Consider the following 228129-nt stretch of genomic DNA (forward strand, 5'->3'; position numbering starts at 1 on the left):
TACGCGGCGTGGGACGCCGGCCACTATGCGCTGCGCAGCATTGAGGCATTCGCGGCCGGGTTGTCACGTTTTTGTGTCGAGCGGTACGGGCCACAGGTCGCCGCCCGCCTATGAACTGCAGCGCCGACTACAGACCACGGCCCTCACCACGACGCGAGGCGTGACCGCACGCCGACCCGACGGCCGACAGGATCAAGGAGAGCTGGAGGTATGCCTGGCAAGCAGCCTGACCAGACCGGGCAGGCATTGGACGGTGACCCCGGCGCGCCCCACCATGCGGCGATATCCCGCATCAGCTGCCGGCCCGAGAGGCTGGCGCAGCAGCTCGCGGGCCGTGCGCAGGACAGCCGCCGCGGCCTCGGGAACGCTGGCGGGCACGACCAAGTCCTCAACGAGGTGTGCATGGCATTTCTCTCAAGTCGCCGCAGACGGGCACGTCTCGTCCTGGAGCTCGACGACGCTGCCCTCGGCCGGCTGCTGAAGTCCCTCCAGGCGACAACAAGTACGGGCACGATCGCGACGACGGACCTGTGCATGGCCCAGATATCCCGTCTCCTGGACCAGAGCCGGGCCGACTGGGACCGCCACACCCACCAGCTCTCCGTGCTGGCGTACCGCCTGTCCGAATCGCACGGGCCCCGTGCCTGGGCCACTCGTGAGCCGCGCAACGCGAGCGCGCTCGTCCTCTCCGCATGGGCGCAGCTCGAACGCGGACGCTCCCAGGGACGTCCGCAGGACGCGGCCGGCATCGCCGACAGCTGTCTGCGCGCCGCCGAACTGGCGCCGGAGGATCCCACTCCCTGGGTGGTCCTTTTGGGTCTGTCACGGCTGGAGCGCCGCAGTCAGCCGGAGGTGTTCGGCCTGTGGAACGAGGTACTGACCCGCGACCGCTGGAACCGCGAGGCGTACCTGAGCATGCTGCGCTATCTGGGGCCGGAGGAGATGGGATCGCGCGTCCAGGTACTGGACTTCGTCGACGCGCTTCGCGCCAGCACGCCCGCAATCGCGCCCTGCGCGGCCACCGAGCTCACCGCCGAGGTTCTGCAGTACCAGTCAGTCCTCGCCCGTGGCGGAGTCGAGGCGCTGATGGCACGCACCCACTGGTCCCACGCGTCGGCCGCCCAGGCCCTCGACCGTGCGGCACGCACCTGGGCCCGGCCCGGGTTCTTCCACCACGCGGCAGCCGTCGCCGACCTGAACCTGCTGGCCTACGCGCTGATGGCCGCCGAGCGGCGCAGCGAGGCCCGGCCGGTCTTCGAGGCGATCAACGGTACGGTCGCGGCCTGGCCCTGGAGCGCCGGAGGCGACCCGGTGTCGGAGTTCGAGAAGGCGCGGATCAGGAGCGGGACCGGCGTGTGAGTTGCGGGGACTCGCCCCTCGGCACGGCGGTCGGACAACTCTTGACGGCAGAGGAGCGTGGGAGGGGGCCAGGCAGATGCCGGGCCCCCTCCCACGAGTCGCCAGTGGGGGACGTCAACCGCGGATGATGTTCCCGGCCTTGGGGTCCTTCTGACCATGGGCACTGGACACCCGCGCATCACGCAGTCGAGCAGGGGGATGCAGAGGCCCAGGCTCGATTACCGGCCGCTGGCTTCGATCCCGATGAAGGCGAACCGGGTGCCGCTGTGCGGCACTTCCCGCGCGTTGTTGGACGCGACCTTGTCGTCCGCCGTCCACGGCGACGCCGTCCCGGTCTCGAAGCCGCCGTTGCCGAGCAGCTGGCCGGCCATGCACGGCCGGCCGCCCCCGCCGCTTCAGCCGCCTCCGCCGGTGGCGGGCAGCTTGTACGCCTGCGCGGCCGCCGCCGACCAGTCGAACTCGTTGTTGTCGCTGAAGTAGTAGTACGTGGCGCCGTTGGGCAGCATCGCCGCGGTGATGCCGCCGAAGCCGGACATGAACGGCACGTACACCGGGCTGGTGAACACCGAGTTGTCCGCCGAGGTGAACTGCCGGGCCCACAGGCCGCTCTGGTACTTGTAGGTCTTGCCGGTCGTGCCGGCGGTCGTGGTGAGGCCGCGGTTCGCCGGGTTCTGCTGCATCGCGTCGGCGAGCATCGTCGAGTCGAGCTTCTGCACGCCGCCGAACTTCCCGCCGTCGGCGTTCAGGAACCGGCTGACCTTGGCGATGTCGTCCTGCGTGTAGAACAGGCCGTACCCGCCGAACGGCTGCCCGGTGGCGCTGTTGTCGGTGCGCTCGGTGGTCAGCACGTCCGGGCTCAGGTGCAGCGGGACCAGCACCTGGTCGCGGATCCAGCGGTAGATGTCGCTGCCGGCGCCGGCCTTGGACACCAGGTAGTTCTGCATCGCCCGAGCTAGCACGAAGGTGTCGGAGGAGTGATAGACCCACTGCGTGCCGGGCGCGGCGGAGTGCGGGAAGGCCAGCGCGGCGGCCATCTTCGGCCCGTACGCCTCGGCGTCGAAGAACGCCGTCATGCCGCTGCCGGACTCGTCGGACTCGAAGGCGCTGGAGGTGTAGTTGCCGGTGGCCATGTTCGCGGTGTCCTGGAACGTGACGCCGCTCCAGGCGGAGGTATCGGCCTCGCTGACCCAGTCGCGGATCAGCTGCGACGGCACGGACGAGCCGTAGACCTGCGTCAGCCGCATCAGCACGATGCCGGCGAACATCGTCTTGGCCAGCGAGTACGACGGCAGCACCATCTGGTTGCAGTACGGGTACGCGCCCTGCCGGGTCTGACACGCGCCGACGTAGTTCACCCCGCCGTAGGACACGCCGTACGTACTCAGCGCCGAGGCGGTGATGCCGCTGCCGAACGCGCTGGTGTCGATGTCGGCGTTCGGGTAGTCGGTGCTCAGCGCGCTGATCGGCTTGGTCGGGATGCGGTTGGCGACCTCGGCGGCGTACGCGTTCTTCAGGTCGGTGCCACCGGTCACGGTGTGCCGGGAGTAGGTCGCCCCGACCTGGCCCCACATGTCGAACTGGAAGTACTCGCACGTCTCGTGCACGATCTGGTAGCGGACCCGGGAGATCGTGCTGCCGTCGAAGAGGAAGGTCAGCAGGCCGTTGTGCACGCAGTTGGCGTTGCGCTCGACCAGCGCGAAGGGCAGCGAGACGCGGGTGCGGCCGCCGTCGCCGTTCTCGTTCCAGGCGCGGCCGCCCCCGACGATCAGGTTCCAGTACGCGCTCCCGGTGATCTGCAGGCCGCGGACGGCAGGGATGACGTGGCTGCCGTTCTGCACGAGGTCGATGCTCACCAGCGGCAGGTGCTTGAGCGCGGCGGTGGCCGCGTAGTGGTAGGTGTCCTTGATGGTGCTGAAGCCTCTAGCGGTGGCCACGCCGTTGAGCGTCAGGGTGCCCTCGAAGGTGTGCTTCGGGGCGGCGGCCGCCGCGGGCAGCGCGAAGGCGTCGTCGGTGACGGTGCCGGTGGCCGCGCCGCTGGTCAGGTCGGCGGCGGTCAGCACCGACCTGGTCACGGCGCCGCTGCCGGTGAGCGGATCACCGGGTACAGCGGTCGCGGCGTACGCGGGTCTCGCCGCCAGCGGCGAGACCGGCACGAGGGCCAGGGCCAGTACGAGGAGGGCCAGCACGGTACAGCGGCGCCGGGCGTACAAGAGGGACACGGTGAACTCCTCGGGAACGCGAAGGGGTAGTGCCCGCATTCTGGGGACGCGCGGTGCTGCCGTCGAAGACCAATGGGGGTTCGACGGCATGCCTCGAAGGCATCGGCGGGGGTCAGAGGTCACGGGGTGCGCAACCGCCGCTGGTGGGCAGCCAGCAGCCGGGCGAGGAACTCGGCGGCGTGGCGCGGGACATCGAGCGTGGCAACGCACCAACACGAATCTGACCAGAGCGCAGCTGAACGACGCGGACTTGACCGGCGCGCACCTGAACGACGCGAACCTGAACGAAGGGGGCCTGACCGGCGCGGCGCCAGCCTGCGCGGCGCGGACCTGACCGGCGCGCACTTGATGGGAACGCATTTCCTGAAAACCGTGGGTAGGCGTCTTCCGTCCGGAGCAACCTGGAACTTGCAAACTCGGTGGCCTGCTGCGCTGGCATCGGTTGCCTTCGCGCGGTCCGATGAGGTGAGCCCCGGCGTCTACCAGGTACGCAGCGGACCAGCACCGGACCGGTCAGGCGCGGTTCGAGTCTGAGGAAAGTGGGCAATCCGTGGCCAATCCGGCCACAGTCCGCTGAGAGCCGACACCGACGGAAGAGCTTGCCCCCACCGAGAAGTCCCCAGCAATCACCCCGTCTCCCCACATCGGTCAGATGACCGATGTCGCGCCCCGCGACCAGACCAACTGTCCCCCTTCAACGACACCGAAGGGAGTGAAGTCCATGGGCCTGGACGGCAAAATCGCGGTGGTGACGGGCGCGGCTGGCGGCATCGGGGCCGCGGCGGCCGACCGGCTGGCAGATCTCGGTGCCGTCGTGGTGCGGGCCGATGTCCAGTACGCGGACGACGCCGGCGGGACGGGTCGAGTGCGCTTGGACGTCACCGACCCCGCGTCGTGGGATCGGCTGCGTGACATCGTCCGTCAAGAGTTCGGACCGGTCGGCCTACTGGTGAACAACGCGGGCGTCAGCGCCCGGGCGGACCTGCTCGACACGAGTGACGAGGACTTCACCCGGGTGCTCGCGGTGAACGCGTTCGGCCCGTGGCGAGGTATCAAGACCTTCGCCGACGACCTGGCCAGGACCCGAGGCGTCATTGTCAACATCGGCTCGATCTACGGGGGCACCACCCCTCCCACCGGGGACGGCACGGTCCCGTCCTCGGTCGCGTACCAGATGAGCAAGGCCGCCGTGCACCAGCTCACCAAGGTGGCCGCGGTCGAGCTCGCCCCGCGCGGTATCCGCGTGAACGCCCTACTGCCCGGGGTCTTCCGCACCGCGCTCCTGGACCACCTGCCACCAGAGGCCCTGCGGGCCCGCGTCAACGGCGCCCCGCTGGCGCGGCCGGGCGAGACCGATGAACTGGCACACGCCCTCGCGTTCCTCGCCGGACCCGAGTCCTCGTTCGTCACGGGGGTGCTGCTACCCGTGGACGGCGGCTATCTCGCCGCTGCCTGACGACCTGTCACCTGCCATGCCCTCCCCTGTATCCCGTCAAGAGCCCCTCGCGAGAAGAGAGACCATGAAGGCATCAACGACCGAGGCACCGGTCACCGACACCGGCCCCAGAGAGGGCCTCAAGCTGCGGGCGGTCGTCTCCGGAAGCATCGGCAATCTGCTCGAGCAGTACGACAACGTAGCGGACGTTGTGGCACGTGTGTGGCACGGCCGCGATCACCCCGGCAGGATTCGAACCTGCGACACCCGCTTTTAGGCGAACCGCACCCCGAGCCCACCATCAACGGCCCAGTCAGCCCCGGTGACATAGCCTGCCGCGTCCGAAGCGAGGAAGCACACGACTTCTGCGACGTCTTCGGGCCGGCCGAGACGGCCCAGCGGCTGGACCGCGAGCGCCTTTTCCTCGACCTGCGGGTCGGAGTGCTGCGCGAAGTACTCATCGACGAGGGCAGTGCGGATATATCCAGGGCTGACCGCGTTCACGCGGATCCCGTGCCGGGCAACGTCCAGGGCCATCGAACGGGTCAGACCGACCAGTCCGGACTTGGCTGCGGCGTACGGATACATGCCAGTGCAGGTCAACTTGGCGTGCAGGGAAGCAATGTTGACGATCGCCCCGCGCTGACGGTCCATCATCCCGGGCAGGACGTGCTTGGCGCACAGGAACGCCGCCTTCAGGTCTACGTCGAAAACCTGCTCCCACTCGGCTTCGGTCATCGAGACGGGGTCACCATAGACATTGCGTCCGGCGTTGTTCACCAGAACATCAACTGGGCCGAGTGTGTCAGCGACCTCACCGGTGGCGGCCGCCACCGCGGCCGAGTCCGTCACATCGACCTTGACCAACGTCGACCTGTCACGTGCCTGCGCCAGGGTGTCACGCAGCCCGGAGCCGTCGCCCTCGTCGAGGTCGAACACTGCGACGTGCGCACCCTCGCGCAACGCAGCACGGACGACGGCGTGGCCTATCCCCCGCGCACCACCGGTCACCACCACGACCCGTCCTGTAAGACTCCCCATGTCCCGCCCTCTCGCCGTCGGCGCCGTTGATCCAAAAATCTATCGCGTATCGCGTATCCTCCAGAGTTAACAGCTAAGCAGTTTAGGTGCAAGGGGGCAACAACTAGTGGTCGTTCGCCGTGGCACGCTCGCCGATCAGGTATCGCAGGAAATTACTGCCCTGATCGAGAACGCCGGTCTGCAGCCCGGCGACGAGATTCCCCCGGAAGGCGAACTCGCCACCCGCTTCGGCGTCAATCGGCTGGCAGTCCGGGAGGCGATCCGCACGCTCGCCGCCCGCGAAATGGTCCTCTCCAGCCAGGGCAAGCCGACCCGCGTCCATGTGCCCACTGCCCAGGTCTTCGGGCAGGTCCTTCGCTTCCGGCTACGCCAAGACTCGCTGCGGTTCGCCGATGTGCTCGATGCCCGGCGCGCGATCGAAGGCGCCCTCGTGCGACGCGCGGCTGAGCGGGTCCGGGCCGGTGGCGCCAGCCTCGACCAGGCCGAGGAGCTGCTCGACCGAATGCGGGAGACCACTGGCAACAGAGAGCGCTTCGTCGACTTGGACATCGCGTTCCACACCGAACTGGCGGCGCTCGCCAGAAACGGAATGCTGACGCTCGCCCTGGACGCCATGACCGGCATTCTGCGCGAGCACCGCCTCGCCAGTTACGCCGGGCACGCCACGCGCGGCGACAGTCACGACTCGACCATCGCCGCACACCACGGGATTCTCAAGGCGGTCCGCTCAGGCGACCCGGTGGCCGCGGCCGAGGCAATGGAGTCCCATCTCAGCGAAACAGAGAAAGACATCAATGCGGGCAACTGAACGCGAATCCCGCATGCGCCACGCGGACGAACTCGACCACCCGTATTCAGTTCCCGCGTTTGACGACCTGCCCGCTATCCCGCGTTGCGACGGCTCTCACAGGTGCGGTGGCTCCACTCGCCGCCCTGCCCACCGCGCAGCGCCGCCGGCGAAACCAGGCTCCGGGGCCTTCGCACTCCCTCTGGTGCGACCAGCATCCGAAAGATAGATGGAGAACGCGAGGGTCGACGCCGGTGGCGTAGTCGGGGATGTCCGACAGCCGGACGGGCCGGTCTCCGAAGGCGGTACCCGTTGTCGTCCAGCCGTCGTAGCCGTCCGACCAGTCCTCCAGCAGCACGTCCTCACGCAATCCGGGCGGCGTGGCGACGCCGAGCTCGGCTGTGAACTCGACGCCCACCAGGTCCGCCTCGCCGAAGTCGGCCGCCTTCAGCACAACCGGCCGGGTGGTGCGCGCGCCGAGGACGACGGGGTTCTCGGCGTAGAGGGCGAGCTCGGCGTCCAGGGCGGCGGACGGGTGTTGGTGAACTCGTACTCCAGGACCGCCAGCGAGTGCGAGGAGTCGTCCGCCGACAGCGGGACGTACGGGGGAATAGGCGTTCAGCCGGACGGACACGGGTGCGGCCCCGTCCGCAAAGTCGACAGTTCCGACCGGGTAGCGGCTGGTGAAGCGGACGTCGTCGAAGCCCCGGGAGTCCAAGGTGGCGGGCGGTGCCCTTGGCACGTATCACCGTGGCGACGGTGAACGGGGTGTCCAACTCCATCGAGTGGCTGTAGCGGATGTCGTTGATGTTGGCCGGCGGGCGACGGTTGTCGACATCCCAGTGCCAAAGGCGGCGTCGCCGGAGAGGTAGACATGGCTGCAGGCGATGCCGCCGATGGGTAGGCCCCCCTAGCGCCGCTCCCCCGGGGGTGGCGAGCACGGTCGTGGTGCCGCGTTCGCGTAGGGAGACGATCAACTCGGGTTCGAAGTTCTTGTCGGCGGGGACCACGGTGAGGTCGCGGGGGTTCACGCCGGCCGCCTCGGCGGCGCGGGCGAGCCGGCCGAAGGGCGGCGTGGCCGCGGCGGCGCCAAGTCCCGCGGAGGCGAGGAAGCCGCGGCGGCCGAAGGAGCTGGGGGCGAGGCCGGGTACGCGCGCGGTCATCAGGAGATCCTGAGCGTCGAGGGGCACGGCACGGACGTCTCAAACGGGGATGGGGTCATGGCATCGACGGGATCAGCGGCTTCGGTGTCGAGCGCGTCAGCAGTCGGCGGGCTGTCTCCAGCCCCCATGCGTCGAGGGAGTTCACGCGGTCGCTGAGCACGCGCACGCCGGAGTACGCCTCGATGTGGCGGGCCCATTTCGCACGCCGCTCGACCTCGGGTCGGAGGATGACGCAGTCCGGGTCGTTGTGCCAGAACCGGCCGTGCATGAATGCCCGTCCGCGCCCGCTGAGCACGGCTCCGGCCTGCGAGGGCTGGCTGATGTCGCCGTCCTCGGGGGCGTAGGCGGGGGCGATGTCGCAGCTGATGCGCATGCCCTCGAAAAGTCCGACCGAGGGCAGCAGCGGGGCGCCGCAGCCGAGCAGGGTGGCGTCTTCGCCGACCGCGTCGCGGATCAGGTCGACGCCCATTGCGTACGCCTCGAGGGCGGTGACGTCCTCGTGGCGGCGGCCCACCCGGGCGCCGGCGAAGAGGAAGTCCAGTTTGAAGTAGTCGAAGCCGTGTCCCCGCCACGTCTGGAACACCTCGCGGAGATAGGCCGCCGCGCCGGGGTGGGTGACATCGAGCGCGTACAGGTCCTGTTCCCAGATGTGGCCGGTCCACAGCGGCTCGGAGCCGTCCTCGGTGCGCACCAGCCAGTCGGGGTGATCGCGGTAGACATCGGAGCGGGCGCCGACGAACATCGGGGCGATCCACACACCTGCCCGCCGGTCGGAAGCGTGAATCCGGTCGACGAGGCCGCCGAGCGAGCTGAAGCGGTCGGAGAGCTGAAGCCAGTCGCCGATCTCCTTCTGGAAGGCGTCGTCCACGGCGATCATGTCGATGGGCAGCTCGTGCGCGTCAATGGCGTCGATGTTTTCGTACATGTCGCGCTCGGTGAGCTTGCTGAAGTACTGGTACCAGGGACACCAACCAGTCGGATAGCTCTCCGCGACTCGCACGCCCAGCGCGGCTGCGTATCGGTCGGCCCAGCGGGCGAGCGCGGACTCCAGGCCGCCGGGCCCGTCGTCCTGGGTGTGCTCGACCACACCGTCGGCCGTCACCCGGACACCGCGGCCCTCCGCCACGGCCCGGATGGACGGGCATTCGACGCGGGCGTCGGGGGCGGCAAAGAGATGGATCGGGCCGCCGTCGCCGGGGTCGACGGCGAGCAGGCCTTCGCCCTGGAATCCGGTGGGCGGGGCCGGGGTGTCGGCGCGGAACGTCGACATCTCGTACACCCGCAGCGAGGGCCTCGGGGAGGTGGCTGTCGCCGCGTAGACGGTACTGGGGCCGAACGACGACCAGCCGTTCTCGAAGACCCGCGCGCGGGCGGGTTCACACTCCACGAAGGCGACGGGGGCGAAGGTCATGGGGGCTCCTCATAGCTCGGTCGAGGGCGAGGGGACACTTCGGGTTCCGGGAAGTGCCCCCTCGCCGGCAGGGGGTCAGGCGCAGTGGAACTTCGCGTTCGCCCAGTCGCCGTGGTCGTTTCCGTTGCCGTCGCCGCCGTCGAGGGTGTGCAGCTCGACGGCCTTGGCGCCGGTGAGGTCGACGTCGATCGTCCGGGGCGCCGAGGCGGGGCGGAACACCTCGCTGATGAAGACGGACTTGCCGTCCGCCATCACCTCGAACGCCACCGAGCCGCGCGAGAGCTGCGCCCGGTCCAGGCCGATGATCGCCGTCAGCTTGGTGCACTTGCCGCCGAGGTCGTAGCCGATGACCGCCGCAGAGCCGTCGAACGGGGCGGCGCCCAGGCCCTTGTCGTACACCGTGTCGGTACTGCCGAGGGTGAGGGCGTTGCCGTCTCCCGCGAGGTTCTCGCCGAGGGCGTGATCGCGTTCGACAGGGCCCCAGCCATTGGTCATCTTCGTCCAGGCCATGTCGCTGGCGTAGGTGTCCGCAGTGGGGGCGCCGGTGACCAGCGGCTTGGTGGTGAGGGCGAAGATGTGCAGCGCCGGGTCGTTCGGCAGGGTCACCGACTCGACCGTCTTGTCCTCGTCGAGCGGGACGGTGTTGTAGAAGACCCGGTAGTGCCCGCTCGGGTCGGTCGGTCCTGAGGGGGTGTTGCTGCCAAGGCTGTCGGCAACGATCTGGCCGCCGTATCGGCCGGCCTTGTCGCCGTGCCAGCTGGGCAGCCCGAGCTCGGCGTTGCTGGAGGTGCCGTCGGTGTAGGAGACGGTCACGTTGTCGGTGCGGTCCAAGGCGGAGGCGGCGCCGAGGACGGCGAGTCTGCCGCTGCCCGTGAGTGCGATGTTCTGGCCCTGTGCGGCCACGTTGTCCGGCTTGCCCGGGGCCACGTCGGGCCAGGTGAAGGTGGTGCCGTCATGCCGCACCGGCTGGCCGGGACGCAGGTCGGCGGCGGCCAGCGCGGACGCGGAGAAGCTGTTGCCGTCCGAGTCGAAGGCACCGTGCTTGGCGGTGGCCTCGTCGGTGATCGCGACGTTGTTGTAGGCGTCGGGCAGCGAGTCGTAGCCGATGTGCATCTCGGCCGCGGCACTGGTGCCGGTGTGGCGGCCGTTCCAGGTGTATGCGGCGTGGACCGCCAGGACGTTGCCGGTTGACGCGGTGTCCTTGGGCACCGTCACGTCGTAGTGGACAGTGGCAGCGGCGCCCGGTGCCACGGACTTGAGGTCCGCCGGATCGGTGGCCTTGGCACCCCAGCCATCGGGGGCGTTCACAGTGAGCGCCGCGTCGCTGATCGGCGCACCAGTGGTGTTGGTGAACTTCACCGCGACAGAAGACGTGGCGTCCTTGGGGATCCGGGTGGGGCTCACGTCGAGCGTCGCCACCGGCTTGCCGAGTTCGGCGGCCGGGGCTGGGCCCAGATCGTCGACGGCCAGGTTGTCGAGCGTCGCCGCGCCCAGCCCGTCGGAGGTCTGCGTCAGGGCCAGGTACGTGCTGTCGTCACCGGACACGAACGTCTCGTCAATCGAGGCGTGCGGGGCTGAGGGCTGCGGCGGCAGGCTGTCCGTCCAGCCGTCGGGCTTGGGGCCGTCGGCCGGGGCGGAGCCCAGACCGCGGTCGGTGGTCTGCGCCAGCGGGGTGGCAAGGACCGGCTTGGACTGGCCGTCGGCCTTCACCTCGAAGCGGTACAGGCCGCTGGTGTCGTTCTGGTAGTCCAGCCGAACCCGGTAGGCGTGACCGGACTTGAACGCGATGCTGCCGGGCCAGGTGCGGAACTGCAGGCCCTCGCCGTTGACGGTGGTCTCCAGCGAGTGCCTCCCGCTGATGGTGTCGCGGGTGTAGCCCTCGTGCCGCGTCGAGATGATCTCGCTGGGCTCGGAGAACTTGCCGATGAGGAAGGGGCCGAAGCTGCCGCCGGAGGGGTGCTCGAAGTCCTCGGTGTAGTAGTGGCCGTCGGCGTTGTGCGTAGCGTCGTCGTTCAGCTGCACGCGAGCGTCGGTGAACTCCACGGTGTCGGCGTCCGAAGACGCGGCGCCGGCCAGCGCCAGGACCGCCGAGTGCTCGCCCTTGGGGACCTTGAACAGCACGCTGAGCTGCTGGAAGCGCTGTCCGGCGAGGCGATTGTCGGCATCGTTCATCTCCGGGGTCGGCGCGTCGATCGACGTGGTGGCGGACTTTGTTCCGGCGCGCACGGAGATCGTCGCCTTGCGGTCGCCGGTCACTTTGACGTACGCGGACGCCTTGTAGGTGTGGCCGGGCTCCAGGCCGTGCAACTCCTGGGTGACACGGCCGTCCTTGACCCCGGAGATCCGGAGGTTCTGCAGCCCGTTGGAGTCGGTGACGACATTGATGCCGGACACGTCACCGGAGCTGGATTCGCGGTGCCACTTGGTGAAGCCACCGGTATAGAACTGCCCGTCGGCGGCGATGGTGCCGTGGCCGAAGCCGACCGTCTTGGCGGTGTCCTTGGGCGTGGGCGGCACTCCGGTGTTGCTGCCGTCAGCCTGGGAGCCGGACTCGACCGGCACGTCGACGTCGCCGTTCGGGTACACGACGTACGGGGCGTCGGCGGCGAGATCCAGGGTGACCTTGTGGTCGGTCACCGGCAGGACGCCGGCCTTCTCCTTGCCCTGGTCGGTCAGCTTGTAGAGGGTGACGTCGTGGACGCCGTTCCACGCCTTGGGCAGCGTCCAGGTGCGCTTGGCGCCGTCGTCGCTCCAGGCGTAGATCTTCTGCTGGCCCTCGGCGGACCAGGGCAGGAAGAGGTCCTTGCCGTCGCGTACGAGCCGGTCGTCGCGGTAGATGCGCGGCGTGCCGTCCTCAAGGGTCGCCTTCACCTTGTCGGTGAAGTCGATCCGCTTGTCGCTCCAGTGCGTGATCTCGAAATTCTGCAGGTACTTCGCGGGGAGGTTGTTGGTGAAGACCTCCGCGACCTCTTTGTCGAGGGAGTGGTCGGAGTGCCAGCCCAGAAAGCCCGCCTTGTTCTGCACCCCGCCCAGCATCTTGTTGCTGCCGTGGATCCAGGCGTCGGTCTGGTCGTTGTAGACGAACCGCAGGATGTCGGAGTTGACGCCGATGTCGTCGTACTCGGCCGACTGGTGATACCAGGTGACGTACGGCCACATGTACGTCGGGAATTCGGTGTAGATCGGCATCTTGAGCCGCTTGACGACCTCGGCCTGCTTCCAGGCGCTCCAGTCGGTGTTGAAGAAGGCGTCGGAGTAGATGAAGCCGAGGTTCGGGACCTCGTTCTTCAGGTCTGTCATCCGCTTCTCGTAGTCGCCGCTCGCCAGGTCCTTGTCCTGGTCCATCTCGTAGTTGGTGTCGCCGTAGACGTAATTCGGCTTCGGCTCGGTCGGGTTGGTGGTCTTGTCCCAGCGGAAGGCCTTGGCCCGCGGCGCCTCGATGCCGTTCTGGATGTGGACGCCCACGACAGTGTTGAACTTGCGTGCCTCGTCGACGACGGTCTTGATGTCGGCGAGCCCGCCCGCGGCCTCGTTGTAGTTGCCGGCGAAGTCGGGGTGTGCCGAGTCGTGGCCCTGGTCCTGGTGGCCCTTGAGCTCGATCTGCTGGCCGAGGCCGTCGGTGTAGAGGGAGACCTTCTTGATGGCGTCGAGGGTCTTGATGAACGGGTTCTGCGCCTGGCTGGCGAAGTTCAGCGAGATCTGCGAAACCACGTTGTTCTTGGTCTGCCCGCTGCCGTACGGGCGCGGCATGATCTTCCGGTAGGCGATGGCGCCGTCCTGCCAGTCGACCTTTCCGTCGCCGTTGCGCTCCGGGGTCAGGACGACCTGGCTCTCAGGAGTGGCGACGACTTTGCCGTCAGGGCCGCGGTAGGTCCAGGTGTTGGACCACACGCCGGTCCGCTTGGCGTCGCCGGAGCCGGTGGTCTGCAGCTGCAGGTTGCCATAGCTCTGCACGGCGTTGGTCTGGATCGCGCCCGCGAGCTTGTCGGTGCTGAGGATGGCGATGGTCGCCTCGCGGGCCTTGCTGTCGACGGGCAGGTCCGCCACGGACTTGATTTCGTCGAGCTGCGGGCCGGGAGCGTAGTACGTGCGGGCCACCGTGGCGTCCGCGACAGCGGCGCCGGCCTGGTCGGCGCGTACCGACAGCAGGCTGCGGCCGGGCAGGCCGATGGTGGAGACCTTGGTGTCGCCGTTCTCCTTGATACTGGGGATCGTGAGCTTCAGCCGATCGCCGTCCACCGCGATCCGGGCAGTGGCCACGACGCCGATCTCATCGACGGCGAGCCGATAGTCGACGTGGCCGTCCTCGACGGTGGACTTGACGGAGGGGATGTACGTCTTTCCGTTGACGGTGAGCGCGGGGTCCGAGCCCGCCGAGCCGTACAGGACGCCCTTCGTGGCGGCCCAGGTATAGCTCAACACCTCCGGGAAGGCGGTGGACACGTCGACGGCGAGGTTGCCCGATCGCAGCGTGGCCGTCCCTTCGGACGCGAGGGCCGGTGGTGCGGTCAGGCAGGCTCCGCCGACAGCGGCTATCGCCGCCGCGGCCACGAGTCTGGATACGCGCACGGATGGCATGGCATGCCTCAGCAATCTGTGGTTGCGGTGCGGTACGTGAGGGCGGGGCGTCAAGGGCGCAGGCGCTGTGGTCCTGCGCTACTTGAGGCCCCCGGCGGCCAGGCCCGAACGCCAGAACCGCTGGAGACTCAGGAAGGCCACCACCAAGGGCAGTACGGACAGGAAGGCGCCCGTGATGGTGACGTTGTAGGGAGTGCCGTTGTTGAACTGCTCGCGCCAGGTGGCAAGACCGACGGTGACCGGTTGCAGCCGGTCGTCGGCGAGCATCAGTACGGGCAGCAGGTAGTTGTTCCAGATGCCGACGAACTGGAAGAGATAGACGGTCACCAGCGCCGGCGACATCATGCGCAGCACGATGGTGAAGAAGATCCGCGCCTCGCTCGCACCGTCGACCCGGCCCGCCTCGAGCAGTTCGTCGGGCACGGATGCGGTCGCGTACACCCGCGTCAGATACACGCCGAACGGGCTGACGACGCTCGGGATCAGGACCGCCCAGTAGGTGTTGACGAGGTGGATTTTCGAGAACATCAGGTAGAGCGGCAGCGCGAACAGCGCGCCGGGCACGAGGACGGCCGCGAGCACCGTGTTGAACACGGCCTCCCGTCCCCGGAACTGATACTTCGCCAGCGCGAAGCCGGCCGCCGCGCACACCAAGGTGCTGATCGCCGCTCCCACCGCGCTGTAGACGACGCTGTTGAGCATCCAGCGGGCGAAGATGCCGTCGTCCATCGCGAAGACGTCGCGGATGTTGGACCACAGGTCGAAGTGCGAGAACCAGAAGCCGTTGGTGGTGAAGAGGTAGCCCTTGTTCTTGGTCGCGGTGACCACGAGCCACCATACGGGCAGCACGGAGTAGGCGGCGAAAAGCACCATGACGGCCATCACGGCGCCGCGGGAGGCGGCCACCCCGCTCGGGCGGACAGTGGTCTGCGGCGTGCTCATTCCCCGGCCCCCTTGCGCTGGGTGAACTTCAGGAACGTGAAGGACAGGACCAGCGTCAGCAGCGCCAGGACCACGGACTGCGCCGCCGCGTACTGGTAGTTGCCGGCGTCGGAGGCCTTCTGGGCGGCGAGGATCGGCGTGTAGTCGGAGGTGATGGTGTTGGTGATCCCGCGCAGGATGTCCGGCTCGGCGTACAGCTGCACCATGCCGATGATCGAGAACACGGTGGTCAGGATCAGCGCCCCGCGCACGTTCGGGATCTTGATGTGCCAGGCGATCCGCCAGCCGGAACAGCCGTCGAGCGCCGCGGCCTCGAACAGCTCGGCGGGGACGGCCTTCAGCGCGGCGAAGATGATCAGCATGTTGTAGCCGGTCCAGCCCCAGGTGACCATGTTGCCGATGTCGGGCAGCGTCATTGCGGGCGCGGTGAAGTCGATGTCGAGCCCGAGCTGCCCTGCCGCCTTCGCGAGCGGGCTGATGCCCGGCTGGTAGAGGTACGACCACATGATCGCGGCGATCACCCCCGGCAGCGCGTACGGCAGGAAGAACAGAGTTCGGAACACTCCCGGCCAGCGCACCGATGCGGAGTCCAGGAGCAGCGCGAGCAGGAGCGACAGCCCCAGCATCAGCGGCACCTGCACCACGCCGAGGCCGACGACCCGCACCAGAGAGCTGAGGAACTCGCTGTCCTGCACTGCTCGTACGTAGTTGTCGAGAGCGACGAAGCGCGTGGTGGGCGCCGTCAGCCCGAGCCCGTCACGGTGCAGGGCGAACAGGCTCTGTTCGACGGCATAGCAGATGGGCGCGATGAACGTAGCCAGAAACAGCACCCAGAACGGCGCCAGGAACAGCCAGGCGCTGCGAGTGCGGCCCCGTGAGAGGCGACGGCGGCGGGCCGCGGGCCTCTCGCCCTGGGCCACGACGGTGCCCGAGCGCACGGTGGTGATGGTCACGATGTCTTCCCGTCGTACGGGCCTCGGCCGCCGCCGCAGGGAGTCCGGCGGCGGCCCGGACTGTCAGCCTGCGGTCAGCCCTTCGAGACGTTCAGGCCCTGGGCCTTCATCGCCTCGATGGTCTTGTCCTGAGTGGTGGTCAGCGCGTCGGTCACGGACGCGTCGCCGGCGATGGCCTTCTTCATCCCGTCGGTGAAGTCCGCCTCCACCTGCGCCATGGTCGGGCCCCACTGCCAGGTGTTGTCCGTGTCGGCGGCGGCCTCCTTGAACACGTCGAAGATCTTCTGACCGCCGAAGAACTTGGAGGGCGCGTTCACGGCCGGCAGCGCCAGGCCGTCCTTGGAGGCCGGGTAGATGCCGGTGTTCTTGATGAGGTTCTCAACGCTGCCCTTGCTCCGGCTGAACCAGTCGGCGAACTCGACGGCCTCCTCCTGGTTCTTGCAGCCCTTCAGCACGGCCGTCGACGAACCGCCGTTGTTGGCAGCGGCCTTGTCGCCCTTCGCCCACTGCGGCAGCGGCGCCACCGCCCACTTCCCGGCGGAACCCTTGAGATTCTGGGAGAGGAAGGTATTGATCCACACGGCGCCGATGTGCGCGACGACCTTGCCCTTGTCGGCGTCGGCCATCCACTTCGCGTCGAGCGCCGGGGTGGTCTTCAGCACCTTGGCGTCGAGCAGGTCCTGCCAGTAGGCGGCGACCTTGCGGGACTCGGGGCTGTCGATGTTCACCTGCCACTTGCTGCCCTCGGTGCCGAACCACTTGCCGCCGGCCTGCCAGGTCAGACCGGCCACGTCGTAGCCGTCACCGGGCGGGGTGGCCATCTCCACGCTCGGATCGGCCTTGTGGACGGCCTTGGCGACCTTGGCGAACTCCTCCCACGTGGTGGGCACCGGCTGCTTGAACTTCTTCAGCACGTCGGCGCGGTAGAACATCGCCTCCGGGCCGGTGTCCAGCGGAATGCCGTACACCTGGTCCGCCACGCTGACAGACTTCCAGGTCCAGTCGACGTACTGGTCCCTGCTCTTGTTCGCGTACCGGCCCACGTCCTGCAGCGCGCCCGCGGCCGCGAAGCTCGGCAGGGTCTCGTAGCCGACCTGCGCCAGACACGGGGCGTTGCCCGCCTTCACGGCGTTCAGCATCTTGCTGTAGCCGCCCGCCGAGCCACCCGCCGTCTTCTGGAACGTGACGTGGATGTCCGGGTGGGAGGCGTTGAACATCGCCACCGACTTGTCGTAGCCAGGAGCCCAGCCCCAGAACGTCAGGTTCACCCTGCCGGCGGGCTTGTGCGAGGTGTCCTTCGACCCGGAGCCGGACCCGCAGGCGCTGGTGGTGAACAGCGCGCCGACAGCCAGCAGAGCTCCGGCTCCGCGCACCCAAGAACTTCTCACTGTGTTTCCTTCCCGCCGCCGCGAGGCGACGGCTGAGGTGTCGTTCATCTGGATCGTTCTTCGCAGTCGGCAGCCAGCACCACGAACTCCCACTGGCCCATGGGCCGGGTGAGCTCGACGGTGCCGTCTGTGTACGAGGCCGGAAGTCGCTCACCGCGTGCGGTGATCTGCACGGCATCGGTGGGAGCGGGCATTGCGTTCGGGAGCCGGACGGTCAGGCGGGCCACCTCGTCCGGGCCCGCGTTCCATACGACGAGCCGCCAGCGACGGCCGTCGGTGAGCGCCTGCGGCACCAGCCACGGCTGCCCTGACACCCGGGCATGGCGGCCGTCGCCGAGCCAGTCGGCCACGGCGCTGAGCTGGGCCGCGCGCTGCGGGGTCATCCGCACCCGCGCGGTGGCTGGCCAGGGGCAGACGGCGGTGCGGCCGCCGAGCGCGTTGCTGTACAGCACGAGCCCGGCACCGACGTCCGCGCCGCGCGGGTCGACCAGCCGGCTGGCGATCCGCGCGCCGGGCACAGGGTCGGCGACGGCGAGCGGCCGGTGACCGTTCACCTCGGCGTCGACGGAGACAGCGGCGCCCACACGCAGGGTGAACTCGGGGTCGGTGCAGATCTCCCGGGCCGGGATCGGGTCGTGGACGCCGGGCGTGCGCAGGCCGCGAACGCCGATCAGATCGCCGAAGCCGCGCCGGTGCAGAATCTCGGCAGCGGTGCCGTCGAGGATCAGGCCGCCGTGCAGCCAGTCGCGGAGCTGGTCGTCGGTGTAGGCCCAGACGGAGGGACCGGCGAGCGCGCGGACCGTGGTCTCGCCGCCAGGGAGCGCGGTCTCTGCAGCACGTCGGTCCACGCTCTCGGGGCGGACGGTCACCGCGTGCCCGATGGCCCCCAGCCACCCCGCCCACTCCCGGTGGCCGGCCTGAAGCGCCTGCCACCGCCCGGAGTTGCCGTCGTCGTCGACGCGAAGCTCACGCGCGGTTTCCGGCGACCAGGGAACCCCAATGCCGACCGTACGCAGCGAGGTGGGGAAAGTGTCCGCGAGCCAGTCCAAGGTGGGCCGCCAGTCGGCCAGGAAGCGTGCGCGCTCGGGTTCGTCGTCGGGGTGGTTGCCCAGGAAGTCGTAGAGGCTGACGGCAAGTCCGTGGCAGCCGAGGATGTGAGCGAGAGCCATCTGGGCGCCGGTCTGCCGGAACGACTTGTTCCACTGCCCGTACGGCCAGCACTCGATCTCCGGGTAGCTCACCAGGCTGGACGGCTGCAGTCCGCGCTGGGCGTCCAACAGGGCTGCTGACAAGGGGAGTTCGGGTCCTGCGGTGTCGGAGTACGGCCAGAAGTGCGGACGGTGGATGCCCACCTTGTCGAGCCATCGCGACCAGTCCCGCCCCTCAGGGGCGTGCGACTCGGGGCGGCTGGACATCAGGCCGAGCTCCACCCCGTGCGCGTCCGCAATCGAGCGCCACTCGCTCAGCAGGCCGGCCGTGGTGTCGTCGAGCAGGTCCAGCCACTGCCGGCGCCAGGGGTGTGGCTCACCGGGCGCGGTGCAGGCGGCCACGAGCTCTGCGCGAGTGGGTGCCTCACCGGTGCGGGAGGCGAACTCGGCCAGGTGCAGGGGGCAGAAGCAGCCGCCCCAGTCGAGCGGGGCGTGGTTGTGCAGGCGGATGTCGTCCTCGATCCACACGGCGCAGACGTCTTCGGCCGCGTACTGGTGCAGGCACTCGGCGAAGTACGCCTGCCAGGCGGTATCGAGCGGGCAGACGGTGATTTCGGCTTCCGTGCCGTTCTGATCGACCATTGGCTGCCAGGATTCGCGACGCTTGCGGCCCCAGTCGCCGTGGCTGAGCGTGTGCCCGGGGTTGAGGCTGACACCGACTCCCGCGGAACGCAGGGCTGTACGCCAGGGGCGCGTGCGGTCGAGCCATGCTGCGACCTCTGCCACCGGCTCGTGCCCGTCGTTGAACTCCATGCCGAAGAAGAAGACACAGACCTCGTCGGCGCGACTGTCCTTCACCAGGCGCAGCAGTCGCTCTTCGACGTCCGCCACGTCGTCGGCGGGGTCCGCCTGAAGTCGCAACACGTATCGGGTCGACACGAGAATTCCCACCTCTTACCTGCTGGTCCGGGTGCCGTGCGAGCAAGCTGATCTGCCCTCGGCAGGACAGATCTTTCAACTTATCTGCTAAGCGGTCAAGTGCTTGGAGCGGAAAAACACCACGCTCCTCCATCGTCGGCGGAACGCCTGATATGCGACCAAAAGGAGCGTCGTGGTTCGTACGGTCGCTGCAACGCGCAGCAGGAGACGAAAGGCAGCCCGCCTGGGGGCCAGGCTCGCGGGCCGGGGGCGACATCGCATGCACGCACCGATCGGGGCGATTACCCCACTGGTGCCGGATCGGTTCGCCGATGCCCCGAGTGCGGCCTTGGTGGCGAAACCTTCTTCACGCGGTTCGGGCCGAGCTCGCCGAACGGACAGCACCGACAGACGCGCATCGCTACGGGAAGCCGACCACCGCTTGGGCATCTCCGCCGTTTCAGCCGAAGGTGTCAACTGCCTTCGGCGCCGGGCGCGGTGGTAGGGGGCTCACCGCGGATGCAGGTCCCGGTCCGGATGGAGGCATCCACAACCGCAGCCCGGCCAGGGGCTGGGCCTCGCAGCGACGTCCACGGGGGCGGCGGGCGCCGCAGCACCCCGTCCCCGTCCCCGTCCCCGTACGCGTACGGGGACGGGGACGGGGACGGGGAGCGCGCAGGGCCGGCAGTAACTCCGGGGCCGGTCTACGAGTTACGGCGCGGCTTCCAGGTCTTCGCCGGTCGCGTCGAGGTGCGCCTCCATCGCCGCGACCGCGTCCTCGGGTGCGCCCGCCGCGATGGCGTCCAGGATCCGGCGGTGCGCGGCGATCGTCGCCTGCTGACTGTCACCCCTGTGCGACCTGGCCTCGAAGCTTGCCATCCGGTGCTCGGTCAGGACGTCCGTGAGCGACTCCAGGACCAGCTCCAGGATCCCGTTGCCCGCCATCCGCGCGATCTCCTGGTGGAAGGCGATGTCGAGCGTGACAAAACGCTCTCGGTCGTCGGTGGCCGCGGCCATCTCCTCGAGCAGAGGCGAGGCGGCCTCCGGAGAGGCCTCACCGGCGCGCACCCTTTCTGCGGCACGAGAGGCCATCGCACCCTCGATCGCGCCACGCGCATCCAGTACGTCGGCGAACCGCAGCGAGTCCTGGCGCAGCCGGAACCGCAGGATCTGCCCGAACACCCGCGCCGAGGGAACGTTCACCCGTGCCGGCCTGCCCTGGCTGGACACGAGGATCTCCCTCGCCGCCAGCGCCCGGATCGCTTCCCGGACCGCGAGTCGATTGACCCCGAACCGCGCGGCGAGCTCTCCCTCAGGAGGCATCTCGTCGCCAGGCTTGAGCCCGCTCTCCTGGATCAGCGTGGTGATCTCGCTCGCGACCTGGTCGAACAACGTGGTGCGCCGCACTGCCACGTAGGAACTCCTTCAAGAAGGCTGCTAGGCGCCTAAGCGTACTGCCGGGGGGTGCCTGTTGAGTCGGCACGGAGCGCGGTGCCGGTGTTGCCACTGGTCCGTTTCTCCGTGCCGCTCGCCGAACCCGGCGTACCCGTCTCCGAGTACCGGGCTCTCCACGGACTCTGTCGTTCAGGCGTGGTTGAGACGTGTCCAGGGGTTGGGGATCGTGTTGCCTCGGTAGCGGTAGCGGGTGACCGCCACCGCCTGGAGGTCGAACAGTTCGGTCCCGTCTGCCGAGAGCTTGTGCCACCGGCCGGTGTGGTCGATGAAGCGTCGGCGGACGTCCTTCCACTTCCAGCGGTGCAGTGCCATCCACCAACTGATCACCCGGTGCCATGTGAAGCTGGCCAGGGAGCTCAGGGTGGCTTTGCAGACCGCGTGCTTGAAGTAGTTGGGCCAGCCGCGCATGATCTGGTTGAGCCTGATCAGCACGTCCCTGGGGTTCTGCTGCGACGTTCTGTTCGTCAGGGCACGGATCTTGTCCTTCAGCTGCCGGATGGGCCGGTCAGCGATGAAGGTGTAGACGTGCCACTTGTCCGTTCCTCGCTTGCGGCCCCACTGGATGCGGAACCCCAAGAAGTCGAACCCCTCCGACATGTGCACCACCTGCGTCTTCGCCTCCGAGAGACGAAGACCGAGTGGTTGCAGCACGTCGGCAATGTCCTCGCGCAGCGCCTCGGCGTCGGCGCGTCCACCGTCGACCAGAACCACGAGATCGTCCGCGTAGCGGACGATCTTCCAGTTCGGACGTCCGGCGGCGCGGCGTCGCCTGCGCAGGTGGCTGGTGGCCATCTCCTCGCCCGGTTCCCAGGGCCGGGTCAGGTGCTCGTCGACCGCCATCATCCGTGCCGACGCCGAAGGCCGGTACGACGGTGCGGAGCCCGGGTGGCGGGCCGGTGTCGAGTGGACGCTGCTGTGGATCGAGAGCACCGCTGCCCAGCTGACCGAGGGCAGCAGCGCCGATGGCCGTCAGGGTGTGTCGCCGGAGTAGTAGAAGCGGCAGCTGACGCCCGGCCCGGGTGTGCGAGGTTCGCCGGGGCGCGGGTCGTACAGGGCGCGGCCGCCAGGCCACCGTGACAGCTCGGTGGACAGGGCCACGCCGTCGTCGACTTCTTCGGTCCGCCACCCGTGGATGTCCAGCAGCAGGCCGTCCAGGCGCCCGCCAACCAGTTCGGCGTAGGTCCGGTGTGGGACCGGGCCGGGGTTGGGGTCGTCGTGGTCGTGGCCGTAGACGCGTCCGTTCAGCAGCTGCTCATCGCCGTTCATCTGATCAGCGTTGCAGCCGCCACCGACAACGCGGGCTTGCCCAGGGCCTCCTTGGGCTTGCCCGCGTGGTCGGTCGCCGCGACTTGCCCGGGTCAGGTGCGGAAGCGGGAGAGCCAGCCGCCGGCCTTCTGCGCTGCCTGCTCGGCTTCCTGCTCCTGGCGCAGGCGCTCCTTCTCCTGCCGGTCGCGTTCGTCGGCTTCGGCCTGCTGCTCGACTGCGACGGCCCGGCTCTGGCAGTCCTCGCACAGGTGCGGGTGCAAGTCGAGGTTTTGCCAGTTCCGGAAGTCGGTTGCCTCCCACCGGTCGTCGGTGAACTTCCGCCCGCAGTCCACGCACACCGGCCGCTGTGCCTCCCGCTCCGCAGCTTCCCGCTCCGCGCGGCGCTGTTCCTCTTCCCGCGCGGCTTGGCGGCTGCGGGCGAGGGCGGCCTCCCGACGAGGTTGCCGATCGCGTCCAGCAGCGTCTGTCGCTCCTCTCGGCCAAAACGCCAGAACGCGGGCCCGGCCGGTCCGTGCTCGCGCAGCAGCTCCAGCGTGGTCGCCACGATCGGGATGCAGCCGTCGTAGGAGTGGAAGCCGCCCCCGCTATGCCACCGGCCCTGCCAGTAGTGGCGGGTGAGGTCGGCGACCCTCTCCATCTGGCTCTTCGCGGAGCGCTTGCCGACCTGATAGAAGACAAGCAGGACCGGCGGGTGCACCCGCTCGTATCCCTCCCAGGCGGGTGCGGACCAGCGGGTGCGCCACATCGGTTTCTCGATGCCGTCGGTGTCCTTCTCCTTCCGCTGGAAGAACCGGGCGTACTTGTCGAACTTCGCGGCGGTGATCGGGTCGCCGACCAGGTCATAGGTCTTGCCGGCGTGTGCGGTCGGGTGGCTGGCAACGATGGCTGCAGCGGCAGCCACGTCGGATCGCGACCCCATGGGGGCGTTCCGGCCAAATCACCCGCACCTTTCACTCATCGTGTGCCCGGCAACGCCGAGTTAACTCGCCGGACACCTTTGCATAGTTAATCTGGCTCTTGACCTTCAGTTGACCGTACGATGGCGAGCTCTTGGTGAGGGCGCGCGAGGTGGAGACATGTCCCGAGGTGGCAGGATGCGAGCGGCAGTGACCCTTGTGGTCGCCGCGCTGCTGGCGCTGCCGCTGCTCGCGTCCACCCATCAGTTCGCGCCCGCACACACCGCGGCGGTGGCGTCGGCGTCGGTCGAGCCGAAGGCCTGCCACGGCGACGACTCGGGGCCCGAGGGACAGCTCGAGGCGATACGCAGTCGGAACCGGCAGCTAACGACATCGGGATCGACCCCGCTGCCCCACCCCCGTGCCGCGTCACCCGCGCCCGACACCGCCGCACCGGCGACCGCCCCGCGTCACGCCTCGTACCTCCACCCGGACAGATCCATCGACGAGCTGACGGCGGCGAGACTTCAGGTCTTCCGCTGCTGAGTTCGGACAGAAGTTCCCACCTGTCCTGCACGTCCGATCCTGCACGTCCGACGCGCCCCTGCCGCGCGCCAGGAGGAATCACCACATATGCAGCCCCTCATCGACAACGCCCGAACGTTCGGCTCGCGCCCTGAGGAGTTCGCCAGCCACGCCGCCGGTCAGTCACCTCAGGCGTTGTTCATCACCTGCTCCGACTCCCGCGTCGTCCCGGCCCTGATCACGGGCGCCCGCCCCGGCGAGCTGTTCGAGCTCCGCACCGCGGGCAACATCGTCCCCCCGTACACCAGCGGCAGCCCCAGCGGGGAGCGGGCCACCATCGAGTACGCCGTGGAAGTCCTCGGTGTCCAGGACATCGTCGTGTGCGGCCACTCGCACTGCGGCGCGGTCGGCGCCCTGGTCCGCGGCGACGACCTGGCCGCCGTGCCCGCCGTGCGGGACTGGCTCGCGCACGCGGCCGACGAGCCCGGCGAGTGCGATCCGTCCGATGTGACGGTCGCCTCCGCGGTCCAACAACACGTCCTCGCCCAGCTGCTGCGCCTGCGCTCGTACCCGTGCGTCGAGAAGCGGCTTGCCGACGGCCGCCTCACGCTGCGCGGCTGGTACTACGAGGTACACACCGGCGGCGTACGCGAGCACCGTGCCGGCACCGACGCCTTCGAGATTCTGTGAGCGCCGCCATGACCGACTCCACCCCCCACTCCGAAATACCCACCCCCACACCCCGGTTCCCGCACCTCAAGGCGGACTTCACCGCTTCGCTCGTCGTGTTCCTCGTCGCGCTGCCGCTGTGCGTCGGCGTGGCCGTCGCCTCCGGGGTGCCGGCCGAACTCGGCCTGATCACCGGCATCGTCGGCGGCCTCGTCACCGGCTTCATGCGGGGCAGCAGCCTCCAGGTGTCCGGCCCCGCCGCCGGTCTCACCGTGCTCGTCTTCGAGGCGGTGCGCGAGTTCGGCCTGCCGGCGCTCGGCGTGATCGTGCTGGCTACCGGCGTGCTGCAGATCGCGATGGGCGCACTCAAGGTCGGCCGCTACTTCCGGGCCATCTCGGTCTCGGTCGTCGAGGGCATGCTCGCGGGCATCGGCCTGGTCCTGATCGCGGGCCAGATGTACTCGGTCGTCGACGCCAAGGCCCCCGAGTCGGGGCTCGGCAAGATGGCCGGGCTGCCGGCAGCGCTGTTCGAGGCGCTCGGCAGCACGCGTGCGCTGCTCTCGCTCGCCCTGGGCGCCGGCACGATAGCCGTCCTGGTGCTGTGGAAGCACATGCCGCGGCGTGTGCGGGTCGTGCCGGGACCGCTGGCCGCGGTGGGCCTCGCGATGCTCGCGGCGTTCGTGTTCGACGCACCGGTCGCCATGGTCGAGGTCAACGGCCTGCTCGGCTCGATCCAGCCGCCGCCGCTCGACGCGTTCGGCTCGCTCGGCATCGGTGTGCTCGGCACGATCATCGCGTTCACACTGATCGCGTCCGCCGAGTCGCTTTTCAGCGCGGCGGCCGTGGACCGGATGCACGACGGTCCGCGTACCGAGTACGACAAGGAACTGCTCGCGCAGGGCGCGGGCAACGCGGTCTGCGGTGTGCTCGGCGCGCTGCCGATGACCGCGGTGATCGTGCGCAGCTCGGCGAACGTGCAGGCCGGGGCGAAGACGAAGGCCTCGCGGATCATGCACGGCGTCTGGCTACTGCTGTTCGCGGCGCTGCTGCCGGCGCTGCTCGCCTACATCCCGATCCCGGCGCTCGCCGCCGTCCTGGTGCACGCCGGGGCCAAGCTGGTTCCCGCACGGGCGCTGGTGGGGCTGTGGCGCGAGCACCGCGGTGAGGCGCTGATCCTCGTCGTCACCGCGGTGTCGATCGTGGCGATCAGCATGTTCGAGGGCGTGCTCATCGGCCTCGCCCTGGCGATCGTGAAGACCGCGTGGGACGCCTCGCACGTCAAGCTGGAGGTCGCCGACAAGGGGTCGGGCCCGATCCAGGCCCACCTGACGGGCAACGCGACGTTCCTGAAGCTGCCGAAGATCCTCGACAGCCTCGAGGCGCTGCCGCAGACCCACCCGGTCGAGCTCAACCTGACGGGAGTCCACCACCTGGACCATGCGTGCCGCACGGCCCTGGAGAACTGGGCCGAACGGCATAGTACGGCGGAGACCGAACCGGTGAAGGTCACCACCGCGGCCTGACGCCCGCTCTCCACCGGGCCCCGACTCCCGTGCGCGACACGGGAGTCGGGGCCTTTCGCATGCCTACAGGGCGACATGCCGCCCTGTAGGCGACCGCGGGGCTTACCTTCGGGCAGGTGCGGTGGGGTGTCATCGCGGCACGGCGCCGCAACCGCGTTCCGACTGCCGTGCGTCAGGAAGTAGCGTCCTTCGGCGGAGTGGTCCGTCGATGCCGCCCCCGCCCCTTCCCCAACGACGGGCCGGGGACCGGCCGCTCCTCGACCGGGCTGGGCGGATAAAGGATGGCCTTAGCGGCGTCGAGGGCGTCCGCGATGCTCACAGTGACCCACTCGGTGCCGTTGAACTCCTGGATTGCGCGGGGCGCGCCCGGGTCGACGTGTCCACCGCGGTGCGGTCCTTCCGTGAGCGGCACGGCCCGCAGCCGGCCCCGTGCCCGTTCGCGGCGCTCCTCGCGCTTGCGCGCCCACTCCTCGAGCGGTTCCTCGCTATCCACCGCGACAGGATGGCGCAGCCGCGCCCCGGGCCGCCAGCTTGGGCGAACGCTTCGCCACGCGACGCAAACCGGTGCGGGACCGCCACTCTCCGGCGACTTCATTCCCGCATGGAAGGAACCGCAGACGGCCACGGCCGCGAGGCCAACAGCTCAGCTCTCCGAGGGGATGCGTGCGGCGATCTCCCGGGCGAACCACTCGGCTTCCTCACTCGGCTCGTCCAGGCCCTCCGCAGCAATCAGGTGAAGAAGGCGTAGCAGGTCGTGGGCTTCGTCGAGGGTGAGCAATTCCAGACGGCGCGCTGTGATGTCCTGCGCCGGGACCAGGCTGGTGGCATCCGAGTTCATGTCCTGGGTAACGACCGCCAGAGTTCAAGAGCATCTGGAAGAGCTGTCAGAGCACCCGCACGGACCTACTCGTATCCGTGCACCTGCCGGGCTGGGCCCTGTTCGGGCGCCTCAGTTCTCCGAGGGGATGCGCGCGGCAAGCTTGGTGCGCGGGCGTAGCGCCGTCACCTTTACGCACGTTCAGTCGCTTGGGTCGCTGGTCGGCGTTGTCGGAGCTCAGGAGCCGACGGGGACAGCGTCTTGGGTGCCCTGTGACCGCGCCGTCTTCTGTCCGACTTTTCCGGGTGCGATGGTGCGGGGGTCGATGGCTTCGAGTGGTGAGCCGACCGTGTAGGGGCACTCGGGGTCGTCGGGGCAGTGGGGTCGGTCGTGGGGCAGCAGGTAGAAGGTGCGGCGTGCCCACAGGCCGCTGTCCGCGGTGCGCGGGGCTTTGGGGGTGAGGTTGGTGTAGCCGATGAGGCGGCCGTCGCGCTCGTAGCGGGGCTTGCCCTTGCGGGTGCTCACCTTGTCGAGCGCCTGGCGGACGTAGTCGAGATCGGTGGGGTCTTCGAGCCACACGACCTCGGCCTCCAGGGCGAGATCGCCTTCTTGCGGCATCGCGCTCATCAGCGCCTCCTGCCTGTGGGCAGTCGGTGGACGGCCTGTGCTGGTCTTTGATCGGCTGCGGCGTGCGCAGCCGCTCCGCTGCTGCTCTTGCCAGCGGTCATTTTTCGTAGGTTCGGGCTGCCGGATGTCCCAGTGTGCCTGGTGGTGTCACGAGTTCGTGCCTGCCTCGGTGTCGTCGGGGAGCAGGGCCAGGCCGGGGTAGAACTTGGTGGCGTTGTTCTTGATCATTTCGGCGGGTGAGGCCAGACCGAGTTCCTGGCGGATGCGGCTGGCGAAAGCGCGTGGAGTGGAGGCGCGGATGCCTTCGTCGGAGCACCAGCGGCCATAGGTCTCGTAGAGGAGTTTCTGTTCGACGCGCAGGTCGGGGTCGCGGCGGCCGTCGGTGCCTGTGGTGCAGCTTTCGGTGAGGAAGCGGCCGACGTGGTCTTCGGTGGTTTCGTAGGCGGCTGTGGCGATCCGTACGGAGGTGGGGCCGGTGAGCGGGTCTCGGGTTGCCAGGTACTGGCTGGCACCTTCGATGAGCCACTGGAGGATGCCGGGGCCTTCGTCGGCGACGAGTTCGGCGGCCAGGTTGTCGATTTTGCGTCCGTCGGGGACGCGGCGCTCGAAGGGGATGATGCGCATGCCGTGTACTTCACCGACCGAGGTGTCGAGGAGTGAGAGAAGCGGCGCAGCGAGGAGGAGGTCACCCTTGCGTGGCTCGCCAGGCGGGCCGGATGCGGGGCGCCCCATTGCGCGTCACTCAAACACCGTTGGCACGCGCTCAAGGTTCGATGTCACAGGACAGTGGAACGGCCAGGCCGCGGCCGCCTTCTTTGAACCGCTGGGCCACCTGGAGATCATGCTGCGGAACGCCATGGACGCCCGTCTTGTCCACCACCAGCAGCGCCGTGGCCGCGCCTGTTCTGCGGAATGGGCCGGCCGGGTGCCGACGACGACGCCAGCACTCCCGACGCGAAGAATCTGCTGTGCAGCCGACGAAGCCAAGGGCGGCCAACTGCGGCGCTTCGAGACCTTGGCCAGCGCACCCGTGGACGGGGCAGCGCTGGCGCAGTCAGTTCAACGGCTGGTAGGTCGTCCTCTCGGTGTGCGTGCTGAGGAGGCGGCGCTGTGGTTCGAGTCGCTTGCCGATTGCGGCGTCGCGGGGTGCGCATCAGGAAAGATCATGCGCGCACTGCGGCAAGGGCAGCGGTCACGCCTACCGCCAGGCTCAGTACCGTGATGAAGGCGGTGGCAGCCTGCTTAAAGAGGTACCCGTGCGGCTGACGCGGTCTGGCGACGCCTCGGGATCCTCCCTAGGTGTGCTGCCCGGGCACGGCCGCGTGGTGTGTGGCCGAGCCGTGGTCGCCGATGGAGAACGTGGACGAGTCGACCCTGTTGATGTGGACGCCCGGCTTCGGCTCGGGCCGGGTGAGGAAGTCCCGCAGGGCACGTCCGGCCGGTGCCAGATGCGGGACGATGCTGAGCAGGAGGGCCGTGCCGAGGACCACGGCGATGATTCGTCCGAGGTCGCCGAGGAGCGCGGCCAGTGGGGGCGCGGAGAACAGCAGAAAAGTCAGGGCAAAGAGAGTCGGGACATGCTCCTGGTCGGCTTGGCGTCGGGCGGCCGCACGCTCGTGGAACTCGACATCGCCTTCATCGTTGTGGGCGACGACCCGCCAGTTGCCGAGGTCACGCACTGACACGGAGAGCCGGAGCGAGACGGCCTGTCCGCGCTCGAGGTGCCCGATGGCGAACACGGCCTCGCCCGGGCCTTGTTCACGGTCCTGGCACCTGACCACGCCCATCTCGCGCTCGGGTCCCGAGGTGATAGCGGCTTCGACGAGCTGCCCGACGGGGAAGTCGAAGCGCAGATACTGGTCCTTGACCACCCGGTTGCCGGTGTTCTCCACGCGGAAGTCAACCGAGCTCAGGCCCGCGATCGGGTGGCCGTTGAAGTTCAACTGCAGCTGTCGGCGCAGGTTTTCGTCCGTGGACAGCATGGCGTTGTGGATCTCGGCGTCCCAGGAGAGCCGCTTGATCGGCTCACGCCGCAGCTTGAACCGCTCGACGGCGATCGTGCCGAGGACACCGCCGATGATGCCGACGAAGGCGACGACGAGGTTCTGCTGAAACTCGCTCAGCTCGACGGCTGCCGCCACGACCACGATGGACACCGGCTCCATGGACATGTGGAAATCCCCCGTCTCTCCTGTCCCGCGCGCGGACGATGGTCACTTTAGCCAGCGCACCGTTGCCCCGTCTGCCGGTGGCCAACGGTGGCCTGTGGCTGCGCGGTGAGATCCTCGCTCGCTCTCACCCTGAAGAGACTGTGCGTGACCCGGCAGACCATGCTGCCGGCGGTGGCGGTGGCGGTGGTTGCGCGGCTCATGCGCTGGGCGCCGGTGGGGGTGCTGCTGCGAGAGTTGGGGGCATCGCGGTGTTGGTGGATCTGCCGGGTGGCTTCGTTCACCTTCAGTGACAGCGTTTGTCGACCAGTTTGAGCGGCGGTTTGCGACCTCTGGGGGGATAAGTCTTCACGAGTTTTGGCTCTGGCTCAAATTTCGTGATGCGGGCACGCTGAGTGACGGTTCGTGGTCGTACCGGCCTCTGGGAAGTCGCCCGAAAGTGATCAGGGGTGATCTCGGGTAGCTGACAGTTCGAGGCCGTGGAAGAAGTAGTCCTCCGGCTGGAGGAGTTGCTGTTCCCGTCGATCGCGGACGTGGCGGTGGTGGCGGTGGACGTGAACAACGAGACGGTGCGGGTCGAGGCCCGCGGTACCGCGTCCGGTTGGGCGTGTCCGGGCTGCGGGAGCTGGTCGAGTCGAACTCATAGCTCCTACCTGCGGTTTCCGGCAGATGTTCCCAGCGCGGGGCTTCGGGTAGTGCTGTGTCTGCGAGTCCGACGGTTCGCCTGCCGGGTCGCCTCGTGCCCGCGGCAGACGTTCGTTGAGCAGGTACCGGGACTGACCCGGAGGTACGGCCGGTGGACCGAGCGTCTGCGTTCGACGCTGGCGGCGGTCGGACTCGCCCTTGCTGGTCGTGCGGGCGCCAGGATGGCGGGTGTGTTCGGGGTGTCCGTCAGCCGCAGCACGGTGCTGCGGATGGTCGAAGCGCTGCCCGAACCGGATCTGCCGGCCCCGCGAGTGGTCGGCGTCGATGAGTACGCGACGCGCAAGGGCCGCCACTACGGCACCGTGCTGGTCGACGTTGAGACGCGACGGCCGGTTGACCTGCCGGACCGGGAGGCATCGAGCCTTGCCGCCTGGCTTGCCGAAAGGCCAGGGATCGAGATTGTCTGCCGGGACCGAGCCCCGTTCTTTGCCGAAGGCGCCACCGTTGGCGCACCCCAAGCGGTGCAGGTCGCGGACCGCTGGCACCTCTGGCACAACCTCAGCGAAGCCGCCGAACGTTGTGTCGCCGAGCATCGGGGCTGCTTGCGTGGCAGCGCGCCCGACCCGCCCCAACAGGTCAAGGGACCGGAAGAACCGGCTGACCCCACCAGCTCGCCGTGGCCGACGGGCCACCGGTTCGCCGACAGAACCCGGGCCAACCACGCCGCCGTCCATTCGCTGCTCGCCGCTGGTAACAGCCGCCGCTCAATCCAACGTCAGCTCGGCATGACTTACCGCACGGTCAAACTCCTTGCCGACGCCACCACCCCGGAGGACCTCTTCCACGGCCAGTGGCAGGGCCGCCCTTCTGTCCTCGACGAGTACAGGCCCTACCTGGACGACCGCTGGAACCAGGGGTGCACCAACGCCTGGAAGGCATGGGAGGAGATCGTGCCACTCGGCTACAAAGGCAGCTACCAGCGAGTTCGCGCCTACTTCCGCACCAAGCGCCTCTCGGCCGACCCGGTCACCGCACCCCCGCCCGCACCCCGCACCGTCGCCGGCTGGATCCTCCGGCGCCCCGAGTCCCTCTCCGAGGGCGAACAGCTCCGGCTCAAGGCCGTCCTGGCCCACTGCCCCGAACTGGAAGCCCTCACCAGACACGTCCGTTCGTTCGCTCAGATCCTCACTGAGCGACAGGGCCAACGGCTGCCCGAGTGGCTCGATGCCGTCCGCCAAGATGACCTGCCCGGTCTCCACACCCTCGCCGCTGGCATCGACCGCGACCGTGACGCCGTCGTCGCCGGCCTCACCCTGCCCTGGAGCTCCGGAGTCGTGGAAGGGCACGTCAACCGCATCAAGATGCTCAAACGCCAGATGTTCGGCCGAGCCGGCTTCGACCTCCTCCGGAAGCGCGTTCTCTTGGCGTGAAGAGCCCCGGGAGAAATTGCTAGGCGGGCTGGACCGCCCGAGGCGAGAATGACGCGGTGTTGATCGTGAATGCCGTCCTGGAAACCCCAGACACCGTTGACTTCTCTTTCTGGCCAGTGGCTGACCTGCCTCCGTACCAGTTCATGGCTCTGTCAGGCAGTATGTCCCCGCTCGAAGTCGGCAGCGCGCTGGCGATGCTTGCTGACTTCAACTCGCAGACAGGTGACGACGATCGCCCCTTGATGGACGCCAGCGAGGCGATTCGCCGCCTGCTGGAGACAGACAAGGTCATCGCACCAGGAGGCTTGCGCGTCCACGACACCCGAACCAACGTCACCGTCCGGCCAGGATGTTGTTGTGGCCTGGAGGACTGGCGCGAGTGGCTCGACATCGCAGACGGCGAGACCCTGTGGCTCGGACATGACCCTTCACCAAGGCTTGAGCATGCCGACGAGGTCTTGCAGCTGTGGCCGGACATCGGCGACGCTCAAGAAACTCCTTCCGGGCAGCCCATCGAGATCGTGGTGGGTGACCTACCGGGGATCCTGCATACCGTGCAGGAGGGACTGCAAGGCTTTCTCTATCTCACCAAGCAGTGGGCCACTCACCATGTTCCGGCTCTCGCCGAGGACCTGGCAGCCAGACTCGACGAAGATCTGGCCATCAATGCACCACTGCCGGGTACCAGTGGCCAGCACGCACCGTAACCGATCACGAAATCTGTGCCAGAGCCCGAGTTTTGACAGCACTGGGGTACTTGCCAGTGCAGCATCGGGATGCTCCTGGTGAAAGGTCCTGCATGCCGCAGATGTCGAAGGCGCTTCGACGCGGTGTGCGGCGGCCGCTGGTGGCGGGACTTCTTCACCGGCGACCATGATGCGACGGATGCGGTGGTGACGCTGCCCGTCGTATCTTGACTTGAGACTCCGATCCGGTCGATGTGCTCCCCGATTATCGCGAAGCGGGAGCTGTCGATCTGTTTGTAGGTGCCACCCCAGTACCTGACGGTCCCGAGTGGGTTGATGCCGGGGTCGTTCGCCCTGATCGTGGCTTGGTCGCCGCCGGAACCGCCGAAGTGGGAATAGGCCACGTAGCCAATTCTTTGGTTGTTCCAGTCCATGTAGTAGTCGCTACCCGGACAGTGGCCAGCAGTGAGTGTGTAGATCGTTCCCGAGGAGTTCTTGGTGTTGAACCCGGCAGTGCAACGATAGCCGTCGGATGTAATGCCATTGCCGCCGCGGAGGTCGGTGGACTTGAACTTCAGCGTGCTTCTGATCCGGTCGATGTGTATCGCACCCGGATGAGCAGCCACCACTTTTTCGATCCGGGCCCGGCTGTCGCTGGGCGCTCCGTCGAAGATCTTGACGGACACCTGGTTGGTATCCGGCTTGACGCCCCAGGCCGTATTGGGAATGCCCCCCAGCCGGTCGAGTTCGCGGTGGATGGATGCAAGTTCAGCCTTGCTGCGCGTCACCACTTTCGAGATCCCGCCCGCGTCCCGTACGGTCTGCGCCGCCGCCGGGTCGCTGACCGCGATCACGATGCGCCCCTCCTTGTAGTACACGCCGCCTGTCCAGTCGGCCCCGAGTCTGCCCTCCAGTGCTTGCGCTTTGACGGGGTCAGTGAGCGGCTTCGGGGTGTTATCGGCGGATGCCGTGACTGTCGAGGCGACCGTGACCAGGAGTGTGGCAGGGAGGACCTTTGCAAGTTACTTCCATGCACGCTGCATTGTGCGCCTCCAGGGAGTCTTCACGCTAAAGGAATGGGCGTTCGAATTGGGGCGCATGTGACTCTACGCGGAGACGTGACCATTGATGCTTGGTGTGAGACAAGTGGGAGCTGACGCTCCGAATTCTGGCGAGATGAGGCTGAGCCTCCCGAGATGCGTACGAAGTTGGCAGACAGTCAGATGTGACTCATGAAAGGGCCTCGGCGCGACAGCCACCGTGCCGCAGGTGCCCTGAGCCGAGGACGCTGCCAGGCTGGACACACGAACGGCGTCGTTCACGGACAATGCCGGGATGACCCGACCCAGAATCCGTGTCGCCGCATATGCGATCCGGCATCGCGCCGTTCCCGAACTGCTGGTTCGCCGAGGCCGGCATGGGGGTGCGGCCGGGGGCGGTTCAGGTGCCGGAGCCCCCCATCGGCGCCGTGCGTCAGGCTCTCGTCTGGGCGCTTGAGAAGTCGGTGTCCCACCGGCTGGTGGAGCTCGCTCGCAGCGCGGCCGGGACGGGTGAGGAAGGGCAGGACGCGCTGTATGCGACCGCGGGCCGGCTCGTGGCGCCGCGCCGCGGGGCGGCGAACCCCGCCCTGGTGCGCGCAGCGCTCGAAACCGGCGAGGACGTGCCGGTGGAGGCCGAGGGCCCAGACTCCAGGAGCATGGTGCACGTGGTCGCGGCGATCGGTCTGGGAGTGGAAGAAGTGGGGGCGGACGCACTGGCCGAGGCGTTCGCCGCGTTCGGCATGTACGGCCTGACGGTCGAGGACTGGGCGCAGATGCTGGGGGCGGCCGAGCGCGGCGAGAAACCGGCGGTGGACTGGGGGCCGTTGGAGCGGCACGCGCTACGACCAAAGGCCCCACGGATGGCCGAGCGGCTGGTCGAGGACATCTTCACCGCACTCGACAACCAGACAAAGTCGTGGTTCCGGGCACGGATGCAGCCGCGGTGATCGTGCCCAAACTCGCGGCGAACCTCACCGCCCTGCTCGACCAGCGCAAGCAACTCGCCTCCAGCATCGAGGAGTTGCTCGCCTCGCACCCTCTTTCCGAGCTCCTGACGCCGATGCCGGGGATAGGCGTCAGGACCGGAGCCAGGATTCTCATCGACGTCGGTGACGGATCTGCCTTCCCCACCGCCGGGCACCTCGCCGCCTATGCCGGACTCGCCCCGGTGACCAGGCGGTCCGGGTCCTCGATCCGCGGCGAAAGTCCGTCCCGTCGAGGCAACAAGCACCTCAAACGAGCATTCTTCCTGGCCGCGTTCGCCTCGCTCGCCGACCCTGCATCCCGGGCCTACTACGAGCGGAAGAAGACCGAGGGAAAACGGCACAAGCAGGCCCTGATGTGTCTCGCCCGCCGCCGCGTCGACGTGCTCTTCGCCATGCTCCGCGACGGCACGTTCTTCCAACCCCACACCGTCCCCCAAACCGCCTGAACCAGCACAGAACAAACGCCCCGCCCCTTGACGAAAGAGATAGGGGCACCCCCCAGCGCGGGAACCCTCAACTCCCCAGCACCGCCTCCATCCCCCCCGGGCGATCGGCCCGCGAACCCACCCCCCGTGATGTCCCCGCGGTTCGCCGCCGCGTCCTCGACGACCACGGCGACGGCCACCGCGCAGCTCGGGCGGCGGGCCGCCTACAGCGGGCCGACTCGATGGAGGTCTACAACTACCTGGTCGTCGGCAAGTACAGCTGGGTCCCTGACGATGCTCACCCCGGCCCCGCAGCCGCTGAGATGGAGAACCTGCTCATCCACTGGCTCAAGGACTGGATGCTGTGCCTGGACATCGAGTGCGGACTGCGTACTGCATCGGCTGTACGGCACAGTGACCTCCTACGAGCCCGAGCCGGCCGGGTGGGGTTCTCCCCCGCGGGCGGCCACCCGGCCATCTCCGTGCCCGTCCACCAGATCGTCGCGCTCACCGGCGACCGGCAGCGGCGCAGCGACGGACAGGTGCCCGCCCACGAGCCGTACGAAGAGTAGAAGGCCGTCCGCCTCGGCCGCGAGGGCGGAGCGTTGGGGCCGATCCAGGCGATGTTCGTGTCCGTCAGATGTTGAACCGACCGGCTGATGGACGAGCACGGCGCCGACAAGATCTCGTAGTAGATGGTCCGGCCGGGCCCGCTGCTGTGGCCCCATCGACGCTCCGGATGGCACCGGTCGGTTCTTACGCCTCGAAGGGCTACCGGCCGGCTCCGACGAGCTCTGAAACCTCGGACTTCTGTGATGCGGATCACAGGAAGATTCGGGGGATGCGTTGTCGGATCGGGTCCGTGCCGGGACCGAGAGGAGAAGGATTTTCCCCGACAAGGAGGCACCCGTGGCCACCGAGGACCCGACGCCCAGTTACACCATGGTCGAGGATGACGGCTCTGTTCACACCGACTTGGCGGAGCGGATCAGCCAGTTCGGCTGTGACACGGATACCGGCGCGGCGGTCACGGCCTTGTTCCCGGCCCACTGGAGCGGGAACACCGGCGACCTCGTGACCCTCCGGGAGGACGGGAGTGTCGCCTTCGATATGGACGGCACGTTCGACCTGCCGGAGCCGTTCGACCGTGTCGCCCCTCCCATGATGATCACCACCACCACCGGCATGGCGGTGCTCAAGGCCGACCACCCCGCCAACCAGACCATCGAGTCCGGGTTCCGGTCTCTGAACATCCCGGTCCCCGACGTGATCCAGGCGCTGAGCGCCCGCGAGGCCGCCCTCGCCGGCGACGGATCCACGATCCACTCCTTCAGGTCGGAGGTGCTGGGGATGTGGAGCGGATGGAATGAGCCAGTCTCCACCGCCTTGCTCGGCAACTGGGCGGACCCTCTCTACGACCGAGGTCACCTGACCCCTGATGCCCTGAGCAAGCTGAGGTCAGAGGCCAGTGTCATCCACCGGCAACTCACCCCGGTCTGGCGCCACAAGGTCAACCGGTCGCGGCTGCTGCTGCTCGACACCCCGCTCGGCGACGGGCTGACCCTGTACGACCTGGTCCCTGAACAGGCCGCCCCCGGCACCGGAGTCGAGGCTGGCTTTGAGGACCCGCGCCTGGCCGAGATTCTGGAGGCCCTCTCCCCGGCCGAGCGAGCGGTGACTCTCGCCCTCGCCACCCCTGGGGTCACCACCTGGGCCGATGCGGCCATCGCCGCTGCGCAGCCGGAGATTCAGGGCGGGCGGGTCCGCCGGAAGGTGAAGCGGCTCGCTGCGCGCAGCCTCGGCCGCTCTCCAGCGGCCGAGGCGACCACGGTGAGCGGCTGATGAGCGCCCCCGACTCCGTCTCATCGCGCCCGGCCCAGTGTCGGGAGGTGGTGTTGCGGATCGCCCTGCCGAGCATTCCGGCCTGCACCGCGGTACTCGGCACCGGCAGCGTCGGCGCTGCCCTGGTCCACGGCATCATCCCGGCAGCATCCCCGCTCGTGTGGCCGCTCGTGGTCCTCGCCCTCGGCACGATGGCGTATGACATCGGGCTCCGTGCCCTGCGCCGCCGCGACGGCTGACCACGCTGCCGGACGGCAACGAGGTCCCTTCCCGGCCTGGGTGAGTGCGGCCCACCCCGCGCTTACCGCACCCTGGGCCTGGCGCTCGCGACGCTGGGCCTGGACCACGTTGTGCTCGGCCAGCTCCAGCTTGTGCTGAGCCTCCGTGCCCGCCGCCTCGGCGGCGCGGTGCTGGCGCTCACGCTGAAGACCGGACAACTGGCCGACTTCTTCCGCGCGCCCACTGTCCAGGAGCAGTTCGACCACGCGGCGGCAGCGCGGGCCGCCTGGCAGGCGCCAGCCCGCTGGAGACGGCTTCGGCCGGACCGGTCGGCTCACTGCGCACGAATGGCAGGAGCCGCGCGTCCTCATCCGGTGTATCGCCGTCCCGGTACGAGGGGATGCTGTCCTTCTCGGGGCACACGGGAGAGGGCTGATGGGGTACACCGCTGTGCATGCGGGCTGGGGCCGGCTGGATGCGTCGCTGGACGATCTCGGTTGTGGCCGGTCCTGGGCGGACGTCCACCGTGTGAAGGGGCTGGAGCTTGGGTGTCCGGAGTGCCAGGGAAGGGTGTTCGCGCGCGTCTCCCCGCACCGTGCCAGGCACTTCTACCACCAGGTGCGGCCGCTCGATTGCGCGTTGGCGAACGAGTCGCCGGAGCATCACCTGCTGAAGCTGGAGCTGGCCACCGCCGCCCGGGCGGCGGGCTTCAGAGCTGAGCTGGAGGTCGGCAACGAGGCCCGGACCTGGCGTGCCGACGTGCTGGTCTTCGATGGGCAGGACCGGCCGTTCATGGCGCTGGAGGCGCAGTTGTCACCGATGACGCCGCAGGACGCGCGGATGCGGACCGATCGCTACGCGGCCGACGGTGTGGCGGTGTGCTGGGTCTCGATGGAGAAACGGCCGTGGGAACGCGGCGTGCCCTCGTTACGGGTAGCGCCCCCCAGGAACCGCGGGGACGCATGGACGGTGCACCATGGCATGGCGCGCTACACCTGGACCGCGCCGCACACGCTGAAGACGAAGGCGGCGTGGACCCACATCTCCTGCTCCCTCGAGGAGGCGATCCGGTGGATTCTTCAGGGACGGGTGCATGCCCATACCGGCCCGGACACCTCGGTGTGGTGGACCGCCCACTCCTACGTTCAACTAGCCATCGTCCGGGCCCGGCTGGAGGCCGATGCCGAAGGCGTCATACAGGCGGCCGCCGCCGAGCAACGCCGACAGGCCGCACAGCAGCGGGCCGCTTCCGCCGAACAGCGCAGACTGGCCGCCGAGAACCGCCGGCTGGCCGCGGAGGAACAGACACGGGAACAGCGGGCGGAGCAGGAGCGGTTGACGGCCTTCTTCGAGCACGCGGGCATGGACGGCGCACTGTGGCCCGCGTTCATGCACATGGTCCGCTCCACCTCCGGCAAGGCGGTCGAGTGCGGCGCCCAGAGCCCTGCCCACGGCAACGGACTGCTCCTCTACAGCCGGCCGCACAAGCAGAGCGCGTTCCAACTGGCCGGCGTGGTGTGCCCCGACCCCTCAGCGCTCACCCGGTGGCCTGCGGATCTAACCATCCTGGTCCCCGGCCAGGCCTGGCTCTCCCGTATCGAGGCAGCAGCCCACACTTCGCTGAAAGTCGCCGTCTTGAACCCGGTCACCAAGCGCTGCACCTACAAGCGCGTCGGCCCCGGGCCGCGACGCTGACAGGTCGGCCCCGGGCATGCGCGGCATCAGCTCCTGCGCGTGGGCGGCCATCCCCGAGCCCTTGACGGTTCCAGCCGCGCCCTGGTCAGACCTGTTGGGTTCGACAGATCTAACCGACGCTGGCCTGCCTGGCCTCGTCCTGCGGGTCCGCTCGGCGTACGGGTCCGACCAGCACCTCGGCGTCCTGCAGGAGCCGGTCTACGGGGCGCCCTCTGAATCGCTCGGCACGCGGCGGCCCGCACGGGGCAGCGCTCCACTCCGCGGCTGCGGAGCTACGGAACAGGGCCCACTCGTTGAAGTTCTCGTCGCGGGGCATAGCTCGAATGGTGCTCGAACGGACTACTTCGGAAGGCTCGAGACGATGTCGGGTCAGCCGAGGTACGACGAGCCGGGACGCTGTTCGCCCTGCGCCCGGTCCATCGACTCTTCCTTGCTCAGCGGCCGGTACAGGTAGGCGGCGGCGACCGCTGCCGATACGGCGCTGATCCAGATCACGGCGGCGGGAAGGTCTTCGCGCAGAGTCCCGGAACCCTCGCTGAAGACCACGAAGAGCAGCCACACCACGATCTGCACGACGCCGAACACCGCCGCCACGATGATGTCGCTGCGCTTCTTCGTCTTCAGTGCCCGCCAGACGAACGGCAGCTCCAGGATGAACCCGGCGAGCGCGACCGGAACGATTGCCCAGATGATCTGGGCCGTACGAGAGTTCAGCCCCATGAGGGACCTCCTTGACTGAGGTGAAGGGTCACCCGGCGGCGTGCCGGAGTGCCTTGTGAAGGATGCAGCCAATGGCCGCTTCAGGCGTCCGCTTCTTCGGAGTTGAGGTAATCCGAGTAGGTCGTTGCGTCTGGCTCTGATCACGAGACCTGGGCTCTGGCACAGATCTTGGGGAGCGGTCGCGGAGCGTCACCTCGATGTTCGATTGCTACGGATGGGGTCGCGTGAGACCGCATACGTCTTGCCGTCCGGTAGGCCGGGACGAACCGATTTCCCGCGGGGCGGGGCAGCGCACACAATCTCCGTCGTGATCTCTCAACTGCGCGACAGCAGCGACTAACCCGGGTCGCCGCGTTTGACACCTTCGTCGTCGACGTGTCTCGTGACCTCAGCCCTGGCCGAGCTGGCTAGGCGGCGTAGGATTATACGTTTCGATACCGGAACATGTACGCATCAATGTCGGCGGGGCCTGCTAGTAGCTGATGGCGTGGGACGCCCAATGGGGAGAACGCCCGCGACGATGAGCCGGGGAATCTCGGTGGGCGATCGAGCGTGCTGAATGATCCACGTCCGGTCTTCGAAGTCGGAGTATCCGCCGCGGTGATCACTATGGTCGCCCACGGCGAGAATGCCGAAGGGCGGTCCTGTGGCCGTGTAGTTGGCAGCCTGCGCGAGGTAGTCGTGTTCGACTCCTGAGGGCGTAGCGGTAGTGAGCCGACGTTTGACCTCAATGACGTAACGTCTGCCAGGCTCGGGGGTGTACGTGATGTCGGTTCGACCGCTCGCCACGTCGATTTGCTCCCGGCGGACAGTGTCCGGCGTGAGGACTGCGCTTAGCTGTTGGAGCAGGTCGTCTTGTAGCGCCTTCTCGGGCCATGGCTGAGTTTTCCCATCGGCGTTGGGCTTGGGTGGGCCGAGGTAAGCGGAGCGGCCTCCGTAGCGATCTGCTTGCGCGTCGAAGCGGTCGTAAAGGAAGCGCAGGAACTGGTCGAGGAGTTCGGTGAATTGATGGAGGACGGGAGGCTTCCAGTGCGGGCTGCCCTTCAGGCGGGACAGGAGCTGCTCTAGTCTCCAGTCGTAGATCGTGATCTTCATGCCTGAGTGGCTTGTTGCCGGTAGTGGCTGGCCTGGGATCGGGCCTGGTGGCGGCGCCGCCAGTCGGATCAACCAAGCCGGTGGGCGGCATCGTGGACGGGTCGGACAATGAGGGTGATGAACAGGCGCTGGATCTCGTTGCAGGTGAGCGGAATGAGGGCATCGGGTGCGGGGCGGGTGTGCTCGTCTGCGCGTACGACGGCGAGGAAGGCGTGCGCGAGCATGGCGAGGGTGACCCAGCGGGACCAGGATGCATAGCAGCGGACCTGGTGCTCGTCGAGTGCGGCCAGGCCCTTGCCGGACTGGAAGAACTCCTCCACTCGCCATCTTGATCCAGCGACTCTGACCAGCACGGTCAGTGGCGCAGGTGCGGGCGAGTAGCAGCGGTAGTAGGCGAGTTCGCCGGTGCTGCGGTTGCGGCGGATCAGCAGCTGCCGACTCCCGGGGCGAGGGTCGGCGAGGTCGATGACTGCCCAGTCGTAGAAACGGTGGCCCTTGGCCCCGGCCCCTGCGGAGATCTTCTGCCAGGCCCGTTTGGGCACCTTCTTGACCAGGGTGTCCGCACGGAACTTCCCTGCACCGGTGGTGACTTCGTGCGAGCAGGCCACGGCGAGGACGTACCCGGTGCCGCGTTCCTCCAGTGCGGTTCGCAGCTTCGGGTTGCCGCCGTAGACCTCGTCGCCGGCAATCCATGCGGCCTGGTGGCCGGCGTCCAGGAACCGGGCGACCATACGAGTGGCCAGTTCCGGCTTGGTGGCGAAGGTGGTGTCCTCGGCAAGGCCCGCGGCGCGGCAGCGGTCGGGGTCGGAGGTCCAGGAGCGCGGCACGTAGAGTTCCCGGTCCACTGCGGCGTGGCCGCGCTGACCTGCGTAGACCAGGTAGACGGCGACTTGGGAGTTTTCGATCCGGCCGGCAGTACCGGTGTACTGGCGCTGGACGCCGACCGTGCCAGTGCCCTTCTTCACGTCGCCGGTCTCGTCCACGACCAGTACCGCCTGGTCGTCGCGCAGGTGCTCCACCGCGTAGCTGCGTACGTCGTCGCGGACCTGATCGGCATCCCACTTGGCCCTGCCCAGCAGGTGCTGCATGCCGTCCGGGGTCGTGTCGCCGGCCCACTCGGCGATGGTCCAGCAGTTCTTGCGCGGCAGGTCGGACAGCAGTCCCAGCACCAACTTCCTCATCCGGCGCCGGGGTTCGACCCGGGCGAACCGACCCGCGACCCGGCCCATGAGGTTGTCGAACGCCTCCTGCCAGCGGGCGAGGTTCCCGTTGGGCCCGGCGGTCACCAGTTGGCCGCCAGAGACAGGAGGTTCTTTCACAGGCCCAACTGGTCGCGCATCGCATCGGCGTCGCGCAGGGCCCAGTGCTCGACGATTCGGCCGTTGCGGACGCGGACCATGTCCATGCTGAGGACTTCGTAGCGTCGGCCGGAGTCTGTGTGGGTGCCCCTGCTGGTGTACCGGTTGACGGAGGTGTCGCCGGAGACGACGTTCTGCTCAATCGTCACGGAGACGTCGTGGAACGCGCTGCCCGCGCTCATCCGCTCCCACTTCTGTCGCCAGGCTTCGCGTCCCGGGTGATCGCCTTGGGTGCCTCCCCGGTGGTCGACGACTTCGGGGTCGATCAGTTCCAGGGCGTCTTCGAGCCGGCCTTCCAGGATCTGCGCGTAGCTCTCGACGATGCGCCGGTGAATCTCTCCCGGTCCTGGGTGCGCGGTGTCTTTTGTCCCCTGCGGCATGCGGCATCTCCTCTGGTGGGAATACGAGGCAGCAAGTGGGGAGCTCCCCGTTTGCCGCGTTCGGCTACCGTAACCGGGGAAGTCCCCGATTAACAAGGAGGGTCATGCCATCGCAAAGCGCCGGACCTGCGCCGCGTTCGGAACCCCAGCGTCGTCGTCGCGCGGACGCCCAGCGCAACTACGACCTGCTCGTGGCCGCGGCCAGAGACGTCTTCCACGACCACGGCGTCGACGCCCCGCTTGACGACATCGCCCGCCGGGCCGGCGTCGGCAACGCCACCATGTATCGGCACTTCCCGACGCGTCGCGAACTGATCATCGCCGTCTACTCCGAGGAAGTGGCCGAGCTCTGCGCCCGGAGCCAGTCCCTACTGGCCGAGGATCCTCCCGGCGACGCCCTCTTCGCCTGGCTTCAAGATTTCATCGCACACGTGGCAGCCAAGCGGGAACTGGCGCTGTCGATCACTGATGACCGCACCGGTCAGCGATCGGCGCTGTTCGACCGCTGGCACCAGTCGATGCACACAGCCGCGTCCGCACTGCTGACCCGGGCGCAAAGCGCCGGTGCTGTCCGCGCCGACCTCAACGCATCGGAACTACTTGCCCTGGCCAACGGGATCGCCTTGACCACCACCGACGCCACTCAAGCAGAGCGACTGGTCGTCCTGGTCAGACAGGGCACGGACACTCGCTCGACACCGGCCGACAGCATCCGCTGAAAGCGGCAAGCACGACGCCGACTTCCGCCGCGTCCTCGAAACACGCGCTCTGGACCCTACTGCGAGCCACTCGGGCATGAAGATCACGATCTACGACTGGAGTATTAGTACTCCAGCCGTACTTCTCCATTACCACTGGTCAACGGCTTGGGAGTGGGGAGTGTAGTGAGGTGGGGCAGGATGCGGGGGGGCCTTCCCCCGTGAAGGTGGGCACGCGGTTATTGATCACGCGGCGAGCGTGAGTTTAGCGGTGTGGTGTCGGTGTTCGTATTCGTTGGGGCTGAGGTGGCCGTTGGCGGAGTGCCGGCGGCGGGTGTTGTAGCGGGTCAGCCAGGCGAAGACGGTCCTGCGGCAGGTGCCGGAGTCGCCGTAGTCGTGGGCGCCCTGGAGGGTCTCGCGTTTCAGGGAGGCGTGGAAGCTTTCGCAGGCCGCATTGTCGGCACTGGTGCCGACCGCGCCCATCGACCGGGTGACCCCGAGCTGGTCGCAGAGGCCGGCGAAGGCCCGGGAGCCGTATTGGGCCCCGTGGTCGGAGTGGAACACGGCGCCCTCCAGGCTGCCGCGGGTCGCCGCTGCCATCCGCAGTGCGTCGGCGACCAGGCTGGTGCGCATGTGGTCGGCGATGGACCAGCCGACGACCTTGCGGCTGAAGCAGTCCAGCACGGTCGCCAGATAGAGGAACTGCCCGTTTTCCAGGGGGAGATACGTGATGTCGCCCATGTATTTCAGTCCGGGTCCGGTGGCGGTGAAGTCCCGCTGGAACAGGTCCGGGACCGGTGAGGCTGCCGGGTCCGGGACGGTGGTGCGCACGTGTCTGCGCAGGCGGATACCGGTGATGGAGAACGTCCGCATGATCCGGGCGATGCGCTTCTCGTTGACCCGCCGTCCTTTCTCGCGGAGCTCGGCGGTCACTCGCGGGGAGCCGTAGGCGCCGCCGGACTCGCCGTGGACCTCGCGGATCTCCTCGGCCAGGAGCCGGTCCTGGTGCTGCCGGGTGGCCCGGGCCTCGGCGCCGGCGAGCCACTTGTAGTAGCTGGACCGGTTCACGTCCAGGACCTGGCAGAGCCGCTTCACCTCGTAGGTGTCCCGGTGGTCGTCAACGAACTGGAAGCGGCTCCTCACCAGTTCGTCTCTCCGGCGAAATACTTGGCCGCCTTGCGGAGGATGTCCCGCTCGGTGGCCAGCTTGCGCTCACTCGCCTCGAGTTCGGCCACCCGGGCCTCCAGCTGCCGGACCCGCTCGTCCGGATCAGCGGACGGCACCGCCTCCCGAGGCCGGGTGCCCGGCTTCGCAGCCGCGGCGCCGGCGCCACGGCGTTCGCGGTCCCGCAGCACCCACTCACGCAGGGTCGCCCGGTTGACGCCCAGGTCAGCGGCGATGCTCTTGTAGGTCGCCCCGGGTGTGGACTCGTACAGGGCCACGGCATCGGCCTTGAACTCGTCCGAGTAGTCCTTCATCGCCATCGGCGGTCTTCTCGCTTCCTCCGGATCAAGCAGATCCAGTATCAGCGTGTCCACCACTCAGGGGGAGGCCCCGGGCGGTCTTGGCGGACCGTCCCGCGAACGTGTGACCACGCCGCATGTAGTGACAGTGGATCGGGCAGTCACGCAGGTGTGATCAATGATGTGCCTACGAGTGGCTGGGGCCACGAACTCGAGAACTTGTTCCTGCGGGCCGGAGCCTGCTTCGCCAGGATCGAACCCCGACGCCGGATGCGCGATTACGTACGCGGACTGCTGGGTCCGGTGGGTCGTAAGAATGGCTGGCAACTCGCCGAGTACGCCGGGCATGCCACCCCGGACGGGCTTCAACACCTCCTGTCCCGCAGCCGCTGGGACGCCGACCGCCTCCGCGACGACCTGCAATTCTATGCGGCAGAACAACTCGGCACAGCAGACGGCGTGTTGATCATCGATGACACCGGGTTCGTCAAGAAGGGCACCACCTCGGCCGGGGTGCAACGGCAATATTCCGGAACGGCGGGGGCCTGTTCCTGAATAACTGTCAGAGTTGATCTGGGCGGGTTTCGTTGTTTGACGGTAGGCGGGCTTGTAGTTGGGCGAGGGTGCGGGACGGGGTTCCGGGTAGTGGTGTGACCGGGGTGCGGTGCAGGTCCAGGAGGCGGTGGCCGTCTTGGAACTGGTTGGACAGGTTGGTGCGGCTGACGTTCAGGAGCTGAGCCAGAAGTGTGCTGGTGACGGCATTGCGGCGGCGTAACAGGGCGGTCAGCAGGCGGTGGTAGTGGTCGAGGCTGCTGGTCTGCGGGTGGAGGTAGCTGCGTGGGCGGTGGAAGCGCCGCTGGAATGCTGCCTCGGCCAGGGCGTCCCAGTATGGTTCCGAGGCGGCGACCAGCTGCTCGAAGGCGGAGCGTGACATGCCGGTCAGGGCCGGGTTGGTGAGCATCGTGGTCAGGGCGGGATCGATCCGCCGCCGGCCCGGTGCCGGGTCGGGGAGCCGGGGTGCGACCGATGCCAGGGTGTAGTTCCAGTCGCCGTGAAAGGTGTGGTGTGTGATCGGCAGGGAGTGGAACTCGGCGGGTGGGACTGTGATGCCCAGGTCATATCGGCCGGTGTCGAGCTCGGCGCCGATGGTGAGCCCGGTGCGGGTGGTCGTGGCGGCGATGGTCTCGATGACGGTCTGGTAGCTGGTCAGGGGCCTGCCGCGCCAGTTTGCCGTGATGTGGCAGAACATCCGGTGTTCGATCTTGTTCCACTTCGATGTTCCGGGTGGAAAGTGGCTGACGGTGATCTCGAGTCCGCTTTCCAGGGCGAAGGCGGCGAGGTGTTTCTTCCATGTCCAGCGGCGGGGGTCGTTGGAACCGCCGCAGTCGGCGGTGATCAGCAGTCGGCGGGCGTCCGGGTGGTCGTCGCATCCGCGCTGCTGCCACCAGCGGCGGATGGATTCCACCGCGAACTCGCCCGTGTCGTGGTCGGTCCCGACGTTGACCCAGCCGGTGTTGCGGGCGATGTCGTAGATCCCATAGGGGATGACCACGGGCTGGTCGCCGGTGATGAAGGTGTGGCAGTCCACACGGATGGGGTTCTTGCCCGGACGCCAGGTGCGGCCGGGACGGTCGCGGTTGCCCAACCACTCCTTGGCCTTGGTGTCCACGCTAATCACCGGCTGGTTGTCTTCGAGGAAGGCCGCGGCAGTGGAGTTGATGTGCGTGAACTGGGCATCCCGGTCCGGATGACTGGCGCCTTCCGTTGTCTTGGCGGTGCCCTGCAGGCTGTATCCCTGGGCCTGCAGCAGGCGTCCGACGGTCGCCGCGCTGACCGGGTGGCCCTGAGTGGTCAGTGCCAAGGCCAGGGACCGCAGCGAGAGCGTGGTCCAGCGCAGCGGTGAGACCGGATCGCCCCGGGTGTGTGGCTCGATCATGGCTTCGAGAGCGGGCAGCAGACCGGGATCGGTGACCGTCACTGGCTTGCGGCCGGCTCCCGGAGCCTGGATCCGCCCGGCGGGCAAAGGGTGCCTGGACAGCTCGGCGATTCCGCGTGCGATGGTGGCCGCACTGGCGCCAGAAGCGGCCGCCACCAGCGTGATCCCGCCGTGACCAAGCGCAGCGGCCTCGCTGGCCAGGTAGATCCGACGGCGCCGCTCATCGAGATGGGGAAGGAACTGATCGAACTTCACCCGCAGAGCCACAACCGAAGCCCGAGCGGCCGTACGCGCAGTCACAGCTCATTGTCCCGCCAACACCCGCGCACCGAGCACTAATTGAAATACAGGCCCCGGGCCGCACCGAGAACTGTCAGATCGGTGTCTTCGCCGCCTACGCCACCACCCGCGGTCACGCGCTGGTCGACCGCGAGCTCTACCTGCCCAAGTCCTGGACCGAGGACCGTGAGCGCTGCCGATCGGCCGGCATCCCCGACGAGCGTGACTTCACTACCAAGAACGACCTCGCCCGCTCCATGATCCTGCGGGCCATGGGCTCCCCTCTGGTCTTTTCCTGGGTCACCGCGGACTCCGCTTACGGACAGGACTCCCGCTTCCGCCGTTTCCTGGAAGACGCCGGCTTGTCCTATGTCGTGGCGGTGCCCAAGTCCCAGCAGGTCCACGGCCCCCGCATCGACTACCTCGTCGGCCAGGCCCCGCCCGAAGCGTGGCAACGTCTGTCCTGCGGCGACGGCGCCAAGGGACTACGGCTTTACGACTGGGCGGCGGCCCGGCTGCCCGCCGTCTGGGAGTTCGACGGCGAGACGCCCATCCGGCAACGCTGGATGCTCGCCCGCCGCAGCATCACCAGACCCGAAGAGATCGCCTACTACCTGGCCAGTGCCCCCTTGGACGCCACTGTTGCCGACCTGGTCCGCATCGCGGGCTGCCGCTGGAAGACCGAGGAGTGCTTCCAGAGCGCGAAGAACGAGTGCGGCCTGGACCAGTACGAAGTCCGTCGCTACGTCGGTTGGTACCGGCACATCACCCTCGTCATGCTCGCGCACACCTTCCTCGCGGCGATGGCCGTCCAGGAACGCGAAAAGGGGGTGACACGGCCGACACACCCGACCTCGTGGACCTCACACCGGCCGAGATCCGCCGTCTGCTGGCAGTTGAACCCCGCCGCCGTCCTGCGCGACGCGATCACGCAGTGAGGTGGTCGCACTGGAGACGCCGCCACCAAGCAACCGCCCGGCACTGTCACTACATGCGGCGTGGTCACACGTTCGCGGGACGGTCCGCCAAGACCGCCCCGCATCCTGCCCCACCTCACTACACTCCCCACTCCCAAGCCGTTGACCAGTGGTAATGGAGAAGTACGGCTGGAGTACTAGGCACGTCGACCAGATACTGGGTGAGAGTCCGGCCAGAGATCGACCCCGAGGGAACAACACCAACAGGAACTGCCCCCATAGCCTCATCGAACGGTTCAGCGTTCGGGTCCGCATCAAGGGTGAACTGCCTGAAACCCAAACCCTGAGCAGTCTTGACAGTGTGATCGAACAACAGACGGCCGATGCCCTGCCCGATCGCACTGGGATCGACGAACATCATGCCCAGCACACCCCGCGGCGGCTCGCCCTCCAAGGTCGTGAACCCCACGACGTTGCCGTCTCGCTCTGCCACAGCCGCTCGGAGGCCAACGAGCTCCGCACCTCCGAGCGTGAGCTCCTCGCGGCACGATGCAAGGAACTCAGCGTCATACCCCCAGTGCGCCTTGGAACGCAGCGCCAGATCAGTCAAGAAGCCCGCTTCTTCAGGCCGCGCAGGCCGGATCGAGAGTTCCACTCAGCGCCTCCAAGGACTTGTTGCCATCGCCCCTTAATGATCCACACACGCGACACCAGAACACAGATGGCGAACAGCAACGCAGAACCCCGGGGGTAACAGTCGGCAACCGACCCTGATAGCGACCCCGCGCCTGGGGCTCGACCTGACGAGGGACAGGCCCCAGTCGCTTCTGGGCATCGGGGCTATCCGAATGCCTCGGAGTAGAGGTCGGGCGGGAATTCAGATGGGAAGTCGGACGGGAAGTCGGTCCGCTTGGGCAGTTGGTCGAAAGATCACACCACTCGGCTGCCTTCGCCCCACAGTGGTGACCATGCTGAACCGAGTAGCCGTCCTGTCCGACATTCACGGAGTCCTGCCGGCCCTGGAGGCAGTACTCGCCGAACCAGACGTCAGCACCGCCGATCACATCGTGCTGACCGGCGACATCACCGCCGGCCCGCAACCGGCCCAGGTCCTCGACCTGCTGACCAGCCTCGGCGACCGCGTCATCTGGATCAGCGGCAACGCCGACCGCGAACTCCTCGAATACCGCCGGGGGCAACGCGAAACGATCCCCGATCCGATCGCCCCCTGGGCAGCCGAACAGCTCCGCGAGGACCATCTCGACCTTCTCAGCTCGCTTCCACGATCACTCTCCCTGTCCGTGAACGGCCTGGGAAAGGTGCTGTTCTGCCATGCCACCCCTCGTGATGACGAGGAGGTCGTCCTGGTCGACTCCCGCCTCGACCGCTGGGAGGAAGTCTTTGACGGACTCGATGCCGACATTCGCACCGTGGTCTGCGGCCACACCCATATGCCGTTCGTCCGCCTCGCCCACGGCCGACTCGTGATCAACCCCGGCAGCATCGGCATGCCCTACGGACGAACCGGAGCACACTGGGCCCTCCTGGGCCCGGGCGTCGAACTCCGCACCACGCACTTCGACCTCCAAGCCGCAGCCACCCAGCTCGGCCAGGAATCGCCCTACCCTGAAATCACCGAGTGGGCCGACTACTTCCTGCACGCTCGCGCGACCGACGCCGACGCCCTCACAGCCTTCGCCCCACGGGACGGACGCGACCACAGCCCGTGACACCCGCTTCCCATCCACAACAGCGGGCAGCCGAACACCGACTACACGATCAACCACGCCTACCAATCCCAAGGCCGTAGCAGAGAGCGAACCTTTCGCAGCCCTCTGGCGTCCAAGGTCCGGCGTGCCGGAGGTGCCGGCGGCCGGGGGAGGTTAGTACATGGCGGGCAGGCGGACGGCCGATAGAACGGCGAGCGCGGGGGCGGCTGGATTGGCGAGCGTACGGGCGGTGCTCGCGGCTGCCCTGATTAGCTTGTCCGTGGCCTGCGCGGGGACGGGCACCACGCAAGGCGGGACAGACGGTTCCTGCGCGGCCCTGCTCGTGTACCGGGGCCACACCTACCTGGGGCACGGGCTTTATCCCGATGACGAAGGCGACGGCGTCGGCGTCACGGCGGGCAGACGGCTCGGCACGGGCACCACACCCGGGTGCGACGACACTCCGAACGATGAGGACCAGGAAGTGCCTTCGAGGCCGGTACCCGTGTACGCGATCGAAGGCGTGGACCCCGTCCACGCCGTGACCGTGGACCATCCGGCCGGCGGCACTCTCTACATCGAGCGGAACTCGGAGAAGACCCTGCCGGAGCTGAGGAAACTGATCGAGGCGCGGGAGCTGGACCCGTCGCCGAAGGCGGCTACCAGGTGACGCGCGCCCGCAGGGGCAGGCGGTCGCCTCCCATCGATGGCTGTGTGTGCAGGGCGTGACCCGCGCGCCCCGGCCGAGGACCTGATCGATACGGGGCCCGGTGCAGATCGTGGAGCTGGCAGCCGCCACCCAGCAGGCATACGCCACTCTGTGGCGTTTCCTTGCCGGGATCGACCTGGTGACATGGATCGAGTACGAGGCCGCCGTTGACGAGCCGCTGCCTCACCTGCTGACCGAACCGCGGGCGGTCCGCTCGACCGTGGTCGACCGGCTGTGGGTGCGACTGGTCGATGTCAATCGGGCCCTGGCCGGACGCTGCTACTCCACCCCGCTGGATGTGGTCCTGAACGTCGAGGACGACTTCTGCCCCTGGAACACCGGACGCTACCGGTTGCAGGCCGAAGGGGATGCGGTCATCTGCGAGCGCACAAAAGCCCCCGCCGACCTCCAACTCGCCGCAGCCGAACTCGAGGCGGCCTTTCTCGGCGGCACAACGCTCGCCTCCCTCGCAGCAGCGGGCTTGGTCCGGGAACTACGATCTGGCGCGCTGACCCGCACCACACGCGCTTTCCGCGCCGACCGCGAGCCCTTCTATCCCGGCGGCTGGGCGTTCCCCGCCTACTGAACGCACCCACAGGCGGGACAACAACCCGACCGGGCTCCCCCGCCTGCCAACGTCGGCCAACCACTGACTCTGGCCACCACGAAGCGCTCACGACAGCGCTTCAGAGAGGGATCATGCCGTCACGCCGGCCTCGGTTCTTGAAGCGGTCGGGTCAGAAACTGTGTCCCGAGCGGCAGCGGTGGGGTGTCGGGCGCCGACAGGGAGGGCGGCCGCGAACTGAAGGAGCCGTCGGTAGCCCTGCGACGGGAGCGGCTTCAAAGTGCTGTGTGAGGCGCCTCCGGACCGCCGAGGATGTCACATGACGATGACTTCGCAGGCCCGTTCCTTCGGCAAGGCCGCCGCCAGCGAGGCCGCAGTCGACCGCACCGCGTTGTACGGCGCCCGCCCCTACGCACACCTCCGCGTCGAGTTCGAACGCCGCCTCCAGGCCCTGCCGCAGGCCGGGGAGATCCCCGACCCCAAGAAGCCCAAATCGTCCGGCTCAAGACAGAGGTCACCAAGCTCCGGGACCGGCTGGCTCAGTCGGAACGGACAATCGACGAGCTCATGGACTTCCGCACCCAGGCCCTGGCACCACTCGCCGCACAACACGAAGAGATCGTCCGGCTCCGCGACGCCGTCGCCGGGGCAAGCAGGGTGAGCCGTCTGCCCGCACCGCGAACCATCGTCATCGGGACAGGCAGTTGATGTGGCAGGACTCCTGAGCCGTTCGTTCTGACACCCGGTTTGCTCAGCGGTGGTTGCCGAGAATCTGGTCAAGCGTTGTTAACGCGGGTGATGGGTGGCGAGTACCCCCGCGCCGCCTGGCCGAACCCCATCACCACAGCTCACAGCGCCAATTCGTATTTCCGAGCGGCACAAGGCAGAGCGTCGTGGATCCCACCCCTTCTCAATAGTGGATAACCTTCGCTATCGTGGAGGGATGAGTGTTGGCATCACCTTGTCCAGCGGTTTGTCCATGTCCGAGCTTGGGGCCAGGATCCGGGGCGAGCGACGGGCCCGTGGTATCAGTCTGGAGCGGCTCGCCGAGCTCAGCGGCGTGAGCCGGAGCATGGTGTCCGAGGTGGAACGCGGCGCGAAGACACCGAGCGTGCTGGTCCTCGATCGCCTGGCGACCGCACTGGGCACCTCGATCGCTCGACTCCTGGACGAACCGGTGCGCCCCGACGTCGTGTTGCTGGCTGCTGACCGGCAGCACGTGGTGCGGGACCCCGCCGGGTGGGAACGGCGGATCCTTTCCCCGGTCCTGCCGGACATCGAGTTCGAGTTCATGCGCACCACCCTGGAGCCTGGCGTGGACGCGGGAGAATTCTCCCCGCACGCGCCGGGGTCCCACGAGTACGTGGCGGTGGAACACGGGTGTTTGCACCTGACCGTCGACGGCGTGGCCTACCGGCTCGCGGCCGGGGACGCGGCCTATTTCCCTGGCAACCGCCGGCACGCCTTCGCCAATGACACCGCCGATGCGTGTGTGTACTACCTGGCTATGACGCTGGCCCCGGCAGCCGACTCCCACCTCCACCTCACCCCGGGAGGACACGATGCATGACCTGCGGATAGCAGCCCGGTCGGCAGGGGACCTGGCAGTCGATCACCTGGCGGGAGTGGCCGAGAACCCGGTGTGGCGGCCTGTGCCCGAGGCAGACCGCAAGTGGCTCACCCGGCAGCAACTGCCCGACGGCAGCCGCCCGCTGGCGGAGCTTCTGAATGAGGTGCGTGACCGGATCCTGCCGTATCCCATGGGCAACGGGCATCCTCGGTTCTTCGGCTGGGTCAACTCCCCGCCGTCCCCCGCCGGTGTCCTGATGGCCCCCCTGGCTGCGGCCATGAACCCAAGCTGCGCGGGCGGAGACCACACTGGCGTTCTACTGGAGCGCACCGCCGTGCGGTGGCTGGCAGAGCTGGTGGGATTCCCCCACCCACCGGGGGCCGGGCTGCTGACCAGCGGAGCCTCCATGGCCACCATCGTGGCGCTGGCCACCGCCCGCCACCATGCCTTCCGCGACCAGGGCCACGACGTGCGCGAGACCGGCCTGTACGGGCATCGTCCGCTGGCACTCTACGTGTCCACCGAGGCGCACAGCTGTCTGCGCAAGGCGGCAGAACTTCTCGGCCTGGGCACCCGGTATCTGCGCACCGTCCCGGTCGACGCGGCTTTTCGTATGGACACCGGCGAGCTGCGCCGTCTGATCGCGGCCGACCAACGAGCCGGGGTGCGGCCGTTCTTCGTCGCGGCCAGCGCGGGAACGGTCAACACCGGAGCAGTCGACCCCATGGAGGACATCGCCGCGATCGCCCTGGAGTACGGACTGTGGTTCCACATCGACGGTGCCTATGGCGCGCTCGGCGTCCTCGCCGACGACGCCGCACCTGACTATGCCGGACTGGAACGGGCGGACTCGCTGGCTCTGGACCCGCACAAGTGGCTTGGTGTCCCCGTTGATGCCGGCTGCATCCTCTTCCGTGAACCGGCCGGCCCGCGCGACGCCTTCAGCCTGGTTCCCTCATACCTGCGCGACGAGAACGCCGGGGAGCTGGGCTGGTTCTCCGAGTACGGCACCGAACAGACCCGCCCGTTTCGCGCGCTGCGGGTATGGGCCACGATCGCCCACCTCGGACGGGACGGCGTCGTTCACCTGGTGCAGCACACCACCAGGCTCGCGCGCACGCTCGCGGAACTGATCGAAGCCTCCGACGACTTCGAGCTGCTCGCCCCGGTGGTCACCTCCGTCGCCGCATTCCGCCACTGCCCTCCAGCCCTCGACACTGACCGCACGGAAGCACTGAACGAGGCGATCCCGGCCGCCGTGCAGCGCCGTGGGCAGGCCTTCCTCACCGGCACGCGGATCTCGGGTGCCGCGGCCCTGCGGGCCTGTGTCCTCCACCCGGGCACCACGAAGGACGACCTGACCGTCCTGCTCGACGAAATCCGAGCCGCTGCGCGGGAGGTCACCTCATGAGTCCTCAGCACCTGGTCGTCGACCTCGGCGGCGTGCTGTTCCGTTTCGACCACGCCCATCGCCTGCAACGCCTGGCCGATGTCTTCGCGCTCCCCACAGACCGAATCGACATGTTGCTGTGGCGGTCCGGCTTCAGCGCCGACTGCGATTCGGGCAAGTACCCGCACGCGGCGGAGATCCGGGACCGTATCCGGGCTGCCACCGGCTTCACCGGCAGTGACGATGACCTCGACGCCGCATGGTGCAGTGCCTTCCGGCCCGACCACGCCGTCCGGGAAGCACTGGAACGCCACCGCGGCCCCCTGCCCCTGGCGCTGTTCACCAACAACGGCCCGCTGGAGCAGGAGGCGCTGATACGGCTGTACCCCACGATGTTCGACGGCTTCGGCCACCTGCTGTTCAGCCACCGCCTCGGACACCGAAAGCCCGACCCGGCAGCCTTCGACGCCGCCGCGAAACAATTGGGCGCTTGCCCTGACAACATCCTCTTCATCGATGACAGCGCGGCCAACACCGACGCAGCACGCGCCGCAGGCTGGACCTCCCTCCACTTCCAGAGCAGACAGACCCTCGAACAAACCCTGAACTCCCGAATCCAGTAGGCCACGGCATAAAACTGTGCCCTACGCGGTGAGTCGGAGTGGCCTCCTGTAGCGGCACAAGGCTGAGCGAAGCCCAGAAAGGCCAGGTAGTGGCAAGGATTGCGCTCGAAGCGGTGGTTGAGCCGGCGGTACCCAGTCAGGCAGGACATGGTCCGCTCGCTAGCCCACAACCCACCAACGGCGGGGGTGCGCATCACGCTTCAGTCGACCGAAGCGTCTCAGCCGATGCCGCCCTCGGCGTCGCCCCGGGCGATGCGGTGACGATCCAGACGTGTCCGGGAATGCAGACACCGTCGATGGTCTCGAACTCAGCGAGGGCGTCGCGCACTTCGGAACGGATACGGGCGGTGGTCTCCGGGTCGACATCGCGCAGGTTGAAGCGCACCGGGCCCATGGCGAGGATGAAGTCGGTGGCGTCGCCCGCATCGGCGCCAAAGGTCATGGGAGCCCCGGCAGGGGCTACGTCGATGTCGGTGAACCCGGCGGCGGTGAGCATCTGACGGATGCGCGCGGGGTCGAGGAGGGACCCCATGCCCCTGGCGGCGGGGGATGCCTCGCGCAGGAACGGGGCGAGTGCAGCGGTCGCACGGGCGTAGGCGCTGTCCGGGCCCGCAGGCTGTGGGCCGAGGAACGCAAGTCGCCCGGCGGGCACGAGCGAGTGCCTGAGATGAGTGAAGGCCGCGATGTGGTCGGCGAAGAACATGACACCGCCGCGGCTCAGGACGACGTCGAAGCCTCGGCCGGGCAAAGGATGCACTTGGGCGTCGCCCTGTTCGAAGGTGACATTGCCGAGCCCTTCCGCGGCGGCGTCACGGCGGGCGCGGTCCAGCATGGGCGCGGACAGGTCAATTCCGACGACGTCTCCGTCGTACGCCTGCCGCGCGGCGATGCGCGTCGTCTGGCCGGTGCCGCAGCCGACGTCGAGGACCCGGTCACCAGCCGCGATGCCCGCGGCGGCGAACAGGGGCGCGTTGAACGAGCCCATCATCGCGTCGTAGCGCTCGGAGTGTTCGGCCCAGTGGATGCCCTCCCAGTCGTTCCATGCCTGTGCCTGCTGACGGTTGGCGATGACGCGCATGGCCCACCCCTCAATTTACTAGAGTCGAACTCTAGAGTTTAACTCTAGATATAGACTCCAATCGTGACTGAGGTCAAGGGAAAACGGGGCGCCAAGGCTCGGGAGACACGGCGGCGGATCATCGACGCAGCCGCCGAACTCTTCGTCGAGCAGGGCTATGGGGCGACCAAGCTGCAGGAGATCGCCGACCGGGCGGGCGTGGCGGTGCAGACGATCTACTTCGTCTTCCGGAACAAGCCCTCGCTGCTCAAGGAACTGGTGGACGTCGCCATCGCAGGCGACGACGAGCCCGTGCCCACGATGGACCGGCCCTGGTTCACGGAAGTCACGGCTGCACCTACCGCCGAGTCCGCCATCGCCGCACTCGTCGTCGGCACCCTCAGGACGCTCCAACGCGTCGCGGCCATCGACGAGATGGTCCGCGCCGCGGCAGCGACCAACCCGGAGATCCGGGATCTGTGGCCGGACGAGACCGACCCGCGATACACGGTCATCTCGACAGCCGCGAAGGCTCTGACAGTGAAGCCCGGCGCCAGCCCCGCCCTCTCCGCAGGAGATGCGGCGGACATCATCTACGCAATGCTCAGTCCTGAGCTCTTCCTGGTCCTGACCCGTGACCGCGCATGGCCCGCAGACAAGTGGGAGCGATGGACGTACGACGCCCTCTGCTCTCAGCTGTTGATCAGGAGGTAGAAACAAGCTCCCTGACAGCGACCGGGGAGACAAGTTTGACGCTCACCCGCTCGACATCCGCATCGGTGATCTGAGGGGCCCTGCGCTTCTCGGACAGCGGTGTTGAGGGTTCTCCTTATGCCGCTGCCTGCAACACCTCGTACTCGGCGTGGACTTCTGCGGGAGTCTTGTAGCCGAGGCCGGAGTGGAGGCGTTTTCGATTGTAGAACATCTCGATGTAGCGGACGATCGCCCGGTGCGCATGTGCGCGTGTTGGGAACGTAGTTCGGTGCACGAGTTCGTTCTTGAGGGCGCCGAAAAATGATTCAGCCATCGCATTGTCCCAACAGACACCGATCCTATGGGGACCGCTGTCCGAGAACTTCGAGGCGCCTCATCCCCGGGCGCCCGCCGGGAGTGGGACCCACCAGGGAAAGCTGACAACACGTCATGGCGTGTCTGGCGGTTCCGCGGACGCCGCGGATTCGGTGAGATTCTGCGGGTCGGTGGTCACCGGCTCTGCCTCCGTGGTCATCGGACGGACCGCCCCAGTTGCGGCGGGGCGGTCCGTCGTCGTTCGGTGTGCGGGGGTGTGCGGCGAGCGTCACGACGCAGCCGCGGGAGGTCCGGCCGACGACGACGGTGTCGGGGCCGAGCACGCTCCTGCCACACGCACGGCAGGCGTTGATCCCGGAGACCCTGTTGAGGATGCGGCGGCCCTGCCACCTGCGGGTCGGGCAGCGGGTGTTCGGCCTCGCCGACTGGCACCGTGACGGCACCCTGGCGGAGTACGTGGCGATCGAAGCACGCAACCTCGCACCGCTGCCCGGCGACGTCGACTTCACGGTAGGCGCGTCCCTGCCAATCTCAGGTCTGACCGCGTGGCAAGGGCTGTTCCAGCACGGCCGCCTTCAGTCTGGCCAGACCGTCCTCGCCCACGGCGCGGCCGGGGCAGTCGGGACGATGGTGACCCAGCTCGCTCGTGAGGCCGGCGCTTACGTCATCGGCACCGGACGCGCCGCCGACCGTGAGAAGGCACTCGACTTCGGCGCGCATGAGTTCGTCGACCTCGAGAATGACGCGCTGAAAGACGTCGGCGGCGTCGATCTGGTCTTCGATGTCATCGGTGGCGACGTTCAGAAGCGGTCCGCTGCCCTGATCAAGGCGGGAGGAACGCTGGTGTCCATCGTCGGCCCGGTCGAGGCGCGACCCGCTGACGGCCTGGCGGTGGACTTCGTTGTCGAGGCCGATCGTGCCGAACTGGTTGAGATCGTGCAGCGGGTGCGGGACGGACGGCTGCGGACAAACATCGGTGACGTCTCGCCCCTCGACGATGCCGTCGCCGCCCTCAACCCGACCACGCGACGCAGCGGGAAGACAGTCATCCGCGTACGCCCGTAGGGCCTGTCTTCAAATTCCCGTCTGCCCCGCGAGTCCGGCCGGAGCCCCGGCGCCCCGCAGCAGGGTGTCGACGACGCGGGTGGCGAGCGCGTCCGTGTCGCTGCCTTCCGCTCCCTCCTTGGCTGCCTCGTGGATGAGGGCGTAGTAGACGCGCCGGGTCCAGTCGAGGTCGATGTCGGGGCGGAGCACGTCCGCCTCTTGGGCGCGGCGGAAGAGCCGGACGCAGGTGGCCCGGACCTCGGCGTGGATGCGAGCCGCCTCGGGGTGGGCGTCGTCGGCCGCGCGGTTCATGGCGAACGACCAGTCGGTCTTCACGCGCAGGACGTTGGCAGTGACCTGGTAGAGGGCGACGAGTGGCGGGGCTGCGTCCGGGCGGGCGGTGTCGACGGCGGCCGCGAACTGGCGGGCGGCCCAGTCTGTTAGCTCGTCCAGGAGCGCCTCGCGGGTGGCGAACCGGCGGTGGACCGTGGTTCGGGCGACGCCGGCGGCCCGGGCGAGCTGCTCCATGGTTGCCGCCGGGTTGGTGGCCAGGACGCGTTCGGCCGCTTCCAGGATCGTCTGCACGGTCCGTTCGGTGTCGGCCCGGAGGGGCCGTTTCGCCTGCGGTTCCGTCTGCTGCTTGTGCGTCGTCACACCGACATGCTACATCCGCACTCCATCAGAGCTTCTACTTGCATCATCTCTGTTGCACGTCTTAGGTTCATGGCGTCGGAGAGGTAGCAACTCCGCGCCCCGTTCACGGGGAGAGGCGACATCAAGGAGCAGCGAGTGATGCAGCACAGGAAGCTGGGCCGCACCGGCATATCGGTCAGCAAGTTCGCGCTGGGCACCCTGCGCCTGGGCGCGTGGGGGAACACGGATCACGACGATGCGGCCCGGCTGATCCATACGGCCCTGGACGCCGGGATCAACCTCATCGACACCGCCGACCAGTACTCGAGCGGCGAGGCCGAGGAGATCGTGGGCAAGGCAATCCGCGACCGCCGCGACGAGGTCGTGCTCGCCACGAAGGGTCACTTCCCAGTCCGCTTCAAGGACGAGGACCCCAACCGGCAGGGAAACTCCCGCCGTTGGCTCACCAAGGCCGTCGACAACAGCCTGCGCCGCCTGGGCACCGACCGCATCGACCTCTACCAGGTGCACCGGCCGGACCCCAGCACGGACATCGACGAGACGCTCTCGGTCCTGTCCGACCTGGTGCGCGCGGGCAAGATCATGGCCATCGGGACCTCGGACTTCCCCGCCGAACAGCTCGTCGAGGCCCAGTGGACCGCCGACCGCCGGGGCCACATCCCTTTCCACACCGAGCAGCCCCCGTACTCCGTCTTCGTACGCGGCATCGAGGCGGACGTGCTGCCCACCGCACAGAAGTACGAGCTCGGCGTGCTGACCTGGAGCCCGCTCAACAGCGGCTGGCTGACCGGGCGGTTCCGCCGCGGCGAGCCGATCGAGATGAACGGGTTCCGACAGGCGGTCGCCCACAAGTTCAACCTCGACCTGCCGGGCAACCAGCGCAAACTCGACGCCGTCGAGCGCCTGTCGGCCTTGGCGGACGAGGCGGGAATCTCCCTGACGCACCTGGCGCTCGCCTTCGCCTCGACCCACCCGGGCGTCACCTCGGTGATCCTCGGCGCCCGCACGGTCGAGCAACTCACCGACCAGCTCGCCGCCGCCGAGGTCCGGCTCGACGACGAGATCCTCGACCGCATCGACGAGATCGTCGCCCCCGGCGTCACGCTCAACCCCGCAGACATCGACTACAGGCGGCCAGCCCTGACCGACTCCGAGCAGCGCCGCAGGCCCGCCCACCACCGCTGACGGCGGTCCGCCTGCGGGCAGGTCGGCGAGGCTGCCGGCCGGTACAGCGGGTGCGGGGATGGGGGGGGAGGGACCCGCACCCGCTGGCCTATCGGGGCCACGGACTCCTGTCTGCCAGCCTGACCCACTCCCGGTCCACCTGCCCCGGCACGACACGCCCTTCCGCCTTCCAGCGGGTGGCCAGCTGCGCGAAAATCGGCTCACCAGGCGCTGGAGGAACCGTTTCCTCGCGGCCGGTAACCGGGGCTGGCTGCGAGGTCTTCGTGGTCACGTAGTTCTAACGCGCGAATCCGGCCGCAGTCACCCGTGGAATGCCTCCACGTGTCGCTCAGTGGCTCCGGTCCCACGGGATCGGATACGAGACGGTCGGCGTCGGCCTCGGCCGCGGCCTGTCCCAGTGAGGGAACTTCACCGGGTAGACGGCCGTCGACCGGGGCCTGGGCGTCTGCTTTCCCAAGCCGTCTGCGCTGCCGTTCCCTGAGGTGCCGGCGAAACCGACGACCAACAGCGCGATGACGGCCAGGACACTCATCTCCCCCCTTGCGCCGGCCGCCCACCGCGAGTGCGCCCGGACCCTCGTGCCGTCCGCACGGACATACTCCCTCACGCGCACCACGTGGCTACTCCCCCGTCCAGACCCGGTACGCCCCTGCGCACACGGGACCCACCAGCAAAGCACCCATCACTGACAACGCATCAGGAATTGTGGCCAGTTGTGGTTCCCAGGGACCAGATCCGGTCACGGCGTGAGCCCTCGCACCGTCGCGCGTGACCTGACGAATTGATCGAAGACGGCGCGTAGTGCCTGGTCGACGCCGAGGGCCATGGCAGCGGCGGTCACCGGACGGTGCCGTGCAGGGCGCGGCGGTCGTCGGATATCGCGTAGCGGTGGGCGGCGAGGCCGTTGTCGAGGGTTTCGCTGATCTGCTCGCACAGCGGCACCAGGACGTCGGCGGCCGCGGTGTCGGGCTGGTGCGCCGGGGCGGCTTCAGTATTTGCATCCGAGTAGGCAAGGCCGAGGGTCTGGCCACGCGCCGTGGCTCGCCGACGACCTGTGTCGAGCGGCGGGTGCACGATGATCCGCGCTGTTGCCATACCTGCATGGTCACTCGAATGCCCGGGTCGCGCATGCAGCAGCAAGCGCCCTCGCGCGAAGATCAGCGAGAGCCCCGCCCGGAGCGTCCGCGCCTCTTCCAGCCGGGCGGGCTCCATCACTTGAGCAGGCCGCGCTCGGCGTCAGAGGGGGCTCTACGGCTGGTCAGGCGCCTCGCCGGCGCGAGCTTTCGCCTTCACGTCCGCCTCGGCCTCATGCCGGGCGATGCCCTGCTCCTTCGCGTACTGCGTGACCGCGGCCTTCGTATCCCGGGCCAGGTCCCGCCAAGCACGCCACGCCGTCTCATACGTCGCCGTCTGCGTTTCAGCCCAGCCCGCCGCAGTCGGCGGGCCGTACTCGTCACGCAGGCGCAGAACCTCGCGGTGCGCCGCGTTCGCCGATCCTCAATGGCGAGATCCCCATGCCGGTGCAACGAGCGTGGAGTCGGGTTGGTCGCGCGCCGGGCGGCTGCGAACCGGTAACGCACCGTCAACGCCCCAACGCTGCTCCCCCGTTCACATGCACGATCTGCGCCGTCATGTACGCCGCTTCAGGTGACGCCACATAGTGCACCGCGGCGGCGATGTCCGAGGGCCGGCCCGCCTGGCCGGTCAGCGACTGCTTGGTCCGGGCGGCGACGAACTCGGGCGTGGCCCGGTCGCCGAAGAACTCGGTGTCGGCGACGAGGCCTGGAGCGACCGCGTTCACGGTGATGCCCTGCGGGCCGAGCTTCTGCGCCAGGTCGACGGACAGGGCGGCAGCGCCCGCCAGGCGCAACCGCTGACCAGTACGTAGATGATCGCGGCGAACAGCGTCTCATCAGGCGTGTTCTGCTTCCCGCCACCCTGCGGCCGCACCCGATCCGCCGGAAGCAACGGCCTGGCGATCTCCCACAGCTCGTCCGGAACAATCCAACTCCACGTCCCCTGACCCATGTTGAGGAGCACTACCCAGCCTCACCATGTAGGACACCGTCTTAGGAGGGCCGTCTGCGGCGGGGGATGCAGGCGGCTCTGTTCGGCATGGCCAGCGGCGGCGTGATGCTGATCAACTGGTAGACCTCCCGAAGCCCCCGGCAGCCACGTCAGGCCCGGAGGTCCGCGAGCAGTTCGCCATCCGCGTCCTCGCCCGCGAGACACAGGTACTGCTCTTCACCGACACCAAAGCCTGGGAGTGGACCTCCGTCGGCCTGACCATCCCGACCAGGCGCACAGCCGGCCCCGTTCAGCCAGGCCGACACCGCTCCAGAAGCCGGACCGTCCCCGCCGCGCTGACCACTGCCCACCCGCCAACTTTCTCACCAACGAGCTGGAGCAGCACCCAGTCCGACCAGCCCACGCCGACCACGGTCTACGGCAGTCCTGTCACCGCCAGTCGCCAAGGCGCGTGAGAGGAAGGCCGTAGGGACGGATCTCTAGGCCGCTGGTCCTACCCAGCAGGGTGAAAACCGGGTACTCCACATTTTCATCAGATGGTGTGGGTCACCCGCCATTTGGCCGTGTCGCCGATCTTCCCCGCCGATGCTCGAAGGGCGCCCGTCGCCATCCGGGAAGCGTTGTCCGTGACCTTGGCATGCCCGGTCGCACGCACCATCCGATCAACAGAGACGAGTCATCGTGCATTTGACTCCGCATGAGCAGGAGCGCTTGCTGATCCATGTCGCGGCCGACGTGGCCGGCAAGCGCCGCGACCGGGGGCTGCGTTTGAACTACCCCGAGACGATGGCCCTGCTGACCGCTCACGTCTTCGAGGCGGCGCGCGACGGTGAGACGGTCAGCGACATCATGGACTCGGGTCGGCGGGTGCTCACCCGTGACGACGTGATGGACGGCGTCCCAGAGATGATCAAGAACGTCCAGGTGGAGGCTACCTTCCCGGACGGCACCAAGCTGGTCACGATCCATGACCCCATCCTGGAGGCCACGGAGGAACCCGAGGTCTACCCGGGCAAGGTCGAGCACCCCCAGCCGCCCCGCAAGCCAGGCTCCCCGGTCGACTGCGACGACAGTGGCAACTCGCCTACAAACTGCGACGAGGACGACGACGCAGTCTCCCGGTACGACGCGATCTGCTTCAACGTGCACCTCGACGGGGATACGCGGGGCGTCAGCCTGCAGGCGGACGCCACCAGCTTGCCAGGGCCGGGCAAGACGAAGATCAAGGTGAAGAACGAGTCGGACCGTCCCATTCAGGTCGGCTCCCACTACCACTTCGCCGAGGTCAACCCGGGGCTGCAGGTCGTCGGCGTCGAGGTCCCTGCCGGTCAGACGGTTCCCCAGGACCGCTCTCTCTGGAACTGCGATGCGGCGAGGGGCCGGCGACTCAACATCGCCGCGGGCACGTCCGTGCGTTTCGAACCGGGCGACGAGTGCTGTGTGGAACTGGTGCAGATCCAAGGTGATGTCACGGCCGGTGGCAGCAACATCAGCGACCTCACCAAGATCCAGGGACTGCGCGAAGGGATCGTCCGATGAGTAGTCCGCAGGGACAAGGCCGCGGTCAGGCGCCGAAGCCTGACAAGGGCCGGCCGAAGCCGAGCAATGAGCTGACGCGGGCGGATTACAACGCGCTGTACGGGCCGACCACGCGGGACAGGGTCCGGCTCGCCGACACCGACCTCACGCTGGAGATCGAGGCCGACTGGAGCGGCGGCCCTTCGTACAGCGGCAATGAGATGATCTTCGGTGGCGGCAAGGTGATCCGCGAGTCGATGGGAATGTCGCACCTCGCCAGGGACGGGAGGAACAGCAGGGGCGACGCCACGGACCACAGGCCCGTGGACACCGTCATCACCGGCGCGCTGATCCTCGACTGGTGGGGCGTGCTCAAGGCCGACATCGGCATCCTCGACGGCAGGATCGCGGCCATCGGCAAGGCGTACAACCCCGAGACGATGGATCCGATCCCGAGCAACAGGTTCGAGATGCCGAACCGTACGACCATCGGCAACACGATGCCGGTGCCGGTGACCCCGGAAAGTTTCGTGGTCGGCCCGAGCACCGAGGTCATCTCCGGCAACGGACGGATCCTCACCGCGGGCGGCGTGGACACCCACGTTCACTTCATCTGCCCCGAGGAGATCCACGAGGCCCTGGCCTCGGGCGTGACCACCCTCATCGGCGGCGGCACGGGACCGGCCGAAGGCAGTACGGCCACCACCGTCACACCGGGCGCATGGCACATCAGGCGGCTCTTCGAGGCGCTGGATCAGTTCCCCGTCAACATCGGCCTGCTCGGCAAGGGCAGCACGATGAACAAGCACGAGCTCAACGCGCAGGTGGACGCCGGTGTCTGCGGCTTCAAGGTCCACGAGGACTGGGGCGCCACGCCCGCGGTGATCGACCGGGCCTTGGACATCTGCGAAGAGCGCGGCGTCCAGCTCGCTCTGCACGCCGACTCACTGAACGAGTCAGGGTTCCTGGAGAGCACACGGGCAGCCTTCACAGGCGACGCCAGGGACGCAGACGGGAAGTTCACGAAGAAGAAGGCACGCTCCATCCACATCTTCCACGTCGAGGGCGCCGGCGGCGGTCACGCGCCCGACATGATCGAGCTGGTCAAGGACCCGAATGTCCTCCCGGCCTCGACCAACCCGACGCGTCCCCTGACAGTCAACACCGTCAAGGAGCACGTCGACATGATGATCGTCTGCCATCACCTCAACCCGGAGATTCCGGCAGATATGGCCTTCGCCGACTCCCGGATCCGTCCCTCCACCATGGCCGCGGAGGACCTACTCCACGACATGGGCGCCATCTCCATGATGTCCTCCGACGCCCAGGCGATGGGCCGCATCGGCGAAATGATCATGCGTACCTGGCAGACCGCGCACGTCATGAAGTGCCGCTACGGGGCACTGAAGGAGGACCTCGAAGCCGCGAGGGTCCGCACGATCACCAACGACACCGACCACTCCTTCAACGACCAGCAGCGTCAGCCGAACGACAACTTCCGCGCGCGCCGGTACGTTGCCAAGTACACGATCAACCCGGCGATCACCCACGGCATCGCCAAATACGTCGGCTCCGTGGAGACCGGGAAGCTCGCCGACCTGGTGCTGTGGGAGCCGAAGTTCTTCGGCGTCAAACCGCACATGCTCCTCAAGGGCGGCCAGCTCGCCTACGCGCAGGTCGGCGACGCCAACGCGTCGATCACAACGCCACAGCCCTACCTGCCGCGCCCGGTCTGGGGCTCCACTGGCCGCTCCCCGGGGAGGAACTCGGTGAACTTCGTGGCCGACGAGCAGGTGGCGCTCCGGCTGAACGGCGGGACCGACTCGAACAACACGTACGACGGTCTCGGCCTCGGCAAGAAGTTCGAGGCGATCGAGAGCACCCGGAGCGTCGAGAAGAAGCACATGAAGCTGAACGACACGGTGCCTGACAGCCTCGAAGTCGACCACAACAGCTTCGAGGTCACCATCGGCGGCGCGACCACGAGCGACGCCCGCACCGAACTCAACGGCGCCACCGTGCCGCGCTCCTACGTCACCGAAGTCCCTCTGGCCCAGCGGTACTTCCTCTTCTGACGGCCACCTGCCCGGCCGCCGGGCCCCGCCGCTACGGCCGGGCCCGGACGGACTTGATGAGCCCGCCCGGGCCCCATCACCATCCGACCCTGCGAAAGGCAGCCGCTCACCGATGAGCCGCGCAGCCCTGCTCCTCCTGGCCGACGGCCGCTTCCCCGCTGGCGGACACGCCCACTCTGGCGGCGTCGAGGCCGCCGTCGCCCACCAAACCGTCCACGACACCCCCGGCCTGGAGGCGTTCTGCCGCGGGCGTCTGCACACCACCGGCCTGACGATGGCCGGGCTGGCCGCCGCAGCCGCCAGCGGATACGACCCGATGCTGCTCGACGACGCCGCCGACGCACGCACCCCCGCACCCGCACTACGTGCCGTCGCCCGCAGACTCGGCCGGCAGATGATGCGCGCGGCCCGTGCCACCTTTCCGTCCGCCGAACTCGAGCACCTGGCCGCCGCCCGGCCCCGGGGCGCCCACCAGCCCATCGTTCTGGGCCTGGCCGCCCGCGCCGCCGGGCTTGCCCCGCTGGACGCCGCCTATGCCGCCGCGTACGAGAACATCGGCGGCCCGGCCACCGCAGCGGTGCGCCTGCTGAGCCTCGATCCGCTCGACGCATCGGGGCTGCTGGCCCGCCTCGGCCCCGAGACCGACGACGTCGCACGAGCCGCGGCGGACGCCGCGACCCGCGCCATGACCGAGGGCCTCGACGCCCTGCCGTCGGCCTCCTCACCCCTGCTGGACATCACCGGGGAGCAGCACGCCGCCTGGACCGTCCGGCTCTTCGCCTCCTGAACCAGTACCTGAACAGCCCTATTGTCAAACGGAGTTGCCATGCATCTCGAGCACTCGCTGCCTCACCAACACGCCTCCAGCGCTTCGGCGACCCGGCCCGACGGCAGCCGCCGCGCTCTGCGCGTCGGCCTGGGCGGCCCCGTGGGCTCCGGCAAGACCGCGACCGTCGCCGCGCTCTGCCGCACCCTGCGCGACCGCTGGTGCATCGCCGCTGTCACCAACGACATCTACACCCGCGAGGACGCCGAGTACCTGCTGCGCGAAGCCGTCCTGCCGCCCGAGCGGATCACCGCCGTCGAGACCGGCGCCTGCCCGCACACCGCGATCCGCGACGACATCTCCGCCAACCTGGAAGCCGTCGAGCACCTGGAGGCAACCCTCCACCCCCTCGACCTCGTGCTCGTCGAGTCCGGTGGTGACAACCTGACCGCCACCTTCTCCAAAGGGCTCGTCGACGTGCAGATCTTCGTCATCGACGTAGCCAGCGGCGACGACATCCCTCGCAAGGGCGGCCCCGGCATCACCACCGCCGACCTCCTCATCGTCAACAAGACCGACCTCGCCCCGCACGTCGGCGCCGACCTGGACACCATGGCAATCGACGCGAAACGACAGCGCGGCGACCTTCCCGTCATCTTCACCAACCTCACCTGCGACGACGGCATCCGCGAAGTCGCCGACTGGGTCACCGGCCACCTCACCCAGTGGTGCGCCGGAGCAACCGCATGAGCCCCTCCTCCCAACTCGCCGCCACCCGCGCCACGTCCGGCATCGACGTTCCTCCAGCCGGTGCCCAGAAGCCCGCCGGACACCCCGACGGCGTACGTGCCACGGCCCGGATCCGCGCCGCGCACAACGGGCGCGTCACCACCCTCCCGCAGCTGCGCAGCGACGGCCCCTTCCACCTGCGGCGCCTGCGCACCCACGGCAACACCGCCAGAGTGGGGATCATCGGCGCGATGAGCGCGCCGCTCGGTGGCGACCGGCTCACCCTCGACATCACCGCCGAAAACCGGGCCGAGCTGGAGGTCACCACGGCCGCCGCCACGCTCGCCCTACGCGGCCCCACCACCGACGCGGCCACCTACGACGTGCGCCTCACCGCCAAAGAACACGCCCATCTGCGCTGGCTGCCACAGCCCCTGATCAGTGCCGCCGGCAGCAACCTGCGGCAGACGCACACCGTCGAACTCGCCGCCACCTCACGCTTCGTACTGCGAGAAGAGCAACTCCTGGGCCGGGCCGACGAGGAACCAGGCCACCTGGTCAGCCGGATCCTGGTCCACCGCGCCGGGAGCCCGCTCCTCGACCAGCACACGGCCTACGGGGTCCCAGAACCCGGCTGGGACGGCCCGGCCGTCCTAAACGGACACCGCGCCGTCGGCCAGCTCCTGATCGTTGACCCGCACCTCGACATACGACAAGACGTTGTGCTGCTCGGCAAAGGTGCCAAGGAGGGGTGCGCCGTCCTCGCACCACTGGCCAACGGCCCGGCACTGCTCGCCACCGCCGTCGCAGCAAGCACCTCGACACTGCGGAAACTGCTCGACGAGGCACACGCACACGCCCGCGCCCGCTAGGCCGTGTCTGACAAATGGCGCCGTCCGCCCGCAGGGCGGGGCGCGCGGTGTCCCGGTGCGTGCAATCGCAAGGCAGAGGATCACCCTCGTATTGGTCGTTTTCGGGCGGGCCCGGCAGTGCTGCGCGTGGCCGTGCCGGGTGTCGCGCGCCAGGCTGCCGTAGCCGTAGCCGTAGCCGGTGGCGATCTGTCAGTGCGCGTGCTGTCCTCGGCGAAAGACCTGACGCCTGGTCCTATGCCAACTTATGGTGACGGTTCGATCTTGGGACTACGGGAGGGCGACGGATGAACGTCGACGGTTTCAAACTGCTCGCTGAGGCGCACGACTACCTGCTTGCTGCCGCGCGTGGCGTTCCTGCAGGGGCTTGGGGGGATTCGACGCCGTGTTCGGAGTGGACGGTGCGTCAGGTGCTGAACCATGCGCGCCTGGACCAGCAGGCGCTGGTCATGCAGATAACGGGCGTCGCGCCCGCGGGTGACCCGTTCGAGCCCGCGGACGCGACGGCCGACAACTCAGTCGCGGAACTGACGGCGGTGCTGGAGGCGGCTGTCGCAGCGTGGGAGTCGGGGCGCGACGCGGAGAGTGTGCCCACCCCGATGGGGCCGATGCCGGCCAATATGGGCACCGCCGCCGCGGCGCTCGACGCCGGAATCCATGCCTGGGACATCGCCAGAGCTACCGGGCAGGACCTGCCGCTGTCCGAGGAGATGGCCGAGGCACTGGAGGACATCGCGTCGAGGATCGTCGATTTCGTGCGTGACTCGTTCGGGAAGTATGCGCCGCCGCTGGCCGTTCCGGAGGGCGCGAGCCGCGCGGAGAGACTCCTCGCGTTCACCGGGCGCGACCCGCACTGGTCCCGTTGACCTCGCGCTGAGCGCGGCACCCCGGCAAGACGGTGTCTCGCCGGGACGGCGACCAGTTTCTGCACGACAAATGATCACGGCGTGGTGTCGCGGAGCCACAGAATGAGCGAGGCGAGGTGCAGTCCTGCCCGGTAGCGGGCGGCGAGCTTGTCGAAGCGGGTCGCGACGGCGCGGAACTGCTTCAAGCGGCTGAAGCATCGCTCGACCACGTTGCGGCCTTTGTAGAGCTCCTTGTCGAAGGCCGGTGGCCGGCCGCCGAGGGTGCCTCGTCGCTGCCGGTTGGCGGCCTGGTCGGCACGTTCGGGGATGGTGGCCCGGATGCCGCGACGCCGCAGGCCGGCCCGGATGGCCCGGGAGGAGTAGGTCTTGTCGGCCAGGACTCGTTCAGGGCGGCGGCGCGGGCGGCCCGTGGTGGCACGAGGCACCCGGATGGCGTCCAGCACCGTGTCGAACACGGTGGAGTCGTTGACGTTCCCGGCGGTCACCACGACGGACAGGGGGAGGCCACGGCCGTCAACGGCCAGGTGGACCTTGGTCGTCAGCCCGCCCCGGGACCGGCCGAGGGCCTGCTCTGCCGCCGCGCGTTGCGGATCTTCCAGTTTGTCCTCGCCGGGCTCCCCTTTTTCCCGGCACCAGCGGCGTGTTGGTGGGCTCGGTTGATGGTGGAATCCACCGACACCGTCCACTCCGCACGGCCGATGGCGTCGTCGCGGACCTGGGCATGTTCCAGCAGTCTGGCCCAGGTGCCGTCGGTCTCCCAGCGGGTGAACCGTTCATAGACGGTCTGCCACGGGCCATACCGCTCGGGCAGGTCCCGCCAAGGCGCCCCGCACCGCAACCGCCACAACACTCCGTCGATCACCTGCCGGTGATCCCGCCAGGGCGCCCCCGGCCATCCATCACCGGGAGCAGCGGCGCTATCCGCTCCCACGCCACATCCGTCAACTCACCACGACCAGCCACAAGATCAATTATCAGACACGGCCTAGCGCGGCTCGCCCTGAACGACGTGCTGGACCTGATCGTGCGCGTGACTGGACACCGAACCAGACCATGGGCGTTCATCGACCGCAGGATGCGGATGGCTCTCCAACGTCGCCTTCAGCACCCCCCGAACACCTCGTCCAGCGCATCCGACGCGGCCTACGGCACATCCAGTACCGCAGCCACCTCATAGACAGCTGCCTCGCCGGGACCGGCCTGACTATCAGGCCCGCCGGAGCAATCGCACGACATCACGAGTTCAACCTCAGTAGGGGCGTGATTTCCTGTGCGCACCCCGCACAGTGTGCGCAGCGGGGTCGCCGGGCTCTGCGAGGCGTCCAGCGCCTGCTCTGGAGCGAGCAGCGGGGCGCCCTGCGGCGCCTCCTCAGGCTGGTGCGTGCAGCACGCCCAAGTGATCCGGACATCAACGGCGTCGCGAATCGATTCTCCGCTGACGACCGCGGCGCCGGCAGCTTTGCCGGAGGCGGAGAGGACCTCCCAGGTGCCCGTGCCTGTGCCGCGGGTGGGGGTGTCCGTGTCCCCGGCGTCGATCCAGAACCGTTGTCCAACGGCGAGCCCGTACCTCAGATCGCGAGCTGAGGCTGGTGCTGGTTCACGCATAGTGGGTGAGGGCGAGGAGGACGAAGATGTCGGTGAGGACGGGGATCGTGTAGTGCAGGGGGCGGGGTGCAGCCTGGTCGGAGACGGAGGTGTAGCTGCCGTCTTGGTTCTGTCGGCCGAGCAGGTAGTGCAGGCCCGCCTGGACGGTGGGGTGGGTGTGGTGGGTGGGGGCGAGCGCGGTGAGGGTGTAGGCGGTGCTCATCGGGTCGCTGTCTTCCCCGGGGGTCTGGCCCCAGCCGCCGTCGGCGTTCGGGGTGACGAGCAGGCGCTGGTGGATGGAGTCGATGGCCGGGCCCAGGCGTCCGTGATGGCTTGAGGGGTTGTGGCGGTGGGCGAGCGTGAGGGCGTTCAGGGCGCGGAGCATGGCGTTGGCTTCGCTCAGGCTCCAGCTGCGTTCGAAAGTGCCGTCCGGTTTCTGCGCGTTGAGGAGGTAGCGGGTTGCCCGCTCCAGCAGGGTGACGTGGGCGAAGTGGTAGGGCTGCAGGGCGGTGATGGTGTTGGCGGTCATGGTCGGCTCGGAGGGCTGTCCGGGCAGGTAGGTGGGCACCCCTCCGTCGTCGCCCACGTGCGTGATCAGGTTCTGCCGGGCGGCATGCAGGGGTGCCCGGTACCGCTCGGGGCCGAGGGTGTGCAGGAAGGACAGGACGTGGGCGGTCGTGTCCGTGTCGGTCTGTACGACGTCCTGGGCGTAGGCCCAGCCGCCGTTGTCGGCCTGCTGCGATGCGAGGTAGTCGCCCATCGTGTGCAGCACCTGCCGGTCGGCGCCGGCGCGGGCCAGAGCGAGGCCGGCGGTGGCGGTGGCGAAGATTTCCTCGCTGGTGATGAAGGGCATGCCGCCGTCGTCGCGAACGGCTTTGGCCAGCGCGGTGATGCCGTCATTGATGACTTGGTGGCCGGGCGTGGTCCGCTGCAGCGACAGCAGGGCGAACAGGTGCGCGAACACGTTGCCTTCGATGATTCCGCGGTCCTGGCCGCGTTCGGTCAGCCGCAGCAGGCGTGCGGTCAGTTCCGGGGCGACCGGGTCGGGCACGTGCAGGTGGTGGATGGCGATTTGCCGCAGGTGGGTCCAGGTGGCTTCGTTGTGGTGCTCGAACGCGTGGGAGGGGGCGGTGACGTGGAAGGGTTCGGGTCCCACGACGGCGAGGATCGCCTCCAGGGCGAGCTTCTTTCGGGCGGAGGAGTGCTGGGCGGCGCCGGAGAAGGTCTGCTCGATGAGCCGGTGCCGGTCCGTCGGCGTGATGCCGTGGAGGGTGGCGTCGATGACCGCGGCATCGAAAGCGTCCGCGGCTCTGCGGCTGCGCGAGAGGTGGGCGTGCAGCCGGCTCTGCACGCCTGGCAGGGCCTTTTGGCGGCGTAGCAGGGTCAGCATCAGGGCCGACTCGGTGACCCGGCTGCAGCACTCGCCCGTGACGGCTCCCTGTCCGCCGACCTGGGCCAGCAGCCGCTCGGTCAGCCGCCGGGTCGCACCGCCCACCGATGGCGGGGGTTCTGCGCGGTGGGCCGGTGGCATGTCGCGGGCCGGGGCTGGTGGGGATACGGGCAGCGCGGCCTGGTCGCGCAGGTGGGTGAGCAGGCTGGTGCGGTCACACACGGGCCATGAGCGGTGGCGGGCCAGCGACCTGAGAGCGGGGGACGGTTCGAACGCCACGGGCCGGCCGACCCGGCTCAGCGACGAGACGTCGCCCAGGGAGTTGCCCACCGCCAGCGAACCCGCCCAGTCGATGGCCTCGGCGCCCACCAAGTCCTGTGCAGCCCTGTCTTTCCCATCGGCGACCGCTGAGGCGACCCGGCCGGTGAACAGCCCGTCAGTCACCTCAAACTGCGTACCCCGGAACAAGGTCACGCCCAGCTCACAGGCAAGGTGAGCCACCATCTCCTGCGGGCCACCCGAGATCAGCAGGGGCACATAACCGCTCTCCTTCAACGCAGCGGCCAGCGGCCTGGCGAAGGCGAACAGCCGCGCGCGTTGCCGCTGCCACAGCCGGGCCGTCACCGCGGACACCGCCTGGCACGGCACATCGGTCAGCATCGCGGCGAACAACTCAGTCATCCGCGCCGCCGCCTCCAAGTTCTCAGCGTGCGAGGTCATTTGTGCCTGGCGCAGCCGCGTCAGCCGGTCCCGGGGAGCGAGCCCCGCCTCGGCCAGCATCGTCGGCAACGGACCGGCCAGCGTGCCGGCAATCAGCGTCCCGTCCACATCCAGCACCGCGATACGCATCCTCCGAGCCTGGCGGGCACGCCATCACTGCAAAGCTGATTCCCAGCCCTGTCACCCGAACGAAGACACCAGCGCCACCCCGGCCCGGGGCAGCGGCCGTTGGCGGCCATGAGATGCGACAAACTCTGCGTCCGCTACGAAGCCATACTGATCGTCGCGGCCATCAACGAGTGGCTGTGACCGCCACAGCAGACCTACGAAGAGCTTGCTGACAGGATCTTACCGAGGCGCCCTGGTCGGACGAATCGACGATTCGACCGTCGCATGACGGCTCGGCCCACACCGAGGACATGCCCTGCACTGACGCGCGACGCCCGCCACAGTAATCCGTGGCGGGCGTCGTGTAGTTGGACAGGTCAGGCGGGAGTGATGTTCTCCGCCTGGGGGCCCTTCTGGCCCTGAGTGATGTCGAAGTTCACCTTCTGGCCTTCCTGGAGCTCACGGAAGCCGGAGGCGTTGATGTTCGAGTAGTGGGCGAAGACGTCCGGGCCTCCGCCGTCCTGCTCGATGAAGCCGAAGCCCTTTTCCGCGTTGAACCACTTGACGGTTCCGGTGGCCATGTGTCCTCCAAGGGGACTCGAAGTCGCCTCCCGCACTTTGCGGGAGGCGGAGGTGGTCGTCCTGGTCCTCAGAGACGCTGAACAGCAAGCTGCCCGTGAACTCACGTCCACGGGCGGTACTTCGGAGCCACGACTGCTGGCCTGGACGCTACACGGCCCCGTGCGGCCGAAGCTACGGACAACGGGGCGTGCCCTGTCCATAACTTCGACAAGCCGCGAACGGAACGGACCTTGCTGCGGATATCCCTCGGACGGACCGGTGCTCCGACACAGCAAACCGGTGAGACTGCGAACGCCCCCACGCCCGTACGGGGACGACCCGGCGGGTGATCGAAGTCCTCCTGAGGCGAGCAACCCCTGAGCGGGCGCGGTGCCGGTCTCGTTCACCGACCGTCTTTCGGCCTCGGGTACGCCTTCGCGGCCACCCAGATCTCCCACATGCTGCTGTACGACCTGAGCCGGCACAGCGTCTGCCGCGCCACACATGGGTCGGCATTCTTCCTGATGTGTCCGGGGTCAGGGCTTGACGAGGACCTTGAGGCTCTTGCGGTCGGCCATGTCCTGGTAGCCGGCCGGGACGCCGTCGAGGTCGGTGGTGGCGTCGAAGACCTTCCCGGGCTCGATGGTGCCGTCGAGGATGGCGGGCATGAGTTCCTCGATGTAGGCGCGGACGGGCGCAGGGCCGCCGGCGAGGCGGATGTTGTGGCGGAACAGGCTGCCGAAGCCGACCGGAGCTTCCTCGTACTGGGGCACGCCGACGCGGCTGATCACGCCGCCGGGGCGGACGACGCCGAGGGCCTGCTCGTAGGCGGGCATGTGACCGACCGCTTCGAGGACCACGTGTGTGCCGTGGCCGCCGGTCAGCTCGCGGACCGCCTCGATGCCTTCCTCGCCGCGGGCGGCGACGACATCGGTGGCGCCGAACTCGCGGCCCAGATCGGTGCGCGCCTCGTGGCGGCCCATCAGGATGATCTGCTCCGCACCGAGCCGCTTGGCGGACAGGACCGCGAGCAGGCCGACCGCGCCGTCACCGATCACGGTGACGCGGGTGCGCTCGTTCACGCCGCCCGCCACGGCGGCGTGGTAGCCGGTGCCGAAGACGTCCGAGAGCGTCAGCAGGGACGGGATGAGAGCCGAGTCCGGGGCGACGGGGAGCTTGACGAGGGTGCCGTCGGCGAGCGGAACGCGGACCGCTTCGGCCTGGCCGCCCTCGTCCGGCAGACCGTCCCAGAAGTTGGCCTGCGCATGGGCGCAGGAGGTGTGCAGGCCCTCGCGGCAGAACTCGCAGGTGTTGTCGGAGATCGCGAACGGGGCGACGACCAGGTCACCGCGCTTGACGGTGTTCACCTCCGAGCCGGTGTCCTCGACGATGCCGATGAACTCGTGGCCCATCCGGGCGGGAGCGTCCTCCGGCTTCATCGAGCCGTAGGGGTGCAGGTCGCTGCCGCAGACACAGGACGCGGTGATACGGACCAGGGCGTCGGTGGGGTGCTTGATGACGGAGTCGGGGACGTTCTCGACGCGGACGTCGCCGGCGCCGTACATGAGTGTTGCGCGCATGAGGTGCTCTCCAGTGCGGGGGTGGTGTTTCGAGTAGTGCTGGTCAGAGGGGTGAGGGGTGAGTGCGCGGCCTGGCCTGGTTCAAGCCTGTTCGGCACGGACTGCGGCCGCACTCCGGAAGTCCGCCTCAGACGGCTACGGCGGAGCGGCGCCGCCGGGCCAGCGCGAGGGCTGTGGTGGGGATCAGGGTGAGGGCGGCGATGACGGTGCCGACCACGGCGGGGCCGGTGACGCCGAGCGAGGTGCCGAGGGTGAGACCGGCAATCCAGGAGCCGATGGCGGTGCCCAGGTTGAAGGCCGAGACGGTCAGGGCAGAGGCCAGGACCGGTGCCTGACGAGCAAAGCGGACGGCCAGGGCCATCAGCACCGGGTTAGCGCCGAGCCCGAAGAACCCCATCAGGGCGACCAGAATGACGGTGGGCGCGGCGTAGCCGGCCAGCAGCGAGATCGCCAGGAGCAGAAGCGTGGCTCCCGCGGCGGCCACGACGGTCACCGTGTGCGGGCGGCGGTCGCCGAGGCGTCCTCCGACCAGCGAGCCGACCAGGGCGCCGAGGCCGAAGCCGACCAGAACCAGCGGCACGATCCCGGACGCGATCTGCGACCGGCCAGTCAACAGCGGCGAGATGTAGGAGTACGCCGCCAACACGCCGCCGGTCGTGGTGGCGCAGGCCGCCAGCACCAGCCACAGGCGCCCCGAGCGCAGCGCGGTCAGCTCGGACCGGATCGACACCGCCTGCTGGTCGCCACCATCGTGCGGGACGGTGCGCGCGACGAGCGCGATGGCCGCCGCGGCGAGGACCGCCAGGGTCCAGAACGGTCCGCGCCAGCCCGTGACCTGCCCGGCGAGCGCGCCGAGCGGCACGCCGACGACGTTGGCGAGCATGGCGCCGGCGCCGACCAGGCCCAGGGCGCGGGAACTGGCGGCCGGGCCTGCAGCGCGTGCGGCGGCCACATTGGCCACCGCCCAGAAGGCGCCGGTGGCGATCGCGGTCAAAAATCGTGCGGCCAGGACCAGGGTGAAGTTCGAGCTGAGGGCGACGATGACGTGCCCGGCGGCGAAGACGCCCAGGGCCAGCATCAACGTCAGCCGCTTGGGCAACCGCAAGGTGAGCATCGCCATCAGTGGCGCGCCGACGATCATCCCGATGGCGAAGACGGTGATCATCAGGCCGGTCTGGGCGACGCTGACCTGCAGGTCGCCCGCGATCTCCGGCAGCAGGCCGGCGACGACGAACTCGGTCGTGCCCATCAGGAACGTGCCCAGCGCGAGGACGTAGACGACGAGCGGCAGCCGGGCTGCCGACGGTTGCTCAGGGCTCTCGGCAGGCCCCTTGGCGGGGGCCTCCAGGACTGCTCCTCGCGTACTCAAGGTTCATCTCCGTGGGGGGTGTGATCGGGGTACGTGTCCCAGGAAACCGGCCGCCCCACCCTTGAGGAAGGTCGCGTTTATGGGGGGTACAAGCTCAACCTCCCTGTTCGCAACCCGGTGGCTACCGTGGAAGGCATGGACCCGCGCCCCGACGACCGCAACGACCGTGCCGACCACCGCACCGAGATCCGCGACTTCCTCGCCAGCCGCCGCGCGAAGATCACCCCGGAGCAGGTCGGGCTGCCCACCAGCGGCCGGCGCCGGGTCCCCGGGCTGCGGCGTGAAGAGGTCGCCGTGCTGGCCGGGGTGAGCACCGAGTGGTACACCCGGCTGGAGAAGGGCCACATCGCCGGGGTCTCCGAGGATGTTGTGGACGCGGTGGCCCGCGCCCTGCAGCTGGACGACGACGAGCGCACCTACCTGTTCGACCTGGCCCGAGCGGCCCGCCCCGCCCGCCGCGCCCCGTCACGGCGCAAGGACATTCCTGTCCCGCCCGCGGTCCAGTGGCTGCTCGACTCCGTGACGCTGTCCTCGGCCTTCGTACGCAACGGACGCCAGGACATCGTCGCCACCAACCCGCTCGGCCAGGCCCTGCACTCCCCCGTATTCGACAGCCCCACCACCGACCAGCACCGCCGCCCCAATATCGCCCGCTACATCTTCCTCGACCCCGGCGCACAGGACTTCTTCGTCGACTTCGACGGCGCCGCCACCGCCACCGCCGCCCTGCTGCGCGCGGAAGCCGGGCGCGAGCCGCACGACCGGGCCCTGCGCGAACTCATCGGCGAGCTGTCCACTCTCAGCCCCGATTTCCGCACCCTGTGGGCCGCCCACGACGTCCGTATCCGCCACGACGGCATCAAACTCCTGCGGCACCCCGAAGTCGGCGACCTGGAATTGACATACCAGTCCCTGGACCTGCCCATGTCCCACCGTGCGATCCACGACCTGACCCTCTACACCGCCGAACCGGGCAGCACCTCCGAAGACCGCCTCAAACTCCTCGCCAGCCTCGCAGCCACCCACTCCCAAGCGGCACAGCCCACCGACCGACTCAGCTGAACGGTGCTCCGCACGCTCCGCACTCACCGGTCAGCGGGCGGACGGCTGTTGACCGGCGGGCGCGGATCTACAAGCGGCCGGTGGGCTGGTTCGATCCGCTACCAATCAGGTCTCCGAGAGCCTGGTCCCCGCCCTGGAGTCGGCGGTCGCGCTGGCGGGTGCCGAACGCGCCGTAGGGATAGCCGCCCGGTGTGGGGGCGCTGATCTTGTCGAGAGCGGCGGTTGCCTCGTCGTCCAGGGTGAGGTCTACGGCGCCGAGGCTGTCGTGGAGCTGTTCTGGGGTGCGGGCCCCGAAGATGGGGGCGATGACGCCGGGGCGGTCGGCGATCCAGCTCAGGGCGACCTGGGCAGGAGTCGCGCCGGTCTCCTTGGCGATGCGGACGACCTCGTCGATGGTGGCCCAGTTGCGGTCGGATGCCGCGTACTCGGCCGACACCCACTGGTAGAGCTCGTTCGCGGATGCGGCGCGGGTGTGGGCGGCCGGGGTGGCGCCGCGCTGGTACTTCCCGGTGAGGAAGCCGCTGGCCAGCGGCGACCAGGGCAGCAGGCCGATGTTGTTGTGCAGGGCGGCGGGGACGATCTCGTATTCGCTCTCCCGCGACAGCAGGCTGTACTGCTGCTGGAGGGTGAGCGGGACGTGGACGCCCATCGCCTTCGCGGTGGAGACGGTCAACTGGAGCTGCCAGCCGGTGAAGTTCGACAGACCCGCGTAGTGGATCTTTCCGGCACGGACAGCGTCGTCGAGGAACGACAGCGTCTCCTCGATGGGGGTGTGCGCGTCCCACCCGTGCATCTGGTAGAGATCGACGGTCTCCACGCCGAGGCGGCGCAGGGATGCGTCGAGCGCACGGTGCAGGTGGCGGCGGGACAGGCCGAGGTCGTTGACGTCGGGGCCGGTGGTGAAGCGGCCCTTGGTGGTGAGCACGATGCGGTCGGTGACCTCGCGGCGGGCGGCCAGCCAGCGGCCGATGATCTGCTCGGAGAGGCTGCCGGTGTAGACGTCGGAGGTGTCGATCATGGTGCCGCCGGCCTCGATGAAGGCGTCGAGCAGTGCGAACGCCTCTTCCTCGGTGTTCTCGCTGCCGAAGTACATCGTTCCGAGCGCCAGTTTGGACACGGCGAGACCGGAGTTGCCGAGCGTGCGGTACTGCATGGCTTTGTCTGTCTTTCTGTCGCGGGTGACGGTCGCGCCGAGCGACTGGCTGAGGGGGTTCGTCCGTGGCCCGGTGGTCAGAACCAGGAAGGTCCGGCGTTGGTGTACGGCTTCTCCAGTGCGGCCGCTTCCTCGTCCGACAGCTCGAGGGGCAGCGCGTCCACGGCCTCCTGGAGGTGGTGGGGCTTGGTGGCTCCTAGGATGGGCGCCGAGACCAGCGGGTTGCGCAGCACCCAGGCCAGCGCGATCTGCGCCATGGTCACGCCGCGGGCCTCGGCGAGCTGCTGCACGGCGTTGATGACCGGCTTGTCGTGCTCGCTGTCGAAGGACTGCACGACGTGGTCGGTGGTGGACCGGATGCTCTGCTCACCGACGGGGCGCGCGAGACGCCCCTTGCCATTCGGGGAGTACGGCACAAGCCCCACCCCCATGTCGCCGCACAGGGCCATGAGTTCCGGCTCGTCCTGACGGCGCAGGAGGTTGTACTGGTTCTGCATGGACACGAAGCGGGTCCAGCCGCCGAGATCGGCGGCGTGCTGGAGCTTGGCGAACTGCCAGCCGTACATGGACGAGGCGCCGAGGTAGCGGACCTTGCCGGCCTTGACGACGTCGTGCAGTGCCTCCATCGTCTCCTCGACCGGCGTCTCGTCGTCGAAGCGGTGGACCTGGTAGAGGTCGATGTAGTCCGTGCCAAGGCGGGTCAGCGAGGCGTCGACCTGTTCCAGGATCGCCTTGCGGGACAAGCCCTCACCGCCGGGACCGCCGTGCATCTTCCCTCGGACCTTGGTGGCGAGGACGATGTCCTCGCGGCGGGAGTACTCACCGATGGCACGGCCGACGATCTCCTCGGAGGTACCGGCCTGGTAGACGTTGGCGGTGTCCCAGAAGGTGAGGCCCAGCTCGACGGCCTGCCGGAAGAACGGCGCGGCCTTGTCCTCGGTCAGCGCCCACGGGTGGGCGCCGGGGACGGTCGGGTCCCCGTAGCTCATGCAGCCGAGGGCGAGGCAGCTCACTTTCAGGCCGGTGGTGCCGAGGCGGGTGTACTCCATGGTGATGCTCCCTTTACGGTCAAATAAGGTTCCACACTGCGGAGTTGAGCCTGTGACGGACGTCGCCCGGTCGGTTCGGCAAGGGTGATGCGGACGGTGGTGGAGCGGGGGCCGCTGTGCAGCATCGGCTCCAGATAGGGGCTGGAGGCGTACTTGGTGCGGTAGGCGTCATCGACCGCGTCGAGCACCGCATCGTCCGCGGGGGCGAACACGACGTCGTGCTGCGTGCCCGCGCTGCGGATGCCTCCGGCCTTCTGCGCCAGCGCCGCCTGGTACCAGCGGGAGCTACGGCCGTTGTAGGGGCGGACGCAGAGGTCACCGCCCACGACGACGGACCAGATCCAGGTCGGCGTGCCGTAGGTGCGGCCGTCCTCGCGGAACGGCGAGATGTGCAGGTCGTCGGCGGCTGCGAGCGCGCGCAGTGATGCCTGCTCCCAAGTGCTCATCGCGGGTTCTCCGTTCCGCGTTCTCAGTGGGTGGTGAAGCCGCCGTCGACAGGGAGGGCGACACCAAGGACGAAGCTGGCACCCGGGCTGCACAGCCACAGGACTGCCGCGGCGATCTCGTCGGCACGGCCGAGGCGCCCGATGGGCTGCTCCTTGAGGATCTCGGCCATCGCGTCGGCCTGGCTCTCAAGCATGTCGGAGACCATCGGGGTGTCGATCGTGCCGGGGCACACCGCGTTGATCCGAATGCCCCTGGGCGCGTACTCGACCGCGGCACTCTTGGTCAGTCCGATCACGCCATGCTTGGAGGCGTGGTAGGCGGCCCGCTCGGGCAGGCCGACCAGGCCGCCCAGGGAAGAGCAGTTGACGATGGCGCCGGAGCCCTGCTTACGCATCTGACGCAGCTCGTGCTTCTGGGCCGCCCAAACTCCACGCAGATTGACGGCGTTGACGCGGTCGAAGTTGTCGGCCGTCTCGTCGGCCGCGTCGCTGGGCGGCACCTGAATCCCGGCGTTGTTGAACGCCATGTCCAGGCGGCCGTACTCCGCGACCGCGCGGTCGACCATCGCGGCCGCCTGGTCCTCGTCCGTGACGTCGCAGAGGACGCCGATCGCCCGGTGTCCGGCCGCGTTGAGTTCCTCGGCCGCGCGCTGAACGGCCTTCTCGTCACGGTCGGCCAGGACGACGGCGGCGCCCGCCTCGGCGAAGGCCCGCGCTGTGGCCAGGCCCATGCCGGAGGCCGCGCCGGTGACGAGGGCCACCTGGTCGGTGAAGTCGTACGTGGGGATCATGAAATGTGGTTCCAATCGTGTACGCAGATGGGAAAGGCCGGGCGGAGTGTCAGGAGTGAGGGCTGCTCGGGGTGGGGCGTCAGCTGTCGGAGCCGTGCGGGGCGCGAGTGCGGGTGCGTGCACCGCCGTACTCGGCGTCCGTGACGTGCTCCAGCCACGTGACCTCGTCGCCCTCCCACAGCGCGAGGTGCTCCATGAACTGGTCCGGACTCGCGCCGTGCCAGTGCTCCTCGCCGGGCGGGCAACCGATGGTGTCGCCCGGGTGCGCCTCGATGATCACGCCGTCCCGGGTGCCGATCAGGGCGGCGCCGGACACGACGTGCAGGGCCTGCCCCAGGCCGTGGCGGTGCCAGGCGGTACGGGCGCCGGGCGAGAAGCGGACCATGTTGGCCCGCGCCCGTGAGGGCTCCTCACCCCGGTAGATCACATCCGCCCAGGCGTCCCCGGTGAACATCTCGGCGGGCAGCTTGAACGTGGCCGGGGCCTTGAGGATCTCCATGGTGCTACTCCTTGCGATGGCCGACGCATGGCGGCCGTGAGTGGGTCTTGGGCACGAGGCCCTACAGGGGGCCAGGACGCGCTCAGGCCGTGCGGAACAGTTCGCGGGCCACGGTCAGGGCGGACATGGCCTTGGGCCATCCGGCATAGAACGCCATGTGCGTGATCGTCTCGATGAGCTCCGCCTCGGTGACGCCGTTCTGCCTGGCCAGGCCGAGGTGGTAGCCGAGCTGCTCACTGCTGCCGCTGGTGATCAGGCTGGCCACGGTCACCAGGCTCCGGTCCCTGGGGGCAAGCGCCGGGCTCTTCCACGCCTGACCGAAGAGCACGTCCTCGCTGTACCCGGCCAACGCGGGCGCGACGTCACCGAACAGTTCCCGCGGACCCGGCTGGGTGGTCTTCTCCGTCATCGTTCTTGTCCTTCCACGTATGCACGTGCGGCGGGCACCGGCGCACCGATGGTCGGTCGACACCGCGTCGCCTGGGCTTCATTTCCGTAGGGAAACGGAGGCGCCGCCACTCGGACGACGTACGGCCCGTCCGGCCGCGCCGCCCAGCGTCCCGCTGCGCCACTACCGATGAAACTGCAGGTCACGCGAGCGTGGAAGGACTCGTTGATACGTGTACTGCCAGTACACCCCACAGCCAAAGACACCGCCGGACAAGCCGTCGTAGCCTCGAAGGCATGGACAACCGGAGCGAGGTACGCGAGTTCCTGACCAGCCGCCGTGCCAAGATCACGCCGCAGCAGGCGGGACTGCCCGCCAGCGGCAAGCGGCGCGTGAAGGGGCTGCGCCGGGAGGAAGTCGCGATGCTCGCCGGCGTCAGCGCCGAGTACTACGCCCGCCTAGAGCGCGGCAGCCTCTCCGGCGTCTCCGAACCCGTCCTCGACTCCGTCGCCCGCGCCCTCCAGCTCGACGAGGCCGAGCGCGCCCACCTCGACGACCTCGCGCGCGCCGCCAACACCACCCGGCGCCCGACCCGCCGACGGGCCCCGCAACCGATCCGCCCTGCCCTGCAGCACCTGCTCGACGCGATGACCGAGGCACCGGCCTTCATCCGCAACGGCCGCCTCGACATCCTCGCCACCAACCGGCTCGGCCGCGCCCTGTACGCCCCCGTGTTCGCCGACCCCGCCCGGCCCGTGAACCTCGCCCGGTACGAGTTCCTCAACCCCGGCGCGGCCGACTTCCTGCCCCAGCTGGAATTCCAGGCGGCCGGGGCGGTGGCGCTGCTGCGCACCGAGGCGGGTCGCGATCCGTACAACCGGGACCTGACCGACCTCATCGGCGAACTCTCTACCCGCAGCGAGAAGTTCCGCACCCTGTGGGCCGCCCACGACGTGCGCCTGCACCAGACCGGCATCAAGCAATTCCGCCACCCCGCAGTTGGCGAGCTCACCCTCCCCTTCGAGGCCATGCCCATCCCGACCGACCCCGGCCTCACTCTCACCGCTCTCAGCGCCGAACCGGGCACCCCCGCCCACGACAGCCTCAAACTCCTTGCCAGCTGGGCCGCCACCCTCGACCAGGACGATCAGCCCGAAACCATCGTGAGCACCGACAACGACACCCTCGCCTAGCCCGGGAGCGCGCGGCAGTGCCGGCTGCAGCCACTCGCTGACGGCGGCAACCAATGGGGCTCGCTTGCTGCCCCCATGAAGCCCGGCCCGAACTGCGCGGGTGGCGACCTGCCCACCGACCGCAGAATGCGCCCGAGGTGCCGGCAGCGTGCTCAGTGACGTCACAACCTGCGCCGCCTGATGTGTGGCGTCGGGCGCGCGGCCCGGATCTCCGTGGGCGCCCCCTCACGCGTGCGCAGGGTGTTGGGCGGAGCGTGCTGTCGCAGGTGTCAACCAGCCGATTCGCGCGCTTCTTCGGCGGGAGTCGGGGCGGGTGCGTCGGTCCAGCTGGCGAGGATCGAGAGGGCCTCGGCGGATGGGGAGGCGGGCTCGGGCGTGAGGATGATGAGGGACTGGTCGGGGGCGCCGGCGACGTTCAGGGTGACGTAGTCGAGGGTGAGGTCGCCGACGAGCGGGTGGTGGAGGCGTTTGGTGCCGGTGGCGTGGGCGAGGACGTCGTGGTCGGCCCACAGGCTGCGGAAGTCCTTGTCGCGAAGGGACAACTCGCCGATGAGTTCGGTGAGTTGCGGGTCGTCGGGATGGCTTCCGGCGTACAGGTGCAGGGAGGCGACGGTTTCGGCGGCGGCCTTGTCCCAGTGGTCGCCGTACAAGGTGCGGGCGGCCTCGTCGAGGAAGAGGTAGCGGGCGAAGTTGCGCTCCGCGTGCGGGCGGGCCTGGAAGTCGGTGTACAGGGCGGTGGCGAGACGGTTGGTCGCCAGGACGTCCGTACGCCGCCCCTGGACCATTGCCGGGGAGCCGATGACATCCAGGGCCTGGTACAGGGTGGGGTGCACCCGCTGGGGGGCGAGTGGCCGCTTGCGGCGGGGCCGGTCGGCGGTGGGCTGGGCGAGGTCGAAGAGGTGGGAGCGTTCGGTGTCGTCCAGGCGCAGGGCGCGGGCGACGGCTTCCAGGACCGTACGGGAGACGCCCTGGGTGCGGCCGCGCTCCAGGCGCACGTAGTAGTCGACGCTGACCCCGGCGAGCTGGGCGACTTCCTCGCGCCGTAGCCCCGGTACCCGGCGGGGGCCGGGGTGCGGGGTCAGGCCGGCCTCCTCCGGGGTGATCCGGGCCCGGCGGGTACGCAGGAACTCGCGGATCTCGGTGCTGTGGTCCATGACTCCACGGTACGGCGGACACCGAGGGCCGACCGGGCGTAAAGGGGTACCGGCAGACCCCCGGAAGAGGGGTGCCCCGTACGGCGCCCCGCGCAGGTCCTGCGGGTGGTTGCCTGGAGAACAAGCAGAGACCGGCACAAGCGATCAGAGTGCCTATGAGGGCGGAAATGCCCAGTGGACAGGATCCCGCAGCACCTCAAGAGGTCTCGTTCCCACCCGTCAGCCTCGGCTGACGCTCACCACGGCTTACGGAGTATCTGATGAAGCACATTTCCCTGGGCGGGCTCGATGTCTCGCGCATCGGTCTGGGCGCCATGACCATGGCCGGCACCTACACCACCGGCGGCGGCCTGGATGACAGCGAGTCGATCCGCACCATCCACCGGGCTCTGGACCTCGGCGTCACGCACATCGACACCGCCGAGATCTATGGCCCCTTCCACAGCGAGGAGATCGTCGGCAAGGCCGTAAGGGGCCGGCGCGATGATGTCGTCATCGCGACGAAGTTCGGTCTGGTCTCGCACTCCGGCGGCGGCCCCGGAGTCATCGACAGCAGCGCCGGCAATGTCAAGGCGGCTGTCGAAGGCTCGCTCCAGCGGCTCGGAACCGACCACATCGACCTCTATTACCAGCACCGCGTCGACCCGAACACCCCCATCGAGGAGACCGTCGGCGCGCTGGCCGACCTCGTCATCGAGGGCAAGATCCGCCACATCGGACTGTCCGAGGCCGGGCCCGCCACCATCCGCCGTGCCCACGCCGTACACCCGGTAGCAGCCCTGCAGACCGAATACTCCCTGTGGACCCGCGACGTCGAGGCCGAGATTCTCCCGCTGCTCCGCGAGCTCGGCATCGGCTTCGTACCCTACTCGCCCCTCGGACACGGTCTGCTGACCGGTCAGATTCGCACCGTCGACGACTTCGCCGACGACGACTGGCGCAAGACCAACCCGCGCTTCACCGGGGAGAACTTCCAGCGCAACCTGCGCATCGTCGACGAAGTCCAGGCCATCGGCGCCGAGATCGACGCGACCCCGGCCCAGACCGCACTGGCCTGGCTACTGACCCGCGGCGACGACATCGCCCCGATCCCGGGAACCCGGCGGGTCTCCCGCGTTGAGGAGAACACCGCCGCTGACACCATCGAACTCAGCGCCGCCCAGCTCGAGCGCCTCAACAACCTCACCCCCGCCTCGGGAGAACGCCACGACGAGGCGAACATGGCCAGCATCGACCGCTGATCACGGGGTAGGCGGGATCAGATCAGTCTGGCTTTATCATGTGTGGCGGCCGGCCCGCCACTTTCGGTACCGGCACGGGGTCGATGAGGACGCGGCGGGAACTGAGGCCGACGGGTTCACCACCTGGCTTTGTTCACGAGAACCGGTTCTGGCACAACTTCCGTGAAGTCGAACCGATCCTCGGTGTCCGAGGCTGGCGGCCCTGGCGAACCGGCAGGTCAGCGGCTCGTCCAGAGGCTGGCACGAGCCCGGTCGGCATGGTTTTCACGGAAGTTGAGCCAGAACCCGAGAACCGACAGCAGATGTTCACCACTTCGGGAGGCATCTGAGTGAGTGCCGGAATCGAACTGCTTGCGCTTCGCGACAGCACCTCTAGCGGCTGTCCTTGGGAGCGTTGTCCTGAGGGAGCCGGGGATTGAACGCTGCGAGATCCTTCTTGGGCAGGCCGAGTTTGTCCCACCGGAAGACCAACGTCTCGGGGGTGTAGGTGCCTTCGATCTGGAAGAGGAGATAGAGGCCCGCTCCGCGCACGTACTCGTCTTCGTCGTCGGCTGCCGCGGCCACGACGTGGTGGTGTGGGTGGAGTGTGTTGGGTTCCAGTTGGGTGAGTGCGTTGAGGGCCTCGATGCGAACAGGTCCGGGGTGGCCGGGTCCTGCAAGCCGGGCGAGTTCCTCAGCGGCATCGGTGTCGGCCGAGTAGCGGGCGAGTGCTTCGGCGCAGGGGATGGTGACGAAGGCGTCGGTCTCGGTTTCGAGTATCGCGCGCAGGAGGCCTTCGGTGCGGGCTGCCGCCGCCGTGCCGAGTGTGAGCACGCCGATGGCTCCCCAGCGTCGAACCGTCGCGTCCGAGTCGCTCAACGCGGCGACGAAGCACGGCAGTTCAGCGAAGTCCTGGCGGGGCACGGCGTCTGCGACGTCAAGGATCCGGGTCAGCGGGTAGGTGCCGGGTGCTCGGCTGGCGTCGTAGCCCTGCGCGGGTGAGCCTTCCGGCAGGAATCCGTTGTCGTGCACGTCGAGCATGTGGGTGCGCAGCGCCTGCGCCAGCCGTTCTTCGACCTCTGAGTAGGCAGGATCGCCGGCAAGGTTGCGGACCTGGTCGGGGTCGTCGACGGTGTCGTAGAGCTCGACTCCCGGCTTGGTGTGCCAGAACGCCGACTGCACGTCGTTGAGTTGGCCCGCTCGGTGTTCCCTCTCCCACGACCGGTATCCGGCGGCGAGCCAGGCGAAGCATTGGTGCTGTCCATAGGGGCGGTGCGGGTGATAGTTCCTGATGTAGCGGTAGCGCGCGTCCCGGACCGTTCGTGTCATGTCGTAGCGCTCGTCCATCCGGTTGCGCATGGCGAAGGCGAGTTCGCCGGCCGGGTCGAACTCGGCTCGGGCAAGGCTGCGTCCCTGCATGTAGCGGGGTATCTTGCCGCCGGCGAGGTCGACCAGGGTCGCGGGGATGCGGATGGTGCTCACGGCAGCGTCGATCCGTGTGCCGGGCCGGGGGAACAGTTCGGCGTACCGTGCGGGCGCGGAGATGATCAACGGCACGTGCAGGCCTTCGTCGTAGCAGTACCGCTTGGAGCGGGGGTTGACCCCGCCGTGGTCGGAGGTCTGGATGACGATCGTGCGGTCGAGCAGGCCGTCCTCCTCCAGTTGCGCGAGCAGTGTCCCGACGAAGGCGTCCATTTCGGCGACGTTCTTGTAGTACTGGGCGTAGTCCTCGCGGATCGGGCGGATGTCGGGCAGATAGGCGGGCAGGCGGATGTCGTCGGGGTCGACGAGGAAGGGGTCCCGGGCGAACACGGCGCTTTCGTGGGTGGCGTCGTAGTTGAAGACGGCGAGGAACGGTGTGCCGTCCGGGCGGTTGCTCCAGTGCGCCTGCCGGGAGGACTCGTCCCAGATGTCGTCCGGGACGATGGCGGCGTTGTAGTCGGTCTTGGCGTTGTTGGTGCAGTAGTAACCCAGGTCGCGCAGGATCTCGGGGTACGTGCGCATCCATGCTGGCTTCGCGGCGACCGCCCTCATGTGGTTGGCCGGTGCGTTGCTTTCGGGGGCGACCCCGGTGATGAGCGCGAACCGGGACGGTGCGCACACGGGCGCGGCGCTGTAAGCGTGGTCGAAGACCACCCCGCGTTCAGCCAGTGCGTCGAGATGCGGGGTTGTCGCGTGAGGATCTCCGTAGCATCCGAACCGGGGCGGGCAGTCCTCGCTCACAATCCACAAGATGTTGGGGCGCTCGTCGTGCGCGGTCACGGGCCATCATTCCTTCGCTGCTCTTGCGTCTACGGGCGGCCGGCCCGTCGGTGGGCGGGCCGCGGTGTCGTCGGGCTGTCTCGTGGGTTCAGCGCACCGAGCGCACGCGCTGAATGCACAGCGCGCCGGCGATGCCCATGACCGCTCCGGCCAGGAAGAACGCCGGGTAGTTCTCGCCGTGGCCGCCGATCGCCAGGAACAGCGGGGCCACCGCCGGTACGAGGGTCTGCGGCAGCACGTTCGCCAGGTGGAACACGCCCATGTCCTTGCCGGTCTCGTCCCGTGAGGGCAGGACTTCGGTGACCAGCGCCATGTCCACCGACAGGTAGCAGCCCGTGGCGATGCCGCCGATGGCGGTGGCGACGAGGTAGGTCGGCATGCTGTGGGAGTAGGCGGCCAGGACGTGGGCCAGTGCCAGGATGCTCGCCGAGATCATCACGAACGGCTTACGCCGGCGGAGTCGGTCCGATATCGCGCCGAAGAGGACGCTGGTCAGCACCACGGCCACCGTGTTGATGAGGAGGACCTTGAACACGGCTTCACCGACCGTGCTTTGGGTGTAGCCGAACCGGCTCATCAGGAAGTACGTCTGGTAGCCGGCCAGCGTGGCGCTGCCGCAGAAGATGAGGAACCGCGACAGCCAGGCCCAGGCGAAGTCGGGCGCCGTCCGAGGGTTGACCCAGTACGCGAGGACGAGAGTCTTCAGCCGCAGCGGCCGGCGGTCGGCAGGATCCAGCCGTCGGTCACGCAGCACGAACATGAAGATCCCGACACCGGCGAGGCAGACCAGGCCCGGCAGGAGGATCGCCAGGGTCAGGTCGGGCAGGAACAGCTGGGCCAGGAACGCCCCGCCCACGACACCGAGCTGGCTGGTCAGTTGGGTGATCGCCGAGACCCTGCCCATCTGCGCCGAGGGAACGTGGTCCGGGATCACCGGGTTGAGGCCGGCGAGCAGGATGTTGAACGCCAGCTGGACCAGGGCCCAGGCCAGCACCATCATGGGCACGCTGGAGGCGGTGGCCAGCAGGCCGAGGCTGAGGACGCCCAGGAGGGCCCCGGCGGTGATCCATGGCCGCCGCATGCCGAACCGGCTCGTGGTGCGGTCCGACAGGGCGCCGAAGATGTTCTGGGCGAGCAGTGCGACGACGGCCCCCGTCGTGAGGACCAGCGACAGTGCCGATGCCTTGTGGTGCGGCGCGATCTGCTGCACCCGCAGGGCCAACGTCACCGTGGTGGCAGGCAGCAAGGCCAGCCAGGTGCCGAAATAGGCGCCCGTGATCGCCGTGATGAAACCCGGCCCGACATGCGCACCCTCGGGCGCCAAGGCCGTGCCCGCCCCCTGCCGGCGCGTCGCGCCGTCCTCGGCGACGGCTGCGGCTCTGGTGGGTTCGATCGTGCCCATGCGGACACCTCCTGCGTTGTTGTGACGTCGTCCGGGGAGAGCGGAGACCGGCGACGACCTGAGCGACCCGATGGCGGATGCGACGACTCCTGACACGTGTCAGATCCGCTGGTCGGGTATCCTGACACGAGTCAGTAAGCTTGGGAAGCCCGAGAGGGAACTTCCGTGGACCCAAGGAGCCGATCGGCCATGACCCCCGCCCCCCCGACCGGACGCCCCACCAGCGCTGACGTCGCACACCGGGCAGGGGTGTCACGAACGACCGTGTCCTACGTCCTCAACGGCCGGACCGACCAGGGCATCAGCGAGGAGACACGACGTCGTGTCCTGTCGGCAGTACGGGACCTCGGCTACGCGCCGAACGCCAGCGCGCGGATGCTCCGCGCCGGGCGCAGCAACATCGTGTTGATGCCCATGTGGCAACTCCCGGCCAGCCCGGCCACGGACACATTCGTCGAGCACCTGAGCCAGGAGCTGGAAGCCCGCGATCTGTGTCTGTTGATCCACGGAGACCGCACCGCAGCCGGCGACGAAGGCGCGCGCGCCTGGGCCGAACTGCGCCCGGCCGCGGTGCTGGCGAACGCCCAGCGCTGTCCGGCCTCCTCCGTGCGCCTCCTGCGTCGCGCAGGCGTCGACGCGATCCTGCTGATCGGTGACGTACCCGACGGCAGGGCGCCCGCGGTGCCCGAAGACCGTTCCGCGGTGGCACGTTGCGCGGCCGAGTACCTGCTCGGCCGCGGGCACGACCGACTGGCCTGTCTGGTGCCCAGCGGTCCGCTCGCCGAGCTCGGGCAGCCGCGCTTCGCCGCCGTCCAGGCGGTCGCTGCTGCTGCCGGCGTACCGGTAGAGCGTGTGGACTGCGAGTTGTCCACCGACAGCCTCGCCGCGACGGCCGCCGCGTGGCGTGACCCCGCCCGCCGCCCCAGCGGCGTGTACGCATACAACGACGAGTTCGCACTCACCCTCATCCAGGTGCTGCGTGACACCGGCCTGCGGGTACCGGAGGACATCTCCGTCGTCGGCTCGGGCAATTTCCCTCTCGGCAAGGTCCTGCGTCCGCGGCTTACCTCCACACACGTGCCGACCCCCGGCATTGCCCGCGTGGTGGCAGCGTCAATCCGCCGCCTGATCGACGGCCAGGACATCGACCACGACGAGATCATCGCCGCCGTGCGCCCTCATCTGGTCGCCGGAGAGTCGGGCTGAAACTCGCCTCGTGCCGGCCTTTGGCTACCCGGCGCTGTTCGGCCCGGCCATGGTGGTGGTCGGCGGACTGTGCATCGCGCCCGTCCGCCAGATCACCTGACCTGCACTGGCACTCCCGCAATCAAGGCAGACAACCAAGGCAGAGATCAGCCGACAGAAGCACGAGGACCCATTCCCGTCGCGCACTTACCCTCGCCGCGCGGTGCGAATTTGGCCCCTGAGTCCTCGCTCAGACATTCACCAGCCGCAAGGTAGCGGGGTTGCCGTACTCGGTCTACTTCTCGCACGGAACCGGTCAGTGGAAGCCGAGCATGCCCGGCGCGTTGATATCGACCGTCACTACCCCGGGCGGATAGCGGTCCTCGTGCTCGGTGAGCAGGATCGACATGCCGGTGAACTCCGCGCGCGGCAGCGCGCAGTACAGGGCGTGGCAGGTGTCCGGGCCCCCGTATCCGTCGCGGATCATGGCGCCGACGGTGGCGGCGGAGATGGTGTCGAGCGGGTCGACGGCGACGCTGGAGAAGGCCAGGACCCGGCGGTGCAGATGTGCTTCGTCGGCTTCGGCCTGCATCAGACACAGGGCCGGCAGGCGCAGCTGGTCGCCCGGGGAGGGGGTGCGGGCCATGTTGCCGGCCAGCAGGTTCAGGGCCTTATGCCCGGTCGCCAGGGCCGTGACGGCGCTGGTGTCGAGGATGATCACGCAGTGTCCTGAACAGGGTGAGCCGCCTTGGAGGCTGCGATCTTGTGGATGTTGGCGAGGACGTCGGGGGCCTGGTCGAAGTCCTCGTCGCTGAGCTCGAGGCCGATCAGGCGGCGCACGACCTCGCGGTCCGCGGCCAGCCGTTCGGCGCGCTGTGCCGCGGTGGGCTGGTCAGCGGCGAGCGCCTCGACCAGCTGCCCCAGGCTCAGGCCGCGCTCCTTTGCGAGCGTGGCCAGGTGGTCCCGCACCTCGCGCGACACCTGAATCGTCGTCGTAGCCATGCACTCACTATAGACGCTCTATAGATGCTAAGGGCCCGATGTACCGGTGCACGTGCAACCCTGCTCAGCCAGCTTGTCGCCTGGCCGGAGGTCCAGCGATCGAAGGCCCGTGTGGCTGCACAGCCGCTACCTACTCCCGCCGATGAGCGTGGCGTAGGTCCGGTGCGGGAGCGGGCCCGGGTTGGGGTCGTCGTGGTCACGGCCATAGCCCCGGCCGCGCAACAGCTGCTCATCGCCGTCCATCCAGCGTTCCAGGCGTCACCGACAACACGGGCTTGCCCAGACATCCTTGGGCTCCTTGGGCTCCTTGGGCTCCTTGGGCTTGCCCGCGTGGTCGGTCGCCACGGCGTGCCGGGGTCAGGTGCGGAAGCGGGAGAGCCAGCCACCGGCCTTCTGCGCTGCCTGCTCGGCTTCCTGCTCCTGGCAAAGGCGCTCCTGCTCCTGCCGGTCGCGTTCGTCGGCTTCGGCCTGCTGCTCGACTGCGACGGCCCGGCTCTGGCAGTCCTCGCACAGGTGCGGGTGCGACTCGGGGTTTTGCCAGTTCCGGAAGTCCGTTGCCTCCAACCGTCCGGTCGTCGGTGAACTTCCGCCCGCAGTCCGCGCACACCGGCCGCTGTGCCTCCCGCTCCGCAGCTTCCCGCTCCGCGCGGCGCTGTTGCTCTTCCCGGGCGGCTTGGCGGCTGCGGGCGAGGCCCCGCCCGGAGGACTTCCCCGCCGGCCCGCTCAGCGTCCACGTCCCGCTGCGCGACCTGCACGAGCACGCCGAGGGCGAGCGCATCCTGCGTGCGCACTTCGCGGCACTCCTGGACGGTCCGTTCACGCGCATGGCAGCGGAGTTGTCCCTGCTCCAGATCGCCGCGCTCGCGGTGGGGCTCATCCCTCGCGACCTTCTCCGGGCCATCGCCGCGGAACTCGCCGCCGTGGACGCGCAGCCCTGACCGCCTAGTAGTCCTCGGCCCTCAGGATCGCCGGCAGAAACCTGCGCTGCAATGCACCCGGTGGCAGCCGGTCGGGTTCGACGAGGGACTGCATCAATGCGCCTTCGTGGAGGGCGATGAGCAACCGGGCGAGCGAGTCGAGGTCCGGGTTCCCGTGCCGCCCGACGCGTGCGAAGAACCCCGTGAGGAGTTCGGTGAGCCGGTCCCGCAGCCGGCGATCGTGCTCGGCAAGCCGCTCAGCGGTCTGCGGGTGCCGGATCGCGTGGAGAGTGAACTCCGTGGACGCGAGGAACCACAGGCGTTCCTCGTCGCTGTTCCCGTCGCCCGTCAGGCCGTCGAGTGCCTCCTCGACCGTCGAGGCATCCGAGATCGCCGCGTCCAGGCGGGCCACCTCACGGTCGGCGTGTTCGTCGAACAGGGCGAAGAACAGGGCTTCCTTGTCCTCGAAGTTCGAGTAGAACGCCCCTCGCGACAGCCCGGCTCGCGTGCAGATCTCTTCGATCGACGCGCCGTGGAAGCCGCGCTCCGCGAACACCTCGAGCGCCGCTGCCTGCAGTCTCGACACGCTTCGCGCGCGAGTCTGCGCACCCTTCGCCATGGGCATCCTCCCCGATCCATTGACGGTGCCTGCGGCGCGTGCCAGAGTACCGGCCAGCCATAAATGAACAGGTACGTATTTTATGGAGGGCTCCATGGAGACACTCGCAGCCGACACGCAGGCGGCTCTTGGCACCGAAGAACAGATCGCGGCTCTGAATCTGCGTCCGGCCGGGCTGTCGGTCGAAGACGAGCGGCAGCTGCGCAAGCAGGAACTCGCCGCGTCGTTCCGGCTGTTCGGCAAGCTCGGCTTCGGCGAGGGAGTCGCCGGGCACATCACCGCACGCGATCCCGGCGACCCGGACCGCTTCTGGGTCAACCCGTTCGGCATGAGCTTCCGGCACATCCGGGTCTCCGACCTGCTTCTGGTCGACGGCGCGGGCAATGTCGTGGAGGGAAAGCGCCCGGTGAACCGCGCGGCGTTCTGCATCCACTCCGAGGTGCACCGCGCCCGCCCCGACGTCGTCGCCGCCGCCCACGCCCACTCGACGTACGGCAAAGCCTTCTCCAGCCTGGGAGTCCGCCTCGCCCCTCTGACCCAGGACGCCTGCGCCTTCTACGAGGACCACGGCCTCTACGCGGATTACCAAGGTGTCGTCAACGACACCGAGGAGGGCCGGCGCATCGGGCGGGCGCTCGGCCCGCACAAGGCCGTCATCCTCCAGAACCACGGAAACCTCACCGTGGGGCAGACCGTTCCGGAAGCGGCCTGGTGGTTCATCACCATGGAGCGTTCCTGCCAGGCACAACTTCTCGCGATGGCCGCCGGCACCCCCAAGCACATCGACCACGACAGTGCGGTCGTGGTCCGGGAACAGATCGGCACCCCACTTTCGGGGTGGTTCCAGCTGCGTCCCCTGTGGGACGAGATCGTCCGGGAAGAACCCGACCTCTTCGAGTAGCACATCGGCGAGCCCGCCGCCCCCGGCAAGGCCGGTCCCAGGAGGCCAGGATGAGCACACCGCAGACGAACTTGCGCGATCAGGCAGCCAGGAAAGTCATGACCCATCTCATTCCCTTGCTGATGGTCGTGTATTTCACGGCCCGCATCGACAAGGCGAACATCGCCATGGCAAAGGACTCGCTGGGGGCGGACATCGGGTTGTCCGCCGCCGCCTACGGTCTGGGCACCGGCATCTTCTTCATCAGCTACATGCTTCCGGAAATCCCCAGCAACCTCGTTCTGCACAAGGTCGGACCGCGGTGGTGGATCGGACGTATCTCCGTCACCTGGGGCGTCATCACCGCTGCCGCGATGTTCGTCCACAACGAGTGGACGCCGGGCTCTATCCGAGGCTCATGTACCTCGGCGGCGATCCACTTGCGGGTGCGGTCCAGGTCTCCGAGCTGCACACGCTCCAGGAAGCGCAGCAGGTCGAGGCGTGTCGGAGCACCGGAGTCGTTCATGTGTTCGATACTATGACTGCTCGCCGAACTCGGCAGCCAGGGGGCGAACAAAACGGAGCAGCGATGGACGTCAGCAGCACGCTGCGGATCTTGAACGTGGACCCCCGTCAGCTCCCGCCCGCTCCGGACACGACCAGTGGAGCGGAGGCCTTCGCCAGGATCGGCCGCACCTCTCAGCCGTGCGTCGCCTGCGGCCGGCCCGCGACGGCCACCCGAATCGTCGACGTCCCCCAGGCCGGCTCGCGCTGGATCGACACGTGCACGCCCCACATGATCGCCACCACCAAGACGGCCGCGACGCGCGCGCCCGAGTCGCAACCGCTGGCTACCCTTCGGTACGCGGTACGGCAGGCCTGCGTCGAGGCCGCACTCCTCACCGCCCCACTCACCGAAGCGGAGTGCGCCCATGGGTGACCACCGCTACCGCCTCACGCTCACGACGACCGGGGGCCGCACGGTCATGGATGGCCGGTGGTCGAACCTCGCAACGGCGGAGCGCAAGTTCCGATCGTGGATCGGCAGCTACAGCGCCGTGCCGAACGCCCGCATCGCACTGGCTGAGCAGGCCGCGGACACTACATGGACCGAGTTGAAGGGAAGGCGGCCGAAGAGATACTCGGGGACGTGGGTGTCGGTCTTCCAGACGAGCTCAGCGGCAGCGAACTTGACCGGCTGGCCGTGCCACTCGCGGTTGGCGTACTCGTGCAGGCTCCCCGGGTCGGACGTGGCGCGGTCGCCCCACACCGTGCTTGTGGAAGATCTGGCGTGCGATGTGGTCAGAGGAAGAACTGCACGGGGGTCACGATTGCGGCAAGGGTGAACGGCACGGTGAAGCCGAGACGGTGATAGCGGTCGCGGCGCCCGCGCAGCCAGCCCACCGCGTAGACGCCGGCGACCACGTACCCCGCGGTAAGGAACATGGCGATGACGAAGTGCCAGTACTCCGGCCCGAAGATGGGGGTGAAGACGGCCCGCCGGACATCCACGTTGACCGGGTTGCCGTCCTTGTCGAGGGAGAAGCCCTGCGGGGTGTTCATCCACGAGTTCGCGGCGATGATCCCGAAGGCTCCCAGCAGGGCGGCCAGCGGCAGCGGGGCGGCAAGCCAGAAATGAGTCCACGGCTTGAGCCGGCGCCACCCCTAGAGGTAGATCGCGATCAGGATGGCTTCCAGGAAGAACGCCCAGCTCTCGACACCGAACCCGAGTCCCGAAGACGTCTCCCCACCGTCCCATCATGCCGGGCCACAGCAGCCCGAACTCGAAGGACAGGACCGTTCCGGTGACGATGCCGACTGCGAACTGCACGGCCATCACCGCCGACCACCGCCGAGCCAGCAGCAGCGCGGTCTCATCTTTGCGGCGCAGCCCGCGGTAGTGCATCACCAGGGTGATGAACGGCAGTGCCACCCCGAACGGCACCAGCATGATGTGCGACGCCAAAGTGAAAGCCATCAGCTCTCGGGCGGGCAGAAGTTGCGGCGGGGTACTGCCGAGAAGCTGCGTGGCGATCTCCACCGCGAGTCAGCCTCCCGTCGCGAAGCCGGGGAAGAGCGTCATCCCGCCGTCTACGTAGATCGTCGAGCCGACCACATAGTCCAGGAGGTCGGAGGCGAGCACCGTCACCGCCTGCGCAATGTCGTCGGGGTCACCGACCCGGCGATACGGGATCAGTTTGAGGAGATCGGCCTCGGCCTCAGGGGTCTCCCAGGCGCTCTTGTTGATCGAAGTACGGATGGCGCCGGGGGCAACAGCGTTGACTCGGATGCCCTGGGGAGCGAGCTCCTGCGCCAGCGTCTGCATCATCATCAGGATGCCGCCCTTGGAGGCGGCGTAGTTGGCGTGGCCCGACCAGGGAATGATCTGGTGGACGGAGCTCATACAGACGATCTTCCCGGCCGCCCGGGACACCTCAGGCACCACGCCCCGGCGCACGAACTCCTTGGCGGCCTCGCGGGCGCACAGGAACTGGCCGGTCAGGTTGACCTCCAGCACCTTCTTCCACTGGCCCAGCGTCATCTCCAGGCTGGCGGCATCCCGCTGTAGGCCGGCATTGGCGACCAGGATGTCGATCGTGCCGAACTCCTGCACCATCCGCGCGACCATGGCGACGACTTGGCCCTCGTCCGAGACGTCCGCCTCGTGCGCGTACGACCGCACACCGAACGACTTGATCTCCTCCACGACCTCGTCCGCCGCCTCACGGCCGAACACGTAGTTCACGACGACGTCCGCGCCGGCCCGGCCCAGACCGATCGCGGTGGCTTTGCCAATGCCCGAGTTCGCGCCGGTCACCAGGGCCTTCTGCCCGCGCAGCAAAGGTGGCAGGGCGGGCCGCCGCTCATCCGTAGCCGAAGCCATGGTCTCTCCCTCATCGAATGCCGTTCGCTACCGCGGCACCCTTCATGCATCCGTCGGGCCCCCATGCCAGGCTCGCTGTGCGCTCATCCATCGGGCGCAACGCAGTCCCCCGTGCGGGGCAGTACGCCGTGTGTCGGACCGTCAGACGTGCCGCGTCCGGGTACACAGCGGCTGCTGCGCGGCGATGTGTGTAACCGGCCAGGCGCCGCTACGGGAACCTGGGCTGGTAAGCGGCTTCGGAGACCAACCGTGAGGAGCAGCATGGTGGGATCGGCCACGACACCGACCGTCATCGTCGTGACGGGCGTGTCCGGCTCGGGCAAGACGACGCTGGGCCGACTGCTCGCCGACCGCCGCAGTGTGCCGTTCGTGGAGGGCGATGACCTCCACCCACCGTCGAACATCGCGAAGATGTCGGCCTGCGAGCCGCTGGATGACCAAGACCGCGCTCCATGGCTCCGTGCCATCGCCGTCCGGGCCCGGATGGCGACTCAGAACGGTCAGGGCATGGTCATCTCGTGCTCGGCCCTCAAATACCGGTACCGCCGCCTCATCCGCGCGGTCGACGACGGCGTGTGGTTCCTGTACCTGACCCTGGAACCCGACGTCGCCCGGGAGCGGATCACCCAGCGGACCGGGCACTTCATGCCGGCCGCTCTCCTCGAATCCCAGTACGCGGACCTGGAACCGCTGCGGGACGACGAGCCAGGGATGGCCATCGATGCCACCCCCGGCACCGGGGAGATCATCGACGCTGCCGAAGCCGCTCTCACGGACTTCGAAACCCGCGGGCCCCACTGACTGGTGTGGGCCGCCGGGGACGAGGAACGTCAGCCACCTACTTGCCGGAGTCCTCACGTGGCGGGGCATCGGGAGGCACGATCTGGACCGGCCGTCCCCTGATGCCCTGAGAGTCCGCCGCCCGCGCACCGGCACGGCGGAGCGGGTCGGTGAACGACCTGTCGACCGCTTCGTCGACTAGGCTGAGCTCGGCGCGCAGAGCAGGCCCGCACTCCGTGGGCAGGGCTGCGAGAAGTCCCTCGAGCAGGACCCGAAGGCGGCGGCAGACCTTAACGGAGGTCGCGCCGTAATCCCGGATCTCCGTGACGGCGAACTCTACGTGACATGCAGCTTGTTGGCCAGGATCTGCGATCCCGTCGCGAGGGCTACGGTCAGGGCGATACCCAGGAGGATGTCCTCGCCGGTCATAGCGGTCGTCCTCCCCATTGGCACATGGAGCCGGTGGGATTCGACCGCGCCCGCACGCACCGCGCCCCCTATGACCGCCGGACACAGCTCCTATCACCCGATTGGCTCTGCGAGCCGGTCGCACTTCACCGCGGGACGATCGTCACGGTGTTCTCCAAGCGCTCCCCGGCCAGATAGCGCAGCACCTGATCGCGGATCAGGCGCAAACGTTGTTGCTCAACGCCAGCCCCCTGAAGGTGCTGCCTCGGGCCGTCATATCGACCGCGGAGGGCTAGGGTTGCCCTACCCCGGCCGGGGCGAAGAGCGCCGCGCCGACAATGCCCGCATCGTTGAACAGCTGAGCCGGCACGATCTCGGTCCTGAGCTCGATGTGCGGCAGGAACTTGTCGGCCTTCTTGCTGACGCCGCCGCCGATGATGATCAGGTCGGGCCACAGCAGCCGTTGGACAACCTCGAGATACCTCTCCAGACGGTGCGCCCACTTCTTCCAGGACAGGTCGTCGTGCTCGCACACCGACTCCGCGGCCCAGTCCTCGGCATCCCCGTGGTGCAGCGGCGGGTGCCCCAGCTCGCTGTTGGGCACCAGGAACCCGTCGGCCCCTTCCCGGCGCCGAAGCGCATCTCGGCGATCCCGGCCGCGTCGGCGTCGTTCACCACCCTCACATCGCGGCCGGTCACTCGTGCGAAGAGCTGGGCCGCGTCCGTCTCCATCCAGGCCGGGTCGATATTGGACGTCGTCTGGACTCTGCCGCCCCGGATGACGGCCGGGAGCGTCAACCCGACCGGTCCTGGGACACCGATCTGGGAGAGCACCGTCACGACCACGTCCGCGACTGCCCCCGGGGTCGCCGGATGCGGGGTCGGGATCCGAACCCGCTCACCGACGAGGCTGCCGAGCTCGAGGTCGACCGCCGCTCCCTTGATACCGGTGCCGCCGATGTCGACTCCCAGCACGTGGGCCGCCGCATCGTGAATTTCCTGCGCCACTGCCCGCTCCCCTCAGGGGCTGGCCCAAAATGTGTTGTGTGAATCTTGGACGCTAGGCCCTCACGAGCTTCGTCACGTAATTCCCAATTTTCACACATACCCCCAACATTCTCTACGTCACCTTTATCAGGTTATATCGAAGATTAGGGGGTATATCCAATACTTGCGTACCCACAAGGGCATTAGCGTTCCCCTCCGTTCGAGAGGAACGCGACTGCGACTCACGCCAGCCGCGACGGCACCCTCCAGCAACTTTCGGAAATCAAGCCGACCGGGAACCCGTCCCGCAGGTCCCCCGCATTCATGAGCCGTCGCCCCCGGGTCCCCGGGGCCGCGACCAGAGCTTACGGAGGCGTGATGCCAACCCAACCGATCCGCCTGCTTCTTGCCGATGTCGACGGCACATTGGTCACGAGCGACAAGGTCCTCACCGACCGCGCCGTCCATGCGGTCCACAAGCTCCACGACGCCGGCGTCCTCTTCGCGGTGACCAGCGGGAGACCACCCCGCGGCATGGCCATGATCGTCGAGCCCTTGGCGCTGGTCACTGAACTCGCCGCCTTCAACGGTGGTCTCATCGTCAACCCGGACATGACCGTTGTCGAACAGCACGTCATTCCCGTGGAGGTAGTGGCCCCGATTGTCGCGCTGATGGAGTCGTTCGGCCTCAGCGTCTGGATCTACCGGGGCGCCGACTGGTACGTCCGCGACGTGAAGGGGCCCCATGTGGATCGCGAGCGCTGGACGGTGCAGTTCGCGCCCACGCTCGTTCCCGACTTCGACGGGCTTGATCAGGGCGCCGCCAAGGTCGTCGGGGTCTCCGACGACCACCAGGTCGTAGAGGCGGCCGCGGTCGCAGCTCGCGCGCAGTTCGGCGAGCATGTCTCGGCCGCACGCTCGCAGCCCTACTACCTCGATGTGACCCATCCGCAGGCCAACAAGGGCGGTGTCGTCAGGTACTGGTCCGCCAAGCTCCGGATTCCCCCCGAACAGATCTCCACGATCGGCGACATGCCCAATGACGTGCTGATGTTCGCCCACTCGGGACTGTCCATCGCAATGGGCAACGCCAGCCACGAGGTCCAGCGCGCGGCCAGGCGGGTTACGACGAGCAACGAGGAGGAGGGTTTCGCGCACGCGGTCGAGCGGTTCATCCTATGACCCCGTCACTGCATGCCAGGGTCTGGCTGCCCTGAGCCTGAGACCCGGCCTGGTGCAGGAGGAGGACATCCATGAGCGTCGAGCATGAGAAGCGGCTTGCCGCCGAGACCGCGGCCGAGCTCATAGAGGACGGCATGACCGTCGGCCTCGGCACCGGCACCGGCACCGGCACCGGCACCGGCTCCAACGTCACCTACCTCCTGCCTGCGTTGGCCCGCCGCGGGCTGTCACTGCGGGTGTGTCCGCGGCGACGCCGCGGACAGTGGAGGCGGCCCTGATGCTCGATCTGCGGGTAGGGCATGCGTCAGCGCCCGGTTGACGACGGCGAGGCCCCGTGCCGACGTCCTCACGGGGCACGGCGGGCCATGGGATCATACGGGCGGCCCGGCACTTGGCGGCCTGCCGCAACTACTGCTCCCCCGCGGGCCGGGCATCCCGGTCCGCGTGGCTGTTGTGAGCCTTATCTGTGACCGGCCAGGACCGAGGTGGTGTCGGCGGCGTGGGTGTACCCGGCGCGTTCGAAGTTCTTTCGATCCCGGTGTACGCCAGTACGTGCCCGCCGGTGACCCGCCAAAATTGACCACGACCGAGACGCCCGACACCCTGTCCCGGATTCTCGACTACCCCGGTCGACCGCGCGCGACCAGGCAGCAAGCATCACGTCCTCACCGACGGCCAGGGCATCCCACTCGCGGTGTCGCTGACCGGCGGAAACCGCAACGACGTCACTCAACTGCTGCCCCTGCTCGACAAGATCCCACCCGTCGCTGGTGTTGTCGGCCGACCGCGACGGCGACCAGACATGCTCTTCGCCGACCGCGGCTACGACCACGACAAGTACCGGCGGCTCCTCTGGCAGCGCGGTATCCGCCCAGTGATCGCCGAGCGTGGCCACCCGCACGGCACCGGCCTGGGCGTCTTCCGCTGGGTCGTCGAACGCACCATCTCCTGGCTGCACGGCTTCCGCCGCCTACGCATCCGCTGGGAACGCCGCGACGACATCCACGAGGCCTTCCTCGGACTTGCCACCTGCCTCATCACCCACCGCCACGTCCAACGCCTTTGTTAGGACCTCTTAGTGTCTCGCTCACCCGAGTGGCCCTCTCATTTATCACCTGCAGAGTTACAGACAGGGCCAGAAATTCTGGGGCGACGCGGGCATGGACGCCATGTAGTCCGCCTCCACCATCAAGATCATCGGGTCCGAAATCGATGACCCCGACTTCGCGGACAAGCTGTCCCGGCTGATCGGCGACCACGACGTCGAGGCGACGTCCACCTCGACCTCGGAGTCCGGCAAGTCCACATCCGTGTCCATGCGACAGGAACGCATCCTCGCCGCGGACGCCATCGGTGAACCCGACTCGGCGGCGCGGCGGTATTCGGCGTTGATGCGCTGGGCCTCTTCGAGTTGGTCCTCGAGGACGATGATGCGGCAGGCGGCCTCGATGGGGGTGCCCTGATCGACGAGTTCCCGGGCGCGCGCGGCGATGCGCAGCTGGTAGCGAGAGTAGCGGCGGTGGCCGCCCTCGGAGCGCAGCGGGGTGATGAGACGGGCTTCACCGATGGCACGGAGGAAGCCCTGGGTGGTGCCGAGCATTTCGGCGGCCCGGCCCATCGTGTAGGCGGGGTAGTCCTCGTCCTCGAGACGGTCGAACGAGTCGTCTGCTGTCATTTGCACCTCTCCGTGGAACACGCTTGAGGGGCCCTGGTGCCAAATGGCACCAGGGCCCCGAAGGAACATTCACACCATCTGCCGGCCCCGGAACTGCGCCGGCCTTCTGTGTCCGCTGACCCGACCTGGGAGTCGTCGGGGACACGGGGATCGCGGTTGCTTGACCGGAGACCACCTCACTATCGATGTCCTGCGGTACCCGGGCTCAACACTCCACCCGGGCGATCCTGATGGCGCTCGTTCCTCCGTTCTTCCCTCGGTGATCAACCACTCACTAAACAGGGGGACTTGATACTGCTGGTACTGCGCTACTGCGTACTGCTGGTGTTGCGAACTGCTCAGTGACCTGTGACAGCGCCACCTTTTCGGCAGCCAGCCCCGTCGCCCATCCTGCGTCTGCTCTGGCTTAGAACCCCACTGCCGAACCTCCCGGTGCGCGCGCCCGCAGCCGACGCCTTCACCGAGGTACTGCTCACAATTTCACTGCTGGGTACTGCGAACTGCACTGACGGGTACCGTCACTTGACCGCGGTCCCGCCGACGGCGGCCCCTGATCACTGCGAGCCACCCGGTCCGGTCGTCAGCCCCGTCGCCGTCCTGCAACCGCTCTGGCTTCGGAACTCCACCACCGCACCGTCCTACGCACTGCAACTTCTGCACCACTGCCTGGCAGTTCGTCTCTGCCGGGCCCTGCCGACTTCTGGCTACGAGAGAAACCATAACCACACCGCCACTCAATGTCTACTCCGGCCAACATAGATTTCCGCGTGTTCGACGGTGAGGTAATCAGCCTCGAACAGTGACGGGCAGACTCAAGGGCTGCCATCGCCGAGTGTCGACTAGGGACCGCAGACTGGGGCGCAAACAACCGGGCAGCCAGGGTCCGGCATCGCGGATCCAGAAGGCCGCGAGGCCGACCTGGAGTGTCAGCCGGCCCGGTTCTTCGGATCTGGACTGTCCGCCTGGCCGCGGCGCCGAACGCGCCACACGATGAGCCCGCCCACCACGATCACTGCGACGGCGATGGCAACGACGCGGCCGGCAACCGCCTCGACCCGCTGGTAGGCGGAGCCTGCGAAGTAGCCCAGCAGGGTGAAGCCGACTCCCCAGACCAGGCCGCCGAGGGCGTTGAAGAGGAGGAAGCGGCGGTAGTCCATGTGGGAGATATCGGCGAGCGTCGGCATCATAGTGCGAAGAAGGCGATGAAGCGGCCCAGGAAGACCGCTTCAGGGCCGGCCCAGGGACGCTGCTCGCCGACTCCGGTCCGCCCCGTCGCACTCAAACCGCCGGTGGCGACTCCTACACCACGGCGCGGCCTGGTCGTCGTCGAGGTCCTGGCGGGGTCAACCCGGCACGCAGTGGTGACTGTGATGTGGAGCAGGCAGCCGCATTGGACGGCGGTCACGGCCGGGCGAAGAGGGCTTGTAACGAGGACGCCTCGTAGCTTGTGTGGTGGGGTGTCTGGACGGGCTTTGCGTCGTTTGCCGGTCATGACCGACACCGCTGCGCCGCTCTCGGCGCAACTGCGCCATCTGATCGAGAGTGACCCTGCTGCGGCTCGTCAGGCCATCGACGGTCTCCTGCTGGAGTTGCATTCGCTCACGACGACGGCGACGCGGACCGCTCGCAAGACTGGCGTGAACCTTGAGCAAGTCGGCCGGGCGCTACGGCGCGTTGATGAGGCCGTGGTGCTCCTGCATGAGGCCGCCGATCTGCTGCTCGGCGCGCTCGCCGACACCGGACGTACGAGGACGTAGGGCTTCATCGCATGCTGCGGCCACCGTGGCTCTCGTTCGCGGTTCGGCGCTCGGGGCCCCGCGCGCGGCGCAGTCCGTACCTCCCATACGGCACGCGGTGCAGCAGAGCCCCAGGGCCACGCTCCGTGCGGATAACAAGCGGCTGGAAATGGCGGCACAACAACGGCAGTGAGGCTGCGTCTGTGGCCAACCGCCGGGATCCGCAGCGACTCCAGGCAATATCTGCGCCGGCGAGGTCAGAGTTTGACGGACCACGCGGTGAGAGTTTTTGCCGCAATGGGCAGAGTGGAATTATTCAACGCACGACGGCCGTTGCGGCGTGCTACTGTCGATCTCAGTTGCAGTTGTGGTTCCCAAAACTTCAAGTGTCCTCACTCGGCTCCTGCCGGTGGGAGCACTTTTGTATTTCCGGTCATTTTCCGGGCGGGGTAATCATCGCGGCGACACGGTGTCCGCGCAGTGTGGATTCCGATGTACTGCCCCAAAGGAGATATGACATGGCTGCTGGTACCGTGAAGTGGTTCAACGCGGAAAAGGGCTTCGGCTTCATCGAGCAGGACGGTGGCGGCGCTGACGTGTTCGCCCACTACTCGAACATCGCCGCCCAGGGCTTCCGTGAGCTGCTCGAAGGCCAGAAGGTGACCTTCGACATCGCGCAGGGCCAGAAGGGCCCGACGGCCGAGAACATCGTTCCGGCCTGACGCTGACGCACACTTGTAGCTGGGGCCCGCATCCTTAGGGGTGCGGGCCCCAGCTACACGCATTTCTGGCAGTGGTTTCGCCTGCGGGACGGCTCGGAGGAGTCCGCAATCTCGCGCAGCTCCTCCTTCAGGAATGCAGGCGCATCCTGAAGAGCTACACCGCACCTCGGCGCCCGGATTTTACGTCCCCACTGCGTCGCCTATTTCAGCATTTTCGCCCGCGCGGATTACCGACGGCCCGGATTTGCTTTGACATCGGTCCATACTTGTAATTCTCGATGCCGCTCATCGCTGCGGGGATTCCTTGATATGTGCCACATCGAGGAAGGTTCCGCATGAACCGCACACGCACCAACGACCGTTCCACCCGCACCCGTAGCGGCACTACTGACGCCACCAGGGGCGGCAGCCGCTTCGGCTCGCAGGCACCGCGCCGTTCCGGCGGCCCGGCCCGTTCCGGCGGCTACGGCCGCCGGCCGGCCGCAGTGCAAGGCGAGTTCGCGCTCCCCAGGACAATCACCCCCGCGCTGCCCGCTGTTGAAGGCTTCGAGGATCTGGGCATGCCCGCCCAGCTGCTCGCCGAACTCGGCAGGCAGGGCGTGACCGCGCCGTTCCCGATCCAGGGCGCGACGCTGCCGAACTCCCTGGCGGGCCGGGACGTCCTGGGTCGTGGGCGCACCGGTTCCGGCAAGACCCTCGCCTTCGGCCTCGCTCTCCTCGCCCGCACCGCCGGACGGCGAGCCGAGCCCCGCCAGCCGCTGGCACTGATCCTCGTACCCACGCGTGAGCTGGCCCAGCAGGTGACCGACGCGCTCACTCCGTACGCTCGCTCCGTCAAGCTGCGGCTGGCCACGGTGGTGGGCGGGATGTCGATCGGCAAGCAGGCCGGCGCGCTGCGAAGTGGCACTGAGGTGGTCGTCGCGACCCCGGGCCGGCTCAAGGACCTCATCGACCGTGGCGACTGCCGGCTGAACCAGGTGGGCATCACCGTCCTGGACGAGGCCGACCAGATGGCCGACATGGGTTTCATGCCGCAGGTCACCGCGCTGCTCGACCAGGTGCGTCCGGAGGGGCAGCGGATGCTGTTCTCCGCCACCTTGGACCGCAACGTCGACCTGCTGGTGCGCCGCTATCTGACCGACCCCGTCGTGCATTCGGTCGACCCGTCGGCCGGTGCGGTGACGACGATGGAGCACCACGTCCTGCACGTCCACGGCGCCGACAAGCACGCCGCCACGACCGAGATCGCCGCCCGCGACGGCCGCGTGATCATGTTCCTGGACACCAAGCACGCCGTCGACCGGCTCACCCAAGACCTGCTCAACAGCGGGGTACGGGCCGCCGCGCTGCACGGCGGCAAGTCACAGCCACAGCGAACCCGCACCCTTGCGCAGTTCAAGACTGGCCACGTCAGCGTGCTGGTAGCGACCAACGTCGCGGCGCGCGGCATCCACGTCGACAACCTCGACCTCGTCGTCAACGTCGACCCGCCGACCGACCACAAGGACTACCTCCACCGCGGCGGACGAACCGCCCGCGCCGGCGAGTCCGGCAGTGTCGTCACCCTCGTCACACCGCACCAGCGCCGCGGCATGGTCCGCCTCATGTCGGACGCCGGAATCCGGCCGCAAACCACCCAGATCCACTCGGGCGACGAGGCCCTGAGCCGGATCACGGGAGCTCAGACCCCGTCCGGCATCCCGGTCGTCATCACCGCACCGGTGGCCGAACGCCCCAAGCGCAGCGCCTCCTCCCGGGGCCGACGCCGCCCCGCTTCGACAACCCGCCGCGCGCCCGTACGCCAAACCGCTCTCGATGCGGCGGCCTAGAACTTTCGTGATCAGGAAGCTGACCCATCTCTGCAGGAGGCACCTTTTGACGCTGGTTCAGATGCAGCCCCGCCCGGCGAGCACCAACCCCGTGCACAGCAAGACGGTTGAGGCCAGGGACGCGGCCGGACCGCAGGTCTGTGACGACATGAGCGTAGAGGTGGCGCTGGCTGTTATGGCCGCAGCCCACACGGGCCGACTGGCCGTCTGCGACCAGGACGGCCAGCGCACCGGCCTGGTCACCCAGACCGAACTCACCGCCGTCCGCGACAGCTCCGCTTACACGGACCGCGTCCGCCTGCGCGACATCACCGGCGATCACAGGTCGTTCACCTCGCCCGAGGCCACTGGCTCCGAATCCGAGCACGTGCTGCGCTCCCGCCGGCTCGGCGCACTGCCGGTCATCGACGGGCAAGGCAGCGCCCTGGGCGCCCTCGCCCTCTCCCGCTGACCCGCCTCACCCCTGGTCGGACCGTTCTCCCCTTCTCCTTGTGAGGCCACATGCGCTGCGTCATCGCCCGCTTCCCCTTCGAGCTCACCAAGAGCGGCGTGCTGGAATCGATGAAGGGCGTCAAGCCCGAACCGGGCACCGGCGAATCCGTGATCATCGGCCGCCGCCACTACCCCGTCAAACAAGTCGGCCAGGTCATCACCCGCCAGGACCGACGTGACTTCAGCGCCACCGAAGTCCTCCGGGCCATGACTCAGCTCGGCTTCACCTGCCGTAGCCTCCCCACGGCCGCACCCGTACGCATCCTCAGCTCGCTCCAGCGAGCTTCCGCGATGCTCGGCACCCCCGTCTCCGTCTGACCGAGGTAACAGGCACGAGCCAACACGTCAACTGCCCGGTCGTGAAACGACCGGGCTTGCTGCTCGAGTCATCACTGGCTGTGATGGGTTCGGCTGCGTCCAGGACTCACGCGATGAGGGTGAGTTCAGGGGCCGTTGACTGAGCCCCGCAGACCCACACCATCCAGCCGCGTTGGCGGATGTTGTGGGACGCGTTGTGGTCCGCGTGCTCAACGAAGCCGCAGACCCGGCACGCGAAGACGGCCTGGGAGGGCCGGTTGTCGCGTGCGGTGTGATGGCACTGGGAGCATTCCTGGCTGGTGTAGGCCGGATCGACATAGACGACCGGCACCCCGGCCCGCTTCGCCTTGTAGGCGATGAAGGAGCCGAGCTGGGCGAATGGCCAGGAGTGGAGCGTGGTGCGTTGGGGCTTTCTCAGCCGTGCCCGCTCGCGGATGCCCGTGAGTGTCTCCAGGGCGATCCCGCGACCGGTGCGTTCAGCCTCCGCCACGATCCGCTTCGAAATCTTGTGGTTGATGTCCTTGTTCCGCCGGGCTTCCCTGCCCGCGTACTTCTTCGCCCGCCGCTTGGCGGACTTGGTCTGCTTCTTCTGCAGCTTGGACCGCAGCTTGCGGTCCTGTTCCCGTTTGCGGTTGATCCGCCTGCCGCAGTGCCGTGCCCCGTCGGAGGTGGCCGCGATGTTCACGATCCCCAGATCCACCCCGACAAAGCCGACCGGATGAGTGTTCAGATCCCCCTCGGGGATCTCGCAGGTCGCGATCAAGAACCATTTCCCGCCCTGGCACACCAGGTCGGACTCACCCTTGCGGTGCGCGGCAAGGACCTCCAGCTGCCCGGCCTGCCCCGTGAAGGCCACGTTCTTCAGCCGGCCTGCGGTGGTCCAGATCGATACCGTGCGTGCCTGGTGCTGCCAGGACAGCATCCGGTCGTCGTAAGGCTGCGCCGCCTGGGGCCGGAAGACCACCGGCTTGCCCGAGGCGCGGGCGTGCCGCTTGGTCCCGGGCCGTCCGTAGCGGCCGTTACGTAGGTTCGCCTTCAAGGTGGTGTAGGCGTCGCAGGTCTTCTTGATGGCGTGCTGGGCGGCCTGCGCGCCCAGGCCCCACCTGGCCCGGACCTCGGCATAGGTGTGCTTGCGCAACTCCAGCGGACGTCGCGCGTTCTCCTCGAAAGCAACCCCGGCCGCCCAGGTCGCCGCTTGATTGCAGGCGTGCAGGGTCGCCTCAAGTGCCGCCGCCTGTACGGGCGTCGGCAGCAGCTTCACCCGCACCACCAGCTTCACGATCAGCGAACCTATACACCCGGACGAAGACCCACCACACGTTCGCCCCACCTCACCCGAACGAGCGACACCCACCCCGGCCCTGCCCGCGCACACCGCCGTAGCCCGGCCCCGCCGGAACGCCTCCCGGCCGCTCCGCGGCCGTGATGGCCTGCGGCACGTCACGGCGACGCTCCGCGTCACACCCCGTGGATGCGATTCCTCCCGGGCGTAAACGCCCAGGGTTCCTGCCGCAGTGATTGCTCAGTGGTCGGAATAGCTGAAGTCGCCCACGGTCCAGGTGCTGATGTCCTCGATCGCCACGCGGTACATCCCGCCTGTCTCGGGAATCCCCACCGTGCCCTGCAGGATCCGGGCGACATGGAAGTGCAGATGCGTAGGCGGCCCGTCCTTCTTCGCGGGGGTGTCGAAGACGGAGGAGAACTCTCCCAAGCGGTCCGAGTCCGACAGCACCTCCGACACCCTCTGCCTCCAAACTGCTTCGGGAGCCAGCCGACCGGTGATGACAGCACCACCGGTGACCACGGTCAGGGACATCTGGTTGCTCTGCCCGGATTCCACCAGGGCAGCGACGTCAACGAGCAGCTCGTCAGGCTTCGACATGGGGCAGATTATATTCAACGTCATCCAGCTGATTGAGCGGCGGCGCTACAGGGAACGACGGGCGCTCACGGTCTTACCGCCTGAGGCACGGCGAGTGACGAAGCTTCGGCTGCCCCATGGTCGACCGCCTCGCCCGCTCCACCGCGGTGGTGCCGCCGTTCAGGTCGGGGTGCGCTTGCGCATGCCGACTGGGGTCGTGGACGGCCACCTCGATGGTGTCGGGGTGTGCAGTCAGTTCCCATGTGCAGCGGCCCCCCGCCGTGGCGCATGGGCGTTGGTGACGAGCTCGGACACGACCAAGTCCACGGTGTCCGCTGACCGACCTCCCATGACGCTGTCGAGGTAGGTCTCCTAGCATGATCACATGGTTGCCAGTAACGCCCGAGAGACCGGGCAAGGACGGGAAGCCGTGTCCCGCGACGCCGCTGAAGTCGAATGCAGTCACGTCGCCTCAGCGCGTGAAGAACGCCGTGAAGAGCGGCTGCCCTGCGGATCACCAGGTGGCGCAGGGGGGAAGACGCCCTCGGCTGCTGCTCTGGTGGAGCAGGCGGCCGACCTGGCCGAACCGATCAAGCCGAGATTGCGTGGCTGGCTCCATGCCGGAATGGTCCCTGCCGCACTGATCGCAGGCGTCGTACTCATCTGCCTGGCCCCGACTCCGCAGGCGGTCCTGGCCTGCGCCGTGTATTCAGCCACCGCCTGGCTGCTGTTCGCAACGAGCGCCACCTACCACCGCGGCACCTGGGGGCCGCTCGGCGAGGCTCTCCTGCGACGTCTCGACCATGCCAACATCTTCCTGATCATCGCCGGCACCTGCACCCCCCTGGCCGTGCTCCTCCTCCCGCCGGACCAGCGATCCCTTCTGTTGTGGATCGTGTGGGCGGGCGCATTGGCCGGCATCGCGTTCCGGGTCCTATGGGTCGCAGCTCCGCGCTGGCTGTACACCCCGTGTTACCTGGCCTTGGGGTGGGCGCCAGTGAGCTACCTGCCCGACTTCCTGCACACCGGCGGAGTAGCCGTACTCGTCCTCATCGTGGCCGGCGGTCTCCTCTACAGCGCGGGCGCGGTGGTCTACGCCCTCCAGCGGCCCGACCCCTCTCCCCGCTGGTTCGGCTTCCACGAGGTGTTCCACGCGCTGACCGTGGCGGCTTTCACCGCGCACTACACCGCCATCTCCCTGGCCACCTACTGACCTGCTCGGGCTGCGCCTGCGGCGGCGGCCAGGGCCGGCCGAAGCTGGCTACCGGAGCAGCCGGGTGTACACCGACAGCGGGCGACGTACACAGCGAGCTGGCCGCCCCGCCCGAGCGGTTCATCCGGGCGACAGAGGGCGCCAGCGAGAAGACCGCGACCTGGGTGGGACGTCAGCGCCGTGCTCAGCGTTCTGGCCGACACCGCGGGCGACGGTCTCGCCCGCCTGGAGCATGTCGTGCACGGCTTTGAGCGCCCGGCTTCTCTTGGTGAGGCTGCCCCGACGACGGGCTGCCTTCAGCACGTCTCCTGACGTTCGGGGACCAAGAGCATCTGGAAGAGCCGCCCGAGCCCCCGCCTGCGCCGTCCGCGCACCCGGCACCCGCCTGGACCAACCCGAAACCGCCCCCACCCCGCGCAAGCCCGGCGACCTGCCCGGCCTGCGCATCATCCGGCTCCGGGAGGCCGCCGACCGCGCCGCCGCCGCCCACCTCTTCGGCGTCCCCTTTAACGAAGAGACCCAGCAACGCGCCCCCGGCAACGGATGCTTCAGCGGACTCGTCCAGCACAGCGACACCGTCTTCTACGGGGCTAGTCACGAACCGGCTGACCGACTTCGGATGGCCAACTGGGACGAACGCGTTCGACGAAGTCTGCGAAGTTGGTCCGTAGATACCGAGAGTCGGACGGCTTCAGACGGATCTGTTGGCGGCTGTCTGCCCACCAGATCTCGAAATCGGCAACCGTGCCTTCTGCTGGCCAGTCTTCGTCCTCGTTCGGCAGCAGCAGGACGTCGACAAAGCCTCCGACGCTCAGCCCGATGTCCACGAAGATCCCGATCGCACCGGGCCGGGGAACTTTCACCACGGTGCCCTCGAAGACCTGCCCGAAGCACAGGTCCCTCCGAATCCGAGCCCACTCGGCATCTGTCGCCACGAACAGATCATCGCACCTTCGTCCGGGGCGCGAGTGCCTGGGACTCAACGTGAACTGCCGCAGCGTCCCCTCACGATGATCGCTTCAGCGACACGGCACTGCCGCTAGGTCTCGTGAACATCCATGACTCGAATGCTGACCAACCGCTGCTGAAACTCATCGACAAACGCCGCTGCTGAACATGAACGAAGCCACTTGTATGACGGGCACCGTGCACAGACCACTCTGGAGCGCTGGCACCAGGTCCACGACCTCCTTAACCAGGGCGTGGGCCTGCTCGAATGCGCCCGCCGCCTTCAACTGGCTCTGAACACCGTCAAACGCTACGCCCGCGCTGATCGGCCCGAGAGGATGCTCCGCGTCCCCAAGTACCGCGCCAGCCTGGTCGATCCCTACCGCGAGCACCTGCGTAAACGGCGGGCCGAGGACCCCGGCGTCCCCGTCGGGCACCTCTTCGAAGAGATCAAAGCCCTCGGCTTCACGGGCTGCCTCAACCTTCTACACAAGTACATCAACCAAGGCCGCGCGGACGCCGACCGCAGCCACATCTGCGCGCGCAGGCTCGCCCAGATGCTCCTCACCAGGCCCGACCACCTCAAGGCCGAGCAGCACGACCTCCTGGCCAAGCTCACCGCTGCCTGCCCCGAGATGACCGAACTGGCCGCTTGCATCAGGGACTTTGCCCCGCTCCTGCAGCACACCGCGGGAAATGCCGACGCGCTCGAGCTCTGGATCACCCAGGTCCACGCTGCCGGTTTGCCGCATCTGGACGCCTTCACTCGAGGTCTGGAGCGCGACCTCGACGCCGTGATCGCCGCGTTCACACTCCCGTACAGCAACGGACCGACCGAGGACGTCAACACCAAGACCAAGCTGATCGCGCGCCAGATGCACGGCCGGGCGGGCTTCAGCCTCCTCCGTCACCGCATCCTCCTCGGATGACATCACCCTTCGTCACCACCGAAAGTGAGACAGGGCCGTTCGCTGTACAGTCCCCGATGGACGACGCGCGCTTCTTCAACGACGAACCCCACCGCCGACAAACTCGCCGCGCTCGCCGAACTCGGACTCGACTGGGCAGCCTGACGTCGCGCTACTGCGTCCGGGTAGGCGTGATTGTAGAAAGTGAAGTTGCCCGGAACGTTGTGCGTCCCGGTCAGCATGCGCGGGACGCAGTCGCGAAGCTCCTGGGAGAGTTGCAGGTCTCAGCTGCTCAGGCCGCGGTCGTCGGGTTCGCTGATTCGGCGGCGCGGCGGTATTCGGCGTTGATGCGCTGGGCCTCTTCGAGCTGGTCTTCGAGGATGACGATGCGGCAGGCGGCCTCGATCGGGGTGCCGTGGTCGACGAGCTCACGCGCGCGGGCGGCGATGCGCAGCTGGTAGCGGGAGTAGCGGCGGTGGCCGCCCTCGGAGCGGAGCGGGGTGATCAGGCGGGCTTCGCCGATGGCACGCAGGAAGCCCTGGGTGGTGCCGAGCATTTCGGCCGCCCGGCCCATCGTGTAGGCGGGGTAGTCGTCGTCATCGAGACGGCCGAATGAATCGTCTGCTGTCATTGCACCTCTCTGTGGAACGCGGGGAGGGGCCCTGGTGCCGTATGGCACCAGGGCCCCGAAGGAACTGCTACACCATCTGCCGGCCCTGGTACTGCGCCGGCCTTCCGTGTCCGCACGCCCACCCGGGAGAGGACGGGGAATGCGGGGATCGCGGTTGCTTGACCGGAGACCACCTCACTATCGATGTCCTGCGGTACCCGGGCTCAACACTCCACCCGGGCGATCCTGATGGCGCTCAACTCCTCCGTTCTTCCCTCTTGACCAACTACTTACCAAACGGGAACTGCGGAACTGCGTACTGCTGGTACTACGAACTACTCGTGGCCTCGAACAGCGCCACTCTTCGGCAGCCAGCCCCGTCGCCCGTCCTGCATCTGCTCTGGCTTAGAACCCCACTGCCGAACCTCCCGGCACGCGCGCCCGCAGCCGACGCCTTCACCGAGGTACCGCTCACTGACTTCACTGCTGGGAACTGCGAACTGCACTTACGGGTACTGCCACGGCGGCCCCTGAATACTGCGAGCCGCCCGGTCCGGTCGCCAGTCCCGTCGCCGTCCTGCAACAACCCTGGCTTCGGAACTCCGCCACCGCACCGTCCTGCCAACTGCAACTGCATGTACTACTGACCGGCAGTTCGTCTCTGCCAGGCCCTGCTCGATCTCGACTACGAGAGAAACCATAGCCACACCACCACCCAATGTCTACTTCAGTCAACATAGATTTCCGCGTGTTCAACAGTGAGGTAATCGACCTCAAACGTGGACGGAGGTCAGCGCCTGTCACTGCGAAGGTTGGCGGGTGGCTGCCGAGGCCCGTGCAGCGGTCAAAGGAGCGGGCATGGCAATCCCAAGGCCAGGGTGACCACACAATGAGCGTCAACGCCACACCCACCCGTTCATCTGCTGATCGATGAGGCCCTCAGTGCGGGCTGTGGGTGAAATGGTGAGGTGCCGCAACGGCGGAGGGCGTACGGGCCCCAGGTTCGGGGCGTGCCCAGGCGTCCGTTCAGGGCTCTTTAACGGCGGCCCAGCATGGCGGGAAGCTACTGCCGGACGCCGGAAACTATGAGTCGAACCAGGATTTGTGCGCGAGTAGGACCCTCCCGGTGACAGGGAGGCCCGCTCACAGGCAGCGAAAACCGCTTTGAGCAGCCCTACGGCCCCGACCTGGTACAGGTCCTCGACATTTTCGCGAATGTCAGGGACTCGCCCCGCGATGCGGTGCGCGACGGGCAGCCACGCTCGACGATCTCTTCACACAACAGGTCCCGCTCAAGTCCTTCGCCAAGCTCCGCGAGGTGGGCGCAGACGGCGGAGGTGGTGGTGTCGAGACTGTTCGATACCGATGCCGCCGATTCCGGCGGGGCGACAAGAACGGTCCCTCCGGGCCTGGCGATTGCTGGCCCACGACGTCGAGGGAGGTTGTCGAGTAGGTTGCCGTCCTGGTCGACGGCCCGCCACAAATACTTCAGCGGGTTCTTGCGAGGAACTCCCGGGCGTTTACGCCCGGGAGGAATCGCCTCCACGGGGTGTGACGCGGAGCGTCGCCGTGATGTGCCGCAGGCCATCACGGCCGCGGAGCGGCCCGGGGCGTTCCGGCGGAGCCGGGCCACGGCGGTGTGTGCGGTCAGGGCCGGGGCAGGTTTCGCTCGTTCGGGTGAGGTGGGGCGAACGTGTGGTGGGTCTTCGTCCAGGTGTATAGGTTCGCTGCTCGTGAAGCTGGTGGTGCGGGTGAAGCTGCTGCCGACGCCCGTACAGGCGGCGGCACTTGAGGCCACCCTGCACGCCTGCAACGAGGCCGCCACCTGGGCCGCGTCCGTCGCATTCGAGAAAGAGGCGCGACGTCCGCTGGAGCTCCGCAAGCACACCTATGCCGAGATCCGGGTCAGGTGGGGCCTGGGCGCGCAGGCCGCCCAGCACGCGATCAAGAAGACCTGCGATGCCTACACCACCTTGAAGGCGAACCTGCGTAACGGCCGGTACGGGCGGCCCGGTTCCAGGCGGCACGCCCGCGCCTCGGGCAAGCCGGTGGTCTTCCGGCCCCAGGCGGCGCGGCCTTACGACGACCGGATGCTGTCCTGGCAGCACCAGGCACGCACGGTGTCCATCTGGACCACCGCGGGCCGGCTCAAGGGCGTGGCGTACACCGGGCAGGCCGGGCAGCTGGAGGTCCTTGCCGCGCACCGCAAGGGTGAGTCCGACCTGGTGTGCCAGGACGGGAAGTGGTTCCTGATCGCGACGTGCGAGATCGCCGAGGGGGATCTGAACACTCATCCGGCCGGGTTCCTCGGGGTGGATCTGGGGATCGTGAACGTCGCCGCCACCTCCGACGGCGAGCGCCACTGCGGGCGTCGGATCAACCGCAAGCGGGAACGGGATCGCAAGCTGCGGTCCAAGCTGCAGAAGAAGAACACCAAGTCCGCCAAGCGGCGGGCGAAGAAGTACGCGGGCAGGGAAGCCCGGCGGAACAAGGACATCAACCACAAGATTTCGAAGCGGATCGTGGCGGAGGCTGAACGCACCGGTCGCGGGATCGCCCTGGAGACACTCACGGGCATCCGCGAGCGGGCACGGCTGAGAAAGCCCCAACGCACCACGCTCCACTCCTGGCCATTCGCCCAGCTCGGCTCCTTCATCGCCTACAAAGCGAAGCGGGCCGGAATGCCGGTCGTCTACGTCGATCCGGCCTACACCAGCCAGGAATGCTCCCAGTGCCATCACACCGAACGCGACAACCGGCCCTCCCAGGCCGTCTTCGCGTGCCGGGTCTGCGGCTTCGTTGAGCACGCGGACCACAACGCGTCCCACAACATCCGCCAACGCGGCTGGATGGTGTGGGTCTGCGGGGCTCAGTCAACGGCCCCTGAACTCACCCTCATCGCGTGAGTCCTGGACGCAGCCGAACCCATCACAGCCAGTGATGACTCGAGCAGCAAGCCCGGTCGTTTCACGACCGGGCAGTTGACCTCCCCGTTGACTTTGATGAACACCTCGCCCAGGTGCCACTTGTCGCCGGGCCGGGGCCGGCGGCGGCGCAGTCCGTTCGCGTAGGCCTGGCCGAACTTGGCGCACCAGCGGCGGATGGTTGTCTCGTAGGAGACGATGACGCCTCGCTGGAGCATCAGCGCCTCGACCTCGCGGAAGCTGAGCGGGAAGCGGAAGTACAGCTACCCGCAGTGGGAGATCACCTCGACCGGGTACCGGTGCCCCCTGTACGACGGCGACGTGCTCCCCACGGACGACCCCTCCCAGCGTGATCAACCAGAAGATCATCCCACCCGGTCGGTCGACGTGACAGCGCCTCGCTATCCGATGCGTGTCAGAGCTCGCAGCCCCATCCTGAAGTGGCTGGATTTAAGTGGTTCACGGCCGGACCGATGCGGTGCCGAAGTCCGCATGGCCGGCACCGTGGGCAACGGACGCACAGTCCACTCGTAACAGATCGCATAGGAAAGAGCGGACGCATGACCGACATCATCGCGGGGGTAGAAATTCCCGAGACCTCGGCCGTGGCGGAGGCCACGAGCCACCTCCGGGAAACGATCACGCCCCTGCTCTTCCATCACTCCCGGCGTGTCTTTCTCTTCGCCTCCCTGCACGCGCGCGAGTTGGGCCTACAGCCCGACCCCGAGCTGCTTTACATCTCCGCGATGTTCCACGACGCCGGCCTCCTGACCCCGTTCTCCGAGGAGGAACAGCGTTTCGAGCTCGACGGCGCCGACCACGCGCGCAAGTTCCTGCTCGACCGCGGGTTCCCCGAGAGCGCCGCCGAAGTGGTCTGGACGGCGATCGCGCTGCACACGACGCCGGGGATTCCCGGCCGGATGGGCCACGAGATCGCTGCCACCAACTACGGCGTTCTGACCGACGCGGTCGGCTGGGGCCTGGACGGACTCGAGGGCGACCTGGTGGACGAGATCGTCGCCGCTCATCCGCGCGGAAACTTTAAGAAGGAATTCGCGCAAACGTTCGTCGAGGGGCTCAAGGGCCGTCCGGGCACCACGTACGGGACCATCAATGCGGACTATCTAGAACGCTTCGTTCCCGGCTTCCACCGCACGTCCGTGATTGAGCGCATCACCGATGCGCCCTGGTCGCAGTGAGCCGGCAGCAATCACAGGCGTGCCGATGAAACCGCTCGGTCCCTCCGCGGACTCCTCGCGCTCACCCCCTCAGTGGTCACCGACGTCACGACACCCAGGGAGCCGCGGGCGGACTCGACATCGCCGCGTTGTTCCTGACCGGCGGCATGGGCGGCATGTGCTCCGCCCACCACGCGGTGTGGCAGGCCACGCAGCTGGTCGCAGTCCTCCTGACCGTGGGATCGGCCCGGCCTTGCGGTGGCCATGGCCCTGCCGTCCCCGGTCGCAACTCGCCCGCAGCCTCGTCCGACCGCGCCAGCCGCGACCGCACCCTGACCGTGCCGGGACACGAGGTCTCGGGCGTCGTGACGGAACTCGGCTACGGAACCACCGGTCTCACCGTCGGCCAGCGTCTTCGGGCTGACGGACTGGAGCGCGACGTCTCGAAGAGTGACGAGGTCGGGAACCGCCGTGGCTCGCTCGCCGAGTACGTCGCCGTGGAAGCCCGCAATCTCGCTCCGCTCTCCGCCGACGTCGACCACACGGTGGCAGCCGCGCTGCCGATCTGCGGACTGACCGCGGGCAGGGTCTGTTCGACCACGCACACCTCACTACCGGTCAGACCATGATGATTCACGGCGCCGCTGGCGGCGTCGGCTCGATCGCCGTCCAGCTCGCCCGCGAGGCGGGAGCCCGCGTCGTCGGCACGGCCGCTCCGCCGACCGGGACACCGTCCTCGGCCTGGGCGCGCACGCGTGCCTCGACCTGCAGGCCGACCGGCGGGAGGACGCAGGCAAGGTCGACGTGGTGTTCGACGTGATCGGCGGCGACGTGCTCGAACGCTCGGCCGCGCTCGTGCGCGCCGTCGGCACGCTCGCCACGATCGCCCACCGGCCCATCGTGCGCCCCGACGACGGGCGGGCCCTCTTCTTCGTCGTGGAACCCGACCGCGCAGGCCTCACCGACCTCGCCCGGCGACTCCGGGAAGGACGGCTCGAGGTGCGGGTCGGCTCCGTTCGGCCGCTGGCCGAGGCAAGCCGCCGCCGCCTTCACCCCTGAGCGGCGCATCGCCGACCGCACGATCATCCGCGTCGCCGAGGAGTGAGGGTCAGGACACCGGCTCCCGTACCGCGTAGGACCCACTGCGACGAAGCAACCGCCTGGTCGCACCGCGCACACCCCCATGCCACCAGACCCCGAACGTCATGGGGTGTCTGACCAGACGCGCAGCTCGGTTTCGCCGCCGGCTTGCCGGATCCGGTCGGCGTATTCGACGGCTTCGTCCCGGAGAAATTCGGCGGGCACTGACGTTGCGGTCATCGAGCAGTGGCCCCTGCCGTGGAGGGGCCGGCACATGCGCGGCATAGTTGCAGTATGTCCAGTGATGGTTCTACGAGCTCCGCAGCTGGAGAGTGGGCCGTGCAACCGGGTGACGTCCTGGCAGTGCTCAGTGCCGACATGACGGTCTCCGTGTGGACCGGGGCCGCCGAGCGCCTATGGGGCTATTCGGCTGACCAAGCGCTCCATAGTCCCGCCAAGGGCCTGCTGGTTTCGGGCGCCCCGGAAATTCCCCGTATCTTTGCCGGCAGCCCCTGGTCAGGGCGGGTGCGGATCCGCCACTGCGACGGCCATGAGTCAGCTGCGGATCTTCGGATTACTCCTCTGGACACTGACGGCGGCGCGGGTTGGCTCGTATGGGGGCCGAACACATTTGGCCGGCCAGGCCTGGATCCGGCAGCGTCGGATGCGTTCTTTCACCACTCGCCGATCAGTCTGGTCATCTGGGACCGGGAATTGCGCTGTGTCTGGTTCAACGACAGCGTTCGCAATCAGGACATCTACAGCTCCGAGCCGGAGCTGGGCGGCTATGTCACCGATGTGGTCCGCGCTCGTCACCCAGAGATTCTGGAACGCGCTATGGCGCGCGTATTGCACAACGGGGTGCCGCTCCTCGGGTACGAACTGTGGCCGACCGAGGCTCGCGCCCCCGACCGTTACTACTGTGTTGCCTTGATCCGTCTCGATGGACCGGACGGTCGACCACTGGGCGTCTGTTCTGTGGCTGTGCAGGCCAGCACCGGGCAGGAAGTCGGAGGACTTCGCCTGCTCAACGAAGCGAAAAGCCGCATTGGCGCAGATTTGGACCCGTTGGTCACCAGCCAGAGGCTGGCGGAGACAGCGGTACCGAACCTCGCCGACTACGTCACGATCGACCTCGTCGAGGCCGTGCCGCTGGACAAGGAGCCGTTGAGACGCCTCAAGTCCACCGATACGAGAATCCCTGGCTTCTACCGCGCCGGCGCCGCTTCCATCCACGACGACCTTCGCGAGTCTCTCTGGGCGCGCGGAACGCCGGTCTACGTTCCGCCAGCATCCCCTTTCACCACCGTGCTCAAAAATCGTAGGTCCTACTTCGAGCCTGTACTCGACACCTCCCCCGGCGCTTGGCTCGACAACGACCCGGATCGGGCCCGGGTCATTCGCCAGACCGGAATGCATTCCCTCATAATCGTCCCCCTGCAGGCCCGCGGTGCAACACTCGGCATCGCCGTCTTCGTGCGCAGCCAGAACCCGGTTCCGTTCAGCAAGGCAGACCTTGCTCTTGCCGAGGAACTCGCGGCCCGGGCCGCACTGATCATCGACAACGCCCTGCGATACACGCGAGAGCGAACTGCCGCGCTTGCGATACAACGCGCCCTGGTGCCGCACCACTTGTCAGGCGGCAGCACAGTCGAGGTGGCCACCCGCTACCTGCCCGCAGACACGCACGCCGGCGTCGGCGGCGACTGGTTCGACGTCATCCAACTGTCTGATGGCCGAGTGGCCTTGGTCGTGGGAGATGTTGTCGGTCACGGCATCAACGCGGCCGTGACCATGGGACACCTCCGCGCCACGACCCGTGCGCTCAGCAAGTTGGAATTGCCGCCCGCCGAATTGCTACATCTCATGGATGAACTCGCCGTCGACATCGCCCGTGACCGTTTCGACGACGGCACCTCCACACCATCGGCTTTTGCAGCCACCTGCCTCTACTGTGTGTACGACCCGAAATCGCAGCGATGCACCATGTCCAGTGCCGGCCATCCCCCACCCGCGATCATCTTCCCGGACGGATCGGTCGACTTCGCCGAAGTACCTCCAGGTGCACCCATCGGGGTGGGATTGGGCTCCTTCGAATCGACCGAGGTGAAGCTACCGGACAGCAGCGTGATGGGGCTGTACACCGACGGTCTGATCGAGACGGAGCACGACGTCGACCGGGGACTGCAGCGGCTGCGCACCGCTCTCGCCGGCCCCAATTCCAGTCTGGACGACCTATGCACATCGGTCGTCGACACCTTGGCCCCGGACGGACCGATGGACGACGACATCGCCCTCCTTCTGGCCCGCATCCACCCCGCCGCTGACTAGAACGGCTACCACGCCCTGGTGATCGGCGCGCTCACCGGCGAGGTGGTGCGCCGGGCCACGGATCACACGCTCCGAGAGGTGTGCGAGGAGCGGGTGCGCGCGCCGTACGGCATCGGCACGCAAGTTCATCCACGGCGGCGAGCGCATCGCCGAGGTCATGGTGCATACGGGGCGCCAGTGGCACCCGGACCGCATCGACTTCGCCGAGGTCGGCGGCGAGCTCGCCCTCGTGTTCCACCGGGAAAGCCGGGTCTACTCCGTCGACACGGTCCAGATCACAGACAGTCTGATCACCGCGTACCGCAGGGTCCTCAATCCCGACAAACTCGTGCGCGTCTGAGCTGTCACACCCGCAGGGCCTCCCTCGTCTCCCTGATGAGAACGCAAAGGGCGACGAAGAAGTCCGCGCGAGCAGGTGAGATCGATCATGCAGAACGGTATACATCCACCTGCAGCCGCGACGAGCGCTGCGCGCGAGCGGGCTGCGCGCTCGGGTCGCCCCTCCCCAGTAAGGACCTGTATGCAAGCCATCACTGTGCAAGACCGTAACGCCGGTCTTGCCGGGATGTCCCTGACGGACATGCCCTACCCCCATGCGGCCGAGAACGACGTCATCGTGCGGGTGCACGCCGCTGGCTTCACCCGCGGAGAGCTGGACTGGCCCGCCACATGGACCGATCGCGCCGGCCGCGACCGGACGCCGAGCGTGCCCGGGCACGAGCTGTCCGGTGTCGTCGTAGAGCTGGGGTACGGCACCACCGGCCTGAGCGTCGGACAGCGGGTATTCGGCCTGACCGACTGGACCCGCAACGGCACGCTCGCCGAGTACACCGCGGTGGAGGCCCGCAACCTCGCCCCGCTGCCGGCGGACATCGACCACACCGTGGCCGCCTCGCTGCCGATCTCCGGGCTGACCGCCTGGCAGGGCCTGTTCGACCACTGCCGCCTCACCACAGGCCAGACCGTCGTGATCCATGGTGCCGCGGGCGGCGTCGGCTCGATCGCGGTACAGCTCGCCCGCGAGGCCGGCGCCCGCGTCATCGGCACCGGCCGGGCCTCCGACCGGGACAGGGCACTCGCACTCGGCGTCGACACCTTCATCGACCTGCAGACCGAGAAGCTGGAGGACGCCGGCGAGGCCGACGTCGTGTTCGACGTCATCGGCGGCGACATCCTCGACCGCTCGACCGCCCTCATCCGGGCCGGTGGCACGCTCGTCACCATCGCAATGCCGCCCAAGGTCCAGCCCAAGGACGGGCGGGCGGTCTTCTTCGTCGTCGAACCCGACCGCGCCCGGCTCGCCGACCTCGCCACGCGGCTGAGGGACGGCCGGCTCAAGCCGGTCGTCGGTGCGGTGCGGCCGCTCGCCGAGGCACCCGCCGCATTCGCCCCCGGCAAGCGCACCCCAGGCAAGACGATCATCCGCGTCACGGAAGACTGAATCAGGAGACCGATCATGATCGAAATGCGGATCGCCGGCGGCTTGCTGGCCGTCGCTACGCTGGCCACGGCCACGGCCTGCTCGACCTCGAACCAGCCCGCCCACGCCAAGAGGCCAACCGCGGCCGTGGCATCGCCCGCGGCCATGCCATCGACGCGCCCCACCGAAACCCTCAAGCCGCTGCTCCAGCAGGCCCTTCCGAATGTGAAGGGCAAGACGTTCACCTCGGTGATCGTCGACTTCCCGCCCAACGCAAGCGCGCTGCCGCACCGGCACGGCCAGGCGTTCGTCTACGCCTACGTCCTCAAAGGCACCGTGCGCAGCAAGCTCGACGGCAAGCCCGTGACCACCTACCACCAGGGCGAGAACTGGGTCGAGCAGCCGGGCGCCCACCACGTCCTCACCGAGAACACCAGCCGGACCAAGCCCGCCAAGCTCCTGGTCGTCTTCGTCTCCAACACCGGAGACAAGCTCAAGGTCGACGACCCGAAGTCATAGCCCGGGACACGCAGCGGGCGGCAACACACTTCACGAACCCTGCCCCTGCCAGAACACACAGCGCCCGGGGACCCCGAGTAGGGCATCCAGAGTTCCCGTGGAGTGAGGCCGCTGTCAGCGCGTTTGTGGCTGCTGGGTATGCGCGCTGTCTTCGCGGGTGGCAGCCCACGAGGCGAGCAGTCGCAGGCCCTCTTCGTTGAGTGAGCCGGGTTCGGCGGTGTAGATGGTGAGGGTGAGGCCGGGTTCGGCGGCCATTTCGAGTCCTTCGTAGGCGAGCGTGAGGTCACCGACGGCGTGGTGGTGGAAGCGCTTGGTGCCGGTGCCGTGGTGGCGGACGTTGTGGGCGCCCCAGCGGGTGCGGAAGTCGTCGCTGCGGGTGGAGAGCTCGCCGACGAGGTCGTGCAGGCCCTTGTCGTGAGGGTTGCGGCCGGCTTCGGTGCGCAGGATCGACACGGCGACGTCGGCTGCCTGGTCCCAGTCGGGGTAGAAGCGCCGGGAGGCCGGGTCGAGGAAGTTGAACCGGGCCAGGTTGGCCTGGTTGTGGGGCGCGGCGTAAACGTCGTCGTAGAAGGCGCGGGCGATCTGGTTGGTGGCGAGCAGGTCCATGCGGCCGTTGCGCACGAAGGCCGGGCCTGCGGTGACAGCGTCCAGGACCCATTGCAAGCTGCGGTGCGCCTTCCACTGCGGGGTGCGCCGCCGGGGGCGGGTGAGTGCGTCGGAGCCGTCCGCCGCGTGGGCGAGGTTCAGCAGGTGGGCGCGTTCGGCGTCGTCGAGCTTCAGCGCGCGGGCGAGGGCTTCCAGGACGGCCGGGGAGGCGCCGGCGAGGTTGCCGCGCTCCAGTTTGGAGTAGTACTCCACGCTCATGTCGGCCAGCGCGGCGACCTCGCTCCTGCGCAGGCCGGGCACCCGGCGCCGGCTGCTCGAGGGCAGGCCCGCCTGCTCGGGGGTGATCTTCGCCCGCCGCGAGGTCAGGAACTCACGGACCTCTGCTTGGTTGTCCACGCCTTCGACGGTACGTCCCGCCCGCGGCCACAGGGATGTACTGGCAGTACACCCCTTGACCGTGCCTCGCTACGCGCGCCAAGAGCGGGTTACCTGGATGACGTGGTGCCGGTGGCGAGCTGGCGGGTGGCCGCGTGGCGGCGCCGCCTGGTCCACCGCGCCGAGCAGCGAGGACCGTCCGCATACGGCGAAACGCTCGGCTCGGGCCGACGCAGCGGGTCGTGGATTTCGACGCTGGTCGTGGGGCTCAACGGCGGCAAGCCGCTGTCCTCGACCAGCGACTCAAAGCCTTTGCCGCGGCAGAAGGACCTGGCCGACGGTGTGGGCAAGTTACCGCCGGCCACGGATGCGCAGGTCTTCGCCGTGCAGGTGCTGGTGCGGGTGACCGGCACGCATCCAGTTCGGGCGCAGTCCCGCCTGCACCAGGTGATGGCCGTCATGGACGCCTGGTCCGGGGAGAACTGGTGGCGGCCCGTCGGGCCGCGGCGTACGGGGTGGCGTCCGTACAGCAGCGTGTGGTGGAGGCGTCGATCCTTCGATCGCCGCTACGCCACAGGCGAGTTCGCTCCGACGCGCCGACAATGGGCGACCTCGGAGGAGTTGGCGGCGCTCCTGCGGCCGGCGACCGTCCACTGCACTGCGCAGAACGTGGTGCGCACCTGCGGCACACTCGCGCCGGCGCCGCGCACGCTGCCCACCTTGACCGGTCAGCCCGGCGTGGTGCCGCTGGGCCGGGTCACCGAGGCCGACGGGCGCACGCGCCTCGCGTGCCTGCCCCAGGCCGAGGTGCTGTTCGGTGCGTCGTTCGGCAAGTCCGGTTTCGGCAAGAGCGAACTGGCGCTGTTGCAGGCCATCACGCTCTCCTACGGCGGGTTCGGGACCTGGTTCCTCGACCCGCACAGCGCGGCGATCAAGCGGGCGCTGCCGTATCCGAGGTCGCGAACCTCCACGACGGCGCGGCTCTCGTGACCATTGACAGTGCGACCTCCGTCTCCGCCGCGCACGCCACCCTTGCCTCGGTCACGGGCGACCTCCTCCACATCAAGCTGACGATGGAGGCGGGCAGCGCGGGCACGCTCGGCCTCGACGTACTGTGCGGCCCAGGCGACGAGGAACGCACCCGCCTCTTCTACGACACAGCCGCCAAGGAGCTGGGAGTGGACCGGACCCGGTCCGGCAACGTCTCCAGCGCCGTGCCGGACCTCGGCATCCAGAAGGGTCAACTCGCCCTCAATCGACAGCAAACTGAGCCTGGACGTGTTCGTCGACCGCTCGATCATCGAGGCGTACGCGAACACGCACCGCTCGATCACCACCCGGGCGTACCCGTCCCGCACGGACTCCCTCGGCCTGCAGCTCTTCGGCGAGGGCAGCACCGTCACGTCCTTGTCGGTCTGGAAGATGGGAGGCATGGCGGTCTGACCCCGGCGTCGACGTCGCGCCCGCCACGCCTCCTCCGGCGTCAGGTCACCGGGTCGAGGAAGGTCAGCACCGAGGCATCTTCCTCGATCAGCGGGGCGAGCGCGGCGTTGAGCGGGCCGCCGTAGGGGGCCTTGAGGTGTGCTTGGAAGGCCGCCTCGTCCCGGTACGCCTCGAAGATCCAGTAGGCGCGGGGCTGGGACGCCTTGGTGTAGACCTCGAAGGCGAGGTTGCCGTCTTCCTCGCGCACCTCTTTGGCGTACTCCAGGATCAAGCGGGCGACGTCGGCCTCCGTGCCCTCGCGTGCGGTGAATTCGGCGAGCAGAGTCTTGTTCATGGTGGCGTGTCCTGTGTGTGGTCGGGGTCGGGTCAGTCGCGGTAGGAGTTCAGGTGCCAGACGCGGGCCTGGTCCAGAGTCACCGAACCGTTTTCGGCGAAGACCTGGACTCCCTGGCTGTCCGGGTTCGGGAAGATCTGGTCGGTGATGGCTGCCTCGCCGCCGCCGCCGAAGACCTCGACGGACGACCAGTCGACCAGGACCCTCAGCTTCACCTTGCCGTCCTTCGCCTTCAGGGGTGCCCGCTGTACGCCGGGGAAGTCGTCGCTGAAGTCCACAGCGCCGGAGTGGGTGCGGTCGACGTACAGCTCCTGTGTGGTGGTGTCGTATCCGATGACGGTCTCCTCGCCCCCGGCACCGGTACGCACCTTCAGGCCGAAGTGGTCGGCGTCCTTGAGGGAGAACGTCGCCTCGATGTCGAGCGCCTTCCCTGTGGCCGCCGAGCCGCCCAGGGGCTGTGAGGTGTCCTTGACTGTGACACCGGTTGCCGTCACCGCGGTCTTCTGCCGCAGGGCCTTGAGGCTGTCGACCGGCTCGCTGGTCAGCCGAATCCGGCCGTCGACGGTGCGCAGAGCCATCTGCCGGGGAACGCTCTGCGCGCTCCGCCAGGGAGAGGTGGGGATGGCGCCGCCGTACTCCCAGTCATTCATCCAGCCGATCATGTAGCGCTTGTCGCCCGGCACGTTCTCCCAGGACACGGCCGCGTAGTAGTCCTTGCCGTAGTCGGCCCAATTCGCCCGCTGCAAGATGGACTTGGCGGGCTCGGCAGCGGCAGTGAACTGGTCGGCCAGGATGTGGCCCATGCCCGCGGTGTTCATGTCGACGATCTGGATCTGCGCCTGCTTCCCCGCGTAGGGACGGAGGTCGAAGGAGGCCCAGTCGAGTGTCTCGGTGTCGGAACCGGTGGCGGTGCGGACCACCTTGCCGTCGACGATCAGGTTGACGGAGGTCTCCTGGGAGACGGGCTGAGCCTTCGTATCGGACAGCACGATGTTGTCGATGTTGAGGTGGCCCCAGCCGCCGGTGTTGTCGTCGACGATTCTGATCTGCACCTTCTTGCCGTCGAGGTCTTTGACATCCCAGGAAGCCCAGTTGAGTGCCTCGGTGTCCTTGCCGGTCGCGCTGCGCACCACCTGGCCGTCCACAAGAAGTTCTACGGCGGTGGGGTTCTCGGAGCCGGCCGGGTGATTGCCGCCGCCGACAAGGAAGTTGACGTAGTCCTTGTCGAGGGTGAACTCCGGCGAGGTCAGCGTGCCGGTGGTGGAGTCGCCGTCGCGGAAGGTGTTGACCAGGCCGCCGCCCAGGTATCCGGAGACCTCCTGTTGGCCCGGGAGGGTGCCGGTGGCCGGTGCCGGGCCGAAGGCGTCGCCGGTCGTCGTCCAGTCGCCGTAGCTGCCGCCCTCGAAGTCGGCGAGGACCGTGCCCGTGGGCGGGTCTCCCTGTTCCAGGACTGTTCCGTCCCGGTGCGGGTGCCGTCCGCCGCCGACCTTGAAGTTCAAGTAGGCGCTGTCGACGGTGAATTGGGGCGACGTGAGGATGCCAGTGGTGCGGTCACCGCCGTGGAAACTGTTGGTGAGGCCCGCGCCGTCAAAGCCGGTGACCGCGCTCTGTCCGTCCACGGCGCCTGCCGCGGGGCCGTCACCGAACGCGGTGCCACTGGCCGTCCACGTACCGAAGCCGGTGCCTTCGAAGTCCTGCCGGACGGTGCCGGGAGGCGGGGTGTACGAGCCGGTGTCCTCGGCTGTGAACTTCTTGCCGTCGAAGTCGCCCACGAAGTACTGGGCTCCCGAACCCCCGGCGATCCCACCGGGGTTGAGGTTGACGACCAGCACCCACTTGGTTCTCTTCTTGTCCCCGTCGACCGGGAGGGGGAACAGGTCGGGGCACTCCCACACACCTCCCGTCGCACCGGCCGGACCGAACTCGCTGAGCAGGTTCCAGTCCTTGAGGTTCTTGGACGAGTAGAACCGCACCTTGTGCTCGGTGGAGAGCGAAACCGTCATCAGCCAGCTCTTCGTCGGCGCGTACCACTGGACCTTGGGGTCGCGGAACTCCTTGGAGCCGATGTCCAGGACGGGATTACCCCGGTACTTGGTCCAGGTGCGGCCCCGGTCGGTGCTGTAGGCGAGCGCCTGCGCCTGTATGCCGGTGGCCTTGTCGAGGCTGGTGTAGATCGCCACCATGGGCGGGTTCTGCTTCGTGCCGAACCCGGTGGTGTTGTCCCGGTCGACGACCGCGCTGCCGGAGAACACCATCTCCTTGTCGTCGTGCGACAGCGCGAGCGGAAGCTGCTTCCAGTGCACGAGGTCCGTGCTGACGGCGTGCCCCCAAGACATGTCGCCCCAGGAGTTGCCGTTGGGGTTGTACTGGTAGAAGAGGTGGTACTCGCCCTTGTAGTACAGGAGGCCGTTGGGGTCGTTCATCCAGTTCTTCTGCGGGGTGAAGTGGAACTGGGGCCGGTAGGTCTCGGTGTACGGGGGCGTGTCGGACGCTGCGGCGTGAGGCGCCAGCGGGGCGGCGGAGAGGGCGCAGACGGTCACCGTCGCCGCGATCAGCCGCCTGTGGGCATGCCGGACTACACGTACAGGGCTCATGAGGTCTCCTGCGCTGCGGCCGTCCGCGCAACAGGTCAGCTGGGCCTGGCGCGGACTGATCGGAAGGGGCTCCTCGCCCGGGCCGTCGTCCACGGCGCGGGAAGGAGAGAATGTCATCGATGACTTGTGTCATCGATGACATCGTGGCGAGCTGATGATGAGCGCAATCCGGTCACCGCGTCAACGGCTCTGGCGCAACGTCCCGTTGAACGACAAACCGCCCGTCAGGCGCGCTACCGCGTGGCGAGCTGCTCCACCTGACTCCGCCACGGCGGGTTCGGGCCGGGAACCGAGCAGGTCAGAGCCGCGACACGGGTGGCGAACCGACAGGCGTCCGCCACGTCGTCGAGACGGAGCTTCGACAACCGGCCGCCGAGGAGTCCGACGGAGGCGAGGTGGTGCAGCAGCCCGGCAGTGAAGGAGTCCCCCGCGCCGACCGTGTCGGCGACGACCGCCGGCACGGCGGGCACCCGGAATCGTTCGCCGTCGAGCGAGGCCAGGACGCCGCCCGCGCCGCGCGTGATCACCACGAGCCGTGCGCCGGCCGCGTGCCAGATGTCGCACGCCTTCTCGGGCGAGGCGTCGGGCAGCAGGAGCTCCAAGTCGTCCTCGCTCAGGCGCAGCACGTCGGCAAGGTCGCACCAGTGCGCCAATCGGGCGCGGTAGACCTCGGGCCGCACCAGCAATGGCCGGACGTTGGGGTCGATGCTGATCGTCGTGTCGGGGGCGGCGGTCGCCAGGAACTCCTCCACGGCCGCCGCGCCAGGCTGCCGCACCAGAGCCAGGGAGCCGGTGTGCACGCAGGCGGTCCCGGACAGGTCCACCCGCGCCAACTCCCTTGCCGTCCACTGCCAGTCGGCAGTGTTCTGCGCGTGGAAGGAGTACGCGGCCTGCCCCTGGGCGTCCAGTTCCGCTATGGCCAGCGTGCTGGGCTCGCCGGCCTCGACGGCGTACGTCAGATCCACGCCAGACGCGTCCAGGTGATCCCGGAACAGCCGGCCGAACACATCGCCGGACAGACGCGCCAGGAGTCGGGCCGAGGTGCCGAGCCGGGCCAGCGCCACCGCCGTGTTCGCGGGTCCGCCGCCTGGCTGCACGCGCAGCACGAGCTCGTTCGCGGCCTGCGCCGGCTCGGTGAAGGCGTCGGCGACGCACTCTCCCAGGACGGTGATCTGACGTGGAGTCATGGGCTGCTCTTCTCTCGGAACGTACGGGCAAGGAAGGCACATCACGGCGCAGCCGTCGCTCGGCTCCGCGGGCTCGACGATCACGAGCAGGGGGTCGACGACCGATGAGCGTTGCCGATTTGTGACGGGCGGAAGGCATTGACGTTGCCGGGATCGGGAGTCCATCATCCTCGCCAGGCAGTGTCAACGATGACATAAGTCAACGATGACACTTCGGGCAGCCGCACCGTGAACCCGGCCCGTGCCGTTCGCCATCCCACAGGAGTCGCCATGTCTCGCAGCACGCATATGTCTCGCACCACGGGTATGTCCCGATCCGTTCTCGGAGCCGTCGCCGTCACCGCAGTCGCCGCCCTCACGCTGACGGCCTGCGGATCCGGCTCCGGGTCCGCTTCCGCCGGTGACGGTTCAGGCAAGGTCAAGGTCGGCCTGATCACCAAGACCGACACCAACCCGTTCTTCGTGAAGATGAAGGAGGGCGCGGAGAAGTCCGCGAAGGAGCACGGCGCCCAACTCCTCACCGCTGCGGGCAAGTTCGACGGCGACAACGCCGGACAGGTCACGGCCATCGAGAACATGGTCGCCTCCGGCGTGAAGGGCATTCTGCTGACCCCGAGCGACTCCAAGGCCATCGTCCCGGCGATCGAGAAGGCCCGCGCCAAGGGCGTCCTGGTCATCGCCCTGGACACCCCGACCGATCCGCAGAGCGCTGCCGACGCCCTCTTCGCCACCGACAACCTCCACGCCGGCGAGCTGATCGGCGAATACGCCAAGTCCGCCATGAAGGGCAAGACCCCGAAGATAGCCACCCTCGACCTCGCCCCCGGTGTCTCGGTCGGCGTCCAGCGGCACAATGGCTTCCTCAAGGGCTTCGGCATCGGCGCCAAGGACAAGTCGATCGTCTGCTCCCAGGACACGGGTGGCGACCAGGCCAAGGGCCAGACCGCCATGGAGAACTGCCTCCAGAAGGACCCCGGCATCAACCTCGTCTACACCATCAACGAGCCCGCCGCCCTGGGCGCCTACACCGCGCTCAAGGCCAAGGGCCGGGAGAAGGACGTCCTGATCGTCTCCGTCGACGGCGGCTGCACCGGGACCCGGGCGGTCAAGGACGGCAAGATCGCCGCCACCTCTCAGCAGTACCCGCTGAAGATGGCCGCCGAGGGTGTCGACGCCGTCGTCAAGTACGCCAAGGACGGCAAGAAGGCATCCGGTTACACCGACACCGGCGTCACCCTGATCACCGACAAGACGCAGACCGGCGTCCCGTCCAAGGACACCGGGTTCGGCCTGAAGAACTGCTGGGGCTAGGGCCTGACCGGCGATCAGGCCGCATCACGCGCCCGCCGCCCCTCCCCGTCCGCCGGCACGGACGGACACGAACAACTTCTGTCTTCCGACAAGGACTGCGCATGACAGCCACCACCACGCCGTACGCCGAGCTCAAGGCGCCGACCACAGTCCGCAGACTGCTCACGGCACCGACCACCGGCCCTCTGGTCGCCCTCCTCCTGGCCTGCGTCTTCTTCTCCGTATCGACCGACCAGTTCCTCACGGGCGGCAACTTCTCACTGATCGTGCAGCAGGTCATGGTCGTGGGCACCCTCGCCATCGGCCAGACCCTGATCATCCTCACGGCGGGCATCGACCTGTCGTGCGGTGCGGTGATGGCGTTCGGCAGCATCGTGATCGCCAAGATGGCTGCCGAAGGTGCGCTGCCCCCGCTCGTCGCCGTCGCGCTCGGCCTGGCCGTCTGCGCGGGATTCGGGCTGCTCAACGGGCTGTTGGTGCAGAAGATCCCGCTGCCGCCGTTCATCGTCACCCTCGGCATGCTCAATGTGGCCTTCGCCCTGACGCACATCTACTCCGAGGAACAGACGATCACCAACCTGCCCGGGCCGCTGACGGCTCTCGGGCGGACGTTCCCGCTCGGCCACACTGACATCACGTACGGCTCCCTGGTCACCATCGCCCTGTTCCTCCTCCTCGCCTACACGCTGAGCAGCACCGGTTGGGGCCGGCATGTCTACGCGCTCGGCAACAGCCAGGAAGCGGCGCGTCTGAACGGGATCCGCACCTCCCGCCTGACCATCGGCATCTATGCCGTCGCGGGCCTCATGTACGGCATCGCCGCCCTGCTGCTCGTCTCCCGCACCGGAGTCGGCGACCCACAGGCCGGCCAGACGGACAACCTCGACAGCATCACCGCCGTGGTCCTCGGCGGCACCAGCCTCTTCGGCGGCCGGGGATCAGTCTTGGGCACCTTCATCGGCGTCCTGATCGTCGGCGTCTTCCGCAACGGGCTCCAGCTGATGGGCGTCGCCTCCATCTACCAGACGCTGATCACCGGAGTCCTGGTGATCCTCGCCGTGACCGTCGACCAGATCTCCCGGAAGAGGGCCCGATGACCGCCTCCAGCACCCCCACTCCCGTCCTGCAGGCCCGCGGTCTGGTCAAGCGATACGGCCACGTCACCGCCATCGACGGCGCCGACTTCGACCTGCTGCCCGGCGAGGTCCTCGCGGTCATCGGCGACAACGGAGCCGGCAAGACCAGCCTGATCAAGGCCCTCACCGGTGCGGTGGTGCCCGACGAGGGCGAGATACGCCTCAACGGCGAACCGATCCAGTTCTCCGGCCCCCAGAGCGCTCGCGCCCACGGCATCGAGACGGTCTATCAGGACCTCGCCGTGGCCGCCTCCATGGACATCGCCTCGAACATGTTCCTCGGCCGCGAACTGCGCCGCCCCGGCGTCCTCGGCAGCGTCTTGCGCATGCTGGACAAGAAGCGTATGCGCCAGGAGGCCGCCGAGCACATGGCCGACCTCAAGATCGGTCTGCGCTCGCTCACCCAGGCCGTCGAAACCCTCTCGGGCGGGCAGCGCCAGGCCGTCGCGGTCGCGCGTTCCGTCGCCTGGGCGCGCTCCGTCGTCGTCATGGACGAACCCACCGCGGCCCTCGGCGTCAAGGAGTCCGGTCAGGTCCTCGACCTGATCCGCCGGGTCCGCGACAAAGGCATGCCCGTGGTCCTGATCAGCCACAACATGCCGCACGTATTCGAGATAGCCGACCGGATCCACGTCCACCGCCTCGGCCGGCGCGCCGCGGTGATCAAACCGTCCGACTACACCATGGCCGAGGTCGTCGCCATCATGACCGGGGCCCTCACACTCGACGCCGCCGGGGATACTGTCGTAGCGGATTCCAAGGCTGCGAAGGCCGCAGGGGTCCGCGCCAACTGACCGCACAACTAAAAGCACTCACAGGTTCCGGCCGGGCCCTCGGCCGGAACCGACGAGCAAGGGGGCCATCTCCTCCATGGCAGCGAACCGCCGCCCGACCCTGGCTGACGTCGCCCGGGAAGTGGGCGTCAGTGCCAAGACCGTCTCTCGTGTCCTCAACGAGGACGGCCCCGCCTCGGCGCAGACCAGGGAGCAGGTGCTCGCCGCCGTCACCAAACTCGGCTTCCAGCCGAACCTGATGGCCCGCAACATCCGTGTCGGTGGCCCCGACACCACGGTCGGCCTGGTCATCCCCGATCTCGCCAACCCGTTCTTCGGAGCCGTCGCGAGGAGCATCGAGGACACCGTCCGGGACCGCGGTCTGACGCTTCTCATGGGTTCCTCCGCGGACGACCCCGACCGCGAGCGCGCGCTGACGGACAAGTTCCTCGCCCGCCGCGTCAGCATCCTGATGGTCGTGCCGTCCGTCGGCGCCGGCCACGCCCATCTGAAGACCCACCGTGCCACGGGTCTGCCGATCGTCTTCATCGACCGTCCGGGGTCGGGCCTGGCCACGGACAGCGTCGTCAGCTCCAACCGCACGGGCGCCCACGACGGCGTCACCCACCTCGTCACCCACGGCCACCGGCGCATCGGCTTCGTCGGAGACCTCCCCGCCAAGCTCTACACGCGCAGGGAACGTCTGGCGGGCTACCGCTCGGCCCTCCAAGAAGCCGACATCCCGTACGACCGCTCACTCATCGCCAACGCCCACGATCAGCAAGGCGCCGAAGCGGCGGCCGCCCATCTCCTCGACCTGGTCGATCCCCCGACGGCCTTGTTCGCCGGCAACAACATCATGGCGCTGGGCATCGTCGCCGAACTCGCCCGCAGCAAACGCAAGCACGTCGCGGTCGTCGCATTCGACGACGTCTCACTGGCCGACGTACTCGAACCGGCCCTGACCGTCGTCGCCCAGGACCCCGAGGAAATCGGCAGAGCAGCGGCGACGACGGCCCTGTCTCGCCTTGACGGCGACCGCTCCCGTGCCCGCACCGTCACCGTTCCCACCCGCTTGATCGTCCGCGGATCCGGCGAGCAGCCCGTGTCGGCGTAGACCTGAACGTGACTCCTCCTCATGATGAGGGGGCTTCTCGCTATGCCTGGTTGGCGTTGCGACGGACCAGCCCGGCCCGTAGAACGTTGATCGCGCCCACCGTGTCCGCGTGCGCGGAGTGGCCGCACAAGACGCAGTGGAACTTCTCCTGTGTGGGCCGGTTCTCCTTCGCGGTGTGCCCGCATTCTGGGCACTGGCGGGAGGTGTTGCGGGGGTCCACGGCGATCACTTCCCGACCGGCGCTTTCAGCCTTGCTGGTGAGGATCGTGAGGAACACCTCCCAACCGGCTTCTTGGATCGAGCGGTTGAGTCCGCTCTTCGCGGCGGCCCCGTTGGGCAGGAAACTACCCGGCGTCTCGGGATCCGGCTTGGGTGCGACCGTTTTGCTCATGTTGCGGATCTTGAGGTCTTCGTGCGCGATGAAGTCGTGGTGGCGGACCAGGTCAAGGGCGGTCTTGTGTGCGTGGTCGAGACGCTGTCGGCGGACCTTGCGGTGCAGGGTGGCGACACGTTCAACGGCCCGCTGGTGATTCTTGGTGCGCTTGTCGCGGCGGACGCGGCCGAACCGGGCGAGGTCCTGTTGTGCCGTTTCGAGGTTCGCGGCGGCCTTCCGGCCGTGACGCGGGTTGGGTACGAACTCGCCGCCCGAGCCGGTAAGGAAGTTGGCTATGCCCATGTCGATGCCGACCGTGCTGCCCGTTGTGGGCAGCGGTTCGGGCTGTGCCTGTTCAGCGGTGAGAACGACGAGCACCGACGCCAACACCACAGAGCTGAAGTGCCACGCCGTTTCTCGCGACATCCCCTCAGCGCAGCGGCACCCCTGCCTGCCCCACGTGCACGAGCCGCAGCGCAGCAAGCCCGGCGAGAGATCTGGCAAGGCAGACACCACACCCCCCACTGAACATTGGGGTGCAGCCCGCCGAACAGGGCCGCGGCACCGCTTGAGCCAGGCGTTGGGCGCGGTGGAGGATGCCGGCCTGCGTGTTCTGTGCCCTGCCCGCGAACGCCACGTTGCCGCGTACGCGATCAAGAACTCTACTGGGCGGCAGTACACGGAGCGCAAGCAGGAACCGACGCCCAGCCTGCCCACCATGCAGCCGGCCAACGCCAAAAATCGGCACAGTGGAGCTCGACGGCGAGGACGTCGGCCCGGGAGACGAGCAAGCCAACCACCGTGATATCCGTCGGGGTTGGTTGCCCGACGCCTCCACTGAACGTTCCACCGGATGCCGGCTCTGCGGCAACTCGGACATGGTGCCCACTACATGGCGCACGAGGCGGGCGAAACCCCTGCCGAGGCTCGCGCTCATACAAGGGCGGGACACGCTCATGGCAGCTCCTGATGAGAACAGGAGGGGGCCACGGCCCGGGGGGACGTCCACCCCGGGTCATGGTCGTGTGTAAGACGGTCACGGCCACAGCGGCCGGGGTTCGTCGGTCAAGGCCGACGCCATCTGCCAGGCGTCGAACCGCTCCAGGGCCACATCGCCGTCGGCACCGATACCGACGCCTACGGCCTCGTCCGGGCGGGTGGGGTAGATGCGGGCGGTGAGGGGCCGGCCGTTGGCGAAGATCTCCAGTGCGGAGTGGTCGACGAGGACGCGCAGTTCGACCCGGCCCTCGGGGTCCAACGACAGGTCGCCGTACCGGGGTTCGGTGTCGACCGTCGGGTCGAGGCTGCTGGTCTCGCGGTGCAGACGGAGGGTGCCACCCGTTCCGTCGTGCGACCGGCTCACCTCCACGACCGTGCGTTCCGCGCCGTCCGGTGTCTCGCGGAGCACGAGCCGGGCGGTCGCTCCGGGGGCGAGACGCAGCGTCGTCTCGATGTCGAGCTGGTCCCCGCGCACGGCGGGCAGCGGGGTGTACGGGTCGGCCAGCCGGCCCGGAGCCACCTCTACGCGCGCCCGCCGCAGCTCGGTCAGCTCCGGTACCGGGGTCTGGTGCAGGCCGCCGTCCGTGGCGAGCGTGACGACCCTTGGCAGGGACATCACACCGCACCAGCCAGCCTGCGCGTTCGCCTCGTCCGTCCGGCCTTCCTGGAGCCAGCCGAACATGATGCGGCGGCCGTGCTCGTCGCGGGTGGACTGGGGGGCGTAGAAGTAGCGGCCGCCGTAGTCGAGGCGCTGGAGGGCGGTCGGGGTGAAGGTGTCACCCTGGTAGCGGCCGGTCCAGCACAGGGGGTGGTGGGTGGTGCCCTCGTCCCAGGCGGAGAAGACCAGAACGTCGGTGCTGCCGGCCTCCTTGTCCTCGCCGAGCCGGAAGAGGTCGACGCACTCCCACATCGTGCCGGTCCAGTCGAGCTCGTCCCGGTTCTGCGAGGCGTCACCCGTCAGCAGCGGGCCGACGTACCGCCAGCTGCGCAGGTCGTCGGATTCGTACAGGAAGGCCGTTCCGCCGACGCCCCGGATGCCCGAGCCCACCAGCTGGCGCCACACCTGGCCCTCCCGCCAGACGCAGTGGTCGCGGAAGGCCGTGATGTCGATGCCCTCCGGCGGGGCGGCGATGACCGGGTTGGCCGGGTCCTTGGTCCAGTACCTCAGATCCGCCGATCCCTTAGCCACGCACGGGAGTTCACGCTCGCCGTGCCTGCCCGAGTAGACGAGCGTGGGCACTCCCCCGTCGTCCACCAGGACACCGGACCAACAGCCGTCGCGGTCCGGGCCGTCCGAGCCTGGCACCAGGGCGACTGGCTCATCGGCCCAGTGCACGAGGTCGATACTGGTGGCGTGGCCCCAGTGGATGCGGTGGTGGGCGGCGGCGAACGGGTTGTACTGGTAGAAGAGGTGGTAGACGCCGTTCCAGTGGCTCAGCCCGTTGGGGTCGTTGAGCCAGCCGCCGGGCGAGGTGAAGTGGAAGCGGGGGCGGTGGGGGTCGCGCAGGGCGCGATGGGCCAGCCCCTCGGCGGTGTGGCTGCCGGAGGGGAGGGTGAGGTCATGGGTCATGCGGCGGTGGTCTCCGCTTTCTCGGTGTCGTCGGTGGCCTCGCGGTCCGGCCGGTCGGTGGCCTTGAGGACGCGGCGGGCGCTGTCGGAGGCGGGTGCGCGCAGGTGGCAGCGCACCCAGTGGGGTTGTCCGTCGTTCTCGCCGACGATGTGGCGGACGGGTTCGGTGCGGCTGCACGTGCCGTCGTCGCCGTAGGGGCAGGACGTGGGGTTGAGGATCGCCTCGCGGAGCCTGGCGCGCTCGACGGGGTCGTAGCTGCCGGCCCGTTCGGGGTCGGGTACGGCGGACAGCAGTAGGCGGGTGTAGGGGTGGGCGGGGGCGTCCATGACGGCCAGTGCGTCGCCGCCCTCGACGAGTTCGCCGGCGAACATGACCATCGTGGTGTCCGCGAGGTAGCGGGCGGAGCCCAGGTCGTGGGTGATGTAGAGCATGGCGATGTTCCGCTCGTCTCGCAGGCGCCGCATCAGGTTGAGCACGCCGACGCGTACGGAGACGTCCAGCATCGATGTCGGTTCGTCGGCCAGGATGAGGCGCGGCTCCACTGCCAGCGCGCGGGCGATGGAGACGCGCTGACGCTGGCCGCCGGAGAGTTCGTGCGGGTAGGACTGGAGCATGTCCTCGGTCAGGCCGACCGTTGCCATCAGCTCGCGCAGCGCCTCGGGGGTGGCCTGATGGCCGTGCAGGACGAGAGCCCGGGTGAGGAAGTGCTCGATGCGGTGGACAGGGTTGAGTGAGCCGAAGGGGTCCTGGAACACCATCTGGACCTTGCGGCGGTACGCCCGTGACGCCCGGCGCCGCTCGGTGCGCAGGATGTCCTCGCCGTCGAGCAGCACCTGTCCGGCGGAGGGCTGTTCGAGGCGGGCGAGACAGCGGGCGATGGTGGACTTGCCGCTGCCGGACTCGCCGACCAGGGCGGTGATCCGACCAGCCGGCAGGTCGAAGGACACGTCGTTGACGGCACGGACACGGCGCCGGGAGAAGACGGTACCGACCTGGAATTCCTTGGTCAGACCGCGTACGGACAGCAAGGGTTCGGTCATCGGGGGGCTCCTTCCGGGCTGCGGGCCACCCAGCGGCCGGGCGCGACCTCACGCAGGTCGGGGATGTTCGTGGAGCAGTCCGAGCGGTCCTCGGGACAGCGGACGTGGAAGCCGCAGCTGTCGGCGGTGCGCGGGGCGTCGAAGAGGCCGGTGAGCTCTTGGCGCGGGCCGGTCAGCGGTGGGAAGGCGTCCATCAGCGCCTCGGTGTAGGGGTGGAGCGGATGGGCGAACAGGTCCTTGGCGCCGGCGAGTTCGACGATCCGTCCGCCGTACATCACGCCCATGCGGTCCGACAGCTCGACCATCAGGGACATGTCGTGGGTGATGAAGAGGATGGAGAAGCCCAGCTCCCGCTGGAGGTCGCGGATCTGCGCCATGATGTCCTGCTGCACGACCACGTCGAGCGCGGTGGTCGGCTCGTCCATGATCAGCAGCCGGGGGCGCAGTGCGACTGCCATGGCGATGACGACGCGCTGGCGCATGCCGCCGGAGAGCTGGTGCGGGTACGCCTTCAGCCGCCCCGGGTCGATGCCCACCATCTGAAGCAGCTCGCCGGCCCGCTCCCGCGCGGCCCGCTTCTTCAGCTTCTCGTGGGTGGTGAAGATGTCGACGATCTGCTCGCCGATGGTCAGGACGGGGTTGAGCGAGTTCATCGCCGACTGGAAGACCATGGCGATCTCCCGCCACCGGAAGGCGCGCAGCTCGCGTGCGTCCAGGGCGAGGACGTTGCGGCCCTGGAAGCGGATGCTGCCCGCGGTGATTTCCGCAGGGGGCTTCAGCAGTCGCATCACCGCGTTGGCGATGGTCGACTTGCCGCAGCCGGATTCTCCGGCGAGGCCGAAGATCTCTCCGGCGCCGATGGAGAAGGAGACGTCGTCGGCACCCACGACGGTGCGTCCGTCGCCGCGGTATTCGACGCGCAGGCCGTTCACCTCAAGTACGGGTTCCATGGCTCAGCCCCTCCTTTCACGCCGGGCACGGCGGCTGCGCAGCCTGGGGTTGGTGATTTCGTCGACCGCGTAGTTGACCAGCGCGAGCGCGAAGGCGACGAGCGCGATGCACAGTCCGGAGGGGATGAAGGCCCACCATGTGCCGGTCATCAGCGCGCCGTCGTTGCTGGCCCAGTACAGGTTGGTGCCCCAGCTGACGACGCTGCTGTCGCCGAGGCCGAGGAACTCCAGGCCGGCCTGGGCACCGATGCCGAAGATCACGCAGCCGAGCAGCGTGGTCATCACCACGGACGCCATGTTGGGCAGGATCTCGCGGAACATGATCCGCAGCGGGCGTTCCCCGGTGACGACGGCCGCGGCCACGAAGTCCTTGCCCCGGATCGACTTGGCCTGCGCGCGCAGGACCCGGGCCGAGCCCGCCCAGCCGGTGACGACGAGGACCAGGATGACGGTCGAGGTCCCGGGCGGCAGGAACGCGGCCAGGATGATGAGCAGCGGGAGGCCGGGCAGCAGCAGGAAGATGTTGGTGACCAGGGTCAGCGCGTCGTCCACGATACGGCCGAAGTACGCGGCCGCGAGGCCGACGAGGATGGCGACGCCGGTCGCCACAAGGCCCACGGTGAAGCCGACGAAGAGGGAGCTGCGCGCGCCCCACAGGGTGAGGGCGAGCACATCCTGTCCCTTGACTGTCGTACCCAGCCAGTGTGCGGCCGAGGGTGCCTGGCTGCCCGAGGAGTTGATGAGTGACGGGTCGCCCGGTGCCAGGACGGGTGCGAGCAGGGCGAGCAGCGCGAAGAGAGCGAGCAGGATCAGCCCGGCCAGCGCCTTCTTGCTGTCGATGAGCTGGCGCAGGAGTCCACGCCGGCGGGACGTGCGTGCGGGGATGGTCGGCGTGGTGGCCGTCGCGATTTCGATGGCGGTCATGTCGGCAACCTCCTCAGCGGACGCGGACGCGCGGGTCGAGGCGGACGTAGACGAGGTCGACGAGGAAGTTCGCGAGCAGCACCGCGGCCGTGATCGTCAGGAAGATGCCCTGCATCAGCGGGTAGTCCAGGCCCTGGACGGCCATCAGCAACTGGTAGCCGATGCCGGGGTAGGCGAATACGACCTCGGTGAGCAGCGCGCCGCCGACGACGAAGCCGAGCGCCATGCCGAAGTTGGTAACGGAAGGCAGCAGCGCGTTGCGGGCGGCGTAGCGGAACATGATCCGCGAGGGGCTGAGCCCCTTGGCCTCGGCCATCATGATGTAGTCCTCGGCCGTCGTGGCGATCATGGTGTTGCGCATGCCGAGCATCCAGCCGCCGATGGAGACCAGCACGATAGTCAGCGCCGGCAGCACCAGGTGGGTGGCGACATTCGAGAGGAACTCGCCGTTGAAGCCGGGAATCAGACCGACGTCGTAGGCGTGCCGCATGGGGAACCAGCCGAGACTCACCCCGAACAGGTACAGCGCGCCCATTGCCAGCCAGAAGTACGGAAACGAGCCGACGAAGATCAGCAGGGGCGGGAAGGCGGAGTCGAGGACGCCGCCGCGCCGCCAGGCGGCGACGATGCCGAGCAGGTTGCCGAGCACGGCCGCGATGACGAGCGCGACGCCACCGAGGAGCAGGGTCCAGCCAATTTGCGAGCCGATCACGTCGGAGACCGGGGTGGGGAAGCGGGTGATGGAGATGCCGAGGTCGCCGGTGAAGACGCTCTTGACGTAGGAGACGTACTGCTCCCAGAGGGGGCGGTCGTCGAGGCCGAAGAGTTTCCGCAGCTGGGCTATCTGGTCGGGCTGCATGGTGCCCTGGGCCTGCGCGAACATCCGAGAGACCGGGTCGCCCGGCATGAAGCGCGGGAGAACGAAGTTCAGGGTGACGGAGGCCCAGAAGGCGAGCAGATAGAACCCCAGATTGCGCAGGATCAGACGCACGGGTTGCGCTCCCTGTCAGTGGGGGGTGAACGTGTGGCTCGGTGCGCGGGGGCGGCCGTCCGTGAGGAGGACGGCCGCCGGTCCGCGGGCGGCGTCAGCCCTTGACGGGCTTCAGCGAGGTGAGCACGAGGATCGTGCTGCCGTTGCGGTTGCCGAGGGTGGCGTACGGGTTCTTCTCGGTGGGCCAGCCGGTGAAGCGGGCGTCCGTGTACGCGCCCCACTCGGGGCCGGTGAACAGCGGGACGACGGGCGCGTCCTTGTTGTACAGCTTCTGCAGGCCGTTCATCTGCTTGCGCTGGGCGCTCTCGCTCGTGGCGGCGGCGAAAGCGTCGATGAGCTTGTCGGCCTTCTTGTCGCCGAAGCGGTGGTAGTTCTCCGTGGCCTGCTTGCGGACCGGCTGCACCATCTTGGTCGACATCACGCTGCGGAAGTACTCGTACGGGGTGGCGCCGTTGTTGCTCCACACGATGCCGGTGTCGAACGTGCCGGTGTTGTACGAGGACTGGACGGCCGACCAGTCGGGCGTCTTCACGGTGGCGGTGATGCCGACCTTCGCGAGGTTCTGCTTGATGATGTTGGCGACCGAGATCCAGTCGGAGGAGGCGGAGCCGACGGAGATGTCGAGCGTGAAGGCCTTGCCGTTCTTCAGCTTGCGCTTGCCGCCGCTCTCCTTGTAGCCGGCCGCGTCGAGGGCCTTGGCCGCCGCGTCGGTGTCGTACTTCGTCCAGGCGCAGGACGCGGCGAGATCCTTGTCGCGCCACTTGTCGTAGGTGCGGGCCAGGCCCGTGCACTCGGCGGGTTCGGCGTAGCCGTTCATCGCGACCTTGGTGATCTGGTCGCGGTCGACGGCCATGCTGAGCGCCTTGCGCACGGCCGGGTCGTTGAAGGGGGCCTTGGTGGTGTTCAGCTGCCAGTTGATCATGGCGCCGGTGGCCGGGAACCAGTAGTGGTTGTGCTTCTTGTCCTTGGCGACGAAGGACTTCTCGATGTCCGGGATGAACGACTGCGTCCAGTCCACCTCGCCGTTGGTGAAGGCGATGTTGGCGCTGTCGTTGCCGGAGAAGGCGAGCATCTGGATGCCGGCGATCTGCTGCTTCGCGGGCTGCCAGTACTTGGGGTTCTTGCGCAGCTCGTACGACTGGCTCTGGAACTTCTCGATCTTGGTGTATGGGCCGGTGCCGACCGGGTTCGGGTTGGTGAACTTCGCCGGGTCCTTCACCTTGGACCAGATGTGCTTCGGCAGGATGTAGTGGCCGCTGATCTCGTAGAAGGCGGGCGAGAAGGGCTTGTTGAGGGAGAACTTCACCGTGTGGGCGTCGACCGCGGTGACCTTGTCGAGGTAGTCGAAGCCGCCCAGCACCTTCTTCTGGAGCTCGAAGGTGTAGACGACGTCGTCGGCCGTGAGCGGCTGGCCGTCCGACCACTTGACGCCGTCGCGCAGCGTGAAGGTGAGGGACTTGCCGTCCTTGGCCTGCTCCCACTTGGTGGCCAGCCACGGCGTGTCCTTGGCATCCGCCATGCTGTGCACCGCCAGCGGCTCGTAGACCGCCTGGAGGGTCATGGGGGCGGCCTGCGGGGAGAGCGGGTTGAAGTTGCGCGTGAACGTCGCCAGATCCTCGCGCGGGATGTTGAGCAGCTGGTTGCCGGAGGTGTCACCGGCGCCGGCGGCGCCCGAGCCACCCGCGCAGGCGGACAGGACCAGGGCCGCGGCGGCGGTCGCGGTGACCGCTCTCAGGACGGCTCGGGGCCGCCGTGAAGGTATGCGGGAGGGTGCCATAATGGAGACTCTTTTCCTCTCTTCAACACACAGGGCGAAGACGGGATGGGATTCCTCGGCGGACTGATTAGCGGTCAGACCGACGAGCGTTCGAGCAGCGGGCAGTCGATCGTCACCTGATGGGCGTCGAGCGGCTGGCCCGCTGCGAGAGCGGCGAGCATGTCGATGCCCTTGGTGCCCATGGCCTCGAAGGGCAGGGCGAGCGTCGTCAGTTTCGGCCGCAGATAGGCGGCGATGAGTTCCTGATTGTCGAACCCCACCACGGCCACGTCGTGCGGGATGCGCAGCCCACGTTCCTTGATCGCGTCGTACGCGCCCATCGCCATCCGGTCGTTTCCGCAGAACAGCGCGGTCGGCCGGTCGCCGGCCGGGCGGTCCAGCAGTTCGCAGGCGGCGGTATAGGCGCTGTCGGCGGTCGCCCAGCCGGGGACGACGAGGGAGGGGTCGGGGGTGATCCCGGCCTCGCGCAGGGCACGTTCGTATCCATCGCGCCTGCCGATGGCGGCCGGGATCGCCGGGTCGAGGTTGATGAACCCGATGCGGGTGTGACCGGCGTCCAGGAGCCGGCGGGTCGCCTTGTATCCGCCCGACACCTCGTCGGGCAGGATGCATGGCAGCTCGCCTTCCGCGTCGTAGCAGTTGACGAGCACCGTCGGGACCTCCCGGGCGGCTTTGGGGAGCGTGACGGCCCGGTGCCAGGTCGTGGCGTACAGCAGCCCTTCCACCCGGTGCTCCAGCATCTGGTCGAGCGCGGCAGCCTCCTGGGCGGGGTCGCCCTCGCTCGCGGCGATCAGCAGGAACCTCCGGTCACCCCAGGCGCGGCTCTGTGCGCCCGTGATCACCTCGCCCGCGAACGGGCCGGTCACGATCTCGGTGATCAGCCCGAACCACCCGCTGCGGTTCGCGGCCAGCGCCCGCGCCCCGGCGTTCGGCCGGTAGCCGAGCTCGTCGATCGCCTCCAGGATCCGCCGACGGGTCTCCTCGGGGATGGCGGCACCGGGCTTGTCGTTGAGGACGAAGGAGACCGTGGTCCGCGAGACACCCGCGTGGCGGGCCACATCACTCATGGTCACGCGATGCGTCCTGTTCGTGGCCACTTCCAGTCCCTTTCGGCCAGCCGGAGGCGAGACAACGCCTCCGGTTTCGCGCTTTAATAACGCGCGTTACTTCCTTGTGGCAGGGAAGTTACGTCCGCCTTGAGCGGCATGTCAATACCTGTGCAAGGGCTGCATCAGGCCACCAGCCCGGCGCCGTTCCCCGGTACGGACGCGGGACGACCCGCCCCGGCCGGAGCCACTTGAAGGCGGCAGCCCGCACCCTTCTTGAGAGAGGCAGACAGCGACCATGGCCCGACCCGAGTTCCCCAGCAGCGTCACCGTCCTCGGTGAGTGCGTCGCCGACGCCTTCACCGACCCCGGCCAGTCCGGCCCCAGCGAACTCACGCTGCGCGCCCTGCCCGGCGGCGGACCCGCCAACACCGCCGTCGCGCTCGCCCGGCTCGGCACCCCCACCCGATTCCTCGGACACTTCTCCCACGACGTCTTCGGCACCCTCTTCCGCGCCCGCCTCAGCGCTCCCGGCGTCGACCTGACCAGAAGCGTGACCGCCGCCGCCCAGCCGAGCACCCTCGCCGTCGCCGACCTCGACGAGTCCGGCCAGGCCACGTACACCTTCTACGCAGACAACGCGGCCGACTGCAGTGGACCGACGAAGAACTCGCCGCCACCCAGCAGGACGAGGCGGCCTGCCTGCACACCGGCTCCCTGGCACTCATACGTCAATCAGGCGGCAGCCGCATCGAGGACCACCTCGCCAGGGCGCGCGAGCACGTCACCGTGTCCATCGACCCCAACGTCCGGCCCCTGCTCGTACCGCCCTCCGTCTACCGCGAACGGCTCCCGCGCTGGTGTGCCCTCGCCGACATCCTTCGCCTCAGCGAGGACGACCTCGCGCTGCTCTTGCTCGGCGTCAGTCCCGAGGAGGCGTGCGACACCTGGCACGCCGCCGGCGCGCGCCTCATCGTTATCACCTTGGGCGGGCGGGGCGCCCTCGCCTCCCTCGACGGTCTCCGCGCCGCCGTCCCGGCACCGGCCGTGGACGAATCTGAGGAGTACAACTCTGAGGCGTTCAGGCAGCTTTGTGGCAGATGGGGCGTGGTGCAGTCGATGGGGCGTGTCGGGTCCGCCCTGGACAACGCCGCCGCGGAGTCGTTCCACTCGACCCTCAAGGTCGAGTACGTCCACCGGCACCGCGTCGCCACCCGCGCCGAGGCGAGACTGAAGTCCGCTACCTGGATCGCGGACTTCTACAACACCAAACGACGCCACAGCGCGGCCGGCGGGCGGCCACCCGTCGAGGTCGAACGGGTCATCCAACAAGCGCGAGCTCGGACCGATCAACAAGACCGGGCCGCGTAACCAACGTCTCTACGAAACCAGGGGATTGACGTGTGCCCAGGTCTTGCGACGTGAGCGGGCTCGGGGTGCGCGTAGCGCGCGACCGGTGCTTGAAGTGCTCTCCTCCCTTCGCAAGCTCAGGAAGGAGATTCCTGCCTACCTTGCGGCAGCGGGCTTGACGCCACGGGTGCGCCTGACGACTGCCCTCCCGGCAGCCGGGATCGTCACGAGGCCGATCCGGTACAGGTGCAAGACGTTCCGGGCCGCGTTCCAGTCGGCATTCGCCGACCATCCGCAGTCCGGGTTCTTGCATACGAACGTGGCCTGGTCTTCCCGGCTGCCGGGCGTGATGAAACCGCACGCGGAGCAGCGCAGGGAGGTGTTCGGGGCGGGAACCTTGACCAGGGTGCCGCCGTTGCGGGCAGTTTTGTACGTCAGCATCGTCACGGTGCGACCCCACGCCTCCTGGCTGATGGAACGGTTCAGACCGGACTTCTGCGCGACGTTCCTCCCCGGGTTCTCGATGGTTTCCCTTGGCGGACTTGACCATGTTCGTGATCTGCAACTGCTCCACCACGACCGTGCCGTACTGCTTGGCGATGGCGGTGGTGGTCTTGTGCTGCCAGTCAGTGGCTCGGCGCGTGGCTCTTGCGCGGAGCTGCTTGATCTGGTCGTAGGTGGCGTGCAGCCGGTTGGAGCTGCGCTCTTTCGGCTTGCGGAAGCTCTTGCGGTGCGCGGCCCGCTGTTCCAGGCGAAGCAGTCTGGCCTTCTCATCCGGGTTCAGCCACTTGTCCCGGTCGGCGGTGCCGTCCGGGAGTCGGGGCGGCCGGTCGTGGTCCTGGTGGCTGCCGTCGGACAGCGCAAGGGGCAGGTTCACCCCGGCGTCGATACCGACCTCGGGACCCTGGTGGGGCTCCGGCTTGGGCTCAAGGGTCTGGATACGGAAGGCGATGTGCCAGCCGAGTCCGTCTTTGACCAGCCGTGCCCCGGTGATCCGGTTCTCCTTGTTGGCGTGCTTGCCGACGGGGAGGTCCTTGGTCCAGCGGAAGCGGACGCGGCCCACCTTGGGGATGTTGACCAGGCCCCACCGTCGGTGTACTCGCTTGATCTGCAAGTCCCGGCCCTGCGGGATGTCCACCGACAATGCCGTGCGGAAGCGGGCCTTGAAGTTCGGCTCGTCCGCACGCCCGTCCCAGCAGTTCCGCCACGCCTGGAAATACGTCTTGAGTACCGCCTGCGCGGCCTGCGCGGGCAGCACCGCGTACCAGTCGATCTCCTTGCGGGCCTGCCGCAACGCCTGATCCATGCGCGTCAGAGCGCGCTGACACTTCGGCGTCATCCGCCACAGGTCGTGGAGCTGATTCCACATCGCGCGTGCCGCGTGCGCCTGGTCATCCATGAGCCGGACCTGTGCAGGCGTCAGCGCCAGCCGGGCGCGATGCCCCAACTGCCGCTTCTCCCACACGAGTTCGCCCATGACAATCACCCTACTACAGTTGGCTTATGTCACCACGATGGAACCCGAATCCTGACGTACGCACCGGCCGTCACGTCGTCTATAACCTTCACGTCCACTTGGTATTCGTCACCAAGTATCGGCGTAAGGCATTCACCGACGCCATGCTGACGCGCACCGAGGAGATCATGCGCGACGTCTGCACCGACTTCGAGGCCGAACTCAAGCAGTTCAACGGCGAGCAGGACCATGTGCATCTGCTCGTGCACTACCCGCCCAAGGTCCAGCTCTCCAAACTGGTCAACTCCCTCAAGGGCGTCAGCTCCCGCAGGCTTCGCCAGGAATACGACAGCCACGTCCGCCGCTACCTGTGGGGCGGACACTTCTGGTCCGGCTCCTACTTCGCCGGATCCTGCGGCGGCGCACCGCTGACCGTCGTCAAGCAGTACATCGAAAACCAGCAGCGCCCCACCGGCTGAGGACAACACTGCGGACCCGTGCGAACCGCGCGGGTCAGAGCAGCCCTGAGATGGCCTTCACCCCCGCCGTAAACGACGGAGCACTGGCCAAGATCAAAGGTAGATAGGCAGCGCAGTCCCACGGCCTGGCCTGCGACGCGGCATGACGTCAGGCCCGCTTGGACCGCTGTCCCGCCGAGATGTACAGGCCTCCTCGATCGGAACCCCCACCCACGGTCGCCCGGGACGCCGGCTGCAAGGTCGCCGTGGGCTCACTCCGATGTCCCGGGCGACCTCGGTCGCCGTCTTCAAATGCCGCCAATCACGCAGCGGCCGAGGTGCTCGACGAACGACCCGCAAAACCGCGGGTCGACTTCAGCGACACCGAACCCGGGACCAACGACGAGGCGGGCGTGGGGGATGCGGTTTCCTTTCAAGGATGAGGTGCTTGGGAAGGCAACTGCGTGACGTGACACCGCGAGGCCGTATATGCGGCGGCTTCGCGGTGTTCGCAGGGAAACCCGACGGCGGGCGCTCCTCACGCCGCCTGCCTCACCGACATCACCGCCCACGGCGAGAGGTCGACATTGATCTCGAGCACGCCATGGTCGGGCACAGTCAGCGTGAAAGTGCGGAGTGAGTCAGCGACAGCTCTCAAGTAATTGCTGTCCGCCCGGGACAAATTGACGGGGGATCCGAGCTGGTGCCAAGCTTCGGCGACGTTCCCGTGCTCCCAGTCCATGATCTCGACGAGGAACGTGGCCCCCGGCTTGAGTCCACTGATCGAGTGGCGGATCCTTCGGTTCGGCCCCATCCCGGCCAGCGCACGCGTCGCTGGATACGAGTTCGCCGAGCCGACAGCCCTCATGGCCATCTCATCGGGGTAGTTGAAGAACAGCGCTGACACAGCCGATGTCTGGCTGTCCCGGGTCACGACGCCGTCGGACGTCGCGAGGAGTAGCCGGTCACCCAGCCGTTGCAGCATCGTGAACGCGTGAAAAGTGGGTTTGTGAATGCCGGCCTCGTTCACAAGGCCGAACCCGCCGTGAAACGGCCCCAGCCCGGCGCCCCCCTCCTCGAACACGTCCGTGAAGGCCCAATAGGCGATCGAGTCGGCGAGGGTGGCGCATTTCAGGTACGTGCGGGTGATGAACGTGGCCGCGAACAGTGTGTCATGGATGAAATCGCGGGCAGATGGCGAGGTCGACCACTCCGTGATATGGATCTCCGCGTTCGGATAGGCGCTGTTCGCCACCAGATTACGGAGAAGGACCAGGTCGTCGAGTGTCGCGTCGACGTATCGGGCGATGTGGACTCCCTGACCGTCGGCGCCGTACGCGAAGTCGGTCGGGTACAGGTGAGTCGAGATGAAGTCGACTGGGAGTTTGCGCTTCGCGCACCAGTCGATGAAGTCTTCGATCCACACCGGGCGCCAGTCGAGCGCGTCCACGTCGGACGCGCTGGCCGTCTCGTACATCGCAGAGCGGTCCTCGACTTCGCCCTTGTAGCGGTCGTCGGGCACGAAGACGCTCGTTGAGGGCCCGCCCACCTTCAATTCGGGATCGATCTTCTTGATCGCCGTCACAGTGTGTTCGTAAAGTTCGAAGTATTCCGTCTTCGTTCCCGTCCAAAAATGCGGAACCAGGTTCGGTTCGTTCCACACCTCGAATCGCCATTCGCGCACCTCCGCGAGACCGTACCGATCGATCCAATGTTCGACCGAACGCGTCACCAGCTCAACCCAGCGCGCCACGTCCTTGGGCGGGCTGCAGTGAGCACCCCACCAAAACACTGTCTCGTGTGCCGTCGCCAACTCGCGTGGCATGAATCCCAGTTCAACGAAGGGACGGGCGCCGGATTCCAGGATAAAGTCGAACACCTTGTCGATGTAGCTGAAGGTGTACATCGGGGAGGGGAGGGGCGTGTTCGGGCCGAACCCGTGACCATAGCTCTCCCGGTACACGAACATGTCGTCGTGAAAGATGCCGTGGAAGCGGATGTAACGAAATCCGCAGGCATCGACAACCTCGCCGAACTGCTGTTGCCAGTCTGCGCGTAGTGCTTCATTCGCTCGTCCGGCGCCGACGCACTCCGCCCAGATATGCGGCAGCGCGCTCTCGTCGCGCAGTTCGCCGTCGACCCGGAACCGAGGTTCGCTCAGGGCATCGTTTGTCATGGTCTCATTTCTTCGCAGAGTCGTTTGTGGAAGAGGCCGACTTCGCCGCGGTGCCGGTGTCCGCGCCAGTCTGAACACCCGGTCGCGCGCGACCGGCTTGTCAATCCCGGTCCGAGGTCGACATGGGGCTGTTGAGGCGTCACCCCTAGCCCTTGACGGCGCCGAGCGACACGCCTGACTGCCAATACCGCTGCAGGCTGAGGAACGCGATGATCAGCGGCACGATTGTCAGCAGCGCGGCTGTGATCACGAGACTCTGGATGAGAGCGCCGTTCCCCGCGGTCGATCCCAACTTGTTCCATTGACTGAGTCCGATGGTCAGTGGATACCAGTTGGGATCCTTGAGCATGATCAACGGAAGGAAGTAGTTGTTCCAGATGGATACGAACGAGAAGAGCAGGACCGTCACGCTTGCCGGTGCAAGCATCGGCAGCGCAATCTGAATGAAGGTCCTGAACTCGCCGGCACCGTCGACCTTTGCGGCATCGAGCAGGTCGGTCGGCACGGCTTCGGCCGTGAACACCCACATCAGGTACAACCCGAAGGGGTTGATGAAACTCGGTATGAGAACGGCCCACGGGGTGTTGGTGAGGCCGAAATGCGCGAACAGCAAGAACTGGGGGATCGCCAGGGCGATGCCCGGCACCGCGATCGATCCCAGGATGACGAAAAGGAGCACGCGCTTCCCGCTGAAGTGGAGCTTCGCCAGGGCGTATCCGCCGAGGGCCGCCAGAAACGTTGACACGGCCGCGCCCACGACGACGTAGAGGACGGTGTTGAGCAGCCACCGGGTGAAGATCCCGTCCTGGAATCTGAACACCTCGACGATGTTGTCCCACAGGGCGAACTTGTGACCGGGCGCAAGCCCGAACGAGGATACGAAGTCGGCCTGTGACTTGGTTGCGTTGATGACCAGCCATACGAGCGGCAACAGGCAGTACAGGGCAGACAACCCTGTCATGGCAGTAAGCGTCACGCTCTTCTTGGGGTTCTCCACGGTGTAGAGGCGACGGCGCTTGCGGGAATGACGAATCGATGTGCCTGAGGTCGCGACGTAGGCTTCCCCGGATTCAGCGCGTGTGCTAGTGCTCGAAGGCATTCCTCAAACCCCTGATTTGGACGGCGTAGGCGACCGCGATCGTGATCGCAGCCATGACGAGCGCGAGGGCTGCCGCGTAGCCTTGCTGAGATCCGGTGAAGGCCAGGTTGTACGCGTACAGGTTGGGCGTGTAGTGGGTGGTGATGCCGCTGTTGGCCACCATCGATGGCAGGATCTGCGGCTCGTTGAAAATCTGGAAAGTGCCGATGATCGAGAAGATGATCGAGATGACCAGGGACCTTCGCAGTGCCGGTAGCTTGATTCTGCGGACCACTTGAAATTCGTTCGCCCCGTCGAGGGCCGCAGCCTCGTACAACTCACGCGGGACGGCCTTGAGCACGGCGTAAAAGATGAGCATGTTGAAGCCGGTGAACGCCCAGGTCACCATCATTCCGATGGAGATGAGCGTGGTACTGGGGTCGAAGGGGTTGAGATCCGTACCCAGAGCCTCATTGAGGCTGCCGAACAGGCCATATTTGACGCCCAACATGAATCCCCACATGAGAGCCGACACGACCGCCGGCACCGCATAGGGTAGGAAGATCGACACCCGCATAAACTTGGTGCCGTGCAGACGCCTGGAGTCCAGCGCCAGCGCCAGCGCCATGGCGACGATCAGCATGATCGGCACCTGGACGAGCGTGAACCAGAAGACCCTGCCCACACCATCCCAGAACTGCGCATCTTGGAACAGCCTGGTGTAGTTGGCGAGCCCGGTGAACGTATTGCCCCCGATGAGCTTTTGCTGGAAGAGGCTGAGATAGCCGGCGTAGACGATCGGCACGATGTACACGAGCATGAACAACAGCCCGAAAGGCGCGATGAACGCCAGTCCGATCTGTTTCCTACCGCGCTTTCCGCCCGGTGCCCGGTGCTGCGTTGTATCTGGCGACATCACAGCGGTGACGTCGAGATGGCCTGCGTGGCCCATTCCCGGTGTTCCTTTCGGTGCATTGCCTTGCCCGGGGCTCGCTTCCACACGCTGCCCTGGCGGGGAGCCGCTAGTCCACCTCGAAACCCTGCTCGTTGCCGTACTTGATCATGCGCTGCTTCCACTCTTCGAGGATTCCCGCGAGCGATCCCTTGCCTGTGGTGTAGAACTTCGAGACGAGGTCGCCGTACGTCGATCGGGCCCACTCGAAGAACGGCGGGTACTGCCAGCCGCTCGCGACGATCTTCGTGGATTGCGCCAGCACGGGGCCGACCTTCTGGTCACCGAAGTACTTGTTGGTCTTCCTCTGGGAGTCCGTGCTCGCCAACACCGAGGTGTTCGGCACGAAGGCGCCCGCGTCGACGCGGGAAGAGAGGCCGCCGCCGTGCGTGAAGTACTCGAGGAACTTGAACGCCGCGTTCTTGTGCGCGGCAGCGGCCGGGATACCGAAGCCGCTTCCGCCGTTCTCAGCCCCGACCTCGCCGCCCTGCTGCCACTGCGGCATCAACGCAACTCTGAAGTCACCGGCGGCCTTGGGCGCACGCTGGGGCAGTGACGAGGTCAGCCAGCCGCCCATGATCTGGGAGGCAAGGGTTCCGTCGTTGAGCGTGCGGTTCCAGTCGTCAGACCACGCCGTGACCTTGGTGTTGAGCAAGCCCTCGTCGAGCATCTTCTGCCAGAACGCCACGGCCTTGGTTGTGCCAGGCTCCGTAAAGTCGATGTGCACCTTGGTGCCGTTCACCTTGAACGGGCGGCCGCCTGCCTGCCAGATGAGCGAGAGCAGGAAGAAGAGGTCCCCGGTGTCCTGGGCGATGTAGTGGTCGCCACCGAGCGCGCGAACCTTCTTGGCGTCCTCGTAGTACTCGTCCCACGTGGCCGGAGGTTCCTTCACACCGGCCTTTTTGAGAGTGTCCTTGTTGTAGAACATGACCGACGGACCGTAGTCAGAAGGCAGCGCGTAGACCTTGCCATCGACTGTCACGTCATTCCACGCGGCCTTGGCGTAGTCCTTCTTGAGATTCTCGACGCCGAATTTCCCGAGATTGTCGAGCTTGCCAGGAATGGCAAAGTAGGGCACTGCGAAGTACTCGAACATCGCGAGGTCCGGCACGCCAGAACCGGCCTGGATTGCATTGTCGAGTGCCGTGTATTCGTCGTATGACGAGCCGGCGTTGACCACCTTGATCTTGATGCTCGGGTTCGCCGCCTCGAAACCAGGCACGGCCTTTGCGACGGTGTCGTCCCATGCCCAGACCGTGAGGTTCACCTGGTTGCCGCCGCCATCTGCCGGCCCACTTGAGCAAGCGCCCAGTACGAGCATCAGCGCGAGCGCCGCGGAAAAGAGCCTTGCTTTCTTGCGGAGCCTCATGAGCCGCCCTCCTCTTTGAGATGGCTCGAAACTTTTTCGCATTACTTTCGAAGACGCGTGGGACGGTAGTCGGCGCCCTCTGTTCACGTCAAGGACTTGAGCAGATAGACGTCGGGAGCGGCACATGTGTAACGTGCGCTTCGGGTTCGAAAAAGTTTCGGACACGAACGGAGTCACGATGAGTCGGCGATCTCATTCCGAACGAGCCACCCTCGCGGATGTCGCCCGGCTGGCCGGCGTCTCGCCGGCGACCGCCTCGAAAGTCCTCAACGGCCGCAGCGACGTGGGGGCGAACACGCGCGACCTTGTCCTTAGTGTCATCGCCGAGCTCGGTTACAAGCCGACGACGGCGCGACGGGATCTGCAGCGGGAGCGGACGCTCGTCACCGTGCTCGACATCGTCGAGTCTCCCTACGCCGGGACGGTGCTCCAGGGGATCCTCGTGGCCGCGAGCGCTGCACAAACCGAGCTCCTCCTGCGCCGGCCGCCCGAAGATTGGATCGGCACCAGCCGTACAGCGGCCCATGCCTGGATCGCGAAGCTGCTGGCGTCCGGAGTCGCCGGCATCATCGCCCTCGCCGTCGCCGTGCCCGACTCGGTGCTCCTCGTCGCGGAGGATGCAGAGCTGCCAGTGGTGACGATCGACCCGATCGACACCACCGACTCGCGCGTCGTCAGCATCGGTTCCACCAACTGGGCGGGTGGTCGCTCAGCGACCGAGCACCTCATCAGGCTTGGCCACCGCAGGATCGCCTGGATCGGCGGCCCGTTGAGTTCCACTCCCTCGGCAGAGCGCTTCCACGGGTACCAGGCCGCGCTGCACTCGGCGGGCATCACGCCGGACGGCGTGATGATCCGCCACGACGCGTTCTCCGTCGAAGCGGGACTTCAGCACGCCCATGAAATGCTGGCGCTCGACAAGCGGCCGACCGCGATCGTCGCGGGCAACGACGAAATCGCTGTCGGGGCGCTCGCTGCAGCTAATGAACTCCATATCACCGTCCCGGGGGATCTATCGATTACCGGGTTCGACGACACGCCGCAGGCACAATGGACAACCCCCCGGCTGACGTCCGTCGGGCAGCCGCTCGTCGGCATGGGCCGGATGGCCGTCGAGACTGCCCTCGGTATGGCGAACGGCGTCCAGCCCGCCTCCCGACACCTCCAGCTGGCGACCACCCTCAACGTACGTGACTCCACAGGCCCTGCCACATGACCTGATCTGCTCCACCTCGGATATCCACCGCATAGTGGTGACCAGGCAACCGAGCCATGTCCGTCCGGCGGTGTCGCGAGCATGCCGCGAACCATCCGCCCGTACGCCAGTGGCGAGGCGCTGCAGAAGCCGCTGCCTCGTGCCGAGGCGTGCCTGGCGGGACTCGGAGCCAGGTCTCCGGATCAGGCAGCGCCTTCCCTGTACCTCTGTCAACTGTCGCGATACCGCAGACGCGCCGTTGGCTGGTCTCGTGAAGAGGCGCCGCCCTGTGGGCCCGGCTCGATGCCGGCCTGATGCATCAAGACGGGCTCGACGCAGGCCGCGCCGCGAGGTGTCAGAGCGGCGTGATCACATACTCCCCACCTTCCTTGGTCTTGAACACGGCGACGGTGCTTTCGGGGCGCTTCACTTCTGTCTCAGCGCCGCCGGTTGAGTGCACGGTGACCGGTGCGGCGGTGCGCAGTCGGACGGTGCCGCTCTGGCGCGCTGCCAGGTGGGCGTGGGTCAGCGCGCCGTCGAGCCAGGAGAGGCTGACGGTGAGGCCGCCGCGGGCGAGGAGGCCGGTGACCCGGCCCTCGGGGAGCTGCGGCGGCAGGGCGGGCAGCAGGTGGACTTCACCGGCGTGGGACTGAAGCAGCCATTCGGTCACGCCCGCGGTGGCGCCGAAGTTGCCGTCGATCTGGAACGGCGGGTGCAGGTCGAACAGGTTCGGGGCTGTGTGGTCGGCGGTGAGCAGGTCGGTGAGGAGCTTGTAGGAGCGGGCGCCGTCCTCCGCGCGCGCCCAAAAATTGATCTTCCAGGCGAGGGACCAGCCGGTGCCGTCGTCCCCACGCATCTCCAGAGTCTTCAGAGCGGCCTGGAAGAGTTCCGGGGTGTTGCGCTTGGTGATCTGGTTGCTGGGGTGCAGGCCGTACAGGTGGGAGATGTGGCGGTGCTGCTGCTCGGGCGCGCCCGCGTCCCAGTCCTGCTGCCACTCCTGCAGCTGCCCCAGCGCGCCTATTTTCATGGGCGGCAGTTGGGCACGGGCCTGGCGCACCCGATCGGCGTACGGACTGGTGGTGCCGAGCGCGTCGCAGGCGGCGAGGTAGCCGTCGAAGAGGTCGCGCAGGATCTGATTGTCCATCGTCGGGCCCGCACATGCGGACACGTCGGGGTGGTGGGCGTTCTCGGGCGAGACGGACGGACAGGTCACCAAGTACCCGGTGGTGGGGTCGGGGACCAGCGCATCAAGGAAGAAGCGGACCGCGCCTTCGACGACGGGTAGCCGGCGGCGCAGGGCTGCGCTGTCGCCGGTGAAGCGGTAGTGCTCCCATACGGAGGTGGCCAGCCAGGCGCCGCCGGTGGGCCACATCCCCCAGAAGGCTCCGTCCACGGGCGCGGTGCCGCGCCAGACGTCGGTGTTGTGATGGGCGACCCAGCCGTCGGCTCCGTACTGCACCCGGGCGGTCTTCTGTCCGGCCTGGGCAAGGTCGTCGAGCAGGGCGAAGATCGGCTCCCAGCACTCCAGGAGGTTGGCGGTGGGCGCGGGCCAGTAGTTCATCTCCGTGTTGATGTTGATCGTGTACTTGGAGTCCCAGGGCGGGGACAGCTGGTCGTTCCAGATGCCCTGCAGGTTGGCGGGCTGTGTACCCGGGCGGGACGAGGAAATGAGCAGGTAGCGGCCGAACTGGTAGTGAAGGGCCACCAGTTGCGGGTCGTGGGCCTGAGAGAACGCGGCCACCCGCCGATCGGTCGGCGCCTTCGCCGCATCCGTGGTGCCGAGGTCGAACGTGACCCGGCGGAAGAGTGCGCGGTGGTCGCGTACGTGCCGGGAGCACAACTGTCCGTACGGGGTGTCGGTGGCGGCGTTCAGCGGGCGCTCGGCGTGGGCGCGGTGGTCGCCTGAGGCGTCTCGGTAGTGGTCGTAGCTGGTGCCGACGGACACCAGTAGGGTCACCGCGTCGGCGCTGTCCACGGCGAGGGTGCCGTTCTCGCTGCGCACGGTGCCCCTTTCGACGCGGGCACGGACCAGGGCGCGGAAGCGGACTCGGCCGGTGACGCCCTCACGCGTCTGCCCGGTCCCCTCCAGAGCGGCGGTGATCCGGTCCGGGGAGGACGTCTGAGCCTCCTGTGGACTGTCGAAGGCGGCGGTGAACGACAGGGCACCGGGGGTATCCGCGGTCAGCCGGACCACAATCACCCGGTCGGCATGGCTGACGAACGCCTCCCGACGGTATGCCACTCCATCGCGGACGTACATCGTGGTCGCCATGGCTGTGTCCAGGTCCAACTCGCGGCGGTAGGAGCTGGCTTCACCTGTGCCCGGAAACGTCAGGCGCAGGTTGCCGACTGTCTGGTACATCAACTCCCCCACTGGGATGCCCAGGAAGGTGGAGTTGATCAGGTCCTGGGCGGAGTTCCACTCGCCGGAGAAGACCCGGCGCCGGATCTCTGGGAGGTTTGCCAAACCCTGGGGGTTGGCGGGTTCGTAGGGGCCTCCCGCCCACAGGGTGTCTTCATTGAGCTGGAGCAACTCGGTGTCCACTCCGCCGAACACCATCGCGCCGAGGCGTCCGTTGCCGAGCGGCAACGCCTCCAGCCACTGGCCGGCGGGCTTGTCGTACCACAGGGCGAGGCGGGCGGCCTCCGGGGTGGTGGCCTCCTCCGCTTCTGATGCGGTCTGCGGCGCCGCGGCCGCCACAGCGGGCGGGAGGCCGACAGCGAGTGCGGCGGACGTGGTTGCGGAGGCGACGAGAAAATCTCTTCGTTCCATGGGAATGCCTGCCTTTCGATCGCGGGTTGGGCCGGTTCTTCGGGCGTGGTGCAACTCAGGGGCCGCGCGCGTGGCTTCACACGTGGGCCGTTCTGCCGTAGCGGTCCTTCCTGTGAGAGTTCACCTCGCCGGTACGAAGGTCGGCGTCCCGACCCGGTGCACCGCCACCTGATACGGCGTGGTCAGCCGGGCGCGGGCGGCAGCGAAGGGGGAGCGACTGCCGGGGAAAGGCGGCGGTGCCTATTCCTGTGCCTTGCCACCCGTGATGCGGGACAGCGCGAGGGCGCCGAGGATGATCGCGCCGTTGAGGGAGCCGATCCACTGTGCGGGGACACCTCCGAGGGTGAGGGCGTTCTGGATCAGGAACAGCAGCAGAATGCCGGTGAACGCGCCGAACACGGTGCCCTTACCGCAGTTGAGGCTGATATCGCCGATGACCGCGGCGGCGAACACGGTGAAGACGTACGTAGCTGCTGGCCTGGGCGGAGAGCACCGAGGCGAGGCGTCCCGAGAGCAGCAGGCCGCTCAGCGCGGCGAGGACGCTCGCGGTGACGATGGTGATCCACAGCACCCGGTCGGTGCGAATGCCGGCCGCTTTCGCCGCGTCGATGTTGCCGCCGATCGCGTAGAGGGAGCGACCGAAGCTGGTGAAGCCGAGCACCACCATCACGATGACGAACAGGATCAGGCAGATCCACCCAGAGGCAGGCATGCCCAGCCATTGGGCGGTGCGGAGGTAGAGCATCGAGGGGGGTTCATTGAAGAAGGTCTGGCCGCCGGAGACGCCCGTCAGGATGCCGCGCAGCACAATCAGCATGCCCAGCGTGACAATGAAGCCGTTGAGCCCGAACCGGATGATGTACAGGGCGTTCACCGCCCCGATCAGTAGACCGGCCGTCAGGGTGATAGGGATGGACCAGCCGCCGGGCAGCAGTCCGATCCCGTGCGCCGCGCCCGCCGTGAGCGGGTTGGTCGGCGTCGTCCCAGGAGGCCAAGTCGCTGTCGGTGCAGGCCTCCACGAAGGTGGTGAAGTAGCTGTCGACTGAGGGGCCTAGTTGCGCGGCGTGCGGTCCTTCTGGCATGGCCACCAGTGCCGCCGCCCCGCCGCGCACCCCGCCCCTCAAAGCTCCGCCAGGGGAACCACCGCCGGCCTCTCCGCCCGGCTGGCCACCATGACGGACGAGCCGCTCTCCGCCGAATTCAGCAGCGACTCCATGACATCGAGCACGTGGTACGCGAGCGAACCGCCGACGCGGGGTTCGCGCGTCGCGGGCGTGGCCGCCAGATCCGCGACGCCGTAGCCCCGCCCCGACCCGAGGTAGCCGGCGGAGACCGGGAGCGTCTCCCACTCGCCGGCGCCGAGGCGGAAGAGGCGAGTGTCGCCCTCGAAGTGGTTCGGGTCAGGCACCGCCAGTGTGCCCAGAGGTCCGTGCACCTCGATGTTCGCGGAGTGCGTCGCGGCCGCGTCGAAGCTCATCACCAGCGTTGAAAGCACTCCCGACTCATGCACAAGGACACCCGTGACATGGGTGTCCACGTGGACGTCGACCCGCTCACCGGCCCGCGGCCCACTGCCGATCTCGCGCTCCATACGCGTGTGGCTCGCCGCTCCGATCACCGAGGTCACGGGCCCGAGCAGCGTGACGAGGGCGGTGATGTAGTACGGGCCCATGTCGAGCAGTGGTCCGCCGCCCGGGGCGTAATAGAAGTCCGGGTTCGGGTGCCAGCGTTCGTGTCCGGGCGTGACCATCGTCGCCGTCGCCGCGACCGGTGCGCCGATGAGTCCGTCGTCGATGGCCTTGCGTGCGGTCTGAATGCCGGTGCCGAGAACGGTGTCCGGCGCGCAGCCGACGACAACTCCCGCCAGCCGGGCGGCCTTCAGCACCAGGTGGGCCTCTTCCGTCGTGGCGGCCAGGGGCTTCTCGCCGTAGACGTGCTTGCCGGCCGCGATCGCCTTGAGTGCTATCTCGCCGTGCGTGGCGGGGATCGTCAGGTTGAGTACGAGGTCCACGTCGTCGGCGGCGAGCAGCTCGTCGACGCTCAGGATGCGCACATCGCCGCCGTCCCACTCCTCCGCAACGGCCCGGGCGCGCGCCGCGTCCAAATCGGCTACGGCGACCAGGGCGACATCCCCCAGCCTGCGCAGGCTGGCGAGGTACTGGCCGACGATCGTGCCGCACCCGATGATCCCGATGTTCAGCGGCTGGCCCACAGCAGGCCCCTTTCGACGATGGTACGGACGCTGGGGTTCTCGAGGTCCTCGACGTGGTGTCCCGGCGTGCACACGAAGATCCGGCCCTTGCCCCACCGGCGGGTCCAGATGGCCGGCGAGGTGACTTCCCGGTGCCAGGGGTCCCAAGGGCGGATCTTCTGGGTGGTGGTGGCGAGGACGTCGATGTAGTCGTCGGCGAGGACCCAGTACTGCTCGGTGACGAGATCGAAGTCCGCTATGCCCTCGGTGATGGGGTGCTCGGCCGCGGCCGGAAGCATGTTCACGGTGTACGGGACGTAGTTGTCGGACTGCTCGCCGTTTCGCTCGTCCCGGTGTTTTCCCGGATGAGAGGCGAACTGCCCGCCAATGAGATGCAGATAGTCGGCGGTGTTGCGGTAGGAGTCGGCGATCCCGCCGTGCCAGCCGGCGAGACCGGTGCCGTTCTCGACGGCCGTCCGCAGCCCGGCGAACTCCTCCCGCTCGATCGTGGACATCGTCACGCACTGCACGACGAGGTCCACTCCGGCCATGTACGTGGCGTTCGCATAGATCTTGGGCGAATCCTCGACCCGTATCTCGTAGCCATGCGCCGTGAGGTGCGGGATGAACAGGTCGGTGGCCTCGACGGGCTGGTGCCCCTCCCAGCCGCCGCGTACGACGAGGGCCTTCTTGGTGGTCGCCACTGATCTCCTTTGCTGTACGAGATGGCTGTTGCTGTACGAGATGGGTGCCTACGTGCGCCTACTTGCCGAAGCCGGCCGTCAGGCAGCTGACGAGCTGGCGGCGTGCGATCACGTACACGCCGAGGAGCGGCAGCGTCGCGAGGGCCAGGGCGGTGCCGCAGAACGTCGTTACGGCGGTACGCAGTCTGCGGCGTCTGAGTAGTCTGCGAAAGTTCACGGTCTTCCGGTCCTCAACGCTGAGAGACGTAGGCTTGGAAGGCGATCCGACCTCGCAAAAGTTCGAAAACTTTCGGAGATTGTTCGATACATTGGCACCGTAGGGAGGGGTGGAGATCGCGGTCAAGAGGCGTGCACACAGTGACATTTGAGCGTGGTCGCTGGAGGGTGAGTGGGCAAAAGCCGACATCACGCCAGGATTGACGCCGCGCGTGCCACACCCCAAGCTGCCGCTACCGAAAATATTTCGAGACGTCAGGAAGCCAAATGTCCCTCTCGTCCTCCTCGAGCAATACCAAACCCAAGCCCAAGCCCAGGCTTACGCCGGCCGCCATCGCGCGCGGCACGGGAGTCTCCACCGCCACCGTGTCCAAGGTCGTCAACGGCCGGGCGGACGTGGTTCCCGGAACGCGCACGAGGGGCCTTGCTGCACTCGAGGAGGCCGGGTACCGCTCACCGGCCCAGCGCCGCTCGCCCGTAGGGCCCTCTGTCGTCGAGGTCGCCTTCGACGCAATTGGCTCGGACTGACCCCTCGACGGTGCCCAAAGGCATCCTCGACCACGCCGCGAGCGCTGGCGTCGAGATCATCCTCAGTACCACCGGAAGTCCACGGTCCACTCCACTCGACTCGGCCCACATAGCACAGCGCATGAGCAGTGAAGGCCGCGCCGGAATCATCGCGGTGACCTCGGCGTACGGCGAGCGCGACCTGGCCGCCTTCCAGCGCCAGCGCATCCCCGTCGTGGTCATCGGGCTCCTCCGTGGACACCCCTGCCTTCGGGCAGGGGTGGAAACAGACACTCGTTCAACCCGCCGCCCGTCGACGTCGTCAGCGTCGGAGCCACCAACTGGTGGGCGGGAAAGCCGCCACCGCACACCTCTCGGGCATGGGCCACCGCCGCATCGCCTACCTCGGCGGCCTGGAGTCGACGGAATGCAACCAGGCACGCCTGCACGGCTACCTGTCCGCTCTCACGGCCCACGACCCACGGCCTCATCCCCTGACCCCGACCTCCTCATCCACGGCCGCTTCCGCGCCGACCACGACACCGAAGGCCTCACCGCACTCCTGGCCCGCAGCAATCCCCCGACCGCAATCTTCGCCGGCAACGACGCCATCGCAGTCGGTGTCCTGCGCGAGGCCCGACCCCGCGGCATCCACGTACCCGAAGACCTGAGCCTGGTCGGCTTCGACGGCGCCGCCCTCCGCGCCGTACTCCGCCAATTCCGCGGCGAACAACCCGACACCCACCGCGTGGAACTCGCCACGCAATTCGCAGTACGCGAATCGACCACGCTCCTCCGGTGAGGCGGCTTCGGTCAGGCGGTTGGCGATGCGAGCGCCTCACCTGCCTCCCCACGCGGTGGACGAGTAGGCGTACGCGTTCTGCATCGTGGAGGCCGTCCACCAACGCCTTTGCCACCGGGGGATCTTCGCCAACGGTGCAAAGAAGTGGGGTGATCCGTCGGCCGGACTGCTCTGGGCCCGACACATGGCAGCGCGAGAAGGCCACGCTGCTCAACTGTGAGGGACGAGGAGTCAATCCGCGAGACCATCGCCCGCAACGGCATCTTGCCCCAGCCATCGCCGTCGTCCCGTCCGGGGTGCTCCCCGTGCGATCTGCGCGGTCAGAGGCAGGACTTACTCACCGGAAGGCGGATGGAGCGACAACAGGCACCTCGACAACCGCATCGGCCTTCGGAACGCCCCGAGAATGCCCGATGATCACGTTGCCGCACCGGGAAACCACAAGATCCCCGACAACAAAGTCCCGCTCAGCGCACCTTGCGCACGGGCAGGATGGCCAGCGCACCACCGAGACACACCAAGGAGGCGGTGATCAGCAGGATCGCGTAGTTGTGCCCGCCGCCGAGCGAGATGAGCAGCGCGCCGAGTGCGGGGGCGAAGATCTGTGGGGCCGACATCGCGATGTTGAAGATGCCGAGGTCCTTGGAAGGGTTGTCCGGGTCCGGCAGCACGTCGATGACGAGCGCGAGGTCGACACCGAGGTAGGTGCCGAAACCCAATCCCAGGACGATCTCCGCACAGTAGAACAAGGCAGTGGTGTCGGCCTGACTGAGGATCAGCATGCCGACACCGAACGACACGGCAGCGACGGCGATGAACGGCTTGCGGCGCCCGACCTGGTCCGAGAGCCAGCCGGCGGTCAGTGAGGCGCCCATAACGACCAGCCCATAGAGGAGGACGCCGACGGCGAGCGTCTCGGTCGCTTCGGCGGCGCTGAGCCGCATCTCGTGCTGGAGGTAGATGAGACGGAAGGTGGTAAACATCCAGTTGGCGAGCGTCAGCAGGAAGCGGGAGAGCCAGGTCCAGGCGAAGTCCGGGTGCTGTTTGGGGCTCACCCAGTAGGTGCGCAGGACCGCCTTGAAGCCTTCCCGTGGGGGCTTCCGCTCCAGCGGCTTGTCCGGGAGGACCAGCATGTATCCGATCACCAGGAGGATGCCGATGACGCTGGGTACCAGGAAGAGCAGGAGCATCTGGTCGGTGAAGTACTTAGCGATCCAGGTGCCCGCGGTGGGGGCAAGGTTCTGCATGATGCCGAGCAGTCCGCTGATCTTGCCGCGCTTGAGCTCGGGGACGTTGTCGGCGACGGTCGCGACGAATGCGGCGAGCGCGGCGTTGGCGGACGCCGAGGCGATGACGAAGCCGAGGGTGATGACGACGACGCTGCTCGCAGTGGCGATGAGCAGCAGCCCGACGAACAGGCCCAGCATGCCGAGGGCGAGCCAGGGCCGACGCCGGCCGTAGCGGCTGGTGGTGCGGTCGCTGAGACGCCCGAAGAACGGGTTCGCCAGCATCGCGGCGACCGAGCCCGTGGTGGTGACGATCCCGAGCGACGAGACCTGGTCGCTCTCGGGGACGATCGCTTGGACTTTGAGTTGCAGGCTGACGAGGATGGGCGTCAACAGAGCCAGGAATATACCGAGTTGACCTGCCGCCATACCGGCCACCAGTCGGGGTCGGGGGGCTGCGACGGCCGAGGGGGTGCGCGGCGTGCCGCGTTCGGGCGCGGCGGTGTCGCTGCGGAGGGTTTCGGGGGTCACGGCAGGCTACTTCCTTGTAGTCGGGCAGGACGCGGGGGGACGTAGAGAGGTGAGGTGTGTCTGGCGCACGTCGGGCGGGCCGCGAGGGTCGCGGCCGGGAGAACTGCGTGGCGCCGGTTACGCGTGGCGGAGGTGGCGCTCCGCGCCCACCCAGCGCTGCGGTCCCGTGAGTTCGACATCGGCGCTCAACCGGATGTCACCGCTGGAGGATCCGAGCATGAGGCGGATGGTGCCGGGCTCGACGAGCCGCCGGCCGTCGCCGGAGGCGTCCTTGGTGTACGAGGTCTGGTCGGCGTGCATCTTGAACGTCACACGGCTCTGTGCACCCGGTGCCAGGTCGATGACGTCGAAGGCCGCCAACTGCAGGGTGGGACGGGCGACTTGGGCGACCGGGTCGTCGTAGTAGAGCTGGACGGTCTCCCGGCCCGCGCGCTGTCCCGTGTTGCGGACGAGGCAGGAGACCTCGACGAACCCGTCGGTGGGGACGCGCTCTCCGCCGTCGAGCCGCAGGTCCTCGTAGCTGAAGGAGGTGTACGACAGGCCGTGCCCGAAGGGGTACAGGGGTGTGTTGTCGAGGACGCTTATGCCTTCGCTGTGGCGGCCGAGCAGCGGGGTGAGGTACGTGCCCGGATTGCTGTCCGGGGTGGCCGGGATCTGTACGGGCAGCTTGCCGCTCGGGCAGGCCCGGCCCGACAGGACACGCGCCAGAGCCGGGCCGCCCTCTTCGCCGGGCATGAAGGTCTGCACGACGGCCACGCAGCGTTCGGCGAGTCCACCGAGTGCGTAGGGTCGGCCGGAGACGACGAGTAGGACGACCGGGGTGCCGGTGGCGAGTACTTTCTCGATCAACTGCGCTTGCACGCCCGGTAGTTGCAGATGAGGGGCATCGCAGCCCTCCCCCGAGGTTCCGTTGCCGAACATTCCGGCGCGGTCGCCGACGACGACCAGGGCCAGGTCGGCCGAGGCGGCGGCACGCGCGGCGGCGGGCAGACCGGAGCGGTCGCCTCCGCTGACCTTGCAACCCGGTTCATGGACGAAGGTGATGTCCGGCAGTTGCGCGGTGAGCGCCTCGCGCAGGGTGGGCAGGGTGAGTCCAAGCGGGTGACCCGGGTACTTGGGCAGGACATGGTTGGGGAAGGAGTAGCAGCCCAGGAAGGTGGTGGCGTCGTCGGCGCCCGGGCCGATCAGGGCGATGGTGGGGGTGCAGGCGGCGTCGAGGGGCAGGGCGGCACCCTCGTTGGCCAGCAGGACGATGGAGCGTTCGGCGATGGTACGGGCGAGTGTGCGGTTGGTCGGCGAGTCGAGGTCGACGGGGGTGCCGAATCCGGCGTCCGCCTCCGGGGTGTAGTCGGCGTCGAGGAGGCCGAGTCGGAGCTTCTGGCGCAGGACGCGTTCGACGGCGCGGTCCAGGAGCTCGGGGGCGATCAGGCCGTCGTCGAGCTGTTGGGCGAGCGGGTCGCCATAGCAGCGGGTGTTGGGTAGTTCGACGTCCATTCCGGCGGTCAGTGCGAGGCGGGCGGCGTCGCCTTCGGTGGCGGCGACGCGGTGCATGGTCTGCAGGAAAGCGATCGATCCGTAGTCGGAGACGACTGTGCCGGTGAATCCCCACTGCTCGCGCAGCACTTTCGTCAGGAGCGACTCGTCCGCGCAGGCGGGAACCCCGTCCTGGTCGGTGTAGGAGTTCATCACCGAGCCCACGGCGCCTTCGCGCACGGCCATCTCGAAGGGCGGCAGGATCACGTCGGCCATTTCTCGGGCGCCTATGGAGACGGGCGCGTGGTTGCGGGCGCCGCGTGATGCCGCATGCCCGGCGAAGTGCTTGAGCGTGGCGACGACGCCCTGGGACTGCATGCCTCGGACGTAGGCCGTGCCGATGAGGCTGGTCAAGTAGGGGTCCTCGCCGAGCGTCTCCTCGACGCGGCCCCAGCGGTAGTCGCGTACGACGTCGAGGACCGGGGCGAGGCCCTGATGGACCCCGACCGACGCCATGTCGTGGCCGATGGCGGCACCCATCTTCTCGACCAGTGCGGAGTCGAAGGTGGCGGCCCACGCCAGTGGGGTGGGGTAGACGGTGGCCCCGAAGGCGGCGAAGCCAGTGAGGCACTCGTCGTGTGCGATCGCCGGAATGCCTAGGCGGGTACTGCCGGTCAACATCCGTTGTACGCGGACGAGTTCGGCGCGGCCCTCTTCGGGAGTCAGGGGGCGGGTGCCGTAGGGGCGGGTGAGGTGGCCGATGCCGTGGGCAAGGGCCGTGGGCTCGTTCGAGCGGGCGGCGAGGGCTTCTTCGATTGGTGCGACGCGGGCGTCGCCGCTGCCGACGTTGGTCTTGGCCCAGTATCCGCCGAGCTGGGCGATTTTCTCGGCCCGGGTCATCTCTGCCAGGAGGGACTTGACCCGCTCGTCGGCGCACAGCGATGTGTCGTTCCAGGGGTTCATGGGGCTCCTGCATCCGGCCTGCACATCCGCGGGGCCACGAGGAGGCAGGCCGGCCGACGGATAAGTTCACGGCGTTGACAAAAAGAACGCGGGAAGCATGCGCACGGACAAGGCCTCAGGTCAAGAAGGTGCGTGCATTTTTCCGGCCGCCCGGAACAAAACATTCCGAGTGCGACGAAGGGCAGGCGCATGTGAGCTGGACCACCCTTGACAGCCCGCCAGATCCTAGATCATATATGAAATAGAGAAAGGGAGCCGATGCTGACTCACACCGCAGAAACCTGGCCGATCGCCGCCGCCCTCCTGCAGTTCCCGAACACCGGACCTGATGGTGTCCCCACCCAGGACCAGCCCGCCGAACAGTGGGGGCAGACCCTGCAGGAGGTTGTGGACGCCGGGTTCACCGAGGTCGACCTCACCGATGGCTGGCTCCGTCCCGGCGACCTCGCCCCGGCCCGCCTCGAGGAGCTGCGCGCCACGCTCGCCAAGGTCGGCCTGACCGCCCCGGCCATCTCCGCGATCCGCCGCAGTGTCATCGACCCGGTCGACGGCGACGACAACCTCGCCTACTCGCACCGCACCATCGACGCGGCCGCCGCCCTCAGCGTCCCGCTCGTCTCCGTCGGTCTGCACCGGCCGCTCACCCCCGAGCAGCAATCCGTGCTCTGGTTCTGGACCGTGCCGGGACCGAAGGACCCGGCCGGCGACAAGGAGACATGGCACAAGGCCGTGACCCGGCTGCGCGAACTCGCCGACCACGCCGCCTCGGTGGGCGTGCAGCTTTCGCTGGAGATGTACGAGGACACCTACCTCGGCACGGCAGACTCGGCCGTCGCTTTGCTCACCGACATCGAGCGCGACAACGTCGGCCTCAATCCGGACCTGGGCAACCTCATCCGCATGCAGCGCCCCATCGAGTCGTGGGAGTCGATGGTCACGAAGACCCTGCCGCACGCCAACTACTGGCACGTGAAGAGTTACTACCGCATGGAGGACCCCTCCACCGGCACCGTCCTCACGTCCCCCGCTCCCATGGAGTCCGGGTTCGTCAGCTACCGGCAGGCCGTCAAGATCGCCCTCGCCCACGGCTTCAACGGAGCGTTCTGCGTGGAGCACTACGGCGGCGACGGTCTCAGCGTATCCGCCGCGAACCGCGAGTACCTGCGGCGCATCCTGCCCGGCCGCCCCACGGCCTGAGCCCGGCCCCAGCCGGGTCGACCCGACGCCGCCCCACCGGCCACCCACCCCCGATCGGTGACCGGTCGGGCGCGCTCGGCCCCCTGCGCGCACCGACGCGCGCCCCGCCTCCCGACAAGGAACCACCTGCCATGACCAGGCTGTACGCCGACCCTGCCCGATTCAGCGAGGACCAGCTGCGCGGATTCGCCGCCGCCCATCCCGAGCACGCCACACTCGTGCCCGGCGGCGTCATACGCACCGGTCCGCTGCGGCCGGGACAGGTCGCCGTCGTGGTCGGCGGGGGTTCGGGGCACTACCCGGCCTTCAGCGGTCTGGTCGGCGGTGGACTCGCCGCCGGCGCGGTCGTCGGCAACGTCTTCACGTCGCCCTCCAGCCGGCAGGCAGAATCCGTGGCGCGGGCCGCGGACGCAGGTGGCGGCGTCCTCTACTGCTTCGGCAACTACGCGGGCGACCGTATGAACTTCGGCATGGCGCAGGCGCGACTGCGTGACGCCGGAATCGACACCCGCACGGTCCTCGTCACCGACGACGTGGCCAGTGCGCCGGCCGACCAGTCCGGTGACCGGCGCGGCATCGCGGGTGACTTCAGCGTCTTCAAGGTCGCTGGCGCGGCGGCCGAGGAAGGCCTCACCCTGGACGCCGTCGAAGCCGCGGCCCACCACGCCAACGCCGCCACGTACTCCTTCGGCATCGCCTTCGCCGGCTGCACGATGCCCGGCGCCGATGCGCCGCTGTTCACCGTGCCCGAGGGGAAGATGGCCATCGGCCTCGGCATCCACGGCGAACCAGGCGTCGAGGACGCCGACATGGCCGACGCCCCGACCGTCGCCCGCATCCTCGTGGACCGGTTGCTCGCCGAGCGCCCGGCGACGGCCGGTTCCCGCGTCGCCGCGATCCTGAACGGGCTCGGTGCCACGAAGTACGAGGAGCTGTTTCTGCTGTGGGGCCATGTCGGGCAGGCCCTCGCCGAGGCCGGGCTCACCGTCGTCCGGCCCGAGGTCGGCGAGCTCGTCACCAGCCTGGACATGGCCGCGTGCTCGCTGACCCTGATGTGGCTGGACGAGGACCTGGAGCGCTGGTGGTGCGCGCCCGCCGACGCCCCCGGCTTCCGGCGCCTCCCGCTGCCCGTGGCGTCAGCCGAGCCGCGCGCGCTGCCCGACGCGGTGCCCGAGACACCTGTCGTCCGGGGCGACGAGCCCTCGCGCTCCACCGCGACCACGATTCTCGACGTCCTACGCGCATTGCAACACGCACTGCACGACGCCGCCGACGAGCTCGGCCGGATCGACGCGGTCGCAGGTGACGGCGACCACGGGCGCGGCATGACCAAGGGCGTCGATGCCGCCGTGCGCGCCGCCGAGCAGGCCGCCTCCCGGTCGGCCGGCGCCCGTTCGCTGCTCAGCGCCGCCGCCGACGCCTGGGCCGACGAGGCCGGCGGCACGTCCGGAGTGCTGTGGGGCGTGGGGCTGCGTGCCCTCGCCCAGGAACTCGGTGACACGGGAGCCACCGACGCAGCGCGTGCGGCCGCCGGTGCCCGAGCCGCCTTCGAGGCCGTCACGACGCTCGGCGGCGCCGCCCCCGGAGACAAGACACTCGTGGACGCCCTCGCCCCTCTCGTCGACACCTTCACCGCAGGCATCGGGCGCGGGGACGACACCGTGTCCGCCTTCGCCCTCGCCGCGGCCGAGGCGGGCTCCGCCGCCGAGGCGACCGCCGCGTTCACGCCGCGCCTGGGCCGTGCCCGGCCGCTGGCCCAACGCAGCGTCGGGACGCCGGACGCCGGCGCCCTCTCCCTGGCCCTGTGCGCGCGCACCGCCGCCGACGTGCTCGCCGACTGACGGCCCGCACTCCACGCCGCATCCGAGCGCACCGCTCTCCCCCACACGCTCCGCCACCACCACCAAGAACTGGAACCGACGATGGGTCACACCGACCAGACCGCCCCGGCCCCACTGCACCTCGTCATCGGCAGCGACGACGCCGGCTACGCATACAAGGAAGCGCTCAAAACCGACCTGCAGGCCGATCCACGCGTCGCCTCCGTCAAGGATGTCGGGGTCGGCGAAGACGAACACACGGCCTACCCGCACATCGGTGTCGCGGCGGCCCGGCTCGTCGCCGACGGCCGCGCCGACCGGGCATTGCTGTTCTGCGGCACCGGTCTGGGCGTCGCCATCAGCGCCAACAAGGTGCGCGGCGTCCGCGCCGTCACAGCCCACGACAGCTTCTCCGTCGAACGCGCCGTACTCAGCAACAACGCCCAGGTACTGACCATGGGCCAGCGGGTCATCGGCCTCGAACTGGCGCGCCGCCTGGTCGGCGAGTGGCTCGGCTACCGCTTCGACGCCACCTCGCCCTCCGCCAACAAGGTCCAGGCCCTCGATGCCTACGACACAGGCGCCGACCACACCGACGAGGTCGGCTCAGGCTGCTGAGCGAGCCTCCCGCCGCGCGCGGTCCCGCTCGGCCGTCCCCGTCGGGCGGGAACCGCCCTCCCCCTCCGCCGCCACTTGCAACGACGTAAGGACAACCCCGCATGATGGCCCCGATCGCCCTGCCCCTGGCGGCCGCGCCCTGGACCGGGCACGACACTCGGCTCATCGTCATGGTGGCCGTCGCCATCGCCGCGATCGTCTCTCTCATCACCCTCTTCGACTTCCATCCGTTCATCGCCCTGATCGGCGGCTCCGTCATCCTCGGCGTGGGCTCCGGCACCCAACTCGCCAAGGTCGTCGAGTCGTTCAGCGACGGCATGGGCGCGACGCTCGGCTCCACCGGCGCGTTGATCGCCCTCGGCGCGATCCTCGGCAAACTGCTCGCCGACTCGGGCGGCGTCGACCGCATCGTCGACACGATCGGCGCGCGCTCCGGGCCGCGAGTGCTGCCGTGGTCCATGGCATTGATCGCCGCCGTCATCGGCCTGCCGATGTTCTTCGAGGTCGGCCTCGTCCTGCTGGTCCCGATCATCGTGGTCATGGCCAAGCGCACCCGCAAGCCGCTGGTCCTGCTGGCCGTCCCGGCTCTGGCGGGGCTCGGCACCCTGCACGCGTTCGTGCCGCCGCACCCCGGACCGCTCGTCGCCGTCAGCGCGCTGAAGGCCGACATCGGCACCACACTCGGGCTCGGCATCATCGCCGCGATACCCACAGTGATCGTCGCCGGTCCGCTGTACGGCAAGTTCATCGCCCGGCACGTACGCGCTGAGGCCCCCACCGCACTGGTGGAGTCGCTGATGACCGCTCAGGAGGCGAACGGCACCCGGGTCCGCACTCCCGGCTTCGGGACCTCCCTCGGGGCGATCGCACTGCCGGTCGTCCTGATGCTCGCCAAGTCGATCGCGGACATCGCGTTCCCCGGCGACGCCTGGTACAACCACGTGCTCGACTTCCTGGGCACGCCGCTCGTGGCGATGTTCCTAGCCGTGCTGGTCGCCATGACCGTCTTCGGCTGGGGGCTCGGCCGCAGCAAGGCCGAAGTCCGCTCCGTCGTCACGGCCGGACTGCCCGCGGTCGCCGGCATCCTGCTCATCGTCGGCGCGGGCGGCGGCTTCAAGCAGCTGATCGTGGACACCGGTGTCGCAGACGCCATCGGCAAGGCCGCGGCCGAGGCGCACATGCCGGTCCTGGTGCTCGGCTGGCTGCTCGCCGTACTGATCCGGCTGGCCACGGGCTCCGCCACCGTCGCCACCACGGCCGCCGCGGGCATCATGGCGCCCCTGGCGGCGGGAGCCCTGCCTATGGAGGCGTCTCTCATCGCGCTGGCCGTCGGCGCCGGTTCGCTGTTCTTCTCGCACGTCAACGACGCCGGCTTCTGGCTGTCGAAGGAGTACTTCGGCATGAGCGTCACCGAGAACATCAAGACGTGGTCGGTGCTCTCGACGATCGTCGCCGTGATGGGCCTGGCCATGTCACTCCTCATGTACACCGTCCTCGTCTGACACCCGCACTGCCGCCCCTGCGCAGCCCACTCCAGGCAACGAGAAACTGTTCCCGCGGCTCCCTCCGGCCGCCGCCCTGCAAGGAAGAAGCTCTTCATGTCCACTGACACCACTGCCGCTGCCACCGCCAACGCCCCGATCACTGCGGTTCTCGGCCTCGGCGCAATGGGCCTGCCCATGGCGACCCACCTCGCCGGTGCCTTCCCGGTGCGCGCGTTCGACGTCTTCGAAGAGCGCCGCGCTCTGGCCGACAAGGCCGGTGCCACCCCCGCCGCGACGCCCGCCGACGCGGCGAAGGGCGCGGACGTCGTCGTCATCGCCGTCCGCGACCAGGAGCAGCTGGAGTCCTGCCTGTTCGGCGGTGGCCTCGTCGAGGAGAGCGCCGCGGCGACGCTGCGCGAGGGCGCGGTCGTCGTCGTCACCTCCACGGTCGGCGTCGACGGCGTGCAGGCCGTGGCCGCGCGCCTCGCCGAGCAGGGGGTGCGCCTGGTCGATGCCCCGGTCAGCGGCGGCGCGGTGCGCGCGGGCACCGGCGACCTGCTGATCATGGTCGGCGCGGACGAAACCTCCCTCGACGCGGCCCGGCCCGTGCTGGACCGGCTCGCGTCCGCCCTGCACATCGTCGGTCCGCGCATCGGCGACGGCCAGATCATGAAGACCGTCAACCAGCTGCTGTGCGGCATCCACACCGCGGCCGCCGCGGAGTCCCTCGCGCTGGCCCGCGCGCTCGGCATCGACCTGGACCGTGCCGTCGACGTCCTCGGCCAGGGAGCGGCCTCGTCGTTCATGCTCGCCGACCGCGGACCGCGCATGGTCCAGCAGTACGAGGTCCAGGAGGACGGCACCGGCGGTCCCGAGCTGCGGTCCCGGCTCGACATCATCCGCAAGGACATGAACATCGTCGTCTCTCTCGCCAAGAAGGCCGGCGTGGCCACCTCGGTCGCGGCTGCCGCTGACCAGCTCTACCAACTCGCCATGACCCAGGGCCTGGCTGCTCAGGACGACTCGGCACTGGTGACGCTGCTGTCCCCGCGCACCGCTCGGTAAGCCCACGCCAGACGGACCACACAGGACGGGACGCCGCCCCGGTTAAGCTGACGGGTGGCGCACAGGGTGCGCTCAGCTGGGGCAACAGTGCCCGCACAGCACCGGCCACAGCGGAAAGAGGCGACGATGGGAGCAGTTGGCAGGCAGGTGCGCCCGGCGGGGCTCGGCAGGACCGTCCTGATGGACGAGGCGTACGAGGCCCTGCTGGCCCTCATCATTGACGAGGGCCTGGCCCCGGGCACACCGCTGCGCATCGACACCATCGCGAAGGACTGGGGTGTCTCTCCGACACCGCTCCGTGAGGCCCTGGCCAAGTTGGAGAACACGGGCCTCGTGCAGCGGGTGCCGCACCGCGGCTACACGGTGGCACCGCTCCTGGACGACCGAGGCTTCCGTGAACTCATGGCGGCCCGGCTGCTCATCGAGCCCTACAGCGCGCGCCAGGCGTGCGAACGGGACGCGTCCGGCGCGGCCCGGATCCTCGCCGAGCACCACCGGGAGATGACCGCTGCGGCGGACCAGCGGGAGACGGACGACTTCCGCAGCTACATGCAGGCCGACTCCGCCTTCCACGCGGCCATCGCCGAGGCCGCGGGCAACCGCTTCCTGTCCGCCGCCATCGATCCGCTGGGAGCCCACATCCAGCGGTTCCGCCGCTTCACCGGCGGCCGCATCAACGACACCGAGGAAGCGCTCGCCGAACACTCCGCAGTGCTACGGGCCTTCCAGGCGAGCGACGCGTCGGCGTGCGAAGCGGCGATGCGCGCGCACCTGGAGGGCGTAGCGCACCGGTCGTTCGGACAGGCTGTGACAGATCCGGCCTGAGGCTTCCGAAACGGCACAGGCTGCCCGTTCGGCCGGATACGGTGCCGCGCTGGCATCGCGACCTGATCAGGCTGGACGGGGTGAAGACGGCCGTGACTTGGCTGTCCGACACGAGCCTGCGGATCGGCGGGCTGACCGGACTGCATCTGGTGTACTTGCACCTGCGCGACGACGCACCTGGTGGCGACTGCAAGAGCCTGCGGGGCTCGTAAAGTCATCGCTGCAGGTCGCGACCATCGCGCGGTCTGCACTGGAACCATGCCAGCGTGATCGTCTCACTGCTGTACAAAGTCGCCCGCAAGCTGCTGTCCGTCCCCGGGGTGCTGTTGAGTCGCGACAGCACCCAGGCCGCCGAGTTGCTTGTCCTCCGCCATGAGAATGCTGTGCTACGCCGTCAGATCGCCGGCCCGGTCCGCTACGAGCCCGTGCACCGGTTCTGGCCGGCCACCCTCTCCAGCCTGATACCCGTCGCCGCCGGCGCGAGATATTCCCGGTCACGCCTGGCACACTGCCTGCCTGGCATCGCAGGTTCATCGCGGCGAAGGGGGACTACAGCGCCCGGTGCTGTGTGTGCCGTTAATTGCCTCCGAGCAGGTCACCGCAGTCATGGCGTCGATCTCACGGCGCGGCAGGATGGTCACTCGTGCTGCTCCGTCTCACCTACCTCACCGCTGCTCACCTCTTCACCGCCCAGCGCCTGCTGCGCACGAATGACCAGGCCAAGTTCGCCGAAATCCTCGCCCTACGCCACCAGCTCGCTGCTCTGGAACGCCAACTCGACTCGTCAAAAGTGAAGTTCAGCCCCACAGACCGGGTCGCCCTCGCCGCACTCCTGGCCCCGCTGCCCCGTGCGGCGCTGCGCCCGCGGCGGCCGCTCGTCCGTCCGGACACCATCTTGCGATGACATCGCGACCTGCTCCGGCGGCACCACGCAAGAGCCTCCTGTAACAAGCAACCCGGGCGCCCCCGCACCGTCCGCTACATCCGAGCCCTCGCCCTGCGCCTGGCCCGCGAAAACAGCACCTGGGGCTACCGGCGCATCCACGGTGAACTCGCCACCCTCGGCATCAAGAACGCCGCCTCCACCGTCTGGGAGGTCCTCCGCCACGAGGGCATCGACCCGGCACAACAGCGGACCACCGCCACCTGGGCCGCCTTCCTCCGCTCCCAGGCCGACGCACTCCTCGCCATGGACTTCACCGAGACCATCACGCTGACCGGCCAGCGGCAGTACACCCTCACCACCATCGAACACACCACGCGCCGGATCCGGATCCTCGGGGACTGTAAGAAGAACGGCCCTGTCTCACATTCGGTGGTGACTGAACGTGGTGGCGTGTCGTTGGCATGACGTGCGGGATGTCAACGAGCTTGTAGACGTGGTGTTTTCGGGGCTGTCGCCGCTGGTCATCGGGGACGTGGCCGACGAGGGCAAGCGGATCCTGGTGCGGGCTCGGACGCCGGATGGTCTGGTTCCGTGCCCGGGCTGTGGGGTGCCGTCCGGCCGTGTTCATGGCAATTACCTGCGAACCGTGGCGGATGTGTCGGTGGACGGGCGGTGGGTCGTGGTTCGTGTGCGGGTGCGGCGTCTGGTGTGTCCCACGCGCGGCTGCCGCCACACCTTCCGCGAGCAGGTGCCCGGAGTGCGGGAGCGATACCAGCGACGTACCGCCCGTCTGACCAGGCAAGTCAAGGCCGTGGTCAAGGAGTTAGCGGGCCGGGCAGCGGTGCGTCTGCTTGCGGCACTCGCGGTGGCTGTCGCATCACACCGCCCTGCGTACCTTGCTGCGCATACCGCTGTCCACCACGCGAGTGCCCCGCGTGATCGGTGTCGATGACTTTGCTCTGCGCCGGCGGCACCGTTATGCCACCATCGTGATCAACGCCGAGACCCACGAGCGGATCGACGTACTGCCCGACCGTACGGCCGACACCCTGGAAGCGTGGCTGCGCAAGCATCCTGGCGCCGAGATCGTGTGCCGCGACGGCTCCGCGACCTACGCCGAGGCCATCCGCCGAGCCCTGCCCAAGGCAACACAGGTCGCCGATCGGCGGCATTTGTGGCACAACCTGTGCGAAGCCACCCTGAGCGCGGTCAAGGCGCACAGCAGCTGCTGGGTCACCGTGCTGGAGGCACCCTAGTATGACGGGCCCCGCGCACATACCACCCTGGAACGCCGGCGCCAGGTCCACGACCTGCTCGACCAGGGCGTGGGCCTACTCGAATGCGCACGCCGTCTCCAACTGGCAGTCAACTACCCGGTCGTGAAACGACCGGGCTTGCTGCTCGAGTCATCACTGGCTGTGATGGGTTCGGCTGCGTCCAGGACTCACGCGATGAGGGTGAGTTCAGGGGCCGTTGACTGAGCCCCGCAGACCCACACGTACCACCCACGGTGGGCGATGTTGTGGGACGCGTTGTGGTCCGCGTGCTCAACGAAGCCGCAGACCCGGCACGCGAAGACGGCCTGGGCGGGCCGGTTTCCGCGTTCGGTGTGATGGCACAGGGAGCATTCCTGGCTGGTGTAGGCCGGGTTGACGTACACGACGGGCACCCCGGCCCGCTTCGCCTTGTAGGCGATGAAGGAGCCGAGCTGGGCGAATGGCCAGGAGTGGAGCGTGGTGCGTTGGGGCTTTCTCAGCCGTGCCCGCTCGCGGATGCCCGTGAGTGTCTCCAGGGCGATCCCGCGACCGGTGCGTTCAGCCTCCGCCACGATCCGCTTCGAAATCTTGTGGTTGATGTCCTTGTTCCGCCGGGCTTCCTTGCCCGCGTGCTTCTTCGCCCGCCGCTTGGCGGACTTGGTGTGCTTCTTCTGCAGCTTGGAACGCAGCTTGCGATCCTGTTCCCGCTTGCGGTTGACGCGGCGACCGCAGTGTCGGGCCCCGTCGGAGGTGACCGCGATGTTCACGATCCCCAGGTCGACTCCGAGGAATCCGACCGGGTGGGTGTTCGGGGCGGCTTCGGGGATCTCGCAGGTCGCGATCAAGAACCACTTCCCGCCCTGGAACACCAGGTCGGACTCACCCCTGCGGTGCGCAGCCAGGACCTCCAGCTGCCCGGCCTGCCCGGTGAACGCCACGCCCTTCAGCCGGCCTGCCATGGACCAGATCGACACCGTGCGTGCCTGGTGCTGCCAGGACAGCATCCGGTCGTCGTACGGCTGCGCCGCCTCGGACCGGAAAACCACCGGCTTGCCCGAGGCGCGGGCGTGCCGCTTCGTGCCGGGCCGCCCGTAACGTCCCGCCCGGAGGTTCGCCTTCAAGGTGGTGTAGGCGTCGCAGGTCTTCTTGATGGCGTGCTGGGCGGCCTGCGCGCCCAGGCCCCACCTGACCCGGATCTCGGCATAGGTGTGCTTGCGGAGCTCCAGCGGACGCAGCGCGTTTTCCTCGAATGCGACGTACGCGGCCCAGGTGGCGGCCTCGTTGCAGGCGTGCAGGGTCGCCTCAAGTGCCGCCGCCTGTACGGGCGTCGGCAGCAGCTTCACCCTCACCACCAGCTTCACGATCAGCGAACCTATACACCCGGACGAAGACCCACCACACGTTCACCCCACCTCACCCGAACGAGCGAAACCCGCCCCAGCCCTGCCCGCGCACACCGCCGTGGCCCGGCTCCGCCGGAACGCCCCGGGCCGCTCCGCGGCCGTGATGGCCTGCGGCACGTCACGGCGACGCTCCGCGTCGCACCCCGTGGATGCGATTCCTCCCGGGCGTAAACGCCCAGGGTTCCTCGCAAGAATCCGCTGAACACCGTCAAACGATACGCCCGCGCCGACCAGCCCGAACGGATGCTCCGCGCCCCACAAATATCGCGCCAGCCTCGTCGACCCCTACCGCGAGCACCTGCGCAAACGCCGGGCCGAAGACCCTGCCGCCCCCGTCGGGCACCTCTTCGACGAGATCACAACCCTCGGCTACACAGGCCCCCTCAACCTCCTTCACAAGTACATCAACCAGGGCCGCGCGGACGCAGACCGCAGCCACATCTCACCGCGCCGACTCACCCGGATGCTGCTGAGCAGACCCGACAACCTCAAGGCCGAGCACCGAGACCTCCTGGACCGGCTCACCGATGTCTGCCCCCGAGATGACTCAACTAGCCGCCCACATCAAGGCGTTCGCCCAGCTCCTGCTACCCGCCCCAGGGAAAGCCAATGCCCTTGAGTACTGGATCGCCCAGGTCCGCACAGCCGATCTGCCGCACCTGCACGCCTTCACCCGGGGCCTCGACCGAGACCATGACGCCATCACCGCCGCTCTCACGCTCCCGTACAGCAACGGGCCCACCGAGGGCGTCAACACCAAGACCAAGCTGATCGCACGGCCGATATACAGCAGAGCTGACTTCACCCCCCTCCGCCACCGCATCCTCCTCGGATAGTGACACCCTCCGTCACCGAAAGTGAGACAGGGCCGTTCTTCTTACAGTCCCTGGAGGCCGGCGTTGACCGCGGTGAGCAGGCCGATCCCGAAGGTCGCCACCACCCTGGCGCGACCCGGGACCATCAGCGATGTCTTCGTGGAGGGGCGGGAGCCGCACCGTAGGTCTTCATCAGGTGCGGGTCCAGCGCTGATTGCTGGCGTTCGAGCAGGTGTAGAGCTGGATCAGGGTGCCGTTGGCAGTACCGGCCGAGACGGCGTCGAGGCAGAGGCCGGACTGGACGCCGACGATGGATCCGTCGGAGTTGAGGCGCCATTTCTGGTTGTCGGCGCCCCAGCAGCTGTAGATCTGGACTTTGGTGCCGTTGCCGGTGCCGCCGGCGTCCAGGCACTTGTTGCCGTAGACCCTGAGCTCACCGGCGGCGGAGTACGTCCACTGCTGGTTGGTGCCGTTGTCGCAGTCCCACAGTTGGAGCTGGGTGCCGTCGGTGGTGCTGCTGCTGGGCACATCCAGGCAGCGGCCCGACCCGACGCCCTTGATCTGTCCGGAATCCGAAGGGGGTGTGGTGGAGCCGCCGTTGAGTGCGTTGAGGACGGCGGTGTACGCGGGCTTCTTGCTGCCGTCGCCGTTGAACAGCAGCGGCGTGTCCTGCGAGCGCCAGGAGTCGGTGTCGCGTACACCCCAGACAGTGATGCCGAGGCAGCGCGAGACGGCCAGGCAGTCGTTGGTCACGTTGGCGTAGGTCGTGGACGAGGCGCCCTGGATGTCGAGTTCGGTGATGGCCACGTCGACGCCGAGAGCGGCGAAGTTCTGCAGGGTGGTGCGGAAGTTGCTGTTGTAGGGGCTGCCGCTGTTGAAGTGCGACTGGAAGCCGACGCAGTCGATCGGCACGCCGTGCTGCTTGAAGTCCTTGACCATGGCGTACATGGCCTGAGTCTTGGCCCAGGTCCAGTTCTCGACGTTGTAGTCGTTGTAGCAGAGCTTGGCGGCCGGGTCGGCGGCGCGCGCGGTGCGGAAGGCGACCTCGATCCAGTCGTTGCCGGTGCGCTGCAGGTTGGAGTCGCGCCGGGCGCCCGAACTGCCGTCGGCGAAGGCCTCGTTCACGACGTCCCACTGGGCGATCTTGCCCTTGTAGTGGCCCATCACGCCGTTGATGTGGTCGATCATCGCCTGGCGCAGGGTGCTGCCGCTGAGGTTCTGCATCCAGCCGGGCTGCTGGGAGTGCCAGGCCAGGGTGTGACCGCGGACCTGCTTGCCGTTCTGCACCGCCCAGTTGTAGACGCGGTCACCGGCGGTGAAGTTGAACTGGCCCCGCTGCGGTTCGGTGGCGTCGATCTTCATCTCGTTCTCGGGCGTCACCATGTTGAACTCACGGCCCGCTATCGACGTGTACGCCGAGTCGCCGAGCCCGCCCGAGGCGATGGCGGTGCCGAAGTAGCGGCCGCTCTGTGCCGCCGCGGCACCGAGCGCGCTCTCGGCGGCGTGTGCTCTCGGCGGTGCGGCCAGGGCGCCGACCGCAACCAAGACGCCGACGACCAACGCCAACAGCAGCCCGCGGGTCTTCCGGCGGATGTCGGGTCTGGAAAGGGCGTACGAGCCCATGACTGTGCCTCCAAGGTAGAAATCACGGAAGGGCTGAAGCGCAGGGGTCGACCGGCACGACAGGACTCCATCGCGGCTCAGCCGGGGAACCACCACGCGGCGTCGCGTACCTCTCCAACTGCGCGAAGAGCCAGGATGCGTGGGTGCGAACCTCACCGGAACGAAACGGGGTGGCGCAGGTGCTGTGGTGCGCGGATCTGCCGCGCGGCTGTGCGTGGACGTGGATCTGCCGTGCAGAACAGAGCATCCAGGGTCAACATGGTTCGAAATCCCGGACGATGGCCGGTGTCTCAGACAGGGATGATTGAGGTATTGACGATGGATCGTCAATACTCCCGCAGAAGAAGTTTCCGTTCCTCGTCCGAAACTTTCCGAAATCCCAGCGAGTCAGCGGCGAACTCCTGACGCCACGACCGGTGGACGCCGTAAGGCCGGTTCGGGGTGTTGTGCACGGTATTTCCAGTCGGCACGACAGCCTGTCGAGCCCAACGGGGTGGCGCCGTTTGTAGACAGATCGGCAACAGGCCTTGACCGGAGGGCCTCTCATTCCTAGCTTGTGGCGTCAATGAATCCGGGAACTTTCCGAAAAGTTTTCGGGATCGCCCCCGTCCCCCTACCCCCGGCGTGCCCGCTCCGCGGTTCATCGGGGCCACCTCGCCCTGCCCCTCAAGGAGTCCCTCTGATGTGGTTCCGCCAACCGTCCTCGGTCCGCCTGAGACGTTTACTCGCCGTCCTGGCGCCCTTCCTGCTCGTGGCCACCTTCCTCGGTGCCCATCCCGCCAGCGCGGCGACCGTAGACACCAACGCCTCGTATGTGCTGGTCAACCGCAACAGCGGCAAGGCCCTGGATGTCTACAACTTGGCGACCGCCGACGGCGCCCGCATCACCCAGTGGACCAGGAACGATCAGAACCAGCAGCAGTGGCAGTTCGTCGATTCCGGGGACGGCTACTACCGCATCAAGTCCCGCCACTCGAGCAAGGTGCTGGACGTCCACAACTGGTCCGCCGCGAACAGCGGCGCGATCGTCCAGTGGACCGACCTCAACGCCACGAATCAGCAGTGGCGGCTGGCCGACAGCTCGGACGGCTACGTGAGGCTCATCTCGCGCCACAGCAACAAGGCCCTCGAGGTACAAGGCGCCTCCACCGCCGACAGCGCGAACATCGTCCAGTACGACGACTGGGGCGGCACCAACCAGCAGTGGAAGCTCGTCAAGGTCGGCGGGGACACTCCCGGCGCCTGCGATCTTCCGTCGACGTACCGCTGGACCTCCACGGGTGCACTGGCGCAGCCCAAGCCAGGATGGGCCTCGCTCAAGGACTTCACCGTCGTCCCGTACAACGGCAAGCAGCTCGTCTACGCGACGACGCACGACACGGGGACGAGTTGGGGTTCGATGAACTTCGGCCTGTTCACCAACTGGTCGGACATGACCTCGGCCAGCCAGAACACGATGTCTTCCGCCACCGTCGCGCCCACGCTCTTCTACTTCGCGCCGAAGAACATCTGGGTGCTCACCTACCAGTGGGGCGGGACCGCCTTCTCCTACCGGACGTCGAGCGACCCCACCAACCCGAACGGCTGGTCATCACCGCAGGTGCTCTTCTCCGGAAGCATCACCGGCTCCGGAACAGGACCCATCGACCAGACGCTCATCGGTGACGGGACGAACATGTACCTGTTCTTCGCCGGTGACAACGGCAAGATCTACCGGGCCAGCATGCCGATCGGGAACTTTCCGAGCAGCTTCGGCGCGAACTCGACAGTGGTCATGAGCGATACGACGAACAACCTGTTCGAAGCCCCGCAGGTCTACAAGCTCCAGGGCCAGAACCGCTACCTCATGATGGTCGAGGCGATCGGCTCCCAGGGCCGCTACTTCCGCTCGTTCACCGCCACCAGCCTCAACGGCTCGTGGACACCCCAGGCCGCGACCGAGAGCAACCCCTTCGCCGGCAAGGCCAACAGCGGCGCCACCTGGACCAACGACATCAGCCACGGCGAACTGCTCCGCACCAGCGCCGATCAGACCATGACCGTCGATCCCTGCAATCTGCAGTTGCTCTACCAGGGACGCAGCCCCAACTCCGGCGGCGACTACGGCCTCCTACCCTACCGTCCGGGTCTGCTGACACTGCAGCGCTGACAGCGTGACACGGGTCCGGCCCCGGTAGGGAGCCGGCGGGGCGGGCTCGGCGAAAGGCCGAGCCCGCCCCGGTCGCGCGACAACGCCGGGCACATGTGCACTGATACTGCGCCCGCGACGCGGCGGAGTGCCTGCTACGCGTCCGGGTCGCGCGCGATCCAGCCCGGTGAATCGAGCCGGATCGCACCGTCCCCCACCAGGGCGTGCCCGCCTCGACGGTCCGGCTGACCGTGCGCAGCCGGTCGTGCGAGGTCTTCACCGCCCGCGGCAGGATGGCGCGGGCCCGATCGCCCGAAGGACCGTCCGGGAACGTGACGGAGAAGGTGACCCCGAGGTCCGACATCCGATTGGCGCTCCGCCGTCGTACGCGGTCCTCAAGCCCGGCGCCTCCGACGACGAGATCGTGGCTCTGGAAGAAGCCTTCGGCATGAGCGTTCCAGAGGAGTTGAAGGCGCTGTGGCGGCTGTCCGTCGGTGAGAGCGGCGTAGACGGTTCGGATCTCATGCTGGGCGGCTGGGCCCTGATGCCGCTCGACGCCGTGATCGAGGTCTACCAGATGCAGATGCGGTTCCAGGAGGAGAACGGCGCGGACGACACCGAGGACACGCTGGTGCTGTGGAAACCATCTTGGATACCGTTCTGCTCCTTCAACCCCGACGACACCGTCCACGGCCTCTCCCTGAACGGTGAGAGCGGGGAAGTGTGCCAGTGGACGGATCTGCGCCTGGTTCGACGAATGGGAACAGCCCTCCCCCGCCGGTCCCTGGTGGCCGCGGTGGATCACGCTGGGCGAGCTAGCCGAACACCGCCCTCTTCAGGCCGGACCATCCCGGCCGTCCTGGTGCTACGGCACTTCCGGCATCGCCCGCGCACTCCAACTCGCCGCGCTCGCCACCGGCAACCGGACCCGACGAGCCACCGCGGAGCGCGCCCTCATCGGGTGCCTCGCCGACGAAAGGCAGGTGCGCCAGATCATCGACACAAGCCTGTGCCATGGGTGGCCGGTTTCGTACACACGCTCTGGAACGCCGCCCGCGACGCCGCCGACCCTGAACTCGTCGCCGCTCCCGACCTGCTTCGCACCCTGCTGAACCAAACAGCCACGCAATACCGCGGCGGGCCGAGGGCAACGGCTTCCTGGAGGGCGATGCCGGACTCACGCTCGCCCTGCATTCCATCGCCACCGACAACGCCCCGCGCAGCGGATGGGACGCCAGCCTCTTGCTCAACTCGCCCTCCCGGAGGGACAACCGGTGACCGCCCCACAAGCGTACGAGGCCGTCCTCGCCGTCCTCAGCGGGAAGCCGCTCGAAGACGTCGCCCACTCCACCGGCATCGAGCCTCAGGACCTGGACGATGCCCTCGCCCTCTTCCAGCAGGCCGGCCGCATGGCCCTCGCCGACCAGGACACCAACCGCGGCTGGTTCATGGCCCGCATCCGGTTCCACGACCAGTCGGCATCCGACCAGGTCGTCCACGACCACCTCCTGCCCCTGCTCCACGCCGCCCAGGACCAAGGGCTCCTCAGCCAGTGGTGGTTCATGCGGAAACCGCCCGGCTGGCGCCTGCGCTTCCTGCCCTCCCCGGCGCGGACCCGAGCGAGATCCGCGATGCCATCAGCTACCGACTCGGTGCCATGGCACTGCGCCATCACATCGAGAGCTGGACCACCGCCACGTACGAGCCCGAGACCCCGGCCGTCGGCGGAATCATCGGAATGAACGCGGCCCACGCCCTCTTTCCACGCCGACAGCACGCACATCCTGACCTCATACGCAGGCGCCCCCGAGCCGCCCCTCGCCCGTCGGGAGATGTCCGATCGGGGTGACCTCGTCGTCGGACGTCAGCTCCTCAACCGGGATGGCGCAGGGGTTGACCGCTTTGCCGCGGGCGGCTGGTGCAGGCCTCGCAGACGTTGATGCCGCAGCCGGACTTCGGTCCGGTGACACCCAGAATGTCGCGCAGCACCCACTGCGGAACGGCCGGGACGGTCGGCTTGGGGTCGAAGGAGATCGTGCCATGGTTGATCGGGAAGCTGGTTGGCATGGTGCCGGTGGCCCTGCCGTATGCGCCGGCGACCGTCGCCATGGACGCGGCGACGCCCAACTCGCCCGCGCACGCGAAGCCGGGCGGGCGACCAGGTCGACTCGCCCGGCTTCGCTTCCCCTGCCGCGGCGCACCTACCTCACGACACCTCGCGTGCGTAGGGCGCAACCGCGATCCGGTCGATCAGCGGGGCGTAGCGGGAGCGGAGCAGGGTGTCAGGGAAGGTGTCCGAGGCATAGGTGGTGCCGTCGAAGTTGGGGAGTTCCTCGGAGCGGAAGGTGAGGGTGTTCTCGCCCTTCTTGAGGTGGACGGGGACGGTCAGTTCCCAGAAGTTGTTCTTGTGGAAGGTGTGGGGGAAGCCGACGCGCCGGGCCGCGCCGCCGTTGACGGAGAGGTCGGCGTGGCGGGCGAGAGGGTCCGGGTTGTAGTGGGTGGCCTCGGACTGTTCGGGGTTGGAGTAGCGGATACGCAGCGCGTACAGGCCCGCGCGATCGGCGGGGACGGTGAAGGTCGCGGTGTTGCCGTTGCCGGGGTCGCCGCCGATGCCGGTGATCACCGTGCCGTCGGTGGCGTGCGAGAGCGGTGTCAGTGTGGCCGAGCCAGCGAGCGCCGCGTCCTGAGCCTCGTACGTACGGGGCGTGAGCGTGCCCTCGGTGGGTGTGACGGTGAGGCGGTCGAGGAGGGTCGGGGTCGAAGTCCCCGTCAGCGTCACCTTGTTGAGGCCGCCGGAGAGGGACACCGCCACGCTCTGGTGCTTCTTGGACAGGCTCAGGACGTCGTGCCCGTTGACGGCGAGTCGGGCGCCGGTGCCGACGAGTGTGTCGACCTTGAGGGTTGCCTCGCGGTCGGCTGGTGAGGAGACCCAGAACGTGGCCGTCTGGTTCTTGGCGAGGCGGGCCGCTCCCGATCCGGTGTCGTAGACGGGGCGGGCCCCGCCGCCCAGCCAGGCCAGTTCGCCCTCGTGGACCTGAGTGGTGGCCGACGGCGTGGGCAGCGCGAGGGTGAGGCGGTCGACGATGGCGTCGCCCTTGGTGGCGCGCTTGCCGTCGAGGCTCTTCGCGGCGAGCGTCAGGGTGTGCTTGCCCTTGGTGAGCTTCACCTTGGTGTCGGCGTGGTCCCAGACCACCCATTTGTAGCCGAGCGGCAGGTTCAGTTCCTGCTCGCTCGCCGCTTCGCCGTCCACGCTCAGGAACACGTTCGTGGGGCCCTGTTCCTTCACCTTGTCGTAGGTGTTGAGGGAGTTGGCGAAGACGCTCAGGTCGTAACGGCCGTCCTCGGGGACGTCCACCGTGAAGTCGAGGGTGACGTCGGAGCCGGTGCGCAGGCCGCCGACGTCGTAGCCGCCGGAGGTGTAGAACTTCGAGACGTCGGAGGTCGATCCCTCGGGGCCGTTCTTCGTGTACCCGGACCCGGTGTGGGCGGCGTCTTCCGCTTCGTACGACGCCTGCCAACTCACCGGCGGGGACTGGGGGTTGGTGACCCTTCCGGTGGACGGGCCGAGGATGATCTCGTACGCCGACGACTCCTTCAGCCTCGGCAGCGCGCCGTCGCCGAAGTCCACGGTCGCCTTGCCGTCGTCGGAGACCTTCAGGTCCGTTTCCGTGAGCAGTTTCGGGCCTGTGTTGTCGCCGATCTGTCCGCTCCAGTCGATCTCACGGACCCAGGCGTGCACCTGCTCTCCGAAGAGCTTCTTCGGGATGTTGTCAACCGTGATGTGGCCCTGGCCCGTGGAGCCGCCGAAGAGGAGGCGGGCCTGTCGCTTGTCGCGGTCGAGGGTGGCGACACCCTGCATCGTGTAGTTCTGGCCGGGGAAGGGTGGCGTCACCTGCACCGTGTGCCCGGTCATGGAGGCGTACGCATTCAGCAGCCACCACTGGCCGTTGCCGCGGTTGGACTGCACGGCGGAGTCGGAGAGGTTGCCGTCGATGTTCCAGTACGCGATGTCGGCGTCGACCTTGGACTCCTCGATCGCGGAGACCCACTGGATCATCTGGCCGGGCACCGAGGTGTGGTAGTTGAAAGCGTATTCGTTGATGTTGACGGGGAGTTGAGTGCCTTCCCTGTCCGTCCCCTTGAACAGGTCCTTCTCCCACGTGCGGTATGTGGCGACGCTCTGGCGCACCGCTTCCGGGTGGCTGAGCTCGTGCCAGGTGATCACGTCGGGGAGCGTGCCGGTGGCCAGGGCGTGTGTGAGGAAGCCCTTCACCTGGGAGTACAGGACGCTGGTGTTGGGGCCCGCGATCCGGGCGTCCGGCATCCTGCCCTTGATGAGCTTGTACGCGTCGCCCCAGGCGGCGAAGTACGCGTCCGGGTCGCTGAGCCAGCTGACCTTGTCGTAGCTCCACTCGCCGGTGCCGAACATGTTGCCCTCGGGCTCGTTGAACGGCACGAAGACGATGTTGTCCTGGTACTGCTTCGGCAGTTGGAGGACCTGGTCGACCTGCTTGGCGATCTTCTCCTTGTAGAGCTTCAGCTTCTCCTCGGGGGTGTCGCCCGGCCACTGGTACGGGAAGCCGCGGTGGATGTCGGTCATGTAGATGTACACGTCGCCGTCGGTCGAGTCGGCCAGCGGCTTGACCACGTCGAGGGCGTCGGCGCCCGGGTGTTGCGGGCCGTCCTGTGCCTTGGTGGAGACGGTGCGCAGGCCCATGCCCTCGATGAGGTTGTTCGTGGGGACGTCTGGTCCGTAGACGCCGTAGAGGGTGCCGGAGGCGCCGCCGTGGAACGCGCCCGTGTTGGAGCCGAGGTCGACGGTGAGTGCGCCCTCGCGGACCACGGTGACCGTTGCCTTCACCGCGCGTGCGGCCGCGGTGCCGGCGACCGTGAAGGCGCCTGGTCGCGCGTACTTGTCGGAGGGCACGGCGTCCCAGGTGACGGGTGCGTCGCGCTCGTAGCCGTCGGAGTAGGACGAGCGGACGGCCGCTGGCAGCGACGGGGCCGTACCCGTCGTCGTACGCACGTCGAAGGTCGTCTTCGACAACTCCGTGAGGGTCGGTAGCTGTCCGCCGACGGTGTCCGCCACCTGCTCGGGACTGAGCGCCGCATGCCACACGGTGAAGTCGTCGATCGCGCCCTTGAAGAGGGGGTCCGCGTAGAAGGACTTGCCAAGGTAGCCGGCCGTCGTCGCCGAACTCCCCAGCAGATCCTTTGCGTTGACGGTCGACTTGGCGGAGGAGACCGGCACGCCGTCGAGGTACGTGGTGACCCGCTGGGCCGCGGTGTCGAGGGTGACGGTGATCGTCCGCCACGCGTCGGCGGGGAGCGGGGCGTACCCGGACACCTGCGCCTCCGCGCCGCCTCCGCCGGTGGTCACCGAGGTGCGGAGCAGCCCGTCGCCGTTGTACGGGGTCGTGAACAGGTACTTCGACGTGTCGGTGCCCAGGTCGAAGGCGCGCTGCCAGGGGGCCTTGTCGCCGCTCCACTTCACGCGCGCCGAGACCGTCAAGTCAGCGCTGTCGGCGAGGACTTCGCGGGGCAGACGGACGTATGCGCCGTCGGACGTGGACGCGCCGCCGGGCAGGGCGAGGGCCTTGCCGCCGTCGGCGCCGGTGACGGACTGGGCGGTGGAGCCGTTGACCAGGGTCGCCGTGCGGCCGTTGCCGGACGCGTCGGTGATCTTTCCGGAGGCGAGGTCGTCCTGGTCGAAGGTGTAGTGGACGGCCGGCCCGGGCGGGTCGGCGGCTTGCGCGGGGGCGGCCGGGGCGGCCAGCAGGCCCGCGCCGAGGGCCAGGGTGACGGCGGCCGGGGCCCGGCGCCGGGATGGTCTGTCAGCGGATGACATGGATGAGTCCTCGTCTTCGACCGGTGCGGGTGAGGTGGGGGAACTGCCCTGGTGCGGGGACTTGTTGCGGCGCTGAAGCCAGTACGGGCGCCGGAAGGATCAGTTCGTCGAACCGGTTCGGCAAGCTAGCACCGGGCGAAGACGCCTTCAATCCCTCGCGCAAAACGAACTTTCCGCCATTTCAGGCGAGTTGGTAGGTCATGCAGGGGGTCTTGACAGGCGTACAGCCCCTCCCTACGTTCACTCCACGCGAACCGGTTCGACGAGTGGCCGGTGTCCGCTCGTCCCGTGAGGAGTTGCCGTGAACATTGGTGAGATAGCCCGGCTGGCCGGTGTCTCGCGCAGCACCGTGTCGTACGCGCTGAGCGGCAAGCGCCCGGTGTCGGAGGAGACGCGCCGCAAGATCCAGCGTGTCGTCGACGAGCTCGGCTACCGGCCGAGCGCCAGTGCGCGGGCTCTCGCCAACGGGCGCACCAGCACGATCGGTCTCGTCTTCCCGCCCGCCGGGAACCACTACACCGGCATGCAGCTGGACTTCATCGGCAGCGTGGTGGAGGCCGCCGCGGCCTGCGACTACGACGTACTGCTGTCCCCGAGCGGCGCGGACAGCGACCGTTCCTTCCAGCGGCTGCTCGGGGAGCGGCGGGTCGACGGCGCGATCCTGATGGAGATCCGGCTCGAGGACGACCGGGTGGACCACCTGGCCTCGGTGGGTTTCCCGGCGGTCGCCATCGGCCGGACCGCGCACAACGACGACGGCTGGTGGGTGGGCCTGGATCACACGGCGCTGGCGGAGGCGTGCGTGCACCACCTCGCGGACCTCGGCCACCGCCGCATCGCCTTCGTCAACAGGCCCGAGCAGCTGCTGCGTTCGGGATACGAGTCGGCGCACCACGGCCTGGAGGGCTTCACCAAGGCCGCCGCGGAGCGCGGGCTCACGGTCCGCGCGTACTGCTGCGGGGACGACGCCGCGTCGGGGCAGAGCTGCGTCGAGCGCATCTTGCACGACGACCCGGCGACCACGGCCCTGGTCACACTGAACGAGGCGGCGCTGGGCGGCCTGTACCGCGGGCTCGCCCGGGCGGGCCGCCACGTGCCGCGCGACTTCTCCGTCACCGGCGTCGTCGCCAGCCGCTGGGCGGAGACCGTGACACCGCAGCTCACCGCCGCCGACGTACCGGCCGCCGAGATGGGCCGGCTCGCCGTCGATCTGTTGATGGAGCGGCTCGATCAGCCCGACGCACCGGCCCGGCACCATCTGCTCACGCCGCCGATCTCGCTGCGGGCCAGCACCGGGCCCGCCACCTCCGACTGACCTACCCATCCCCTCCGCCCGGCCCCGTTCGCCGTGCTCACGGCACCCGCATGCCCAAAACCAAAGGACCCCTGCCATGAACAGCTCCTCCGGACAACGCCGCCTGGTCGTCGCGGCCCTGACTGCCCTGGCCGTCACGGCCGGCGCGACCGCCTGTTCCTCCGGTTCGGGCAGCGCCGGTTCCAAGGACGCCGACAGCGGCACGTACACCGTCTGGGATCCCTATCCGCAGTTCGCCAAGAGCTCGGCCTGGGTGAAGCTCCTCGACCAGTGCGGCGCCAAGGCCGGCGTGAAGGTCAAGCGGACCGGGTTCGACACCAGCGACCTGGCCAACAAGACGCTGCTGGCCGCGCAGCAGGGCAACGCGCCGGACGTCCTCGTCGTCGACAACCCGGTGGTCTCCACCCTCGCCGACGGGGGCGTCCTCACCTCGACCGCCGACACCAAGCTGGACACCTCGAAGGTCGACGCCAACCTGCTCGCCGCCGGGCAGTCGGGCGGCAAGACGTACGGCACACCGATCGGCGCCAACACCCTTGCCCTCTACTACAACAAGAAGGTCCTTCAGCAGGCCGGAGTGGACATCGCCTCGGTCAAGGACTGGCCGTCACTGACGGCCGCCCTCGCGAAGGTAAAGAAGGCGGGCAAGAAGGGCATCACCTTCTCGGCGATCGGCACGGAGGAGGGCAGCTTCCAGTTCCTGCCGTGGTTCTGGGGCGCGGGCGCGAAGCTGACCCAACTCGACTCCTCCCAGGCCGAGTCGGCGCTCTCCTTGTGGAAGGACTGGCTGAAGGACGGCTACGCCCCGAACTCCGTACTGAACAACACGCAGACCACCAGCTGGCAGGAGTTCGCGAGCGGCGACTACGCCTTCGGCGAAAACGGCACCTGGCAGCTCGCGAACGCCAAGAAGGCCGGCCTCGACTACGGCGTGCTGCCGATCCCCGCCGCCATGGGCGGCGCCGCCGCGGCACCGACCGGCGGCGAGTTCGTGACGATCCCCGTCCAGCAGGACACCGATCGCTACGCCACCTCGAAGAAGCTGGCGGCCTGCCTGACCAGCACCACCAACATCTACGCCACCGACACCACCCTGTCCTACGTGGCGCCGACGAGCGAGGTCCAGGACAAACAGGTCGCAGACAACGCCGAGTTGAAGCCGTGGGTCGCCGCGGTCAAGGCGGCCAAGGGCCGCACCAGTGACGACCTGGGCACCAAGTACCCCAAGATCTCCGAGCAGTTGTGGAAGGCCGTGCAGTCCGCTCTTAGCGGGTCCAAGTCGCCGAAGAACGCGTTGAGTTCGGCGCAGGGCGCGGTCAAGTGACATGACGCCGATGAAGCAGACCACACATCCGCCGGACCTCCCCCGGCCCACGCCCGTCCCCGCCGAGCCGGCCCCCACTCCCCCGCCCTCAGCCGAGAAGCGACGACGGCCCGCCTCCACCCAGTGGGCCGCCTGGGCGTTCCTCGCCCCGGTGACCGTCTACCTCGTCCTCTTCTACGCGTATCCGCTCTACCGCAACCTCGACCTGAGCCTGCGCAACTACACCGTCCGCTCCTTCGTCCAGGGCGACGCACCGTTCACGGGCCTGAAGAACTACCGCACCGTCCTCGACGACCCGTCCTTCGCCCCGGCCCTGCTCCACACCGCCGTCTTCACCTTCGTGTGCCTGGCCTTCCAGTACGCGATCGGGCTGGCCCTCGCGGTCTTCTTCAACCAGCACTTCCGGCTCGCCGCGACCCTGCGAGCCCTGTTCCTCGTACCGTGGCTGCTGCCGCTGATCGTGTCGGCGTCGACGTGGTCGTGGATGCTCAACAGCGACTCGGGGATCGTGAACGCCGCCCTGCACGCCGTCGGTGTCGACCCGGTCAACTGGCTCACGTCGCCGTCCTGGTCGCTGACTTCGGTGGTGATCGCGAACATCTGGATCGGTGTCCCGTTCAACCTGGTCGTGCTCTACAGCGGCCTGCAGTCCATCCCTTCCGGCCTGTACGAGGCCGCCGCGCTCGACGGGGCGAACGCCTGGCAGCGGTTCTGGCGCATCACCTTCCCGCTTCTTCGCCCGGTGTCCGCGATCACGCTGCTGCTGGGCCTGATCTACACGCTCAAGGTCCTCGACATCATCTGGATCATGACCAAGGGCGGCCCGGCGGACGCGTCCACCACCTTCGCCACCTGGTCCTACCAACTCGGCTTCGGCAACATGCTGCCCGCCTTCGGGCCGGGAGCCGCCGTCGGCAACCTGCTCGTGGTCGCAGCCCTGGTCTTCGGCCTGGTCTACATCCGGGTCCAGCGGCGACAGGAGGCGTTGTCGTGAGTCGAACTCATGCGCGCACAAGGACCACTTGGTTCAAGACCACGATCGGCGTCGTCCTGACCGCCGTCATGCTCTTCCCCGTCTACTGGATGTTGAACGTGTCCCTCACCAGGGACACGGACATGCGCAAGAGCCCGCCCGACCTGCTCCCGCTGCACGGCACCCTGACCGGCTACCGCACCGTCCTGGACGAGCAACTGCCGTACCTGGGGACGAGTTTGGTCATCGGCCTGGGGACCGTCGCCCTGACCGTGGCGCTGGCCGCGCCCGCCGGGTACGCGCTGGCCAAGCTGCGCCCGCGCGGCGGCCGCGTCCTGAGCTTCGTGCTGCTGGCCGCCCAGATGATCCCCGGCATCATCATGGCGATGGGCTTCTACGCCATCTACCTCCAGCTCGGGCTGCTCAGGACCGTGCCGGGGCTGATCGTCGCCGACTCCACCCTGGCCGTTCCCTTCGCGGTGCTCATCTTCACCGCGTTCATGTCCGGCATCCCCGGCGAACTCCTCCAGGCCGCGCGGACCGACGGCGCGGGCCCGCTGCGTACGTTCTGGTCGATCGTCATGCCGATGAGCCGCAACGCCGTGGTCACCGTGTCGCTCTTCGCGTTCCTGTGGTCCTGGTCCGACTTCGTGTTCGCCAGCACCCTTGCCAACGGCGGCGCCCACGAGCCGATCACGCTCGGCATCTACCACTACATCGGCAACAACAACCAGCAGTGGAACGCCATCATGGCCACCGCCGTCCTGGCCTCGCTGCCCGCGGCCGTCATCCTCGTCCTCGCTCAGCGCTACGTCGCCGCCGGTGTCACCGCCGGCGCGGTCAAGGACTGATCTCCCCTTCGCCATGGCCCCTCGACGCCGTGGTCACCCCCTGCCCGAGAAACGAGTGACACCACATGACCGCCGCCCGTCCCGGCCCGGCCTTCTCCGTCCACGACATCCCGTTCAGCACGTACGGGTCCTGGTTCGACCTCTCCCCCGTGGTGGCGGAGAAGACCCACGCCGACGACCTCCACCTCGTCTCGCACCAGAACGGCATGCACGCCGTCCTGCGCCTGATGCCTCTCGACCCCGCGACGGGCGACCGGGCGGAGACCCGCGTGGAGGCGACCCCGGGCCTGCTGAGCTGGCTCGGCGCCGCGGGCCGCGTCGACCTCGCCTACCAGTCTCCAGACAGCGTGCGGCTGCGCGGCGAGGGGCTGAGTCTTCACCTCGCGGCGGCAGCAGGGACGTTGACCCCGTTCAACGGAACCTACTTCTTCCACGACGCCGCCGCCGACGCGCACGTCTTCACGTCGTACGAGACCGGGCGCCGCTACCGCGTCACCGTGCTGTCCGGCACGGTCGCCGCCTTCGGCAGCCAGAGCCTGGGCGCCGCCGAGCGCGGACTGACCATCGGCTCCGAGGGGGACGGGCCCTGGGAGATCGCGGTCGAGGAGATCGACACGGCCCGCCCTCGGTACGTGGCGTCGGCCGCCTTCACCAAGATCGTCGAGGCGGCGCAGAACGCCTTCACGGACTTCGCCGACACGGTGGCTCCGTGGCGCTCGGCCGCCACGCCCGCGGCCGAACTCGCCGCCTACGTCCTGTGGTCCGCGACCGTACGCCCCGCCTCTCTGGTCACCCGGCCCGCCGTGCTGATGTCCAAGCACTGGATGGACAAGGTCTGGAGCTGGGACCACTGCTTCAACGCCCTTGCCCTGGCGCCTGGTTGCCCCGAACTGGCCTGGGACCAGTACCACCTGCCCTTCGACCACCAGGACGAGACGGGGGCGCTGCCCGACTCGGTCACGCACTCCGAAGTCCTGCGCAACTTCGTCAAGCCGCCCATTCACGGGTGGACGCTCGGGCATCTTCGACGCCGCCTGACCATGCCCCTCGGGCAGAACGAACTGGCCGCCACGTACGATCGGTTGGAGCGCTGGACGAACTTCTGGCTCACTGCCCGCCGCGCACCCGGCGCCGCACTCCCCCACTACCAGCACGGCAACGACAGCGGCTGGGACAACGCCACCGCCTTCGACCCGGAACGCGTCGTCGTCACCGCCGACCTGGCCGCTTTCCTCGCCCTGCAGATGCGTGAACTGGCCTCCCTCGCCCAGGACTTGGGCCGTTCGGATGGCGCCGAACGCTGGGCGAGCGCCGCCGAGGAGATCCAGACGGCGATGCTCGACCAGCTGTGGCGCGAAGACCGCTTCGTCACCCAGGGCGTCAACAGCGGCGAGACCTGGTCCAGCGCCAGCCTCCTCGACCTGATGCCCATCGTGGTCGGCGAACACCTCCCCGCCCGGATCAGCAACGTACTGGCCGCCCGCATCGAGGCCCATCTCACCCCGCACGGCCTGGCCACCGAATGCCCCTCCTCGCCGCACTACCTGTCCGACGGCTACTGGCGCGGGCCCATCTGGGCCCCCGCCACGGTCCTCGTCGAGGACGGGCTGCGCCGCGCCGGGCACCTCCGGCTCGCGGACGACATCAGCGCCCGCTTCCGCACCCTGTGCGAGACCCACGGCTTCGCGGAGAACTTTGACGCCCTCACCGGGACCGGGCTGCGCGACCGCGCGTACACCTGGACCGCCGCCGCCTATCTCCTGCTCGCCGCAGCACACGTATACAGGGAATCCCACTGATCAGTCGGGCCGGGACGTGGCCCGCAGTGCGACCTTGTATCCGCCCTCCGGTGTGGGCGCGGCGGTGAAGGTGCCGTGGAGCAGCTCGGAGGCGGCCGGACGCCAGGCCCTGCTTGCCCTGGCCACCCTTGCCCCGGACCTGACCGAGGCGATGACGACGGCCACGGTGAAGGCGTTCGCGATCCTGGACGGCACCCTGCTGCCGATCGACCGGGTGGCCGCCGACACCCCGCACCACTCCGGGAAACATAAGCGCCACGGCATGAACGTCCAGGTCCTCACCGACCGTTCGGCCGGCTGCTGTGGGAATACGCGGCGCTGCCCGGCTCGACCCACGATCTCACCGCCGCACGCAGCCACGGAATCATCGACGCGCCCACCGAGGCTGGAGTGAAGTGCTTGGGCAGACAAGGCGTACCAGGGCGGCGGCGGTCCGTCCGAGTCCCGTTCAGGGGCCGCCGCCTCAAGCGATGGAAGCGACGGCACCACACGCCAAGATCCGCTGCATCGGCGAGCGGGCCATGGCCGCCCTGAAAGGCTGGCGCCTGCTCCGGGGGCTGCCGGTTCGGCGCTGCTGCCGCGGCAGGGTCCCCGCTCAGCTGGGATTCCAGTACAGGATGAACCACGTCGTATCCGGAGGGCCCCTGGCTGTCAGGGCCGTTATGCGAGGTCCGCAGCGGGCTCGGCGCCCTCGGTCGGTGTCGGCACAATGTGAGCGGGCTCCATCTTTGTCGCGCGTGCGAGGAGTTCGGCGCGGGTGATGGCGTCGGTGCGCGTGCTGGGGACGGTGCAGGCATGGGCCCCGGCGATGGAGCCGTTCCGTGCGCAGCGCAGCGGGTCCTCGCCGTTCAGCCAGCCGAGCAGGAAAGCGGAGGCGAAGGCGTCGCCGGCGCCGTTGGAGTCCACGACCGGCGCGGGAGGCGTGACGGCGGGAACGTGTGTCAGCTTTCCCTCGGCCAGCAGATAAGCTCCCTCGGCACCGGCAGTGGCGGCCACGATCCGGGCCCGGCCACGCGCGGCGATGTCGCGCATCGTGCGCTGTGGGTCGGCCAGGGCCGTGGTGGACAGGAATACGAGGTCCGCCTCCAGAGCGAACGGCTCGTGGTATGGGTTGACGCCGTCCCAGTTGTGCAGGTCGGTTGAGACCGTGAGCCCGGCCTCCCGCAGGAGGGGCAGCGCATGCGCGCATGGGGGGGTGATGGCGACGTGCGCGTGGCGGCTGACCGCGGCGATCTCGCGTACCGTCTCCTCGGGCAGCCGGTCGTCGGCGCCGGAGCGGGTGTCGTCGTAGCAGGAGAGCCGCCGTCCGTCGGGGGCGACGAAATTGACCGCGCGTTTGGTGCCCGCAGGCTGGGGGATCGCCGTGAGCGGAATGCCTCGGTCGCGGTGCAGGGCGCGGACCAGGTCCCCCTCGTGGTCATCGCCGATCATGTCGAGGTGATGGGTGCGCAGTCCCAGGGCGGTTAGCCCCAGCACGACGAAGTCGCCACTTTGTCCCGCGCGGGTCTCGATGCCTGGCCGAATCATGTAGCTGTCGGCGAAGGGGAGCGGCAGTTCGGGAACGTGCACGATCGTGTCCACACCTGCGCCGCCCAGCACAAGGACGTCGACGTCGGTAGTCATGGGTTTCCTCTCGGGCCGTCGTCGGCGAGCAGACGGTCACCGCCATGGCGGTGACTTGCTGCAATTTCCTGCAAGTTCCTCGGAGTCGGTCATGAAGCGCCGCCTGGAATCGGGAGGGAGTCTGGCTGGGCAGCTCCTGGGTTGTCCGTGAACCCCACAAGAACGTCGCCGACCTTGGCGTCGCCAATGGGCCGCCATGTCATGTCGGCGTACAGAACCAGCGTTTCAGGTGCAAGACAGTTGTCGCACCCGTCGGAGACGCGGTCGCATCCCGTGGTCGGGTTCCACGTCGCCTCGATCCACTCGATCGCGCTGCGGTCAGTCATCGGCCGGCCCTCCATCCCCTCGAACCGTGCCTGTCCGTCAACGGCACGGCCGCTGCCCGCTGTAAGGCCAACGAACCGCGGCATGACCGGACACCCGCATCCAACCATCCGACGCCCGCGCCGTACTGACTACCCCAAAAATGAAACATGCGTTCTCCTTCGTTGTGGTGGCTGCTCTCGGGCCAGTCCTCGGCCCTGTTCAGGCTGTGGGCCGAGGCGCCGCCGACCCCTGCACCGCGGCCGTCTTGGCAACCTCGATGACGCGGGCCCGCTCGAGTCGGGTCTTCGTCGCCCAGGCCGCCGAGTCCGGGCACACGGCGAGCTGGCCGGAGCCCGGCTCGTACGCCACGGTGGCAACGTCGCTGTGCAGTGGGCGGGCGGCGACTTCTGGCAGGCGGTCCATCCACGGTGTGGTCGGGGTTGTCTCCGTACCGCCCAGCGCCTGCTCGCGCAGTTGCTCCAGCCGCACCGCGAGCAGGTGCTGGGCGGTGCGCTCGCGGGCGGCGTCGGCGGCCTTCGTCGCGGCGGCGACGGCATCCGCACCGTATGGGTTGTGCTTGAACCAGCGGCGGTTCTGCTCGGTCTTGTACGCCCGGCGCGCCTCCGCTTCGGCTTCCTCGGTCCGGCCCAGCTGGCCGAGGGCGCTGCCGCGGTACTCCGGCAGCGCCTGCTCGACGGCCTGGAGCGTGGTGAAGGCGAGCACGGAGGCCGCAGTGACCGGGTCCGCGTCCAGCCCCCCAAATTCACCAGGGTCAGGAGCACCCGGCCTTTGCCATGTCGGCTTCCAGCGATGTCCGGCCGTGGGCGGTGACGGCAGCGACGTCGCCCGGGTCGTCCAGGTCGGTCTGATGGCCAAAGCCAACAGCAGCGGCCAGGTCTGGAACCTGACGGCTCCCGAGGACGGCCTGTATGCCGTCACCTTCAGCTGTGTCATGGAGACCAACGGCGAAGCGAACAACGCCCACTTCTGCCTCGGCAAAGACCAGCTCACCGACGCGGACTGGTTGTCTGGATGGGCCTCGTTCGCATCAGGCTTGCTCGGGCTCCTCCGGAGTGAGTTCTTTATGGTGGGTACGCCAGCCGTATGGCGGGGATCCGTAGGCGTACCCGCCTTGTTCCGCCTACTCGCGTCGGCCGTGGCGGAGTCGGGCGGCGATCATCGACCGCTCCAACTGAGCGAAGACACCCATCATCTGACGCATGTCGGTCCGCATTGGGTCGTCCGGGTCGTCGGGGTGGACCTCCCCGGTGTCTGCGGTGAAGGCGCAGCCGCCGTGCTTCCAGATCTGCGCCAGGGTGGCCTCCTGGACAACGAGGGTGCGGGCGAACCTGTCGAGCGTCGGAGCGACGATGCCGTCCGCGGTTCCGTCCTCAACCTCGGTCAGCGCATCGGCCGGGGGGGGCGGCGCTCTCCAGGGTTCCGGAGCGTCCTTCGTCCCGGTAGATGGTGCGGCCGAGCCGGTGGCCAGCCTCGCGGCACCATCGGCGCACGTTCTTCTCCTGGACATCTAGCCCGTACCCGTCGAGCTGGCGCTCTGTACTGACGCGGATGTACCCCACAAGCCTCATGGACGCATGATGGCGCGCTCCACTGACAATCTTGTCCCTGACCTGGGATGTCACAGAAGGTGGCGTATCTGGGTCACGCCCACGAGGACTGAAGGGCACCCGCGCCCGCGGCGAGCGCATCGGCCGGGCCGCCCGCGATGAACGCGGAACAGATCCGGCGCACCCGCGCTCCTCAACCGGAGAACACGGTCACCTCAATCGCGAAGCTGCTCGGCGCTTCCCGCACGACGCTGTACAAATACGTGCCCGAAGTGAGGGTCGGCCGCGACGCTCTCGTGCCAGGCGACCGGGGGCCGACCCTACCTGGACCCCGGTGACCATAAGGCACAACCCTCCGACCCTTTACGGCTATCGGATCAGGGAGCGCAACACGGGGACGCTGGCGCCCCCGCCGGTCAGCCCTGGCTCGGCCCGGTCCGTACCGAAACCTGCGGCGGCGTGGTCGGTGTGGTGACGCGCAGCGGTGTCTTCGGCAGGATGACGTGGACGCGGTTGTTGTCGACGTTGAACCGGTGGGCTCGGCGGAATTCGACGTGCTTGACGAAGTGGTGCCGGAAGAAGAAGTCATCGTGCCGGCGGATGTCACACCGCACGATCTTGCGGATGACGGTGACTCGGTGGTCCTTCTTCACGATGATGACGACCGTCCGGTGGCCGTAGCGGCAGAATTCGTGTCCCCGCTCGACGACCACGATCACCCGGTGCCCGTTGGGGTCCGGGGTGGCGGCGGCCGGACCGGCCAGGGCAACACCGGCGGTACCGGCGGTACCGGCGATGGCGCTCGCTACCAGGACGGCGGCACCGCGACGAAGGATGGGGGCGCTCATGGTTGCGGCCCTCCTTAGTTGAACAACGCTGGAGAGGAATTGCTGTAGTGGATATACGCCGCTACCGCGAAATGAGTTCATGATTCATCCGAAACAGAAGTGAAGTCGGCCCGGCTCCATGGCCGATCATGAACCGTTCACCAGCATGTCCCGTATACCTCACATGAAGCCGGCTCGTCGGTCCAGGCGGACGGCCAGCGGCCCCAGCCCACAGTTCCCGTCGACGTCTACGTCCCCATCGGGGTCCCACCTGCAGGCACCTGCGCGGCGTTGGTCTGCCGTCGACGGTTCCTGGTCAGGAGGTATCTGATGTCTTCCCGTTCCGCCGCCGCAGCGCCGACAGGGGTTGCCGTCTGCTGCGCGCTACTCAGCGCCGTGGTCCACCTCGTCATCGCCCCTGAGCACCTTGCGGAGACGCTGTACATAGGGATCCTGTTCATTGCGGGCGGCGTGGCGCTGCTCCTCACCGCCGGCGCCCTGGCGCTACGGAACTCCGTAACGGCATGGTGGGCCGGCGCCCTGGTCAGCGGTGGCATGATCCTCGGCTTCGCCCTCTCGCGCACCATCGGGCTGCCCGGCTACCACGAACAGGGCTGGGACCCCCCGTACGGAGTTTTGTCGATCATCGCTGAAGGCATGTATCTGGTCGCCTTCTTCGCCTGGTACGGCACTCGGTCGGCGCACGCCCCCTCCGCCCCGTTCCGCAGCACGGTGCCCGCGGGCAGATGACCGGGCGGATGTCATCACCGCAGGAACCGAAGGTGATGTCCGCCGGCGCCGCCAGGGGGAGGGACTGCCTCGGCCCGTGGATGCGGCGGCGGGATCGGGAGAGAATGTGAGGGTGATCTTCCGTGGCCGCCTGGCAATCCGCCGGCCGGGGCGGACCGTATATCTAGGTATGCAGAGTTTCCGGTTCCCGGTCGGCCGCCTCCCGGACGAGGCTCTGCTGTCCGGGCTGGCAACGGGCGACCCCGAGCTCGCCGCCACCTTCGTGCGGCGGTTCCAGCACACCGTCTTCGGCGTCGCCATCGCGGTCCTGGGCGATCCACAGCTCGCCGAGGACGTCTCCCAGCAGACGTTCGAGCGGGCGTGGCGGCACGCGCAGATGTACGACTCCCGCCGCGGATCGGTGACGACATGGCTGACGGCCATCGCGCACAACCTCGCCATCGACGTCGCCCGAGCGCGCCGACCGGTGCCTGTGGCCCCTGAGGACCTCGACACACTCCTCGACGTCGTGACCGACACCGCTACGCCCGAGCGGCTGGCCCTGGCCGACGAAGCATCGGCGGCCCTGCGTTCCGCCGTGGCGCGGCTGCCGCGCGAACAGGGCCGGGCTCTGGTGATGGCGGGCATCTACGGGATGACGGCCCAGCAGATCGCCGATGCGGAGCAGATCCCGCTGGGCACGGCCAAGACACGGATCAGGGCCGCCATGGGAAAGCTGCGGTCCACGCTCGTGTCTCCGAAGCGAGGCGACCATGGGTAATGACGTGACCTGCGAACAGCTGCGGGAGATCGGCGCCGAGCTGGCTCTGGGCGTCCTCCCTGGCCGCCAGCGGGCCGGGGCAGTGGAGCACCTGGACCGCTGCGCGGACTGCCGGGAGTACGTCGAGCAGCTGACCCTCGTCGGCGACGGTCTGCTCGGTCTGCTGCCGGGCAGCGAGCCGCCGGCCGGGTTCGAGACCCGGGTGGCGCGGCGGCTGCGCCAGGCGGCGGCACATGACGACCGCAGCCGCCTGCACGGCCGGGGGCTCCTCCCTCGCAAGGGGTTCCGCAGCCGTGCCCGGATACGGCTCGCGGCCGCCGCGGCCGCGCTCGCGCTGGCTTTCGGGTTCGGCGGCTGGGCCGTCGGCACGGTCCTTTCGAATGAGGCGGCCGCTCCTTCCCGTCCCGCCGAGGTCGGCGCCGGAATGCTGCATGCGCAGCTGACCGCGGTGGGGCACGGCCAGGGGCCAGTCGGCGAGATCTACCTCCATCGCGGGCCGCAGACCTGGGTCTACATGTCCGTTGACCTCGCGGACGCCGGCAACATGTACGGCGGGAAGGTCTCCTGCGTGCTGGTACACAAGGACGGCAGCACCGTTCGCGTCGGTACCTTCACCCTGCACCACGGCTATGGCTACTGGGGCGCCCCAGCCTCCGTGAACGCGTCCACGCTCTCCGGCGCCCGCCTGACCTCCGCCGACGGCACGGTGCTCGCCACCGCACACTTCGGGGCAGGGTAGCCCTGACTGCCGGTGCCCTGCTCGACACCGCGGCTGGATCCACAGAACGCCGGTGACGACCGCGCCGCCCGCGGTCGTACGCTGGGCGCCCCACGCTGCGGGGCATCGCGGAGGAAATCGCCGACAGCTCGGAGTTCAACGCGTTCCACCTGGCGAATCCACCAAGGCGAGACACATCACGGCGGGGAACCCTAGGTTGGCATCATGGTGGACATGCGGGATCTGTGGTGGGCGGCGGGCCGGCTGGCCACGCTGATGCCGGCGGATGACTGGCGCAGTCCCCGGTGGAACCCGGCAGTGCGCCGCTCGGCGACCTTGATCGAGCCGGCCTGGCCGCAGGAAGAGATCAACGGCCCTTTCATTCAAGCCCTGCCCACCGCCGCGTTCGTGCTGTACGCGGGCCCTCGACCTATCGACCCGGAGTCGGTTCCGGTGGAGGAGCTCATTGCCTCGCTCACCCCAGGCACCGCCGACTCCGGCGAACGGACCGTTGACGACGTTGTCCGTGAAGGGCTGCTCGGGCTCGGCCATGACCTGCGCGACGACTCGCAGATGTCCGTGCTCTTCGGGAAACTCACCACGTCCCGTGAACCGCCCGCCGAATCAGGGTCCGGGTTGACCGCCGTCGACAACAGGACAGGCAGCTCGCTGATGGGCGAGTCGGCCAAGTGGGCGGCGTACTGGTTCAAGCACCACCACCTCGACGAAGGAAGCACCCCCTGATGTCGGAGTACTGGCTCATGTACACAGGTCCGTACAGGGTGAAATGCAGACTGCTCGACGAACGCGCCGCGTTTCCCACAGAGCAGGTCGCCACGGCTTGACGGCATAGCAATCGAGTTGGCTTCGGCGGCGCTCCACGCTGGGCTCCGTCGCCCTGGACAACTCGTCCCCCGAGCTCGGTGGCCATCAGCCGGCGCCCACGAGTGGCACCCGGACTCTGTACGTGAGCACACCGTCGCCGCCGACCTGAAGCTCGTACCGGGCGGGAGAGCGGACCATGCCAGGAAAGAGCGCCAGGCATCAGGTGGCAGCCGCTCGCCGCCAACCATGCGAACCGCCCTGTCTCTCCCCTAATAACGTGAAGGCTGGCTGCATATAGGAGAAGTGAGAGCGCCGGTAGGTGAGGTCCGAGACCGGTTGGCGGTCCGACAGGCCCGGGATGTTGGTTAGAACTGACAGTGAAGGAGCGGGCCGCTCCCACTGCTCGCCATCGAGCGGCCCGCCCTGTCCCGCCGCCGGTCACCTCCAAGCACCCGGCGGCGGGAGTCTTTAGAGATCATCTCAATTGGAGATGCCGGTAGCCTGGTGACGTGTCGCTGACTGAGCGTCTGGTCCCTGACGGATTGTGGGAGTTGTTCCAGCGGGTGGTGCCAGAGGCGCCGACGCGTCCGCAAGGAGGTGGTCGGCGCCGTCATGGGGACCGTGAGGTGTTGGCGGCCATTGTCTTCGTGGCCACGACCGGTTGTACGTGGTCGCAGGTCCCGCCGGTGTTCGGGCCGTCGGGGGGCCACGGCTCACCGCCGGTTCATGGAGTGGAGCCGACAACGGGTCTGGGCGAAACTGCATCGTCTGGTCCTGGACGAGCTGGGGGCTCGAGGCGACCTGGACTGGTCGCGATGCGCGATCGACTCGGTGAACATGCGCGCCCTGAAAAAGGGGACCTGACGGGTCCGAATCCTGTAGATCGGGGCAAGTATGGCTCGAAGATCCACTTGATCACTGAGCGGACTGGGCTTCCGCTTTCCGTCGGCATCTCCGGCGCCAACCTCCACGACAGCCAGGCCCTCGAACCACTCGTGCGCGGCATCCCACCGATCAGATCCCGGCGCGGTCCACGCCGCCGACGCCCCGCCAAGCTTCACGCCGACAAGGCCTACGATAACCGTCACCTGCGGCAATGGCTCCGCCTCCGCCACATCACACCCCGCATCGCCCGCAAGGGAGTTGAGACGTCACAGAAGCTGGGGCGCCACCGGTGGACCATCGAACGCACCATGGCCTGGCTCGCCGGCTGCCGACGTCTCCACCGACGCTACGAGCGGCAAGCCATCCACTTCCTGGCCTTCACCAGCATCGCCTGCACCCTCATCTGCTACCGCAGACTCACCAATTGAGATGATCTCTTAAGACGATCAGCCATCGAAGCGGTTCCAGTCGATAGGGAGGTCGGCCAGTGGTGCCAGGGCGGTTCGGTGGGTGGCGCCGGCCCAGGCATCGAATGCTTCGCCGTCCTCGCTGCTGACATGCACGACGAGGCCGGGGGCCACATAGAAGTGGGTGGGTGCCCAGGGCCAGAAGGGACGCAGGGGCACAAGGTGCAGCGCTTCGGTGAGTTGCTCGACCTGTGGTGCAGTGAGTTTGCGGGGCAGGGGCGAGGTAGTCGGCGCCCATGGAGGCCTCGAAGAGGGAGAACTGGATCAGGAAGCCGCTGAGTGGTTCCTGTTCGGCGATCTGCTCCTCGTCGAATTCACGGAACCAGACGGTCGGATCGGCTTCAGGTCCCTCAAGCGTCCACAGGAGTGACCAGAAGAAGCCTCCTTGGTTCTCGACGCCGAAGACGAGCATCTCCCCGAGATGGTCGGTGTGCAGGTCTGGCTCGGGCAGGATCCTGTTCTGGATTCCGAGGGCGGCCGGCCGGTGCTTCGCGAGCCGGTACAGCTGTCTCAGTCCACCGGGAAGGCGTGACGCGGAGTTGCTGATAGGCGATTCGGTGGCGGTTGCGGTGGGGTACCAGCCGGTGACGAACTGCTCGAGAGCTGCCGCACGGTCACTGTTCACATTCCCCAGCCAGTCCAAGCCCGGCAAGTGCTCAGGTGGAAGTGGTGGGCGCACTCGGTTGAGGAGTTCTCTGCTCAAGGGCGCTTCAAAGCGCAGTTCGCAGTCGGTGAGAACGCCATCGGAGGTGCCAGCCTGGCTCACTTGGGCGGTGTCCAGGTACAGAACTTCACCTCCGACGCGGACCGCGATGTGGATAGGCAACGAGCCTTCGTCCACACCCCAGGGCGCCCCCATGAGTCGCTCTGCGACCGGTGTCGGTGCGGGCCCGATCAAGCGGACCTCCTCAGCGCTCCATACACCGCTTTTGGCGGGTGCGTCACTCGCTTCCACGATGATCACCATTCCGACCGGGCCTATGACGACACTGGCACCCCCCACCGTGAAGCGCCCGGCTACCACCGAGCCGCCGCCGAGCACGGGTACGTGCTCCCGATCGAACACCAGCGCTGGAATCACGGTGGGAACATTCCCGCATCATCCTCGACCACCACCGGCCGCCCCTTATGCCCATCGACTGCGACCGTGACTAGATCAGGGCCAGAGACCTTCGTACCTCCTTGAGCGCTTGCAGGCGTACGCCGACAGCGGGCAGGAGACGCGAATACGCGGCACCTCAACATGCGACCCACGAAGCTCAACCCGCGTCGAACCCGCTTCCAAGGCTGACAGGCGAGTGGGTTCGTCATCTCTCCGCTCCCGGAATCCGCGAACCCACGCGTTTCCGACCAGGACCACATCAAGGCCATCAATGACACCTTCGGCCACGCGGCCGGTGACGCCGTCCTCGCGGCGACCGCAGCCCGGCTCACCGCCTGGGCGGGCCCACACACCGCCCTCGGCCGCCTCGGGGACGATGAGTTCGCGATCGTCCTGCAGGCGCCCCGCGGCCGCCGCCAGGACCGCCTCACACAGCTCATGAAGATGCTGCACACGCCGGTGCACCTGGACGACGGACAGACCATCGACGCCGCCGCCTCCCTCGGCGCAGCGACGCCCGACATCCTCAACACCCGCGACCTGTCCGTACCCCAGCAGGCCGCCGACGCTGCCCTGTACGACGGCAAGCACTCCGGCCACGCAGTCCTCGCCGACGCCCGGCACGCAACGCACACGTCCATCAACGGGCGCCGCGCCGGCCGCCCCGGAACCGGAATCAGGGCGCGAGCCGCATGAGCATCGCCACCCTGCCCGAGGGCGACTGAATCCGCGGCATCACGATTCGCCAGCCCTATGCCACCTGCATCCTCGCCGGGAAGAACCCGGAAACAGGCCCCGGCTCTGGCCGTAGCGGGGCACGATCCTGATCCACGGCAGGCAGAAGCTGGGGCGCCCGCCCTGCGTGACCCGCTAGGGCCTGTCCGGCCGATCATGCGGCCGATCCGGGCACCGGTCCGATCCGGGAGGTCGGGAAACGGGCAAGCGCCGGGCCGGGGGATTCTTGGCGCGCCGGCCTGGTAAAACAGTGACCGATGGGTACCCAAGAGCGCGACCGCAAGGTGTACCAGCCGCTGCGGCGGGCCGGTCTTGAGGTGATTCCGGACGCCGTGCCGGACGGCACGATGCCGTTCGTCGCCGGATACCGTGCCGAGGACGTGGCCGGCGGCTTCTCCCACCGGTACGACACCCCACGGCTCGTCGAGCGGCTCAATGGAGACTGGTACGACCTCGCCGTCTCCTCGGGTGCCCGGAACACCGCCCGCGGGTCCGGACACCTCGGCCACCCTCGGGCTGACACCCGGCGCTCTGTGCCGGGTGCCCGTTCTAGCGGAGCCGCTCGCGGGTCATCTGCATGGCGAGATCTAGCGGCCGGGGATCACGGGCTATCTTCGCGAGGACACTGGCGCCGATCCAGCTGTCGTACAGCGTCCGTGCGGTGTCACGTGGCTCGTCGATCGCAGTGAGTGATCCATCGTCGATGCCGTCCCGGATCATGCGCTCGATGCGGTCCACCACGTTGTTGGTGCCTTCGATCAGGGCCAGTCTCATCGATTCGGACAGGTCGGCGACCTCGGCACCGAGCTTGACGACGAGGCATTTCCCGAGACAGTTCTCGAAAGACTGCATCTCGTAGAAAAGCTGCCAGTAATTGAACAACCGATCTGCGCCGCTGGCCGGCTGGGCTACGACTTCGTCGACGTCCCGAAGGTAGCCGGTGAAGTAATTCTCGATGACGGCGACACCGAATGCATCTTTGGAAGAGAACCAGTGATAGAACGAGCCCTTGGGAACTTGGGCTTGTTTGAGGAATTCACTGATTCCCACCGCGGTGTAGCCTCTGCGGCTGATGATCGCCTGTGCCTCGTCGAGGATGCGTTGGCGGGTATTGATTTGTGCAGGCTCGATTGTCATAGTCGCCAAGTTTAGTCGGATTGTTGGTCCGGCATGCTGGCGGTCTGTTCGGCGGCCCGCCAGCATGCCGACGCGGCGTCAGGCGCGGATGGAGTCGGGCCACTTGAAGTCAGCCGGGACGCTGTTGGGGTCCAGACGGTCGGCGGGGACCCCCTTGCCGTAGGTGACCTCGCCGTTGCCCATCGACCAGTCGGCCGGCTGCACCGTCTGGAGGTTGAAGAAGACGTCCTCCGTGCGGATGTGCAGGCGCTTGTTCAGCTCGCCGACGACGCCCTTGTAGAAGTTGCCCTTCTGCTCGGGAGTGGCGACGTCGAGGAACACCAGCTGGATGAACACGGCGTTTTCCGACCGGTGAATTCCCAGGTAGTCGGGGTCGGCGATGAGGTTGCCGGGCTTGTGCTCGGAGATGACCTGGAAACGGTCCTCCGGAACCCCGAGGTGGATGATCATCTGGTCGTAGACGACGTCGGCGATGGTGCGCTTGTACTCCTCCGACTTGCCTTCGAGGAGATCGATTCGTGCGAGCGGCATTTGAGACTTCTTTCTCTGGCCTGGGCGACCGATGTCGCCTGCTGAATCGGTCGACAGTTTCTCGGCCGTGAAACCACCATAGCACCATTAGACCGGTCGTCTAGTGCTGCGTTGTGGGCTGGGCCACATGCCCGCCGAGCAGTGTCGGAGGTGGGGTCACCGGCGTGCGGGGGGGGTGCCCCTATCTCTTCCGTCAAGCTCGGAGAGGAGGGGCGTCATGGCAGATGGGGATCAGGGTCTGGACTGGATGGGTCGTACTTTGGCGCACTACGGCGCCTTGAACGGAGACGTCGCTGGCTTGAGGGCGGCCCTGGCGCACGGGGCGGATCCGGGCCTTGCGGACAAGGCGGGGATGACGCCCCTGCATTTCGCGGCGCAGTCCCAGGCTGCGCCAGGCGGCGGGTTCGTCGTGACGGACCTCGATGCCGGTCCACTGCTCCTGGGCGAGGGCGGGCTCGTCGGGGGGGCGTCAGCGTCGAGCTTGAGGATGACGTCGTCGGCGTGGCGGACGTGGCGTTCGCCCATTTCGGCGGCGCCACGCATCGGCACGAATCCGCACACGACGGCGTTGGTGCTGACCATCAGCCCGTCGTCGGTGTGGTCGAAGGCGAGCGAGCGGGTCAGGCCGCTGCCGTGGAGGCGCAGGGGTACGACGATGCGTGCGCCGGGGGCGAGCTGGGTCCACCAGGCGGTGGAGATGTCCCAGGCGCCCGCGGTGACGATGATCCTGTCGAATGCGGTGCCGTTCGGGTCGCCGAGGGCGCGGTCGCCGCAGACCACCTCGACGGCGTCGTGGAGGTCGGTCCAGTGGCGGGCGATGGCGGGGAGGCGTGTGGCGGTGGTGGTCATCGTGGGCTCCTGTGGCGCGTGGGGCGGTACGGTGATCTCACCGGTGGGGGCGTCCTGGTCTGGGGAGACTTGGAGGGCGCCCCTTCGTTGTGTTCGCAGTTGTCGGGGTATCCGGTCCGGATGAACCTCACGAAGAGAACACGGGATGTTCTGATCGTCGTGGCGCTCTACCTTTGATCTTGGCCAGTGCTCCGCCGTTTACGGCGGGGGTGAAGGCCATCTCAGGGCTGCTCTGACCCGCGCGGTTCGCACGGGTCCGCAGTGTTGTCCTCAGCCGGTGGGGCGCTGCTGGTTCTCGATGTACTGCTTGACGACGGTCAGCGGTGCGCCGCCGCAGGATCCGGCGAAGTAGGAGCCGGACCAGAAGTGTCCGCCCCACAGGTAGCGGCGCACGTGTGCGCTGTGTTCCTGGCGAAGCCTGCGGGAGCTGACGCCCTTGAGGGAGTTGACCAGTTTGGAGAGCTGGACCTTGGGCGGGTAGTGCACGAGCAGATGCACATGGTCCTGCTCGCCGTTGAACTGCTTGAGTTCGGCCTCGAAGTCGGTGCAGACGTCGCGCATGATCTCCTCGGTGCGCGTCAGCATGGCGTCGGTGAATGCCTTACGCCGATACTTGGTGACGAACACCAAGTGGACGTGAAGGTTGTAGACGACGTGACGGCCGGTGCGTACGTCAGGATTCGGGTCCCATCGTGGTGACATAAGCCAACTGTAGTAGGGTGATTGTCATGGGCGAACTCGTGTGGGAGAAGCGGCAGTTGGGGCATCGCGCCCGGCTGGCGCTGACGCCTGCACAGGTCCGGCTCATGGATGACCAGGCGCACGCGGCACGCGCGATGTGGAATCAGCTCCACGACCTGTGGCGGATGACGCCGAAGTGTCAGCGCGCTCTGACGCGCATGGATCAGGCGTTGCGGCAGGCCCGCAAGGAGATCGACTGGTACGCGGTGCTGCCCGCGCAGGCCGCGCAGGCGGTCCTCAAGACGTACTTCCAGGCGTGGCGGAACTGCTGGGACGGGCGTGCGGACGAGCCGAACTTCAAGGCCCGCTTCCGCACGGCATTGTCGGTGGACATCCCGCAGGGCCGGGATTTGCAGATCAAGCGGGTGCACCGACGGTGGGGCATGGTCAACATCCCCAAGGTGGGCCGTGTCTGCTTCCGCTGGACCAAGGATCTCCCCGTCGGCAAGCTCGCCAACAAGGAGAACCGGATCACCGGGGCACGGCTGGTCGAAGACGGGCTCGGCTGGCACATCGCCTTCCGTATCCAGACCCTTGAGCCCAAGCCGGAGCCCCACCAGGGTCCCGAGGTCGGTATCGACGCCGGGGTGAACCTGCCGCTTGCGCTGTCCGACGGCAACCACCAGGACCACGACCGGCCGCCCCGGCTCCCGGACGGCACCGCCGACCGGGACAAGTGGCTGAACCCGGACGAGAAAGCCAGACTGCTTCGCCTGGAACAGCGGGCCGCGCACCGCAAGTCCTTCCGCAAGCCGAAAGAGCGCAGCTCGAACCGGCTACACCGCACCTACGACCAGATCAAGCAGCTCCGCGCAAGAGCCACGCGCCGAGCCACTGACTGGCAGCACAAGACCACCACCGCCATCGCCAAGCAGTACGGCACGGTCGTGGTGGAGCAGTTGCAGATCACGAACATGGTCAAGTCCGCCAAGGGCACTACCGACCAGCCGGGGAAGAACGTCGCGCAGAAGTCCGGCCTGAACCGCTCCATCAGCCAGGAGGCGTGGGGTCGCACCGTGACGATGCTGACGTACAAAACTGCCCGCAACGGCGGCACCCTCGCCAAGGTTCCCGCCCCGAACACCTCCCTGCGCTGCTCCGCCTGCGGTTTCATCACGCCCGGCAGCCGGGAAGACCAGGCCACGTTCGTATGCAAGAACCCCGACTGCGGATGGTCGGCGAATGCCGACTGGAACGCAGCCCGGAACATCTTGCACCTGTACCGGATCGGCCACGCGCTCATCCCGGCTGCCGGGAGGGCAGTCGTCAGGCGCACCCGTGGCGCCAAGCCCGCCGCCGCAAGGTAGGCAGGAATCTCCTTCCTGAGCTTGCGAAGGGAGGAGAGCACTTCAAGTGGTCGCCGTACTGGCACTGCGTTTCTCGGGTGACGGCGTCAGTTGGTGGATGGCGCTGCTGCTGGGGCTTGTTGTGACCCCGTTGGCGCTCTGGATTGGATGGCTGCGCCGACGCTTCACCGAGCGGGCGGCGGAGTACGGCCGTCGTCACGGCGCCTACCCGTGGCCGGAGGATCGCCGGCGCTGAGTGCGGCGATCCTGGCGTACTTCTCCTCGGCGGTGTGACCGTCCCACTGCACGCGCGGGTCGTCGGCGGGGACGTGCTCGACGTCGGCGAACAGCCCGGCGTCGCGAGGGCTGATGTGCCACGAGGTTTGGTGGCCACCGAGGTTGAGGTACGCGATCTGCCATCCGGGGCCCCGGGCGGCCGACGTGGGCCGCCCCGAGCGCGGGTCAGCGGACGTACTCGGCGCGGCGTTGGTCCTCGACGCGGTTCGCGGCCGAGGATCTGAGCGGTCCACTCGACCAGGCGGCCGGCGAAGCCCCGGTCGGCCCAGACCTTCCGGACCCCAGGGTGGTCGAGTCTGGTCCACAGCAGCGGCCGTTTCGCGCCGTCGCGGTCCTGAGTGCTCGGCGCGACGAGGTGGACGGCCAGGAGTGCGACGCGATGGTGGAGATGGTCGACGTTCTACCCACTGTTCTCGATCTCGCGGGCGTGCCCGCGCCCCACCGCCGATTCGGCCGCAGTCTCCTGCCGCTGCTGCGGGCAAGGCCGTCGCCGTCCGGGACCAGGAGTGGACGTACGTGTGGCGGCTGTACGAGCAGCCCGAGCTGTACCACGGCCCGAGGGCCCGCACGAGCGCACCAACCTCGCGGGCCGTCCCGAACACGCCGACGTGGAAGGGCGCCTGCACGACGCGGTGCTGCGCTGGCTGGTGGAGACCTCCGACGTCATCCCGGCCGGCCCCGACCCGCGCCGGCCCGACGTGGCCGTGCCCGCCCCGGCCGCAGTCGCCCGGTCCTGAACGAGAGCCGCACGCGCGGCCCCGGCGTCAGCTCCGGATGGGTAGTGCCGCCGCAGCGAAGCGTCACGGCATCGTCTTCGTACGCACCACCGTCGGCCGAGGGCGCCGGGGACCTCCGTCAGGTCGTTCTCGTCAAAAGCGGACGTGCCCTCAACTCTCGCTGCCGGCAAGGGCCCGTCGCCCGTCGCTCCTGGCCCTCACGCTTCACTGGGCAGCACGCGAGTGCGGCCAATGGTGCCGAGCCAGGCGGCCGAGGGCTTGGGAGTACGGACGAAGGTCTCGCGGTCGACGGCGATCAGGCCGAAGGTGGGTTCGTAGCGGCCCCATTCGTAGTTGTCCAGGGCGCTCCAGTGGAAGTAGCCGCGGACGTCGATGCCGTCGCGCAGGGCGGCGTCCAGGGAGTCCAGGGCGCCGGTGGTGTAGTCGATGCGGCGGGAGTCGTCGGCGGTGGCGATGCCGTTCTCGGTGACGATCAGCGGCGTACCGGTGGCGACGGAGGCGCTGTGCCGCAGGGCGTGGCCGAGGGCCTGCGGGTAGTACTCCCAGCCCATGAGGGTGCGTTCCGCACCCTCGGGTACGGGCAGCCGGCCGTTCGGGCCGATGAGTGTGCGCGTGTATGCCTGCACACCGAGCCAGTCGTCGCCGCGGGCGGCTTCGAGGAAGACGTCCACACGCGGGTGCCGGAATGCCGCGGCGACATCCTCGGCTCCGGGCAGGGGCTGGCACACCAGGTTGGCGACGGACCAGCCGGTACTCACCTGCGGTGCAAGGGATTTGACCGTTTCGACGGCGCGGGCGTGCGCCCGTACCAGGGCATCGGTGGTGGCTTCGTCCGGGGCCGGCGGGTCCTCGGCGAAGTTCACGGCCTGGCCGGAGGCGAGGGCGGCCTGGGCGGCGGCCATGACGGCGAGGATGTTGGGCTCGTTGATGGTGCACGCGTGCGCCACGTCTGTGGCGTAAATGGGGGCGGCTGCGGTGAGGTAGCGGGCGAAGAGTTCGTCCGATCCGGCGGCGGCCCAGCCGCCGCGCTGGGCGAACCAGCGGGGTGCGGTGAAGTGGTGCAGCGTCACCATGGGCCGCAGGCCCCGTTCGCGGGCGCCCTCGACCATGCGCCGGTAGTGGGCGATGGCGGCGCGGGAGAACTCGCCCGGGGCCGGTTCGATGCGGGCCCATTCGATGCTGAACCGGTAGTCGGTGAAGCCGAGTTCGGCCAGCAGGTCCATGTCCTCGCGCCAGCGGTGGTAACTGTCGCAGGCGTCGCCACTGGGTTCTTTGACGTAGGGGATTCCACTGTGCTCGAACTCCCACCAGTCGCTGTTGGTGTTGCCGCCCTCGATCTGGTGGGCGGCGGTGGAGGCGCCCCACAGGAAGCCCTCGGGCAGTCGTCGTTCATGCGTCATGAGCTGGTTCTCTCTTCTGTGTGGCCGCGTGCGGGTTCGGTCGCGGCGGGTCGGCGGACCCGGCTGTTGATGGCGAGGCAGGCAGGTGGGTGTGCGCGCAAAGGGCGAAACGTCAGGTGGCGGGGTCGAGGGCTTGTTCGCGGCGCGCGTGCAGTTCCCTCTGGACACGGGCCACGTCATCGGCGTACGAGCGGTGAAGGAGCGTTAGGAAGGCGCCGTTGATCAGCATCAGGACGACGAGGGCCCACAGGAAGACCGTGCGCAGTCCGACGGCGTCACCGAGGAAGCCGGCACCGAGGCTGTAGGCGGCCCAGGCGATCGCTTCGACGATGGAGACGTAGAGGGCGAATGCGGCCCCGCGCAGTTCCGGTGGGGTGATGGCCATGACCATGGGGCGGTTGACGCTCGGGTTGATGCCCTGGGTCGCGCCCATGAGGGCGAAGAAGACACAGAACAGGGCGATGCTGTCGTAGCCGAACTGGGTGCCGAAGTAGGCGACGAGCGCGAAGGCGAACTGGGCCGCCTGGAGGACCGCGACAAGGCCGTGGCGCGGGCTGAGCCGGGTGGCCCGGTCGGCGGCGACGCCGCCGAGGAGCGTGCCGAGGAAGTAGCCGACGCCGAAGGGCAGCAGCACGATCGACGCCTTCTGGGTGCTGAAGCCGTAGGCGTCCACGAGGAAGACCACGCCGAAGGTGCCCACCAGGAGGTGTCCAGACAGCAGGCGCGAGACGAGCAGGATCACCAGGCTGCGGATCTTGAGGAGCGAGAGCGCCTTGGTCCAGGTGAGTTTCGCCTGGGCGTCGCGGGTGGCGCGGTCGAGGTCGGCGAGCTGCTCCTCGGACGCGCCGCGTCCCGGATCGCGGAACCCCACCCAAAGGGCGAGGCCCAGCAGGATGTTGAAGGCGCCGATGCCCCACAGGCCCCAGCGCCAGCCGTCGTCGACACCGGCCAGCTGGCCCTTGAGCGGGCCGATCACAGCGGTGACCAGTGAGACTGCGCCGTAGACCACGCCGACCGCGCGGCCTCGGGACGAGCCGCCGAAGAGGTCGCCGATGAGTTCGGTGATGATGGGGTTGGCGGCCGCGTAGCCGGCTGCCAACACGGTGTAGAGGACGAGGAGTTGGGTGAAGTTCTGTGAGAAGCCCGCGGCCACGCCCCAGACGCCCCAGAGCCCGGTGGCCACGACGAGGACGCTCTTGCGCGACCAGCGCTGCGCCGCCCACACCCAGAAGGGGCCGGTGAAGGCGCCCACGATCTTGGCCGCGGCGGTCAGTATCCCGAGGGCGCCCAGCGAGACGCCGAGGGACTGCCGGATCAGCGGGAAGAGGCTGCTGACCAGGCTCGCCTCGGTGCTGTCGACCAGCATCGTGCCACCGAGCAGGGACAGCTGTCGCCAGCGCCCCTCGACCTGGACCTCGGCTTTGGGCGTGACGGGGCTCTGGCTAAGCTCAGGCATCGCGCCTTCTCTTTTCTCTGCGTTCTTCTTGGCGGGAGATCTGCGGGAGGGAGAGGGCAGTCGCCGGTGACGGGGCGGCAACCCCGTCACCGGCTCAAGTGGCTGCAAGGTGCTCAGAGTTGAGCGAGCTCCTCGGCCACCAGGCGGAGGTTCGACGGCGGGAACAGCGCGCCCGCCATCGCGGCGACATCGATGAGCGGAGTCGCCCCGATCATCTGCAGGAGCTCCGAGTCGGCGACGCCGGGCAGGTGCCTGCGCAGCACTTCGACGGCGACCGGGTCGGAGATCAGCGTCGCGAGGGGCGTGCGCAGCGAGAGACGGCCCTCGGGGAAGTCCTGGGCGCGGGGCAGCGGTTGGGCGGCCCGTTCGGCCTGCTCGCGCTGGGCCCGTACCAGGAGGTGCTTCTCCGTGACCGGGCCGTGGGCGGGCAGACCGAGGCGTTCGTACTGGCTGGGCGGGGCGTCGCCCGCGCGCATCAGCTCCACCAGCAAGGCGGCCATGTGCAGTTCGGCGGCGTCGTCGACCAGCGGGGTGTGCTGCTCGGGGTCGGTCTCCAGGTCGAAGAGGAGCGTGCCGTGGTGGTACGGGTTGACGAGGGTGCGGCCCGGCACGCGCAGGGTGCGGATGTTCTTGGTGAAGTCGAAGGGCTCGGCCAGTTCCAGGTCGGCGAGTTCGGCGGGTGAGAAGCGGCCCCGCATGTGGGTCGGCATCAGGGTGTGTTCGTACAGGGGCGCGTTGTCGGGTGAGGCGGGCGCCCGCATGTAGACGTAGCGGCCGTCGGTGACGTTGACGTGTCCGCCGTGGATGCCGAACAGGCCCGCTTCGCGCACCGGGGTGTCCTCGGCGACCGGGAGCGGTGCGCCCTGCATGTCGCCGGGGCGGTCGACGTCGAAGAAATCGAGGAGGGTCGGCGCCACGTCCACGGTCTGCACGAGCGCCGAACGCCGTTCGCCCGCGACGCGGTTGCGCGGGTCCCAGGCGAACAGCGGCAGGTGGACCAGTTCGTTGAACCAGGGCTGGACGCTCTTGCCCCACCAGCCCTTCTCGCCGAGCAGCAGCCCGTGGTCGGTGTTGACGATCAGCAGGGTGTCGTCCCACAGTTCCAGTTCGTCCATGGTGTCCAGGACCCGGCCCAGCGAGTGGTCGCACATCGACAGGAGCGCCCCGTACTCGAAGCGGGCGTGCTCCACCTGGCCGTCGGTCTCGACGACGCGCTTGTAGTCGGGCCAGTCGAAGTGCGGGCCTTGGTAGTCGTGCGGGTAGAGGTCCTTGTACTGCTGGTGGCTGAAGAACGGCTCGTGCGGGTCGAAGGTCTCGATCTGCACGAACCACCGGTCGGCATCCTTGTTCGTGCGGACGAAGTCGAGGCCCGCGTCGAAGGTGAGGGTCTGCGGGTGCCGGTCCTCCGTCGCCATGTGGGGGCGGTTGACCCAGTCCTGGCGGTAGGCGCCGAAGCGCATCCGCTTCAGGTCCTCGGGTATCTCGGGGTCGGCGACCTGCCCCTTCCACGGGTCGCCCTCCTGGCCGCGGAAGAACTCCCAGGTGTTGTAGCGGCCGTGGTAGGTGGCCCCGCCGTCCTCCCAGTAGTGCGGGTGGTCGCTGACGAGGTGGGTGTACACGCCGTTCTGCTTGAGGAGTTCGGGCATCGAGTCGTCGAACGGCTCAAGGGGGCCCCAACTGCGGTGCAGGAAGTTGTGCCGCCCCGTGTGGAGTTCGCGGCGGGCCGGCATGCAGGGCATCGAGCTCGCGTACGCGTTGTCGAAGGTGACGGCCTTCTCCGCGAGCCGCGCGAAGTTCGGAGCGTGGGTCCAGTCGCCTCCGTACGGCGGCAGCATGTGCCGGTTGAGGCTGTCGAACATCACCATGATCGCCCTCATCGGACGGGCTTCCCTTCTGTCAGGTTGCGCAGGGTCCGCTCCAGCCAGGCGACCCAGCGGTCCATGGCGGCCGCGCCGAGCGTATGGAGAGCGTCGTGGACCTGCCGGTCGAGGTCCTGGTCGAGGCCGGGTGCCGGGTCCTCGTAGCGCAGAGTGCGGTCGCGGTCCCGGTTCTTGGCGATCTGCGCGCGGCGGTAATCGAGTTCGGTCCCGACGATCCGGATCGCGGCGTCCTTGTCGAGCGGCGCAGCTACGCTGAACCGCGCGAGGAAGTCGATCTCCTGGAAGCGGCTGGGCGGCTCGTAGGGCGAGCGCACCCATTCCATGAGGACCTCGCGCCCAGGCGGCGTGAGCCGGTACACCTTGGCGTCCGGGCGGCCTTCGCGCGCGTCGACCTCGTGCCGCACCCAGCCGTCGGCCTCCATCTGCCCGAGCTTGCGGTAGATCTGGCTGTGGTGGGCCCGCGCCCACAGGAACTGCCCCTCGGTCTCAAGCCACTTGCGCAGGTCGTACCCGCTGTAAGGGCGACGGGCCAGCAGGCCGAGCAGGACGTACTCGAACTTCACGGACGTGGACTCCCTCAGTGCGGAAGCTGTGTGCGACGTTCTTCTATGTGCAGCTTCACCTAGGTGAGAATTCATATACTCACGTCATGGAGACGTCAATGGGATGTTGCGTACCGGAAACCCGGATCTGCTCCACAGGACCGCTGCCCGCGCCGGCCCATGTGCCGCCCTCGCATGACCAAGTCACCCTCCCCGGGGGCGAGTTCCTGATGGGGGACGCCTTCGGTGAGGGCTACCCGGCGGACGGTGAACAGCCCGTGCACGCGGTACGCGTCGCCCCGTTCGCCATCGACGTCACCACGGTGACCGTGGCGACGTTCGAGGCGTTCGTCACCGACACCGCGTACGTGACCGTCGCCGAACGGGAAGGCAGCTCCGCCGTGTTCCACCTGGCGGCCGCCGCCGAGCGGGCGGACGTCCTCGGGGCAGACCCGGCTGCCCCCTGGTGGCTGGACGTACGGGGCGCCGACTGGCGCCACCCCCACGGCCCGCTGTCCACCGCGGAGCCGCACCACCCAGGGGTGCACGTGGCGTGGGACGACGCCCTGGCGTACTGCGCCTGGGCTGGCCGCCGCCTGCCGACCGAGGCGGAGTGGGAGTACGCGGCCCGCGGCGGACTCGCGGGCCGCCGCTTCGCCTGGGGCGACGAACTCACCCCCGACGGACGGTGGTTGTGCAACCTCTGGCAAGGCCGCTTCCCGTATGCCAACACCGGTGCGGACGGCTGGCTGGCGACCGCACCGGTGCGCTCCTACCCGCCCAACGGCCTCGGCCTGTACGAGGTCGCCGGGAACGTCTGGGAGTGGTGCGCGGACTGGTTCGCCTCCAACTACTACGCCCATTCCCCTGCCGCCGACCCTCGGGGGCCGCGGAGCGGCGAGCGCTGTGTCATGCGGGGCGGCTCCTACCTGTGCCACCACACCTACTGCCACCGCTACCGCGTGGCCGCACGCTCGGCCAACACGCCGGCGTCCAGCAGCGGGAACTGCGGCTTGCGCACGGTCGCCGGGTGAGGGGTGACGTCGGGGGTCAGGATGCCTCCTCCCTCCCGGTGCCCGCGGCCGACCGCACCGTCTCGACCAGTTCCTGTACGTCGTCGAAGCTCAGGGGAACGATCGGGAGCCCGGCGAGCTGACTCAGGCGCATGTTGGCCACCATCCGCTGGCGGGAGCTTCCCTCCTGGGGGTAGGCGTCGCCCATGGACTTCTGGACCCGGCTGAGCAGTGCGGTGATGGCCGGGCCGCCCACGGGGTGGGCGAGCCATACCTCGACGGTCGAGTCGGCGTCCGGCTGGTCGGCGTAGGCGTCGCCGTCGACCGGGACCGTAGTGGTCAGCCTGATGTCGCGGCTGGAAGCCCCGACATCGATACGGTGGTCGGCGTCCTCGACGAGCCAGGTATCGGCTGCGATGTTGAAATAGGCGAGGTCGGCGCGGGCGATGCGGACGGTAACGTTCTGGGTCTCGCCGGGCGTGAGGCGCACGGCGGCGAATCCCTTCAGCTCCCGTACGGGGCGCCGGGCCCGCGTGCCCAGCGCGGCCACGTACACCTGGACGACCTCGTGACCGGCCCGCTCCCCGGCGTTGGTGACCGCCACGGTGACGTCGAGCCCGCCCGCGTCCGAGGCCACCCGCAGGTCCGCGTAGTCGAAGGTGGTGTACGACAGGCCGTGCCCGAAGGGGAAGGAGACCGCCATGTCCCGGGCGTCGTAATGGCGATAGCCGACGAACAGGCCCTCGCTGTACGTGACATGACCGTTCTCACCGGGCCAGGCCAGGTACGCCGGGGTGTCGACGAGCCGCAGCGGGATCGTCTCCGCGAGGCGACCCGACGGGTTCGCCCTGCCGAACAGGAGGTCGGCGGTGGCCGAGCCACCGGCCTGGCCGGACAGCCAGCCTTCCAGGACGGCCGGTACGTCGTCGATCCAGCCGGCCAGCCGGACCACGCCACCGTTGGAGAGGACCACGACGGCGTTCGGGTTGACCGCGATGACGGCGGAGAGCAACCGGGTCTGCTCCTCAGGGAGTTCGATGTGTTCGCGGTCGTAGCCCTCGGACTCGAAACTCGGCGGCAGACCGAGGAACAGCACGACCACGTCCGCACTCTCGGCCGCGCGGACAGCCTCCTCGTGCAGCGCTGCCGCATCGGCGTCCGGAGCATCGACGGGGAAGCCGGGAGCGAAGGTGACGTGCGCCGTGGGCGCGGCCTCAGTGATCGAGGTCAGTGCGGAGTCCAGCCGGGTCGGGGTCACGCGCGAGCTGCCCTCGCCCTGGTAGCGGGGAGTACGCGCGAACTCACCGATGACCGCGATGTGTTGGGGTGCGGCGGGGTCCAGCGGGAGGAGCGCGCCGTCGTTCTTGAGCAGTACCGCCCCGCGCGTGGCGACCTCGCGGGCCAGGTCGTGGTGGGCGGCCGGGTCGAAGTCGGCACCGGGGCGCGCGTGCTCGGCCGCCTTGCGGGCGAGTGCCACGACCCGCGCGGCACTGCGGTCCAGTGCCTCCTCGGAGAGTTCCCCGGATTCCACGGCCGCGACGGCTCGGGCAGGGCCGGCACCGGACGAGGACGGCATCTCCAGATCAAGCCCGGCGGCAAGAGCCCGCGCCCGGTCGACCACGGCGCCCCAGTCGGAGACGACCACGCCGTCGTATCCCCACTCGCCGCGCAGCACGTCCGTCAGAAGCCAGGGGTTCTGCGACGCGTGCACGCCGTTGACCCGGTTGTAGGCGCACATGACCGTCCAGGGCCGGGCCTCGGTCGCCACGCGGTGGAAGGCCGGAAGATAGATCTCGCGCAAGGTCCGTACGTCGATGTCCGCACTCACCGACATACGGCCGGTCTCCTGGTTGTTCGCGGCGAAGTGCTTGACCGAGGCCCCCACACCCTGCGCCTGCAGGCCCTTGACCCAAGCCACCCCCAACACCCCACTGAGCAGCGGGTCTTCGGAGAGGTACTCGAAGTTGCGACCGCACAGCGGGCTGCGCTTGATGTTGACGCCGGGGCCGAGAAGCACGTGCACGCCGTGCGCGAGGCACTCGCGGGCCAGGGCGTCGCCGACCCGCCCCGCGAGGTCGGCGTCCCAGGTGCTCGCCAGGGTGACGGCGGGCGGGAAGCAGGTGGCCGGAGCGCTGCCGTTGATGCCCAGGTGGTCGGCGTGGGTGTCGTTCTGCAGCCGCAGCCCGTGGGGGCCGTCCGAGAGGCGGACCGCCGGGATCCCTGCGTCGGGGATCCCCGTGGTGTGCCACCAGCCCGCGCCGGTGGTCAGGTCGGCCTTCTCGGCGAGGCTCAGCCGGGCCACCGTCTCGCCGGGCGTCTGCGTCGACTGGTTCGGGTTGTTCATGCCTTCTCCTTGGAGGGTGGTGCGGGTTGATGTGCGGCGCGGAGGGTGCGGTGGTCGGCTGCGGTCATCGGACTCCCTTCACGCGCAGGACCGCCACCGCGCCGAGCAGCGCGAAGACCAGGGCGAGGGGGAAGAGCGTCCGGTACCCGCCGAGCCAGAGGACGACGGCTCCGGCGATGGCGGGCGCGAGGACCTGCGGCAGGGTGGCCGCGACGTTCACGACGCCGAGGTCGCGGGCGAAGGACCGCTCGGAGGGCAGCACTTGGGAGATGAGGGCCGTGTCCACGCCCTGGAAGCAGCCGAAGCCGATGCCCACCAGGAAGGCCATCGCGGTCATGCCGGTCAGGGTGGGGACGGCGAACGGGATGAGCATGGCGCAGCCGATGAGGGCCGCCGAGGCGACGACGAACACCTTCCGCCTGCCGAGCCGGTCCGAGAGAGGGCCAGTGATCACGGCGGCCGGGAGCAGGCCCGCGACGGCGGTCAGTGCCAGGGCGGGTACATGGTCGATCGCCTCGTCGTGCAGGCCGATGTAGTCCTGGAGGATGTAGAGCTTGTACCCGAAGACCAGGAAGTACGACAGGTTCGTGCACAGCCTGCTGAGGAACACCCAGAAGAAGTCGGGGTACTTACGCGGGTTCGGCAACAGCCCTGCCAGGAACTCACGGACCCGAAAGGGCTCCTGGGGCGCGTCCCGGCTCGGGCGGTCCGGGTTGAGGATCACGAAGACGACCGCCAGGGCCGTCGCGAGCGCGGCGAGTACCACGTATGCCGTGGTGATCCGATCCTCGAAGACGGCGGCGAAGATCTGGCCGAGGAGCGAGCCGCACATGGAGCCGAGGCCGGTGACGGTGGAGAACAGGCCACGCCTCTCCGGTGGCACCCGGTCGGGCATGACGGCCGAGAGCGGGCCCACCGCGAAGTTGTAGCCGATCTGCACCAGGCACCAGAGGGCCAGCAACGCCGGTACGGAGTACGCGAACGCCATGCCGATCAGGGCCAGGCCACCGGTCGTCACACCGGCCACGATCCAGGGCCCACGCCTGCCGAAACGGCTGCGGGTCCGGTCCGACACGGCTCCCGCGACGGGCTGGGCGACCATCGCGAGGAGCGCGCCCACCGTGGTGACGACCGCGAGCGTGCCCACCTTCGCGTCCTCGCCGACCGTGCGCTGGACCTGGAGTGCCAGCAGGGTGCCGGGGACAGCTCCCCATACGAGGGCGACGCCGAGGTTGGCGGGGCCGATGCATGCCATGAGGCGGCGCAGCGCCCGGCCGTCGACCGGTGAGGCCGCTCCCGCCGGATCGGCAGGGAGCAGGGAGGGGGCTCGGAACTCCCCAGGGGGTCTCGCCATCGGGACCTTCTTTCGGTGGGCCGCACCTGCGACTGGCACGAAACAGTACGGCGTACTGTTTTTACTGACAAGGCTTTGCGCAGGCGCGATGGCGGCCGAATAGGGTGGGCGCGTGACAGTCAGAAACTCCTACCCCAAGGGGGTCGCCAAGCGGGAGGAGATCCTCAAGGTCACCCTTGAGATCTTCGGCCGCGAGGGCGAGCGGAACACCACCCTGCGGATGGTCGCCAAGGAGAGTCACATCAGCCTGACCGGGCTGATGCACTACTTCGAATCCAAGGACCACCTGCTCACCGAGGTCCTGCGCGCCAACGACCGTGCGGCCGAGGCGCGCTTCCGCGACCTGGACGTCGCGCGCGATCCAGGCGAATTCCTGGCCAAGGCCCTGACGGCGAACGCTGCCAACTCCGCCCGCGTACGCCTCTACGTCACTCTTGCCGCGGCCTCGACCGACCCCGCACACCCGGCCCACACGTACTTCAGGGAACGCTTCGCCCTGCTGCGCACCACGATCGCCGAGCACCTCACGACCGAGCAGCGGGCCGGCCGAGCGAGCCCCGGGCTCGACCCGCACTTCACCGCCTCAGCCCTCGTCGCGGCGACCGACGGCATCCAACTCCAGTGGCTGAGCGACCCCGACATCGACATGGCGGACCACGTCCGCGGGGTCTGGCGAATGCTCACCGCGATGCCCGGCTCGGCGGACGCCGCCGCATCACGCGGGTAGCGCCTCAGACAGGATCGGCCACCTCGTGGCCCGTGACCGCTCGGGCGTAGGCGCGCAGGGCGGTGATCACTTCAGTGCGGGTGCGGCGGCCGGCGAGGACCTCCATCAGGTAGCCCGCGGAGCAACCCCGGACGTCGAAGCCCACCTCCGCCATAAGATCGTGAAGCTCAAAGAGACGATCTCCAACAAGTACAACGAACTGAATCGGCTGCGAGCCGACGTCCCCGCGCTCGTCCGAGTCATCAATCAGCTCACGCTCGAGAATCAAGAACTCCGCAACGCACTCACCAGGCCCCACCCGAACGTCGTCCCCATCCAGCGGAAACGACTCCCCCCGGACGAGTGACGGCGCGCCTCACCCTCGGCTGCGCAATCAGCTACTGGCGACGCCTCAAAGAAGCAGTACTGACCTGAGTCCTCAGCCCGAACCGGCGACCAGTGCCTCGCCGAGCGGGGTGCGCCGGTAGAGCACGGACCGTCCGGACCGGGCGCGGACGAGCAGTCCCGCGCCTCGCAGGATGGCGAGGTGGTCTCCTACAGCGCCGGGTGTCATGGCGAGGCTCCGGGCGAGGTGGCTGGTACTGGCGGGGGCGTCCAGCGCCACCAGCAGCCGGGCTCGGGCCCGGCCGACCAGAGCGGTCAGCGCGTCCGGTTGGGGAACGGTCTCCTGTTCGCCCCACAGGGCGGCGGTGCCGCGGGCAGGATAGACCAAGGTCCTGGGCCAGGGGTCTTCCAGGTGGGCGGCGATATTCCCGACGAAGACCGAAGGGATCAGCAGTAGCCCGTCGCCGGCGAGGCGGACTGTTCCGTCCCGGAAGTGGCCGATCTCGATACCGCCGGTGCGCCAGGCGATGCTCGGGTGCAGGCTCTCGATGGTCGTGGCCCAGCCGTGTTGGCCGATCACACCCACCCGGTGCACGACATCGCGCTCACAAATCGTGCGCAGTTGCGGCCAGTCCGGGGCGAGTAGCTCGTGCCACGCCTGGTCCATCGCCTCGGCGATCCTGGAGACGGCGTCGGTCGAGTCCAGCACTGCGCGTACGCGGGGGTCTCGGGCCAACGGGCCGGTCGCGGTGGTGGCGAATTCGTGGCGGGCCGCTTCCAGCGGTGTGGCCCGGATCATGGCCAGGTCGTCTGCCCAGGTCTGGTTGAGGCCGCGCGGGGGCGGGGCGACGAAGTTCGGTCCGGATTGCAGGGTGTGCAGGGCGAGGGCGGCGTTCAGTTCGCTCTCGCGGCGAAGGCGTTCAAAGGCCGGCAGGAGCCGGGTGGCCCAGGCTCGCGGCAGCGGCCGGTCGTGGCCGGCGAGCGAGCGCAGCAGCGAGCACAGGTCCATCGCGGGCGACAGCGCGAAGCGGCTGCGCAGCAGGTCCTCGACGGAGACTTCGAAGCGCAGCACCCAGCCATGCTACCGAAGGACGTCTGCTCCGATTCGTCCAGCGACGAATCATTGGTGAGTGGCATCGGCGCACGGCGAGGCTGCGCGTCATGACCCCAACCGCCGAGCCCGCGCAGGGCAACCACCGTGCCACCTACCGGGAGGTGCTGGCCGAGCCGCGATTCCGGCTGCTCTTCTCAACCCGCACCGTCGCGATCACTGCGGACGCGCTGCGGATCACCACGTTCTCGGTTCTGGTCTTCGCGGGCACCGGCTCCGCGCTGTTGAGCGCACTGGCCTTCGGCATCGGCTTCCTCCCGCAGTTGTTCGGCTCGCTGCTGCTGGGCTCACTGGCCGACCGACTGCCGCCCCGCGCGCTCATTACCGGCGGCTACGCCTTGGAGTGCGCCGCCGCCCTGCTGCTCGCCCTGGTGCGGATGCCGATCGCGGCAAGCCTTGGTGTCGTGGCGCTGGTCGCCCTCGCCACACCGGTGTTTCACGGCGCGTCGAGTCGGCTGGTCGCGCAGTCGCTGGAGGGCGACGCCTATGTACTGGGCCGTTCACTGAACAACATCGCTGCCTCCGGCGCGCAATTGTTCGGTCTGGCGCTGGGAGGTGCGGCCGTCGCGGCACTCGGCCCGCGCCGGGCGCTCGCGGTCAGCGCCGCCCTCTACCTCGGCTGCGCGCTCGCCATCCGCATCCGGCTACCCCGGCTGCAGTGGGGAGAGTTCGGCGGCACACCCGGCAGCGCTCGGGGCGATAGCGGGGCCGTCCGGGCAAGCCTGCACGGTGCCGGCCTGCTGCTGCGCGGACGCACAGTGCGACGACTGATGCTGGCCCAGTGGCTACCGCCCGCGTTCGTAGCGGGCGCGGAAGGCCTGATCGTCGCCTACGCGGGAGAACGCCACTTCGCGCCCGGCTGGTACGCGGTGCTGATGGGCTGTCTGCCGGTTGGCATGCTTGTCGGTGACCTGCTGGTGGGCCGACTCCTACGGCCACGCACCCGGGAGCGACTGGTAGTCCCGTTGATTGCGCTGATGGGACTGCCGCTGATCGGCTTCGCTGCCGAGCCCGGAGTGGGCGTCTCGTCCTGCCTGCTGCTGCTCAGCGGCCTCGGATACGCCTACGGTCTCGGCCTGCAACGGCCGTTCCTGGACGCCCTACCGCAGGATGGCCAGGGCCAAGCCTTCGGCCTGCTCGGCTCCGGCAGCATGACGCTGCAGGGCGTCGGGCCGGCCTGCTTCGGCGCGGTGGCCGCAGGCATCGGAACAGGCGGCGCAATCGCCCTGGCAGGCGGCGCGGCGGCGCTTGCCGCCGGCTGGATTCTCACCTGGCACCTGCCCACCTCCCCGGTTCCCGCAACCACACAGCCAGACCCTCAAGATCTCAACACGCTGACTTGACAGGGATCTGCACCGCTACCCGCGCGACTGGAATGAGATCAGCGCGCGGATCCGGTTCGAGTGGGCAGGTGGCCGCTGCGAGTGCACGGGCCACTGCGGCCTGACGCATCCCGGCGGCCGTTGCCCAGCCGTCCACGAGCAGATCCACCCCGACACCGGGTCCGTGGTCGGCCTCACCCACCGCCCACCTCAACCACACCCCCGAAGACGTGCGAGAGACCAACTTGCTCGCCGCCTGCCAGCTATGCCACTTGCGGATTGATCACGGACACCACAAGGTCACCCGCTCACTCACCCTCGCCGCCCGCGCAACCGCCGCCGGACAGCTCGCACTCCTCCCCGCGACCGCGCTCATCCGCACCGAGCCACCCACCCCGCCGCGCCCGGGTCCGCACCCCCGGCCGCGCTCCACCAGCTGCCGTTCCCTGATCCTGAACGGGAAACCCCGCCAGGCATCGACCTGGACGCCTGAGCACACATGAAGCGTCCCCCGCTGTCCCGGACCTCAAATCCGGGCAGTGGGGGACGCTTTTTTGCGTTCCAGGAGCCCTCGAACAACATCACCAGCCGTGGTGCCATACCCGCTTGGTATCCGCGGACCTGCCCACCTGCTGTTGGCAGGTGGGTACGGCCCTTCATGCGTTTCCGGCGCCCCTTTGAGTTTGTTGTCCGCGGGCAACAGAGCGGCGTGGCTGATCACTGAGGTTTTCTCAATGAGGCGCCTGCAACGGGCATCCGGTGCCGACGCGCACCTCAAGGTCCGCTCGAAGTGCGGCGAGTTCGGCCATGCGCGTGTCGATGACTTGGATCTTCCCCTTGAGCAACGCAGACAGTGCTTCCGCGGTATCCGGCGCGTCGCGCAGTTCCTCGCCGTGCTGTGCGATCTCCGCCAGTGAGAATCCGAGCGCCTGCGCGGTGCGGATGTAGTGCAGCCAGGTCACCGTCTCAGGTGGGAAGTCGCGATAGCCGTTGGTCAGCCGTCGACCTGTGACGAGGCCGAGTTTCTCGTAGAACCGAATGGTGTCCTTCGTGATGCCCGCCTGGGCGGCCAGCTCTCCGATACGCATGCCCCTCCGTCCGATCGCGGCTTGACCTTGGACCGTACTCCACTGTTTAGCGTGAGCGTCGCTGTCCAACACGACACCACCATGGTGCGCTCGCTCGCCCAGCGTGTGGCCCACCTGGAGGACTAGATGGCGCACCACGACGCGAACTGACTGTCAATCATCGATTTTTAACCGCATACCTGGAGGGGGACCATAATGCGCATCCATCACCTGAACTGCGGCACGATGCAGCCGGTCGGCGGCCGGCTCATCAACGGCAACCGGCTGCCGTTCCAGACCGCTCGGATGATCTGCCACTGCCTACTGATCGAGACCGACCAAGGATTGGTGCTGGTGGACACCGGGGTCGGCCTACGCGACATCGCCAACCCCAAGCAATCCCTGGGCCGCGAATTCCTGTTCCTCACCCGTCCGCGCCTGGACCTCGCCGAGACAGCGGCGCGCCAGGTGACCGGGCTGGGATTCGCCGTCGACGACGTCAGGCACATCGTCTTGACCCACCTCGACCTCGACCACGCCGGCGGGCTGCCCGACTTCCCCAGGGCAAAGGTTCACCTCCACGCGACCGAGCATCAGGCCGCAATGAAGGCCGCCACGAGGGCTGAACGTCTCCGATACCGAGCCGGTCAATGGGCCCATGGGCCCGACTGGGTCACCTACAACCCCACCAGCGGAGACCACTGGTTCGGCTTCGAGGGCGTACGACAACTCCAGGGAATCTCAGCCGACATCGCGCTGATACCGCTACCTGGGCACACCCGCGGCCACGCCGGTGTGGCGGTGCGCCGTCACGAGGGACCGGAAGGCGTAACCAGCCCCCGCTGGCTGCTTCACGCCGGGGACGCCTACTTCTCCCATGGCGAGATCGATCCACTCGCTCCCCGCTCCACGCCAGGATTGGGCTTCTTCCAGACCCTGGTCCAAGTCGATGGCCCCGCCCGCCACCGCAACCAGGCCCGGCTGCGCGAACTGGCCAAAGACCATGGCGATCAGGTCGAAATCTTCTCCGCCCATGACCCGGTCGAACTTGACCGCTACCGGCAAAACGAGCCGCGGACCGTTGCGTAAGGACGCCACGATCAAGTGACCAACGCACTGCTCCGGCATGTGCGCGCCCTCGGCGAGCCCACCGCCGCCGAACTCAAGCAACGATGGCGCGCTCTACTGCACATCACGCTGAGCCCGAGCCGGATCGGTGACATTGCTCGCGCCGCCCTCGTCCTCAACGGGCACTGGAAGTGATCTTCATTGAGGAAACCTCACTGCCCCGTTCGTGGGCGGACTTGTTGTCCGCGTCCGCGGACAACAAGTCCGCGGCTCCGCTGCAGACCAACGCGATTGCGAGGCCTTCGGGGTGTGCCGGGAGCAGCGCGGAGCGCCCAAGAAGGCCCTGTGTCCCTGCGGTCAGCAGGGGCACAGGCCTTCTTGCGTACTGAGGAGCTGTAGCGGTGGGCCACGTGGTGGTTGCCGCGGCGAGGACGGACGCTGGGGCCCGTTTCTGGTGATCGTTGATCAGGTGTTGCAGCCGGTTCCGGTGGTGGGGTTGGTGCAGCTGTTGTGGCCGGTTCCGCCGTTGTTGGTGTTGGTCCCGGGTCCGCCGTTGAGAGCGTCGTTGCCGGGTCCGCCATCGTTGGCGTCGTTGCCCACGCCGCCGGACAGCGCGTCGTTGCCGCTGCCGCCGATGAGGATGTCGTTGCCGTTGCCGCCGATGAGGGAGTCGTTGCCATTCCCGCCCTCGACGCGGTCGTTGCCGTCACCGCCGGTGAGGGAGTCGTTGCCGTCACCACCGCAGATCAGGTCGTTGCCACCGCGTCCGTCGACCACGTCGTTGCCGCCGAGGGCGAAGATCACGTCATTGCCGGGGGTGCCGGTCAGGACGTCGTTGCGGTTGGTGCCGGTGATGGTGGCCGTGGCGGTCGCGCAGGTCGGCGCCGGTTCGTAGGTGATGGTGACCTCGGCCGGCCCGGTGGCGGGGCCGGAGGTACCGGCGGCGGGCACGAGGTTCGACCCACCACCGCCACCACCGGCACCGTACATGCCGTTATTGGTGCTGCCGTAACAGCCACCGCCTCCGCCGCCTCCGAACCAGCCGCCGCCCCCGCTGCCTCCCCCCCAGCCGTTGCTGCCCCCGCCGGTGCCGCCGACGCCGGCCGTACCGTCGGTGCCGGCGACGGAGAAGGGCTGTGAGCATGCGGCTCCGCCGGTGCCGCCGGTGGTCTGGGTACCTCCGCCACCGCCGACACCGCTCAGCGGTCTGTCGCCGCCGGGCTGGCCGATGTCTCCGGCGTCCCCGCCGGTGGCCTCGGGGGCGGGGGCACCATCGAGACCCAAGCCGCCGCCGCCTCCGCCGCCGGCGACGATGAGGCGGGGGTCGGTGCCGATGCTGCCGGTCAGGACACAGCTGACGTTGGCCGAGCTGCAGGTGCGGACGTCGCTGGAACCGCCGCCGGCGCCGCCCGGGAAGTCCCCGGATCCCGGGGCGCCGCCGGTGTCGACGTTCACGAACAGGGTGCTGCCCGGGGTGGCGGTCAGGGTGCCGGTGACGGTGGCCCCGCTCCCGCCTGCGCCACCATAACCCCCCCCGTTCTGGCCCGCGGCGCCGGTGGCGGTGACGGTCAGTTGGGTGACGCCGGAAGGGACGGTGAAGGGCTGGTTGGCGCCCGCGTTGAAGGTGACGGTTGTCGGCGCCGCCGCGGCAGGCGTGGCGGTGGGCACCACGAGCAGCGCTGCCGGCAAAACCGCTGTGGCGAGCAGGAGAGCGGCACGCCGCACCGGGCGCCGCGGCCGCTCGTCTGCGGCTGCGGCACCACGTCGTTGGGATACCGCATGGTGCGAGATCAGTGTCACGATCGGTGCTCCTCGGCAAGGGCCGCGGCATCCAGGACGCGCCACGGCCGTCGGTTGATGCTCCGGCCCCTGCGCGGGACCGCCCGACGATCAAGGCACACCCCTCCGGTCGGGCCTCCCGGACACACCGTCACACCGCGCCGCGATCCACCGACCAGCCGCAGCTTTGGCACCCGGAGACAGTTCGCCGGATGCTCGCAAGCGCCACCGACAAGCCGCCGACTCTCCGTCGACGGTGATGCGGGCGATGCGGGGGTCACGGCCTCAGCAGGAGGTGCAGGAGCGTGACGACCGCGACGCCCACCAAGAGGGCGGTGCCGAACGTGGGGTGGAGGAAGGCCACGTACGTGGCGCTGCCCCGGGCGAGTTGGACGCGAAGCTGTTGCCCCTCTTCGAGGAGCAGCCGGAGGAACGCAACGTTGTCTGTTGTGCCGAGGGACACATGTTCAGCACCTTTGCCGATGACCTTCCTCATCGACGAACTCCGAAGTGAAGTTCATGGACTCCGTCCGGCGCAACAAGGCGCTCCTGTACGACAAGGGCCAGACCTACCCCGAGTACGTCACCGAGTCGCTGCGGGAGTTCGAGTCGCTCTCCATCTGATGGACGACGTCGTCGACATCGCCGTGAACCAGGAGGTCCTGGAGGTCGCCTACGGCCGACATCCAGTACACGAGCTGCGAAGTTCCTGCAGAGAGCGCCAAGGAGGGCCCTGGCCGGCGCAGAAGACGGTGCGTCACTTACAAGGGGCCTGACCTGATGCCGGCAGTCGGGAAGATCGCCCAGGTGGGCGCCAAGTTCGAGGGCCGCACCGGCGTCCGTTGTGCCGAAGGGCATGTATTCAGCACTGCTCGATGACCTTCCTCTTCGACGACCCGCAGTTCGAGGTCGTCGAGTTCGCCAGGCGGATCAAGGTCTTCCTGTACGACGAGGTCAACTGCGTCCAGAAGGCGTTCCTGGAGCCTGCGAGCCAGGTCAGAGTCCCGGCCGAGGTCAACGGCCCTACATGGCCCTGTTCTCGTATAGCTACGGCGAACGGACATGTAGCGCCGTGTGATTGCCCTGGTGCTCGTTTCCCCTGGCTGGGCGCTTCGTTGAGCTGAACGAGTGATCTCGGTTGGGGTGGAGGGGGCGGGGTGCGGCAGGACTGGGAGCCGGAGGACCTGATCGAGGTCTGGACGCTGCTCGAAGACGACATGAAGCGGGTGCGGAACAAGTCCGGGGCGACCCGGCTCGGGTTCGCCCTGTTGCTGAAGTTCTTCGAGGTGGAGGCCCGGTTCCCGGAGCCGGTCAGGGAGGTGCCGGCCGCCGCGGTGGAGTACGTGGCCCAGCAGGTGAAGGTCCCGGCCGGGGCGTGGGCGGAGTACGACTGGCAGAGCAAGGCCATCCAGCGGCATCGGGGCGAGATCCGGGCGGCGTACGGGTTCCGGGCGAACACCGAGGAGGACCAGGACCGGCTGGCCGCGTGGCTGGCGACCGAGCTGTGTCCGGTGGAGCTGTCCCGGGACCGGCTGGCGGCCGCGGTGGTGGCCCGGTGCCGCAATGACCACGTCGAACCGCCGGCGCCCGGGCAGGTGCGGCGGCTGGTCGGCAAGGCGGTCAAGGACTTCGAAAAGCGGTTCTGCCGCAGCACGCTGGACCGGCTCGGTCACGCGACCCGCTCACGGCTGGAGGCCCTGATCGCGGGCGACGGAACTGAGCAGGGCGTCGACGGCGACGGCGCGGCGGCCGGGGGCGGGCGGTCGCACTTCACCGAGCTGAAGACCGACCCCGCTGCTCCGGGCCTGGAGAGCCTGCTGGCTGAGGTGAACAAGCTGGAGCGGGTGCGGCGCCTGGAGCTGCCCGCGGACCTGTTCGCGGACGTGTCGGAGAAGCTCGTGGACGCCTGGCGGGCGCGGGCGTCGAAGGAGTACCCGGCGAACCTGGAGCGGATGAAGCCGCCGCGGCGCCTGACACTGCTGGCCACGTTGTGCCACGTGCGGCAGACGGAGATCACCGACTCGCTGGTGGACCTGTTCATCCAGCTCGTACTGAAGATCAACACGCGTGCGGAGCGGAGGGTCGAGAAGGAACTGGGGGCGGAGCTGAGGAAGGTCCGGGGCAAGGAGGCGATGCTGCTGCGGGTCGCGGAGGCGGCCTTGTCGGAGCCGTCGGGCACGGTGCGGCGGGTGATCTTCCCCGTGGTCGGCGGGGAGAAGACACTCAAGGCGCTGGCGGCGGAGGCTGCGGCGAACGAGGCCCGCTACAAGGCCCGGGTCCGTACCGTGCTGCGGTCGTCGTACTCGGCGCACTGGCGGCGGATGCTGTCGCCGCTGCTGGTCCTCGCTGATCCGCTGCCGCAGCGGTCATCGCTCCCAGCAGGCGGCGAAGCGACGAACGCGGGAACAGCGGCCAGATAGCGTGACCGTACTCGTTCTCGCCCTGGCCCACGGTAACCGGCTGCGCCGGGAACTCGACTCCCAGCTCGACGCGCTCAGCAAACACGGCATCCCGAGGGACAAGATCTTTAGCGAGAAGATCAGCACCCGGGTGCGGGTCCGCCCCCGGTGCGAGGAGGCGTTGAGGACGGCGCGGGAGGTCAAGGCCCACGCCCCGCACTGCCGGGTCATCTTCACCGTGTACGAGATGAAGCGCCTCGGCCGCGACGCCGCCGAACTCACCGCCCTCGCCGACCACCTCACCGCCCACGGCCTGGTCCTGGAGATGCTCGCCGGGCCCCTGTCCGGCATCTACGATCCCACCGGCCCCGGCAAACTGCTGTTCGCGTTCTTCGCGGCGATGGCGGAGACGGAGCGGGAGAACATCCGCGAGTCGACGCTGGAAGGGCTCGACACCGCGGCCCGCAAGGGCAGTCACGGCGGCCGGCCGCCGGTCATCACCGACGACATGCTCCACACCGTGCTCCGGCGCCGCGCGGGCGGCGAGTCTGTCGAGCAGATCCAGCCCGACCTGATCATCCCCACCGGCAAGCGCAAGGGACAGAACCCCTCCGTGGCCAGCATCTACCGGGCGCTCGCCGAGCACGCCAAGCGCGAGGCGTACCCGGAAGCCGTCGAACAGGCCCACACCGACTTCGCCTCCATGAGCAACGCAGCTGTCCCGAGCCCCGTACTCCAGCAGAGGCCCTGAAATCACGCTGAGCTACATGTCCTCTCGCCGTAGCTATACGAGAACAGGGCCGTATCGGCGGGCAGATTCGCGACCAACTCCGCAAGCGAGTCCGCCGTGAGATGGGCTGATTCCTCGGTGCGAGGCCGACGGCCCCGGGACGGGTGGCCACGGGGCGCCGTCCGGCACTGAATCGCCGGCCCTGGCTGCGCCGTCGTATCCGTTCTGGATGTGGGCCCGCCGGGGGCGGTGCACTGTGTGCGGGTCAGCGGGCGATCGAGATCGCGAAGGGCGCGAATCCGCTGGACCGAATCACATGCGGCACGAAGAGTATTGCGGCCTCCGTGGCGCGGGCGGTCTGGATCCCGCCGAGATCAGTGATCCACTCCTTGCGCCAGCCGAGGTCGATGAGCAGTTCACGGACGGTCTGCTTGGCCTGCGGATCCTCGCCGGAGAGGAAGGCGTCGGGCGCCTCGGTGAGCGTGGCCGGCGCGGTCATCACCGGGAAGAGCATGGTGTTGAGTGTCTTGACGACGCGCGTCTCGGGGAGCGCTTCCTGGAGTTGCTCGGCGAGGCTTGAGCCGGGGTAGATCAGGTCGGCGGGCAGTCCGTCCGGTCCGTCGACGGTGGCGTTGGAGACATCGACGAGGATCTTGTCGCGCAGTTCCTCGCGCAGGGCGACGAGCCGGTCCAGCGAGCCGGCGCCCGGGGTGGCGTTGATGACGATCCGGGCTGTCCGGGCAGCGTCGGCGGCGGCGCCCGGCGCGCGGTCCGCCACGGTCACCTCATGCCCTGCCCGGATGAGGGCTGTGGCCAGGTTGCCGCCGACGCGGCCATTTCCGAGAACGGCGATCGTGGTCATGATGATCTGGTCCTTCCGTGCGTGCGGGTTGTGGTGCGCGGTCAGCGTGAGAGCGTGGCGACGGCCTCGGCGTGGACGCCGGGCGCGGCGGCCAGGAAGCTCTCGCTCTGCGGGGTCCAGGGGCGGCCCTCGGCGTCGGAGATCTGTCCGCCGGCCTCGGTGACGAGCAGCGCCCCGGGCAGCAGGTCCGCGCGGGCACCGGCGAACTGCCAGAAGGCGTCGATCCGGCCGGCAGCCACGTTCGTCAGGTGCAGGGTCGCGGGCACGGAGGTGCGGACGACGAGCGCGTCGAAGAGCATCGCGCTGATCGAGGAGCCGACGCGCCGCACGACCTTCTCGTCCTCGTCCGGCCGGGCCTGGCTGGTGGCCACGATGCCCAGGCCGAGGTCCTCGGTCCGGGAGACGCGCAGCGGCCGGCCGTCGAGGTGGGCGCCCGCACCGGCGAGCGCGGTGTAGGTCTCGCCGGTCAACGGCAGGTGAACCACGGTGAGCACCGGCTGGTTGTCCCGCACGAGAGTGGCGGTCACCGCCCAATCCGGCAGCGCGTGCAGGTGGTTGACGTTGCCCTCGGCCGGATCCACGACCCACCACTCGCCGGACGGCAGCGCCCCGCCGACCAACTCGTCCTCCACCCAGCCGGCGTCCGGGCGCAGGCGCGTGAGGCGGGGGCGCAGGATATCGAGGGCCGTGTCGTCGTTGACGGCGAGCGCGCGCATCAGCTCCTCGCGGGTCTGGGAGCGGACCACCTCGCCGAAGCGCTCGCGCAGCGCCGAACCGGCCGCGCGTACGGCGATCGCGGTCTGGCCGAGCAGGTCCGCGTCGGAGGCGGCGTGGTCAGTGGTCTGAAGCGTTTCGGACATGGCGGTACTCCCGTGTGAGAGAGGGGTGTTGAGGCCGGTCGGATCGAGCTGTGCGTTCCGTCTTGCGCTCTGCTCTCGAAGGTATAGAGCCCCATCATTAACTTCAAATGCATGTTAAGCACGGCTAGGATTACTCACATGCAATTGGATTTGAACCTGCTCACCGCGCTCGACGCGCTGCTTGAGGAGGGGAGTGTGGCCGGGGCCGCCGCGCGCCTGCACGTCACCGCCCCCGCGATGAGCCGGAGTCTGGGCCGAATCCGGCGCACGACCGGGGATCAGATCCTGGTGCGCACCGGCCGCACGATGACCCCGACGCCGTATGCGATCGCCGTCCGGGAACAGGTGCACGAGCTGCTGCACCAGGTCCAGGGGGTGCTGGCACCGAGCCGTGAACTCGATCTGGCAACGTTAGAGCGCACTTTCACCCTCCGCTGGCACGATTCCCTGGTCGCCTTGAGCGGCCCCGCACTGCTCGCGGCCGTCCGCGGACAGGCGCCGGGCGTGCGCTTGCGCTTCGTCGC

The 228129-nt window shown here is 68.3% G+C and carries 196 protein-coding genes and 35 pseudogenes (2 of these 231 cut by a window edge); 114 read left to right on the forward strand and 117 right to left on the reverse strand.

Annotated features, from left to right (window positions below):
- Positions 1–114, forward strand: the 3' portion of a protein-coding gene (locus OG574_RS49400; RefSeq protein ID WP_326778941.1) for a LysR family transcriptional regulator. It extends 783 nt beyond the left edge of the window; 114 of the gene's 897 nt are visible here — the last part of the coding sequence; its start codon lies off the left edge, out of view; its stop codon occupies positions 112–114.
- 96 nt (positions 115–210) lie between these two features.
- Entirely contained in the window at positions 211–1359 is a 1149-nt protein-coding gene (locus tag OG574_RS49405; RefSeq protein ID WP_326778942.1) for a hypothetical protein, read from the forward strand.
- 218 nt (positions 1360–1577) lie between these two features.
- On the opposite strand, the gene OG574_RS49410 is transcribed toward OG574_RS49405, so the two are convergent.
- Together OG574_RS49410 and OG574_RS49415 are read right to left on the reverse strand one after the other, a co-directional pair.
- Complete coding sequence (locus OG574_RS49410) at positions 1578–1730, reverse strand: hypothetical protein (RefSeq protein ID WP_326778943.1); 153 nt, start codon at positions 1728–1730, stop codon at positions 1578–1580.
- Between the two features lie 24 nt (positions 1731–1754).
- Positions 1755–3578, reverse strand: a complete 1824-nt coding sequence (locus OG574_RS49415) for a hypothetical protein (protein WP_326778944.1) — start codon at positions 3576–3578, stop codon at positions 1755–1757.
- An 88-nt stretch (positions 3579–3666) separates the two neighbouring features.
- Between OG574_RS49415 and OG574_RS49420 the strand changes: the two genes are divergently transcribed.
- The 3 genes from OG574_RS49420 to OG574_RS49430 all read left to right on the forward strand — a co-directional run bounded on the left by OG574_RS49420 (position 3667) and on the right by OG574_RS49430 (position 5290).
- Positions 3667–3912, forward strand: a complete 246-nt coding sequence (locus OG574_RS49420; RefSeq protein ID WP_326778945.1) for a pentapeptide repeat-containing protein — start codon at positions 3667–3669, stop codon at positions 3910–3912.
- Positions 3913–4230: 318 nt separating this feature from the next.
- Entirely contained in the window at positions 4231–5034 is an 804-nt protein-coding gene (locus tag OG574_RS49425; protein WP_326778946.1) for an SDR family NAD(P)-dependent oxidoreductase, read from the forward strand.
- Between the two features lie 64 nt (positions 5035–5098).
- The gene (locus tag OG574_RS49430; protein WP_326778947.1) at positions 5099–5290 is read left to right on the forward strand and encodes a hypothetical protein; all 192 of its coding nucleotides are present in this window, start codon (positions 5099–5101) and stop codon (positions 5288–5290) included.
- On the opposite strand, the gene OG574_RS49435 is transcribed toward OG574_RS49430, so the two are convergent.
- Entirely contained in the window at positions 5287–6054 is a 768-nt protein-coding gene (locus OG574_RS49435; protein WP_266570974.1) for an SDR family NAD(P)-dependent oxidoreductase, read from the reverse strand. The genes OG574_RS49430 and OG574_RS49435 overlap by 4 nt on opposite strands.
- 106 nt (positions 6055–6160) lie before the next feature.
- Here OG574_RS49435 and OG574_RS49440 point away from each other — a divergent pair, with 106 nt between their 5' ends.
- Positions 6161–6862 carry a FadR/GntR family transcriptional regulator gene (locus OG574_RS49440; RefSeq protein WP_326778948.1) on the forward strand — a complete coding sequence of 234 codons (702 nt, stop codon included), beginning with the start codon at positions 6161–6163 and terminating at the stop codon, positions 6860–6862.
- A 46-nt stretch (positions 6863–6908) separates the two neighbouring features.
- On the opposite strand, the gene OG574_RS49445 is transcribed toward OG574_RS49440, so the two are convergent.
- The 11 genes from OG574_RS49445 to OG574_RS49495 form a co-directional block, all read right to left on the reverse strand.
- On the reverse strand, positions 6909–7583 hold the full coding sequence (locus OG574_RS49445; RefSeq protein ID WP_326778949.1) for a hypothetical protein: 675 nt from the start codon (positions 7581–7583) through the stop codon (positions 6909–6911).
- A 476-nt stretch (positions 7584–8059) separates the two neighbouring features.
- Complete coding sequence (locus OG574_RS49450) at positions 8060–9415, reverse strand: glycoside hydrolase family 36 protein (protein WP_326778950.1); 1356 nt, start codon at positions 9413–9415, stop codon at positions 8060–8062.
- A gap of 75 nt (positions 9416–9490) precedes the next feature.
- On the reverse strand, positions 9491–13984 hold the full coding sequence (locus tag OG574_RS49455; RefSeq protein ID WP_326778951.1) for an endo-alpha-N-acetylgalactosaminidase family protein: 4494 nt from the start codon (positions 13982–13984) through the stop codon (positions 9491–9493).
- Positions 13985–14071: 87 nt separating this feature from the next.
- Positions 14072–14935, reverse strand: coding sequence for a carbohydrate ABC transporter permease (locus tag OG574_RS49460; protein WP_326778952.1), 864 nt, complete (start codon positions 14933–14935; stop codon positions 14072–14074).
- Positions 14932–15888, reverse strand: a complete 957-nt coding sequence (locus OG574_RS49465; protein WP_326778953.1) for a carbohydrate ABC transporter permease — start codon at positions 15886–15888, stop codon at positions 14932–14934. The genes OG574_RS49460 and OG574_RS49465 overlap by 4 nt, the downstream gene beginning before the upstream one ends.
- A 74-nt stretch (positions 15889–15962) precedes the next feature.
- Complete coding sequence (locus OG574_RS49470) at positions 15963–17261, reverse strand: ABC transporter substrate-binding protein (RefSeq protein WP_326778954.1); 1299 nt, start codon at positions 17259–17261, stop codon at positions 15963–15965.
- Between the two features lie 59 nt (positions 17262–17320).
- Positions 17321–19363 (reverse strand): hypothetical protein, encoded by a 2043-nt coding sequence (locus tag OG574_RS49475; RefSeq protein WP_326778955.1) that lies wholly within the window; start codon positions 19361–19363, stop codon positions 17321–17323.
- A gap of 690 nt (positions 19364–20053) precedes the next feature.
- Positions 20054–20755 (reverse strand): FadR/GntR family transcriptional regulator, encoded by a 702-nt coding sequence (locus tag OG574_RS49480; protein WP_326778956.1) that lies wholly within the window; start codon positions 20753–20755, stop codon positions 20054–20056.
- A 171-nt stretch (positions 20756–20926) separates the two neighbouring features.
- Complete coding sequence (locus tag OG574_RS49485) at positions 20927–21727, reverse strand: group II intron maturase-specific domain-containing protein (protein WP_326778957.1); 801 nt, start codon at positions 21725–21727, stop codon at positions 20927–20929.
- A 39-nt stretch (positions 21728–21766) separates the two neighbouring features.
- Positions 21767–22063 (reverse strand): hypothetical protein, encoded by a 297-nt coding sequence (locus OG574_RS49490; RefSeq protein WP_326778958.1) that lies wholly within the window; start codon positions 22061–22063, stop codon positions 21767–21769.
- 92 nt (positions 22064–22155) lie between these two features.
- Positions 22156–22401: a hypothetical protein gene (locus tag OG574_RS49495; RefSeq protein ID WP_326778959.1), complete on the reverse strand. Its 246-nt coding sequence runs from the start codon at positions 22399–22401 to the stop codon at positions 22156–22158.
- Positions 22402–23157: 756 nt separating this feature from the next.
- Between OG574_RS49495 and OG574_RS49500 the strand changes: the two genes are divergently transcribed.
- The 3 genes from OG574_RS49500 to OG574_RS49510 all read left to right on the forward strand — a co-directional run bounded on the left by OG574_RS49500 (position 23158) and on the right by OG574_RS49510 (position 25676).
- Positions 23158–23505 (forward strand): hypothetical protein, encoded by a 348-nt coding sequence (locus OG574_RS49500; RefSeq protein ID WP_326778960.1) that lies wholly within the window; start codon positions 23158–23160, stop codon positions 23503–23505.
- An 87-nt stretch (positions 23506–23592) separates the two neighbouring features.
- Entirely contained in the window at positions 23593–24174 is a 582-nt protein-coding gene (locus OG574_RS49505; RefSeq protein ID WP_326778961.1) for a carbonic anhydrase, read from the forward strand.
- A gap of 8 nt (positions 24175–24182) precedes the next feature.
- Complete coding sequence (locus OG574_RS49510; protein WP_326778962.1) at positions 24183–25676, forward strand: SulP family inorganic anion transporter; 1494 nt, start codon at positions 24183–24185, stop codon at positions 25674–25676.
- A gap of 172 nt (positions 25677–25848) precedes the next feature.
- Here the strand turns inward: OG574_RS49510 and OG574_RS49515 are convergent, their stop codons facing one another.
- The 5 genes and pseudogenes from OG574_RS49515 to OG574_RS49535 form a co-directional block, all read right to left on the reverse strand.
- Positions 25849–26169 (reverse strand): DUF6087 family protein, encoded by a 321-nt coding sequence (locus OG574_RS49515; RefSeq protein ID WP_326778963.1) that lies wholly within the window; start codon positions 26167–26169, stop codon positions 25849–25851.
- 150 nt (positions 26170–26319) lie between these two features.
- The gene (locus OG574_RS49520) at positions 26320–26514 is read right to left on the reverse strand and encodes a DUF6417 family protein (RefSeq protein ID WP_326778964.1); all 195 of its coding nucleotides are present in this window, start codon (positions 26512–26514) and stop codon (positions 26320–26322) included.
- Positions 26515–26730: 216 nt separating this feature from the next.
- Entirely contained in the window at positions 26731–27120 is a 390-nt protein-coding gene (locus OG574_RS49525) for a DUF6009 family protein (protein ID WP_326778965.1), read from the reverse strand.
- Between the two features lie 147 nt (positions 27121–27267).
- Positions 27268–27744 (reverse strand): annotated as a pseudogene (locus OG574_RS49530) (DNA primase); the annotation flags it as partial.
- Positions 27745–28415: 671 nt separating this feature from the next.
- The gene (locus OG574_RS49535; RefSeq protein ID WP_326778966.1) at positions 28416–29291 is read right to left on the reverse strand and encodes a hypothetical protein; all 876 of its coding nucleotides are present in this window, start codon (positions 29289–29291) and stop codon (positions 28416–28418) included.
- A 476-nt stretch (positions 29292–29767) separates the two neighbouring features.
- Here OG574_RS49535 and OG574_RS49540 point away from each other — a divergent pair, with 476 nt between their 5' ends.
- The gene (locus OG574_RS49540; RefSeq protein ID WP_442816965.1) at positions 29768–31363 is read left to right on the forward strand and encodes an ISL3 family transposase; all 1596 of its coding nucleotides are present in this window, start codon (positions 29768–29770) and stop codon (positions 31361–31363) included.
- Positions 31364–31419: 56 nt separating this feature from the next.
- Positions 31420–32070, forward strand: coding sequence for a hypothetical protein (locus OG574_RS49545; RefSeq protein WP_326778967.1), 651 nt, complete (start codon positions 31420–31422; stop codon positions 32068–32070).
- On the opposite strand, the gene OG574_RS49550 is transcribed toward OG574_RS49545, so the two are convergent.
- Positions 31968–32927: a S1 family peptidase gene (locus OG574_RS49550; RefSeq protein ID WP_326778968.1), complete on the reverse strand. Its 960-nt coding sequence runs from the start codon at positions 32925–32927 to the stop codon at positions 31968–31970. The genes OG574_RS49545 and OG574_RS49550 overlap by 103 nt on opposite strands.
- 1013 nt (positions 32928–33940) lie before the next feature.
- Here OG574_RS49550 and OG574_RS49555 point away from each other — a divergent pair.
- From OG574_RS49555 to OG574_RS49575, 5 genes and pseudogenes are all read left to right on the forward strand, one after another.
- A pseudogene (locus OG574_RS49555) lies at positions 33941–34521 on the forward strand (transposase); the annotation flags it as partial.
- Positions 34522–34742: 221 nt separating this feature from the next.
- A complete protein-coding gene (locus OG574_RS49560; RefSeq protein ID WP_326778969.1) occupies positions 34743–35072 on the forward strand; it encodes a hypothetical protein in 330 nt (109 codons plus the stop codon).
- Positions 35073–35409: 337 nt separating this feature from the next.
- Complete coding sequence (locus tag OG574_RS49565) at positions 35410–36342, forward strand: hypothetical protein (protein ID WP_326778970.1); 933 nt, start codon at positions 35410–35412, stop codon at positions 36340–36342.
- Positions 36342–36581 (forward strand): hypothetical protein, encoded by a 240-nt coding sequence (locus tag OG574_RS49570; RefSeq protein WP_326778971.1) that lies wholly within the window; start codon positions 36342–36344, stop codon positions 36579–36581. The genes OG574_RS49565 and OG574_RS49570 overlap by 1 nt, the downstream gene beginning before the upstream one ends.
- 415 nt (positions 36582–36996) lie before the next feature.
- A complete protein-coding gene (locus tag OG574_RS49575) occupies positions 36997–38256 on the forward strand; it encodes a competence protein CoiA (RefSeq protein ID WP_326778972.1) in 1260 nt (419 codons plus the stop codon).
- Between the two features lie 109 nt (positions 38257–38365).
- On the opposite strand, the gene OG574_RS49580 is transcribed toward OG574_RS49575, so the two are convergent.
- The 5 genes and pseudogenes from OG574_RS49580 to OG574_RS49600 all read right to left on the reverse strand — a co-directional run bounded on the left by OG574_RS49580 (position 38366) and on the right by OG574_RS49600 (position 41809).
- Complete coding sequence (locus OG574_RS49580) at positions 38366–38572, reverse strand: hypothetical protein (protein WP_326778973.1); 207 nt, start codon at positions 38570–38572, stop codon at positions 38366–38368.
- A 53-nt stretch (positions 38573–38625) separates the two neighbouring features.
- Positions 38626–38976, reverse strand: a complete 351-nt coding sequence (locus tag OG574_RS49585) for a hypothetical protein (RefSeq protein ID WP_326778974.1) — start codon at positions 38974–38976, stop codon at positions 38626–38628.
- A 453-nt stretch (positions 38977–39429) separates the two neighbouring features.
- On the reverse strand, positions 39430–40071 hold the full coding sequence (locus tag OG574_RS49590; RefSeq protein WP_326778975.1) for a hypothetical protein: 642 nt from the start codon (positions 40069–40071) through the stop codon (positions 39430–39432).
- Positions 40068–41300, reverse strand: a pseudogene (locus OG574_RS49595) (IS701 family transposase). The gene OG574_RS49590 and the pseudogene OG574_RS49595 overlap by 4 nt, the downstream one beginning before the upstream one ends.
- 86 nt (positions 41301–41386) lie before the next feature.
- Entirely contained in the window at positions 41387–41809 is a 423-nt protein-coding gene (locus OG574_RS49600) for an ester cyclase (protein ID WP_326778976.1), read from the reverse strand.
- 104 nt (positions 41810–41913) lie between these two features.
- Between OG574_RS49600 and OG574_RS49605 the strand changes: the two genes are divergently transcribed.
- A complete protein-coding gene (locus tag OG574_RS49605; RefSeq protein WP_326778977.1) occupies positions 41914–42528 on the forward strand; it encodes a TetR/AcrR family transcriptional regulator in 615 nt (204 codons plus the stop codon).
- Positions 42529–42753: 225 nt separating this feature from the next.
- Here OG574_RS49605 and OG574_RS49610 read toward each other — a convergent pair.
- A protein-coding gene (locus tag OG574_RS49610) for an IS3 family transposase (protein ID WP_326771418.1) occupies positions 42754–43991 on the reverse strand; the annotation gives its coding sequence in 2 pieces (ribosomal slippage) (positions 42754–43665 and positions 43668–43991; 1236 coding nt in all).
- 162 nt (positions 43992–44153) lie between these two features.
- Here OG574_RS49610 and OG574_RS49615 point away from each other — a divergent pair.
- Positions 44154–44513 (forward strand): annotated as a pseudogene (locus OG574_RS49615) (transposase); the annotation flags it as partial.
- On the opposite strand, the pseudogene OG574_RS49620 reads toward OG574_RS49615, so the two are convergent.
- A pseudogene (locus tag OG574_RS49620) lies at positions 44396–46206 on the reverse strand (ISAzo13 family transposase). The pseudogenes OG574_RS49615 and OG574_RS49620 overlap by 118 nt on opposite strands.
- A gap of 56 nt (positions 46207–46262) precedes the next feature.
- Between OG574_RS49620 and OG574_RS49625 the strand changes: the two are divergent.
- A pseudogene (locus OG574_RS49625) lies at positions 46263–47123 on the forward strand (IS701 family transposase); the annotation flags it as partial.
- 118 nt (positions 47124–47241) lie between these two features.
- Here OG574_RS49625 and OG574_RS49630 read toward each other — a convergent pair.
- Positions 47242–47757: a GNAT family N-acetyltransferase gene (locus OG574_RS49630; RefSeq protein ID WP_326778978.1), complete on the reverse strand. Its 516-nt coding sequence runs from the start codon at positions 47755–47757 to the stop codon at positions 47242–47244.
- A 313-nt stretch (positions 47758–48070) separates the two neighbouring features.
- On the opposite strand from OG574_RS49630, the gene OG574_RS49635 reads away from it, so the two are divergent.
- The 6 genes from OG574_RS49635 (at position 48071) to OG574_RS49660 (ending at position 53668) form a co-directional block, all read left to right on the forward strand.
- Entirely contained in the window at positions 48071–48832 is a 762-nt protein-coding gene (locus OG574_RS49635) for a metallophosphoesterase family protein (RefSeq protein ID WP_326778979.1), read from the forward strand.
- Positions 48833–49091: 259 nt separating this feature from the next.
- Positions 49092–49481 carry a DUF6281 family protein gene (locus OG574_RS49640; RefSeq protein ID WP_326779456.1) on the forward strand — a complete coding sequence of 130 codons (390 nt, stop codon included), beginning with the start codon at positions 49092–49094 and terminating at the stop codon, positions 49479–49481.
- Between the two features lie 109 nt (positions 49482–49590).
- A complete protein-coding gene (locus OG574_RS49645) occupies positions 49591–50106 on the forward strand; it encodes a sterol carrier protein domain-containing protein (protein WP_326778980.1) in 516 nt (171 codons plus the stop codon).
- A 958-nt stretch (positions 50107–51064) separates the two neighbouring features.
- Complete coding sequence (locus OG574_RS49650; RefSeq protein ID WP_326778981.1) at positions 51065–51655, forward strand: helix-turn-helix domain-containing protein; 591 nt, start codon at positions 51065–51067, stop codon at positions 51653–51655.
- Entirely contained in the window at positions 51648–53066 is a 1419-nt protein-coding gene (locus tag OG574_RS49655) for a pyridoxal phosphate-dependent decarboxylase family protein (protein WP_326778982.1), read from the forward strand. The genes OG574_RS49650 and OG574_RS49655 overlap by 8 nt, the downstream gene beginning before the upstream one ends.
- A complete protein-coding gene (locus OG574_RS49660) occupies positions 53063–53668 on the forward strand; it encodes an HAD-IA family hydrolase (RefSeq protein WP_326778983.1) in 606 nt (201 codons plus the stop codon). The genes OG574_RS49655 and OG574_RS49660 overlap by 4 nt, the downstream gene beginning before the upstream one ends.
- A gap of 21 nt (positions 53669–53689) precedes the next feature.
- On the opposite strand, the pseudogene OG574_RS49665 reads toward OG574_RS49660, so the two are convergent.
- A pseudogene (locus OG574_RS49665) lies at positions 53690–53835 on the reverse strand (IS5/IS1182 family transposase); the annotation flags it as partial.
- 26 nt (positions 53836–53861) lie between these two features.
- Positions 53862–54746, reverse strand: a complete 885-nt coding sequence (locus OG574_RS49670; protein ID WP_326778984.1) for a class I SAM-dependent methyltransferase — start codon at positions 54744–54746, stop codon at positions 53862–53864.
- 63 nt (positions 54747–54809) lie between these two features.
- Between OG574_RS49670 and OG574_RS49675 the strand changes: the two genes are divergently transcribed.
- Entirely contained in the window at positions 54810–55439 is a 630-nt protein-coding gene (locus tag OG574_RS49675; protein ID WP_326778985.1) for a TetR/AcrR family transcriptional regulator, read from the forward strand.
- A 115-nt stretch (positions 55440–55554) separates the two neighbouring features.
- Here the strand turns inward: OG574_RS49675 and OG574_RS49680 are convergent.
- Positions 55555–55779: pseudogene (locus OG574_RS49680) on the reverse strand (integrase core domain-containing protein); the annotation flags it as partial.
- A 365-nt stretch (positions 55780–56144) separates the two neighbouring features.
- Here OG574_RS49680 and OG574_RS49685 point away from each other — a divergent pair.
- Positions 56145–56819, forward strand: a pseudogene (locus OG574_RS49685) (NADP-dependent oxidoreductase); the annotation flags it as partial.
- Positions 56820–56828: 9 nt separating this feature from the next.
- Here the strand turns inward: OG574_RS49685 and OG574_RS49690 are convergent.
- Entirely contained in the window at positions 56829–57452 is a 624-nt protein-coding gene (locus OG574_RS49690) for a TetR/AcrR family transcriptional regulator (protein ID WP_326778986.1), read from the reverse strand.
- Positions 57453–57590: 138 nt separating this feature from the next.
- Between OG574_RS49690 and OG574_RS49695 the strand changes: the two genes are divergently transcribed.
- Complete coding sequence (locus tag OG574_RS49695; protein ID WP_326778987.1) at positions 57591–58637, forward strand: aldo/keto reductase; 1047 nt, start codon at positions 57591–57593, stop codon at positions 58635–58637.
- Between the two features lie 837 nt (positions 58638–59474).
- On the opposite strand, the gene OG574_RS49700 is transcribed toward OG574_RS49695, so the two are convergent.
- The 3 genes and pseudogenes from OG574_RS49700 to OG574_RS49710 form a co-directional block, all read right to left on the reverse strand.
- The gene (locus OG574_RS49700; RefSeq protein ID WP_326778988.1) at positions 59475–59732 is read right to left on the reverse strand and encodes a hypothetical protein; all 258 of its coding nucleotides are present in this window, start codon (positions 59730–59732) and stop codon (positions 59475–59477) included.
- A gap of 487 nt (positions 59733–60219) precedes the next feature.
- Positions 60220–60438, reverse strand: a complete 219-nt coding sequence (locus OG574_RS49705) for an SDR family oxidoreductase (RefSeq protein ID WP_326779457.1) — start codon at positions 60436–60438, stop codon at positions 60220–60222.
- An 8-nt stretch (positions 60439–60446) separates the two neighbouring features.
- Positions 60447–60665: pseudogene (locus OG574_RS49710) on the reverse strand (transposase); the annotation flags it as partial.
- 681 nt (positions 60666–61346) lie between these two features.
- Between OG574_RS49710 and OG574_RS49715 the strand changes: the two are divergent.
- From OG574_RS49715 to OG574_RS49745, 7 genes and pseudogenes are all read left to right on the forward strand, one after another.
- Positions 61347–61646: pseudogene (locus OG574_RS49715) on the forward strand (urease subunit gamma); the annotation flags it as partial.
- A gap of 162 nt (positions 61647–61808) precedes the next feature.
- Positions 61809–62204: an urease subunit beta gene (locus tag OG574_RS49720; RefSeq protein WP_326779458.1), complete on the forward strand. Its 396-nt coding sequence runs from the start codon at positions 61809–61811 to the stop codon at positions 62202–62204.
- On the forward strand, positions 62201–64258 hold the full coding sequence (locus OG574_RS49725; protein ID WP_326778989.1) for an urease subunit alpha: 2058 nt from the start codon (positions 62201–62203) through the stop codon (positions 64256–64258). The genes OG574_RS49720 and OG574_RS49725 overlap by 4 nt, the downstream gene beginning before the upstream one ends.
- Positions 64259–64370: 112 nt before the next feature.
- The gene (locus OG574_RS49730) at positions 64371–65045 is read left to right on the forward strand and encodes an urease accessory protein UreF (RefSeq protein ID WP_326778990.1); all 675 of its coding nucleotides are present in this window, start codon (positions 64371–64373) and stop codon (positions 65043–65045) included.
- A gap of 39 nt (positions 65046–65084) precedes the next feature.
- On the forward strand, positions 65085–65774 hold the full coding sequence (ureG, locus tag OG574_RS49735) for an urease accessory protein UreG (RefSeq protein ID WP_326778991.1): 690 nt from the start codon (positions 65085–65087) through the stop codon (positions 65772–65774).
- On the forward strand, positions 65771–66625 hold the full coding sequence (locus tag OG574_RS49740) for an urease accessory protein UreD (RefSeq protein WP_326778992.1): 855 nt from the start codon (positions 65771–65773) through the stop codon (positions 66623–66625). The genes ureG and OG574_RS49740 overlap by 4 nt, the downstream gene beginning before the upstream one ends.
- A gap of 284 nt (positions 66626–66909) precedes the next feature.
- Positions 66910–67488, forward strand: coding sequence for a TIGR03086 family metal-binding protein (locus OG574_RS49745; RefSeq protein WP_326778993.1), 579 nt, complete (start codon positions 66910–66912; stop codon positions 67486–67488).
- A 55-nt stretch (positions 67489–67543) separates the two neighbouring features.
- Here OG574_RS49745 and OG574_RS49750 read toward each other — a convergent pair.
- The 5 genes and pseudogenes from OG574_RS49750 to OG574_RS49775 form a co-directional block, all read right to left on the reverse strand.
- Positions 67544–68451: pseudogene (locus OG574_RS49750) on the reverse strand (IS5 family transposase); the annotation flags it as partial.
- Positions 68452–69085: 634 nt separating this feature from the next.
- Complete coding sequence (locus tag OG574_RS49760; RefSeq protein WP_326778994.1) at positions 69086–71311, reverse strand: haloacid dehalogenase-like hydrolase; 2226 nt, start codon at positions 71309–71311, stop codon at positions 69086–69088.
- 356 nt (positions 71312–71667) lie between these two features.
- The gene (locus tag OG574_RS49765) at positions 71668–71871 is read right to left on the reverse strand and encodes a cold-shock protein (RefSeq protein ID WP_160508150.1); all 204 of its coding nucleotides are present in this window, start codon (positions 71869–71871) and stop codon (positions 71668–71670) included.
- 516 nt (positions 71872–72387) lie between these two features.
- Complete coding sequence (locus tag OG574_RS49770; protein WP_326778995.1) at positions 72388–73431, reverse strand: zinc-binding dehydrogenase; 1044 nt, start codon at positions 73429–73431, stop codon at positions 72388–72390.
- A gap of 127 nt (positions 73432–73558) precedes the next feature.
- Positions 73559–74722: an MFS transporter gene (locus OG574_RS49775; RefSeq protein WP_442816972.1), complete on the reverse strand. Its 1164-nt coding sequence runs from the start codon at positions 74720–74722 to the stop codon at positions 73559–73561.
- Between the two features lie 213 nt (positions 74723–74935).
- Here OG574_RS49775 and OG574_RS49780 point away from each other — a divergent pair, with 213 nt between their 5' ends.
- Entirely contained in the window at positions 74936–75862 is a 927-nt protein-coding gene (locus OG574_RS49780; protein WP_326778996.1) for a helix-turn-helix transcriptional regulator, read from the forward strand.
- A 67-nt stretch (positions 75863–75929) separates the two neighbouring features.
- Here the strand turns inward: OG574_RS49780 and OG574_RS49785 are convergent, their stop codons facing one another.
- The 6 genes from OG574_RS49785 to OG574_RS49810 all read right to left on the reverse strand — a co-directional run bounded on the left by OG574_RS49785 (position 75930) and on the right by OG574_RS49810 (position 80209).
- Complete coding sequence (locus OG574_RS49785; RefSeq protein WP_326778997.1) at positions 75930–77015, reverse strand: aldo/keto reductase; 1086 nt, start codon at positions 77013–77015, stop codon at positions 75930–75932.
- Positions 77016–77092: 77 nt separating this feature from the next.
- Positions 77093–78064: an aldo/keto reductase gene (locus OG574_RS49790; protein ID WP_326778998.1), complete on the reverse strand. Its 972-nt coding sequence runs from the start codon at positions 78062–78064 to the stop codon at positions 77093–77095.
- The gene (locus OG574_RS49795; RefSeq protein WP_442816966.1) at positions 78031–78510 is read right to left on the reverse strand and encodes a DUF2255 family protein; all 480 of its coding nucleotides are present in this window, start codon (positions 78508–78510) and stop codon (positions 78031–78033) included. Before OG574_RS49795 ends, OG574_RS49790 begins: the two co-directional genes overlap by 34 nt.
- A 23-nt stretch (positions 78511–78533) precedes the next feature.
- On the reverse strand, positions 78534–79301 hold the full coding sequence (locus tag OG574_RS49800; RefSeq protein ID WP_326778999.1) for a glucose 1-dehydrogenase: 768 nt from the start codon (positions 79299–79301) through the stop codon (positions 78534–78536).
- Between the two features lie 79 nt (positions 79302–79380).
- The gene (locus OG574_RS49805; protein ID WP_326779000.1) at positions 79381–79800 is read right to left on the reverse strand and encodes a (R)-mandelonitrile lyase; all 420 of its coding nucleotides are present in this window, start codon (positions 79798–79800) and stop codon (positions 79381–79383) included.
- 82 nt (positions 79801–79882) lie between these two features.
- On the reverse strand, positions 79883–80209 hold the full coding sequence (locus OG574_RS49810; RefSeq protein WP_326779001.1) for a carboxymuconolactone decarboxylase family protein: 327 nt from the start codon (positions 80207–80209) through the stop codon (positions 79883–79885).
- A 275-nt stretch (positions 80210–80484) separates the two neighbouring features.
- Here OG574_RS49810 and OG574_RS49815 point away from each other — a divergent pair, with 275 nt between their 5' ends.
- Positions 80485–81381 (forward strand): helix-turn-helix transcriptional regulator, encoded by an 897-nt coding sequence (locus OG574_RS49815; protein ID WP_326779002.1) that lies wholly within the window; start codon positions 80485–80487, stop codon positions 81379–81381.
- A 269-nt stretch (positions 81382–81650) separates the two neighbouring features.
- Here OG574_RS49815 and OG574_RS49820 read toward each other — a convergent pair whose 3' ends face one another.
- Positions 81651–82535: a helix-turn-helix transcriptional regulator gene (locus OG574_RS49820; protein WP_326779003.1), complete on the reverse strand. Its 885-nt coding sequence runs from the start codon at positions 82533–82535 to the stop codon at positions 81651–81653.
- 260 nt (positions 82536–82795) lie between these two features.
- On the opposite strand from OG574_RS49820, the gene OG574_RS49825 reads away from it, so the two are divergent.
- Complete coding sequence (locus OG574_RS49825) at positions 82796–83776, forward strand: aldo/keto reductase (protein ID WP_326779004.1); 981 nt, start codon at positions 82796–82798, stop codon at positions 83774–83776.
- Between the two features lie 372 nt (positions 83777–84148).
- Here the strand turns inward: OG574_RS49825 and OG574_RS49830 are convergent, their stop codons facing one another.
- Both OG574_RS49830 and OG574_RS49835 read right to left on the reverse strand, forming a co-directional pair.
- Entirely contained in the window at positions 84149–86017 is a 1869-nt protein-coding gene (locus OG574_RS49830; RefSeq protein WP_326779005.1) for a sulfatase-like hydrolase/transferase, read from the reverse strand.
- Between the two features lie 88 nt (positions 86018–86105).
- Entirely contained in the window at positions 86106–87419 is a 1314-nt protein-coding gene (locus tag OG574_RS49835; RefSeq protein WP_326779006.1) for an MFS transporter, read from the reverse strand.
- A 189-nt stretch (positions 87420–87608) separates the two neighbouring features.
- Between OG574_RS49835 and OG574_RS49840 the strand changes: the two genes are divergently transcribed.
- A complete protein-coding gene (locus OG574_RS49840) occupies positions 87609–88625 on the forward strand; it encodes a LacI family DNA-binding transcriptional regulator (protein WP_326779007.1) in 1017 nt (338 codons plus the stop codon).
- 295 nt (positions 88626–88920) lie between these two features.
- Here OG574_RS49840 and OG574_RS49845 read toward each other — a convergent pair whose 3' ends face one another.
- The 3 genes from OG574_RS49845 to OG574_RS49855 form a co-directional block, all read right to left on the reverse strand.
- Positions 88921–89325 (reverse strand): hypothetical protein, encoded by a 405-nt coding sequence (locus tag OG574_RS49845; protein ID WP_326779008.1) that lies wholly within the window; start codon positions 89323–89325, stop codon positions 88921–88923.
- Entirely contained in the window at positions 89322–89606 is a 285-nt protein-coding gene (locus tag OG574_RS49850) for a hypothetical protein (RefSeq protein ID WP_326779009.1), read from the reverse strand. The genes OG574_RS49845 and OG574_RS49850 overlap by 4 nt, the downstream gene beginning before the upstream one ends.
- Positions 89607–89963: 357 nt before the next feature.
- Positions 89964–90170 (reverse strand): hypothetical protein, encoded by a 207-nt coding sequence (locus OG574_RS49855; protein ID WP_326779010.1) that lies wholly within the window; start codon positions 90168–90170, stop codon positions 89964–89966.
- Between the two features lie 14 nt (positions 90171–90184).
- Between OG574_RS49855 and OG574_RS49860 the strand changes: the two genes are divergently transcribed.
- Positions 90185–90544, forward strand: a complete 360-nt coding sequence (locus OG574_RS49860; RefSeq protein WP_326779011.1) for a hypothetical protein — start codon at positions 90185–90187, stop codon at positions 90542–90544.
- Between the two features lie 4 nt (positions 90545–90548).
- On the opposite strand, the gene OG574_RS49865 is transcribed toward OG574_RS49860, so the two are convergent.
- The gene (locus OG574_RS49865) at positions 90549–91142 is read right to left on the reverse strand and encodes a TetR/AcrR family transcriptional regulator (RefSeq protein WP_442816973.1); all 594 of its coding nucleotides are present in this window, start codon (positions 91140–91142) and stop codon (positions 90549–90551) included.
- Between the two features lie 94 nt (positions 91143–91236).
- Here OG574_RS49865 and OG574_RS49870 point away from each other — a divergent pair, with 94 nt between their 5' ends.
- From OG574_RS49870 to OG574_RS49880, 3 genes are read left to right on the forward strand one after another with little or no spacing between them, the layout of a single operon-like run.
- Complete coding sequence (locus OG574_RS49870; protein ID WP_326779013.1) at positions 91237–92043, forward strand: class II aldolase/adducin family protein; 807 nt, start codon at positions 91237–91239, stop codon at positions 92041–92043.
- A 50-nt stretch (positions 92044–92093) separates the two neighbouring features.
- Positions 92094–92564: a hypothetical protein gene (locus tag OG574_RS49875; RefSeq protein ID WP_326779014.1), complete on the forward strand. Its 471-nt coding sequence runs from the start codon at positions 92094–92096 to the stop codon at positions 92562–92564.
- Between the two features lie 47 nt (positions 92565–92611).
- Positions 92612–92962: a hypothetical protein gene (locus tag OG574_RS49880; RefSeq protein ID WP_326779015.1), complete on the forward strand. Its 351-nt coding sequence runs from the start codon at positions 92612–92614 to the stop codon at positions 92960–92962.
- Between the two features lie 183 nt (positions 92963–93145).
- Here the strand turns inward: OG574_RS49880 and OG574_RS49885 are convergent.
- Positions 93146–94018 (reverse strand): annotated as a pseudogene (locus OG574_RS49885) (cytochrome ubiquinol oxidase subunit I); the annotation flags it as partial.
- 51 nt (positions 94019–94069) lie between these two features.
- A complete protein-coding gene (locus tag OG574_RS49890; protein WP_326779016.1) occupies positions 94070–94906 on the reverse strand; it encodes an SDR family oxidoreductase in 837 nt (278 codons plus the stop codon).
- Positions 94907–95167: 261 nt separating this feature from the next.
- Here OG574_RS49890 and OG574_RS49895 point away from each other — a divergent pair, with 261 nt between their 5' ends.
- Positions 95168–95707 (forward strand): gluconokinase, encoded by a 540-nt coding sequence (locus OG574_RS49895; RefSeq protein ID WP_326779017.1) that lies wholly within the window; start codon positions 95168–95170, stop codon positions 95705–95707.
- Positions 95708–96386: 679 nt separating this feature from the next.
- Here the strand turns inward: OG574_RS49895 and OG574_RS52975 are convergent.
- A complete protein-coding gene (locus OG574_RS52975; RefSeq protein WP_442816981.1) occupies positions 96387–96698 on the reverse strand; it encodes a hypothetical protein in 312 nt (103 codons plus the stop codon).
- A gap of 68 nt (positions 96699–96766) precedes the next feature.
- Positions 96767–97102 (reverse strand): annotated as a pseudogene (locus tag OG574_RS52980) (ROK family protein); the annotation flags it as partial.
- Between the two features lie 357 nt (positions 97103–97459).
- Here OG574_RS52980 and OG574_RS49905 point away from each other — a divergent pair.
- Positions 97460–98263: a Cof-type HAD-IIB family hydrolase gene (locus OG574_RS49905; RefSeq protein WP_326779018.1), complete on the forward strand. Its 804-nt coding sequence runs from the start codon at positions 97460–97462 to the stop codon at positions 98261–98263.
- A 71-nt stretch (positions 98264–98334) separates the two neighbouring features.
- The gene (locus tag OG574_RS49910) at positions 98335–98541 is read left to right on the forward strand and encodes a hypothetical protein (protein ID WP_326779484.1); all 207 of its coding nucleotides are present in this window, start codon (positions 98335–98337) and stop codon (positions 98539–98541) included.
- A 182-nt stretch (positions 98542–98723) separates the two neighbouring features.
- Here OG574_RS49910 and OG574_RS49915 read toward each other — a convergent pair.
- Positions 98724–98795, reverse strand: a pseudogene (locus tag OG574_RS49915) (GNAT family N-acetyltransferase); the annotation flags it as partial.
- 93 nt (positions 98796–98888) lie between these two features.
- Between OG574_RS49915 and OG574_RS49920 the strand changes: the two are divergent.
- Positions 98889–99332 (forward strand): annotated as a pseudogene (locus tag OG574_RS49920) (IS5 family transposase); the annotation flags it as partial.
- 46 nt (positions 99333–99378) lie between these two features.
- A pseudogene (locus OG574_RS49925) lies at positions 99379–99615 on the forward strand (TraM recognition domain-containing protein); the annotation flags it as partial.
- Here the strand turns inward: OG574_RS49925 and OG574_RS49930 are convergent.
- Positions 99615–99938 (reverse strand): annotated as a pseudogene (locus OG574_RS49930) (MerR family transcriptional regulator); the annotation flags it as partial. The pseudogenes OG574_RS49925 and OG574_RS49930 sit on opposite strands and share 1 nt — an antisense overlap.
- Positions 99939–100864: 926 nt before the next feature.
- Positions 100865–101125, reverse strand: coding sequence for a DedA family protein (locus OG574_RS49935; protein WP_326779019.1), 261 nt, complete (start codon positions 101123–101125; stop codon positions 100865–100867).
- A gap of 303 nt (positions 101126–101428) precedes the next feature.
- On the opposite strand from OG574_RS49935, the gene OG574_RS49940 reads away from it, so the two are divergent.
- The 5 genes from OG574_RS49940 (at position 101429) to OG574_RS49960 (ending at position 105035) form a co-directional block, all read left to right on the forward strand.
- Complete coding sequence (locus OG574_RS49940) at positions 101429–101695, forward strand: hypothetical protein (protein WP_326779020.1); 267 nt, start codon at positions 101429–101431, stop codon at positions 101693–101695.
- Positions 101696–102192: 497 nt separating this feature from the next.
- A complete protein-coding gene (locus OG574_RS49945) occupies positions 102193–102396 on the forward strand; it encodes a cold-shock protein (RefSeq protein ID WP_023586116.1) in 204 nt (67 codons plus the stop codon).
- A gap of 335 nt (positions 102397–102731) precedes the next feature.
- Complete coding sequence (locus OG574_RS49950) at positions 102732–104225, forward strand: DEAD/DEAH box helicase (protein WP_326779021.1); 1494 nt, start codon at positions 102732–102734, stop codon at positions 104223–104225.
- 46 nt (positions 104226–104271) lie between these two features.
- On the forward strand, positions 104272–104676 hold the full coding sequence (locus OG574_RS49955; protein ID WP_326779022.1) for a CBS domain-containing protein: 405 nt from the start codon (positions 104272–104274) through the stop codon (positions 104674–104676).
- Between the two features lie 50 nt (positions 104677–104726).
- The gene (locus OG574_RS49960) at positions 104727–105035 is read left to right on the forward strand and encodes an SCO5918 family protein (RefSeq protein WP_116507125.1); all 309 of its coding nucleotides are present in this window, start codon (positions 104727–104729) and stop codon (positions 105033–105035) included.
- A gap of 106 nt (positions 105036–105141) precedes the next feature.
- Here the strand turns inward: OG574_RS49960 and OG574_RS49965 are convergent, their stop codons facing one another.
- Together OG574_RS49965 and OG574_RS49970 are read right to left on the reverse strand one after the other, a co-directional pair.
- On the reverse strand, positions 105142–106314 hold the full coding sequence (locus OG574_RS49965) for an RNA-guided endonuclease InsQ/TnpB family protein (protein ID WP_326779023.1): 1173 nt from the start codon (positions 106312–106314) through the stop codon (positions 105142–105144).
- Between the two features lie 243 nt (positions 106315–106557).
- The gene (locus OG574_RS49970) at positions 106558–106917 is read right to left on the reverse strand and encodes a hypothetical protein (protein WP_116507254.1); all 360 of its coding nucleotides are present in this window, start codon (positions 106915–106917) and stop codon (positions 106558–106560) included.
- A 409-nt stretch (positions 106918–107326) separates the two neighbouring features.
- Here OG574_RS49970 and trhA point away from each other — a divergent pair, with 409 nt between their 5' ends.
- Entirely contained in the window at positions 107327–108109 is a 783-nt protein-coding gene (trhA, locus tag OG574_RS49980; protein ID WP_326779460.1) for a PAQR family membrane homeostasis protein TrhA, read from the forward strand.
- 590 nt (positions 108110–108699) lie between these two features.
- On the opposite strand, the gene OG574_RS49985 is transcribed toward trhA, so the two are convergent.
- Positions 108700–109044 carry a hypothetical protein gene (locus tag OG574_RS49985; RefSeq protein ID WP_326779024.1) on the reverse strand — a complete coding sequence of 115 codons (345 nt, stop codon included), beginning with the start codon at positions 109042–109044 and terminating at the stop codon, positions 108700–108702.
- Positions 109045–109239: 195 nt separating this feature from the next.
- Between OG574_RS49985 and OG574_RS49990 the strand changes: the two are divergent.
- Positions 109240–109986: pseudogene (locus tag OG574_RS49990) on the forward strand (transposase); the annotation flags it as partial.
- A 271-nt stretch (positions 109987–110257) separates the two neighbouring features.
- On the opposite strand, the gene OG574_RS49995 reads toward OG574_RS49990, so the two are convergent.
- Entirely contained in the window at positions 110258–110596 is a 339-nt protein-coding gene (locus OG574_RS49995; protein ID WP_326779025.1) for a MerR family transcriptional regulator, read from the reverse strand.
- 1712 nt (positions 110597–112308) lie between these two features.
- Here OG574_RS49995 and OG574_RS50000 point away from each other — a divergent pair.
- The gene (locus tag OG574_RS50000; protein WP_326779026.1) at positions 112309–113481 is read left to right on the forward strand and encodes an RNA-guided endonuclease InsQ/TnpB family protein; all 1173 of its coding nucleotides are present in this window, start codon (positions 112309–112311) and stop codon (positions 113479–113481) included.
- Between the two features lie 83 nt (positions 113482–113564).
- Here OG574_RS50000 and OG574_RS50005 read toward each other — a convergent pair.
- A pseudogene (locus OG574_RS50005) lies at positions 113565–113783 on the reverse strand (IS6 family transposase); the annotation flags it as partial.
- A 276-nt stretch (positions 113784–114059) separates the two neighbouring features.
- On the opposite strand from OG574_RS50005, the gene OG574_RS50010 reads away from it, so the two are divergent.
- The 6 genes and pseudogenes from OG574_RS50010 (at position 114060) to OG574_RS50035 (ending at position 120027) form a co-directional block, all read left to right on the forward strand.
- The gene (locus OG574_RS50010; protein ID WP_326779027.1) at positions 114060–114698 is read left to right on the forward strand and encodes an HD domain-containing protein; all 639 of its coding nucleotides are present in this window, start codon (positions 114060–114062) and stop codon (positions 114696–114698) included.
- 272 nt (positions 114699–114970) lie between these two features.
- Positions 114971–115782: pseudogene (locus OG574_RS50015) on the forward strand (NADP-dependent oxidoreductase); the annotation flags it as partial.
- A 353-nt stretch (positions 115783–116135) separates the two neighbouring features.
- Complete coding sequence (locus OG574_RS50020; protein ID WP_326779028.1) at positions 116136–118088, forward strand: SpoIIE family protein phosphatase; 1953 nt, start codon at positions 116136–116138, stop codon at positions 118086–118088.
- Positions 118089–118245: 157 nt separating this feature from the next.
- Positions 118246–118428 (forward strand): hypothetical protein, encoded by a 183-nt coding sequence (locus OG574_RS50025; RefSeq protein WP_326779029.1) that lies wholly within the window; start codon positions 118246–118248, stop codon positions 118426–118428.
- Between the two features lie 180 nt (positions 118429–118608).
- Positions 118609–119529, forward strand: coding sequence for an NADP-dependent oxidoreductase (locus OG574_RS50030; RefSeq protein WP_326779030.1), 921 nt, complete (start codon positions 118609–118611; stop codon positions 119527–119529).
- A 15-nt stretch (positions 119530–119544) separates the two neighbouring features.
- Positions 119545–120027: a cupin domain-containing protein gene (locus OG574_RS50035; RefSeq protein ID WP_326779031.1), complete on the forward strand. Its 483-nt coding sequence runs from the start codon at positions 119545–119547 to the stop codon at positions 120025–120027.
- Between the two features lie 114 nt (positions 120028–120141).
- Here OG574_RS50035 and OG574_RS50040 read toward each other — a convergent pair whose 3' ends face one another.
- Complete coding sequence (locus tag OG574_RS50040) at positions 120142–121029, reverse strand: helix-turn-helix transcriptional regulator (RefSeq protein WP_326779032.1); 888 nt, start codon at positions 121027–121029, stop codon at positions 120142–120144.
- 102 nt (positions 121030–121131) lie between these two features.
- On the opposite strand from OG574_RS50040, the gene OG574_RS50045 reads away from it, so the two are divergent.
- Together OG574_RS50045 and OG574_RS52985 are read left to right on the forward strand one after the other, a co-directional pair.
- Complete coding sequence (locus OG574_RS50045) at positions 121132–121998, forward strand: hypothetical protein (protein ID WP_326779033.1); 867 nt, start codon at positions 121132–121134, stop codon at positions 121996–121998.
- A pseudogene (locus OG574_RS52985) lies at positions 121995–122451 on the forward strand (GH32 C-terminal domain-containing protein). The gene OG574_RS50045 and the pseudogene OG574_RS52985 overlap by 4 nt, the downstream one beginning before the upstream one ends.
- Positions 122452–122491: 40 nt before the next feature.
- Here OG574_RS52985 and OG574_RS50055 read toward each other — a convergent pair.
- From OG574_RS50055 to OG574_RS50065, 3 genes are all read right to left on the reverse strand, one after another.
- Positions 122492–122785: a putative quinol monooxygenase gene (locus tag OG574_RS50055; protein WP_326779034.1), complete on the reverse strand. Its 294-nt coding sequence runs from the start codon at positions 122783–122785 to the stop codon at positions 122492–122494.
- A gap of 32 nt (positions 122786–122817) precedes the next feature.
- Positions 122818–125379, reverse strand: coding sequence for a GH32 C-terminal domain-containing protein (locus OG574_RS50060; RefSeq protein WP_326779035.1), 2562 nt, complete (start codon positions 125377–125379; stop codon positions 122818–122820).
- Positions 125380–125612: 233 nt separating this feature from the next.
- Entirely contained in the window at positions 125613–126566 is a 954-nt protein-coding gene (locus OG574_RS50065; RefSeq protein ID WP_326779036.1) for a carbohydrate kinase family protein, read from the reverse strand.
- A 288-nt stretch (positions 126567–126854) separates the two neighbouring features.
- Between OG574_RS50065 and OG574_RS50070 the strand changes: the two genes are divergently transcribed.
- The 4 genes from OG574_RS50070 (at position 126855) to OG574_RS50085 (ending at position 130903) form a co-directional block, all read left to right on the forward strand.
- The gene (locus OG574_RS50070; protein WP_326779461.1) at positions 126855–127877 is read left to right on the forward strand and encodes a sugar ABC transporter substrate-binding protein; all 1023 of its coding nucleotides are present in this window, start codon (positions 126855–126857) and stop codon (positions 127875–127877) included.
- Between the two features lie 101 nt (positions 127878–127978).
- Positions 127979–128974: an ABC transporter permease gene (locus OG574_RS50075; protein ID WP_326779037.1), complete on the forward strand. Its 996-nt coding sequence runs from the start codon at positions 127979–127981 to the stop codon at positions 128972–128974.
- Positions 128971–129807 (forward strand): ATP-binding cassette domain-containing protein, encoded by an 837-nt coding sequence (locus OG574_RS50080; RefSeq protein WP_326779038.1) that lies wholly within the window; start codon positions 128971–128973, stop codon positions 129805–129807. Before OG574_RS50075 ends, OG574_RS50080 begins: the two co-directional genes overlap by 4 nt.
- Positions 129808–129883: 76 nt before the next feature.
- The gene (locus OG574_RS50085) at positions 129884–130903 is read left to right on the forward strand and encodes a LacI family DNA-binding transcriptional regulator (protein WP_326779039.1); all 1020 of its coding nucleotides are present in this window, start codon (positions 129884–129886) and stop codon (positions 130901–130903) included.
- Positions 130904–130943: 40 nt separating this feature from the next.
- Here OG574_RS50085 and OG574_RS50090 read toward each other — a convergent pair.
- The 8 genes and pseudogenes from OG574_RS50090 to OG574_RS50125 all read right to left on the reverse strand — a co-directional run.
- Positions 130944–131648, reverse strand: a pseudogene (locus tag OG574_RS50090) (RNA-guided endonuclease InsQ/TnpB family protein); the annotation flags it as partial.
- A gap of 664 nt (positions 131649–132312) precedes the next feature.
- Positions 132313–133845, reverse strand: a complete 1533-nt coding sequence (locus OG574_RS50095) for a glycoside hydrolase family 32 protein (protein ID WP_326779040.1) — start codon at positions 133843–133845, stop codon at positions 132313–132315.
- Complete coding sequence (locus tag OG574_RS50100) at positions 133842–134885, reverse strand: ATP-binding cassette domain-containing protein (protein WP_326779041.1); 1044 nt, start codon at positions 134883–134885, stop codon at positions 133842–133844. Before OG574_RS50100 ends, OG574_RS50095 begins: the two co-directional genes overlap by 4 nt.
- Complete coding sequence (locus OG574_RS50105; protein WP_326779042.1) at positions 134882–135835, reverse strand: ABC transporter ATP-binding protein; 954 nt, start codon at positions 135833–135835, stop codon at positions 134882–134884. The genes OG574_RS50100 and OG574_RS50105 overlap by 4 nt, the downstream gene beginning before the upstream one ends.
- Positions 135836–135838: 3 nt before the next feature.
- On the reverse strand, positions 135839–136759 hold the full coding sequence (locus tag OG574_RS50110; protein WP_326779043.1) for an ABC transporter permease: 921 nt from the start codon (positions 136757–136759) through the stop codon (positions 135839–135841).
- A gap of 13 nt (positions 136760–136772) precedes the next feature.
- On the reverse strand, positions 136773–137750 hold the full coding sequence (locus tag OG574_RS50115) for an ABC transporter permease (RefSeq protein WP_326779044.1): 978 nt from the start codon (positions 137748–137750) through the stop codon (positions 136773–136775).
- 94 nt (positions 137751–137844) lie between these two features.
- Positions 137845–139527 carry an ABC transporter substrate-binding protein gene (locus OG574_RS50120; RefSeq protein ID WP_326779045.1) on the reverse strand — a complete coding sequence of 561 codons (1683 nt, stop codon included), beginning with the start codon at positions 139525–139527 and terminating at the stop codon, positions 137845–137847.
- Positions 139528–139601: 74 nt separating this feature from the next.
- Positions 139602–140594: a LacI family DNA-binding transcriptional regulator gene (locus OG574_RS50125; RefSeq protein WP_326779462.1), complete on the reverse strand. Its 993-nt coding sequence runs from the start codon at positions 140592–140594 to the stop codon at positions 139602–139604.
- A gap of 277 nt (positions 140595–140871) precedes the next feature.
- Between OG574_RS50125 and OG574_RS50130 the strand changes: the two are divergent.
- Both OG574_RS50130 and OG574_RS50135 read left to right on the forward strand, forming a co-directional pair.
- Positions 140872–141623, forward strand: a pseudogene (locus OG574_RS50130) (PfkB family carbohydrate kinase); the annotation flags it as partial.
- 69 nt (positions 141624–141692) lie between these two features.
- The gene (locus OG574_RS50135) at positions 141693–141944 is read left to right on the forward strand and encodes an integrase core domain-containing protein (RefSeq protein ID WP_398380580.1); all 252 of its coding nucleotides are present in this window, start codon (positions 141693–141695) and stop codon (positions 141942–141944) included.
- Between the two features lie 135 nt (positions 141945–142079).
- Here the strand turns inward: OG574_RS50135 and OG574_RS50140 are convergent.
- A pseudogene (locus OG574_RS50140) lies at positions 142080–143400 on the reverse strand (RNA-guided endonuclease InsQ/TnpB family protein).
- Between the two features lie 26 nt (positions 143401–143426).
- Between OG574_RS50140 and tnpA (OG574_RS50145) the strand changes: the two are divergent.
- Positions 143427–143858 (forward strand): IS200/IS605 family transposase, encoded by a 432-nt coding sequence (gene tnpA / locus OG574_RS50145; protein ID WP_266558385.1) that lies wholly within the window; start codon positions 143427–143429, stop codon positions 143856–143858.
- A gap of 517 nt (positions 143859–144375) precedes the next feature.
- Here the strand turns inward: tnpA (OG574_RS50145) and OG574_RS50150 are convergent.
- The 4 genes from OG574_RS50150 to OG574_RS50165 all read right to left on the reverse strand — a co-directional run bounded on the left by OG574_RS50150 (position 144376) and on the right by OG574_RS50165 (position 149412).
- A complete protein-coding gene (locus OG574_RS50150; RefSeq protein WP_326779046.1) occupies positions 144376–146013 on the reverse strand; it encodes a GH39 family glycosyl hydrolase in 1638 nt (545 codons plus the stop codon).
- Between the two features lie 145 nt (positions 146014–146158).
- Positions 146159–147112: a carbohydrate ABC transporter permease gene (locus OG574_RS50155; RefSeq protein WP_326779047.1), complete on the reverse strand. Its 954-nt coding sequence runs from the start codon at positions 147110–147112 to the stop codon at positions 146159–146161.
- Positions 147096–148043: a carbohydrate ABC transporter permease gene (locus OG574_RS50160; protein ID WP_326779048.1), complete on the reverse strand. Its 948-nt coding sequence runs from the start codon at positions 148041–148043 to the stop codon at positions 147096–147098. Before OG574_RS50160 ends, OG574_RS50155 begins: the two co-directional genes overlap by 17 nt.
- Positions 148044–148113: 70 nt before the next feature.
- Positions 148114–149412: an ABC transporter substrate-binding protein gene (locus OG574_RS50165; protein ID WP_326779049.1), complete on the reverse strand. Its 1299-nt coding sequence runs from the start codon at positions 149410–149412 to the stop codon at positions 148114–148116.
- A 178-nt stretch (positions 149413–149590) separates the two neighbouring features.
- Here OG574_RS50165 and OG574_RS50170 point away from each other — a divergent pair, with 178 nt between their 5' ends.
- Positions 149591–150628 carry a LacI family DNA-binding transcriptional regulator gene (locus OG574_RS50170; protein ID WP_326779050.1) on the forward strand — a complete coding sequence of 346 codons (1038 nt, stop codon included), beginning with the start codon at positions 149591–149593 and terminating at the stop codon, positions 150626–150628.
- Between the two features lie 334 nt (positions 150629–150962).
- Here the strand turns inward: OG574_RS50170 and OG574_RS50175 are convergent, their stop codons facing one another.
- The 5 genes and pseudogenes from OG574_RS50175 to OG574_RS50195 all read right to left on the reverse strand — a co-directional run bounded on the left by OG574_RS50175 (position 150963) and on the right by OG574_RS50195 (position 156492).
- Positions 150963–153380, reverse strand: a complete 2418-nt coding sequence (locus tag OG574_RS50175; protein WP_326779051.1) for a glycoside hydrolase family 95 protein — start codon at positions 153378–153380, stop codon at positions 150963–150965.
- A gap of 240 nt (positions 153381–153620) precedes the next feature.
- Positions 153621–154335: pseudogene (locus tag OG574_RS50180) on the reverse strand (ABC transporter permease); the annotation flags it as partial.
- Between the two features lie 165 nt (positions 154336–154500).
- Positions 154501–155592 carry a Gfo/Idh/MocA family protein gene (locus tag OG574_RS50185; RefSeq protein WP_326779052.1) on the reverse strand — a complete coding sequence of 364 codons (1092 nt, stop codon included), beginning with the start codon at positions 155590–155592 and terminating at the stop codon, positions 154501–154503.
- Positions 155577–156275 carry a ThuA domain-containing protein gene (locus OG574_RS50190; RefSeq protein ID WP_326779053.1) on the reverse strand — a complete coding sequence of 233 codons (699 nt, stop codon included), beginning with the start codon at positions 156273–156275 and terminating at the stop codon, positions 155577–155579. Before OG574_RS50190 ends, OG574_RS50185 begins: the two co-directional genes overlap by 16 nt.
- A 58-nt stretch (positions 156276–156333) precedes the next feature.
- Positions 156334–156492 carry a hypothetical protein gene (locus OG574_RS50195; RefSeq protein WP_326779054.1) on the reverse strand — a complete coding sequence of 53 codons (159 nt, stop codon included), beginning with the start codon at positions 156490–156492 and terminating at the stop codon, positions 156334–156336.
- Between the two features lie 266 nt (positions 156493–156758).
- On the opposite strand from OG574_RS50195, the gene OG574_RS50200 reads away from it, so the two are divergent.
- Together OG574_RS50200 and OG574_RS50205 are read left to right on the forward strand one after the other, a co-directional pair.
- Positions 156759–157019, forward strand: coding sequence for a helix-turn-helix domain-containing protein (locus OG574_RS50200; RefSeq protein WP_326779055.1), 261 nt, complete (start codon positions 156759–156761; stop codon positions 157017–157019).
- 406 nt (positions 157020–157425) lie between these two features.
- Positions 157426–157800 (forward strand): substrate-binding domain-containing protein, encoded by a 375-nt coding sequence (locus tag OG574_RS50205; protein ID WP_326779056.1) that lies wholly within the window; start codon positions 157426–157428, stop codon positions 157798–157800.
- Between the two features lie 467 nt (positions 157801–158267).
- On the opposite strand, the gene OG574_RS50210 is transcribed toward OG574_RS50205, so the two are convergent.
- Together OG574_RS50210 and OG574_RS50215 are read right to left on the reverse strand one after the other, a co-directional pair.
- Entirely contained in the window at positions 158268–159557 is a 1290-nt protein-coding gene (locus tag OG574_RS50210; RefSeq protein ID WP_326779057.1) for an MFS transporter, read from the reverse strand.
- Between the two features lie 117 nt (positions 159558–159674).
- Positions 159675–161993 (reverse strand): beta-glucosidase family protein, encoded by a 2319-nt coding sequence (locus tag OG574_RS50215; protein WP_326779058.1) that lies wholly within the window; start codon positions 161991–161993, stop codon positions 159675–159677.
- Between the two features lie 261 nt (positions 161994–162254).
- Here OG574_RS50215 and OG574_RS50220 point away from each other — a divergent pair, with 261 nt between their 5' ends.
- The 9 genes and pseudogenes from OG574_RS50220 to OG574_RS50265 form a co-directional block, all read left to right on the forward strand.
- Positions 162255–163190: a sugar phosphate isomerase/epimerase family protein gene (locus OG574_RS50220; RefSeq protein WP_326779464.1), complete on the forward strand. Its 936-nt coding sequence runs from the start codon at positions 162255–162257 to the stop codon at positions 163188–163190.
- Positions 163191–163321: 131 nt separating this feature from the next.
- Positions 163322–165031, forward strand: coding sequence for a dihydroxyacetone kinase family protein (locus tag OG574_RS50225; RefSeq protein ID WP_326779059.1), 1710 nt, complete (start codon positions 163322–163324; stop codon positions 165029–165031).
- A gap of 81 nt (positions 165032–165112) precedes the next feature.
- Positions 165113–165628 (forward strand): ribose-5-phosphate isomerase, encoded by a 516-nt coding sequence (locus OG574_RS50230; RefSeq protein WP_326779060.1) that lies wholly within the window; start codon positions 165113–165115, stop codon positions 165626–165628.
- A 104-nt stretch (positions 165629–165732) separates the two neighbouring features.
- Positions 165733–167130, forward strand: coding sequence for a GntT/GntP/DsdX family permease (locus tag OG574_RS50235; RefSeq protein WP_326779465.1), 1398 nt, complete (start codon positions 165733–165735; stop codon positions 167128–167130).
- 96 nt (positions 167131–167226) lie between these two features.
- Positions 167227–168177: an NAD(P)-dependent oxidoreductase gene (locus tag OG574_RS50240; RefSeq protein WP_326779061.1), complete on the forward strand. Its 951-nt coding sequence runs from the start codon at positions 167227–167229 to the stop codon at positions 168175–168177.
- A 126-nt stretch (positions 168178–168303) separates the two neighbouring features.
- Entirely contained in the window at positions 168304–169002 is a 699-nt protein-coding gene (locus OG574_RS50245; protein ID WP_326779062.1) for a GntR family transcriptional regulator, read from the forward strand.
- A gap of 80 nt (positions 169003–169082) precedes the next feature.
- A complete protein-coding gene (locus OG574_RS50250) occupies positions 169083–169214 on the forward strand; it encodes a hypothetical protein (protein ID WP_326779063.1) in 132 nt (43 codons plus the stop codon).
- Positions 169215–169645: 431 nt separating this feature from the next.
- Positions 169646–170284, forward strand: a pseudogene (locus tag OG574_RS50260) (integrase); the annotation flags it as partial.
- 70 nt (positions 170285–170354) lie between these two features.
- Positions 170355–171276, forward strand: a pseudogene (locus OG574_RS50265) (ISL3 family transposase); the annotation flags it as partial.
- A 56-nt stretch (positions 171277–171332) separates the two neighbouring features.
- On the opposite strand, the gene OG574_RS50270 reads toward OG574_RS50265, so the two are convergent.
- Positions 171333–172505, reverse strand: coding sequence for an RNA-guided endonuclease InsQ/TnpB family protein (locus tag OG574_RS50270; protein WP_326779064.1), 1173 nt, complete (start codon positions 172503–172505; stop codon positions 171333–171335).
- Positions 172506–172745: 240 nt separating this feature from the next.
- Between OG574_RS50270 and OG574_RS50275 the strand changes: the two are divergent.
- Positions 172746–173383 (forward strand): annotated as a pseudogene (locus tag OG574_RS50275) (ISL3 family transposase); the annotation flags it as partial.
- Between the two features lie 171 nt (positions 173384–173554).
- Here the strand turns inward: OG574_RS50275 and OG574_RS50280 are convergent.
- Positions 173555–174985, reverse strand: coding sequence for an endo-1,4-beta-xylanase (locus OG574_RS50280; RefSeq protein ID WP_326779065.1), 1431 nt, complete (start codon positions 174983–174985; stop codon positions 173555–173557).
- A 682-nt stretch (positions 174986–175667) separates the two neighbouring features.
- On the opposite strand from OG574_RS50280, the gene OG574_RS50285 reads away from it, so the two are divergent.
- A complete protein-coding gene (locus tag OG574_RS50285; protein ID WP_326779066.1) occupies positions 175668–177134 on the forward strand; it encodes a non-reducing end alpha-L-arabinofuranosidase family hydrolase in 1467 nt (488 codons plus the stop codon).
- Positions 177135–177318: 184 nt separating this feature from the next.
- On the opposite strand, the pseudogene OG574_RS50290 reads toward OG574_RS50285, so the two are convergent.
- Positions 177319–177486, reverse strand: a pseudogene (locus OG574_RS50290) (OsmC family protein); the annotation flags it as partial.
- Here OG574_RS50290 and OG574_RS52990 point away from each other — a divergent pair.
- From OG574_RS52990 to OG574_RS50305, 3 genes and pseudogenes are all read left to right on the forward strand, one after another.
- Positions 177481–177840 (forward strand): annotated as a pseudogene (locus OG574_RS52990) (SMI1/KNR4 family protein); the annotation flags it as partial. The pseudogenes OG574_RS50290 and OG574_RS52990 sit on opposite strands and share 6 nt — an antisense overlap.
- Positions 177821–178225 carry a lanthionine synthetase LanC family protein gene (locus OG574_RS50300; RefSeq protein WP_326779067.1) on the forward strand — a complete coding sequence of 135 codons (405 nt, stop codon included), beginning with the start codon at positions 177821–177823 and terminating at the stop codon, positions 178223–178225. The pseudogene OG574_RS52990 and the gene OG574_RS50300, both read left to right, overlap by 20 nt.
- 162 nt (positions 178226–178387) lie before the next feature.
- The gene (locus tag OG574_RS50305) at positions 178388–178855 is read left to right on the forward strand and encodes a lantibiotic dehydratase C-terminal domain-containing protein (RefSeq protein WP_326779068.1); all 468 of its coding nucleotides are present in this window, start codon (positions 178388–178390) and stop codon (positions 178853–178855) included.
- Positions 178856–178985: 130 nt separating this feature from the next.
- Here the strand turns inward: OG574_RS50305 and OG574_RS50310 are convergent, their stop codons facing one another.
- Both OG574_RS50310 and OG574_RS50315 read right to left on the reverse strand, forming a co-directional pair.
- Entirely contained in the window at positions 178986–179222 is a 237-nt protein-coding gene (locus OG574_RS50310; protein WP_326779485.1) for a hypothetical protein, read from the reverse strand.
- 97 nt (positions 179223–179319) lie between these two features.
- Complete coding sequence (locus OG574_RS50315; RefSeq protein WP_326779069.1) at positions 179320–182961, reverse strand: LamG-like jellyroll fold domain-containing protein; 3642 nt, start codon at positions 182959–182961, stop codon at positions 179320–179322.
- Between the two features lie 301 nt (positions 182962–183262).
- Between OG574_RS50315 and OG574_RS50320 the strand changes: the two genes are divergently transcribed.
- The 6 genes and pseudogenes from OG574_RS50320 to OG574_RS50345 all read left to right on the forward strand — a co-directional run.
- Positions 183263–184276 (forward strand): LacI family DNA-binding transcriptional regulator, encoded by a 1014-nt coding sequence (locus tag OG574_RS50320; protein WP_326779070.1) that lies wholly within the window; start codon positions 183263–183265, stop codon positions 184274–184276.
- A 76-nt stretch (positions 184277–184352) separates the two neighbouring features.
- A complete protein-coding gene (locus OG574_RS50325; protein WP_326779071.1) occupies positions 184353–185600 on the forward strand; it encodes a sugar ABC transporter substrate-binding protein in 1248 nt (415 codons plus the stop codon).
- A gap of 10 nt (positions 185601–185610) precedes the next feature.
- The gene (locus tag OG574_RS50330) at positions 185611–186594 is read left to right on the forward strand and encodes a carbohydrate ABC transporter permease (RefSeq protein WP_326779072.1); all 984 of its coding nucleotides are present in this window, start codon (positions 185611–185613) and stop codon (positions 186592–186594) included.
- Positions 186595–186662: 68 nt separating this feature from the next.
- A complete protein-coding gene (locus OG574_RS50335) occupies positions 186663–187424 on the forward strand; it encodes a carbohydrate ABC transporter permease (protein WP_326779466.1) in 762 nt (253 codons plus the stop codon).
- 65 nt (positions 187425–187489) lie between these two features.
- Positions 187490–189223: an amylo-alpha-1,6-glucosidase gene (locus OG574_RS50340; RefSeq protein ID WP_326779073.1), complete on the forward strand. Its 1734-nt coding sequence runs from the start codon at positions 187490–187492 to the stop codon at positions 189221–189223.
- Between the two features lie 103 nt (positions 189224–189326).
- A pseudogene (locus tag OG574_RS50345) lies at positions 189327–189813 on the forward strand (transposase family protein); the annotation flags it as partial.
- Between the two features lie 70 nt (positions 189814–189883).
- On the opposite strand, the gene OG574_RS50350 reads toward OG574_RS50345, so the two are convergent.
- From OG574_RS50350 to OG574_RS50370, 6 genes and pseudogenes are all read right to left on the reverse strand, one after another.
- Positions 189884–190846, reverse strand: coding sequence for an adenosine kinase (locus tag OG574_RS50350; RefSeq protein ID WP_326779074.1), 963 nt, complete (start codon positions 190844–190846; stop codon positions 189884–189886).
- Between the two features lie 230 nt (positions 190847–191076).
- Positions 191077–191172 (reverse strand): annotated as a pseudogene (locus tag OG574_RS50355) (DUF5131 family protein); the annotation flags it as partial.
- 199 nt (positions 191173–191371) lie between these two features.
- On the reverse strand, positions 191372–191875 hold the full coding sequence (locus OG574_RS50360; protein ID WP_326779075.1) for a hypothetical protein: 504 nt from the start codon (positions 191873–191875) through the stop codon (positions 191372–191374).
- A 418-nt stretch (positions 191876–192293) separates the two neighbouring features.
- Positions 192294–192557, reverse strand: a complete 264-nt coding sequence (locus tag OG574_RS50365) for a recombinase family protein (protein WP_398378102.1) — start codon at positions 192555–192557, stop codon at positions 192294–192296.
- Positions 192544–192741 (reverse strand): recombinase family protein, encoded by a 198-nt coding sequence (locus OG574_RS52995; RefSeq protein WP_398378050.1) that lies wholly within the window; start codon positions 192739–192741, stop codon positions 192544–192546. Before OG574_RS52995 ends, OG574_RS50365 begins: the two co-directional genes overlap by 14 nt.
- A 395-nt stretch (positions 192742–193136) precedes the next feature.
- Positions 193137–193568: a hypothetical protein gene (locus tag OG574_RS50370; protein ID WP_326779077.1), complete on the reverse strand. Its 432-nt coding sequence runs from the start codon at positions 193566–193568 to the stop codon at positions 193137–193139.
- Between the two features lie 309 nt (positions 193569–193877).
- Between OG574_RS50370 and OG574_RS50375 the strand changes: the two genes are divergently transcribed.
- The 5 genes and pseudogenes from OG574_RS50375 to OG574_RS50395 all read left to right on the forward strand — a co-directional run bounded on the left by OG574_RS50375 (position 193878) and on the right by OG574_RS50395 (position 197913).
- Entirely contained in the window at positions 193878–194297 is a 420-nt protein-coding gene (locus OG574_RS50375; protein WP_326779078.1) for a hypothetical protein, read from the forward strand.
- Positions 194298–194466: 169 nt separating this feature from the next.
- A complete protein-coding gene (locus OG574_RS50380) occupies positions 194467–195057 on the forward strand; it encodes an RNA polymerase sigma factor (RefSeq protein ID WP_326779079.1) in 591 nt (196 codons plus the stop codon).
- Positions 195050–195796, forward strand: coding sequence for a hypothetical protein (locus tag OG574_RS50385; RefSeq protein ID WP_326779080.1), 747 nt, complete (start codon positions 195050–195052; stop codon positions 195794–195796). The genes OG574_RS50380 and OG574_RS50385 overlap by 8 nt, the downstream gene beginning before the upstream one ends.
- 204 nt (positions 195797–196000) lie before the next feature.
- Positions 196001–196519 carry a hypothetical protein gene (locus tag OG574_RS50390; RefSeq protein ID WP_326779081.1) on the forward strand — a complete coding sequence of 173 codons (519 nt, stop codon included), beginning with the start codon at positions 196001–196003 and terminating at the stop codon, positions 196517–196519.
- A gap of 596 nt (positions 196520–197115) precedes the next feature.
- Positions 197116–197913: pseudogene (locus OG574_RS50395) on the forward strand (IS5 family transposase).
- Here OG574_RS50395 and OG574_RS50400 read toward each other — a convergent pair.
- The gene (locus tag OG574_RS50400; protein ID WP_326779082.1) at positions 197903–199033 is read right to left on the reverse strand and encodes a hypothetical protein; all 1131 of its coding nucleotides are present in this window, start codon (positions 199031–199033) and stop codon (positions 197903–197905) included. The pseudogene OG574_RS50395 and the gene OG574_RS50400 sit on opposite strands and share 11 nt — an antisense overlap.
- Positions 199034–199312: 279 nt before the next feature.
- Here OG574_RS50400 and OG574_RS50405 point away from each other — a divergent pair, with 279 nt between their 5' ends.
- The gene (locus OG574_RS50405; protein ID WP_326779467.1) at positions 199313–199750 is read left to right on the forward strand and encodes a diguanylate cyclase domain-containing protein; all 438 of its coding nucleotides are present in this window, start codon (positions 199313–199315) and stop codon (positions 199748–199750) included.
- A gap of 588 nt (positions 199751–200338) precedes the next feature.
- On the opposite strand, the gene OG574_RS50410 is transcribed toward OG574_RS50405, so the two are convergent.
- Entirely contained in the window at positions 200339–200926 is a 588-nt protein-coding gene (locus OG574_RS50410; protein ID WP_326779083.1) for a TetR/AcrR family transcriptional regulator, read from the reverse strand.
- Positions 200927–201004: 78 nt separating this feature from the next.
- Positions 201005–201457, reverse strand: a complete 453-nt coding sequence (locus OG574_RS50415; protein WP_326779084.1) for a tautomerase family protein — start codon at positions 201455–201457, stop codon at positions 201005–201007.
- A gap of 127 nt (positions 201458–201584) precedes the next feature.
- Between OG574_RS50415 and OG574_RS53000 the strand changes: the two are divergent.
- Positions 201585–201782 (forward strand): annotated as a pseudogene (locus OG574_RS53000) (hypothetical protein); the annotation flags it as partial.
- Here the strand turns inward: OG574_RS53000 and OG574_RS50420 are convergent.
- Entirely contained in the window at positions 201725–202306 is a 582-nt protein-coding gene (locus OG574_RS50420) for a hypothetical protein (protein ID WP_326779085.1), read from the reverse strand. The pseudogene OG574_RS53000 and the gene OG574_RS50420 overlap by 58 nt on opposite strands.
- A gap of 270 nt (positions 202307–202576) precedes the next feature.
- Positions 202577–203008 (reverse strand): IS200/IS605 family transposase, encoded by a 432-nt coding sequence (gene tnpA, locus OG574_RS50425; protein ID WP_326779086.1) that lies wholly within the window; start codon positions 203006–203008, stop codon positions 202577–202579.
- A 26-nt stretch (positions 203009–203034) separates the two neighbouring features.
- Here tnpA (OG574_RS50425) and OG574_RS50430 point away from each other — a divergent pair, with 26 nt between their 5' ends.
- The 3 genes from OG574_RS50430 to OG574_RS50440 all read left to right on the forward strand — a co-directional run bounded on the left by OG574_RS50430 (position 203035) and on the right by OG574_RS50440 (position 205367).
- A complete protein-coding gene (locus OG574_RS50430; RefSeq protein WP_326779087.1) occupies positions 203035–204354 on the forward strand; it encodes an RNA-guided endonuclease InsQ/TnpB family protein in 1320 nt (439 codons plus the stop codon).
- A 46-nt stretch (positions 204355–204400) separates the two neighbouring features.
- The gene (locus OG574_RS50435; RefSeq protein ID WP_326779088.1) at positions 204401–204589 is read left to right on the forward strand and encodes a hypothetical protein; all 189 of its coding nucleotides are present in this window, start codon (positions 204401–204403) and stop codon (positions 204587–204589) included.
- Positions 204590–205148: 559 nt separating this feature from the next.
- Positions 205149–205367, forward strand: coding sequence for a hypothetical protein (locus OG574_RS50440; protein ID WP_326779089.1), 219 nt, complete (start codon positions 205149–205151; stop codon positions 205365–205367).
- Between the two features lie 197 nt (positions 205368–205564).
- On the opposite strand, the gene OG574_RS50445 is transcribed toward OG574_RS50440, so the two are convergent.
- The 4 genes from OG574_RS50445 to OG574_RS50460 form a co-directional block, all read right to left on the reverse strand.
- The gene (locus OG574_RS50445) at positions 205565–206767 is read right to left on the reverse strand and encodes a glycoside hydrolase family 1 protein (protein ID WP_326779090.1); all 1203 of its coding nucleotides are present in this window, start codon (positions 206765–206767) and stop codon (positions 205565–205567) included.
- A gap of 112 nt (positions 206768–206879) precedes the next feature.
- Positions 206880–208223 carry an MFS transporter gene (locus OG574_RS50450; protein ID WP_326779091.1) on the reverse strand — a complete coding sequence of 448 codons (1344 nt, stop codon included), beginning with the start codon at positions 208221–208223 and terminating at the stop codon, positions 206880–206882.
- Between the two features lie 113 nt (positions 208224–208336).
- Positions 208337–210100 carry a sulfatase gene (locus tag OG574_RS50455; RefSeq protein WP_326779092.1) on the reverse strand — a complete coding sequence of 588 codons (1764 nt, stop codon included), beginning with the start codon at positions 210098–210100 and terminating at the stop codon, positions 208337–208339.
- The gene (locus tag OG574_RS50460) at positions 210097–210666 is read right to left on the reverse strand and encodes a PadR family transcriptional regulator (RefSeq protein WP_326779093.1); all 570 of its coding nucleotides are present in this window, start codon (positions 210664–210666) and stop codon (positions 210097–210099) included. The genes OG574_RS50455 and OG574_RS50460 overlap by 4 nt, the downstream gene beginning before the upstream one ends.
- 98 nt (positions 210667–210764) lie before the next feature.
- Between OG574_RS50460 and OG574_RS50465 the strand changes: the two genes are divergently transcribed.
- A complete protein-coding gene (locus tag OG574_RS50465; RefSeq protein ID WP_443070596.1) occupies positions 210765–211679 on the forward strand; it encodes a formylglycine-generating enzyme family protein in 915 nt (304 codons plus the stop codon).
- A 16-nt stretch (positions 211680–211695) separates the two neighbouring features.
- On the opposite strand, the gene OG574_RS50470 is transcribed toward OG574_RS50465, so the two are convergent.
- Both OG574_RS50470 and OG574_RS50475 read right to left on the reverse strand, forming a co-directional pair.
- Positions 211696–214002 (reverse strand): glycoside hydrolase family 3 C-terminal domain-containing protein, encoded by a 2307-nt coding sequence (locus tag OG574_RS50470; protein WP_326779095.1) that lies wholly within the window; start codon positions 214000–214002, stop codon positions 211696–211698.
- A gap of 64 nt (positions 214003–214066) precedes the next feature.
- A complete protein-coding gene (locus OG574_RS50475) occupies positions 214067–215356 on the reverse strand; it encodes an MFS transporter (RefSeq protein ID WP_326779096.1) in 1290 nt (429 codons plus the stop codon).
- A 112-nt stretch (positions 215357–215468) separates the two neighbouring features.
- Here OG574_RS50475 and OG574_RS50480 point away from each other — a divergent pair, with 112 nt between their 5' ends.
- Together OG574_RS50480 and OG574_RS50485 are read left to right on the forward strand one after the other, a co-directional pair.
- Positions 215469–216083 carry a TetR/AcrR family transcriptional regulator gene (locus tag OG574_RS50480; RefSeq protein ID WP_326779097.1) on the forward strand — a complete coding sequence of 205 codons (615 nt, stop codon included), beginning with the start codon at positions 215469–215471 and terminating at the stop codon, positions 216081–216083.
- Between the two features lie 25 nt (positions 216084–216108).
- A complete protein-coding gene (locus OG574_RS50485; RefSeq protein ID WP_326779098.1) occupies positions 216109–216429 on the forward strand; it encodes a hypothetical protein in 321 nt (106 codons plus the stop codon).
- 72 nt (positions 216430–216501) lie between these two features.
- Here OG574_RS50485 and OG574_RS50490 read toward each other — a convergent pair whose 3' ends face one another.
- Positions 216502–217479: an ArsR/SmtB family transcription factor gene (locus tag OG574_RS50490; RefSeq protein WP_326779099.1), complete on the reverse strand. Its 978-nt coding sequence runs from the start codon at positions 217477–217479 to the stop codon at positions 216502–216504.
- An 89-nt stretch (positions 217480–217568) separates the two neighbouring features.
- On the opposite strand from OG574_RS50490, the gene OG574_RS50495 reads away from it, so the two are divergent.
- The gene (locus OG574_RS50495) at positions 217569–218861 is read left to right on the forward strand and encodes an MFS transporter (RefSeq protein WP_326779100.1); all 1293 of its coding nucleotides are present in this window, start codon (positions 217569–217571) and stop codon (positions 218859–218861) included.
- Positions 218862–219571: 710 nt separating this feature from the next.
- Here the strand turns inward: OG574_RS50495 and OG574_RS50500 are convergent.
- Positions 219572–219928 (reverse strand): MerR family transcriptional regulator, encoded by a 357-nt coding sequence (locus OG574_RS50500; protein ID WP_326779101.1) that lies wholly within the window; start codon positions 219926–219928, stop codon positions 219572–219574.
- 195 nt (positions 219929–220123) lie between these two features.
- Between OG574_RS50500 and OG574_RS50505 the strand changes: the two genes are divergently transcribed.
- Together OG574_RS50505 and OG574_RS50510 are read left to right on the forward strand one after the other, a co-directional pair.
- Positions 220124–220996: an MBL fold metallo-hydrolase gene (locus tag OG574_RS50505; RefSeq protein ID WP_326779102.1), complete on the forward strand. Its 873-nt coding sequence runs from the start codon at positions 220124–220126 to the stop codon at positions 220994–220996.
- A gap of 15 nt (positions 220997–221011) precedes the next feature.
- Complete coding sequence (locus OG574_RS50510) at positions 221012–221170, forward strand: hypothetical protein (RefSeq protein ID WP_326779103.1); 159 nt, start codon at positions 221012–221014, stop codon at positions 221168–221170.
- A gap of 270 nt (positions 221171–221440) precedes the next feature.
- On the opposite strand, the gene OG574_RS50515 is transcribed toward OG574_RS50510, so the two are convergent.
- Together OG574_RS50515 and OG574_RS50520 are read right to left on the reverse strand one after the other, a co-directional pair.
- Positions 221441–222775, reverse strand: coding sequence for a calcium-binding protein (locus OG574_RS50515; RefSeq protein ID WP_326779104.1), 1335 nt, complete (start codon positions 222773–222775; stop codon positions 221441–221443).
- Positions 222776–223031: 256 nt separating this feature from the next.
- Complete coding sequence (locus tag OG574_RS50520; protein WP_326779105.1) at positions 223032–223217, reverse strand: hypothetical protein; 186 nt, start codon at positions 223215–223217, stop codon at positions 223032–223034.
- A 412-nt stretch (positions 223218–223629) separates the two neighbouring features.
- On the opposite strand from OG574_RS50520, the gene OG574_RS50525 reads away from it, so the two are divergent.
- From OG574_RS50525 to OG574_RS50535, 3 genes are read left to right on the forward strand one after another with little or no spacing between them, the layout of a single operon-like run.
- The gene (locus OG574_RS50525; RefSeq protein WP_326779106.1) at positions 223630–223878 is read left to right on the forward strand and encodes a hypothetical protein; all 249 of its coding nucleotides are present in this window, start codon (positions 223630–223632) and stop codon (positions 223876–223878) included.
- A gap of 33 nt (positions 223879–223911) precedes the next feature.
- Positions 223912–225174, forward strand: coding sequence for a DUF4158 domain-containing protein (locus tag OG574_RS50530; RefSeq protein ID WP_326779107.1), 1263 nt, complete (start codon positions 223912–223914; stop codon positions 225172–225174).
- A 1-nt stretch (position 225175) separates the two neighbouring features.
- Positions 225176–225904 carry a recombinase family protein gene (locus OG574_RS50535; protein ID WP_398380205.1) on the forward strand — a complete coding sequence of 243 codons (729 nt, stop codon included), beginning with the start codon at positions 225176–225178 and terminating at the stop codon, positions 225902–225904.
- Between the two features lie 244 nt (positions 225905–226148).
- On the opposite strand, the gene OG574_RS50540 is transcribed toward OG574_RS50535, so the two are convergent.
- Positions 226149–226745, reverse strand: coding sequence for an NADPH-dependent F420 reductase (locus OG574_RS50540; RefSeq protein WP_326779108.1), 597 nt, complete (start codon positions 226743–226745; stop codon positions 226149–226151).
- Between the two features lie 41 nt (positions 226746–226786).
- A complete protein-coding gene (locus OG574_RS50545) occupies positions 226787–227605 on the reverse strand; it encodes an inositol monophosphatase family protein (protein ID WP_326779109.1) in 819 nt (272 codons plus the stop codon).
- A 138-nt stretch (positions 227606–227743) separates the two neighbouring features.
- On the opposite strand from OG574_RS50545, the gene OG574_RS50550 reads away from it, so the two are divergent.
- Positions 227744–228129: the start of a LysR family transcriptional regulator gene (locus OG574_RS50550; RefSeq protein WP_326779110.1), read on the forward strand. 520 nt of this gene lie beyond the right edge of the window; only the first 386 of its 906 coding nucleotides appear in the window; the start codon lies at positions 227744–227746; its stop codon lies off the right edge, out of view.

Source organism: Streptomyces sp. NBC_01445 (assembly GCF_035918235.1).
Lineage (GTDB): Bacteria > Actinomycetota > Actinomycetes > Streptomycetales > Streptomycetaceae > Streptomyces.

What these genes read in the sequence shown, in the direction of transcription:
- OG574_RS49405 (WP_326778942.1), top strand. Translation starts at nt 211, where the DNA reads ATGCCTGGCAAGCAGCCTGACCAGACCGGGCAGGCATTGGACGGTGAC.
- OG574_RS49410 (WP_326778943.1), bottom strand. Translation starts at nt 1,730, where the DNA reads ATGGCCGGCCAGCTGCTCGGCAACGGCGGCTTCGAGACCGGGACGGCG.
- OG574_RS49420 (WP_326778945.1), top strand. Translation starts at nt 3,667, where the DNA reads ATGCCTCGAAGGCATCGGCGGGGGTCAGAGGTCACGGGGTGCGCAACC.
- OG574_RS49425 (WP_326778946.1), top strand. Translation starts at nt 4,231, where the DNA reads ATGACCGATGTCGCGCCCCGCGACCAGACCAACTGTCCCCCTTCAACG.
- OG574_RS49430 (WP_326778947.1), top strand. Translation starts at nt 5,099, where the DNA reads ATGAAGGCATCAACGACCGAGGCACCGGTCACCGACACCGGCCCCAGA.
- OG574_RS49435 (WP_266570974.1), bottom strand. Translation starts at nt 6,054, where the DNA reads ATGGGGAGTCTTACAGGACGGGTCGTGGTGGTGACCGGTGGTGCGCGG.
- OG574_RS49450 (WP_326778950.1), bottom strand. Translation starts at nt 9,415, where the DNA reads ATGACCTTCGCCCCCGTCGCCTTCGTGGAGTGTGAACCCGCCCGCGCG.
- OG574_RS49460 (WP_326778952.1), bottom strand. Translation starts at nt 14,935, where the DNA reads ATGAGCACGCCGCAGACCACTGTCCGCCCGAGCGGGGTGGCCGCCTCC.
- OG574_RS49490 (WP_326778958.1), bottom strand. Translation starts at nt 22,063, where the DNA reads ATGAACGGCGATGAGCAGCTGCTGAACGGACGCGTCTACGGCCACGAC.
- OG574_RS49500 (WP_326778960.1), top strand. Translation starts at nt 23,158, where the DNA reads ATGCGAGCGGCAGTGACCCTTGTGGTCGCCGCGCTGCTGGCGCTGCCG.
- OG574_RS49505 (WP_326778961.1), top strand. Translation starts at nt 23,593, where the DNA reads ATGCAGCCCCTCATCGACAACGCCCGAACGTTCGGCTCGCGCCCTGAG.
- OG574_RS49510 (WP_326778962.1), top strand. Translation starts at nt 24,183, where the DNA reads ATGACCGACTCCACCCCCCACTCCGAAATACCCACCCCCACACCCCGG.
- OG574_RS49520 (WP_326778964.1), bottom strand. Translation starts at nt 26,514, where the DNA reads ATGAACTCGGATGCCACCAGCCTGGTCCCGGCGCAGGACATCACAGCG.
- OG574_RS49525 (WP_326778965.1), bottom strand. Translation starts at nt 27,120, where the DNA reads ATGAGCGCGATGCCGCAAGAAGGCGATCTCGCCCTGGAGGCCGAGGTC.
- OG574_RS49535 (WP_326778966.1), bottom strand. Translation starts at nt 29,291, where the DNA reads ATGTCCATGGAGCCGGTGTCCATCGTGGTCGTGGCGGCAGCCGTCGAG.
- OG574_RS49560 (WP_326778969.1), top strand. Translation starts at nt 34,743, where the DNA reads ATGGAGGTCTACAACTACCTGGTCGTCGGCAAGTACAGCTGGGTCCCT.
- OG574_RS49570 (WP_326778971.1), top strand. Translation starts at nt 36,342, where the DNA reads ATGAGCGCCCCCGACTCCGTCTCATCGCGCCCGGCCCAGTGTCGGGAG.
- OG574_RS49575 (WP_326778972.1), top strand. Translation starts at nt 36,997, where the DNA reads ATGGGGTACACCGCTGTGCATGCGGGCTGGGGCCGGCTGGATGCGTCG.
- OG574_RS49580 (WP_326778973.1), bottom strand. Translation starts at nt 38,572, where the DNA reads ATGCCCCGCGACGAGAACTTCAACGAGTGGGCCCTGTTCCGTAGCTCC.
- OG574_RS49585 (WP_326778974.1), bottom strand. Translation starts at nt 38,976, where the DNA reads ATGGGGCTGAACTCTCGTACGGCCCAGATCATCTGGGCAATCGTTCCG.
- OG574_RS49590 (WP_326778975.1), bottom strand. Translation starts at nt 40,071, where the DNA reads ATGAAGATCACGATCTACGACTGGAGACTAGAGCAGCTCCTGTCCCGC.
- OG574_RS49600 (WP_326778976.1), bottom strand. Translation starts at nt 41,809, where the DNA reads ATGCCGCAGGGGACAAAAGACACCGCGCACCCAGGACCGGGAGAGATT.
- OG574_RS49605 (WP_326778977.1), top strand. Translation starts at nt 41,914, where the DNA reads ATGCCATCGCAAAGCGCCGGACCTGCGCCGCGTTCGGAACCCCAGCGT.
- OG574_RS49635 (WP_326778979.1), top strand. Translation starts at nt 48,071, where the DNA reads ATGCTGAACCGAGTAGCCGTCCTGTCCGACATTCACGGAGTCCTGCCG.
- OG574_RS49650 (WP_326778981.1), top strand. Translation starts at nt 51,065, where the DNA reads ATGTCCGAGCTTGGGGCCAGGATCCGGGGCGAGCGACGGGCCCGTGGT.
- OG574_RS49655 (WP_326778982.1), top strand. Translation starts at nt 51,648, where the DNA reads ATGCATGACCTGCGGATAGCAGCCCGGTCGGCAGGGGACCTGGCAGTC.
- OG574_RS49660 (WP_326778983.1), top strand. Translation starts at nt 53,063, where the DNA reads ATGAGTCCTCAGCACCTGGTCGTCGACCTCGGCGGCGTGCTGTTCCGT.
- OG574_RS49670 (WP_326778984.1), bottom strand. Translation starts at nt 54,746, where the DNA reads ATGCGCGTCATCGCCAACCGTCAGCAGGCACAGGCATGGAACGACTGG.
- OG574_RS49695 (WP_326778987.1), top strand. Translation starts at nt 57,591, where the DNA reads ATGCAGCACAGGAAGCTGGGCCGCACCGGCATATCGGTCAGCAAGTTC.
- OG574_RS49700 (WP_326778988.1), bottom strand. Translation starts at nt 59,732, where the DNA reads ATGGCAACAGCGCGGATCATCGTGCACCCGCCGCTCGACACAGGTCGT.
- OG574_RS49725 (WP_326778989.1), top strand. Translation starts at nt 62,201, where the DNA reads ATGAGTAGTCCGCAGGGACAAGGCCGCGGTCAGGCGCCGAAGCCTGAC.
- OG574_RS49730 (WP_326778990.1), top strand. Translation starts at nt 64,371, where the DNA reads ATGAGCCGCGCAGCCCTGCTCCTCCTGGCCGACGGCCGCTTCCCCGCT.
- ureG (WP_326778991.1), top strand. Translation starts at nt 65,085, where the DNA reads ATGCATCTCGAGCACTCGCTGCCTCACCAACACGCCTCCAGCGCTTCG.
- OG574_RS49740 (WP_326778992.1), top strand. Translation starts at nt 65,771, where the DNA reads ATGAGCCCCTCCTCCCAACTCGCCGCCACCCGCGCCACGTCCGGCATC.
- OG574_RS49745 (WP_326778993.1), top strand. Translation starts at nt 66,910, where the DNA reads ATGAACGTCGACGGTTTCAAACTGCTCGCTGAGGCGCACGACTACCTG.
- OG574_RS49760 (WP_326778994.1), bottom strand. Translation starts at nt 71,311, where the DNA reads ATGCGTATCGCGGTGCTGGATGTGGACGGGACGCTGATTGCCGGCACG.
- OG574_RS49765 (WP_160508150.1), bottom strand. Translation starts at nt 71,871, where the DNA reads ATGGCCACCGGAACCGTCAAGTGGTTCAACGCGGAAAAGGGCTTCGGC.
- OG574_RS49770 (WP_326778995.1), bottom strand. Translation starts at nt 73,431, where the DNA reads ATGCGCGCAACACTCATGTACGGCGCCGGCGACGTCCGCGTCGAGAAC.
- OG574_RS49780 (WP_326778996.1), top strand. Translation starts at nt 74,936, where the DNA reads ATGGACCCGCGCCCCGACGACCGCAACGACCGTGCCGACCACCGCACC.
- OG574_RS49785 (WP_326778997.1), bottom strand. Translation starts at nt 77,015, where the DNA reads ATGCAGTACCGCACGCTCGGCAACTCCGGTCTCGCCGTGTCCAAACTG.
- OG574_RS49790 (WP_326778998.1), bottom strand. Translation starts at nt 78,064, where the DNA reads ATGGAGTACACCCGCCTCGGCACCACCGGCCTGAAAGTGAGCTGCCTC.
- OG574_RS49795 (WP_442816966.1), bottom strand. Translation starts at nt 78,510, where the DNA reads ATGAGCACTTGGGAGCAGGCATCACTGCGCGCGCTCGCAGCCGCCGAC.
- OG574_RS49800 (WP_326778999.1), bottom strand. Translation starts at nt 79,301, where the DNA reads ATGATCCCCACGTACGACTTCACCGACCAGGTGGCCCTCGTCACCGGC.
- OG574_RS49805 (WP_326779000.1), bottom strand. Translation starts at nt 79,800, where the DNA reads ATGGAGATCCTCAAGGCCCCGGCCACGTTCAAGCTGCCCGCCGAGATG.
- OG574_RS49810 (WP_326779001.1), bottom strand. Translation starts at nt 80,209, where the DNA reads ATGACGGAGAAGACCACCCAGCCGGGTCCGCGGGAACTGTTCGGTGAC.
- OG574_RS49815 (WP_326779002.1), top strand. Translation starts at nt 80,485, where the DNA reads ATGGACAACCGGAGCGAGGTACGCGAGTTCCTGACCAGCCGCCGTGCC.
- OG574_RS49820 (WP_326779003.1), bottom strand. Translation starts at nt 82,535, where the DNA reads ATGGACCACAGCACCGAGATCCGCGAGTTCCTGCGTACCCGCCGGGCC.
- OG574_RS49825 (WP_326779004.1), top strand. Translation starts at nt 82,796, where the DNA reads ATGAAGCACATTTCCCTGGGCGGGCTCGATGTCTCGCGCATCGGTCTG.
- OG574_RS49835 (WP_326779006.1), bottom strand. Translation starts at nt 87,419, where the DNA reads ATGGGCACGATCGAACCCACCAGAGCCGCAGCCGTCGCCGAGGACGGC.
- OG574_RS49840 (WP_326779007.1), top strand. Translation starts at nt 87,609, where the DNA reads ATGACCCCCGCCCCCCCGACCGGACGCCCCACCAGCGCTGACGTCGCA.
- OG574_RS49850 (WP_326779009.1), bottom strand. Translation starts at nt 89,606, where the DNA reads ATGGCTACGACGACGATTCAGGTGTCGCGCGAGGTGCGGGACCACCTG.
- OG574_RS49865 (WP_442816973.1), bottom strand. Translation starts at nt 91,142, where the DNA reads ATGGCGAAGGGTGCGCAGACTCGCGCGCGAAGCGTGTCGAGACTGCAG.
- OG574_RS49870 (WP_326779013.1), top strand. Translation starts at nt 91,237, where the DNA reads ATGGAGACACTCGCAGCCGACACGCAGGCGGCTCTTGGCACCGAAGAA.
- OG574_RS49875 (WP_326779014.1), top strand. Translation starts at nt 92,094, where the DNA reads ATGAGCACACCGCAGACGAACTTGCGCGATCAGGCAGCCAGGAAAGTC.
- OG574_RS49880 (WP_326779015.1), top strand. Translation starts at nt 92,612, where the DNA reads ATGGACGTCAGCAGCACGCTGCGGATCTTGAACGTGGACCCCCGTCAG.
- OG574_RS49890 (WP_326779016.1), bottom strand. Translation starts at nt 94,906, where the DNA reads ATGGCTTCGGCTACGGATGAGCGGCGGCCCGCCCTGCCACCTTTGCTG.
- OG574_RS49895 (WP_326779017.1), top strand. Translation starts at nt 95,168, where the DNA reads ATGGTGGGATCGGCCACGACACCGACCGTCATCGTCGTGACGGGCGTG.
- OG574_RS49905 (WP_326779018.1), top strand. Translation starts at nt 97,460, where the DNA reads ATGCCAACCCAACCGATCCGCCTGCTTCTTGCCGATGTCGACGGCACA.
- OG574_RS49910 (WP_326779484.1), top strand. Translation starts at nt 98,335, where the DNA reads ATGAGCGTCGAGCATGAGAAGCGGCTTGCCGCCGAGACCGCGGCCGAG.
- OG574_RS49935 (WP_326779019.1), bottom strand. Translation starts at nt 101,125, where the DNA reads ATGATGCCGACGCTCGCCGATATCTCCCACATGGACTACCGCCGCTTC.
- OG574_RS49940 (WP_326779020.1), top strand. Translation starts at nt 101,429, where the DNA reads ATGACCGACACCGCTGCGCCGCTCTCGGCGCAACTGCGCCATCTGATC.
- OG574_RS49945 (WP_023586116.1), top strand. Translation starts at nt 102,193, where the DNA reads ATGGCTGCTGGTACCGTGAAGTGGTTCAACGCGGAAAAGGGCTTCGGC.
- OG574_RS49950 (WP_326779021.1), top strand. Translation starts at nt 102,732, where the DNA reads ATGAACCGCACACGCACCAACGACCGTTCCACCCGCACCCGTAGCGGC.
- OG574_RS49960 (WP_116507125.1), top strand. Translation starts at nt 104,727, where the DNA reads ATGCGCTGCGTCATCGCCCGCTTCCCCTTCGAGCTCACCAAGAGCGGC.
- OG574_RS49970 (WP_116507254.1), bottom strand. Translation starts at nt 106,917, where the DNA reads ATGTCGAAGCCTGACGAGCTGCTCGTTGACGTCGCTGCCCTGGTGGAA.
- OG574_RS49995 (WP_326779025.1), bottom strand. Translation starts at nt 110,596, where the DNA reads ATGACAGCAGACGATTCATTCGGCCGTCTCGATGACGACGACTACCCC.
- OG574_RS50010 (WP_326779027.1), top strand. Translation starts at nt 114,060, where the DNA reads ATGACCGACATCATCGCGGGGGTAGAAATTCCCGAGACCTCGGCCGTG.
- OG574_RS50020 (WP_326779028.1), top strand. Translation starts at nt 116,136, where the DNA reads ATGACGGTCTCCGTGTGGACCGGGGCCGCCGAGCGCCTATGGGGCTAT.
- OG574_RS50025 (WP_326779029.1), top strand. Translation starts at nt 118,246, where the DNA reads ATGGTGCATACGGGGCGCCAGTGGCACCCGGACCGCATCGACTTCGCC.
- OG574_RS50030 (WP_326779030.1), top strand. Translation starts at nt 118,609, where the DNA reads ATGCAAGCCATCACTGTGCAAGACCGTAACGCCGGTCTTGCCGGGATG.
- OG574_RS50035 (WP_326779031.1), top strand. Translation starts at nt 119,545, where the DNA reads ATGATCGAAATGCGGATCGCCGGCGGCTTGCTGGCCGTCGCTACGCTG.
- OG574_RS50055 (WP_326779034.1), bottom strand. Translation starts at nt 122,785, where the DNA reads ATGAACAAGACTCTGCTCGCCGAATTCACCGCACGCGAGGGCACGGAG.
- OG574_RS50060 (WP_326779035.1), bottom strand. Translation starts at nt 125,379, where the DNA reads ATGAGCCCTGTACGTGTAGTCCGGCATGCCCACAGGCGGCTGATCGCG.
- OG574_RS50065 (WP_326779036.1), bottom strand. Translation starts at nt 126,566, where the DNA reads ATGACTCCACGTCAGATCACCGTCCTGGGAGAGTGCGTCGCCGACGCC.
- OG574_RS50070 (WP_326779461.1), top strand. Translation starts at nt 126,855, where the DNA reads ATGTCTCGCACCACGGGTATGTCCCGATCCGTTCTCGGAGCCGTCGCC.
- OG574_RS50075 (WP_326779037.1), top strand. Translation starts at nt 127,979, where the DNA reads ATGACAGCCACCACCACGCCGTACGCCGAGCTCAAGGCGCCGACCACA.
- OG574_RS50080 (WP_326779038.1), top strand. Translation starts at nt 128,971, where the DNA reads ATGACCGCCTCCAGCACCCCCACTCCCGTCCTGCAGGCCCGCGGTCTG.
- OG574_RS50085 (WP_326779039.1), top strand. Translation starts at nt 129,884, where the DNA reads ATGGCAGCGAACCGCCGCCCGACCCTGGCTGACGTCGCCCGGGAAGTG.
- OG574_RS50095 (WP_326779040.1), bottom strand. Translation starts at nt 133,845, where the DNA reads ATGACCCATGACCTCACCCTCCCCTCCGGCAGCCACACCGCCGAGGGG.
- OG574_RS50100 (WP_326779041.1), bottom strand. Translation starts at nt 134,885, where the DNA reads ATGACCGAACCCTTGCTGTCCGTACGCGGTCTGACCAAGGAATTCCAG.
- OG574_RS50105 (WP_326779042.1), bottom strand. Translation starts at nt 135,835, where the DNA reads ATGGAACCCGTACTTGAGGTGAACGGCCTGCGCGTCGAATACCGCGGC.
- OG574_RS50110 (WP_326779043.1), bottom strand. Translation starts at nt 136,759, where the DNA reads ATGACCGCCATCGAAATCGCGACGGCCACCACGCCGACCATCCCCGCA.
- OG574_RS50120 (WP_326779045.1), bottom strand. Translation starts at nt 139,527, where the DNA reads ATGGCACCCTCCCGCATACCTTCACGGCGGCCCCGAGCCGTCCTGAGA.
- OG574_RS50125 (WP_326779462.1), bottom strand. Translation starts at nt 140,594, where the DNA reads ATGAGTGATGTGGCCCGCCACGCGGGTGTCTCGCGGACCACGGTCTCC.
- OG574_RS50135 (WP_398380580.1), top strand. Translation starts at nt 141,693, where the DNA reads ATGGGGCGTGTCGGGTCCGCCCTGGACAACGCCGCCGCGGAGTCGTTC.
- tnpA (WP_266558385.1), top strand. Translation starts at nt 143,427, where the DNA reads ATGTCACCACGATGGAACCCGAATCCTGACGTACGCACCGGCCGTCAC.
- OG574_RS50150 (WP_326779046.1), bottom strand. Translation starts at nt 146,013, where the DNA reads ATGACAAACGATGCCCTGAGCGAACCTCGGTTCCGGGTCGACGGCGAA.
- OG574_RS50155 (WP_326779047.1), bottom strand. Translation starts at nt 147,112, where the DNA reads ATGCCTTCGAGCACTAGCACACGCGCTGAATCCGGGGAAGCCTACGTC.
- OG574_RS50160 (WP_326779048.1), bottom strand. Translation starts at nt 148,043, where the DNA reads ATGGGCCACGCAGGCCATCTCGACGTCACCGCTGTGATGTCGCCAGAT.
- OG574_RS50165 (WP_326779049.1), bottom strand. Translation starts at nt 149,412, where the DNA reads ATGAGGCTCCGCAAGAAAGCAAGGCTCTTTTCCGCGGCGCTCGCGCTG.
- OG574_RS50170 (WP_326779050.1), top strand. Translation starts at nt 149,591, where the DNA reads ATGAGTCGGCGATCTCATTCCGAACGAGCCACCCTCGCGGATGTCGCC.
- OG574_RS50175 (WP_326779051.1), bottom strand. Translation starts at nt 153,380, where the DNA reads ATGGAACGAAGAGATTTTCTCGTCGCCTCCGCAACCACGTCCGCCGCA.
- OG574_RS50200 (WP_326779055.1), top strand. Translation starts at nt 156,759, where the DNA reads ATGTCCCTCTCGTCCTCCTCGAGCAATACCAAACCCAAGCCCAAGCCC.
- OG574_RS50205 (WP_326779056.1), top strand. Translation starts at nt 157,426, where the DNA reads ATGCAACCAGGCACGCCTGCACGGCTACCTGTCCGCTCTCACGGCCCA.
- OG574_RS50215 (WP_326779058.1), bottom strand. Translation starts at nt 161,993, where the DNA reads ATGAACCCCTGGAACGACACATCGCTGTGCGCCGACGAGCGGGTCAAG.
- OG574_RS50225 (WP_326779059.1), top strand. Translation starts at nt 163,322, where the DNA reads ATGACCAGGCTGTACGCCGACCCTGCCCGATTCAGCGAGGACCAGCTG.
- OG574_RS50230 (WP_326779060.1), top strand. Translation starts at nt 165,113, where the DNA reads ATGGGTCACACCGACCAGACCGCCCCGGCCCCACTGCACCTCGTCATC.
- OG574_RS50235 (WP_326779465.1), top strand. Translation starts at nt 165,733, where the DNA reads ATGGCCCCGATCGCCCTGCCCCTGGCGGCCGCGCCCTGGACCGGGCAC.
- OG574_RS50240 (WP_326779061.1), top strand. Translation starts at nt 167,227, where the DNA reads ATGTCCACTGACACCACTGCCGCTGCCACCGCCAACGCCCCGATCACT.
- OG574_RS50245 (WP_326779062.1), top strand. Translation starts at nt 168,304, where the DNA reads ATGGGAGCAGTTGGCAGGCAGGTGCGCCCGGCGGGGCTCGGCAGGACC.
- OG574_RS50280 (WP_326779065.1), bottom strand. Translation starts at nt 174,985, where the DNA reads ATGGGCTCGTACGCCCTTTCCAGACCCGACATCCGCCGGAAGACCCGC.
- OG574_RS50285 (WP_326779066.1), top strand. Translation starts at nt 175,668, where the DNA reads ATGTGGTTCCGCCAACCGTCCTCGGTCCGCCTGAGACGTTTACTCGCC.
- OG574_RS50310 (WP_326779485.1), bottom strand. Translation starts at nt 179,222, where the DNA reads ATGGCGACGGTCGCCGGCGCATACGGCAGGGCCACCGGCACCATGCCA.
- OG574_RS50315 (WP_326779069.1), bottom strand. Translation starts at nt 182,961, where the DNA reads ATGTCATCCGCTGACAGACCATCCCGGCGCCGGGCCCCGGCCGCCGTC.
- OG574_RS50325 (WP_326779071.1), top strand. Translation starts at nt 184,353, where the DNA reads ATGAACAGCTCCTCCGGACAACGCCGCCTGGTCGTCGCGGCCCTGACT.
- OG574_RS50330 (WP_326779072.1), top strand. Translation starts at nt 185,611, where the DNA reads ATGAAGCAGACCACACATCCGCCGGACCTCCCCCGGCCCACGCCCGTC.
- OG574_RS50335 (WP_326779466.1), top strand. Translation starts at nt 186,663, where the DNA reads ATGCTCTTCCCCGTCTACTGGATGTTGAACGTGTCCCTCACCAGGGAC.
- OG574_RS50340 (WP_326779073.1), top strand. Translation starts at nt 187,490, where the DNA reads ATGACCGCCGCCCGTCCCGGCCCGGCCTTCTCCGTCCACGACATCCCG.
- OG574_RS50350 (WP_326779074.1), bottom strand. Translation starts at nt 190,846, where the DNA reads ATGACTACCGACGTCGACGTCCTTGTGCTGGGCGGCGCAGGTGTGGAC.
- OG574_RS52995 (WP_398378050.1), bottom strand. Translation starts at nt 192,741, where the DNA reads ATGAGGCTTGTGGGGTACATCCGCGTCAGTACAGAGCGCCAGCTCGAC.
- OG574_RS50370 (WP_326779077.1), bottom strand. Translation starts at nt 193,568, where the DNA reads ATGAGCGCCCCCATCCTTCGTCGCGGTGCCGCCGTCCTGGTAGCGAGC.
- OG574_RS50375 (WP_326779078.1), top strand. Translation starts at nt 193,878, where the DNA reads ATGTCTTCCCGTTCCGCCGCCGCAGCGCCGACAGGGGTTGCCGTCTGC.
- OG574_RS50380 (WP_326779079.1), top strand. Translation starts at nt 194,467, where the DNA reads ATGCAGAGTTTCCGGTTCCCGGTCGGCCGCCTCCCGGACGAGGCTCTG.
- OG574_RS50385 (WP_326779080.1), top strand. Translation starts at nt 195,050, where the DNA reads ATGGGTAATGACGTGACCTGCGAACAGCTGCGGGAGATCGGCGCCGAG.
- OG574_RS50390 (WP_326779081.1), top strand. Translation starts at nt 196,001, where the DNA reads ATGGTGGACATGCGGGATCTGTGGTGGGCGGCGGGCCGGCTGGCCACG.
- OG574_RS50410 (WP_326779083.1), bottom strand. Translation starts at nt 200,926, where the DNA reads ATGACAATCGAGCCTGCACAAATCAATACCCGCCAACGCATCCTCGAC.
- OG574_RS50415 (WP_326779084.1), bottom strand. Translation starts at nt 201,457, where the DNA reads ATGCCGCTCGCACGAATCGATCTCCTCGAAGGCAAGTCGGAGGAGTAC.
- OG574_RS50420 (WP_326779085.1), bottom strand. Translation starts at nt 202,306, where the DNA reads ATGACCACCACCGCCACACGCCTCCCCGCCATCGCCCGCCACTGGACC.
- tnpA (WP_326779086.1), bottom strand. Translation starts at nt 203,008, where the DNA reads ATGTCACCACGATGGGACCCGAATCCTGACGTACGCACCGGCCGTCAC.
- OG574_RS50430 (WP_326779087.1), top strand. Translation starts at nt 203,035, where the DNA reads ATGGGCGAACTCGTGTGGGAGAAGCGGCAGTTGGGGCATCGCGCCCGG.
- OG574_RS50445 (WP_326779090.1), bottom strand. Translation starts at nt 206,767, where the DNA reads ATGACGCATGAACGACGACTGCCCGAGGGCTTCCTGTGGGGCGCCTCC.
- OG574_RS50450 (WP_326779091.1), bottom strand. Translation starts at nt 208,223, where the DNA reads ATGCCTGAGCTTAGCCAGAGCCCCGTCACGCCCAAAGCCGAGGTCCAG.
- OG574_RS50455 (WP_326779092.1), bottom strand. Translation starts at nt 210,100, where the DNA reads ATGAGGGCGATCATGGTGATGTTCGACAGCCTCAACCGGCACATGCTG.
- OG574_RS50465 (WP_443070596.1), top strand. Translation starts at nt 210,765, where the DNA reads ATGGGATGTTGCGTACCGGAAACCCGGATCTGCTCCACAGGACCGCTG.
- OG574_RS50470 (WP_326779095.1), bottom strand. Translation starts at nt 214,002, where the DNA reads ATGAACAACCCGAACCAGTCGACGCAGACGCCCGGCGAGACGGTGGCC.
- OG574_RS50475 (WP_326779096.1), bottom strand. Translation starts at nt 215,356, where the DNA reads ATGGCGAGACCCCCTGGGGAGTTCCGAGCCCCCTCCCTGCTCCCTGCC.
- OG574_RS50495 (WP_326779100.1), top strand. Translation starts at nt 217,569, where the DNA reads ATGACCCCAACCGCCGAGCCCGCGCAGGGCAACCACCGTGCCACCTAC.
- OG574_RS50500 (WP_326779101.1), bottom strand. Translation starts at nt 219,928, where the DNA reads ATGCGTATCGGAGAGCTGGCCGCCCAGGCGGGCATCACGAAGGACACC.
- OG574_RS50505 (WP_326779102.1), top strand. Translation starts at nt 220,124, where the DNA reads ATGCGCATCCATCACCTGAACTGCGGCACGATGCAGCCGGTCGGCGGC.
- OG574_RS50525 (WP_326779106.1), top strand. Translation starts at nt 223,630, where the DNA reads ATGACCTTCCTCTTCGACGACCCGCAGTTCGAGGTCGTCGAGTTCGCC.
- OG574_RS50540 (WP_326779108.1), bottom strand. Translation starts at nt 226,745, where the DNA reads ATGACCACGATCGCCGTTCTCGGAAATGGCCGCGTCGGCGGCAACCTG.
- OG574_RS50545 (WP_326779109.1), bottom strand. Translation starts at nt 227,605, where the DNA reads ATGTCCGAAACGCTTCAGACCACTGACCACGCCGCCTCCGACGCGGAC.